Here is a 162,073-nt window from a genome sequence, read left to right on the forward strand (position 1 = left end):
CGGCGGCCGGCGCCGAGTCCGGCGCCGGATCCAGGGTCGTGCCCACCCCCAAGGACCTGGCCGGGCTCGGCCGGGCGCACGCCGCGGGCCAGGGTCCCGCCGGCCAGGGCCCCGCCGGTCCCGGCACCGACCGGCCCGGGGCCGCGGCCGGCGCCACCCTGCGCTGGTCGTCCGACAAGGGCTGGGTCGAGCGCGGCGGCCCGGTCGGCGAACCGGAGGCGACCGCGGGCCTGCCCACCCTCGCCCAGCTGACCAGCGCCGAGCAGCGCTGGGCGGACCGCGAGGAGGACATCACCGCCGTCAGCGGCGACCCCTTCGAGGTGGGCCAGGTCTTCGCCCGCCGCTGGACCGACCGGCTCTCCGACACCGCGCATCTGGCCCAGCTGTCGACCGAGTACCCGCGCATCCCGCACCGCATCGACGGCGAACTGCTGCGCTACGCCGCCCGTTTCGGGCTGCTCGCCCACAAGGACGACCAGATCGACGAGCACGACCGCTATGCCATCCGGGCCGGGTTCTGGCGGGAGGTCGATCTGCGCACGGCCGCCGGACACGCCCCGGCCGCCGACTGAGGGCCCCCTCCCGGCTCGCCGCCGGAGCCCCGCGGGCCGGGGACGGTCCGGGGACGCGTACCCTCATAGCTCGTGAGGACGGGCGCAAAACAGGTGGAGCGCGCAGTGCCGGTGTGCGCCGTGCGGGACCTGGTCAAGACGTATCCCGCGACGCGCGGGCGCCGCGGGGCGGCACGGGCACCCGCCGTACGCGCCAACGACGGCATCACCCTGGAGGTGCGCCGCGGCGAGATCTTCGGGCTGCTCGGCCCCAACGGCGCCGGCAAGTCCACCCTGGTGCGCCAGCTGACCGGCCTGCTCGGCCCGGACTCCGGCAGCATCGCCGTCCTGGGCCACGACCTGGTGCGCCACCCGGAGCGGGCCGCCCGGCTGCTGGGCTACCTGGGCCAGGAGTCCACGGCGCTGGACGAGATGACGGTCGCGCTGGCGGTGGAGACCACCGGCCGGCTGCGCGGTCTCGGCGCCCGCGAGGCGCGGGCCGAGCGGGACGCGGTGATCGACGAGCTGGGCCTGGCGGACCTCACGGGGCGGGCCCTCAAGCAGCTGTCCGGCGGGCAGCGGCGGCTGGCCTGCTTCGCCACCGCGCTGATCGGCGAGCGGCCGCTGCTGGTGCTGGACGAGCCGACCACCGGCATGGACCCGGTCGCCCGGCGTGCCGTCTGGGCCGCGGTCGACCGGCGGCGGGCCGAGCGCGGGGTCACGGTGGTGCTGGTGACCCATAACGTCCTGGAGGCCGAGAGCGTCCTCGACCGGGTCGCGGTGATCGACCGGGGCCGGGTGATCGCCTGCGACACGCCCGGGGGACTGAAGGAAACGGTGAGCGAGGAGGTCCGGCTGGAGCTGGTGTGGCGTGCGGGCCCGCCGCTGGACGTGCCCGAGGTCGCCGCCCTCGCCGCCGCCGCGCACACCTCCGGACGCCGCTGGACCCTGCGGCTGCCCGCCGACCAGGCCCGCGCCGCGGTCGCCGCCGTCACCTCCGGTCCCGCCTTCGCCGCCCTCGACGACTTCACCCTCGCCACGCCGAGCCTGGAGGATGTGTACCTCGCCCTCGGCGGCCGCGGGGAGGGCCTGGTCAAGGCATGAACGGCGCGGGCCCGGCGCACGTACCGAGGAGCGCGGACGGCGCGCGGACGGGACGGACGGACCGCGCGCACGGAACAGACGGAACGAAAGGCTCGGTGACAGAGTGAGTGTGGTTCCCGCGCAGGCGGTGCCCGGTGCGGCCCCCGGCGCCGGCGCCGAGGTGTGGACCGGGGACGGTGCCGCCCCGCTGGCGCCCCGCACCCGCTTCGGGCCCGCGCTCGGCGCCGTCTACCGCGCCCAGCTCTCCCGGGCCCGGGTGGCGCGGATCCCGCTGCTGTTCGTCGCCACCTTCCAGTCCGTCGGGATCATGGTCCTGCTGCGCGGGGTGGTCGACAGCGGCGACCCGGCGCGCTCGGTGGTCTCCGGCTCCAGCGTGCTGGTCGTCGCTTTCGTCGCGCTCAACCTCCTCGCCCAGTACTTCGGCCAGCTGCGGGCCGGCGGCGGGCTCGACCACTACGCGACGCTCCCGGTGCCGCCGGCCGCCGTGGTGCTCGGTGCCGCCGGCGCCTACGCCTCCTTCACCGTGCCGGGCACGGTCGTCACCGCGGTCACCGGCTGTGTGCTCTTCCAGCTGCCGATGGCCCACCTGTGGGTGCTGGCCGCCGTGATCCCGCTCTCCGGGGCGGCGCTGGCCGGTCTCGGCGCGGCCCTCGGCCTGCTCGCCCCGCGCCCCGAACTCGCCACGCTCCTGGGCCAGTTGGGGATGTCGGCGGCGCTGCTGCTGGGGGTGCTGCCGGCCGCGCGGATGCCCGAGGTGATCGGCTGGGCGCGCGATCTGCTGCCGTCGACCTACGGCGTGGAGGCGCTGTCGCGCAGCTTCGACCCGCACCCCGACTGGCTCGCGGTCGGCGCCGACCTGGGCGTCTGCGCGGCCGTCGGGGTGCTCTCGCTGGCCGTCGCCACCTGGGCCTACCGCCGGGCGGCCACCCGATGACCGCCTCCGGCCCCTCGAACGGGCGTCCTGCCGCCGGTCCCACGGGCCCCACCTGGCACGATGACGGGGTGACCGCACCGCTGACGCCCCGCGACAACCAACCGCCCGACGAGCCGCAGCACCCCCCGGCCGCGCCCGCCGAAGGGCACGGGTCCACCGCCGAGCCCCGTGACCACGGCGGTGGCGTCGGCCCCGAGCTGGCGCGTGAGCTGCGCGAGGGCGCGCTGATCGCGCTCCTGGTCGCGGTGAGCGGAGTGCTGCTGGGGCTGCTGTGGAACTGGCTTGCCCCGCACATCCCGCTGATCGCGGACACCCGCAACGTCTACCTGAAGAACACCGAGGGCGAGGAGGCGATCGGCGCGGACGGCACCTTCGTCCTGCTGTCCCTCGGCTTCGGTGTGCTCACCGCCGCCGCGGTCTTCCTCTTCCGCCGGCGCGGCGGGATCCCGCTGGTGGTGGCGCTGGTCGTGGGCGGGCTGCTGGGTGCGGTGCTGGGCTGGGTGACGGGCATGTGGCTGGGCCCGACCCCGGACGTGGCCGCGCACGCCAAGCAGGTCGGCCCCGGGGTGACCTTCTCCGGGCCGCTGCGGCTCCAGGCCAAGGGCGCGCTGCTGGCCTGGCCGATCGCCGCGATGCTCACCCAGCTGGCGCTGACCGGGCTGTTCGGCCCGCGCGACCTGGAGCCGGAGGTGGACTGGAGCGGCCACGACGACCGGCGGGACGAGCCGCCCGCCCAGGAACCGCCCGCCGCCCACTGACGCGGCGGGGGCCGGCCCGTCACCACGGCCCGGCCCTCCCGGGCCCCGCCGGACCCGAAGGGGCCCCGTCAGCCCCGCGCGATCGGCGCGACCCGGGCGCCGGTGAGCGCCACCAGATCCGCCGGCGCCAGCTCGACCTCCAGGCCGCGCCGGCCCGCCGAGACGCACACCGTCGGCCGGCCCTGCGCGGAGGCGTCCACGACCGTGGGCAGCCGCTTGCGCTGGCCCAGCGGGGAGATCCCGCCCAGGACGTACCCCGTGCTGCGCTCGGCCGCCGCCGGATCGGCCATCGCGGCCCGCTTGCCGCCCACCGCGGCCGCCAGCGCCTTGAGGTCCAGCGAGCCCGACACCGGCACCACGGCGACCGTCAGCGCGCCGTCGACCTCGGCCAGCAGCGTCTTGAAGACCTGCTCGGGCGCGACTCCCAGGGCCTCGGCGGCCTCCTCGCCGTACGAGGCGGCGGCCGGGTCGTGCGAGTAGGAATGCACCGTGAAGGGGACGCCGGACGCGGTGAGCGCCACCGTCGCGGGCGTGCCGCCCCCGGGCTGTCCGTCCTTCTTCTGCTTCGTCTTCTTCGGCACCGCGGAGAACGCCTCACTCGCCCGGGCCCGGATGCCCCGCGCGGGCCCGGGCCGCGAAACGTCAGTTGGGGTGGGTCGGCTGCCTGGTCAGATCCACGGCCGGCAGCGACGGGAGCTTACCGAGCAGGGCCGATTCCTGGCGCAGCAGTGTCAGCTCCTGCGTCAGCCGGGCCGCCGCGTCCGGCGCCTCCAGCAGCTGCTGCTTGGCGGGGACGTCCAGCACGGCCGCCGCGGCGACCAGGTACGACAGCACGGACGGGTCGGCCGGCAGGTCCTGCCCGCTCGACAGGGTCCGCTCGTTCGCCCAGGCCAGCCGCTTCTGGTAGGTGCGGAAGGCCCGTACGACACCGGAGGCCAGCGCGCCCGCGCCCTCCCCCTCGTCGTCCGCCAGCTCCTCCAGCTCGGCGGTCAGATACGGGCCCGAGGCGTCCACCGACAGCAGCCGGAAGCGGGTGGTGCCGGTGGCGAGCACCTCGTAGCCGGTGTCGTCGTCGGAGGACTTCTCCCGGATGGTGGCCGCGTCCGCGACACAGCCCACGGTGTGGAACGCCTGCATCGGGTCGTCACCGAAGCCCGCCGCGGGACCGTCCGCGGTCGGCAGGGTGGCGTCCGGCATGCCCTGCGCGGTGGGGGCGACCTCCCGGCCGTCCCGGATCGTGATCACCGCGAACCGGCGGTCGTCCTCGGGCACCGCGCTCAGATCGCGCATCATCGCCCGGTAGCGCGCCTCGAAGACGTTCAGCGGGAGCACGAGTCCCGGGAACAGCACCGAGTTCAGCGGGAAGAGGGGGAGGCGCACGGAGGTCACAGCCCGTAAGCCTAGAGCCTGTAGCGGTCAGGGCCACCATCCGTACCCCGGCTATTGCCGCCGCAGCAGCCGTGAGGCACCCGCCGCGACCGTCGTGGCGAGCACCCAGCCCGCCAGGATCAGCACCGCGGCCACCCACTGCGCCCCGCCGTCCGGCTTCCAGGCGGCCCCCTGGTTGAGGTCGATCACCGGCAGCAGCAGGTCGAGGGAGTAGAGGTAGGGATTCCAGGGCGGTGCCTCGCCCGCCTTGAGGGGCGGCGGCGGGGACATCGAGAAATACAGCGTGCCGATCGCCCACAGCACGGCCATCCACACCGCGGCCCGCCCCGGCCGGTAGCCGTAGGCCACCGTCCAGTCCTGGAGGAAGCCCCAGAGCTTCGCCGCCAGCGGCAGCGTCTCGCGGCGCCGGCGCTGCTTGGCCAGCAGCACCTCGCGCGCGTCGGCGTCCTCGCCGGTGCTGCGCAGCGAGGCGGCCAGCATCTCGTACGGCTCGGGCGCGTACTCCGGGGTCGCCGCGGCCACCCACTCCAGCCGCAGCGCCAGCGGGAAGTGGCCGCGCGGGATCAGCGTCTCGTAGGCGAAGCCGGCCATCCACAGCCCGCCCAGCCCCGGCCAGCTCGCCGACTTGTCGATGAGGTTGACCACTCGGGCGCCGGAGAGGATCACCCGGCCGCGCTGCGGGCGCTCGCCGAGGAAGCGCAGCTCGGGCGTCTGGATCCGGCGCAGCGACAGCTCCTGGTCGGCCTCCATGATGAACCGGGCGTTCTCGAAGTCGACCGCGTCGCCGAAGCGCCCGTCGTCCAGCCGCATCCCGCCCTCGCACTCGAAGCGCTGCATCCGGGTGCCGCGCGAGGGGGTCTGGCCGATGCCGATGCCGTACGGGGGAGTCATGCCGCTGGAGAACGGGGAGTTCGCCAGGCCCGCGGCGGTCAGGTAGAGGGTGCGCTCGACGGTCAGCTGCGGGGCGTTCAGCGCCCGGCGGCCGAACGGGTTGCACAGCCGGCTGCCGCGCAGGCTCAGCGAGACGCCTATGGTGGCGCCGCGCAGCGACAGCTCCCCGTAGGACTCCATCATCTCGGCCTGGAGGTCCTGGGCGACGGTCAGCCCGTCCGCCATGACCGAGCGGCCCTGGCGGTCCTTGTGCACGACGGTCTGGTTGAGCATCAGGTCGGTGCCGATCTGCGCGTCCGTGAGCCGGATGCCGGAGTGCACCACGCAGCGCGGCAGGTGCAGATCGCCCTCGGTGTGCAGCCGGGCCGCCTCCAGCCGGGGTATCGCGCAGTTCTCCATCCGCAGGGTGGTGAAGTGGCTCTCCGGCAGCACCACCTCGGCCTCGAAGCGGCAGTCCCGCAGCTCCACGAATGGCTTGATCGTGCCGCCCGCGACGTCGAGAGTGTCCGTGATGTACGCGCCGGTCAGCTGCAGCGCGGCCACCCGTCCCGGCTGCGGGAGCGGGCCGTCGAGCAGCAGCAGCGCCACGACCCGGGCGCGCACCCGGCGCTCGGGGCCCCACAGGTGCTGTCCGTGCGGGTCGTCGCGGGCCGGGTCGCCGATGTGCAGATCGCAGGTGCTGCCGTTGCGGAAGGCCTGCCACATGCTCCATTCCGCGGATGTCAGTTGCAGGTCGGCGGGCGCGTCGCCGTCCCCGGGCTCGGTCACTGTGGATCCCCCTTTCACTCCCGTGGTGTGTCGCAACCTGTTCGGACGCACCTCGTGCACCGGTCGCATGGCGTCCCACAGGCGTCCCCGTACGCCGTCAGCTGGCCCTTTCCCGCCCCGTGTCTGCTTGAACACGCGTGGTCAGGGCCAACTCCGGTCAACTTCGAACGGCCGGGTCACGGTGCGTCCGCGGGGTGCGCCGCTGTGTATCACTGAGTGATACGGCCGGTCGGCCCCGGGAGCGGGTCTGAGACACTGGGAGGGTGATCTCCCGAATCGACCTGCGCGGTGACGCCCTCCCCGAGGGCGGCGCCCTGCGCGATCTGCTGCCCCGTGCCGAGTTCGACGTGGAAGCCGCCCTGGAGAAGGTGCGGCCCCTCTGCGAGGACGTACGCCATCGCGGCACCGCGGCGCTGATCGACTGTGCGCGGCGGTTCGACGGCGTCGAGATCACCCGCGTACGGGTGCCCGCCGAGGCCCTGCGCGAGGCCCTCGACGGGCTGGACCCGGCCGTGCGCGCCGCCCTGGAGGAGTCCATCCGGCGCGCCCGGATCGTCCACCGCGCGCAGCGCCGCACCGACGTCACCACCAAGGTCGTCCCCGGCGGCACGGTCACCGAACGCTGGGTGCCTGTCGAGCGGGTGGGCCTCTACGTCCCCGGCGGCCTCGCGGTCTACCCCTCGTCCGTCGTCATGAACGTCGTCCCGGCCCAGGAGGCCGGCGTCACCGGCATCGCCGTCACCTCCCCGCCGCAGAAGGAGTTCGGCGGCCTGCCGCACCCGACGATCCTCGCCGCCTGCGCCCTGCTCGGCGTCGACGAGGTCTACGCCGCCGGCGGCGCCCAGGCCATCGCGATGTTCGCCTACGGCACCGAGGAGTGCCTGCCGGTCAACCTCGTCACGGGCCCCGGCAACATCTACGTCGCCTCCGCCAAGCGCCTGCTCAAGGGCCGCGTCGGCATCGACGCCGAGGCCGGCCCCACCGAGATCGCGGTCCTCGCGGACGCCACCGCCGACCCCGAGCACGTCGCCGCCGACCTGATCAGCCAGGCCGAGCACGACACCCTGGCCGCGGCCGTGCTGGTCACCGACTCCACCGAGCTGGCCGACGCCGTCGACGCGGCCCTCAAGCGCCAGGTCGGCGCCACCAAGCACATCGAGCGGATCACCGAGGCGCTGGGCGGCCGGCAGTCCGCCACGGTCCTGGTCGACGGCATCGACGAGGGCCTGAAGGTCGTGGACGCCTACGGCGCCGAGCACCTGGAGATCCAGACCGCCGACGCCTCCGCCGTCGCCGCCCGGGTCCGCAACGCCGGCGCGGTCTTCGTCGGCCCCTGGGCCCCGGTCTCGCTCGGCGACTACTGCGCCGGGTCCAACCACGTCCTGCCCACCGGCGGCTGCGCCTGCCACTCCTCCGGCCTGTCCGTGCAGTCCTTCCTGCGCGGCATCCATGTCGTGGACTACTCCCGCGACGCGCTGGCCGAGGTCGCCCACCACGTGGTGACCCTCGCCGAGGCCGAGGACCTCCCGGCTCATGGCGCCGCTGTCAAGGCCCGTTTTGCCGGAGGCGAACGAGACCAGCACAGTGACTGGAAGGTCCCGCAGAGCAAGTGAGCACGCACGTGACCCGCAACCCCGCCGTGTCCCGGATGGACGACCTCCCCATCCGGGACGAGCTGCGCGGCAAGACCCCCTACGGCGCGCCGCAGCTGGACGTCCCGGTGCGGCTGAACACCAACGAGAACCCCTACCCGCTGCCCGAACCGCTGGTCCGGCGGATCGCCGAGCGGGTGACCGAGGCCGCCCGCCAGCTCAACCGCTACCCCGACCGGGACGCGATCGAGCTGCGCACCGAGCTGGCCCGCTACCTCACCCGCACCGCCGGCCACCCGGTCAGCACGGAGCAGGTCTGGGCCGCCAACGGCTCCAACGAGGTCCTCCAGCAGCTGCTGCAGACCTTCGGCGGCCCCGGCCGCACCGCCCTCGGCTTCGAGCCGTCGTACTCCATGCACGGGCTGATCTCCCGCGGCACGGGCACCGCCTGGCTCTCCGGCCCCCGCCACGACGACTTCACCATCGACGTCGAGGCGGCGCGGGCGGCCATCGCCGCGCAGCGGCCCGACGTGGTCTTCATCTGCTCGCCGAACAACCCCACCGGCACCGCCGTCGAGGCGGACACGGTGCTCGCGCTGTACTACGCCGCGCAGGCGGCACGGGCCGACGGCGCCGGGGCGCTGGTGGTGGTCGACGAGGCCTACGGCGAGTTCAGCCACCGCCCCTCGCTGCTGCCGCTGATCGGGGGCCGGCCCAATCTGGTGGTCTCGCGGACCATGTCGAAGGCCTTCGGCGCCGCCGGGCTGCGGCTGGGCTATCTGGCCGCCGACCCCGCCGTGGTCGACGCCGTCCAGCTCGTCCGGCTCCCGTACCACCTCTCGTCCGTCACCCAGGCCACCGCGCTCGCCGCGCTGGAGCACACCGACACCCTGCTGAAGTACGTCGAGCAGCTCAAGACCGAGCGCGACCGCCTGGTCACCGAGCTGCGGGCGGCCGGCTGCCAGGTCGTCGACTCCGACGCCAACTTCGTGCAGTTCGGCCTGTTCGACGACGCGCACGCCACCTGGCAGGCGATCCTCGACCACGGCGTGCTGGTCCGTGACAACGGCGTACCGGGCTGGCTGCGGGTCACCGCGGGCACCCCGGCCGAGAACGACGCGTTCCTCGACGCGGTCCGTGCAGTACTGAAGGAGAGCAAGCGATGACCCGCGTAGGGCGCGTGGAGCGCACCACGAAGGAGACGTCCGTGCTCGTCGAGATCGATCTCGACGGCCGCGGCGACGTGGAGGTGTCGACCGGAGTCGGCTTCTACGACCACATGCTCGACCAACTGGGCCGGCACGGCCTGTTCGACCTGAAGGTCAAGACCGACGGCGACCTGCACATCGACACCCACCACACCATCGAGGACACCGCCCTCGCCCTGGGTGCCGCCTTCAAGCAGGCCCTCGGCGACAAGGCCGGCATCTACCGCTTCGGCAACTGCACCGTCCCGCTGGACGAGTCGCTGGCCCAGGTGACCGTCGACCTCTCCGGCCGCCCGTACCTGGTGCACACCGAGCCGGAGAACATGGCGCCGATGATCGGCAGCTACGACACGACCATGACCCGGCACATCTTCGAGTCGTTCGTCGCCCAGGCCCAGATAGCGCTGCACATCCACGTCCCGTACGGCCGCAACGCCCACCACATCGTGGAGTGCCAGTTCAAGGCCCTGGCCCGGGCGCTGCGCTACGCCAGCGAGCGGGACCCGCGGGCGGCCGGCATCATCCCGTCCACCAAGGGAGCCCTCTAGCCGTGAACGGCCTGTCCACCGCCTTCCTCCTGCTCGGGCTGTTCCTCCTCGGCGGCGTCTACTCCTTCTGGAAGCAGCAGCTGCCCAAGAGCCTGATCGTGCTGCTGTCCATCGGCTCGGCGCTGTGCCTGGCCGCCGGCGCGCTCCGGCTGGAGGTGTGGAATTGACCGCCCCCCGTAAGCAGGTCGTCGTCCTCGACTACGGCTTCGGCAACGTCCGTTCCGCCGAGCGCGCCCTGGCCCACGTCGGCGCCGACGTGGAGATCACCCGGGACTTCGACCGGGCGCTGAACGCCGAGGGGCTGCTGGTCCCCGGCGTCGGCGCGTTCGCCGCCTGCATGGCCGGGCTCAAGGAGGTCCGCGGCGACTGGCTGGTGGGCCGCCGGCTGGCCGGCGGGCGCCCCGTGATGGGCATCTGCGTCGGTATGCAGATCCTCTTCGGCCGCGGCATCGAGCACGGAGTCGAGACCGAGGGCCTGGACGAGTGGCCCGGCACGGTCGGCCCGCTCAAGGCCGACGTCGTCCCGCACATGGGCTGGAACACCGTCGAGGCCGCCGGGGACTCCCAGCTCTTCGCCGGGCTGCCGGCCGACGCCCGCTACTACTTCGTGCACTCCTACGCGGTGCGCGACTGGGAGCTGGAGGTCGGCAACCCCCACCTCACCGCGCCGAAGGTCACCTGGGCCACCCACGGCGAGCGGTTCGTGGCCGCGGTCGAGAACGGCCCGCTGTGGGCCACCCAGTTCCACCCCGAGAAGTCCGGCGACGCCGGCGCCCAGCTCCTGACCAACTGGATCAACACCCTGTGAGTCCCCTGATGCCGAAGCTCGAACTCCTCCCCGCCGTCGATGTCCGCGACGGCCAGGCCGTCCGCCTCGTCCACGGCGAGTCCGGCTCCGAGACCTCCTACGGCGACCCGCTGGAGGCGGCCCTGGCCTGGCAGCGGTCCGGCGCCGAATGGCTGCACCTCGTCGACCTCGACGCGGCCTTCGGCACTGGCGACAACCGCGCGCAGATCGCCGAGGTCGCACGGTCCATGGACATCAAGGTGGAGCTGTCCGGCGGTATCCGCGACGACGACACGCTCGCCGCCGCCCTCGCCACCGGCTGCCGCCGGGTCAACCTCGGCACCGCCGCGCTGGAGACCCCCGAGTGGGTCGCCAAGGTCATCGCCGAGCACGGCGACCAGATCGCGGTCGGCCTGGACGTGCGCGGCACGACCCTGCGCGGCCGCGGCTGGACCCGCGACGGCGGCGACCTCTACGAGACGCTGGCCCGCCTCGACGCCGAGGGCTGCGCCCGCTACGTCGTCACCGACATCCAGAAGGACGGCACCCTCCAGGGCCCCAACCTGGAGCTGCTGCGCAACGTCTGCGCCGCCACCGACCGCCCCGTCGTCGCCTCCGGCGGCGTCTCCTCCCTCGACGACCTGCGGGCCCTGGCCACACTGGTGCCCGAAGGTGTGGAGGGCGCGATCGTCGGCAAGGCGCTCTACGCGAAGGCATTCACCCTCGAAGAGGCGCTGGCAGCAGTGTCGTAACGGCGAACGAAAGGCCGCGTGATGACCATCGAGCGCGTACGGACCGACAACCCCTGGGAAGAGCGGATCGGCTTCGCACGCGCCGTGGCCGCCGGCGACCGGGTCCTGGTCGCCGGCACGATGCCACTGGTCGACGGCGTGCTCCAGGGCGAGGGCGACCCCTACGTCCAGACCCGGGCCGCCCTGTCCAACGCGCTGGCCGCCCTCAAGCCGTTCGGCCTGGGCGCGGACGCGGTGCTGCGCACCCGCCTGTACCTCACGCACCTGCGCGACGTGGACGCGGCCGGCCGCGCCCACCGGGAGCTGTTCGAGGCCACCCCGCCGGTCGCGACCCTGGTCGTGGTCTCCGGCTTCGTCGACTCCCGCGTCCTGGTCGAAGTAGAACTCGAAGCATTCCGCGAACAGTCAGAAAGGCCCTCCCACCCATGACCCTGGCGGTCCGAGTCATCCCTTGCCTGGACGTCGAAGGCGGCCGGGTCGTCAAGGGCGTCAACTTCCAGAACCTGCGGGACGCCGGCGACCCGGTCGAGATGGCGAAGATCTACGGCGAGGAGGGCGCCGACGAGCTGACCTTCCTTGACATCACCGCCTCCTCCGGCAACCGCGAGACCACCTATGACGTGGTGCGCCGCACCGCCGAGCAGGTCTTCATCCCGCTGACCGTCGGCGGCGGGGTGCGCACCCCCGACGACGTCGACAAGCTGCTGCGGGCCGGCGCGGACAAGGTCGGGGTCAACACCGCAGCGCTCGCCCGCCCCGACGTGATCCGGGAGATCGCCGAGCGCTTCGGCAGCCAGGTCCTGGTGCTGTCCGTCGACGCCCGCCGCACCGACGCCGGCACCCCCTCCGGGTTCGAGGTCACCACCCACGGCGGCCGCCGCGGCACCGGCGTCGACGCCGTCGAATGGGCCCACCGCGCCGCCGCCCTCGGCGCCGGCGAGATCCTGCTGAACTCCATGGACGCCGACGGCACCAAGGACGGCTACGACGTCGAGATGATCGAGGCGGTCCGCAAGCACGTCACCGTCCCGGTGATCGCCTCCGGCGGCGCCGGCCGGCTGGCGGACTTCGCCCCGGCCGTCGCGGCCGGCGCCGACGCGGTGCTCGCCGCCTCCGTCTTCCACTTCGGCGACCTGCGCATCGGCCAGGTCAAGGACGCCCTGCGGGGCGCCGGCCACCCGGTGCGCTGACACGAAGATCACGAACGCGTAGGCTCCGCCCATGAGCCGTGTCAACGACGTGGGCGGGCAGACCGGGTTCGGGGCGCTGGAGATCGAGGCGGACGAGCCGCCGTTCCACGCCGACTGGGAGGCGCGGGTGTTCGCGCTGAACTCCGCGCTGGTGCGCAACGGGGTCTACCGCCTCGACCAGTTCCGCGACGCCGTCGAGCGGATGGACCCGCAGCGGTACCTGGCGTCCTCCTACTACGAGCGGTGGCTGCACGCGATCGAGACGCTGCTGGCCGAGCGGGGGCTGCCCGGTGCCGGCTGAGTTCCGGGCGGGGGAGCGGGTGCGGGTGCGCGCCGGGGACCCCGCCGGGCACACCCGGGCGCCGCGCTATGTGCGCGGGCAGGTGGGGCGGATCGTCGAGTGCCAGGGCAGCTGGGAGCTCGCGGACGAGGTGGCGGCGGGCGTCGCCGCGCCGCGGGTGGAGCCGGTCTACACCGTGGCGTTCGCCGCGGGCGACCTGTGGGGCGAGGGCGGTCACGAGGTCACCGTTGACCTCTGGGAGTCATACATCGAGCGGGCAGAGCGGGCAGAGCGGGCAGGGGAGGACGGGTCATGAGCGGCGCGCACACGAGTGTGCCGGTGGCGGCGCGGGTCCGGCGGCTGGAGGAGCGGCTGATCGGGGCCGGGGTGGTCACCCAGGAGCAGCTGGACGCGTCCCTCGCCGCGATGCTGCAGGGCGCCTCACCGGTCAACGGGGCGCGGATCGCGGCGCGGGCCTGGAGCGACGAGGGGTTCCGGCAGCGGCTGCTGGCCGACGCGAACGCGGCGCTGCCCGAGGTGGGGCTGTCGATGGCCGGCGGCATCCAGGAGCAGCGGCTCAAGGTCGTCGAGAACACCGCCACCACCCACCACGTCCTGGTGTGCACGCTGTGCTCCTGCTATCCGGTCGGGCTGCTCGGGCCGTCGCCGTCCTGGTACAAGAGCGAGGCCTACCGCTCGCGGGTGGTCCGCGAACCGCGGGCCGTGCTGGCCGAGTTCGGGCTGGAGCTGCCGGACGACACGGCGATCACGGTGTGGGACTCCAGCGCGGAGAGCCGCTACATGGTGCTGCCGCGGCGGCCCGGCGGCACCGCGGGGTGGAGCGAGGCGGAGCTGGCCGCGCTCGTCACCCGCGAAGGGCTCATCGGGACCGCCGCGGTCTGACCCGGCGGCCCGTGCGCACCCGGGGCGGACCGGCCCGGCGGCGGCCGGTCAGCCGGGTGACCGGGCGGCCCGGCCGCCGCCCCCGGGCGCGGCCCCGTGGCAGGGCGCCGGGGCCGGTCGTAGGCTGACCGCATGTCGACCCATGCGAAGCGTGAACGGCTCCTTCTCGCCGACCTGTTGGAGAGCGCCGGCCCCGAGGCGCCGACGCTGTGCGAGAACTGGAGCGCGCGGGAACTGGCCGCGCATGTGGTGGTACGCGAACGGCGCGCCGACGCGGCCGGCGGGATCCTCGTCAAGCCGCTGGCCGCACGGTTGCAGCGGGTGCAGGCGGAGTTCGCCGCCAAGCCGTACGAGGAGCTGATCCGGCTGATCAGGACGGGGCCGCCGCGGATGTCGCCGTTCGCGCTGAAGCAGCTCGACGAGGCGTCCAACACCGTCGAGTTCTACGTCCACACCGAGGACGTCCGGCGGGCGCAGCCGGACTGGGCCGCGCGGGAGCTGGACCCCGTCTTCGCGGACGCCCTGTGGTCCCGGCTGGAGCGGATGGCGCGGGTGCTGGGCCGCAGGTCGCCGGTGGGCCTGGTGCTGCGGCGGCCGGACGGGCGCACCGCCGTCGCCCATCGCGGCACCCCGGTGGTCACGGCCGTCGGCGAGCCCGGCGAGCTGACCATGTTCGCCTTCGGCCGGCAGGAGGCCGCCGACGTGGCGCTGGACGGCGACAAGGAGGCGATCGACCGGGTCCTGGCCGCCGACCTCGGGGTCTGAGCGCCCCGGGCCTCGCGAGCCCGGCCTGATCCGAACGACCAGCCCTACGTCCGGAACACCACCACCAGGATCGCCGCGCCCACCGCCACCGCCGCCGCACACACCGCCCCCAGCACCCGCGCGGCCACCCGCGCGGCACGGTCCGGGTCCGGCGGCGGTGGCGGCACGGACGGCTCCCTGTGAGGATGCATGCCAGCAGGATGCCGCACGGCACAATGGGACCCATGACCAGCAGTCGCACCACCGCCCCCGGCTCCGCCCTCGACCCCGCCATCGCCGCCCGCCTCAAGCGCGGCGCCGACGGCCTGGTCCCCGCCATCGCCCAGCAGTACGACACCGGCGAGGTGCTGATGCTCGGCTGGATGGACGACGAGGCGCTGCACCGCACCCTGACCACCGGCCGCTGCACGTACTGGTCCCGCAGCCGCCGGGAGTACTGGGTCAAGGGCGACACCTCCGGCCACGTCCAGCACGTCAAGTCCGTGGCGCTGGACTGCGACGCCGACACCGTCCTGGTCAAGGTCGATCAGGTCGGCGCGGCCTGCCACACCGGCGACCGCACCTGCTTCGACGCCGACGTCCTGGCCACCGAGACCCCCTCCGACCAGTAGGCTCCGCTGCCATGACCACGGGAACCACCGGCACCGCCACTCCGGACCTCGACACCTTCCGCACCCTCGCCAAGGACCGCCGGGTCATCCCCGTCACCCGGCGCCTTCTCGCGGACGGCGACACCCCGGTCGGCCTCTACCGCAAACTCGCCGCCGAGCGCCCCGGCACCTTCCTCCTGGAATCCGCCGAGAACGGCCGGACGTGGTCGCGGTACTCCTTCATCGGCGTCCGCAGCGCCGCCACCCTCACCACCCGCGACGGGCAGGCGCACTGGCTCGGCACCCCGCCGGTCGGCGTCCCCACCGACGGCGACCCGCTCCGGGCGCTGCGGGCCACCGTCGAGGCGCTGCACACCCCCCGCGACCTCATCGAGGGCGCCGGACTGCCGCCGTTCACCGGCGGCATGGTCGGCTACCTCGGCTACGACATCGTGCGCCGCCTGGAGAAGATCGGCGAGCAGACCACCGACGACCTGCGGCTGCCCGAGCTGACCATGCTGCTCACCTCCGACCTGGCCGTCCTGGACCACTGGAGCGGCACGGTCCTGCTGATCGCCAACGCGATCAACCACAACGACCTCGACACCGGCGTCGACGAGGCCTACGCGGACGCGGTCGCCCGGCTCGACACCATGGCCTACGACCTCTCCCGGCCCGCGCCCGCGAGCGCCGCCGCGATGCCGCCGTCCGAGGTCCCGCCGTTCACCATGGAGTGGGGCGGCGCCTCCTACCAGGAGGCCGTCGAGGACATCAAGGAGCGCATCCGGGCCGGCGAGGCCTTCCAGGTCGTGCCCTCCCAGCGCTTCGAGACCCCGTGCACCGCCAGCGCCCTGGACGTCTACCGGGTGCTGCGGGCCACCAACCCCAGCCCGTACATGTACCTCTTCCGCTTCGAGGGCGGCGAGGGCGCCGAGCAGGGCCCGTTCGACGTGGTGGGCTCCAGCCCGGAGGCGCTGGTCACGGTCGAGGGCGGCCGGGCCACCGTCCACCCCATCGCCGGCACCCGCCCGCGCGGCGCCACGGTGCCCGAGGACCAGGCCCTGGCCGACGAGCTGCTGGCCGACCCCAAGGAGCGCGCCGAGCACCTGATGCTGGTCGACCTGGGCCGCAACGACCTGGGCCGGGTCTGCGAGCCGGGCAGCGTCGAGGTCGTCGACTTCATGTCCATCGAGCGCTACAGCCATGTGATGCACATCGTCTCCACGGTCACCGGCCAGGTCGCCGAGGGCCGCTCCGCCTTCGACGTGCTCACCGCCTGCTTCCCGGCCGGCACCCTCTCCGGGGCGCCCAAGCCGCGCGCCCTGCAGATCATCGAGGAGCTGGAGCCGACCCGGCGCGGGCTGTACGGCGGCTGCGTGGGCTACCTCGACTTCGCCGGCGACTCCGACACCGCCATCGCGATCCGCACGGCCCTGCTCCGCGACGGCACCGCCTACGTCCAGGCGGGCGCAGGCGTCGTCGCCGACTCCGACCCGGTGGCCGAGGACACCGAGTGCCGCAACAAGGCCGCCGCCGTGCTGCGCGCCGTGAACACCGCCAACCACCTGGGAACGTGACCGGCCGCACGCCCCGCGACCACCCCGCGCACCGGCCCCGCCCGGCCGGTGCGCGATAGTGGTACGCGTGACTGCCGTACCCCAGCCCCGTACCGACGCCGAGCCCGCGGACGCGCCGGCCCCCGCACCGGCCGCGGCCGCCCGCGCCGCCCGGCGCAGCCTCGCCCTCGCCCTGCTGGCCGGCGCGGCCGGCGCGGGCCTGGCGCTGCTCGCCTCCGGCCGCGTCTGGGCCCGAGGCTCCGCCCAGCTGGCCCAGGGCTCCCTGCCGCGCAGCGTGACCGGCGCCGATGTGACCGGCGTGCCCGGCGCGCTGGCCGTCGTCGGCCTGGCCGCGCTGGTCGCCGTCTTCGCCGTGCGCCGGGCCGGCCGGATCGCGGTCGCCGCGCTGCTCACGCTCAGCGGCGCGGGCATCGCCACCGCCGCCGTGCTGGGCATCTCCGACACCTCCGCGCTCCGCGAGAAGGCCGCCACCGCGGTCGGTCTGACCGACGCCGGTGTGCATCACGTCACGCACACCGGCTGGCCGTGGGTAGCCGCCGCCGGCGGCGCGCTGCTGCTGCTCGCCGGGCTGCTGGCGCTCGTCCACGGACGCCACTGGCCTGCGATGTCGGGCCGCTACGAGCGCACGCCCGGCGGCGCCCGCGGCCCGCGCCGGGCCCCGGCCCCGCCGGACCTGGACCGCCCGGAGGAGATCTGGAAGTCCCTGGACCGCGGTGAGGACCCGACCCGGTAAAGGTGCCCCGCCCGGCATCGGTGACAATGGGCGATGAGGATCACCGCGCCCCGACCCCGGCGCGACAGAGCAACGAGGAGCATTCATGTCGAGCAGTGGCCACGGACACACCCCCGCCGCCTGGACGGGCGTCATCATCTCGTTCATCGGCTTCTGCGTCTCCGGAGCCTTCATCGTGCTGGGGAACGTGCCCGGCTTCTGGGCCGGCATCGTGCTGATCGGCCTCGGCGCCGTGGCCGGCGGCCTGATGCGGGCGGCCGGCATGGGCCAGGAGCCCCGCCGCTCCGCCAAGCCCGCCGCCGCGGCGCAGGTCCAGCCGCAGGAGGGCTGAGCTCCCGCCCCCGTGGCGCCGCCCGGCGCCACCCCGCAGCTCCTTTCGAAGGCGCCGCTTCCCGGCCCGTACGCACCCCGGTGCGTACCCGCCGTCCGTGCCCGCTCCGTACGGCGGCCGAGAAGCTGCGCCTTCGCGCGTGGCGCCGCACAATCGCCACGTGAGCGATCCCGCGGCGCGGCTCGCGCCCCCCGCCCCCCGGCAGCGCGCGCTGCCCCGCCGCCTCGCGGCACCCCTGGGCACCCTGGCCGCCGCCCTCGCTGCCTTCGCCTACGTCGGCGCCGTCGACCCCAACGAACCCGGCCACTACCCGGTGTGCCCGCTGCTGCATCTGACCGGCCTGTACTGCCCGGCCTGCGGCGGACTGCGCAGCGCCCACGCCGTCGCGCACGGGGATCTCCCCGCGGCCCTGGGCGCCAACGCCCTGGCGGTCGCCGGATACGCCGCCGCCGCGGTCTTCTGGGTGCTGTGGCTGGGCCGCGCGGCGCGGGGGCGCCCGACGGCGGGACCCCGGCCCCGGCCCGTCCACTGGGCGGCGCTGGCCGGGCTGCTGCTGGTCTTCACGCTCGTCCGCAACCTCCCCCTCGGCAGCGCGCTGGCCCCCTGAACCGCCGCCCCCGAGCCCGCCGGCGCCCGGTGTCCCTCCGATGAATGTCCAGGTCGTGGGACCGCGGTCGGCCGGATGCGGGACCAGCAGGCCATGGCGGATACCATCAAAGGACCGGCTGGGGCGGCTCGTCCCTCAAGGTCACTGTCCACCTCCCCCACGCAAGAAGGAGGCCGCTCGCGTGAGTGTGCTCGACGAGATCATCGACGGGGTCCGTGCCGACCTCGCGGAGCGGCAGGCCCGCGTCACTCTCGACGAGCTCAAGGAGCGGGCCCGCAAGGCGCGCCCCGCGAAGGACGGCGTCGCGGCCCTCAAGGGCGAGAGCGTCACGGTGATCTGCGAGGTCAAGCGCTCCAGCCCCTCCAAGGGCGCGCTCGCCGCGATCGCCGACCCGGCCGGCCTGGCCGCCGACTACGAGGCGGGCGGCGCGGCGGTCATCTCCGTCCTCACCGAGCAGCGCAGGTTCGGCGGTTCGCTGGCCGACCTGGAAGCGGTCCGCGCCAAGGTCGACATCCCCGTCCTGCGCAAGGACTTCATCGTCACCGCTTACCAGCTGTGGGAGGCCCGGGCCTACGGCGCCGACCTCGCGCTGCTGATCGTCTCCGCGCTGGAGCAGGAGGCCCTGGTCTCGCTGATCGAGCGGGCCGAGTCGATCGGGCTGACGCCGCTGGTCGAGGTGCACGACGAGGAAGAGGTCGCCCGCGCGGTGGACGCCGGCGCCAAGATCATCGGCGTCAACGCCCGCAACCTGAAGACCCTGGAGGTCGACCGCGGCAACTTCGCCCGGGTCGCCCCCGAGATCCCCGACCACATCGTCAAGATCGCCGAGTCCGGGGTGCGCGGCCCGCACGACCTGATCGCCTACGCCAACGACGGCGCGGACGCGGTGCTGGTCGGGGAGTCGCTGGTCACCGGCAAGGACCCCAGGACCGCGGTGGCCGACCTGGTCGCCGCCGGCTCCCACCCGGCGATCCGGCACGGCCGGTCCTGACCGGCCGCCGCCAGGACAGGACACCGACCCCGACATGACCGCCGCCCCCCGCCGCCCCGTGGCCAAGTGCTCCGCGCTGCCCTCGTGGCACCGCGGCTGCCGTGCGCCCGCGCGGCGGGTCCACGGGCGCCGGGTGCGGTACCACATCGGCTCCGAGCCGGGACAGATCAACGGCAGGCGATGGCGAGGGGGGCCCGCGCGCTGACGCGCCGGCCCCGTGCCGGCGCCGCGATGCCCCCCCCGGGGCGTCCGCGTCCGCACCGCCCGCGGTACCGGCCCGGCCGGCTCCGCGGCGGCGGCGAACCCGTTCAGCGCGCCGCCCTTTTGCCCTGCCCACTGCCCGATGAACCGGACTTCCGGGGTACCCGCCCCGGACGAGGAGTGCGTCAGATGTCCTCCGAATTCTTCCTTCCCGACCCCGAGGGGCACGTCCCCAGCGCCGAGGGCTACTTCGGCGCCTTCGGCGGCACCTTCATCCCCGAGGCGCTGGTCGCCGCGGTCGACGAGGTCGCCGCCGAGTACGAGAAGGCCAAGGCGGACCCCGCCTTCGCCGCCGAACTCAACGACCTGATGGTCAACTACACCGGCCGCCCCAGCGCGCTCACCGAGGTGCCGCGGTTCGCCCGCGAGGCCGGCGGGGCCCGGATCTTCCTCAAGCGCGAGGACCTCAACCACACCGGCTCCCACAAGATCAACAACGTGCTGGGCCAGGCACTGCTCACCAAGCGGATGGGCAAGACCCGGGTCATCGCCGAGACCGGCGCCGGCCAGCACGGCGTCGCCACCGCCACCGCCTGCGCCCTCTTCGGCCTCGACTGCACCATCTACATGGGCGAGCTGGACACCGAGCGCCAGGCGCTCAACGTCGCCCGGATGCGGATGCTCGGCGCCGAGGTCATCGCCGTGAAGTCGGGCAGCCGCACCCTCAAGGACGCCATCAACGAGGCGTTCCGCGACTGGGTCGCCAACGTCGACCGCACCCACTACCTCTTCGGCACGGTCGCCGGCCCGCACCCCTTCCCGGCGATGGTCCGCGACTTCCACCGCGTCATCGGCGTCGAGGCCCGCCGCCAGCTCCTCGAACGCGCGGGCCGGCTGCCGGACGCGGCCGTGGCCTGTGTCGGCGGCGGCTCCAACGCCATCGGCCTCTTCCACGCCTTCCTCCCGGACACCGGCGTCCGGCTCGTCGGCTGCGAGCCCGCCGGCCACGGCATCGAGACCGGCGAGCACGCGGCCACCCTGACCGCCGGCGAGCCCGGCATCCTGCACGGCTCGCGCAGCTACGTCCTCCAGGACGACGAGGGCCAGATCACCGAGCCGTACTCCATCTCGGCCGGCCTGGACTACCCCGGCATCGGCCCCGAGCACGCCTACCTCAAGGACAGCGGCCGCGCCGAGTACCGCGCCGTCACCGACGACGACGCGATGCGGGCGCTGCGCCTGCTCTCCGAGACCGAGGGCATCATCCCGGCCATCGAGAGCGCCCACGCCCTCGCCGGGGCCCTGGAGCTCGGCAGGGAGCTCGGCGAGGACGGGCTGATCCTGGTCAACCTGTCCGGGCGGGGCGACAAGGACATGGACACCGCGGCCCGCTACTTCGGCCTGTACGACACCGACGCCGCCGTCGAGGCGGACACCGACGCCGCCGGCGCGGAGATCGAAGGGGACGCCAAGTGAGCGGAAACATCCAGCTGTTGAGCGATGCCCTCGCCGCCGCACGGGCCGAGGACCGCTCCGCGCTCATCGCCTACCTGCCCGCCGGGTTCCCGACCGTCGACGGCGGCATCGAGGCGGCCAAGGCCGTCTTCGACGGCGGCGCCGACATCGTGGAGATCGGCCTCCCGCACAGCGACCCGGTCCTCGACGGCCCGGTCATCCAGACCGCCGACGACATCGCCCTGCGCGGCGGCGTGAAGATCGCGGACGTGCTGCGCACGGTGCGCGAGGCGCACGCGGCCACCGGCAAGCCCGTGCTCGTCATGACGTACTGGAACCCGGTCGACCGCTACGGCGTCGAGCGCTTCGCCGCCGAGCTGGCCGAGGCGGGCGGCGCCGGCTGCATCCTGCCCGACCTGCCGGTCCAGGAGTCCGCGACCTGGCGGGAGCACGCGGCCAAGCACGGTCTGGCGACCGTCTTCGTCGTGGCCCCCAGCAGCAAGGACGCCCGGCTCGCCGAGATCACGGCGGCGGGTTCCGGCTTCGTCTACGCCGCCTCCCTGATGGGCGTCACCGGCACCCGCGCGTCGGTGGGCGCCGAGGCGCAGGACCTCGTCCGGCGCACCAAGGCGACGACCGGCCTGCCGGTCTGCGTCGGCCTCGGGGTCTCCAACGCCGAACAGGCCGCCGAGGTGGCCCGGTTCGCGGACGGCGTGATCGTCGGCTCGGCGTTCGTCAAGCGGCTGCTGGCCGCCGACGGCGACCTGGCGGCCGGCCTCGCCGGCGTCCGGGCCCTGGCGGGCGAGCTGGCCGAGGGCGTACGCAAGCGTTCCTAGGGGCGCAACGCGCCGGGCGGACGTCCACGTCGGCCCGGCGCGCTGTCCCTCGATAGGGCGAACATCGGTGCGGAGGGGTGCAGGGTCACCCCTCCGCTTCGTTGTCCAGGGGCGTGAGCCAGAAGAACCATGAGGGTAAGAGAACCGCCCGCGAGCGGCTTCAGGAACAGCGGGACAAGGAGAAGGCGCGCGCCCGCCACCGGCGGCAGGCGATCGTCGCCGGATCGGTGGTGGTGGTGCTGGCGATCGCCGGCGGCATCGCGGTCTGGGCGTCGTCGTCATCCGGTGACGGCGGCGGCACGAGCAACGGGGCGGTCGCCGTCCCGAAGCAGGCGAGCGACGGCAAACGGCCCGCCGTCCCGGTGGGCGCGGCCGACGCCCCGTCCACTCTCACGGTGTGGGAGGACTTCCGCTGCCCCGCCTGCCAGCAGTTCGAGACCGGCTTCCGCCCGGCCGTCCATGAACTCGTCGACTCCGGCCAGCTCAAGAACGAGTACCACCTCGTCACGATCATCGACGGCAACTCCGGCGGCACGGGGTCCCTCAACGCCGCCAACGCCGCCATGTGCGCGCAGAACGCGGGCCGGTTCCGCGAGTACCACGACGTGCTCTACGCGAACCAGCCGCCCGAGACGCAGGACAAGTTCGCGAACAAGCAGTACCTCCTCCAGCTGGCCGGCAAGGTCAAGGGACTGGTGACCCCGGCCTTCACCTCCTGCGTCAACGACGGCACGTACGACCGCTTCGTGCAGAAGTCCAACGACGCCTTCACCAAGTCCGGATACCGCGGCACCCCCACGGTCCTGCTCAACGGCAAGGACCTCTCGCAGGAGAAGGGCGGCCGGTTCACCCCGGCGGACCTGAAGAAGATGGTGCAGGACGCCAACAAGGGCAAGCAGCCGGGCAAGAGCCTCCCGCCGCACCCGAGCACCTCGCCCCACCCGGGCAAGCAGGCGGGCCACCACGCACCCCGCCACCGGCACACCGGCGCCCCGGGGGCCGCGGGCGTCACGTCCCAGGAGCGGCAGGCCCCGGAGCGGCAGACCGAGGAGCGACAGACGGGGGAGCGACAGGCCGGGGAGCGGCAGACCCGGGACCGCATCACCGCACCCCGGGAACCGCGGAGCGCGGAGGGACTCACGCCGTCGTCCTAGCCCGCGGCGGGCGCACTGCCCGGTCGGGAGGCCGGACACGCAGCGTCATGGTCCGGCAGCGGGGTCGTTACGCAGCCGTAGCCGGGTGGGTTGTCGTCGACCCCGCCCGGCGCGGTAGCGTCGACCCTGCCATGGACCTCGCATTCATTCCCAGCCCGTCGACCGGAGTCGTCTATCTCGGCCCGGTCCCGCTGCGCGGCTACGCATTCTGCATCATCATCGGCGTCTTCGTCGGCGTCTGGCTCGGCAACAAGCGCTGGGTGCAGCGCGGCGGCCGCTCCGGCACCGTCGCGGACATCGCCGTGTGGGCCGTGCCCTTCGGGCTGGTCGGCGGCCGCCTCTACCACGTCATCACGACGTACGAGCCGTACTTCGGCCCCAACGGCCACCCGCTCGACGCCTTCAAGGTGTGGCAGGGCGGCCTGGGGATCTGGGGTGCGGTCGCGCTCGGCGCGGTGGGCGCCTGGATCGGCTGCCGCCGGCGCGGCATCCCGCTCCCCGCGTACGCCGACGCGCTGGCGCCCGGCCTGGCCCTCGGGCAGGCGATCGGCCGCTGGGGCAACTGGTTCAACCAGGAGCTGTACGGCAAGCCGACCGATGTCCCGTGGGCGCTGAAGATCAGCTCCGACCCGGCCATCGGACGCATCGGCGGCACCTACCACCCGACGTTCCTCTACGAGTGCCTGTGGTGCATCGGTGTCGCCGCGCTGGTCATCTGGGCCGACAAGCGCTTCCGGCTGGGCCACGGGCGGGCGTTCGCGCTGTATGTCGCCGCGTACTGCGCGGGCCGCGCCTGGATCGAGTACATGCGCGTCGACGAGGCGCACCACATCCTGGGCCTGCGGCTGAACGTCTGGACCGCACTGATCGTCTTCGTCCTGGCCGTCGCCTACTTCGTGATCTCGGCCAAGAAGGCGCCCGGCCGCGAGGCGGTCGTCGAGCCGGGAGCCCAGGAGGACGCCGACGCGGAGGCCACCGAGGGCGCCGAGCGTGCCGAGGGCGAGCGGGACGGTGACGGCGGCGGCAAGGTCTCCGTCGAGAAGGCGTCCCCGAAGGCCGCGTCCGACGGCGAGGCAGCCGAGCCCGCGACGGACGAGGCCGGCGACGCGGAAGCCGGGGCCACGGCGGAGAAGTCCCCCGAGGACACCGCCAAGCCCGCCGGCAGCTCCAAGAAGTCCTAGGCCCGCAGCACAGGCCGGCAGCGCCGGGTGGACCCGAGATGTTCGGGTCCACCCGGCGCTGTGTTTCACAGCGCGCCCGCCGCGCGCAGTCCGTCGATCTCGGCGCCGGTCAGGCCGAGGGCGTCCAGGATCTCGTCGGTGTCTGCGCCGTGCGGGCGGCCCGCCCAGCGGATGGCGCCCGGTGTCTCGGAGAGCCGGAAGAGGACGTTCTGCATCCGGACGGTGCCCAGTTCGTCGTCCGGGACCTCGGTGATCGAGCCCAGCGCCTGGTACTGCGGATCCGTCATCACCTCGCGGATGTCGTAGATCGGCGCGACGGCCGCCTCGGCCTTCTCGAAGGCGGCCATCACCTCGGCCCGGTCGTGCCGGGCGATCCAGTCGGCGACCGGCGCGTCCAGCTCATCGGCGTGCGCGGCCCGTCCCTCGCCGGTCGCGAACCACGGCTCAGTGATCACCTCGGGCCGTCCCACCAGCCGCATCACCCGCTCGGCGACCGACTCGGCCGAGGTGGAGACCGCCACCCACGAGTCGTCGGCGGTCCGGTAGATGTTGCGCGGCGCGACGTTGGACGAGCGGTTGCCGGTCCGCGGCTGGACATGGCCGAGCTGGTCGTACCAGAGCGGCTGCGGGCCCAGGACGGTCAGCATCGGCTCGATGAGGGCCATGTCGATGACCTGGCCGCGGCCGGAGGCCGTCCGGGCGTGCAGCGCGGCCATCACGGCGTAGGAGGTGCCGAGCGCGGCGACGGCGTCCGCGAGGCCGAACGGCGGCAGGGTCGGCGGGCCGTCCGGCTCGCCGGTCATCGCCGCGAAGCCGCTCATCGCCTCCGCGAGGGTGCCGAACCCGGGGCGGCGGGCGTACGGGCCGAACTGGCCGAAGCCGGTGACCCGGGCCAGCACCAGCCGCGGGTTGACGGCGGACAGCTCCTCCCACCCCAGGCCCCAGCGCTCCAGGGTGCCGGGCCGGAAGTTCTCGACGACGGCGTCGGCCCGGGCGGCGAGCCGCAGCAGCACGTCGCGGCCGCCCGGGTGGGACAGGTCCAGCGTCATCGTCTTCTTGTTGCGGCCCAGCAGCTTCCACCACAGCCCGATGCCGTCCTTGGCGGGGCCGTGGCCGCGCGCGGGATCGGGCCGGTGCGGATGCTCGATCTTGATCACCTCGGCGCCGTAGTCGCCGAGCAGGGTGGCGGCCAGCGGACCGGCGAACAGCGTGGCGAGATCGAGCACCCGCAGCCCGGCGAGCGGGCCGGGCTCCGTGCGGGCCGGGGCCGTGGCGGTCACCGCCCGCCCGCCTCCGCCATCGCGGGGATGGCCGAGATCGCGGTGAAGGCCTGTTCATGGGTGCGGGCCCGGGACCGGTCGCGGGTGAAGATCTCCCGGGCGACGGTGGCCAGCGTGGTACCGGGCGCCTGCAGATCGAGCCGGCTGGCGCGGGCGACCTCCTCGCTCCACTCGGCCGGCACCGCCGACGCCCCGCGCAGCGCGCCGACCAGCGCCCCGCTCATCGTGGCGATCGAGTCGCAGTCCCGCCCGTAGTTGACGGCGCCGAGCACCGTGCTGCGGAAGTCGCCGCCGCCGATCAGCAGCATGCCCAGCGCGACGGGGAGTTCCTCGACGGCGTGCAGCCGGGAGGGGCGCCGGGCGCCGAGCGAGGGGTTGCGGTAGTCCGGGCCCACCGTGTCGAAGGGGGCGACGGCCGCGCGCAGCGGCTCCAGCGCCGATTCGTGATCGGACAGCGACGACGCGGCCTCGCAGACCGCCTCGATCGCGGCGCGGGTGCCGTCCTTGGCCAGCCGCAGCGCGTGGACGACGACGGAGGACGGGGTGGCGTCCGGGATGAAGGCGGCGGCCACGGCCGCGGCGAACACCCCCGCCGCCTCCCGCCCGTACGAGGCCTGATGGGCCCCGGCGATGTCCAGCGCCTCGGCGTAGGCCCGGTCCGGGTTGCCGGCGTTCACCACCCCGACCGGTGCCATGTACATCGCCGCGCCGCAGTTGACGATGTTCCCGACGCCCGCCTCCCGCGGGTCCGCGTGCCCGTAGTGCAGCCGCGCCACGATCCACTTCTCGGTGAGGAAGATCCGCTGCAGCGGCAGCGCCTCGGCCTCCAGCTCCGGGATCCAGCGCGGGGTGCCGATGAGGTCCGGCACCAGGTGGTCGGCGACGTCGTAGGCGTCGAGGTGATCGCGCACCGTCTCGTAGACCCGCACCAGCGCGTGCGTCATCAGGGTGTCGTCGGTGACGTGCCCGTCGCCCTTGTGGTACGGCGCGATCGGCCGGGCGGTGCGCCAGTCGTCGTGGAAGGGGCCGACGATGCCGGTGACCCGGCCGCCGTGCCGCTTGACGATCTCCTGCGGCGACCAGCCCTGCACGGGCCCGCCGAGCGCGTCCCCGACCGCCGCCCCGACCAGGGCGCCGGTCGCCCGGTCCTCCAGGGACGGCGGGGCGGGGGCGGCCGCCGTCGGGCTCACCGGCGCCGGCTGCACCTCCGGCAGGACCGCCCGGACCGCGGTGGCGCCGGGGCCCGGGGCGCCCGGCGCGGCCGGGGTCTGCTCGCTTGCGTAGGTCATGTGCGGGTGGGTCCTTCCACGGTGGGGGAGGGGCGGGTGCACCGCGGCGGCCCGATCGCGTGCACCGCGCGGCGCCGTCCGGCGGCGCACGCGGCCGGGGCCGCCGCGCTTCATCCGTGCCACGCGGCGGCCCGGCTCTCCTCTCCCGGGCGCCACGGTCACCCGGTCGACCGCCCCCCGCGGCGCCGCGGCCGGGGCCCCATGGCGGCCCGGAAGGGGGTGTGACCCGGATCTCATGGCCGACCTCCGGGAAAAACCGCAGGTCAGAGCGGTAAGTTCGGCCTTCCTTGCTAGCGGCGGAGGGCAAGAGGCGCATAGCTTCGAGGTGTTGGAGGGGGAAGTGCCGCCATCGGCCCACACCTCGCTGTAGGGAGTAGGTAACCGATATGTCCGTCATGGAGATCATGGATGCCGCGGCGCCGACGCATGTGGCGCACCGTGACAACCACACCCACCGCGATGTGAACGGCGGCTGGCTGCGCCCCGCCGTCTTCGGCGCGATGGACGGACTGGTCTCCAACCTCGCCCTCATGACGGGTGTCGCCGGCGGCGCGGTGTCGCAGCAGACGATCATCATCACCGGCCTGGCGGGGCTGGCCGCCGGCGCCTTCTCGATGGCCGCGGGGGAGTACACCTCGGTCGCCTCGCAGCGCGAGCTGGTCCAGGCCGAGCTGGCGATCGAGCGGGCCGAGCTGCGCAAGCACCCGAAGGACGAGCTGGACGAGCTGGCGGCCCTCTACGAGTCGCGGGGCGTCGAGCCGGCGCTCGCCCGGAAGGTCGCCGAACAGCTCTCCTCGGACCCCGAGCAGGCGCTGGAAATCCATGCCCGCGAGGAATTGGGTATTGACCCCTCCGACCTTCCTTCTCCCGCCGTCGCCGCCATTTCCTCCTTCGGATCCTTTGCGCTGGGCGCGCTGCTGCCTGTTCTTCCCTATCTTTTGGGTGCTTCTGCGATCTGGCCGGCGCTGCTGCTCGCCCTGGTCGGACTGTTCGCCTGCGGGGCGGTCGTGGCCCGGGTGACGGCGCGCTCGTGGTGGTTCAGCGGGCTGCGCCAGCTGGCCCTCGGCGGCGCCGCGGCCGGTGTGACGTACGCCCTGGGAGCGCTGTTCGGGACCGTCGTAGGCTGACGTGTCATGCGGGTGACCGCATGATTACGCCGTTACCCAGCGGTTTCGAATCGATGACGACCGGGCATAAGGCCCAGGCGTCGCGGGCAATGTCGCTCGCCGAACGCCGCCCTGTGGGACGGCTCCAGATTCCGTCCGCGTCCTGACCCACCGCACCCGCGGTGTCCGCATGTTGGAAGCCTCTTTTCGCTTTTCGAGAAGCGGCTCATCCTGTAACCTGCACGAAATTTCGCGGAGGGCCAACGTCGTCCCTCGGCAATTCCTATGCCACGACGACGTTGGGAGAGCTTGATGCGCTTCGCGTCCACGCACTCCGCGACCACCAGCAGCGCCAGCGCCGCCGCCTGGTCGCCCATGGACGGCCGCCCCGCCCAGCAGGGCATGTACGACCCGCGCAACGAGCACGACGCCTGCGGCGTCGGCTTCGTGGCCACCCTCACCGGAGAGGCCAGCCACGCACTGGTCGAGCAGGCGCTCACCGTCCTGACGAATCTGGAGCACCGCGGTGCCACCGGCTCGGAGCCCGACTCGGGCGACGGCGCGGGCATCCTGCTCCAGGTGCCGGACGCGTTCCTCCGCGAAGAGGTCACCTTCGAGCTCCCCGAGGCCGGCGCCTACGCCGTCGGCCTCGCCTTCCTTCCCTCCGATGCCCAGGAAGCGGCCGCCGCCGTCTCGCGCATCGAGACGATCGCCGCCGAGGAGGGCCTGGACGTCATCGGCTGGCGGGTGGTCCCGGTCGCCCCGCAGCTGCTGGGCAACGGCGCCCGCGCCACCATGCCCGCCTTCTCCCAGCTCTTCGTCGGCGACGGGCAGAGCACCGGGCTGGCGCTGGACCGCAAGGCCTTCGCGCTGCGCAAGCGCGCCGAGCGGGAGGCCGGGGTCTACTTCCCCTCGCTCTCCGCCCGGACGATCGTCTACAAGGGCATGCTGACCACCGGCCAGCTGGAGCCCTTCTTCCCGGACCTGTCCGACCGCCGCTTCGCCACCGCCATCGCGCTGGTCCACTCGCGGTTCTCCACCAACACCTTCCCGAGCTGGCCGCTGGCCCACCCGTACCGCTTCGTCGCGCACAACGGCGAGATCAACACGGTCAAGGGCAACCGCAACTGGATGCGGGCGCGCGAGTCGCAGCTGGCCTCGAAGCTCTTCGGCAGTGAAGACCTCGAACGGATCTTCCCGGTGTGCACCGCCGACGCCTCCGACTCCGCGTCCTTCGACGAGGTCCTGGAGCTGCTCCACCTCGGCGGCCGCTCGCTGCCGCACTCGGTGCTGATGATGGTCCCGGAGGCGTGGGAGAACTCCACCTCCATGGACCCGGCCCGGCGCGCCTTCTACCAGTACCACTCCACGATGATGGAGCCCTGGGACGGCCCGGCCTGCGTCACCTTCACCGACGGCACCCAGGTCGGCGCGGTCCTGGACCGCAACGGTCTGCGCCCCGGCCGCTACTGGGTCACCGACGACGGCCTGGTCGTGCTCTCCTCCGAGGTCGGCGTCCTGGACATCGACCCCGCCAAGGTCGTCCGCAAGGGCCGCCTGCAGCCCGGCCGGATGTTCCTCGTGGACACCGCCGAGCACCGCATCATCGAGGACGACGAGATCAAGGCGCAGCTCGCCGCCGAGCAGCCCTACCAGGAGTGGCTGGACTCCGGTCTGATCGAGCTGGCGGACCTGCCCGAGCGCGAGCACATCGTGCACACCCACGCCTCGGTCACCCGCCGCCAGCAGACCTTCGGCTACACCGAGGAAGAGCTGCGCGTCATCCTCGCCCCGATGGCCAAGGCCGGTGCCGAGCCGATCGGCTCGATGGGCACCGACTCGCCGATCGCCGCGCTCTCCGAGCGCCCCCGGCTGCTCTTCGACTACTTCACCCAGCTCTTCGCGCAGGTCACCAACCCGCCGCTGGACGCCATCCGCGAGGAGCTGGTCACCTCGCTGATCTCCTCCCTCGGCCCCCAGGGCAACCTCCTGGAGCCGAGCGCGGCCTCCTGCCGCAGCGTGACCCTGCCGTTCCCGGTCATCGACAACGACGAGCTGGCCAAGCTCGTCCACATCAACGCCGACGGCGACATGCCCGGCATGAAGGCCGTGACCCTCTCCGGCCTCTACCGCGTCTCCGGCGGCGGCGAGTCGCTGGCCGCCCGGATCGAGCAGATCTGCGCCGAGGCGGACGCCGCCATCGACGACGGCGCCCGGCTGATCGTGCTTTCCGACCGCCACTCGGACGCCGAGCACGCGCCGATCCCGTCGCTGCTGCTGACCGCCGCGGTCCACCACCACCTCATCGGCACCAAGGAGCGCACCCAGGTCGGTCTGCTCGTCGAGGCCGGCGATGTGCGCGAGGTGCACCACGTCGCGCTGCTCATCGGCTTCGGTGCCGCGGCCGTCAACCCCTACCTGGCCATGGAGTCCGTCGAGGACCTCGTGCGCGCCGGCACCTTCCTGCCGGACATCGAGGCCGAGGCCGCGATCAAGAACCTCATCAAGGCGCTCGGCAAGGGCGTCCTGAAGGTCATGTCCAAGATGGGCATCTCCACCGTCGCCTCCTACCGGGGCGCGCAGGTCTTCGAGGCCGTCGGCCTGGACGAGGAGTTCGTCGCCCGCTACTTCCACGGCACCGCGACCAAGATCGGCGGCGCCGGCCTGGACGTCATCGCCAAGGAGGTCGCGGCCCGGCACGCCAAGGCCTACCCGGCCTCCGGCATCGCCGCCACGCACCGCGCGCTGGACATCGGCGGCGAGTACCAGTGGCGCCGCGAGGGCGAGCCGCACCTCTTCGACCCGGACACCGTCTTCCGGCTCCAGCACTCCACCCGCGCCCGGCGCTACGACATCTTCAAGAAGTACACCGAGCGGATCAACGAGCAGTCCGAGCGGCTGATGACGCTGCGCGGCCTGTTCTCCTTCGCCACCGACCGCCCCTCGATCCCGATCGAGGAGGTCGAGCCGGCGTCGGAGATCGTCAAGCGCTTCTCCACCGGCGCCATGTCGTACGGCTCCATCTCCCAGGAGGCGCACGAGACGCTGGCCATCGCCATGAACCAGCTGGGCGGCAAGTCCAACACCGGTGAGGGCGGCGAGGACCCCGAGCGGCTCTACGACCCGGCGCGCCGCTCGTCCATCAAGCAGGTCGCCTCCGGCCGCTTCGGGGTGACCTCCGAGTACCTGGTCAACTCCGACGACATCCAGATCAAGATGGCCCAGGGCGCCAAGCCCGGCGAGGGCGGCCAGCTGCCCGGCCACAAGGTCTACCCGTGGGTCGCCAAGACCCGGCACTCCACCCCGGGCGTCGGCCTGATCTCGCCGCCGCCGCACCACGACATCTACTCCATCGAGGACCTGGCCCAGCTGATCCACGACCTCAAGAACGCCAACCCGCAGGCCCGCATCCACGTGAAGCTGGTCTCCGAGGTCGGCGTCGGCACGGTCGCCGCGGGTGTCTCCAAGGCGCACGCGGACGTGGTCCTGATCTCCGGCCACGACGGCGGTACGGGTGCCTCGCCGCTCACCTCCCTCAAGCACGCGGGCGGCCCCTGGGAGCTGGGCCTGGCAGAGACCCAGCAGACGCTGCTGCTCAACGGCCTGCGCGACCGGATCGTGGTGCAGACCGACGGCCAGCTCAAGACCGGCCGCGATGTGGTCATCGCCGCCCTGCTGGGCGCCGAGGAGTTCGGCTTCGCCACCGCGCCGCTGGTCGTCTCCGGCTGCGTCATGATGCGCGTGTGCCACCTGGACACCTGCCCGGTCGGCATCGCCACCCAGAACCCGACGCTGCGCGAGCGCTTCAACGGCAAGGCCGAGTACGTCGTCAACTTCTTCCAGTTCATCGCCGAAGAGGTCCGCGAGCTGCTGGCCGAGCTGGGCTTCCGCACCCTCGACGAGGCCATCGGCCACGCCGAGCTGCTGAACACCTCCCGCGCGGTGGACCACTGGAAGGCGCAGGGCCTGGACCTGGCCCCGCTGCTGCACGTCCCCGAGCTGGCCGATGGCGCCGTGCGCCACCAGGTCATCGCGCAGGACCACGGCCTGGAGAAGGCGCTCGACAACGAGCTGATCAAGCTCGCCGCCGACGCCCTGGCCGCGGACAGCGCCGAGGCCGCCCAGCCGGTCCGGGCGCAGATCGCGATCCGCAACATCAACCGGACCGTCGGCACCATGCTCGGCCACGAGGTCACCAAGAAGTTCGGTGGCGCGGGCCTGCCCGACGACACCATCGACATCACCTTCACCGGCTCGGCCGGCCAGTCCTTCGGCGCGTTCCTGCCCCGCGGCGTCACGCTGCGGCTGGAGGGCGACGCCAACGACTACGTCGGCAAGGGCCTGTCCGGCGGCCGGGTCGTGGTCCGCCCGGACCGCGGCGCCGACCACCTCGCCGAGTTCTCCACCATCGCCGGCAACACCCTCGCCTACGGCGCCACCGGCGGCGAGCTGTACCTCCGGGGCCGGGTCGGCGAGCGCTTCTGCGTCCGCAACTCCGGTGCCACGGTGGTCTCCGAGGGCGTCGGCGACCACGGCTGCGAGTACATGACCGGCGGCAACGCGGTCGTCCTGGGCGAGACGGGCCGCAACTTCGCGGCCGGTATGTCCGGCGGCTTCGCCTACGTCATCGACCTCGACCGGGCCAACGTCAACAAGGAACTCGTCGGCGCGGTCCACGCCCTGGACGAGGCCGACAAGCAGTGGCTGCACGACGTCGTGCGCCGCCACCAGGAGGAGACCGGCTCCACCGTCGCCGACAAGCTCCTCGCCGACTGGGATGCCGCCGCCGCGCGCTTCAGCAAGGTCATCCCGCCCACCTACCAGGCAGTGCTCGTCGCCAAGGACGCCGCTGAGCAGGCCGGACTCTCCGAGTCCGAGACCCACGAGAAGATGATGGAGGCGGCGACCAATGGCTGACCCCAAGGGCTTCCTGAACCACGAGCGCGAGATCGCCAAGACCCGCCCCGTCGAGGAGCGCGTCAAGGACTGGAACGAGGTCTACCAGCCCGGCTCCCTGCTGCCGATCATCAGCAAGCAGGCGTCGCGCTGCATGGACTGCGGCATCCCGTTCTGCCACAACGGCTGCCCGCTCGGAAACCTCATCCCCGAGTGGAACGACTACGCCTACCGCGAGGACTGGACCGAGGCCAGCGAGCGGCTGCACGCGACCAACAACTTCCCGGAGTTCACCGGCCGCCTGTGCCCCGCGCCCTGCGAGTCCGCCTGCGTGCTGGGCATCAACCAGCCGCCGGTGACCATCAAGAACGTCGAGGTCTCCATCATCGACAAGGCATGGGACAACGGCGACGTCACCCCGCAGCCGCCCGAGCGCCTCTCCGGCAAGACCGTCGCCGTCATCGGCTCCGGTCCGGCCGGCCTGGCCGCCGCCCAGCAGCTGACCCGGGCCGGCCACACCGTCGCCGTCTACGAGCGCGCGGACCGGATCGGCGGCCTCCTCCGCTACGGCATCCCCGAGTTCAAGATGGAGAAGCGGCACATCAACCGCCGCATCGAGCAGATGCGCGCGGAGGGCACCAAGTTCCGTACCGAGGTGGAGATCGGCCGCGACCTCGACGCGAAGAAGCTGCGCAAGCGCTACGACGCCGTCGTCATCGCCGCCGGTGCCACCACCTCCCGCGACCTTCCGGTGCCCGGCCGCGAGCTGAACGGCATCCACTTCGCGATGGAGTACCTCCCGCTGGCCAACAAGGTGCAGGAGGGGGACCTGACGGTCGCCCCGATCAGCGCCGAGGGCAAGCACGTGGTCGTCATCGGCGGCGGCGACACCGGCGCGGACTGCGTCGGCACCGCCCACCGCCAGGGCGCGGCCTCCGTCACCCAGCTGGAGATCATGGGCAAGCCGGGCGACGAGCGGAACCCCAACCAGCCGTGGCCGACCTTCCCGATGCTCTACAAGGTCACCTCCGCGCACGAGGAGGGCGGCGAGCGGATCTACTCCGTCTCCACCACCCACTTCGAGGGCGACGAGGACGGCAACGTCCAGTGGCTGCACCTGACCGAGGTGGAGTTCAAGGACGGCCGGCCGGAGCCGAAGCCGGGCACCGAGCGGAAGATCCCGGCCCAGCTGGTCACCCTCGCCATGGGCTTCACCGGCACCGACCGGGACAACGGCCTGGTCGAGCAGTTCGGCCTGGAGCTCGACGAGCGCGGCAACATCGCCCGCGACGCGGAGTTCGCCACCAACGTCCCCGGTGTGTATGTCGCCGGTGACGCGGGCCGCGGCCAGTCGCTGATCGTGTGGGCCATCGCCGAGGGCCGCTCCGCGGCCAAGGGCGTGGACCGCTTCCTGACCGGAGTCAGCGCCCTGCCGGCTCCCATCAAGCCGACGGATCGCGCACTGGCCGTGTGACGACCGTCCCCTGATGTCCCGTACAACGGCGTACGGCGGCATGGGGCCCGGGGGTCTTCCCCCGGGCCGCCATCCGCGGCGCCTGCCCCCTCCCCCGACCGGAGGCAGGCGCCGCGTGCTGTGTGCCGCGGCTTCCTCGGCGGCGCCGGCACCCCGCGGCTACGGGCGGCCGCCGCGCCCGGCGGGGTAGCGCAGCCCCCGCTGCCGGGCCAGCTCCCGCGCCGGCGCCGGCACGGGCCGCGGCGGGGGAGTGGCCGACGGCCGGAAGTCGTGCACCGGCGGATGCCAGGCCCCGGCAGGTGTCCCGCCGTCACCGAGCGGCAGCACCGCCCGCGGATCGACGTGCACCCGCAGCACCTGCGCCTCGATCTGCGTCCACGCCCCGTCGGTCACCGTCCGCTCGCCGACCCGGCGGGCCTCCAACTGCACCGGGCAGTGCGCGAGCCGGGGCGGCCGCACCAGCTCGGACGGCTCGGTCCAGGGCGCGTCCGCGGCGCACGGCATGCTGCTCGCCCCCTCCTGCGCCTCGGCTCCTTCCGGCGGCAGATTGAAGACCACGTCCGGGCGCACCGCGAGATTCTGCGCCGTGCGGCCGCGGGACGGCAGCCAGACGCTGACGACCGGCCCGAGTTCCCACCGGATCCGCAGCTCGACCAGCACGAAGGTCCCGTCGTCGTTCTCCGTGGACAGCAGCGCCGGGGTGACCGAACTGCTCTTCTCCAGCGCGACGTTCATGGCGTCGAGGATAGAAGCCGGACGGTTCGGTGCTCACCGAAATGTGATGAGAGGTTACTCTGTGTAGATGAAACGATGGGACGCCGATCAGGAAAGCGCCGCGGAGACCCCCGATCTGGCCGCCCTCGCGGCGCTGCTCGCGGACCGCACCCGCGCCGCCATCTGCATGGCCCTGCTCGACGGCGGCGCCTGGACCGCCGGTGAACTCGCGGAATACGCCGCGGTGGCCCCCTCCACCACCACCGAGCACCTCAACCTCCTGGTCTCCGGCGGCCTGCTCGCCGAGGAGCGCCGGGGCCGGCGGCGCTATGTGCGGCTGGCCGGCCCGGAGACCGCGGAGACCCTGGAGAACCTCGCCGGTCTGGCCCCCTACCGCCGGGTCCCGGTGCGCTCGCTGGCCGAGGCCAACCACCGCCGCGCGCTGCACCACGCCCGCACCTGCTACGACCACATCGCCGGCGCGCTCGGCGTCGCCATCGCCGCCGCCATGACCGAACGCGGCCTGCTTGCGCGGGACTACGGCCTGGTGCTGACGGTCTCCGGCGCCAACTGGCTGACCGCGCTGGGGATTTCCGACGCCGGGCCCTCGGTCGCCCGCCGGGCGCACGTCCGCACCTGCCTCGACTGGACGGTGCGCCGCCAGCACCTCTCCGGCGCGGTCGGCGCCGCCCTCTACCGGCACGCCCTGGAGCACGACTGGGTCTCCAAGGCCCTCACCACCCGCGTCCTGACCGTCACCGCGACCGGCCGACGGGCCTTCCGCGACCGCCTCGGCCTGCCCGACGAGGCGCTCTACCCGTCCCTGGCGCTCAGCCCGCCCCGGACCTGAACCGCGGGCCGGGGCTCAGGGGTTGGCCCACACGGCGGCACCCCTAGGCGTTGCCGTCCTCCATGAGGCGCGCCGGGAAGCCGCCGGTGGCGATCGGGCCCCAGCGCAGCGGCACCACCCGGATCAGCGACTTGCCCTGCGTGCGCATCGCCTCGCGGTACTCGTCCCAGTCCGGGTGCTCCCCGGCGATGTTGCGGTAGTACTCCACGAGCGGCTCGATCGCGTCCGGGGTGTCGAGGACCTCGGCCTCGCCGTCGATCTGCACCCACGGGCCGTTCCACTCGTCGGACAGCACCAGCACGCTGACCGACGAGACCCGGCGGGCGTTGCGGGCCTTGGCGCGCTCCGGGTACGTCGACATCACCAGCCGGCCGGAGTCGTCCACCCCGCAGGTCAGCGGCGAGCCCTGCGGGGTGCCGTCGCTGCGGCGGGTGAGCAGGATCGCGCGGTGCCGGGGGCGGACGAACTCCAGCAGCTCGGGCAGTTCGACGCGGCGGTTGGTGGCGGTGGAAGGGCTCATGCCGACGAGCTTAGGGCGCCGCGGCCGCGATCCGCCGGACCGGGCGGCGGCGGGACGCCCCGGTGCCGCCCGGCGCCCGGCCGCCGGGCGGTGTGTGCCGAGCCGTGTCTGCCGCCCGGCCGATGCCGCTCAGTCCTTGAACAACTGCTTGCCGGTGGCCGCGTCCACGACCTTGCGGCCGTCCAGCGGGCTCTTGAGCCGGACCTTCACCTTGTCGGTCGCCAGCTGCTCGGTGCACATCCCCTTGTTGCTCTTGCGCTTGCCCCAGCCGGAGACCACCACCAGGTCCTTCGACTCGTGGCTGCGGGCGCCGAAGTGGACATCGCAGGCGCTGTGCCCGACCGTCACCGTGATCTCCCGGACGCCTTTGTCCTTGGGACGGTCCGCGCCGGCCAGCGGCAGCAGCGCCTGCTGCCGCTGGGTGACCGGGGACACCTTCGGCCAGTCCCGCACGATCTGGTCCGCGCGCCGCTCGAAGGCGTCCTGCTTCTTCGGGGCGGGCGCGGTGCCCACGGTCTGCTTCTGCTCCCCGCAGCCGGTCAGCGCGACGGTGCCGGCGGTGGCCAGCGCGAGCACGGCGGTGAGGGTACGGGTGCGGGAGAGGTGGGATCCTCGCATGACAATGCCTCCTTGGTCAGCGGTGTGACGTGCCGGAGGCAAGACAGGTTCCGGCCCGATCCCGCGGGCGGTGCGCCAGGCGCACGATCTGCCCCTGGCGTAACCGCCACCCGGGTGGACCGCCCGCCGCTAGCGTCCGGGACATGGACACACTGACCCGGATCACCCGCACCGTCTGGCACCTCCCCTTCCCCGTCGGGCACGTGTACCTCGTCGCCCTGCCCGACGGGGGATACGCCGCGGTCGACACCGGCGTCCCCGGCTCCGCCCCGGCCGTCCTGGACGCCCTCGACCGTCTCGGCGGGAGCCCCCACCGGCTGCGGCAGATCGTGCTGACCCACCACCACCTCGACCACATGGGCTCCGCCGCTGACCTGGTCGCCGCCACCGGCGCCCGTGTCCTGGCCGGCGCCCTGGACGCCCCGTACATCCGCGGCACCGCGCCCGCCCCCGAGCCGGAGCTCACCCCCGCCGAACGGCGGCTGTTCGCAGGGGTCATGGGCGGTCTCTCGGCCGCCGGCACCCCGCCGCCGCGCCCCGCCGAGGTCGACCGGGAACTGCACGACGGGGACACCCTGGAGGACTGGCCGGAAACGGTGCGGGTGCTGCACGTGCCCGGCCACACCCCCGGCGGGATCGCGCTGCACCTGCCGGAGAGCGGGGTGCTCTTCCCCGGCGACCTCATCGGCACCGACCCCGAGGGCCGCCGTGCCGTCCTCGGCCCGGGCAACGTCGCCCGCGAGGAGGCCCTCGCGTCCTTCCGGCGGCTCGTCGCGCTCGGCGCCGACACGGTGTGCGTCCCGCACGGGGTGCCGCTGCGCACCGGCGCCCGGGAGATGCTGGACGCGGCCACCCCCGCGACGGACTGGCTGTAGGCGCGTCCGGGGGCGCCGCGGGGCGTGCCGGGGGCGGCGCCCCGGCGGTGTGCGGCCGCGCGGATACCCTCGGGCGGGCCGGGGCCGGCAGCGGACCGGCCCGAGGAGGCGCAGACGTGAGGAGCACGGGGATGCGGCTGTACACCCATGAGTGGGGTGCCGGTGAGCGGATCGCGGTGCTGGTCCACGGGCTGATGTCCGATCACCGCACCTGGCACCGGGTCGGCCCGGCGCTCGCCGGGCGCGGCTACCGCGTCCTCGCCGTCGATCTGCGCGGCCACGGCCGCAGCCCGCGCGGCGACTACGGACCCGAACTGTTCGCCGACGACCTCGTGGAGACCCTGCCCGCGGCTCCCGAACTCGCCCTCGGGCACTCGCTGGGCGGGCTGGCGCTGTCCCTGGCGGTGGAGCGGCTGCGGCCGCGGCGGGCGGTGTACAGCGACCCGGCGTGGTCGCTCGCCGGGCTCGGACAGTCCGTCGACCCGGCCCTGTTCGTCGCGTTCAAGCGGGCCGACCGCGCGCGGGTGCGGATGTTCAACCCGCGCTGGAGCGAGGCCGACCTCGACATCGAGCTGGCCACCGTCGCGGACTGGGACACCGCGACCGCCCTCGCACTGTCCGCCGGGCACCGCGAGGACCGTACGCCGCACAAGCCCGTCGTCCCCTCGCTGGTGCAGTTCGCGGGGGAGGGCTTCCTCTTCTCCGCGCCCGCGGCGGCCGAGCTGACCGACCGCGGCTTCGAGGTCCGTACGGTGCCCGGCGTGGGCCACACCCTGCACCGCGACGACTTCGACGCCTTCATGGCGGGCCTGGAGGGATGGGTGTAGGGATGTTGAAGGCAGCGACTGGAGCCCCGGCCGGGCGGCCGCCGGGCCGTCAGGTGTCGCAGTCCAGCAGCGTCTTGCACAGCCCGCAGCGCGCCTGGAGCCGGCCGCGGACCGGGACCCGGATCCGCTGGTGGCAGGCGGGGCAGGGGAAGGTCACCCGCAGCGGCGAGGGGCCCTCGAAGGCGTAGCCGTCCCCGCCGGCGGCCGCGGCGGGCCGGGCCGTCCGCCCCGGCTCCCGCGCCGCCCGGCGGTCCTTGGCGTAGCGCAGCCGGGCGGCCCAGCCGGCGCCCGCCAGCGGGGGCCGGCGCCGGTCCCGGGCGGCCCGCTCCGCGCCCGCCGTGTACGCCTCGTACGCCTGCGGGCTGGTGAACCACGGCGCCGGGTCCTCGCCGAAGAACCGGGCCCGCAGGGCGAGGACATAGCCGAACTCCTCCGGCGTCAGATAGCCGAGCTTCTGCGAGAACGGGCCGTGCTCGCGGTAGGCGTCCAGCAGCAGCCAGCCCGCGCCGAGGTAGGTCGTGGCGGTGTCGGTGAGGATCTCGTTGTCGCGGGTGCCGGGGAAGGACAGGTCCAGCCGGTGCAGGCAGATGTGCATGACTTCGTGGGCCAGTGCGGCGCCGATGTCCGTGCGGTGCGTGGCGAAGCGGTCGTTCAGCTCGATGAAGTACTCGGGACCCGCGGTGAGTTCGACGTTCGCGGCGTGTTCCATCGCGCGGAAGGTGATGACCATCCGGGCGTCCGGCAGATGCAGCTGCCGCACCAGGGCGCGGGCGACCCGCTGCGCCCCCAGGTGCAGGTCCTCGGTCTCGTCGAAGGCCACGTCGACCGGCAGCACGCTGGTGTCGAAGGTGCTGACCGTGTCGTGGGACAGGCGGGTGAAGAGGGCGTGGACGGCCGCACGCACCGTGTCGAGATGGGGGAAACCGTGCTCGATCTCACTGCTGCCGGAGGTCACCCGGCCACTGTACGGCGCGCCGGGAACGTCCGGTATGGGCCGTACGGGGCAGGTGGGGCAGGGGAGTTGGCCGGATGCGGGCTCTTGTCACTCCGGCCCGGCGGTCCACATAATCACAGGGCGCTCTTTCGGACTCATCCCCCACTGGGTCCGGACGCTTACGGCGTGCTGTCTTCCGCCATGTGCACGGTGCGGCGGGTCACGTCCGGCTCCGGTGTTGGCATGGGCCCGTCATCGACGTGCAACCCCCCACGGAAGGAAGCCCGTTGCGCACTTACCGGAAGCTTCTCGCGAGATCCACCGCCGTCGGCGCGGTCGCCCTGGCCGCCGTCAGCCTCCAGCCGGGCCCGGCCCAAGCCGCCCCCGACCCCGCCGGCTCCGTCCACACCCAGGTCGTCGGCGGCACCAAGGCCGACCAGGGTGAATTCCCCTTCATGGTCCGGCTGTCGATGGGCTGCGGCGGCGCCCTGTACGCCAAGGACATCGTGCTCACCGCGGCGCACTGCGTCGACGGCAGCGGCCCCAACACCTCCATCACGGCCACCGCCGGCGTCGCCGACCTGGAGGACTCCCACGCCGTCAAGGTCAAGTCCACCCAGGTCCTGCAGGCCCCCGGCTACCAGGGCAAGGGCAAGGACTGGGCGCTCATCAAGCTCGCCAAGCCGGTCGACCAGCCCACCCTGAAGATCGCCCAGGACGACAAGCTCAACAGCGGCGACTTCACCATCGCCGGCTGGGGCGCCGACAAGGAGGGCGGCGACCAGCAGCGCTACCTCCTCAAGGCGACCGTGCCGTTCGTCGACGACGCCACCTGCCAGAAGGCCTACGGCGACCAGCTGACGCCCGGCGACGAGATCTGCGCCGGCAAGATGGACACCGGCGGCGTCGACACCTGCCAGGGCGACTCCGGCGGCCCGATGTTCCGCAAGGACGACGCCGGCCAGTGGCTCCAGGTCGGCATCGTCTCCTGGGGCGACGGCTGCGCACGGCCCGGCAAGCCCGGCGTCTACAGCGAGGTGAGCACCTTCGCCGCCGACATCAAGAAGGCCGCGGACGGCCTCGGCGGCTGACCGCCGCACCGCACCGAAGGGCCCGGGAGACGTCCCGGGCCCTTTCGCCGCGGCGGACGCCCGCGGCCCCGCCCCGGGCCCTTGGTCCCGCCGCCCCATGGACCTTGGTCCGTCCGGTCCGGGACCAAAATCGTGCTTTCGGCCGGGCTTTGTCCCGTCACGGATGACCGTACGGCCTATGGGCGCACCCCGTGCGGCTCCTTAGCGTGAAGCCATGACCATCCAGCCCCGACCCCGTACCCGGCTGCCGGCGTGCGGCCGTGACCGCGACCACCGCACGACCGTCCTCGCCGCGCTGTTCCTCGCCGCCTCCGCCGCGGCCGTCGTCTACGTCCTGCTCGGCGTGCAGGACCGGCCCGTCGAGCCGGCCGGGGTTCCCTCGCAGGCGGTCCGGGGCTGAACGTGCCCAACGGGTCTCCCGGTCCCGGCGGCGCCGTGCGCCCCGCCGGCCGGACGGATGGACACCCGCGCCCGGCCCCCGCGGCGCCGGGGAGGAACGGCATGCCGATCAGCGTGGTCATCGCGGACGACCAGGAGATGGTCCGGATGGGATTCCGGATGATTCTGGAGAGCCAGCCCGACATCGAGGTCCTCGACGACGTCATCGACGGCCGGGCCGCCCTCGACGCCGTGGCCCGGCTGCGCCCCGACGTGCTGCTGCTCGACATCCGGATGCCCGCCGTCGACGGGCTGGAGGTCACCCGCCGGCTCTCCGAGCTGGCCGCCGCCCACCCCGAGCACGGGCCGCGCCCCCGCATCGTCATCGTCACCACCTTCGACCTGGACGAATACGTCCATGCCGCGCTGCGCGACGGGGCCAGCGGCTTCCTGCTGAAGGACGCCAGCCCCGCCCTGCTCGTCGAGGCCGTCCGCGCCGCGGCCGCCGGCGACTCCCTGGTCTCGCCCGCGATCACCGTCCGGCTGCTGCGCCGGCTGGCCCCCGCCGCCGGCCGCGGCCGCCCGGCCCGCACCCCCTGCGACCCGCTCACCGAGCGCGAACAGGACGTCGTGCGGGCGCTGGCCGGGGGCCTGACCAACGCCGAGATCGCCGGCGAACTCTTCGTCTCGCTGTCCACCGTCAAGACGCATCTGGCGAACGTGCAGCACAAGCTGGACGCCCGCAACCGCGTCGAGATCGCCGCCTGGGCCTGGGAGACCGGGCTGGTCACGGGCAGATCGTGAGCGAGCGCACCGGCAAGCGGCTGGTCCCGGGCAGGAGCCCGGCGGCGCGCCGGCACCTGCCCCGCCCGCGGCCCGGCGCCGCCGCCAAGGCCGCCCTGGCGGTGCTGCTGCTGTTCCTCGTCGGCTTCGAGACGGTCGAACTGGCCGGCCAGCCCCTGCGCCCCTACGCCACGGTGGTGGTCACCTCCGTCGTGGTCTGCCTGTGCGCGGTGCCCCTCAGCCGGATCCCGCTGACCGTCCGGGCCTGGACCGCGGCCACCGTCTCCCTGGCCGGCTCGGCGGTACTGATCGCCGGACAGCACGCCCTGCAGGTGTGGGGCCTGGGCGAGGGCATCGCGCTGCTCGTCCTGCTCACCGCCGTCCTGCACCGCGCGCCCGCCCGCACCGCCGCCGTCCTCGGCCCGCTGCTGGGCCTGGCCTGCATGCTCACCCCCGTGCGGGACATCCGGATGGGCATCTTCACCCTCGTGCACGCGGTGCTCACCGTGGTCGTCGTCGCCTACTCGCTGATCCTGCGCCGCCAGGACGCCCAGCGGCTGCGCGACCTCGCCGCGGTCCGCGCCGCCGAGCGGCTGGAGCTGGCGCGGGAACTGCACGACCTGGTCGCCCACCACGTCACCGGCATCGTCGTCCAGGCCCGCGCCGCCCGCTACACCGCCCTGGAAGGACAGCAGGCCGACGCCACCTTCGAACGGATCGAGGCCTCCGGCAGCGAGGCGCTGGGCGCGATGCGCCGGCTGGTGCGGGTGCTGCGCGAGAACGGCGCCGAGCCCCACCCGGTCGCCGGGCTCGCCGAGGTCCGGGCGCTGACCGACGCGTTCGCCCGCACCGGCCCGCCGGTCGTCCTCGCCGTCGACCGGACGGTGGCCGACGCGCTGCCCGCCGATGTGGCGGCCGCGGTCTACCGCATCGTGCGCGAGGCGCTCACCAACATCCGCAAGCACGCCGCGGACGCCACGGCGGTCCGCATCGGCCTGCGCTCCGTCCCCCTCGGCGCGGAACTGCGCATCGCCAACGACGGCGGCGCCCCCGCCCGCCTGTGCGAACAGGCCCGCGGCGGCGGCTTCGGCCTGGCCGGGCTCACCGAACGGGCCGAGGCGATGGGCGGCCGGCTGGCCGCGGGCCCCTCGGCCGAGGGCGGCTGGGAGCTGACCGCCTTCCTGCCCCTCGACGGCGGCACACCCGCCTGACGGCTCACCCAGATCGCCCCCGGCGCCCCACCGGCCCCCATCTGTCCAACACCTGCCCCTCCTTTGTCCATGGGCGCACGCCCCGCCCCCGCAGCACGCTGTCCGCCGACAGGCAGCACCGCCGCACACAGGAGGACCGCGCGCGTGAACGGACAGCCAGGCGCCCCCCGCGGGCCCCGCCGCAGAACAGTCGTCGCCGCCACCGCGCTCGCCCCGGTCACCGGCGCCCTGCCCGCCGCCGCGCACCCCGCCGCGGCCGCCCCCCGGGGCGCCGGGCAGGCCCTGCTGCGCTCCGGCGCGCTGGAGGTCCGCGTCGCCACCGACTTCCCGCGCATCGTCTCCTACACCGACCGCGCCACCGGCGCCGTCCTGCACGGCCGGGACACCCCGCTCACCGAGATCCTGATCGACGGCACCGCCCACACCCCCCGCGTCACCCACCGCGCCCGCGCCGGCCGCGCCACCTACACCCTCCGCCTCGACGGCGGCACCGCGCTCACCGTCGAGATCGCCGTCCGCGGCCGGCAGGTCACCTGGCGGGTCACCCGCCTCACCGACACCCCCGCCCTGCGCGTCGGCACCCTGGAGATCCCCGGCCTCGCCCTGCTCGCCGTCCGCAGCGACCAGCCCGGCGCGACCCTGCTCGCCGCCCGCGTCGCCCTCGACAAGAACGCCGACGGCGACACCCTGATCGAGGTCACCGCCGACACCCCCGCCGAGGCCGCGCCCACCGGCTGCGCCTACGCCGTCGTCGCCACCGACGCGCTGGCCGCCGCCGTCGAGACCAACACCGTCACCGACAAGCCGGCCGGCGCCACCGCCTGGGAGAACGGCCGGCTGTGGCACCAGACCCTGCGCGGCGACGGCCTCGTCACGGCGCAGCTGGTCCCCGGCCAGTGGACCCACCGCGCCGCCGGGCAGCCCGCCGACGCCACCGAACCCCTGCCGTACGCCACCGTCATCGTCACCGGCGACCGCAACGGCGACGGCCGCGTCGACTGGCAGGACGCCGCCATCGCGCTGCGCGACATCATGGTCATGCCGCCGGGCGCCGACGCACAGCACCTGAGGGTCGTCCCGCACATCCCCTTCAACTTCGCCAGCCAGGCCACCAACCCGTTCCTCGCCACCCTCGACAACGTCAAGCGGATCTCCCTGGCCACCGACGGGCTGCGGCAGTTCACCCTCCTCAAGGGCTACCAGTCCGAGGGGCACGACTCCGCCCACCCCGACTACGGCGGCAACTACAACGAGCGGGCCGGCGGCCTGACCGACCTCAACACCCTGCTGCGCGCCGGAGCGGCCTGGCACAGCGACTTCGCGGTGCACGTCAACGCCACCGAGTCCTACCCCGTCGCGCACGCCTTCTCCGAGCAACTCGTCGACACCGGCGACAAGCAGTGGGACTGGCTCGACCAGTCCTACCGCATCGACGCCCGCCGCGATCTGGTCTCCGGCGACATCGCCGCCCGCTTCGCCCGGCTGCGCGCCGAGACCGACCCGGCCCTCACCACCCTCTACCTCGACGTGTTCCGCGAGTCCGGCTGGAACTCCGACCGCCTCCAGCGGCACCTGCACGACCAGGGCTGGCAGATCGCCACCGAATGGGGCCACGGCCTGGAACGCTCCGCCCTGTGGTCGCACTGGGCCAACGAGACCGACTACGGCCCCGACACCTCCCGCGGCATCAACTCCCGGCTGATCCGCTTCCTGCGCAACCACCACAAGGACGTCTTCGCGAACAAGTGGCCCACGCTGCTGGGCAGCGGCCGGATGGGCAACTTCGAGGGCTGGACCGGCAAGATCGACTGGACCGCGTTCCACACGATCATCTGGACCGACGCACTGCCCGCCAAATACCTCCAGGCGTACCCGATCAAGACCTGGGGCCCGCACGAGATCACCTTCGAGGGGCCCACCAGGACCTCCGTCAGCGACACCCGGCCCGCGGCCGGGGACTCCGCGCCGCGCACCGGCACCCGCACCATCGTCACCGACGGCCGCCTGGTCTACGACGACGGCACCTACCTGCTGCCCTGGGAACCCCGCGACGCCACCGACCCCGCCAAGCTCTACCACTACAACCCCCGCGGCGGCACCACCCGCTGGACGCTGCCCCGCGGCTGGTCCGGCGCCCGCCACGTCTACCTCTACCGGCTCACCGACCAGGGCCGCGCCCAGGAGACCCGGATCCCGGTCCGCGACACCGCCGTCACCCTCACCGCCCGGCCCGGCGTGGCCTACGTCGTCCACCGCCACCGGGCCCCGGACCGGGCCGACCCCCGCTGGGGCGAGGGCACCCCGCTCACCGACCCCGGCTTCCACGCCGGAAACCTCGCCGCCTGGCGCACCACCGGCCCCGCCGCGGTCCGGCGCAGCGCCCTCGGCGACTACGAACTGGTCATCGGCGCGGGCGCCGCCGCCACCGTCGCCCAGCGCCTGCGCCGCCTCGCCCCCGGCCACTACGCCGCCTCCGTGCAGATCGAGGTCGGCGCCACGGCGGGGGAGCGGCGCCGGGCCGCCCTGGAGATCCGCACCGCCGACGGCGTCACCGCCACCAACTGGACGGAGACCTCCACCGCCGGCAACTACGTGGCGGCCGACCGCAAGGCCGGCACCCGCTTCCAGCGCCTGTTCACCCCCTTCACCGTCCCCGACGGCGGCGGCCCGGTCACCCTCGCCCTCACCGCGGCCGCCGGCCGGGCCCGGGTCCGGTTCGACAACGTCCGCGTCGTCCCCGCCGTACAAACCACCCGCGAGGGCACCCTGGTCCACGAGGACTTCGCACACGTCCCCCAGGGCTGGGGCGTCTTCGTCAAGGGCGACGCGGGCGGCAGCACGGACCCCCGCACCCATCTCGCCCAGCGGCACGCCCGCTTCACCCAGCGCGGCTGGAACGGCAAGGCCATCGACGACGTCATCGAGGGCGGCCAGTCCCTCAAGTCCCGCGGCGAGAACACCGGGCTGGTCTACCGCACCGTCCCGCACACCGTCCGCTTCACCCCCGGCCGCCGCTACCGGGTCACCTTCCGCTACGAGAACGAGAAGGCCGGCCAGTACGCCTGGGTCACCGCCGCCGACGACCCCGCGCCCCGCGAACTGACCCGCGCCCCGCTCCCCGTCGCGACCCAACCCGCCACCCACAGCTACGAGTTCACCGCGCCCGACCGCGGCGAGGCATGGGTGGGACTGCGCAAGGTGGGCGACGACGGGACGGCGGAGTTCGTCCTGGACATGTTCGAGGTGCGCGAGGCGTAGGCGTGCCGCGCGGAGCACGGCGGGCGCCCGCGGCGCCGTCAGCCCCCGTCCGCGCAGGGAGACAGGCCGGGCGCCCCCGCCCACTAGGGCCGGGGCGCCCTCCCACGCCCGCACCCCCCCCGCCACTTCGCCGAGCAGCACCTCCCCGCCGTCCACCGCGGCCCGGCGCTCCCCGTCGACCCAGACCAGCACCCGGTCCCGCAGTCCCCTCACCGACCCCCCGCCCCCGGCCTCCGGTCACCCCCGCCCTCTGGCGGTGTGACGGTCCATGGACAAAGATCGCGGTTGGACGGTTCGACGCGGCACCCACAGGCCGCCGGCGACGGGAGGCCGGACGTGTTCCACACCTGGATGCGGTACTTCACACCGGACCCGCTCCACCACCGGCTCGGCCTGGTGTGCCTGGGCGTCGGCCTCCAGCACGGCACCCTGCCCCCGGTCGGCCCCCGCACCCTCGACCACCACGTCGCCGTCGTCATCAGCGCCGGCCAAGGCTGGTGCACCACCCCCGACGGCCACCGCCACCCGGTCACCGCCCCCGCCCTGCTCTGGCTCACCCCCGGCGTCGCCCACCACTACGGAGCCGACCCCGTCACCGGCTGGGACGAGAGCTTCGTCGACTTCACCGGCCCCGCCACCGAGACCTACACCGAACTCGGCTACATCGAACCCGACCGCCCCCTCGTCCCCCTCACCGACCCCGGCCCGCCGCGCGCCGCCGTCGGTCGCATCGCCCGCGCCGCACGCCGCGGCAACCCCCTCCTGGAGGTCGAGACCTCCGCCGCCGTCCACGAACTCCTCGTCGTCCTGCGCCGTGCCCGGGCCGACACCGACGCCCGCGGCGAACCCGTCCTCCAGGCACTGGCCCGCGACGCGTTCCTCCCGCTCTCCGTCGCCGAACACGCCGCCCGCCACGGCATGACCCCCGCCGAACTCCGCACCGCCGTCCGCCGCGGCGCCGGCTGCAGCCCCAAGGACTACCTCCTGGGCATCCGCCTGGGCCGCGCCAAGGAACTCCTGGCGGGAACCGAACTCCCGGTGGCCGCCGTGGCCCGCCGCGTCGGCTACGACGACCCCGCCTACTTCAGCCGCCTCTTCGCCCGCCGCGTCGGCACCGCCCCCGTCCGCTTCCGCGACCGCCAGGCCCACAGCGTCCCCGGCGGCTGGTCCACCCGGATCCCCGACCCCGACGATCCACCGCTGGTCAGCGGCTGACCGGCCCGCCACCCGGCCCCGCCAAACCGCGTGCAGCCCGCACCGACCGTACGGCAGCATGACCCCATGCCCGCACTCCAGCGCGACGAGGCGCAGACCCGAGCCCGACTCATCGACGTCCACCGCTACGACATCGCACTCGACCTCACCCGAGGCGCGGACCGGTTCGGGTCCCGTACGGTCATCCACTTCACCGCACACACCGCCGGCGACACCTTCGTCGAGATCAAGCCCGACGCACTGCACACCGCCACCCTCGACGGCCACCCCCTGGACCCCGCCGCCCTGGACGACAACCGCCTCCCGCTCACCGGCCTGGCCCCCGGCGCCCACGAACTGCGCCTGGACGCCACCATGCGCTACTCCCGCACCGGCGAGGGCATGCACCGCTTCACCGACCCCGCCGACGGCGAGAGCTACGCCTACACCCAGCTCTTCCTCGACGACGTCCAACGCGTCTTCGGCGCCTTCGACCAGCCCGACCTCAAGGCCGTCTTCGCGCTCACCGTCACCGCCCCCACCGACTGGACCGTCCTCGGCAACGGCCTCGCCACCCAGGGCGACCCCGGCCACTGGACCCTCGCCCCCACCCCCCTTATCAGCACCTACCTCGTCGCCGTCGCCGCCGGCCCCTGGCACTCCCTGCGCACCGAACACGCCGGACTGCCCTTCGGCCTCCACTGCCGCCGCTCCCTCGCCCCCCACCTCGACGCCGACGCCGAGGAACTCTTCGACCTCACCCGCCGCTGCTTCGACCGCTACCACGAGATCTTCGACGAGCCCTACCCCTTCGACTCCTACGACCAGGCGTTCGTCCCCGAGTTCAACGCCGGCGCCATGGAGAACCCCGGACTCGTCACCTTCCGCGACGAGTTCGTCTACCGCTCGGCCGTCACCGACACCGAACGCCAGACCCGCGGCACGGTCATCTCCCACGAAATGGCCCACATGTGGTTCGGCGACCTCGTCACCCTCCAGTGGTGGGACGACATCTGGCTCAACGAGTCCTTCGCCGAATACATGGGCTACCAGGTCCTGTCGGAAGCCACCCGCTTCACCGACACCTGGACCGACTTCGCCGTCGCCCGCAAGGGCTGGGGCTACGACGCCGACCAGCGCCCCTCCACCCACCCCGTCGCCCCCGCCCCCGAAGACGTCCCCGACACCGCCTCCGCCCTCCTCAACTTCGACGGCATCTCCTACGCCAAGGGCGCCTCCGCCCTGCGCCAACTCGTCGCCTGGATGGGCGAGAAGGACTTCCTCGCCGGCATCAACGACCACTTCGCCCGCCACCGCTTCGGCAACGCCACCCTCGCCGACTTCATCGACTCCCTCGGCCGCGCCACCGACCGCGACGTCCACGCCTGGGCCCGCCACTGGCTGCGCACCACCGGAGTCGACACTCTCACCCCCGAACCCGGCACCACCGCCGACTCCTGGCACCTCGACGTCCACCACAGCGGCAGCCGCCCGCACCGCATCGCCGTCGGCGCCTGGGACCAGGACCTCACCGACCCCGGCCACCTCGTCCTGCGCGACCGCTTCGCACTCGACATCCCCGCCGCAGAAGGCCGCACCCGCCGCGCCTTCCCCAAACCCGCCCCCGACCTGCTCGTCCTCAACGACGGCGACCTCACCTACGCCAAGGTCCGCTTCGATGCCGACTCCTGGCAGACCGTCGCCCGCTCCCTGTCCGGCCTGCCCGACCCCCTCACCCGCGCCGTCGTCTGGAACGCCGCCCGCGACATGGTCCGCGACGGCGCCCTCGCCCCCACCGCCTACCTCGACGCCGCCCGCACCCACCTCCCGCACGAGACCGACCTCGCCATCCTCCAGGGCGTCCTCGCCTTCGCCCGCACCCAGATCGCCGACCACTACCTCCCCACCACCCACCGCCACACCGCCCTGACCACCCTCACCGCCCTCAGCCGCGACATCCTCCGCCGCACCGAAGGCCCCGCACACGGCGCCGAAGCAGGCCTGCGCCTCACCGCCGTCCGCGCCTTCATCGACAGCGCCACCACCCCCGAAGGCATCCAGGACTGGCTCGACGACGGCAGCGTCCCCGGCGGCCCCCACCTCGACCCCGAACTGCGCTGGCGCATCCTCGCCCGGCTCGCCACCCTCGGCGCCGCCCCCACCGACACCCTCCGCACCACCATCGACGCCGAACTCACCCGCGACCCCGGCGCCACCGGCCGCGAAGGCGCCGCCCGCTGCCGCGCCGCCCTCCCCGACCCCGCCGCCAAACAAGCCGCCTGGGACGCCCTGTTCACCACCGACGAGACCGGCGGGAAACCGGCCCTGTCCAACTACCTCTTCCTCGCCACCGCCGCCGGCTTCTGGGCCCCCGAACAACACGAACTGCTCCGCCCCTACGTGGCCCGCTACTTCGCCGAAGTCCCCGCCCTCGCCGCCGCCCGCGGCCCCGCCCTCGCCGCCGCCGCCGGCCGCCAGGCCTTCCCCACCACCTTCGTCGAGGACGAGACCCTGCGCCTGGGCGAAGCCTGCCTCGCCGACGGCGACCCCACCTCCGCCCTGCGCCGCAAACTCGTCGACCAACTCGACGACCTGCGGCGGGCCCTGCGGATACGCGCCGCCGCCGACGACCGGTAACCGCCGCACGGCACCCCCGGGTGCCGCCGGACCGGCAGCCGGCGGCACCCGCACCCCCCGCGGTAAACATCCGTACCACTTACGGGTGGTATGACCGCAACCAGTGGATACGTGCTCCACCGGGAAAGTAATTTAGGGCCGCCTTCGGGGCTCGTCCCCATGCGACCGCCCCAACTCTCCTGACAGAAGAGCACATCGATGTCTGTGCCCCCTGCCGGCACCGCCCTCGCAGGCGGCACCCACGGCCCCCGCGCACTGCGCCCCCTCCTCGACACCGTCCTCGACGCCCTCACCACCGGCGCCGAGGACCGCGCCGGCCCCCTCCCGCCCGGCGGCCCCGACGCCGTCACCCGCGCCGTACGCGACGCCTGCCACCCGATCCTCCCCGCGCACGGCACCGGCCCGCACGCCGCCCTGCGCACCCTCGTCCACACCCTGGCCGCCGGCGCCGCCGACCCCGCCGACCCCCACTGCGCCGCCCACCTCCACTGCCCGCCCCTCGCCCTCGCCACCGCCGCCGACCTCGCCGCCGCCGCCCTCAACCCCTCCATGGACTCCTGGGACCAGGCCCCCGCCGCCTCCGCCCTCGAAGCCCTCACCAGCCGCGCCCTCGCCGCACTCGTCTACCCCCGCGCCGACGCCCCCGACGCCCTGGTCACCACCGGCGGCACCGAATCCAACCAACTCGCCCTGCTCCTCGCCCGCGAGGCCGCCACCACCGACCACCCCACCGCCGGCCCCCTCCAGATCGTCTGCGGCGCCAACGCCCACCACAGCATCCACCGCTCCGCCTGGCTCCTCGGCCTCCCCGAACCCCTCACCCTCCCCACCCCCGACGGCACCCTCACCCCCGACACCGTCCACACCTGCCTGGCCAACCTCGCCGGACACACCGGCCCCCTCCTCCTCACCGCCACCGCAGGCACCACCGACACCGGCGCCATCGACCCCCTCCCCGCCCTCGCCGACCTCGCCGCACACCACCGCGCCCGCTTCCACATCGACGCCGCCTACGGCGGAGCCCTCCTCTTCAGCGACACCCACGCCGCAGCCCTCGACGGCCTCGACCGCGCCCACACCGTCAGCCTCGACCTCCACAAACTCGGCTGGCAACCGGTCGCCGCCGGCCTCCTCGCCGTCCCCGGCCCCCACACCCTGACCCCCCTCACCCACCAGGCCGACTACCTCAACGCCGACGACGACACCGAAGCCGGCCTCCCCGACCTCCTCAGCCGCTCCCTGCGCACCACCCGCCGCCCCGACATCCTCAAAATCGCCGTCACCCTCAAAGCCCTCGGCCGCCACGGCCTCGGCGACCTCGTCGACCGCACCCTCACCGCCGCCCACACCCTCGCCGACCTCATCGAGGCCCACCCCCACTACGAACTCCACTCCCGCCCCACCCTCAGCACCGTCCTCTTCCGCCCCACCGGCACCACCGACACCGCCCTCGCCACCATCCGGCGCACCCTGCTCATCGACGGCCGCGCCGTCCTCGGCCGCGCCACCACCCCCACCGGACTCTGGCTCAAAGCCACCCTCCTCAACCCCCACACCCAACCCGGAGACCTCACCACCCTGCTCACCCTCGTGGAAGGCCAGACCCCCCGATGACGCACACCCCGCACGACACCCCCCACACCGACACCACAAGCACCACCCCCGACGAACCCCTCGACCTCATCGGCATCGGCATCGGCCCCTTCAACCTCTCCCTCGCCGCCCTCGCCCACCCCCTCACCCACCTCCGCACCGCCTTCTACGACCAGCGCCCCGCCTTCCACTGGCACCCCGGCCTCCTCATCGACGGCAGCACCCTCCAAGTCCCCTTCCTCGCCGACCTCGTCACCCTCGCCGACCCCGCCAGCCCCTGGAGCTTCCTCAACTACCTCAAAACCCGCGAACGCCTCTTCCCCTTCTACTTCGCCGAACGCTTCCACCTCCACCGCGCCGAATACGACGCCTACTGCCGCTGGGTCAGCGAAAACCTCCCCACCCTCCACTTCGGCCACCAGATCGACGCCGTCCGCTGGAACCCCGAACGCGACGCCTTCGAAGTCGACTACACCCAACTCGGCGCCGACGGCGAAGCCGAAGCCCTCGGCCGCACCCACGCCCGCAACCTCGTCCTCGGCATCGGCACCGCCCCCCACATCCCCGTCCCCCTGCGCCCCCTCGCCGAAGCCGACGCCGTCCCCGTCATCCACTCCGCCGACTACCTCACCCACCGCGACCGCCTGCTCGCCGCCGACCGCCTCACCGTCATCGGCGCCGGCCAGTCAGGCGCCGAAATCTTCCTCGACCAGCTCCGCGCCCGCCCCGCCGGCCGCGAAGGCCTCCACTGGCTCGCCCGCACCCCCGCCTTCGCCCCCATGGAATACAGCAAGATCGGCCTCGAACACTTCACCCCCGACTACACCCGCTACTTCCACGCCCTCCCCGAACGCGTCCGCGACGCCCTCCTCCCCGGCCAATGGCAACTCCACAAAGCCATCGACCACGACACCCTCGCCGCCATCCACGACGAGCTCTACCGCCGCACCCTCGACGGCGGCTGGCCCGACGCCACCCTCACCCCCGGCGTCTGCGTACGCACCGCGGGACGCGTCGGCACCACCCGCGTCGAACTCCACCTCGACCACACCCAGCAAGGCACCCGCTCCCGCCTCACCACCGACGCCGTCGTCCTCGCCACCGGCTACCGCGAACGCCGCATCGACACCCTCCTCGCCGCCCTCGACCCCTACGTACGCCGCGACTCCTCCGAACGCCCCCGCATCGACGCAGACCACCGCCTGATCCTCGACCCCTCCGTCACCGGCGCCGTCTACGTCCAGAACGCCGAGACCCACACCCACGGCGTCGGCACCCCCGACCTCGGCCTCGCCGCCTGGCGCAGCGCCACCATCCTCAACTCCCTCACCGACAGCACCCCCTACCCCCTCCCCACCCGCACCGCCTTCACCACCTTCGGCCTCCCGCAGACCACCACCACACGCACCGGCACCGTCCCCCGCCAAGGCGGCTCCACCCTCGTCCCCCGCGGCTGACCCGACGGCGGCGATGCCCCGGCACCGCCGCCGCCCCGGACCACCACCACACCGACGCCCACCACACCGGCACCCGCCCCACCGCCTCCGCCACCCCGCACCCCCGGCCGCGACCCCCCGCCCGCCCGGATGTGCCACCCTTCACCCCCACACCCGCCCCACCACCGCGGAGGCACCCATGACCGACCCCACCGGCACCACCGCCCTCCCCTACGGCACCCCCGACACCCCCCGCCTCGCCGTACGCGGCGAAGCCCGCCTCGAAGTCGACCCCGAAATCGCCCGCATCACCGTCACCATCAGCGCCCGCGGCACCGACCGCACCACCACCCTCACCGACCTCACCCGCCGCAACGAACAAGCCCTCACCCTCCTCAAGACCTACCGCGACGCCCTCGAAAAACTCGAAACCGGCACCTTCAGCCTCACCCCCCAACTCACCGACAAAGGCCGCCACGAACGCATCCGCGCCTACCACGGACGCGTCACCCACACCGCCACCCTCAACGACTTCACCGCCCTCGGTGAACTCACCACCCGCCTCGCCGACCTGGACCTCACCCGCGTCGACGGCCCCTGGTGGGCACTGCGCCCCGACTCACCCGCCCACCGCACCGTCCGCACCCAAGCCGTTCATGAAGCCGTCCAGCGCGCCCGCGAATACGCCGAAGCCGTCGGCGCCCGACTCGACGCCCTCCTCGAAATCGCCGACCTCGGCGCCGACAACACCACCCCCACCGCCGGCCCCGCCCTGCGCTCCGCCCCCGGCTACGGCGCCCCCGCCCAGGAAGCCGCCCCCGCCCTCGACCTCGAACCCCAGCGCCAGACCGTCTACGCCAGCGTCAATGCCCGCTTGACGATGACCCGCCCCACCCTCTGACACCACTCCGCACGAGGGCCGCATTCCGCTCATCGGAGCGGGCCCGCGCGCATTCCAAGACCTGTCAACAGCCCTTCATCAAGCCCTCGTTGAGCAGACACCTCCCTACCGTTCCCTACCGCCCGGTAAGTCATAGAGTCGACACATGCGCCGAGCAAAAATCGTCTGCACACTGGGCCCCGCCACCGACTCGTACGAGCAGATCAAAGCCCTCGTCGACGCCGGAATGGACATCGCCCGCTGCAACCTCAGCCACGGCACCCACGCCGACCACGAAACACGCGTCGACCGGGTCCGCAAAGCCGCCGAGGAAGCCAACCGCAGCATCGGCATCCTCGCCGACCTTCAAGGCCCGAAGATCCGACTCGGACAATTCCGCGAAGGCCCCGTACTTCTCGAACGCGGCGACGAGTTCACCATTACCGTCGAACCCGCCGCGCAAGGCGACCGCCACCACTGCGGCACCACCCACCAAGGCCTCCCCGACGACGTCACCACCGGCGAACGCATCCTCGTCGACGACGGCAAGGTCACCCTCGAAGTCACCCGCGTCGACGGCCCCCGCGTCCACACCACCGTCATCGAAGGCGGCATGGTCTCCGACCACAAAGGCCTCAACCTCCCCGGCGTCGCCGTCTCCGTCCCCGCCCTCTCCGAAAAGGACCAGGACGACCTCCGCTGGGCCCTGCGCCACGGCGCCGACCTCATCGCCCTCTCCTTCGTCCGCACCGGCCGCGACATCGAAGACGTCCACCGCATCATGCGCGAGGAGAACCGCACCCTCCCGGTCATCGCCAAGATCGAAAAACCCCAGGCCGTCGACCACATCGACGACATCGTCGCCGCCTTCGACGGCATCATGGTCGCCCGCGGCGACCTCGGCGTCGAAATGCCCCTCGAAACCGTCCCCATCGTCCAAAAGCGCGCCATCAAACTCGCCAAACGCAACGCCAAACCCGTCATCGTCGCCACCCAGATGCTCGACTCGATGATCGACAACTCCCGCCCCACCCGCGCCGAAGCCTCCGACGTCGCCAACGCCGTCATCGACGGCACCGACGCCGTCATGCTCTCCGGCGAAACCAGCGTCGGCAGCTACCCCACCGAAACCGTCCGCACCATGAGCCGCATCGTCGAAGCCGCCGAGGAAGACGTCCTCGCCAAGGGCCTCCCGCCGCTCACCGACACCAACAAGCCCCGCACCCAGGGCGGCGCCGTCGCCCGCGCCGCCGCCGAAATGGGCGACTTCCTCGGCGCCAAGTTCCTCGTCGCCTTCACCCAGTCCGGCGACACCGTCCGCCGCCTCTCCCGCTACCGCTCACCCATCCCCCTGCTCGCCTTCACCCCCGACCCGGCCACCCGCGCCCAGCTCAACATCAGCTGGGGAGTGGAGACCTTCCTCGGTCCCACCGTCGACTCCACCGACGAGATGGTCGCCCAGGTCGACGAGCACCTCCTCGCCCTCGGCCGCTGCCAAAAGGGCGACGTCGTCATCATCACCGCCGGCTCCCCGCCCGGCGTCCCCGGCTCCACCAACCTCGTCCGCGTCCACCACATCGGCGAGGACGACTCCCCGAAGTAGCCCCACCGCACCACCCCGAACCCGCTGGGCCGAGGTACCTGACTGCCGTCCCCGTCAGTACTTCGGCCCGATGTGTGTGTCCATGAGCGCGACGGATTCCTTGCGGGCGACGGAGATGTTCTCCGCCCGGCGCCCCTGCCGCGTCGGCCGCCATGCGACGCCGACCTTGTCGAGGGTGTCCGTATAGAGACGCAGGATGTCGGCGGACACGTTGGTGAAGAAGTACCGCGGATACTCGTAGCGCCTGCGCTCCCCGGCGATCGTGCGCGCCGTCCAGTTGGTGACCCGGCAGCCGTCGGAGTGGATCAGCCCGCGAAGGAACTCCCAGGGATGCGCGTCCACGATCTGCTGCTGCCATCGTTCGAGCACGATCGGCCGCTCGTGCTTCTTGCCGGGACCGTGCTGGGGGAAGAGACAGGGCCAGTGGACGCTGTAGCTCGTCACCATGACGCAGCCCTCGCCCCGGACGACGCACACGCTGTTCATGGGGCGAACCGTCTTCATCGCCCGGCGGCATGCCGCAATGAGGCCCGGCCACGCATCCGCGCAGGCGATCCGTAACGCATATCCGCGATTCCGCGGCTGCTTGCTGATGCAGCCGTCGCCGAGGTAGAGGCCGAGCAGGTAGGCGTATGCCGTATCGGCCTCAGGCGGTCGCGGTACTCGTTCGCATCGTGGGCAATCCGTCTTGCGTGACAGCGGCTCCAACCGGCTCTGCCAGGAGCGGAGGGCGAAGCGGGAGATTCCGGTCTGCTTGCTGACGGCGTTGAGGCTGCGATCTTGGCCGATGAGGGAGAGGGCGTGCTCACGGGTTTCACGGTCGTACATGAACGTGAGCCTGGCCGGAGCGCGTTCCCCGCGTGGCCGTTCGACTGGGCGGCCGTTCTTTCGAGCGAACCTTTCCCGTTTCCCGCGTGACCTTGGAATCGAAAGGAAAGTGCCCCGGGTCGGACTCGAACCGACACTGTATGGGTTTTGAATCCATTGCCTGCTGCCAATTGGGCTACCGGGGCCAGCGGAATCCAAGGGTAACGCCTACCTGCTGTGGGACCACCCTACAGGAGCTAGGTAGGCTCATGGGGCACCACCTGCCTGAATGAGGAGTCCCGTGAGCGCCGCCGAGCCCGAGCAGCCCACCGCCGATGACGATCAGTCGCACGTCCCTCCGCTGACCACGCGCGTCGTGATCGCCGAGGACGAGGCCCTCATCCGTCTCGATCTCAAGGAGATGCTGGAGGAGGAGGGCTACACCGTCGTGGGCGAGGCCGGGGACGGCCAGACGGCCGTGGACCTGGCCCGGGAGCACCGCCCGGATCTGGTGATCCTGGACGTGAAGATGCCGGTGCTGGACGGCATCTCGGCGGCCGAGGTGATCGCCGAGGAGAGCATCGCGCCGGTGCTGATGCTGACCGCGTTCTCGCAGCGTGAGCTGGTGGAGCGGGCGCGGGACGCGGGGGCGATGGCGTATCTGGTGAAGCCGTTCTCGAAGACGGACGTGGTTCCGGCGATCGAGATGGCGGTGAGCCGGTTCACCGAGCTGAAGACGCTGGAGCAGGAGGTCGAGGACCTCACGCAGCGGTTGGAGACGCGGAAGCTGGTGGACCGGGCCAAGAGCGTGCTGCAGACGCAGTACGGGCTGACGGAGCCGGCGGCGTTCCGGTGGATCCAGAAGACGTCGATGGATCGCCGGCTGTCGATGCAGCAGGTGGCGGAGGCGGTCATCGAGGACGCCGAGGAGAAGAAGCAGCAGAAGAAGGATCAGTAGCTGCGTGGAGTGGTGGGAGCGGCCCCGTACCGGTTGTCCGGTGCGGGGCCGCTTCCGTGTCGGGGTGCGGTTTCAGTCCTCGCCGAGGTAGGCCTTGCGGACGGATTCGTCGTGGAGGAGGGAGGGGCCGCTGCCGGAGAGGACGATGCGGCCGATTTCCATGACGTGCCCCTGGTCGGCGAGGGAGAGCGCGGCCTGGGCGTTCTGTTCGACGAGGAGGATGGTGGTGCCTTGTGAGCGGAGTTCGCGGATGGTTTCCATGATCTTCTGCATCATGATCGGGGAGAGGCCCATGGAGGGCTCGTCGAGCATGAGGAGTTTGGGGCGGGACATGAGGGCGCGGCCCATGGCGAGCATTTGCTGTTCGCCGCCGGAGAGGGTGCCGGAGGCTTGTTTGCTGCGTTCGCCGAGGATGGGGAAGAGGTCGTAGACGCGTTGGATGTCGGCGTCGATGGCGGCGGTGTCCTTGCGGAGGAAGGCGCCGAGCTGGAGGTTTTCGGCGATGGTGAGGCGGGGGAAGAGGCGGCGGCCTTCGGGGGAGTGGGCGAGGCCGCGTTCGACGATTTTGTGGGCGGGGACGCCGTTGAGGGGTTCGCCGTCGAAGGTGATTTTTCCGGCGAGGGGCTTGAGGAGGCCGGAGAGGGTGCGCAGGGTGGTGGTTTTGCCGGCGCCGTTGGTGCCGATGAGGGTGACGGCTTCGCCTGCTTCGACGGTGAAGGAGATGCCTTTGACGGCTTCGATCTTGCCGTAGGCGACGCGGAGGTCCTCGACGTGGAGCAGTGCGGTCATGGGGTGTCTCCGGTGTGTCCCTGGGCCGGTGGGTCTGCCGGGGCCGTGGCGTCGGGGGCGGGGTCCGCTGCGGGGGTGCCGTCTGCGGGGGTGCCGTCGGTGTCCGTGGGGGGTGCGGTGTGCGGGGCGTCGGGGGTGTCGTCGTCGAGGGGGGTGCCGAGGTAGGCGGCGATGACGCGGTCGTCGGCCTGGACGACGTCGGCGGTGCCTTCGATGAGTTTCTGGCCCTGGACGAGGACGGCGACGCGGTCGCAGAGGTTGAAGATGAAGCGCATGTCGTGCTCGATGACGAGGACGGCGGTGCCCTGGGCGCGGATGGCGAGGACGAGGTCCTGGGTGGCGCGGGTTTCCTGGGGGTTCATGCCGGCGGTGGGTTCGTCCAGGAGGAGGAGTCCGGGTTCGCTGGCGAGGGCGCGGGCGATTTCGAGCTTGCGTTGTTCGCCGTAGGGGAGGTTGCGGGCGAGGTGGTCGCGTTTGTGGGCGAGGCCGGTGAATTCCAGGAGTTCCATGGCGCGTTGTTCGCTGGTGCGTTCGGCTTTTTTGAAGCCGGGGCCGCGGAGGAGGGCTGACCAGAGGCCTTCTTTGGTGCGGGTGTGGCGTCCGACGAGGACGTTTTCGAGGACGGTCATGTTGGCGAAGAGGCGGATGTTCTGGAAGGTGCGGGCGACGCCGGCTTGGGTGACGAGGTGGGGTTTGCGGGAGAGTCGGGTGCCTCGGTAGCTGACGGTGCCTTCGGTGGGCACGTAGAGGCCGGTGAGGCAGTTGAAGAAGGTGGTTTTGCCGGCGCCGTTGGGGCCGATGAGGCCGACGATTTCGCCGCTGCCGACGGTGAGGTCGACGCCGCGTACGGCGGTGAGTCCGCCGAAGCGCATGGTGACGCCGTCGGCGCGCAGGATGGTGTCGCGGTCGGTGCCGGTGGTGGTGGCGGCGTTGGGTGGTGTGGTCATGGTCCTCACGCCTTTGCCTGGGTGGCGCCGAGGGTGGCGTCGGTGTCGGGGAGGCGCTGGTCGGGCACGTCGAGTTGGCCGGTTTCGTGGAATTCCAGCTGTTTGCGGCGGTCGGGAATGAGTCCTTCAGGCCGGAAGCGCATGAGGAGGACGAGGGCGATGCCGAACAGCAGGAGTTGGTAGTCCTGGAGGAAGTCGAGTTTGGCGGGGATGAGGAAGAGGAGGGCGGCGCCGACGAGGGGTCCGCTGAGGGTGCCCATGCCGCCGAGGATGACGGCGGCGAGGAGGAAGGCGGAGTTGGGGGGTTGGGGGCCGGCGAACTGGAATTGCTCGGGGGTGGCGGTGGTGACGACGTGGGCGTGGACGGTGCCGGCGAGTCCGGCGAGGGCGGCGCCGAGGGCGAAGGCGAGGAGGCGGAGGCGGAAGCTGTTGATGCCCATGGCGATGGCGGCGGTCTCGTCCTCGCGGATGGCGATCCAGGCGCGGCCGATGCGGGAGGCGGCGGCGCGTCGGAAGACGAGGACGACGAAGGCGGTCACGAGGATCATCAGCAGGTAGTAGTTGCCGTAGGTGGCGAGGGGGATGCCGAGGACGGTGTGGGTTTCGCCGAAGTTGAAGCCGAAGATTTCGAGGTTGGGGATGTTGGGGATGCCCATGGCGCCGTTGGTGATGTCGGGGCCGGTGGTGCCGTTGAGGTTGAGCATGGCGATGCGGAAGATCTCGCCGAAGCCGAGGGTGACGATGGCGAGGTAGTCGCCGCGCAGGCGGAGGGTGGGGGCGCCGATGAGGACGCCGAAGACGAGGGAGGCGGCGGCTCCGGTGAGGAGGGCGGCCCAGAAGGGGAAGTGGAGGCCGAGGGCGGATTCGGCGGAGCCGGAGACGAGGGCCGCGGCGTAGGCGCCGACGCCGAGGAAGGCGACGTAGCCGAGGTCGAGGAGGCCGGCGAGGCCGACGACGACATTGAGGCCCAGGGCGACGGTGGCGAAGATCAGGATGTTGGCCCCGATGATCGTGTACTGGTCGGTGTCCTGGGTGAAGGGGAAGCAGGCGGCGGCGAGGAAGGCCGCGCCGAGGGCGACGCCGCGGTGGGTGCGGGTCAGGGCGGTCAGGCGTGCGGTGAGTCCGGCGCGGTGGAGGGCGGGGACGGCGAGAACCATGAAGAGCAGGTAGCCGACGAAGGGTGCGCCGTCGTCGGTGTCGATGCCGTAGGTGAAGGCGAGCAGGCCGGCGGCGAAGGCGGCGGCGATGGTCAGGATCTCGGCCCAGGCGGGGAGTTCGCGGGTGCGGCGCCGTAGGGGCGTGGGGGCGAGGGCCGCGGTGAAGCGTTGCCAGGGGCCGGTGGGTGGGGTGTCGCCGGGGGTGTCCGGGGGGAGGGCGAGGGCGGCGAGGAGGGTGAGGAGGGAGGCGAGGCCGGCGAGGAGGCCGCCGGGTTCGAGGTTGATCAGGCCGCCGAGTTGGACGGCGATGGCGATCAGGGTGAACCAGGTGGCGGCGAAGGTGGCGAGGGCGGCGAGGAGGGTGGGGGCGTTGCGTCCTGCGGGGGTGAGCCAGCGCAGTCCGCGGGTGCCGAGTGCGGAGGTGGCGAGGAGGAGGGTGAGGAGGCCGCCGAAGAGGGTGATGAGCTGGAGGCCGGCGGGGGAGAGGTTGTAGGTGAGGTCGCCGGGGAAGTCGCTGCTCCAGGTCCAGGCGAGGCCGGTGGAGAGGGCGGTGACGAGGGCGCCGGCGGCGGTGGTGAGGCGGGCGGTGCGTTCGGGGAGGGGGAGCAGGCCGCGTGCGGGGGTTGTGGTGGTGTCCGTGGTCATCGCTATCACGCCCGATCCGCGACACGTTCGCCCAGGAGGCCTTGTGGTCTCAGCAGGAGTACGAGGATGAGGAGGACGAAGGCCCAGACGTCCTTCCAGGCTCCGCCGCCGAATTGCTCCATGCCCGGTATCTCTTCGATGTAGGCGGTGGCGAGGGCTTCGGCGATGCCGAGGACGACGCCGCCGAGCATGGCGCCGTAGATGTTGCCGATGCCGCCGAGGACGGCGGCGGTGAAGGCCTTGAGGCCCATGATGAAGCCCATGCGGAACTGGACCTCGCCGGTGCGCAGTCCGTAGGCGACGGCGGCGACGCCGGCGAAGGCGGCGCCGATGGCGAAGGCGAGGACGATGATGCGGTCGGTGTTGATGCCCATGAGTTTGGCGGTGTCGGGGTCCTGTGCGGTGGCCTGCATGGCGCGGCCGCTGCGGGTCTTGGCGACGAAGAAGCCGAGGGCGATCATGCAGGCGGGTGCGGCGATGAGGACGAAGATGTCGCCGCGCTGGACGGTGGCGCCGAGGATGTCGAAGGCGCGGCCCTTGAACTGGGGGAAGACGCGGGCCTGTTTGCCGTCGGGGTACCACTTCCAGATGGCCTGCTGGAGTGCGATGGACAGGCCGATGGCGGTGATGAGGGGGGCGAGGCGGGGGGCGCCGCGCAGCGGGCGGTAGGCGAAACGTTCCGCTGCGATGCCGACGAGGACGGATACGGCGATGCCGCCGAGGAGCATGACCGGCAGCGCGAGGGCGAGCGAGGTGCCGGCGGGGAGCGCGAGGAAGACGCTGAGCGCTCCGAAGCCGCCGACCATGAAGATCTCGCCGTGGGCGAAGTTGATGAGCTGGACGATTCCGTAGACCATCGTGTAGCCGATCGCGATGAGTCCGTACATCGCGCCGAGGATGAGTCCGTTGGCCAGCTGTTGCGGCAGTTCACTCACCGCAGGGCCTCCGTTGCGTGGGAGTTACGGGGTTCCGGGCTGCCCCGGTGTGCCGCGGGCCGCGCCAGGGGGCGTGGTGCGTCCTGGCGCGGCCCGGGGTGTGTCGGTGGTGCGCGGTGCGGTGCGGTGCGGTCGGTCAGCTCTTGTCGAACTTCTTGAATTCGGCGCTGAAGCGGGAGGCCCAGGCTCCCTTGTCGACCTGGTAGGCGGTGATCATGGTGTTGGTGGTGTCGCCGTATTTGTCGAAGGCGATGTGGCCGGTGACGCCGTCGAAGGTGACCTTGTTCATGGCGTCGACGACCTTCTTGCGGGCGTCGTCGGGGAGCTTGCCGCTGTTGGCGCCGACGACGGCCTTGACGGCCTGGATGACGGCCCAGGTGGAGTCGTAGGCGGAGCCGCCGTAGGCCTCGTAGGCCTCCTTGAAGCCGGCTGCCTTGTAGTCGGCGATGAACTTCTTGGCGGAGGGGAGGTCCTCGACGGGCTTGCCGACGGAGGAGGCGTAGTCGCCCTGTGCCTTCTTGTTGAGCTTGATGTAGTCGCCGCTGTACATGCCGTCGCCGCCCATGAGCGGGACGGTGACGCCGCCGTCCTTGAGCTGCTGGCTGAGCGGGCCGGAGGCGGGGTATTCGCCGCCGTAGAAGACCAGGTCGGGCTTGGCGGACTTGACCTTGGAGACGACGGCCTTGAAGTCGCGGTCGTCGGGGCTGACGTGCTCGCTGCCGGCGACCTTGCCGCCGAGCTTGGTGAACTGGTCCTTGAAGGAGGAGGCGAGGCCGACGCCGTAGGTCTTCTGGTCGTCGATGATGTAGACCTTCTTGGCCTTCACCTTCTCCCAGGCGTACTGGCCGTCGAAGGCGCCCTGGACCTCGTCGGTGGTGGCGGTGCGGAAGTAGGTCGGGAACTGGCGGACGCGCTTGTCCTTGCGCCAGTCCGGGCCCTGGGTGAGGTCCGGGGTGGTGTTCGCCGGGGATATCAGGGTGAGGTTGTTCTGCTTGGAGACCTGCTGCATGGACTGGGCGACGCCGGAGTTGAGCGGGCCGACGATGCCGAGGACGTCCTTGTCGCCGGCGAGCTTGGTGGTGTTCTGCTGGCCGACGTTGGGCAGGGCCTTGTCGTCGAGGGCTTCGAGTTTGAAGGTGACGCCCTTGACCTCGCCGGCTTTGTTGGCGTTGTCGATGGCGAGCTGGGCGGAGTTGCGGATGCCCAGGCCCAGTGCGGAGAGCTCGCCGGTGGTGGGGGCGTCGAGGCCGATGACGACGGTGGCTTTTCCGTCGCCGCTCTTGTTCTCGCCGCGTGAGCCGCACGCGGAAAGGGTGAGGGCACCGGCGGTGACTGCGGTGGTGAGGATGAGCAAGGAACGGTGACGCACGATCAGTCCTTTCCCTGGCGGCCACAGCTGTCGCCTGGCCGGATCGCGGCGCCGGGCGGTGCGGGGTGAGGCCGGGTTCCGTGCTCGCAGCGCGCCCGGCGGCGCGGTGACTGGCCGTGACTCTAGAGCGGTGTCCGCCACACCGGCAGAGGCGCTGTGCAGGATGTGACGCTCTTGTTATGACCTTCGATGAGCGTTTTGCCGTTATGGTCCTTACACCGGAGGGCGAACGCGGCGCGGGGGGTGAATGTGCACCTCCATGGGGGGATGGGGCGCGTGGTGACGGTTCGGCGTCCGGTATCCGGACGTGGCGGGCGCGGGGGCGCCGGGGCCCTTGGGGGGCACGGGAAACACGGACGGCACGGCTCCTCCCGCCTGTTACTCACAGTTACTGACATGCGTGCGGCCCCGCTCCAGGGGCTGGATGCGGGGCCGCGGCGGCGGGCGGCGGTGCGCCGGCCGGGGTGGGTCAGCTGCGGTAGGCGTCGCTGTCGGTCTCGCGCAGCATGCAGGTCAGGCGGGCGGTGCAGACCCGCTTGTCCTGCTCGTCGGTGATGACGACCTCGTAGGTGGCGGTGGAGCGGCCGCGGTGCACGGGGGTGGCGACGCCGGTGACCAGCCCGGAGCGGGCGCCGCGGTGGTGGGTGCAGTTCAGGTCGACGCCCACCGCGACCTTGGTGGGGCCGCCGTGCAGCATGGCGCCGACGGAGCCGAGGGTTTCGGCCAGGACGGCGGAGGCGCCGCCGTGCAGCAGCCCGTAGGGCTGGGTGTTGCCCTCGACGGGCATGGTGCCCACGATGCGCTCCGGGGCGGCCTCGACGACCTGCACGCTCATCCGCTCGCCGAGGTGTCCGGCGGAGAACAGCGCCGGCAGGTCGAGGCCGAGGCCGGCCCACTGGTCGAGGATCTCCTGCGGAAACTTGGTCGTGCTCTGCTCACCCATGCCTGTGGCTCCGTTCGCTCGCCCGTGATCGTCGTCGATCCGTCGATCCGTGCCTGTTCCTATCAGTCCGCTGAGCAAGCGCTCAGCGCGGGGTGGATGTTCCCGCCGGCCCGCTGCGCCGTGGTCAGTCCCGGTGGGCGGGCTCCAGGCGGATCACCACGGACTTGGCGGCCGGGGTGTTGCTGGTGTCGGCGGTGTGGTCGAGGGGGATCAGGACGTTGGTCTCGGGGTAGTAGGCGGCCGCGCAGCCGCGGGCGGTGGGGTAGTGCACGACGCGGAAGCCGTCCGCCCGCCGCTCGCTGCCGTCGGTCCACTCGCTGATCAGGTCGGCGTACGCGCCGTCGGCCAGGCCCCGTTCGCGGGCGTCGTCGGGGTGGACGAGCACCACGCGGCGGCCGTTCTTGATGCCGCGGTAGCGGTCGTCGAGGCCGTAGATCGTGGTGTTGTACTGGTCGTGGGAGCGCAGCGTCTGGAGCAGCAGCCGCCCTTCGGGGGCGGTGGGGTATTCCACGGGCGCGGCGGTGAAGTTGGCCTTGCCGGTGGCGGTGGGGAAGCTGCGGCTGTCGCGGGGGGCGTGCGGCAGGGCGAAGCCTCCGGGGCGGGCGACCCTGGTGTTGAAGTCCTCGAAGCCGGGGACGACGCGGGCGATCCGGTCGCGGATCGCGGCGTAGTCCTGCTCGAACTCCTCCCAGGGGGTGGCGCTGTCCGCGCCCAGGACGCGGCGGGCCAGCCGGGCCACGATCGCGGGCTCGGACAGCAGCTGGGGGCTCGCGGGCTCCAGCCGTCCGCGGGAGGCGTGCACCATGCCCATGGAGTCCTCGACGGTCACGAACTGCGCGCCGGCGCGCTGCACATCGCGGTCCGAGCGGCCCAGGGTCGGCAGGATCAGGGCGCGGGCGCCGGTGATCACGTGTGAGCGGTTGAGCTTGGTGGAGACGTGGACGGTCAGCCGGGCGCGGCGCATGGCGGCCTCGGTGGCGTCGGTGTCGGGGGTGGCGGAGACGAAGTTGCCGCCCATCGCGAAGAAGACCTTGGCCTGCCCGTCGCGCAGCGCGCGGATGGCGCGGACCACGTCGAGGCCGTGCTCCCGGGGCGGTGCGAAGCCGAACTCCTTCTCCAGGGCGTCGAGGAAGGCGGGCGCGGGCCGTTCGAAGATGCCCATGGTGCGGTCGCCCTGGACGTTACTGTGTCCGCGGACGGGGCAGACGCCGGCCCCGGGGCGGCCGATGTTGCCGCGCAGCAGCAGGAAGTTGACGACCTCCCGGATGGTGGGGACGGAGTGTTTGTGCTGGGTCAGGCCCATCGCCCAGCAGACGATGGTGCGCTGCGAGGCGAGGACCATCTCGCCGGCGCGCTCGATCTCCTCGCGGGTCAGGCCGGTGGCGGTGAGCGTCTCGTCCCAGCCGCTGTCGGCGCGCGCGGCTCGCGCGAACTCCTCGAAGCCGTGGGTGTGGTCGCGGATGAAGTCCGCGTCGAGGGCGCCGTCGGTGTCGAGGACGAGGCGGTTGAGGGCGCGGAAGAGGGCCTGGTCGCCGCCGAGGCGTACCTGGAGGAAGAGGTCGGTGAGCGCGGTGCCGCCGCCGGCCAGGCCGCGCGGGGTCTGCGGGTTCTTGAAGCGCTCCAGGCCGGCTTCGGGCAGCGGATTGATCGAGATGATCTTCGCGCCGCCGGCCTTGGCCTTCTCCAGCGCGGTGAGCATCCGGGGGTGGTTGGTGCCGGGGTTCTGGCCGGCGACGATGATCAGGTCGGCCTGGTAGAGGTCCTCCAGCAGGACGCTGCCCTTGCCGATGCCGAGGGTCTCGGTGAGCGCGGAGCCCGAGGACTCGTGGCACATGTTGGAGCAGTCGGGCAGGTTGTTGGTGCCGAATTCGCGGGCGAAGAGCTGGTAGAGGAAGGCGGCTTCGTTGCTCGTGCGGCCGGAGGTGTAGAAGACGGCCTCGTCGGGGGAGTCGAGGGCGGTCAGCTCCTCGCCGATCAGGTCGAAGGCCCGCTCCCAGGAGACGGGGGTGTAGTGGCCGGCGCCCTCGGCCAGGTACATGGGGTGGGTCAGGCGGCCCTGCTGGCCGAGCCAGTAGCCGCTGCGGTCGGCGAGGCCGGCGACGGAGTGGGCCGCGAAGAACTCCGGGGTCACGCGGCGCAGGGTGGCTTCCTCGGCGACGGCCTTGGCGCCGTTCTCGCAGAATTCGGCGGTGTGCGTCTTGCCGGGCTCGGGCCAGGCGCAGCCCGGGCAGTCGAAGCCGTCGGGCTGGTTGACGCGCAGCAGGGTTTGGGCGCTGCGGCGCACGCCCATCTGCTGCTGGGCGATGCGCAGGGCGTGGGTGAGGGCGGGCAGCCCGACGGCGGAGTGCTGGGGTGCGCCGACCTCGGGCGCGTCCTGGACGGGGTCCGACGCGGGCGGCTTGCCTGCCATGACGCTCTCCCTTGAGCCGTGGGCTGCGGTGCGCACCCCGCGTACGGGTGGACCGTTGTGCTGTGCATGTGTCGTGCGCGTTCGATCCTGCCACGGACCTGCGGCGCGGTGCAGGGGGTGGGGACGGCGGTGGGGACGGCGGCGTGCGGGGGCCGGGCCGGGTGCGTTCGGGGCGGTGCGGCCGGGGTCCGGGGCGGGGCGCGGCGAGGGGGCCGGGAGCCGTCGCGGCGGGGATTGTCAGTGGGGCGTGGCAGGATCGGGGGCGTGGCAGCAAAGGCAGCGAAGAAGAGCGAAGCGACCGGCACCGAGGCGGCGGCGGGCGGCCGTCCCCGACTGCTCCTGATGGACGGGCATTCCATGGCATACCGGGCGTTCTTCGCCCTGCCCGTGGAGAATTTCACGACCGTCTCGGGGCAACCGACCAATGCGATCTACGGCTTCGCGTCGATGCTCGCGAACACCCTGCGTGACGAGGCGCCCACGCATTTCGCCGTGGCCTTCGACGTCTCGCGCAAGACCTGGCGCTCCGAGGAGTTCGCCGACTACAAGGCGAACCGCTCCAAGACGCCCGACGAGTTCAAGGGCCAGGTCGAGCTGATCGGCGAGATGCTCGACGCGATGCGGGTCAAGCGCTTCGCGATCGAGGGCTTCGAGGCCGACGACGTCATCGCCACCCTCACCGAGCAGGCCACGGCCCAGGGCTTCGAGGTCTCGATCGTCACGGGCGACCGCGACTCCTTCCAGCTGGTCTCCGACGACGTCACGGTGCTCTACCCCACCAAGGGCGTCTCGGAGCTGACCCGCTTCACCCCGGAGAAGGTCTTCGAGAAGTACGGCCTGACCCCCGCCCAGTACCCGGACTTCGCCGCGCTGCGCGGCGACCCGTCGGACAACCTCCCCGGCATCCCCGGCGTCGGCGAGAAGACCGCCACGAAGTGGATCAACCAGTTCGGTTCGTTCGCGGAGCTGGTGGAGCGCGCCGAGGAGGTCAAGGGCAAGGCGGGCGCCAACCTCCGCGAGCACCTGGACGCGGTCAAGCTCAACCGCCGGCTCACGGAGATGGTGCGCGACGTCGAGCTGCCCTGCGGCCCGGCCGAGCTGACCCGCGAGGCGTACGACCGCGAGGCACTGTCGGTCCTCTTCAACGGGCTGGAGATCCGCAACCAGGGCCTGCGCGACCGGCTGCACGCCGTCGACCCGGGCGCCGCCGAGGCGGCCGAGGAAGCCGCCCCCGCGGCCGGCATCGAGGTCGACGGCGCGGTCCTCGCCGCCGGTGAACTCGCCCCGTGGCTGGCCGAGCACGGCACCGGACCGCTCGGCGTCGCCACGGTCGACGTCTGGACCCTCGGCAGCGGCAGCGTCGCCGAGATCGCGCTCGCCGCCGGCGGCGGCCCGGCCGCCTGGTTCGACCCCGCCCAGCTCGACGAGGCCGACGAGCAGGCCTTCGCCGCCTGGAGCGCGGACGCCGCCCGCCCCAAGGTGATGCACAACGCCAAGGGCCTGATGCGGGTCTTCGGCGAGCACGGCTGGCGCATCGACGGCGTCACCATGGACACCGCGCTGGCCGCCTACCTGGTCAAGCCGGGCCGCCGCTCGTTCGCCCTGGACGCCCTGTCCATCGAGTACCTGGGCCGCGATCTCGCCCCCGCCGCGGCCGGCGACGGCCAGCTGGCGTTCGGCGCGGACGAGCAGGCCGAGGCGGACGCCCTGATGGGCCAGGCCCGCACGGTCCTCGACCTGGGAGAGGCGTTCGAGACGAAGCTGGCCGAGGTCGGCGCGGCCGGTCTGCTGCGCGATGTGGAGCTGCCCACCAGCGTCCTGCTGGCCCGGATGGAGCGCGCCGGCATCGCCGCGGACCGGGGCTGGCTGGAGCGCATGGAGCAGCAGTTCGCGGGCGCGGTGCAGCAGGCCGTCAAGGAGGCGCACGCCGCCGCCGGACACGAGTTCAACCTCGGCTCGCCCAAGCAGCTCCAGGAGGTCCTCTTCGGCGAACTGGGCCTGCCCAGGACCAAGAAGACCAAGACGGGCTACACCACCGACGCCGACGCCCTGGCCTGGCTGGCGGCCCAGACCGAGAACGAACTCCCGGTGATCATGCTCAGGCACCGCGAGCAGGCCAAGCTGCGCACCACCGTCGAGGGCCTGATCAAGACCATCGGCGCCGACGGCCGCATCCACACCACCTTCAACCAGACCGTGGCCGCCACCGGCCGGCTGTCCTCCACGGACCCCAACCTCCAGAACATCCCGGTGCGCACGGACGAGGGCCGGGCCATCCGCCGCGGCTTCGTCGTCGGGGACGGCTTCGAGTCGCTGCTGACCGCCGACTACAGCCAGATCGAACTGCGGGTGATGGCCCATCTCTCCGAGGACGAGGGCCTGCTCGAGGCCTTCACCTCCGGCGAGGACCTGCACACCACGGTCGCCTCCCATGTCTTCACGGTCGCCACCGATGAGGTCGACGCGGAGATGCGCCGCAAGATCAAGGCGATGTCCTACGGCCTGGCGTACGGCCTGTCGGCCTTCGGGCTCTCCCAGCAGCTGGGCATCCAGCCCGATGAGGCCCGCAAGCTGATGGACAACTACTTCGAGCGCTTCGGCGGGGTGCGCGACTACCTCCGCCGCGTCGTGGACGAGGCCCGCGCCACCGGCTACACCGAGACGATGCTCGGCCGCCGCCGCTACCTCCCCGACCTCAACAGCGACAACCGCCAGCGCCGCGAGATGGCCGAGCGGATGGCGCTGAACGCCCCGATCCAGGGCACCGCCGCCGACATCGTCAAGATCGCGATGCTGCGGGTCGACGCGGCGCTGCGGGAGGCGAAGCTGGAGTCGCGCATGCTGCTCCAGGTCCACGACGAAATCGTGGTCGAGGTCGCCCCGGGCGAGCGCAAGAAGGTCGAGGAACTGGTCCGCCGCGAGATGGCCGACGCGGTCGAGCTCAGCGCCCCGCTGGATGTCTCCGTCGGCTCCGGCAAGGACTGGGAGTCCGCCGCGCACTGAGCGGACGACGGACCGGGGAGGGCACGGGGCACGTCCCGCGCCCTCCCCGGCGTGCGTCGTCCCCGGGCTCGGCCGCCCTCACCGCAATCACCCGCCCCACCCTTGCCTGACGCTCCGCCAGCGGCGCCCGCCCCCGGCCCCGGCGTCAACGGCCCACCCCCTCCCTGACCGGTTCTGATCACTAAGTGTCCGAAGTGGGTGGTAGATGCCGGGCCCGAGTTGTCGTAGTGTCGCCTGAGTTGGAGCGCCGGGGAGCGCGACGCCGCGTCAGGAGCGCGGTAGGGCAACGCGGAGGGGACCACGTATGTCAGCCACATTCCGACGGCGGCTCCACAGGGGAGCGGCCTCGACGGCCGTGGCGGCCCTGGTGCTCGCCGCCCTGACGGCCTCTCAGGCGCCCGGCGCCGCGGAAGCAGCGGCCGCCAGAAAGCAGCCGCCCCCGCCCCCGGCCGACACCCCCATCGACGGCGGCACGACGTACTACACCGACCTGCCGCCCCTCAACAGCCCGGTACCGCCCCGCGGTTCGCACCGCACCGGCGCGCACCCCGGCAGCCCCGCGGGCCCCGCCGAGGCCGGCCTCCCCGCCACCGTCCTGGCCGCGTACAAGAAGGCCGAGTCGGCCATCGAGGGCTCCGACCCGGGTTGCCGGCTGCCCTGGCAGCTGCTCGCCGGCATCGGCAAGGTCGAATCCGGCCAGGCGCGCGGCGGAGCGGTCGACGCCGAGGGGACCACCCTCCAGCCGATACTCGGCCCGCAGCTCAACGGCCACGGCTTCGCGCTGATCAGCGACACCGACGGCGGCCGCTACGACGGCGACGTCACCCACGACCGCGCCGTGGGCCCGATGCAGTTCATCCCGTCCACCTGGTCGCAGGGCGGCCCCGACCACACCGGCTGGGGCGCCGACGGCAACGGCGACGGCAAGAAGGACCCCAACAACGTCTACGACGCGGCGCTCGCCGCCGGCCGCTACCTCTGCGCCGGCGGCCGCGACCTGGCGGACCAGGGCGATCTGGACCACGCGATCCTCGGCTACAACAACTCCGACGCCTATCTGCGCACCGTGCTGTCCTGGTACGAGTTCTACCGCCACGGCACCCACGAGATCCCCGACGGCAGCGGCGTCCTGCCCGAACGCCGGCGCGAGCCCCGCACCGCCGCCGACGACCGCGACACCCGGACCGGCGGCGCCCCCACGGGCCGCGGCCCCGGCGGCGCACCGGACAAGGACCGGCGGCCCGGCGGATCCGGCACCGGGCACCACGAGCCCGGCAAGGGGCAGCACCACCCCGGCAAGCCCGGCGGCACCGACCCCGCACCGGGCGGCGGCACCGGCACCCCCACCCACGAGCCGACCCCCACCCCCACTCCCAAGCCGCCCGCCGAACCCCGCCTCACCGCCCTCACCCGCGTCGGCGACGAGGACCTGACCGCCACCGCCGGCGACGAGTTCCCCGCCGCACCGGCCGTCCGCGCCGAGGACGCGGCGGGCAAGCCGGTCGCCGGCGCCCCCGTCCGCTTCACCCTCCCCGCCGCCGCCGGCGCCCGCTTCCCGGGCGACCGCACCACCGCCACCGTCACCACCGGCAAGGACGGCCTGGCCACCGCCCCCGCCCTGCGCGCGGGCGACAAGGCCACCACCTTCACCGTCCGCGCCACCGCGGTGGGCCGCGCCGCCCCCGCCGTCGACTTCGGCGCCACCGTCAAGGCCAAGCCCACCCCGAAGGCCGACACGCTCACCCGCACCTCGGACAAGCCGCTGACGGCCACCGCCGGCAAGCCCTTCGCCGAGGACGCGGTCGAGATCAAGGCGACCTACCGCGGCCGGCTCGCGGCGGGGGTGCCGGTCACCGCGACCATGGTCACCGACGACCCGGACCACCCCGTCGAGAACGACAAGGGCCCCTACTTCAAGGACCCCGAGGCCACCGGCGGCGACCAGGACGACCCGGTCCGCACCCTCACCGGCCTCACCACCGACGACCAGGGCCTGCTGAAGCTCCCGAAGATCTACACCGACAGCCACCCGGGCACCTTCCTGCTGCGGCTGACCACCGCCGACGGCGCCGTGCTCACCGTCAAGCTGAAGGTCGCCCCGGCCCGGTCCTGACCCCGCCCGCCCCGACCCGGGCGCCACGGCCGGAACGCGCCGCGCCAACCGCCCGTCCATGGCGGCCGGTTGGCGCCGGACCCGGTGACCGCGCCCGCCCCGCCGCCGTCCTGCCCTCCGTCCAGGGCAGGACGGCGGCGCCACGTGTTCTCATCTCGGCCGCCCGTTGCTACGGTGCCCCCGCCTGACGCCGCATCAGATCCCCGGGAGGCCGGCCATGCGCGCCCTCACAGCAGCCGCGATCGGACTGGCCGCGGCGTTCGCCCTCGTCCTCGCCCTCACGGCGGCCGGCGATCCCGGCGGCACGACCTCCCCCAAGCCGCTGCTGACCACCGTCCCCGCGCACCCCTGAGAGGGAGGGACGCCGCCATGCCCCGCACCGACCCCACCCGCGCCACACCCCCCGCACCCCCGGCCGACACCCCCGGTCGGCGCCGGGCGGCACGCGGCATGCGCCGCACGGTAAGCCTGGTCCTGCTCGCCCTCGCCGTCTTCTGCACCGCGCTGTCCCCGCTGATGCGCTGGTACGCCTTCCCCCGGCTCGCCAAGATCCCGCCCGGCCAGTACCAGGACATGGTCCTGGAGGCGAAGCCCGCCACCCTCATCGACTACGGGACGATGAAAGCCGAAAAGGTCCCCCGGGTCACCATCGTGCAGACCCTCAAGGGCAACGTCGCCGCCTCCGACCGGATCGAGCAGTCCGCCGGCCGCGACGTCGTCGTCTGGGACACCCTGTCCTACGTCGCCGGCCCCGACGGGAAAATGGTCTCCGAGATCCCCGAGCGCTACCTCTTCGACGCGCACACCCAGGAACCCGTGCACGCCACCGGCGAATCGGTCGACGGCGACCCGGTCCGCCGCGAGGGCATCGAATACAAATGGCCGTTCCTCACCGAGAAACGCGACTACGCCTACTTCGACGCCCAGACCCGCACCTCCGCCCCCATCCACTACAAGGGCACCCGCACCTACCGCGGCCTGGAGGTCTACTACTTCGAACAGACCATCCCCTGGACCAAGGTGCCCTTCCCCAAGAAGATGCCGGTCAAGGGCGTCACCCCGCAGGCCGTCGCGAAGATGGGCACCACCCGCTGGTACACCACCAAGCGGATGTTCTGGGTCGAGCCCGTCACCGGCGCACCCGTCAACGGCGAAGAGATCCACAAGGAGGAGCTGCGCGGCGGCGACCTGCTGCCCGGCGGCCGCACCGTCACCGCCTTCGCCGGCCATGTGAAGATGCGCGCCGACTACATCGACGCCACCGTCTCCCTGGTCACCTCGCAGCGCACCCTCGTCCTGCTGCTCACCCGCTACCTCCCCTGGGGGCTCCTGGCCCTCGGCGCCGTACTCCTCGCCCTGAGCCTGCACCTGGAGGCCCGCAGTCGACGGCCCCGCACCGCCCCTCGGCTCAGCCCCGCTTGAGCCGCGCCGTCGTGTGCCGCGTCGGCTCCGCCGTCGAGGGGTCCTCCGGCCACGGATGCTTGGGGTAGCGGCCGCGCAACTCCGCACGCACCGACCGGTACCCCTCCCGCCAGAACGACGCCAGATCGGCCGTCACCGCCGCCGGACGCCCCGCGGGCGAGAGCAGATGCACCAGCACCGGCACCCGCCCGCCGGCCACCCGCGGCGACGCCTGTCGGCCGAACAACTCCTGCAGCTTCACCGCCAGTACCGGCTGCTCACCCCCGTAATCCACCCGCACCCGCGACCCGCTCGGCACCTCGATCCGCTCCGGCGCCAGCTCGTCGAACCGCGCCGCGTCCCCGCTCGCCCACGGCAGCAGCCGCGCCAGCGCCTGCCCCGCGTCGATCCGCTCCAGATCCGCCCGCCGCCGCGCCCGCCCCAGCTCGGCCCCCAGCCACTCCTCCACCCGCTCCAGCAGCGCCGCATCCGACACCTCGGGCCACGGCGCGCCCAACTCCCGGTGCAGGAACGCCATCCGCTGCCGCAGCGACACCGCGCCCGCCGACCAGCGCAGCAGCCCCGGCCCCTCCTGCCGTAGCCCCGCCACCACCGCCTCCCGCAGCAACTCGGCACCGGGCGAGGCCAGCGGCCGCGACGCCAGCTCGATCGCCCCCAGCCGGGTCACCCGCCTGGCCACCACGTCACCGCCCGACCAGCCCACCTCCTCACCCGAGGAGTACAGCGCCCCCGCCGCCGCACACGCCGTCTCCTCATCGAGCACCGCCGCCAGCCGCACCCGCGCCGACACCGCCGCCACCGGCCGGTCCGCCACCGCGACCGCCAGCCACCGGGCGTCCCGCAGCCCCGACCCGTCGCCGGCCCGCGACCCCGGCCCCGCCCCCGCCAGCTCGGCCCCCGTCCCCGACGCCATGAGGAAACCCCCGGCCCCGCGCGCCCGGGCCACCCGCTCCGGAAACGCCAGCGCCGCCACGAACCCGGCCACCGCGTCGTCACTCCGGCCGCCGCCGTCACCGGACGCCGACCCGCCCGCCCCGGCCCGCGGCTCACCCGCCGCCGACACCAGCCGCCGCGCCTCCTGCCGCCACCGCGCCGCATACCCGTCACCGCCCCGGCGCGCGGTACGCCACGCCGCCGCCAGATCGTCCCCGTACGCCCGCGGCGGCTCCTCACTCAGCAGGGCCACCACCTCCGCGGCACGCCGCACACCCACCTCCGCCGCACCGTCCAGCAGCGCCCGCGCCAGCCGCGGATGCAGCCCCAGCCGCGCCATCCGCACCCCCCGATCGGTCGCCCGCCCCTCCGCGTCCACCGCACCGATCGCCGCCAGCACCTCACGCGCCGCCGCCAACGCACCGGCCGGCGGCGCGTCCAGCAGCGCCAGACCCCCCGCCCCCGGATCGCCCCAGCACGCCGCCTGCAACGCGAAAGCCGTCAGATCGGCGACCCGGATCTCCGGATCGGGGAACGCCGGCAGCCGCCCGTCCTCCCCCTCCGCCCAGCAGCGGTAGACCACACCCGGCGCCTCACGCCCCGCCCGCCCGGCCCGCTGCCGCGACGACGCCCGCGAGGCCCGCACGGTCGCCAGCGCACTCAGCCCCCGCGCATGATCCGTCCGCGGCACCCGCGCCAGCCCGCTGTCCACCACCACCCGCACACCCGGAACCGTCAGACTCGACTCCGCCACCGACGTCGCCAGCACCACCCGCCGCACACCGTCCCCGCCCGCCAGCACGGCATCCTGCACCTCGGCCGGCGCCCGCCCGTGCACCTGCAACACCTCGGCGTCCACCCCCGCCAGCTGCCCCGCGACCCGCCCGATCTCCCCGACCCCGGGCAGGAAACACAGCACATCGCCCCCCTGCTCCCCGAGCGCCCGCCGCACCACCTCGGCCACATGCGTCAGCAGCGCCGGATCCACCCGCATCCCGTGCGACGGCCGCACCGGCCGCACCGGCGGCGCCCACACCACCTCCACGGCATGCGACACGCCCGCCGCCTCGACCACCGGCGCCGCCCGCCCACCCGCGCCCAGCAGCCGCGCCCACCCCTCGGCATCCGTCGTCGCCGACGCCGCCACCAGCCCCAGCTCCGGCCGCAGCGTCTCCCGCACGTCCAGCAGGAAGGCCGCGGAGGTATCGGCGTCCAGATGCCGCTCATGACACTCGTCGAGAACCACCACATCGACCCCGGCCAGCTCCGGATCGCGCTGCAACCGCTGCAACAGCACCCCGGTCGTCACCACCTCGACGACCGTACGGGGCCCGGCCCGCCGCTCACCGCGCACCGTGAACCCCACCCGCTCACCGGCCTTCTCACCCAGCAGCCAGGCCATCCGGCGCGCCGCCGCCCGGGCCGCGATCCGGCGCGGCTCGGCCACCAGCACCCGCCGCACCGGACCCGCACCCGTCAGGCCCGCGAGATCCAGCGGCACCAGCGTCGTCTTGCCGGTGCCCGGCGGCGCGCACAGCACCGCGGCACCGGGCCCGTCCAGGGCGGCGCGCAACGCGGGCAGCGCAGTATTGACGGGCAGCTGGGCGAGGACGTCACGACGGATCACGCCCCCAGTCTGCCGCCCCGGCCCCCACCACCGGCGGCCGCTCCCGGCGCCCTAACGGCCCCCGGCCTCCGCCGTGCACACGAAGATCGCCGTCCCCGGGATCAGATGCCCCCGCAGCGGAGACCAGCCACCCCACTCCTGGGTGTTCCACCCCGGCCATTCCGGTTCGACGAGGTCCTCCAGCCGGAACCCGGCCGCCACCACGTCCCGCACCCGGTCGCCCAGCGTCCGGTGGTGTTCCACATAGACGGCCCGCCCGTCCTCGTCCTGCTCCACGTACGGCGTGCGGTCGAAGTAGGACGCCCCCACCGAGAGCCCCTCGGGCCCCGGCTCGTCCGGGAAGGCCCAGCGGATCGGGTGCGAGACGGAGAACACAAACCGGCCGCCCGGCCGCAGCACCCGCCGCACCTCGCGCAGCACCCGCACCGGATCCGCCACGAACGGCAGCGCCCCGTAGGCGGAACACGCGAGATCGAAACTGCCGTCGCGAAACGGCAGCGCTCCGGCGTCCGCCTCCACCAGCGCGGTCGCGTCCTCCGACACCCCGCCGGCGATCCGCAGCGCATGCTGCAACTGCCGGTGGGAGAGGTCCAGCGCCACGGGGAGCGCGCCCTGCGCCGCCAGCCAGCGGGAGCACTGCGCCGCGCCGGCCCCGATCTCCAGGACCCGCCGCCCCTTCAGCTCGGCGGCCGGCCCGAGCAGCGCGGCCTCCGCCTCGTCCAGCCCCTCGGGGCCCCAGACGAACCGGTCGTCCCCCAGGAACGCCCCGTGCTCGCTCTGGTACTCGTCGGCGTTGCTGTCCCACCAGCCCCGGCTGGCCCGGCTGCTCTCGGTGTCCGAGGCGTCACGGCGGGTCGCCTCCGGCTCGTGCTCTTGGTTCATGGCGCCCGTCGTCGTAGTGTTCGCTCTGCTTGTCGCTGCAGGGACTGTGAGGCCGTTCGACCTCGCGGAACATCGCGTGTGCCGGTTATGGGGCGTTCTGCCCCGGGTGTGCGCGTTCGCGCATTGACCGGGTCCGGCTGCCCCCGTATGCTACAAGTTGCGCTGCGGGCTTGCGCGCCTCAGACGGAGCAGGCCGCGCTCGCATCTGTATGTATGTCCCCTCGGTTTTGAGGCGTTTCGGGTCGCTTCCTGGATGCTCCGGCATCTGCGGGTGTCCGGCGAATACGGCTTTGACACTGTCCGGTCTTATGCAGAGGCGATAGAGGCTCTCGGCGTAGCAGTACCTACGACTTCAATGTCCGCACCGGAGCCTTTACCCACATGACGAGCAGCACCGAGACCACCGCCACCACCCCGCAGGTTGCGGTCAACGACATCGGTAACGAGGAAGCCTTCCTCGCCGCGATCGACGAGACGATCAAGTACTTCAACGACGGCGACATCGTCGACGGCGTCATCGTGAAGGTCGACCGGGACGAGGTCCTGCTCGACATCGGTTACAAGACCGAAGGTGTGATCCCGAGCCGCGAGCTCTCGATCAAGCACGACGTCGACCCCAACGAGGTCGTCGCCGTCGGTGACGAGATCGAGGCCCTCGTCCTCCAGAAGGAGGACAAGGAAGGCCGCCTGATCCTCTCGAAGAAGCGCGCCCAGTACGAGCGCGCCTGGGGCACCATCGAGAAGATCAAGGAAGAGGACGGGATCGTCACCGGTACCGTCATCGAGGTCGTCAAGGGTGGTCTCATCCTCGACATCGGCCTCCGTGGCTTCCTCCCGGCCTCCCTGGTCGAGATGCGCCGCGTCCGCGACCTCCAGCCCTACGTGGGCAAGGAGCTCGAGGCCAAGATCATCGAGCTGGACAAGAACCGCAACAACGTGGTCCTGTCCCGCCGTGCCTGGCTGGAGCAGACCCAGAGCGAGGTCCGCCAGACCTTCCTCACCACCCTCCAGAAGGGTCAGGTGCGCTCCGGCGTCGTCTCCTCCATCGTCAACTTCGGTGCCTTCGTGGACCTGGGCGGCGTCGACGGTCTCGTCCACGTCTCCGAGCTGTCCTGGAAGCACATCGACCACCCCTCCGAGGTCGTCGAGGTCGGCCAGGAGGTCACGGTCGAGGTCCTCGACGTCGACATGGACCGCGAGCGCGTGTCCCTGTCGCTCAAGGCGACCCAGGAAGACCCGTGGCAGCAGTTCGCCCGGACCCACCAGATCGGTCAGGTCGTCCCGGGTAAGGTCACCAAGCTCGTTCCCTTCGGTGCGTTCGTGCGCGTCGACGAGGGCATCGAGGGCCTGGTCCACATCTCCGAGCTGGCCGAGCGCCACGTCGAGATCCCGGAGCAGGTCGTCCAGGTCAACGACGAGATCTTCGTCAAGGTCATCGACATCGACCTCGAGCGCCGCCGCATCAGCCTCTCGCTGAAGCAGGCCAACGAGTCCTTCGGTGCCGACCCGTCGGCGGTCGAGTTCGACCCGACCCTGTACGGCATGGCCGCGTCCTACGACGACCAGGGCAACTACATCTACCCCGAGGGCTTCGACCCCGAGACCAACGACTGGCTCGAGGGCTACGAGACCCAGCGCGAGGCCTGGGAGAACCAGTACGCCGAGGCGCAGCAGCGCTTCGAGCAGCACCAGGCTCAGGTCATCAAGTCCCGCGAGGCCGACGAGCAGGCTGCGGCCGAGGGTGCTGCGGCGCCGGCGGCGCAGGGTGGCGGCCAGGCCGGCGGCGGCAACGCCGGTGGCGGCGGCGGCTCCTACTCCTCGGAGTCGGCGGACAACTCCGGCGCTCTGGCGTCGGACGAGGCCCTCGCCGCGCTCCGCGAGAAGCTGGCCGGCGGCCAGAGCTGAGCTCTTGCCGATAGGCACTAGCCGATAGACGAAGGCCCGTTCCCTCTTGGGGGAGCGGGCCTTCGTTGTGTTTGCGGTGTGTGTTCGGGGCTGCTGCGTCTTGGCTTCTGCGTCGGGTCTGGGGGTGGAGGGGGAGGGGGGTGTCGTGCTGTCGTGCTGTCGTGCTGTGGTGTGTGGAAGGGAGTGGAGGGAGGGGAGTGGTGGGTGAACTCTGTGCTTTTGGTGGGGAGTTCAGTGGCCGAAAGCGGAGTGCTTTGAAGGTGAGATGAGGGGGGCGGGGTAGGCGTGAGGTGCGGGTGCCGGCGTGTGGGACCCGGGCGGGTGGGGGAGTCCCGGTGTCGACGCCGGAGGGTTGGGGGCCCGGGCCGGTTTGTCGAGGCGTGAGCGGGCCGGGGCGGGTACGGGAGCCCGGCCGTCCGTGAGGGCGCAGGACCTCGCTACGGGGCATCGGGAATGCTTTTGCCTGATCATGCGTTGCCGCCCATGAGAACGAGGAGGAGCGGTCACTGTGTTGGATCCCCAGGGTTTGTACGAATGGGAGCCGAACGGGCTCGCGGAGGTGGAGGCCATCGCCTCCAGGGACTCCGCCGGACTGGTGCTGCTGTACCACTTCGACGGGTACATCGACGCCGGCGAGACCGGCGACCAGATCGTCGAACGGCTGCTGGACGGCCTGCCGCAACAGGTCGTCGCCCGTTTCGACCACGACCGCCTCGTCGACTACCGGGCCCGCCGCCCGCTGCTCACCTTCGAGCGCAACCGCTGGACCGCCTACGAGACCCCGCGCATCGAACTGCGGCTCGTACGGGACACCACCGATGCCCCCTTCCTCCTGCTGTCCGGCCCCGAACCGGACGTGGAGTGGGAACGTTTCGCGGGCGCGGTGAAGGACATCGTGGAGCGCCTGGGCGTGCGCCTCTCGGTCAACTTCCACGGTATCCCCATGGGCGTCCCGCACACCCGCCCCGTGGGCATCACCCCGCACGGCAACCGCACCGACCTGATGCCCGGTCACAGCGCCTTCTTCGACGAGGCACAGGTCCCCGGCAGCGCCGAGGCCCTGATCGAATTCCGGCTCGCCGAAGCCGGCCACGATGTGCTGGGCGTGGCGGCTCATGTGCCGCACTACATCGCCCGGTCCGCCTACCCGGACGCCGCGCTGACCGCGCTGGAGGCCGTGACGGCCGCGACGGGGCTGGTCCTGCCCGGCGCCGCACACTCGCTCCGCACGGAGGCTCTGCGCACGCAGGAGGAGATCGAGCGGCAGATCTCGGAGGGCGACGAGGAACTGGTGGCCCTGGTCAGCGGGCTGGAGCATCAGTACGACGCGGTGGCCGGTGCGGAGAGCCGGGGCAGCCTGGTGGCCGAGCCGGCCGAACTCCCCTCGGCCGACGAGATCGGCAGGGACTTCGAACGCTTCCTGGCGGAGCGGGAGGGCGAGGGCGGAGCGGCGGGGGCGTGAACCGGGCGTGGGCGTGACGGGGGAGGGGCTGGAGGGGGCGGGATCCGCTGGGTGCGTGGTGCGTGGTGCGTGGTGCGTGGTGCGTGGTGCGTGGTGTCTGGTGGCTGATCTGGCTGGTGCTTGAGTTGGCCTTCGTGCCCGGGGCCGGCTGGCGCCTCCTGCGCTACTGCCCGCCGGGCGGACCGTATAGCGTGAGCCCATGGTGAAGGTGGGGCTGACAGGCGGAATCGGCGCGGGCAAGAGTGAGGTCTCGCGACTACTGGCGTCGTACGGCGCGGTGATCGTCGACGCGGACAAGATCGCACGCGAGGTCGTCGAGCCGGGCACGCCCGGACTGGCGGCCGTGGTCGCAGAGTTCGGGGAAGGTGTCCTCACACCGGACGGCACGCTCGACCGGCCGAAGCTGGGCGGGATCGTCTTCGCCGACCCGCAGAAGCTCAAGGCACTGAATGCGATCGTGCATCCCCTGGTGGGGGCACGATCGGCCGAACTCGAAGCAGCGGCAGGCCCGGACGCGGTGGTCGTGCACGACGTCCCACTGCTGACCGAGAACGGCCTGGCGCCGCTGTACGACCTGGTGGTCGTGGTCGACGCCGCCCCGCAGACCCAGCTGGACCGCTTGGTGCGGCTGCGCGGAATGGCGGAGGACGAGGCCATCTCTCGGATGGCGGCCCAGGCGACCCGCGAACAGCGGCTGGCGGTCGCCGATCTCGTGATCGACAACGACGGACCGCTGAACGCGCTGGAACCGCAGGTCCGCGCGGTGTGGGAGCGGCTGCGGAGCTCCTGAACGCGGGACGGTACCCTCGCCGCCATGACTGCTCCTTCCGATCTCGACGCCCAGACGCCCGGCACCGCGACCGCCTCCGAGCCCTTGTCCGCCGCCGGCTCCGCCCCCGCCTCGTTCGTGGTCAACGTCCCCGCTCTCGCGGATGACGAACTCGAAGTGGAACCGCTGGACCCCGCCCAGATCGTCTCCGGCGAGCCCGTGGTGACGGGCAAGGTGCTGTGGGAGTCCCCCGACGGACGGCAGATCCGGGGCATCTGGCAGATCACCCCGGGAGTGGTCACCGACACCGAGGCCAACGAACTGTTCGTGGTCGTCAGCGGGCGCGCCACCATCGAGGTCGACGGCGGCCCGGTGCTCGAAGTGGGCCCCGGCGACGCCTGCGTCCTGCGCGAGGGCGACCGCACGCAGTGGACCGTTCACGAGACGTTGCGCAAGGCGTACCACATCAGCTTGTAGAGGGCAGCGGTACCGCGTTCAGCCTCTGGGCGAAGGGCGAAGGGCGAAGGGCGAAGGGCGAAGGGCGAAGGGCGAAGGGCGGGGGCGAGGGGCGAGCAGCGTCGGGGTGTGGGGCGGGTGCGAGGGCGCCGGGTACCGGGGCGCTGGCCTGCTGGTTCGGAGTGGGGCTCGGGTTTGCTCTGGTGCCTCCGCCTCCGGGGCCCCCGCCCCCCCCGCCCCCCGCCCCCCGCCCTCCCACCTCCCGACCTCCCCACCTCTTCCTCCTGCGGGCCCGTTCCGCGCCCCACCCCTCCTCGGCTGGACTCTCCATCCGGATAGCTCTGGCCTCACGTGCTGCCTGTCGGTCCGGTTGAGGCTGGGCCGGCCGGGGAATGCCGCGGCCGGGGGGATTGTTGTGCCCCAGGTAGCGCCGTACGGTCCGAGCTGACGCGCGTCCCGACGGCGACGGAGAGGAGCGGGCCGTGCCCGAGAGCAGCCCCGAGACGCATGTGATCGACTTCCGAGCTGCGGAGCAGCTGTTGGCGGCCCGTGACCCGCGGGGCGCGATCCAGTTGCTGGACTCGGTCATCACCGCGCACCCCGAGAACACAGCGGCCCGGCTGTTGCGCGCCCGCGCCTTCTTCCTCGCCGCCCAATTGCGTCCCGCGGAACTTGAGTTCCAGATCGTGCTGGAACGCGAACCGGACAATGCCTTCGCGCACTTCGCCCTCGGCCGCACCTTGGAGCGCGCCGATCGCTCCAAGGAGGCGCTGCGCCATTTCCGGCTGGCGGCCGCCCTGGAGCCGCGCCCGGAGTTCATCGAGGCAGCCCGTTTCGCACCCGAGGCGGGCAATAGCGCACCCGGTCAGGACCACGACGACCCGGACCGCGATCCGGAGTAGCCGCACCGAGACGGTTGGGGACGAACGCACCGCCCCCGCCGAGGCGTACCCGGTCAGTGGCAGCGCGGGACTGATGTCGGCGTTCTGGTGTTCCTCTGTTTCTGGGAGCCGCCTGGCTGGGATAGCCGGGCGGCTCAGGCCGCATACCTCGGCCCCAAGGCTTGGTCGTCACCAGGGCACTGGACTCCGGCCCCCCGATCCGGGCGCCTTCAAGGCCCAGCCGCGGTGGAGCCGAGCTGAAGCCGAACCGGACACTTCGCTATGGCCCGAGGGCGTCCATCTGACCTGGCCGCCTCAACCCGCTCCGCCTGCTGCTGGTGGGCCGCCGCTGCCACTCCGCGCCACCCCTACCGCCCGGCGCCCCCTATCGCCCGGTGTTCCGCCTACGACCGGCGGCGTTCCGTATGCCGAACGCGTCGTTGCGGCCCCGATCGGGCGCGTAAGGCGGTATGTCCTTGCCCGGTTGATAGTGCGGTCCCTGGCGGATGTGGCGGATCACCATGATCAGGTCCGCGGCCGCCACCGCGGCCAGCGCCGCACATGCTGCCGCCCATTCCGGCCGCCCGACATCGATGAAGGCCACGGCTCCGGCGATCGCCCACAGCAATCCCCACAGTGCCAACCCGCACCGTATTTTCAGCGGGCTGCGTGCCTGCAGGGGCTCATTTCCCGTACGCATCAGCACCCATCTCCCATCTCCAGGGTCCTCCCGATCGACCGGTCAGTCACCACTTTCCGGCGCCTCTTTTCGTCGGTTGCTCTCTGCTGTCCGACACCTGCTCTGCGGCATCCCCGTCGCCGGGGCGTGGGTCGCCGGCGGGGTGGACGTTGATCCAGGACAGCCCGCCGACGTCGAGCAGTGAGCGGGCGCGGGTCACCGCGACATAGGCCAGACGTGCTTCGTCGAGGTCGATCGGGCCCGGGAGCGGGGTGCCGTCCTCGCCGAGCTCGTCGAGATCATCGGGGCCCGTGAAGTCGTCCGCGATGCGTACGCTCGCCCACTCGCGGCCCTTGGCCCGGTGGGCCGTCGAGACGGTGACCTCGGCGGACTCCTCGGGGGAGAGCTGTTGGAGGGCGCGCAGCAGGGCCGGTGTGCCGTGCTCGTCGACCAGTTCCACCAGCGGCAGCAGATCCCGTCCGGCCGGGTCGAACTCCGCGTACTCGTGTAACTCGCCCCAGGTCTCGAAGAGCATCAGCTCGGGGTGTGCGGTGCGGCGGCCGGCCTCGAGGTCGTGCGCCGCACGGGCAAGGGCGCCGAGTGCCTCGCCGCCGCCTGCCAGTGCGACGCGGTGGCCCGCTGCCAGCTGCCGTATCACCTCCACCATCGCCCTCGCATTCGTCCGGCACAGGATTGCCTCCGGCGCGCGGACCTGGCGGACGTATGTCTTCAGGTCGGGCGCACCTGTGAGCCGGAGCGGCGCCTCGATGATCGTGAGCCAGCGGTTCGCCTCGGCGGCGAGCGCCGGTCCGAAGCGGAACGAGCGGGAGAGGCTGAGCTGTCTCCCGTCGAATCCCGTCATGACGTCCCGTGCGCCGCGCCAGCCGTAGATGGCCTGGGCGGAGTCCCCGACCATCACCAGCTGTGCGTGGTCGCGCTGGGCCGTGACGACCTGCTCCACCACCGGGTTGGTGTCCTGCGCCTCGTCCAGGAGCAGGAAGTCCGCAGGGATGACGGGCTCGCTCAGTGCCCACATCTTGAGGTAGTGGTCGTGCTCGAAGCGGACGACGCCGTGGTCTTCTCGCTGAAGATCGGCCCAGGCCTTGCGCGCGTAGGGGAGGACGAGTTCGGCGAGGAACGCGTGCAGCGGGGCCGGTTCGGCTCCGCGCAGGGGCGGGACATGGTGTGACGCCACCTCCGGGTCGGCCGACTGGCAGAAGCGGGTGACGGTGCGCAGCACCGTGTGCGAGAGGGCCTTGTTGGTGAGGGTGCGTTCCCCGAGGCGCACTCTCATGCCGTCGTCGATGCCCAGGGCCGCTCCGGTGCGCCAGCCTGCTTGCCGAGGTGAGTTCATGCGTGCCTGGAATCTTCTGCCCACGGCCGTGTAGGCGAGGGCGTGGGCGGTCCCGCAGGGCACCTTGGCGGGGAAGGAGCGGGCGGCATGGCGCGCGACCGCTCTGTTGAAGGCGATGTAGCGGCCCGATCGGCCCTGTCGTCGCGCGGTGCGGGCGAGCATGGCGAGGGTGGTGGTCTTTCCTGTCCCGGCGCCGGCCTGAATCACCAGATGTGCACCGGTTGAAAAAGCTTCTGTCGCGGCGGCTTGTTCGGTCGTGGGGGTGTTCATGGGGGCTCCTCACCGGCGTGGGCACGGGCATTGATGTCGAGATTGACCGATCACTGAGAGTGATGACGTCACTCACCGTAGCGGATTTGCGGCGGAGGGCAAGAGGGTTCGTGAGGCCTGTGGATAACTCCCCGCCGGTTCGCGACGGGCGGTGCGCGGCGGCCGGCGCGTAGGCGGGACACGCAGCGCACATCCCGCCGTCGAGTCGCGTTGTCAGTGGCATCTGCTTACCTCGTCAGCACGGCACGGCCCCGCGCGGGCCGCGGCGGGAGCCAGGTGAGGAATTCGCCTTCTCCTGCGCGGTCGGCGAGGCGATGCCGTGACCGAAGACCGACTGGTCTTCGTGTGCGTCCGGCACTCCGTGCGCGGCGCGCGAGGGCGGGCCGGGGCGCCGAGGGAGGGACGGAGGACACCGTGCGGACGACCGTAGACTCGCAGGTCGGGGATACAGCAGTAGGGCGGGCGCGGCAGCCTCGGGGAGCGCCGCGGTCGGAACGGAACGGGCGAGCGGTGAGGGATGGCATGACGAGGCGGCGGCAGGCGGCGGGGGAGACCCGGACGCCGGACGGCTCGCCCGTGACCTGGTCCGGGGGCGCGGGGGAGGCCGGCGGGACCGGCGCCGCCGCGGTCCGCTGCGCCGCGGTCTTCCTGCCCGCCCAGCCGCCGCGCGCCGGGAAGATCGCGCTCTGGCGGCCGGACGGCGGCCCGCTCCCGGAGGGCCTCGCCACAGGAATCGAGGCGTCGGGGCCGGAGCCGGACGGGGCCGCCGAGCCGGGGCAGCTGACCGTCGCCTGCCGCCACGGAAACGGCGCCCGCAGCCGCACCGTCCCCGCCGTGCTGCTCCCGCTGACCGAGGCCGTTCCGCTGCTGATCCGTGCCCGGCACGACCCGGACGCCCATCCGGCCGCCGCCTGCTGGGGAGCAGCCACCCTCCACGCGCTGCACCTCGCCGCCCGCGGCAGACTGCTCCCCGGACTGACCGCCGACGACACCGATGCCTGGCGCGCCGGCCCGCTCGACCCCGACGACATCGCGCACCTGCGGGCCATCGCCGCCGCCATGCCCGCCGAGGGCTGTCCCGTGCCCCTCCCCGGTAGCCGCCCACTACAGCTGCACGATCCGGCGGACCTGGTCCGGCGCTACGTGGACGCGGTCGTCGACACCCTGCCGCGCACCCCCGCCGCCGCACTGGTGGCCGGAGCCCCGTACGCCGCGACGACGCCCCAACACCTGCCCGCCGCACGGGACTGGGCCGCCGAAGCCGCGGCCGGCATCGACGCGGGGGTACGGCTCTCGCTGCGCCTCGACCTCTCCCCGCGCCGGCTCTTCGACCGGCAGGAGGAGAGCGAGGCGGGCGACGCCGAAGAGCGCAGTGCGGCCGCCGCCGTCTTGCAGGTGCACAGCCTGACCGACCCCACCCTGGTCGCCGATGCCCGGGACCTCTGGGAGGGCGAGGGGCCCGAGCACTTCGGGGCGCGCTCCCGCGTCGACACCCTTCTCGCGCTGCGCCGCGCCACCCGGGTCTGGGCCCCGCTCGGCCGTCTCCTGGACCGTCCGGTGCCCGATGTGCTGCCGCTGGGCGAGGACGAGTTGTACGAGCTGCTGGGCGCGGCCGCGCCGCGTCTGACCGCCGCCGGAGTGGATGTCCACTGGCCCAGGGAGATGGTCCGCGGCCTGACCTCGGCGGCGGTGCTGCGCCCGGCGCCCGGTTCGGCCGCGGACGGCTTCGGCTTCTTCGACACCCGCGAACTGCTGGAGTTCCGCTGGCAGGTGGCGATGGACGGGGTGCCGCTGACCGAGGCGGAAATGGACACCCTCGCCGAGGCGCACCGCCCCGTCGTCCGATTGCGCGACCGGTGGGTCCTGGTCGACCCCGGTCACGTCCGCAAGGCCCGCAAGCGCGAACTGGGCTACCTGGAGCCGGCCGACGCCCTCGCCGCGACGCTCCACGGCACCACGGAGGTGGACGGCGAGGAGGTCGAGGTGGTGCCGCAGGGCGCACTCGCCGCACTGCGCGGCCGCCTCACCACCGAAGCGCGCCCCCTGCCCCAGCCGCCCGGACTGCGCGCCACCCTGCGCGACTACCAACTACGGGGCACGGCCTGGCTCGACACCATGACCTCGCTCGGCCTGGGCGGCTGCCTCGCCGACGACATGGGCCTGGGCAAGACCATCACCGTCATCGCGCTCCATCTGCACCGCCGGCCCCGTACGCCGGTCCTCGTCGTCTGCCCGACCTCCCTCCTCGGCAACTGGCAGCGCGAGATCGAGCGCTTCGCCCCCGGCACACCCGTACGCCGCTTCCACGGACCCGGCCGCAGCCTCGACGGCCTGGACAGCGGCTTCGTGCTGACGACCTACGGGACGATGCGCAGCAGCGCACCCCAACTGGCCGACCGGCCCTGGGCATGGGTCGTCGCCGACGAGGCCCAGCACGTGAAGAACCCGCGCTCCTCGACCGCCAAGGCGCTGCGCAGCATCAAGGCGCCCGCCCGGATCGCCCTCACCGGCACGCCCGTGGAGAACAACCTCTCGGAGTTGTGGGCGCTCCTCGACTGGACCACCCCCGGGCTCCTCGGGTCCCTCAAGACCTTCCGTGCACTGCACGCCCGTGAGGTCGAGGGCGGCGAGGACCCGGCGGCGGCCGAGCGGCTGGCCCGGCTGGTGCGCCCGTTCATCCTGCGCCGCAAGAAGTCCGACCCCGGCATCGCCCCCGAACTCCCGCCCAAGACGGAGACGGACCACCCGGTGGCACTGGGGCGCGAACAGGCCGCCCTCTACCAGGCCGTCGTCCGCGAGACCCTCTCCCACATCGAGGCCGCCGAGGGCATGGCCCGCCGCGGCCTCGTCATGAAGCTGCTCACCGCCCTCAAACAGATCTGCAACCACCCCGCGCAGTACCTCAAGGAGACCACCCCCGGCGTCGTCGCCCGCTCCGGGAAGCTCGAACTCCTCGACGAACTCCTCGACACCATCCTCGCCGAGGGCGGCGCCACCCTGATCTTCACCCAGTACGTGGGCATGGCCCGTCTGCTGGAGGCACATCTGACCCGGCGCGGCATCCCCGTACAGCTGCTGCACGGCGGCACCCCGGTCGCCGAACGGGAGAAGATGGTCGACCGCTTCCAGTCCGGCCACGTCCCCGTGTTCCTGCTGTCGCTCAAGGCGGCAGGCACCGGCCTGAACCTGACCCGTGCCGGCCATGTGATCCACTACGACCGCTGGTGGAACCCCGCCGTTGAGGAGCAGGCCACCGACCGCGCCTACCGCATCGGCCAGACCCAGCCCGTCCAGGTCCACCGGCTGATCGCCGAGGGCACCGTCGAGGACAACATCGCCCAACTCCTCGGCGCCAAGAGGGCGCTCGCCGACGCGGTGCTGACCGGCGGCGAGACCGCGCTGACCGAACTGTCCGACGCCGACCTCGCCGACCTCGTCTCCCTCCGGAGGCCCGGATGACCCCACGATCCACCTCCGGGCGCGCCGCCGCAGCGGACCGGCTGGCCCGCGCGGACCGCTCCCGCACCTTCCCGCCCCTGCCGACCCGCAGCGGTGCCCGGGGACTGTTCGCCGAATCCTGGTGGGGCAGCGCCTGGCTGGACGCACTGGAGACCACCGCCCTCGACAGCGCCCGGCTCGCCCGCGGCCGGACCTACGCCCGTGACGGCCATGTCGACACCATCAACGTCACCCCCGGCCGGATCGTCGCCACCGTCCGCGGCAGCCGCCCCCGTCCCTACAGCGCCGAAATCCGCCTCCGGACCCTCACCGACCAGGAGTGGGACGGCCTCCTGGACGCCATCGCCGCCGACCCCGACCGGCTCACCGCCCTACTGGCCAAAACGCTTCCGCCCGCACTGGCCGACAGCGAGGTACGCCTCCTTCCGGGGCCGGGCGACCTCGTCCCCCGGTGCTCGTGCCCCGACCACGGCCGCCCCTGCAAGCACGCGGCCGCGCTCTGCTTCCAGGTGGCCCGGCTCCTCGACGCCGACCCGTTCGTGTTGCTGCTGATGCGCGGCCGCGGCGAACGCGAACTCCTCGACGCCCTTTCCCTCCGCAACACCGCCCTCACCGCCCGGGAGACCCGAGAGACCCGAGAGGTCCGGCACCATGCCCTCACTGACGGTCGGACGGCCGCGTACCGGCGCGGGTCCGGCCCCGGAACCGGTCCTGGGTCCGGGCGCGGGGGAGAGCCGCCCGCCGCCCGCAGTGCCCATGGCTCCCCGACGGCCACCGGCGACGCCCCGGGGGAGCAACCGGCGGCGGCCGAGGTCTCGTCGCGCGGCATCCCTGCCCGGGCGGCCCTCGCCGACCGCCCCCGGCCGCCGCTTCCGCCACCTCTGCCGGTGCCCCCGCAGCCCGGCCGCCCGCCGGCCCTCCCGGACGGCGACGGACTCCCCTTCGACCCCGCCACCCTCGAATTCCTGGCCGCCGACGCCGCCGCCCGCGCCCACGCCTGCGTCTCCGCCGCCACCCCGGGCCCCGGCGCGGGGCGAACGGCCCTCCACAGCCCGTTCCCGGACCTGCCCGCCTGGGAGGACGCCATCCGGCTCACCGCCACCGCCCACCCCACCGCCGGCCTGACCGCCACCACCCGTGCCCTCTACCGCGATCTCGCCGAGGCGACCGGCCGAACGCCCACGGACGTGGCCCGTGCCGTCGCCGCCTGGCGGCAGGGCGGCCCCGAAGGCCTCGCCCTCCTCGACACCCCCTGGAACCCCCCGGCCGGCGACTTCGACCGGGCCCGCAGCGCCCTCCTCGCCGCGGACCTCCCGTCCCTGCGCCCGCGCCACAACCACCTCACCGACCCGGACCGCGGCATCCAGCTCCGCTACGGCCACGACCACCGCTGGTACCCCTACGAATCCGAACCCGGCGCCGACGACTGGTGGCCCGCCGGCCCCGCGGACCCCGACCCCGTGGGCGCCCTCACCACCCTGGTCGCGCGATGACTAACCTCAACGGCGTGGAAGGTCTCGACGCACTCACCCGATCCCTCGCCCGGCGCACCCCCGAGCAGCTCGCCGCGCTCCTCGCCCGCCACGCCGAGCCGCTCGCCCGCCGCCCCGCACCCACCGAACTCCGCGGCCTGGCAAGCACCTTGTGGTCGTACGAAACCCTCCACCAACTGGTGGTGCACCTCGACCACCCCCGGCTGACGGTGCTCGCCACCGCCGCCCGCCTCAGCCAGGAGCGCACCGGACAGGCCGCCCCCGGGCCCGCCGCCCCCGCGCCGGGCGCCGACTACCAGTCCCTGATGGCACACCGGCTGTCCTTCGCGCATCTGGCCGGCGAACCCGTCCCGGCCCAGGACGTGTTCGCCGCCCTCGGCGCCCCCTCGCCCGGCCCCACCCGCACCGCCGCCGAGAACGCCCTGCACGCCCTCTGCGACGATGGACTCGCCGCACCCGCCGACGACGGCACGATCGTCGTCCCGCCGCGCGCCCCCCAACTCCTCGCCGCCCACGACCTCGGCCCGTTCCTCGCGGACGCCCCACGGCCCGCCCCGGACGCCACTTCGGAAGAGCCCACCGCAACCGTTCCGCCGACCTCGCCGCACGACGAATCCCAGGCCGCCGTGGCGTCCCTCGACGCGACGGTGGAGCGGCTGCTGGCCTCTCTGGCGACGCAGCCCGCCGCCCTGCGCAAGTCGGGCGGGCTGACCGTCCGGGAGATCAAACGGCTCGCCAAGGCGGCCGGTGCCGGCGAACCGCACACCCGCCTCCTCCTCGACCTCACCCTCGCCGCCGGACTCATCGCCCTCACCCGTACACCGTCCGGCATCACCGCCCTGCCCACCGGCGCCTACGACGACTGGCTCACCCGGCCGCCCGGAGCCCGCCTCGCCCCCGTCCTGGCCGCCTGGTCCGACCTGTGGGACATCCCCACCCATACCCCGTTCGGCGAGACCCCCACCGCACTCGTCCGCGGGCACGACCGGCACGCACCCGCCTTCCGGCACGCCCTCCTCGCCGCATTGGCCACCGTCCCCCTCGGCGCCGGAATCCCGCTCCCTCCGCTGCCGCTCACCGAGCCCCCGCAGCACGGGCCGGACCACCGCAGCCCGTTGACCGACCTTCTCCGGGCGGCCGACTGGCACCGGCCCCTCGCCGTCACCCGCCAGCCGATGGCCGAGGAACGCGCCGCTCACACCCTCCACGAGGCCGTCTACCTGGGCCTGGCCGCCCACGGCACCCTCACCCCCCTCGGCCGGGCGCTGCTCACCGACCCGCAGTCACTCGGCGAACCGCTCGCCGCACTGCTGCCCCAGCTCCTCGAACAGGCCCATTTCCAGGCCGATCTGACCGCCGTGGTACCCGGCCGCCCCTCCACCGCGCTCACCGGACTCCTCGCCTCCGCGGCCGACCGCGAATCCGAGGGCCACGCCGTGACCTGGCGCTTCACCCCGCAGTCCGTACGCCACGCGCTGGACTCCGGTCACACCGCCACCACGCTCCTCGAAGACCTCACCCGTGCCTCGGTCACCGGCACCCTGCCGCAGCCGCTCGTGTACCTCGTCCAGGACGCTGCCCGGGCCCACGGCCGGATGCGGGTGCTGCCCGCCGCCTGCTGCATCCGCTCCGACGACGAAACCCTCCTCAAGGAACTCGCCGCGCACCGCGCGCTGCGCCCCCTCGGCCTGCGCGAGATCGCCCCGACCGTCCTGGTCAGCGCCCGGCCCCCGGCCGCCACCCTGGACGCGCTGCGCGCCGCGGGCTACGCACCCGCCCTGGAATCCGACACCGGCGCCACCACCGTCGAACGCCTCCCCGCACACCGCACCACGGCCCACGCCCCCGTCCGCAACCCCCACGCCCCGCTCGCCCTCGCCCACCGCCTCCTGGGACTCCCCACGGAACACCGGGAGACGGGACCCCGGGAGACGGAACCCGAGGATCCGGGGGACCGGAAGCCGGAAGCCTGCGAACCGTAATGCCCGGCGACGGACGAGGCGGCCCCGCGGCCCCAGGCCCAGCCGTACTGGGCCTCAGCCGCCCGGCCTCAGCCGCCCGGCCTCAGCCGCCCCCAACTCGGCCCTTCCCGGCCTCAGTCGTCGGTCGGCTTCCGTCTGCTCGCCCCGCCGATACGCCGCAGCGCTGTCGGTGTGAAGCCGAGTCGGCGCGGGAGGCGTCCGGGGTCGGGCACGGAACCGGAGGGGCGGGGCGCCGCCGAGAGGGCTGCGGACGGTAGCGCCGGGAGCGGGGAAGCGGCCCCGGTCGAGGCCGGCGAGCGGGAGCCGGCAGCCGGCGAGGGGTCCGGCGCCGCTGCCAGGGGCTCCGCCGCCGGGTTCGGTGCCGTCTGCCGGGCCGGGAGAGCGCCGGCCGACGGACGGCGCCGTGCCGTGCCGCGGAGCAGGTCGAGCGCCGCGGAGGGCCGCAGGAACGGGGCGGCGGGAGCGGTGGGCGTGACGACATCGATGTACGTACGGCGCACGGCGGTCCGGCCCGGAGCGGGAAAAGGGAGCGCCTCGCCGGTGGCCAGGGCCCACGGTTCCTGGACGAGGCGCCCGACGGCCCGCTGCGTCCTGACGGCGAGCGCCGGATCGTCCATCCCATGGCGGCGCAGCGCCCGGCGCAGCGCGGTGGCGCCATGGGCGGCCAGCGACAAGCCCTGACCGCGGTCGGCGGCGAGCGAGACCACGGCGCCACCGAGGGCGACGAAGCCCGTGGGCCACGACGTCAGTTGTTCGTAGCGCCGCCGGCGGTCGGCCGTGTCGCGGGTCAGCCGCACCTCGCTCAGCGGCTCGGCATCCGCGATGAGGTCGCCGATGAGGGAGCCGCAGCTGCGGGCGAACGGCACGAAGCGGCCCGCGTGTTCGGACGGGCGGTCGTCGCCGGTACCGGTGAGCGTCACCAGCCAGCGGCCGCCCTCGACCGGGACCAGCGTCGCCGTCCTCCCGGGCAGCGCGCGCCGGGGCGCGAACGGACCGGGATCCGGCTGGACGAGCGGGGAACGGGCGGTGAGCACCGGGCAGTTCTCCGTGCCCTCCGGGGCGCGGAAGATGCGGGTCGCCGAGACGATCCCGGCGTCCGAGACGTCCTCATGGACGGTGGGCAGGCCCAGCGCGGCCAGCCGGAACGGGGTGCTGGAATGACGGCCCGTGGCGTCGATGACCAGGTCGGCGTCGAGGCGGTACGTTTCGCCACCGGTGGTGTCCCGCACCCGTACGCCGGTGACGTGTTCCGAGGTGCCGGTCAGTTCGTGCGCTTCGGTGCCGTCCAGGACGCTCACCCCGGGCAGGTCGGGTACCTGACGGCGGACGGCCCGGTCGAGCAGATCACGCGAGCAGGCGAGCAGATACTGCGCATGCGGCCGCCGGCCTAACCGGTTCACCGGGCCACGGCCGGCGATTCCGGCCGGCACCGGCATCCGGCGGGCCCCCTCGGCCAGCCAGTGGTCGATGCTGCCGGGCAGCACCGCCTCGACCAGCCTGGCGCCGTCCCCCGTCAGCAGCTGCGCATGCCGGGCCCGCGGCAGGTCCGTGGGCAGGGCAGGGGTGCGCGGCAGCCGCTCGCGCTCGACGACGATGACATCGGCGTGACGGGAGAGGGTGGCGGCGGCGAGCATGCCCGTGAAGCCGCCACCGAGCACCACGGCGAGGTAGGGGTGGGTGAACTGGAGCCCGCTGCTGCCGGCAGCGCTCGACGCGTTCATGGGCAGTCCCTTTCTCGGCGGCGGAGCACGGTTCCCCGGCCGGCGCGCGACACCTCCAGGAACGGCGGTGCCGCATACGGACGGGAACGCCGGCGTGCGGCGGCGACAACGGCGTCGGTGACGGCCGTGAAGGAGGCCGCCAGCGAGAACGGCAGGGACGCGGACGCGGTCCGCAGGAGGCGCAGCGGCGCCGGCAGAAGTGGCAGTGCGCGTTGTGGGTCCCGGCAGGCCGACGCGAACGCCGGCCTGCCGCCCCCCGATTTCCCCATCATGATTCCCCCTCAGGCCGTGCCAGCCTTGCCCCGCGCACGGCCACCCCCTCCACCACCTGCCCGTGTCACCGGGTGGGGCGGCCGAACACAACTGCCTCGAAAAGCGCGCTCGGCCCCGGGGGACGCAGCCGTCACATCTGGTCAACGGCGGACACTCTTCCGGATCGTAGGCTGCGGCGATCACATCCGACAGCCGGGTGTGAACGAGAGGCGCGTGGCAGCCACCCGGGGAGTACCGAGGGGTAGACCCGATGCAAACCGGCGCAATGGGCGGAAAACGCTGCGGTGCTTTCTCGCGTCGTGAGAAAGCAGGGCGAAAAATTTCACCAGGAGGAGAGCGGGGGTGGCGGAAGCCTCTCATGGTTGGCGCGAAATGATCGGATGAACGCGGGTATCCGACCGGCCTGCCTACCCTGTGCGGGCACCGCAGTGGAGAACCCGAGGGAGAGTCGTGCGCGCGATTGTGATGCGAGAGTTCGGCGGCCCGGACGTGCTGCGGCTCGAGGACGTGCCCGAACCCGCGCCCCGCGGCGGCCACTCGCTGGTCGAGGTCGCCCTGGCCGGCGTCAACTACGCGGACGTGCACGTACGGGAGGACTCCTACCTCGCCCCCGTCGAGCTGCCGTACATTCCCGGCAACGAGGTCGTGGGGACCGTGGACGGCACCCGGCGCGTCGTCGGGCTGTGCCGCGGCGGCGGCTACGCGGAGCGGGCGCTGCTGCACCGCCGGGTCACCTGGGACGTGCCCGACGCCGTCAGCGACGAACAGGCCGTCGCCCTGGCGCTGCAGGGCAACAGCGCCTGGCATCTGCTCTTCACCTCGCTGCGCCTCACCCGGGGCGAGACCGTCGTCGTACCGGCCGCGGCGGGCGGTGTCGGGTCGCTGGCGGTCCAGCTCGCCGCGCACGCCGGGGCCAGGGTCATCGGGCTCGCGGGCTCCCCGGAAAAGCGCGAACTGGCCGAGAAGTTGGGTGCCCACGCGGTGGTCGACTCGACCGCCGAGGACCTGACCGAACGCATCCTGGACGCGGCCGGCGGACCGGTCGCGGCAGCCCTGGAGATGACCGGCGGAGCCACCTTCGAGCGGACCCTCGCCGCCGTCGCGCCGCGCGGCCGGCTGGCCGTGTACGGGTTCGCGGGCGGCGAGCTGGCGAGCGTGCCGACCCGGGAGCTGATGCAGCGGAGCATCACCGTCTCGGGCTTCTGGCTGCCGCAGCTCTACGCGGACCGCACGGCACTGCAGACGTCCATGCGGGCCCTGTTCGACGCGGTGATCGACGGCAGTCTCACGCCGCTCACCGGCGCCGTCCACGGGCTGGGTGAGGCGGCGCGGGCGCACCACGCGCTGGCCGCCCGCACCCCGACCGGGAAACTGGCGCTCGACGTCGCCCGATAATTCCGGTAGCCCGCGCCGCCCGACGGGCAGAACGGCTGCGGGAGCCGGGGCCGGGGCCGGCCGTCGGCGACCACGGGCGACGGGGGGACCGGCTCGCGCCGTACACGCCGCGCGCCTTCGGGCGCGGACCATTGCCAGGGGAGAGAGCACACCATGGGCCAACGCACCACCGCCTCGGGACCGTCGGCCTCGGCCACCGCACCCGACCCCGCCTCGGACGCCACTACAGCGGCGCCGGGGACCGCGGGCCAGGCCGAGAAGCCGCGCCAGGTACCCAAGAACGCGTCGTCCACGGCTTCCCGGACGTCGGGATCCGGCCATGCCGAGCGGGTCTTCCTCGTGCAGACGGCGTTCGCCGAACTCGGCGGCTCCGCGCACGGGCCCGGTGAGATCGCCGAGTTCACCGGCCTGGACGACTCCGTCGTCTACCGCATCCTGCAGTCCGGCATCTACCAGCGGATCTTCGAGCGGGTGGACCGCGGCCTCTACCGGCTGCGGACCTCGGCCGCCCAGCTCGCCTTCACCGCGCTCGACCACCGGCTCGACGGCGCCCAGACCGTGCTGCGCGACCTGCGCGAGGCCACCGACGGGGGGCTGGTGTTCCTTTACATGGTGGCGCCCTTCTCCGGCGCGCAGCGTCAGTGCGTCGACATGGCCGTCGGCGACTCCGATCTCGCGGAGCTGGGAATGACGCCGCGCGATGTGCTGTCCGTGACGCGCTCCCTGCGCACCGGGGCCTCCGGGCGGACGATCCTCGCCTACCTGCCGGAGGTGCTCCAGCAGCGGGTGCTGGCCGAGCCCGTGCCCGACCAGGCCGGACCGGGCGTCTACCGGGACAACGGCGCGCTGGTCGCGTCGCTCGCGGAGGTCCGCGACCTCGGCCACGCCCTGGGGTACGAGGAGTGCATGGCCGGCTGGAACTCCTGCGCGGCGCCCATCATGTGGGACGGATCCATCATGGGAGCGGTGCTGCTCCTCAAGCTCAAGTCCGTCATGCCGGTGGCCCCCGACGGCGTCATCGAGGCGACGAAGGAGGCGGCGGCCGTCCTCAGCCGCCACGGAGCCGCCCGGCCGTCCGCGGACCAGGCCTGAAGCACGGGGCCGGGCCGCCGGCCCGCCCATGAACCCGTTCGCCTCGATCACGCGGCGGCCGCCGCCCGAGGACGGACCGATGGCACCCAGGGAGGTCCGATGGAACCGGAGTTGGCGGCGCTCGCCACGGCGGGGGCGACGGCGCTGGTGCAGCAGATGGCGACCGACGGCTGGGCGGCGGCCCGCCGCGGAATGGCCGCCTTCCTCGCCCGGCACCGGGGCACGAACGACGAGGAGGCCCTCGCCGGCGAGCTGGAGGCCTCGCGCGCCGACCTGGCGGCGGCCCGGGAGGAAGGCGACGAGGACGGGGCGGCCGGGGTCGCCGCGGCCTGGCGGCTGCGGCTGCGAAGGCTGCTGAGCGAGGATCCGGCCGCGGCGGCCGAACTGCGCGCGCTGCTCGACGAGGTGGCTCCCGAGCAGGAGCGCGCAACCGTGGGGGAGGTGCACAACACCGTCAGCGGCGGGGTGCAGCACGGTCCGGTGATCCAGGCCGGTGTGATCTCCCGCCTCGACTTCACCACCGGGCCGAACCCGCCGCTGCCGGGCTGACACGGGGCGCCCCCGCGCCGCGGGTCCGGGCAGAATGGCGGGGTGCGGCTCGAAGCGATCACCTGGGAACGGCTCACCGACGCGCTCGCCGAGCGCCTCGTGGCGATGCCGGCGAAGGACGGGAGCCCCTGGCTGCGGGTGGCCGTGGACGGGGCACCCGCGGCCGCGCCGGGCGACCTGGCCGGCCGGCTCGCCGAGGCGCTGCGGGTGCGGGGGCGGGCGGTGCACAAGGCCGGCACCTTCGGCTTCCTGCGCCCGGCCTCGCTGCGCCTGGAATACGGCCGTGAGGATCCCGACGCCTTCCACGACGAGTGGTTCGACCGGCAGGCCCTGTGGCGCGAGGTGTTCCAGCCGCTGGACCCGGGCGGCACCGGGCGGGTGCTGCCCGATCTGTGGGATCCGGTCGCGGACCGGGCGACCCGCAGCGGATACGTCGCACTTCCGCACGGCGGCGTCCTGTTGCTGCACGGCCCGCTGCTGCTCGGTCACTGGTTTCCCTTCGATCTCTCGGTGCATCTGAAGCTGTCACCCGCCGCGCTCGCCCGCCGCACCCCGCAGAGCGAGCGCTGGACGCTGCCGGCGTACGCGCGCTACGAGGCCGATACCCGGCCCGAGGAGGCGGCGGACATCGTCGTACGGGCCGACGACCCCCGCCGCCCGGCCTGGAACGGGACGCTCTGACCGCCGGGCCCGGCCCGGGGCACCCGCCCGGACTCAGACGAGCTGCCGTATCTCGCCGCGCACCCGGTAGAAACCACCCGCGGCCGCCGCCAGATCGTCGACGGCATACCGCGCCCCGGCCCGTCGGAGATGGCGCGGGAACTGCGTTCCAGGCCGGGCCGTCGAGGGCGCCGAGGAGACCTGACGCCGCGTCACCGGGCGGGCGGAGCGCTGCCCCTGGACCGCCGGTGCGTAGCCCTTGCGGGCCTTCTCGCCGATCTTCCGGGCGGCCGCGGCCCGCGCCTTCTTGCCGGTCGGGAACGTCGAGGCCTGCTGCTGGCCGTCGGCGCCGATCCGCCCGTAGCGCACCAAGACGACCGTGTCCCGCACCGTCACCTCGTAGAACGTGTGGGCGCCGCCGCCCTCTTGCGACAGCTCCAGATACGTCGTGTCCTCGGACATGGCGCTCCCCTCCCCGGGCAGCCCCACGGCCGTCCCCCGCTGAAAAAACCGTACGGGCGACCACTGACAACGGCTCGTGAAACCTCCATCGCGGGCCGCTGATCAGCGCGTTCGCGACGGCGGTTAGCGTGAGCGGGTGACGACTTCATTCAACGCACCCGACGAATCCGACGCGCTGCCCGGCAGCCGGGGGCCGGCCGCGACCGTGGAGGCGCTGCCGCGCTCCGTCGGCACCGTGACCATGACCTACGCCCCCGACCCCGACGGCGACCCGGACCCCGGGGAGATCGTGTGGACCTGGGTGCCCTACGAGGAGAACGACGGCCGCGGCAAGGACCGTCCGGTGCTGGTCGTCGCCCGTGAGACGGGCGGAACGCTGCTGGCCGTGCAGCTGTCCAGCAAGCGGCACCAGAACGACCGGGAGTGGGTGCCCCTCGGCACCGGCCCGTGGGACCGCGCGGGGCGCGACTCCTGGGTGGCCGTGGACCGGGTGCTGCGCGTGCATCCGGACGGGATGCGGCGCGAGGCCTGCGCACTGGACCGCGGCCGCTTCAACCTCGTCGTCAACCGGCTGCGCGAGCGCTACGGCTGGCGCTGACGGCCGCGCCCGGGATCAGGCCTCCGCTAGGGCCAGGAGCTTGCCGACGGTGTTCCAGTTGCGGGCGGTGGCCGTCACCCCGAGGCGGGCTCGGCTCACGGCCTCGGCGAGCTTGGAGCGCCCGATGCCACCGGGGCACCACAGATACAGTTCACGCCCGATCAGCCGGTACCGGTCGGGCGCGAACGCCGCCGGGTCGAGCGCGTCCAGCCGCGAGGTGTCGGCCGGTACCTCCGACAGGAACGTCACATGCAGGGTCTTGGGCTCCTCTGCGGCCTGCGGGAACGGATTCGCGGCGACGACGGTGGCCAGCTCCTTTGCCGTCCGGACCACGACCGGCACCGTCAGCCCGAGATCGGCGGCGATCCGCTCGTGCAGCATCCGGGCCGTCTCCGCCGGCGGCGTACCGGGGTCGGCGAAGACGATGTTGCCGGTCTGCAGCAGGACCGAGACGTCCTTCAGGCCCAGGGATGCGGCCAGCTCCAGCTGTGCGGCCTTGGGGAAGGAGTTGTGTCCGCCGACGTTGATGCCGCGGAGCAGAGCGATCTGACGGGACATGACACTGCCATTCGTGGGAGCCGGACCCGGTGCGGGCGGACGACGGACGGAATCAGAAGAGCGGCGCGGGCAGCACACCTTCCAGGGCCAGCAGCAGGCGCTTGGTCTCCAGGCCCCCGCCGAAGCCGCCGATCCCGCCGTCACTGGCGACGACGCGGTGGCAGGGCACGACCACCGGCAGCGGGTTGGAGCCCATCGCGGCGCCCACCGCGCGGGCGGCGCCCGGCTCCCCGGCGCGGTCGGCGAGATCCTGATAGCCGACGACGGCGCCATAGGGGACATCGCCGGCCAGGATCCGCAGGACACGGGCGGAGAACCCGGAGGACAGCGACCAGTCCAGCGGGACGGTGAAGGTCCGCAGCCGGCCGTCGAAATAGGCGGACAGCTCGGAGACGGCCGTCGCCAGATGCGGCAGGCCGGGAGCGGCGGTCCGCCGAAGAGCTGCTCCAGACGGGTCAGCGCGCGGCGGGCCGTGCGCGCGTCGGCATGGAAGACCACCTGGACCAGACCCGTGCGGGTCGCGGCGAGCAGCAGCGGACCGATGGGGGTCTCCAGGCGGGCCCAGGCCCAATCGCGCCCGGCCGTCTCCGGTGCCGCGCCCGGCGAGGGCGCCGGCGGGGAATCCTGCTCTTCGTGCGTCACCTGTTCAGGGTAGGACGCACCACTGACAACGCGGTCGGGAGCGGACCGGCGCCGGCCGCCGGCCCCGCCTCCCGCCCTCCCGGACGTCAGTCGTCCTCATCGCCTCCCACGGCGGCCCGCACCACGTCGGGCTTGTTGCTGATGATGCCGTCGACGCCCAGGCCGGCGACCTTGACCGCGGTCGCCGGGTCGTCGACGGTCCAGGTGTACAGGTCCAGTGGCCGGCGGTGCGGGCCCTTCAGCCCGTGGACGGCGGCCACGTACTCCCGGGTGACCACGGTGTGGACGGGGTTGATCTGGTCGCAGTACTTCGCGAACCTCGGGAGGTCGGCGACGGACGGATTGCCGAGGTAGCCCGTCCTCACCTCCGGCTGGAGCTTGTGCACCGTCTTGACGGCGTCCGCGCTGAAGCTCTGGATGACCAGCCGGTCCTTGAGGTGCGCGCTGTTCAGCCATCCCACGCTGCGCAGCTCCCGCAGGGTCTCCCGCTCGATGCCCGGGTAGAGCTCGGGGGACTTCAGCTCCATCAGCAGGCTCTGGTCGTTGTGCTCGACCTCGTCCATGTAGTCCTCGAGGGTCGGCACCTGCTCCCCCTTGAACTTCGCGCCGAACCAGCTGCCCGCGTCCAGTTTCTCGATCTCACGGAGCGTGAAGTCCGACACGTTCCACGGGGAGCGGCCGGGATAGACCTGCTCGACGTTGGTCGTCCGGGCGAGCGAGCTGTCATGGAGGATGACCAGCTCGCCGTCCTTGGTGCGCTGGACATCGTTCTCGACCCACCTGAATCCGAGCCGGTCGGCGGCGTCGATCGAGGCAAGCGTGTTCTCGGGGGCGTACGACGCGGCACCGCGGTGGGCGACCGTCACCGGAGGGTGTCCGTGCGGCGCGGCCTGGGCGGCCGGGGAGAGGACGAGCGCGGACAGACCCAGGAGCGCACCGGCGGCGACGGTGGCGACGGGGCGGATACGCATACGGACTCCTCGTGACGTCATGGACGTGAACTGACGTGAACTGACGTGTACCGGGGTCGGACGGACAGAGGCTCGCAGCCGGGAGGGAGCGGAGGACGGTGGTGCGGTGGCCGGGTGCTGAACGGGAAGCGGCGGGTGTTCCCTTCCGGAACGTCGCGCCGCCGCAGGCTGCCCGGATCAGACCTGCGACGGACGTACGTCCCGACGCCGTCCAACTTGCCGGAGCCACGGCATCCGCGCATCTTGACCGATGATGCGTCACCCGTCGTGCTTCTGAACGGTTTTGGTCGAACACCCCGCAGGCCGGACCGGCGCGGCCGGTTCGCGGACCGCCCCCGGTGATCACGGGACCGGTCCGCGGTATGACCGGTCCCGGCCGGGGCGGCCCGCCGGATGCCCCGGCACCGGCTCGGCTCCCGCCCCCGCAGTGTTCCGCGCGGGGGCCGCCGCACTCCGCGCGGTCCGCCGTCCGCCCCGCGCGGTCCGCCGACCGCACCGCCTGCGCCGACCGGGCCCCGCCGGCCACCGCGCGACGCTCCTCTCATCCCGCAAAGAGGCAGGTCAGAGCGCTACTCGCCTCGATTGTCAGTGCAGGGTCGTACGGTGGATTCCATGCGGCCCGTATCGAAGATCGAACGCACGGTGGCGCCTTTCGAGGTCGTCAGCCCCTTCCAGCCCAGCGGTGACCAGCCGACGGCCATCGCCGAGCTGGAGAAGCGCGTCCGCGGGGGTGAAAAGGACGTCGTCCTGCTGGGCGCCACGGGTACCGGAAAGTCGGCGACCACCGCGTGGATGGTCGAGAAGCTGCAGCGCCCGACGCTCGTCCTGGCGCCCAACAAGACCCTCGCGGCCCAGCTCGCCAACGAATTCCGCGAACTGCTGCCGAACAACGCCGTCGAATACTTCGTCTCCTACTACGACTACTACCAGCCCGAGGCGTACGTCCCGCAGTCCGATACGTACATCGAGAAGGACTCCTCCATCAACGAGGAGGTCGAACGGCTGCGCCACTCCGCCACGAACTCGCTGCTCACCCGGCGTGATGTCGTCGTGGTCGCCTCGGTGTCCTGCATCTACGGCCTCGGTACGCCGCAGGAGTACGTCGACCGGATGGTGCCGCTGAAGGTCGGCGACGAATTCGACCGCGACCAGCTGCTGCGCCGCTTCGTCGACATCCAGTACACCCGCAACGACGTGTCCTTCACCCGCGGCACCTTCCGGGTGCGGGGCGACACCATCGAGATCTTCCCGGTCTACGAAGAGCTGGCCGTGCGGATCGAGATGTTCGGCGACGAGATCGAGGCGCTGTCCACCCTCCACCCGCTCACCGGCGAGGTGATCAGCGACGACCAGGAGCTGTACATCTTCCCGGCCAGCCACTACATCGCGGGACCGGAGCGGATGGAGCGGGCCATCGCCGGGATCGAGGCCGAGCTGGCGGACAGCCTCGCCACCATGGAGAAGCAGGGCAAGACGCTGGAGGCCCAGCGGCTGCGGATGCGCACCACCTACGACATCGAGATGATGCGTCAGATCGGCTCCTGCTCGGGCATCGAGAACTACTCCATGCACATGGACGGCCGCGAGCCCGGCTCCGCGCCCAACACCCTCATCGACTACTTCCCGGACGACTTCCTCCTGGTCATCGACGAGTCGCATGTCACGGTCCCGCAGATCGGCGCCATGTACGAGGGTGACGCCTCCCGTAAGCGCACCCTCGTCGAGCACGGCTTCCGGCTGCCGTCGGCCATGGACAACCGGCCGCTGAAGTGGGAAGAGTTCCTCGGGCGCATCGGGCAGACGGTGTATCTGTCCGCGACCCCGGGCCCGTACGAGCTGGCCCGCGGGGACGGCTTCGTGGAGCAGATCATCCGTCCGACCGGCCTGGTCGACCCGGAGGTGGTGGTCAAGCCCACCGACGGCCAGATCGACGACCTGGTGCACGAGATCCGCGCGCGCACCGACAAGGACGAGCGCGTCCTGGTCACCACCCTCACCAAGAAGATGGCCGAGGACCTCACCGACTACTTCCTCGAGCTCGGCATCCAGGTCCGCTATCTGCACAGCGACGTGGACACCCTGCGGCGGGTGGAGCTGCTGCGCGAGCTGCGGGCGGGCGAGTACGACGTCCTGGTCGGCATCAACCTGCTGCGGGAGGGCCTCGACCTCCCCGAGGTCTCCCTGGTGGCCATTCTGGACGCCGACAAGGAGGGCTTCCTGCGGTCCGGTTCGGCGCTCATCCAGACCATCGGACGCGCGGCGCGCAACGTCTCCGGCCAGGTGCACATGTACGCCGACAAGGTCACCCCGGCGATGGAGAAGGCCATCGACGAGACCAACCGCCGCCGGGAGAAGCAGCTGGCCTACAACAAGGCGAACGGCATCGACCCGCAGCCGCTCCGGAAGAAGATCGGCGACATCGTCGCCACCATCGCCCGGGAGGAGATCGACACCCAGGAGCTGCTGGGCACGGGGTACCGCCAGGGCGCGGAGACCAAGGACAGCAAGGGCAAGGCACCGGTCCCGGCGCTGGGCGGCAAGGCCGCGAAGGGCAAGGGCGGCAAGGACGCGGCGGCCCTGACGGACCGTCCCGCCGCCGAACTGGCCGAGCTCATCGAGGAGATGACGGAGCGGATGCGGGCCGCCGCGGCCGAGCTGCAGTTCGAGGTCGCCGCCAGGCTCCGTGACGAGGTCGGCGAACTGAAGAAGGAGCTGCGGCAGATGCGGGAGGCCGGGGTGAAGTAGGGGGCGGTGTCAGGAGAGGGCGAGTGCACAGGGGGGCGCCCCGGTCGGTCCGCCCGGCGGGGCCGAATCCGTCGCTGTGGGGCATCACCGCAAGTGAACGGCTGATGCCCGGCGGCTCCCGATGTGTTGCAGAAGCGCCACAAAAGGCGGGCCGGATCCGCCGTCGGCGCGTCGGCGTGCATAGGGTCGAAGGGGCCGCCGGAAAGCTGGGCGGGGACAGTACAGAGAGGGGACGGCGCGTGTCGGTCAATTTGTCCAAGGGGCAGGGCATCAGCCTGGAGAAGTCCGATGGAGGAAGCCTGACCGCGGTGCGGATGGGGCTGGGGTGGCGTTCGGCGCCGCGCCGCGGGCTGTTCGGGAGGCGGACCAGCGAGATCGACCTCGATGCCTCGGCGGTGCTGTTCGCCGAGAAGAAGCCCATAGATGTCGTCTTCTTCCAGCACCTGACCAGCGATGACGGTGCGGTCCGGCACACCGGTGACAACCTGGTCGGCGGTGCCGGCAAGGGCGGTGACGACGAGGCGATCCTGGTGGACCTGGCGCGGGTGCCGGTGCACATCGACCAGATCGTGTTCACCGTCAACTCCTTCACCGGCCAGACCTTCGCCGAGGTGCAGGACGCCTTCTGCCGCCTGGTGGACGAGACCACCGGCGAGGAGCTGGCCCGCTACACCCTCACCGGCGGCGGCGACTACACCGCACAGGTCATGTCCAAGGTGCACCGGGTGGGCAGCGGCTGGCAGATGACCGCCATCGGTGAGCCCTCCGTCGGCCGTACCTTCCAGGACCTCGTGCCGGCGATCCTGCCGCACCTGTAGCCACCCACCGCGGCAGCGTGCACCGGGCCGCGCCGCCCCGGGCGCTCCGGCCCGCCGCCCGGAGCCAGGCCGGGAACGCGCCACGACAAGCAGGGGGAACACCGATGACGGCCGAGCTGGTCCGGGGGCAGAACCATCCGCTGGACCGGACGCGGGTGGAGATCCGGGTGGCGGCGGGCGGTCCCGTCATCGCCGGGGTCACGCTCGGCGACGCGGACGGCAGGCTCGCCGGCCCGGAGGCGGTGGCGCATCCGGGCGCGCCCCGGCGCACCGGGGTCGAGGTTCCCCGTCAGGCGGCCGCCGAGCAGCGCCTCGTGGTGGATCTCGACGCGCTGCCCGAGGCCGTCCACCGGGTCGGGGTGCTGCTGGCACTGCCCGGCGGGAGCGGTGCGCCGGCCACCTTCGGCGCGGCCGCCGCGCCCTCCGTCACGGTCACCGGCCTCGACGGCACCGCCCTCGCGCGCTACACCCTGACCGGCCTGGGCCCCGAGTCCGCCGTCGTCGCTGTGGAGCTCTACCGCAGGCAGGGCGCCTGGAAGGTGCGTGCCGTGGGCCAGGGCTACGAGGGCGGCCTCCCGGCGATGCTGCAGGACCATGGGTTGCCGCGGGCGACGGACCTGGCCGCGGAGATCGAGCAGGCGGTCGGCTTCGGGCAGGACGGCTCGGTCCCCGCGCCCGCCCCCGTGGCGGCGGCCCGCACCGAATCGTCCGGTGCCGCCCCGGCCGCCCCGCCCGCAGGGGATCTGCCGTCCCCCGCGCACCGCACAGCATCTGACGCCCCGACAGCCCCGGCGCACGGAACGGGAACCGGCCCCGCAGCCGCAGCCGCAGTCGCACCCGAAGCCGGGGCACCCTCCAACCCGCCTGCCGACACCCCCGTCGACTACAGGCACCCCCGACGCCACACCACCACCTCCACATCCCCCGACCCGTCCCCGTCCCCCACGCCCTCACCGAGCGCGCCGGCCGACGGCCCCGCTACACCTGCTACAACCGACGCCGCCACCCCGCCCAACGGCCCCGTCCCACCCGACGGCCCCCCGGTGCCGGTGGCCGGTGACGCCGTCGGATGGAGCATGGAGGAGCGGCTCTACCACCAGGTCTGGGGCATGTTCGAGGACCTGGCCCGCTCGGTCGCCGCCTACCGCAGCGCCGCCGACTTCGCCCGGACCCGTCTGGAGGAGGAGCTCGACGACGCCCTCGCCGACCCGCGCAGCCGCCTCGGTACGGCCGCCGACGCCGCCCGTGCCACCGCCCGCGATCGGCACGCCACCCTCCTGACCCGGGCGCGCGCCGTCCTCGACCGCGATCTGGGCCAGCTCGTGGCCGAGTCGGAGGTCGTGGAGCCCGCACTGCCGCCGGCCTTCGCCGGCTGGGACAGCCCCGTCTGGCAGGGCCACCACGCCTCCCCGGAGCGGCCGATGGCGCTGCGCCTGGGCGATCTCCACCTCCCGGAGGCCCCGGACCTGCGGATCCCCATGCTCGTCCGGCTCCCCCTGGAGCGCGGGCTGTGGATCGACAGCGGGCCGCCCGCCCAGGCCCACGGCGGTCGACCCGACCCCGAGCGGGAGGTCGGCCGGCGGGAGCTGGGCAGTGCGCTCACCGACGGGCCGCCCGACGAGGCGGCGCTGCGCCGCCTGGCCATGGAGACCGCCGTCGCGCTCGCCGCCCGGCTGCTCGCCGTTCACCCGCCCGGCGGCTTCGCGGTCCAGGTCATCGACCCGGCCGGCGGTGCGGCGCCCGCGCTCGCGCCCCTGGTGGAGAGCGGTGTGCTGCCCGCCCTTCCGGTGCCCGGCGCCCCGGGGGTGGCCTCGGTCCTGGACGACCTGACGCGGCGGGTCGAGCTGATGCAGATGGCCGTCCGCCACCGCGCCGCCGACGCGCTGCCGCCGGATCTCGACCCCGCCGACCAGCTGCTGATCGTGCACGACTTCCCGTACGGCTTCGACGACCGCGCGCTCACCCGGCTCCGCTATCTGGCCGACGAGGGGCCGGCGGTCGGGGTGCATCTCCTGATCGTCGCCGACCGCGCCGGGGCCCGGGAGCACGGCCCGGTGCTGGACCCGCTGTGGCGCTCCCTGCTGCGGATCACCCCCGTCCCCGACGCCCACCTCGCCGACCCCTGGGTCGGGCACGCCTGGACCTATGAACCCCTGCTCGCGCCCCGGGGCAGTCAGGTGGTGCGGCAGACACTGGAGCGGGCCGCAGCCGCGCGAAGGCTGCCCTGACGACTGCCGTGACGGCCGCCGCGACCTGCAATTTTACCCTTCTCTTTACTATTCATTGGGCTTCCTTTACGCTTCTTTGTGCGGAGGGGAGTATTCCTACGCGACGTACCCGTCATCACGGATTGCGAGTGTGACGAGATCCCGGGGCGTCGGTCCCGCCCCTCGAGGGGCGGCGGGGTGGAAGAGACCTCCGGCAGCGACGACGCTGTGAGTGCCGTACGAATCTGCCGGAGGAGCAGTGGACGTTTCCCCTACCCTGTGGGCGCTGACCATTCTTGGTCTGTGCGTCCTGATCGCCGCCGATTTCTTCATCGGTGGCCGCAAACCGCACGAGGTCTCCCTCAAGGAGGCCGGAATCTGGACCGGTGTCTGGATCGCGCTCGCCGCGCTGTTCGGCGTCGGGCTGCTGCTGTTCGCCGGCACCGCACCGGCCGGTGAGTTCTTCGCCGGCTTCATCACCGAGAAGTCCCTGAGCGTCGACAACCTCTTCGTCTTCGTCCTGATCATGGCGAAGTTCGCGGTCCCGGCGATCTACCAGCAGCGGGTGCTGATGGTGGGTGTGCTGATCGCGCTGGTGCTGCGGGCCGGCTTCATCAGCGCCGGCGCCGCGATCATCGCCAACTTCTCCTGGGTGTTCTACCTCTTCGGCGCGTTCCTCATCTGGACCGCGTGGAAGCTCATCAAGGAGGCGCGCGCCGAGGAGGAGGACGAGGAGTTCGAGGAGAACCGCTTCCTGAAGATGGTCGAGAAGCGCTTCCCGTCGACCGACACCTACCACGGGACCAAGCTGTTCATCGTCGAGAACGGCCGGCGGCTGATGACGCCGATGCTGATCGTCATGCTGGCGATCGGTACCACCGACGTCCTGTTCGCGCTGGACTCGATCCCGGCGATCTTCGGTCTGACCCAGGACCCGTACATCGTCTTCACCGCCAACGCCTTCGCCCTGATGGGTCTGCGGCAGCTGTACTTCCTGATCGGCGGACTGCTGAAGAAGCTGGTCCACCTCTCGTACGGCCTGTCGATCATCCTGGGCTTCATCGGCGTCAAGCTGGTGCTGCACGCGCTGCACGAGTCCGGGGTGCCCGTTCCGGAGATCAGCATTCCGGTCTCGCTGGGCGTCATCTGCGCCGTGCTGATCGTCACCACGATCACCAGCCTGCGGGCCTCGAAGAAGCAGGCGGAGGGCGAGGCCGCGGTCAAGGAGGACAGCGGCGTCTGAGGCCGCCGCCCGCCCGGATGCCACGACGGCGCCCGGCCCGCTCCGAGGGGGAGCGGGCCGGGCGCCGTCCGGTGGGTGCCGCTCGCCTACCAGCCGCGCTCGCGCCACTGCGCGAGCTGCGGCCGCTCCGCACCGAGCGTGGTGTCGTTGCCGTGGCCCGGATACACCCAGGTCTCGTCCGGCAGCCGGTCGAACAGCTCGCGCTCCACATCGTCGATCAGCCGGACGAAGTTCTCGGCGCTGCCGAAGGTGTTGCCGACGCCGCCGGGGAACAGGCAGTCCCCGGTGAACAGATGCGGGGCGCCGTGCGGGTCGTCGTAGACCAGCGCGATGCTGCCCGGGGTGTGCCCGACCAGATGACGCGCGGTCAGCTCGACCCGGCCGACGGTGAGCGTGTCGCCGTCGTCGACCGGCACCTCGGTGGGAACGGGGATGCCCTCGGCGTCGTACCGCCCGGCATACGTCCGCGCACCCGTCGCATCGACCACCTCGCGCAGCGCGCCCCAGTGGTCACCGTGCCGGTGCGTGGTGACCACCGAGGAGATGCCGCTGTCACCGATCAGGGCGAGAAGAGTGCGCGGCTCGGCGGCCGCGTCGATCAGCAACTGCTCATCGGTCGCCCGGCACCGCAGCACATAGGCGTTGTTGTTCATCGGACCGACCGCGACCTTCGAGATCATCAGGTCGGTCAGCTCGTGCACGTCGGCCGGTCCGCCGACCTTCACTGCTCCGCTGTAGCCCATGGGACCACTCTAGAGCGGCGGTACGGCGGGCAGCTCGGAGCCATGGCTGTCGAGTTTGCCGCCGTCACCGCGTCCGGTGAGCCAGCCGACCAGCGCGGTCGCCGGGCCCGTCACGACCACCGGCGCGGCCTCGCCGCCCGCCGCGGCCTCCCACCGGCCGGTGCGCCACCGGCCGCCCTCGTCGGCCCGCAGCTCCAGGGCGGGCAGCTCCGGACGGCCCGCGAACTTGACCGTGCACAGAAAGGCCAGCTCGCTGTCGACGAAGGCGGGCGACAGCTGGTCGACGGTGTGGCCGATGCCGAGGTCGACGTGGTGCAGCTCGACCTCCGTCAGCCGCCGCATCGGCAGCCGGTCGGCCCGCTCGACGACGCCGTTGCGCATCTCGACCTCGAACGGCCGGCGCGCCTCGGGCAGCGCCTCCATGGCCGCGTCGAAGCGTGCCGCCGCCTCCTCCAGGTCCGCCAGCTGTGCCGCCAACGGGCGGGCGGCGCCCCGCTCGATGTCGCGATCGCGCGCCTCGCCGCTCGCGTACATCGGCGTCCGCACGTCCGTCCGCGCCCAGGTCAGGAGGTTGCCCAGGGCGTCCGCGTTGCGTGCCAGATGGGTCAGGACATGGCCGCGGGTCCAGCCGGCGAGCAGCGACGGCTCGGCGAGCGCCGCGTCGTCGAGCGTGCGCACCGAGGCCATGAGGCGGCCGGTGGCCTCGCGGACGGCTGCCACATCGCGGGGGAAGTCAGGCGGGTTGAGGGTCATGGTCCGACGCTAGCGCCGCCGGGGCGCCGGCGGGAGTGCGCCGTGCGCCGATCGGGGCGTGCGCGGGAGCGTGTCGGCCAGGGCGGGCGGCGCGCGACGGCCGGGCCGCCGGCGCCGCCCATGGGCGGTCAGGCCGCCCCGTCGTCCGGCGTGCCGAACCAGCGCCGGAGCGCGGCCGTCAGCGCGTCGCCGGTGTCCGGCCCGCCGGGGGAGTCCGCCGCCCAGGCGGTGCAGCCGTCCGGCCGTACCAGAAGGCCGGCCAGACCGGGCCGCCCGGGGCAGTCCGCGCGCAGCAGCCGTATCCGGGAGCCGTAACCCGTCGCGCGCCGGAGCACGCTGTCGTCCCCGGTGAGGTCGAGCAACAGCCCCTGGCCGTCCCGGAGCCGGTCGGCGAGCCGGGTGCCGTCGGAGAACTCCAGGTCGGGGGCGCTTCGGCCGGTCAGCGGATGGTCGCCGGGCAGGTCGTAGCGCTGCTGGACGCCGGAGATCTTCTTGGCGAAGAACGTGGTGGCGGCGGTCGTGCCGGCCAGTTCGGCGAGCACCCCGCGCAGCGCCCGGGCGTGCGACTCCGGCCGCATCAGCGCCACTTGGGCCCGGGCCCAGTCCAGCACCCACGCCCCCAGGGGATGCCGCTCGGCCGTGTACGTGTCGAGCAGCCCCTCCGGCGCCCAACCGCGCACCGTGGCGGCGAGCTTCCAGCCGAGGTTCAGCGCGTCGCCGATGCCGAGGTTCAGCCCCTGGCCGCCGAACGGCGCGTGCACATGCGCCGCGTCACCGGCCAGCAGCACCCGCCCCGAGCGGTAATCGGGCACCTGGCGTGCGTTGTCGGTGAACCGGGTCGCCGTGAGCACCTTGTGGATCCGCACGTCCGGCACCCCGGAGACCCTCCGCAGGGAGGCCTCCAACTCCTCGGCCGTGACCGGGGATTCGCGGTCCGCCGGCGGCCCGTCGAACTCCACGGTGAGCAGCCGGCCGGGCAGCGGGCCGTGGGCGTACGTCCCGGTCCCGGTCCAGTTCCACCCGGCTCCCAGCGCCTCGCCGCCGGTCAGCTCCACCAGGGCCTGCCGGCCGGTGATCTCGGGCGCCGTGCCGGGGAACGGGAAGCCGGCGAGCCGGCGCACCGTGCTGCGGCCGCCGTCGCAGCCCACCAGCCAGCCGGCCCGCAGCGACCCGTCCGAGGTGTGCACGTGCACGCCGTCCGCAGCGGCGTCGAACCCGGTCAGGGTGGTGCCGCGGCGCAGGTCCACCCCGAGTTCGGCGGCCCGGACCTGGAGCAGCCGCTCCAGGTCCGCCTGTGCCACGAGACCGACCTCGGCGGCGGGCCCGGGGCCGTCGAAGTCCGGATCGGAGGAGTCCAGCAGGTCGCCGCGCAGCATGATGCCGGCGAAATGCCCGGCGAACCTCGCCGGCTGCCGCACCGGGGAGGCACCGGTGTCCCGGCGCTCGCGCACGAACGAGTCGAACTTCCCGAAGGCGGTGCGCTGCACCTCGGCCAGCGCGGGCAGCATCCCGCGGCGGTAGAAGGCCTCGGCGGCGGGGGTGTTGATCGACCCCGCCTTGATCGTGGTGTCCACCTCGGTCAGCCGTTCCAGGACGGCGACCGGGACACCGGCCAGTGCGAGTTCGCAGGCGAGCATCAGCCCCACCGGGCCGCCCCCTGCCACTACTACGTCTACGTCATGGCGCATGCACATGAGTGTAGTCACTAAAAAATTATGGCGACTAAAGATTGGCTAGAATTCCGGCCATGGCGGACGAGGAGCGGCGCGGCGGCGCGCGGACGGCGGACGGGGTGCGGACCGGCGGCCCGCGAGGGGAGAGCGGCTTCGCCGGGGAGGACGGGCGGCTGACGCTGCGCGAGCGCAAGAAGCTGCAGACCCGGCAGCGGATCTCCGGCGAGGCCACGCTGCTCTTCATCGAGCGCGGATTCGACCACGTCACGGTCGCCGAGGTGGCCCGCGCCGCCGAGGTCTCGACGATGACGGTCTTCAACTACTTCCCGCGCAAGGAGGACCTCTTCCTGGACCGGATCCCCGAGGCGCGGGAGCTGATCACCCGCGCCGTCCGGGAGCGCGGCGCGGACCGCTCGCCGCTCGCCGCGCTGCGCGCGCTGATGCTCGGGCTGGTGGCGGAGCGGCATCCGCTGTCCGCGGTGGGGGAGGGGTTCGGGCGCTTCTGGCGCACGGTGCTGGACTCCCCGGCGCTGCGGGCGCGGGGCCGCGAGGCGCTGGAGGAGGTGGAGGGCGACCTCGCCGGGGTGCTCGCGGAGGCCGCGGGCGGCGAGCCGGACCGGCCCGGGCACGACGCCCGGCTGGCCGCGGCGCTGATCGTCGCGGGGGTGCGGGCGGCCGCCGCCGGCGCGCTGGCCCGGCAGCTCGGGGGTGACCCGGTGGACGCGACGGCCGTTGAGTACACGGAGGTGCTGCACCGCACGTTCAACGCGTTGGAGCGGGCACTGCCCGACCTCGCCTGACGCGGGCGTTTCCGCAGCGTACGGGCGTGCGGGCGGGTCGGGAAGATTGTGCGGCCGCCACACGTTCGGGTGAAGAGGGCTTGCGACCTCTCAAAATCGAATGCGCGTGCTATAAGCTCGTGCGTGGCATCCCGACAACAGTGCCGCGGCGGGCCCCCTACCCTGGAGCGGGGGCTCTTCCGCTCCGTCGCCTCTGCTCACCCACCGCGCGGCGGACGCGGGGCCGCGGCCCCCGCCCCCTTCCAAGAAAGGTGCCGACCGGCGTGGCCGACCGTCTCATCGTCCGTGGCGCTCGCGAGCACAACCTCAAGAACGTCTCGCTCGACCTCCCCCGCGACTCCCTCATCGTCTTCACGGGGCTCTCCGGGTCGGGCAAGTCCTCGCTCGCCTTCGACACGATCTTCGCCGAGGGGCAGCGGCGTTATGTCGAGTCGCTCTCCTCCTACGCCCGGCAGTTCCTCGGGCAGATGGACAAGCCCGATGTGGACTTCATCGAGGGCCTGTCCCCCGCGGTGTCGATCGACCAGAAGTCGACCTCGCGCAACCCCCGCTCGACGGTCGGCACGATCACCGAGGTCTACGACTACCTCCGCCTGCTCTTCGCCCGTATCGGCAAGCCGCACTGTCCCGAGTGCGGGCGGCCGATCGCCCGGCAGTCGCCGCAGGCCATCGTCGACAAGGTGCTCGAACTCCCCGAGGGCAGCCGCTTCCAGGTGCTCTCCCCGCTGGTGCGCGAGCGCAAGGGCGAGTTCGTCGACCTCTTCTCCGACCTCCAGGCCAAGGGCTACAGCCGCGCCCGGGTGGACGGCGAGACGATCCAGCTCTCCGAGCCGCCGAAGCTGAAGAAGCAGGAGAAGCACACCATCGAGGTGGTCGTCGACCGCCTCACGGTCAAGGAGAGCGCCAAGCGCCGCCTGACCGACTCCGTCGAGACCGCCCTCGGGCTCTCCGGCGGCATGGTCATCCTCGACTTCGTCGATCTGGACGCGGACGACCCGCAGCGCGAGCGGATGTATTCGGAGCATCTGTACTGCGCCTACGACGACCTCTCCTTCGAGGAGCTGGAGCCCCGCTCCTTCTCCTTCAACTCGCCCTTCGGCGCCTGCCCCGACTGCACCGGCATCGGCACGCGCATGGAGGTCGACCCCGAGCTGATCATCCCCGACGAGGACCGCTCCCTCGACGAGGGCGCGATCCACCCCTGGTCGCACGGCCACACCAAGGAGTACTTCGGCCGCCTGGTCGGCGCGCTGGCCGACGCCCTCGGATTCCGTACGGACATCCCCTGGGCAGGGCTGCCGGCCCGCGCCAAGAAGGCGCTGCTGCACGGCCACAAGACCCAGATCGAGGTGCGCTACCGCAACCGGTACGGCCGCCAGCGGGCCTACACCACCCCCTTCGAGGGAGCCGTGCCGTTCGTCAAGCGGCGGCACTCCGAGGCGGAGAGCGACAGCAGCCGGGAGCGCTTCGAGGGCTACATGCGCGAGGTGCCCTGCCCGACCTGTGAGGGCACCCGGCTCAAGCCGATCGTGCTCGCCGTCACGGTCCAGCAGAAGTCGATCGCCGAGGTCGCGGCCATGTCGATCAGCGACTGCGCCGACTTCCTGCGGGAGATGAGGCTCGACGCGCGGGAGAAGAAGATTGCCGAGCGGGTCCTCAAGGAGGTCAACGAGCGGCTGAAGTTCCTGGTCGACGTCGGCCTGGACTACCTCTCGCTGAACCGCGCGGCCGGCACCCTCTCCGGCGGCGAGGCCCAGCGCATCCGGCTCGCCACCCAGATCGGCTCCGGCCTGGTGGGCGTGCTCTACGTCCTCGACGAGCCGTCGATCGGCCTGCACCAGCGCGACAACCACCGGCTCATCGAGACCCTGGTGCGGCTGCGCGACATGGGCAACACCCTGATCGTCGTGGAGCACGACGAGGACACCATCAAGATCGCGGACTGGGTCGTGGACATCGGCCCCGGCGCGGGCGAGCACGGCGGCAAGGTCGTGCACAGCGGCCCGATGAAGCAGCTGCTCACCACCAAGGAGTCGATCACCGGCCAGTACCTGTCCGGCAAGAAGTCCATCGCGACCCCGGACATCCGGCGGCCCGCCGACCCGGCGCGGCGGCTGACGGTGCACGGCGCGAAGGAGAACAACCTCCGCGACATCGACGTCTCCTTCCCGCTCGGGGTGTTCACCGCCGTCACCGGCGTCTCCGGCTCCGGCAAGTCGACGCTGGTCAACGACATCCTCTACACCCACCTCGCGCGCGAGCTGAACGGCGCCAAGTCGGTGCCGGGGCGGCACACCCGGGTCGCCGGTGACGATCTGGTGGACAAGGTCGTCCATGTCGACCAGTCGCCGATCGGCCGCACCCCGCGCTCCAACCCGGCCACCTACACCGGCGTCTTCGACCACGTCCGCAGGCTCTTCGCGGAGACGATGGAGGCCAAGGTCCGCGGCTATCTGCCGGGGCGCTTCTCCTTCAACGTCAAGGGCGGCCGCTGCGAGAACTGCTCCGGCGACGGCACCATCAAGATCGAGATGAACTTCCTGCCGGATGTGTATGTGCCGTGCGAGGTCTGCCACGGGGCGCGCTACAACCGGGAGACGCTGGAGGTCCACTACAAGGGCAAGTCCATCGCCGAGGTGCTGGACATGCCCATCGAGGAGGCGCTGAGCTTCTTCGAGGCGGTGCCCACCATCGCCCGGCACCTCAAGACGCTCCACGAGGTCGGCCTCGGGTACGTCCGGCTCGGGCAGTCCGCGCCGACGCTCTCCGGCGGTGAGGCGCAGCGCGTCAAGCTCGCCAGCGAACTCCAGAAGCGCTCCACGGGCAGCACGGTCTACGTCCTCGACGAGCCGACCACCGGTCTGCACTTCGACGACATCAGCAAGCTGATCAATGTGCTGTCCGGGCTGGTCGACAAGGGCAACACGGTGATCGTCATCGAGCACAACCTCGATGTGATCAAGACCGCGGACTGGGTCGTCGACATGGGCCCCGAGGGCGGCAACGGCGGTGGTCTGGTCGTCGCCGAGGGCACCCCGGAGGACGTGGCGTCGATCCCCGCCAGCCACACCGGCAAGTTCCTGCGGGAGATCCTCGGCGGCCGCGTCAGCGATGCGGCTCCGGCGGCGTCCGGCAGGAAGCCGGCGGCCAAGAAGTCCGCGGCGGCGAAGGCCCCCGCCAAGAAGGCCGCCGCGAAGAAGACCGCGGCCAAGAAGACGGCCGCTACGAAGACCGCCGCCACGAAGTCGACGGCGCGGGCCCGCCGGACCTGACCCCGGCGAGCACGCTCCCGGAACGGGCCGTCACCGCACTCCCCAGGGGCGGTGGCGGCCCGTCGCGGCACCGGGCAGCGGACCCCCGGGCACGGTGGCGGTTGGTCGCCGCACAAGGTGGCGGACCCCAGGAGCGCGCTGCCGCACCTGCTACGCCGTCGCCGTCTCCTGCGTGGCCACCCTCACCCCGCCACCTCCGCTACAACGCCACTCCGCTACCCCGCCACCTCCGCCGCGAACGGCGGTTGCGCGCCCGCGCGCGAGCAGGTCACCGCGGCCGCCCGGGCGGCGAACCGCAGGATGTCGCGCCAGTCGTCGTCGCCGAGCGCGCGGACGGCGGCGTACGACAGGGCGCCATGGGCGTCCAGGCGGTGCAGCAAGGCGGCGTTGACCGTGTCACCGGCACCGATGGTGTCGACGACCTCGACCCGTTCGCCGGGGACCGACAGCGCGCCGCCTCGCGTCAGCACCGTCAGGCCGTCCCCGCCGCGGGTCAGGACGATCGCCGCCGGCCCCTCGTCCAGCCACTCCTTGGCCGCCGCGGTGACCGCCTCCCGGCCGCCGTCCGCCGCGTCCTCGGCTCCCGCCAGCCACAAGGCGTCCTCCTCCGACAGCTTCAGCAGGGCGACGTCGGGGAGCCAGGCGCGGAAGCGGGCCCGGTAGGCGTCCGGGTCGGGGATCAGACCGGCCCGGATATTGGGGTCCAGGGCCGTGAAGACCCCGCGCCCGGCCTCGCGGCGCAACAGGGACTCATAGGCGCTCGCCCCCGGCTCCAGGATCAGCGAGCAGGTGCCCAGGGACAGCGCGCGGACCGTGTCGGGCAGCGCCGGCGGCAGGGCGAAGAGCCGGTCGGCGGTGCCCTCGGCGTAGAAGCCGTAGCCAGCCGACCCGTCCGGGCTGATGTCGGCCACCGCCAGGGTGGTCGGCTCGCTGCCGCGCTGCACCAGCGAGGTGTCCACGCCGCTGCGGTGCAGCCCGTCCAGCAGCGATGCGCCGAAGGCATCGGTGGAGACGCGGGAGCAGAACGCGGTGGGCGAGCCCAGCCGCCCCAGCGCGACCGCGGTGTTGTACGGGCCGCCACCGCGCTGCGGCTGCAGCGCCGGAAGCCGGCCGTCCGGGGCGGCGTCCTCCTCACCCGGCCGGGCCGGGGAGGGCTGCTGCGGACTGGGGACGAGGTCGATCAGTGCCTCGCCGGCGACGACGATCACGGGGTGGGGTTCCTTTCCTGGGCGGACGGGGGCGCGGCCGGGGCGGGTTCGGGGCAGCCGCACGAGGTGCGGTGCACAAAGTCGCAGGGGAGGCGGACGGTGCGCGGCGGCCGGTCCGGCTGCTCCAGGCGCGCCAGCAGTAGCCGGACCGCCACCGCCCCGATCTCCCTGCTGGGCTGGGCGATCACGGTCAGCCGCGGCGTGAACAGATCGGCCCACGAGAAGTCGTCGAAACAGGCGAGAGCGATGTCGCGGGGCACCTCCAGGCCCCGTTCGCGCAGCGCCCGGAGTGCGCCGATGGTCATCGCGTTGTTGGCGGTGACGAGCGCGGTGGGCGGCGCCGGCGCGGCGAGCAGCTGCCGGGTGGCGTCCTGGGCGCCCGCCGCCTCGGAGTTGCCGCTCGCGAGGAGTTCGGGGGCGAACGGCAGCCCGCGGGCGTGCAGTCCCTCGCGGTAGCCCTGGACGCGCTCGGTGGTCGTGCTCAGCCCGGGGAGGCCGGCCACCAGGCCGATCCGGGTGTGCCCCCGGTCGGCCAGGTGCTCCACCAACTGCCGCACCGGGCCGGTGTTGTCGGCGCACACCTGGTCGTGCCCGTCGCCCACCAGCCGGTCCAGGAAGACGGTGGGCACCTCGCGCCGGGCCAGGTACGCCACCATCTCGGCGGGCTCCGCGGACGGCGCGACGATCATGCCGTCCACCCGCCGCTCGTGCAGCAGCTGGACGACCGTGCGCTCGCGGTGCGGGTCGTCGTGCGGATCGGCGAGCAGCAGGCTGTAGCCGGCCGCCAGGGCACCGGCCTCGACGCCCTGGAGGATCTCGGTGAAGTACGGGTTGCTGATCGCCGAGACCGCCAGGCCGATCGAGCGGGTGCGGGCGGTGACCAGGGAGCGGGCCAGGGTGTTGTGGGTGTAGCCGAGCGCGTCGATGGCGCCGAGCACCGCATCACGGGTACCGGGGCGCACCGGCCTCGTCCCGTTCAGCACGTGCGAGACCGTGGCGACGGACACCCCCGCGCGCCGCGCCACATCCGCCATCGTCGTCATCCGGTGCTCTCTCCCGTAGGTGCGGCGTCCCGGGGCCGCCGCTTTCGGCGCGGTCCCGTCCTGCGAGGGCCCACCCTACGAGCCCAGCGGGCAAACGTAAACGCTTACGTAAGCGTTTACGCGGAGTTCCGTGGGGCGGGCGGCTCTCCTGTGCAGACACCCGGACGACGTCCCCTGCCGTCTGCCCGGGGAGGTGAGAGCACCGGCCCGACCTGCGCCGGTGTGACGCGCTCCCGCCGCCCGCCACCTGTCGTGGTCGCGGACCCTGGCCGCAAATACGGGGAGGGCCGCCGGGGCCTGTCGCGGGACGTCCGGCCCGGCCGGAAGCGGAGCGGTCTGTGCCGGTATCGTCGTCAGCCGCCAGCCACTGACGACGTCCCCTCTGGAGCAGCCATGAGCCAGCCACCCGCCCGCCGCACCGTGTTGCGGGGAGCCGCGCTCGCGGGTGCCGCCGGCTTCGGGCTGGCCGCCTGCTCGCCGGGGGACTCGGGCGCGAACGCCTCGGCGGTGCCCGACCAGCCGGTGGAGCTCGGGGCGGCGGCCGAGGTGCCGGTCGGCGGCGCCAAGCTCTACCGCGAGGACCGCCTCGTGGTGTCGCAGCCCGCCAAGGGCACCTACAAGTGCTTCAGCGCCAAGTGCACCCACGCCGGCTGCATCCTGTCGGAGGTCGAGAAGAAGGAGGGCAGCTGCCCCTGCCACGGCAGCCGCTTCGACGTCACCACCGGCAAGGTCCTCCAGGGGCCGGCGGCCGACCCGCTGCCCGAGGTCCCGGTCAAGGCCAAGAACGGCAAGCTGATCGCGGGCTGAGGCATCGGTCTGCCGTTCGAACCTCCTCCGGGCGCGCACCCGCTCGCCGGGACTCGGGACGCTCGCGGACGCCCTGCTGCCGGTAACTGAGCCCGGCCGCGCTGCTGGTGATGCCGCGTTCGAGCCTGTCCACTCCCGCCACGGACGGCTCACCGCCACCGACTCCGTTCCCCACCCCAACCTGGGCTCTCCCGAACGCGGTTGGCTCCGTCGCGACCCCGTGCGGAGGGAGGTCGGCACCGGGTGTTCGGCGGGGATCAGGATCCGGTGGGCCTCCGGCGGTGGCCACATGCATGTGATGTACGGACATGACACGGCACGCAATTGGGTCTACCGCGGCGATCTCTGGCGACCAATAATCGCCACCACTGGGACGATTTCGACTACTACGTGAACGGCAGCTCCTTCGCCTGGACACACTCCCCGTAGTGGAGAGGAGCCTTGAGGCCATGACGAAGCGCACCGCCGTCCGCACCGCCTGCCGCGCCGTCGCCACCGGGGCGGTCGCGACCGCCCTCATCGGCCTCGCCCCGCACACCGCACCGGCCGCACCCGCCCCCGCGCCGCGGGTCCCGGCCCGGGCGAGTCTCACCGTCGCCGATGCGGCGGCCGGCGCGCCCGCCACCCTGGACCGGCTCGCCCGGTACTTCGCCGGCGAGCGGCGGCGCGGCGGTGCCGGGGCGGCCGGGGCCGCACAGGCCGCCCCGCGCCTCGTGGGCGGCACGGTTCCCGTGTACGGCCTGTCACCGGACTTCGTCCACGGCCGGTCCGCGGCCCCGGTCGCCCGGCTGGAATTCCTCGCCACCAAAGCGGTGGCCGCCGACGGCCGCACCGCCTCGGTGTGGACCGCCGAGCGGGGCGGCGCCTGGAAGGTCGTCACCATCACCGGCGGCGACGAGGAGGCCCGCTACGCCGCGCCCGCGGCCGCGCGGGACCAGGGCGGCACGGTCTTCCGGGAGCCCCGGATCGACGCCTGGTACGTCCAGCACGGCGACCGGATCGAGCCGCTGGACGCCGACGCCCGCGCGGCCGTCGGCGCGCACGGCACCACCGTCGCCGCCTACCGCACACGGGTGGCGAAGGCCTACGGCGCCAAGGCGGCGGGCTCCGCGTACGGCAAGCGCGCCGAGGACGGCGGCCACGGGCGGCATGCCACCAGGTGGCATCACCACAGGGCGCCCCTGGAGGCCACGGCGCTGGCTGGCGACTCCTTCCCGGTGGCCGCGGCCTCGACGGTGGCGGCCGCCGCCGCGCTGCTTGCCCTGGGACTGTCCGCCGGAGTGGCACTGCGCCGCCGGTACAGCCACTGAGCCACCCGTATAGCCACCGGGCCAGCGGTACGGCTACCGAGCCGGGCGTCTCGCCGTTGCCGGAGCGCCGGAGATGGGGGTCGCTACGGATGGACGGGTGAGCCCGGCCCGTAGGGGGATTGACGGGGCGTCATCCTCTGGAGCCGCCCGTCCGGCCGCTTGCCGCCCACCTGTCCACACACCCGCCGACGCACCCCGCGAGCCCCCGGGAACGGGGAGCCGCCCCACCCCCTCGCGCGCCACCCCGAAGCGACCGAGCCCTGACGCCCACCCCGACCGGACCACGCACCCCCGCCCTCACCCATCACCCCAGCCCCACCCACCTCCTCCCGTCCCACGACGCCCGAGCCCCTCCCCCCCACCACCCCGCAACCCCTCCCGCGCCACAGGCGGCGCCCACGGGGGCCCGGCCACGGCGGTGCGACACCGCGGGGCCACCGGACCGGCCCCGGGCGGGGTCACCGGACCGGCCCGGGCCCGGCCACCGCGCAGTGGCCGGGGCGCCGTGATTGTCGGTGGTGGTCAGTAGGGTGGTGTGCATGGCAGACCCCAGCAGCTATCGACCCAAGCCGGGACAGATCCCCGACTCGCCGGGGGTCTACAAGTTCCGCGACGAGCACGGCCGGGTCATCTACGTCGGCAAGGCCAAGAGCCTGCGCCAGCGCCTGGCCAGCTACTTCCAGGACCTGGCCGGCCTCCATCCGCGTACCCGCACGATGGTCACCACCGCCGCCGCCGTGGAATGGACCGTCGTGTCCACCGAGGTCGAGGCGCTCCAGCTGGAATACACCTGGATCAAGGAGTTCGACCCCCGCTTCAACGTCAAGTACCGCGACGACAAGAGCTATCCGTATCTGGCGGTGACCCTCAACGAGGAGTTCCCCCGCGTCCAGGTGATGCGCGGCGCCAAGAAGAAGGGCGTGCGCTACTTCGGCCCCTACGGCCACGCCTGGGCCATCCGCGAGACCGTCGACCTGATGCTGCGGGTCTTCCCGGTGCGCACCTGCTCCGCCGGCGTCTTCAAGCGCTCCGCCCAGATCGGCCGCCCCTGCCTGCTGGGCTACATCGGCAAGTGCTCGGCTCCCTGCGTCGGGCGGGTCTCCGCCGAGGAGCACCGCGAACTCGCCGAGGAGTTCTGCGACTTCATGGCCGGCCGCACCGGCGCCTACCTCCGCCGCCTGGAGCGCGGCATGCAGGAGGCCGCCGAGGAGATGGAGTACGAGCGCGCCGCCCGGCTGCGGGACGACATAGGGGCGCTCAAGCGGGCCATGGAGAAGAGCGCGGTGGTCCTCGCCGACGCCACCGACGCCGACCTGATCGCCGTCTCCGAGGACGAATTCGAGGCCGCCGTCCAGATCTTCCACGTCCGCGGCGGCCGGGTCCGCGGCCAGCGCGGCTGGGTCACCGACAAGGTCGAGGCCGTCACCACCGGCGACCTCGTCGAGCACGCCCTCCAGCAGCTGTACGGCGAGGAGCGGGGCGACGCCGTCCCCAAGGAGGTCCTGGTCCCGGCGCTGCCCGAGCCCGTCGAGCCGGTCGCGCAGTGGCTCTCCGACCGCCGCGGCTCCCAGGTCTCGCTGCGGATCCCGCAGCGCGGCGACAAGAAGGACCTGATGGCCACGGTCGGCCGCAACGCCCAGCAGGCGCTGGCGCTGCACAAGACCAAGCGCGCCTCCGACCTGACCACCCGCTCCCGCGCGCTGGAGGAGATCGCCGAGGCGCTCGGGCTGGATTCGGTGCCGCTGCGCATCGAGTGCTTCGACATCTCCCACCTCCAGGGCGATGACGTGGTCGCCTCGATGGTGGTGTTCGAGGACGGCCTCGCCCGCAAGAGCGAATACCGCCGCTTCCAGATCAAGGGCCGGGTCGGCGACGAGCAGGTCTGGCACGGCCAGGGCCAGGACGACGTCCGGTCCATGCACGAGGTCATCGCCCGCCGCTTCCGGCGCTACCTCCAGGAGAAGCAGCGGTCCGGCGAGTGGACGGAGGAGCCGGCCGGCGACGCCCCTGTGGAGGCCGGGGTCCCCGGGGAGACCCACGGCCCCGGGGAGACCGACGCCCCCGTGGAGCCGGGCGCCGGCCGCCCGGTCGACGAGGACGGCCGCCCCAAGCGGTTCGCCTACCCGCCCCAGCTCGTGGTCGTCGACGGCGGCGCCCCGCAGGTCGCGGCCGCCCGCCGGGCTCTGGACGAGCTCGGCATCGACGACGTCGCCGTCTGCGGCCTGGCCAAGCGCCTCGAAGAGGTCTGGCTGCCCGGGGACGACGACCCGGTCGTGCTGCCGCGCAGCAGCGAGGGCCTCTACCTCCTCCAGCGCGTCCGCGACGAGGCGCACCGCTTCGCCCTGCGGTATCAGCGCACCAAGCGGGGAAAGCGGCTGAAGGCCTCGCCGCTGGACGCCGTGTCCGGGCTGGGCGAGACCCGCCGGCAGGCGCTGCTCAAGCACTTCGGCTCGCTGAAGAAGCTGCGGGCCGCGACGGTCGACGAGATCTGCGAGGTGCCGGGCATCGGCCGCAAGACCGCCGAGACGGTCGCCGCGGCGCTGGCCGGGGCGGCGCCGTCCGCCCCCGCGGTGAACACCGCCACAGGAGAGATCATTGAAGACGACGGGGCCCCACCGGCCGCGTTGTCGGCAGAACGGGGGCAGGAACGATGAGCACACCGCACGAAGCGCAGGAACCCGAGAGAGACGGTGCACAGGTGAACACGGGCACGACCGACCAGGGCGAGAGCGCCGCGATCCCCGAGTTGGTGATCATCTCCGGGATGTCGGGCGCCGGCCGCAGCACGGCCGCGAAGTGCCTGGAGGACCTCGGCTGGTTCGTGGTCGACAACATCCCGCCCGAGCTGATCGCGCCGATGGTCGAGCTGGGCGCCCGCTCGCAGGGCAACGTCGCCCGGATCGCGGTCGTCGTCGACGTCCGCGGCCGCCGGTTCTTCGCCAACCTCAAGGAGTCGCTGGCCACCCTCGACGCGCAGAACGTCAAGCGCCGCATCGTTTTCCTGGAGTCCTCCGACGAGGCCCTGGTGCGCCGCTTCGAGTCGGTGCGCCGCCCGCACCCCCTCCAGGGCGACGGCCGGATCGTCGACGGCATCGCCGCCGAGCGCGATCTGCTGCGCGAGCTGCGCGGCGACGCCGACCTGGTCATCGACACCTCCAGCCTCAACGTCCATGAACTCCGCGCCAAGATGGACGCCCAGTTCGCCGGCGAGGAGGTCCCCGAGCTGCGCGCCACGGTCATGTCCTTCGGCTTCAAGTACGGCCTGCCGGTCGACGCCGACATGGTCATCGACTGCCGCTTCATCCCCAACCCGCACTGGGTCCCCGAGCTGCGCCCCTTCACGGGCCTCAACGACGAGGTCTCCAGCTACGTCTTCAGCCAGCCCGGATCCAAGGAGTTCCTGGACGGCTACGCCGAGCTGCTGCGGATCGTCGCGGAGGGCTACCGCCGCGAGGGCAAGCGCTATGTGACCATCGCCGTGGGCTGCACGGGCGGCAAGCACCGCAGCGTCGCGATGTCCGAGAAGCTCGGCCGTCGCCTGGTCACCGAAGGGGTGGAAACCGTCATCGTCCACCGCGACATGGGGCGCGAGTGAGCGGGCGTACCACTCCACGGCTGCGCCGGGTCCGCCGCTTCGTGCCCAGCGGGCGCACGACCAAGGGCGCCACCCCCAAGGTGGTCGCGCTCGGCGGCGGCATGGGCCTGTCCGCCTCGCTGACCGCGCTGCGCCGGATCACCGGTGACCTGACCGCCGTGGTCACGGTCGCCGACGACGGCGGCTCCAGCGGCCGGCTGCGCGACGAACTGGGCGTCCTGCCGCCCGGCGACCTGCGCAAGGCGCTGGCCGCCCTGTGCGGCGACGACGACTGGGGCCAGACCTGGTCGCGGGTGATCCAGCACCGCTTCCAGAGCGAGGGGGAGCTGCACGACCACGCGGTCGGCAATCTGCTGATCGTCGCGCTGTGGGAGCAGCTCGGCGACCATGTCCAGGCCCTCGACCTGGTCGGCAAGCTGCTCGGCGCGCACGGCCGGGTGCTGCCGATGTCGGCGGTCCCCCTGGAGCTCCAGGCGCAGGTCAAGGGGCACGACCCGGCCCGCCCGGACGAGATCACCACGGTCCGCGGGCAGGCCACGGTCGCGCTGACCTGCGGCGAGGTGCAGTCCGTCCATGTGGTCCCCGAGGAGCCGCCGGCCGTCCCCGAGGCGGTCGCCGCCGTGCGGGACGCCGACTGGGTGGTGCTCGGCCCGGGGTCCTGGTTCTCCTCGGTGATCCCGCATCTGCTGGTGCCCGAGCTGCGCGAAGCGCTGGAGGAGACGAAGGCCCGAAAGGTCCTTTCGCTCAACCTTGCGCCCCAACCGGGCGAAACCGATGGCTTCTCCCCGCAGCGTCATTTGGAGGTTTTGGCCCGACACGCCCCTAAACTCGCCTTCGACGTGGTGCTGGCCGACAAGGCCGCCGTGCCCGACGCCGAGGGACTGACCGCTGCCGCAAAGCAGCTGGTCGGCAGCGAGGTCGAGCTGGCGGCGGTCGCCGCACGAGGAGACGACGCCCGGTCGAGCGCCGGGGGAGCCCCCGACCGGCACGACCCGGAGCTGCTGGCAGCCGCGTACGACCGTATTTTTCGGATGCATGGAAGGATCGGCCCATGGCGATGACGGCAGCGGTGAAGGATGAAATCTCCCGGCTCCCCGTCACCCGGACCTGCTGCCGGAAGTCGGAGGTCTCGTCGATCCTGCGGTTCGCGGGCGGTCTGCACCTGGTCAGCGGACGCATCGTGATCGAGGCGGAGCTGGACACCGGCATCGCCGCCCGGCGCCTGCGCAAGGACATCCTGGAGATCTTCGGGCACAGCTCCGACCTGGTGGTGATGGCCCCCGGCGGCCTGCGGCGCGGCAGCCGCTACGTCGTCCGGGTCGTGGCCGGCGGCGACCAGCTGGCGCGGCAGACCGGCCTGGTGGACGGCCGCGGCCGCCCGATCCGCGGACTGCCCCCACAGGTGGTCTCCGGGGCGACCTGCGACGCCGAGGCGGCCTGGCGCGGGGCCTTCCTGGCCCACGGCTCGCTGACCGAGCCCGGCCGCTCCTCGTCGCTGGAGGTCACCTGCCCCGGCCCCGAGGCGGCGCTCGCGCTGGTCGGCGCCGCCCGCCGGCTCGGCATCGGCGCCAAGGCCCGCGAGGTGCGCGGCGTGGACCGCGTCGTCGTCCGTGACGGTGACGCCATCGGCGCCCTGCTGACGCGGCTCGGCGCCCATGAGTCGGTGCTCGCGTGGGAGGAGCGGCGGATGCGCCGCGAGGTGCGCGCCACCGCCAACCGCCTGGCCAACTTCGACGACGCCAACCTCCGCCGCTCGGCGCGCGCCGCGGTCGCCGCGGGCGCCCGGGTCCAGCGGGCCCTGGAGATCCTCGGCGAGGAGGTCCCCGAGCACCTCGCCGCGGCCGGCCGGCTGCGCATGGAGCACAAGCAGGCCTCCCTGGAGGAGCTGGGCGCCCTCGCCGACCCGCCGCTGACCAAGGACGCCGTCGCGGGCCGGATCCGCCGGCTGCTGGCGATGGCCGACAAGCGGGCCCAGGACCTCGGCATTCCGGGCACGGAATCCAACCTCACCGAGGAGCTCGCCGAGGGCATGGTGGGCTGACGAAGCCCCCTGCCCGGCACACCCCCGGCGTCTCTTCACGCCCCTGCCGTCCCTCCCGTATCGCCGCAGCTCGGGAGTGGTGCGCACCGGCGTCGAAGGGCACGTCCGGGGGTGCTCGTTTGAGGTATCGGAGGCCCGTTTGTCAATGTCACGTACGTCTCTTATTGGGGGTAGGGTCGGAGGCGGTCGGGGACAGCCCATACAGCTCGCCGGTAACTCATCGGCGTACCTAACGAGGAGATCGGTTCGTGACGATCCGCGTAGGCATCAACGGATTCGGCCGCATTGGTCGCAACTACTTCCGCGCGCTCCTGGAGCAGGGTGCGGACATCGAGATCGTCGGTGTCAACGACCTGACCGACAACGCCACTCTGGTGCACCTGCTGAAGTACGACACCATTCTGGGTCGCCTCAAGCAGAACGTCAGCCACACCGACGACACCATCACCGTCGGCAACCAGACCTTCAAGACGATGGCCGAGCGCGACCCGGCGAACCTCCCCTGGGCGGAGCTGGGCGCCGACATCGTCATCGAGTCGACCGGCATCTTCACCAAGAAGGCCGACGCCGCCAAGCACCTCCAGGCCGGCGCCAAGAAGGTCCTGATCTCCGCGCCCGCCAAGGACGAGGACATCACGATCGTGATGGGCGTCAACCAGGACAAGTACGACGCGGCCCAGCACCACGTCATCTCCAACGCCTCCTGCACCACCAACTGCGTGGCGCCGATGGCGAAGGTGCTCGACGAGAACTTCGGCATCGTCAAGGGCCTGATGACCACGGTCCACGCGTACACCAACGACCAGCGCATCCTGGACTTCCCGCACAGCGACCTGCGCCGCGCCCGCGCCGCCGCGGAGAACATCATCCCGACCTCGACCGGTGCCGCCAAGGCCACCGCCCTGGTCCTCCCGCAGCTCAAGGGCAAGCTGGACGGCATCGCCATGCGCGTGCCGGTCCCCACCGGCTCGGTCACCGACCTGGTGCTGGAGCTGGAGCGCGAGGTCACCAAGGACGAGATCAACACCGCCTTCCAGAAGGCGGCCGAGGGCCAGCTCAAGGGCATTCTCGAGTACACCGAGGACCCGATCGTCTCCTCGGACATCGTGAACTTCCCGGCCTCCTGCACCTTCGACTCGAAGCTGACGATGTCGCAGGGCAAGCAGGTCAAGGTCGTGGGCTGGTACGACAACGAGTGGGGCTACTCCAACCGCCTGGTGGATCTGACCACTTTCGTCGGCGGCCAGCTCTGACCTCTGGTTGACACCCGAGGTACCGAGATGTGAGGACGGGGCTCGTAGGACGCGAAGATGCGTCGTACGGGCCCCGTCCCGTGACCGACCTACGCAAACGGAGTCACTTCCTCATGAAGACGATCGACGACCTCCGGGTCGCCGGACAGCGCGTGTTCGTCCGCGCTGATCTGAACGTGCCGCTGGACGGCACCACCATCACCGACGACGGCCGGATCCGCGCCGTCGCGCCGACGATCGCCAAGCTCGTCGAGCGCGGCGCCAAGGTGATCGTCGCCTCGCACCTGGGCCGTCCCAAGGGCGCCCCGGACCCGGCCTTCTCGCTGGCCCCCGCGGCCGCGCGGCTGGGTGAACTCCTGGGCCGGGACGTGGCGTTCGCGACGGACACGGTCGGCGAGTCCGCCGCGTCCGTGACCGCCGCCCTGGTGGACGGCCAGGTCGCCGTGCTGGAGAACCTGCGCTTCAACGCGGGCGAGACCAGCAAGGACGACGCCGAGCGCGGCGCCTTCGCCGACCGGCTCGCCGCCCTCGCCGACCTGTACGTGGGCGACGGCTTCGGCGCCGTGCACCGCAAGCACGCCTCCGTCTACGACCTGCCGAAGCGCCTGCCGCACGCCGCCGGCGACCTGATCGCCACCGAGGTCGGCGTCCTGAAGAAGCTCACCGAGGACGTCCGGCGCCCCTACGTCGTCGCGCTCGGCGGCGCCAAGGTCTCCGACAAGCTCGCCGTCATCGACCAGCTGATCGAGAAGGCCGACCGGATCCTGGTCGGCGGCGGCATGGCCTACACCTTCCTCAAGGCCAAGGGCCACGAGGTCGGTATCTCGCTGCTCCAGGAGGACCAAGTCCCGGCCTGCCGGGAGTACCTCGCACGGGCCGAGAAGCGCGGCGTGGAGTTCGTCCTGCCCGTCGACGTCCTGGTGGCGGCCGAGTTCCCGGACCTGAAGACCAAGGCCCCGGCGCACCCCGACACCGTCGCCGCGGACGGCATCCCGGCCGACAAGGAGGGCCTGGACATCGGCCCGAAGACCCGCGAGCTCTACGCCGCGAAGCTCGCCGACGCGGGCACGGTCTTCTGGAACGGCCCCATGGGTGTCTTCGAGCACCCCGACTACGCGGGCGGCACCCGGGCCGTCGCGCAGGCCCTGCTGGACTCGGACGCCTTCACCGTCGTCGGCGGCGGTGACAGTGCCGCCGCGGTCCGGCTGCTGGGCTTCGACGAGAATGCTTTCGGCCATATCTCGACCGGCGGCGGCGCCAGCCTCGAATACCTCGAAGGCAAGACGCTCCCCGGCCTCGCCGCTCTGGAGGACTGAACATCGTGACTGCTCTCAATGAAGGCCGCACCCCGCTGATGGCGGGCAACTGGAAGATGAACCTCAACCACCTCGAGGCCATCGCCCACGTCCAGAAGCTCGCCTTCGCCCTCGCCGACAAGGACTTCGACGCCGTAGAGGTCGCGGTCCTGCCGCCCTTCACCGACCTGCGGTCGGTGCAGACGCTGATCGACGGCGACAAGCTCAAGATCAAGTACGGCGCCCAGGACATCTCCGCGCACGACTCCGGCGCCTACACCGGCGAGATCTCCGGCCCGATGCTGGCCAAGCTCAAGTGCGCGTACGTGGCCGTCGGCCACAGCGAGCGCCGCCAGTACCACGGCGAGAACGAAGAGATCTGCAACGCCAAGGTCAAGGCCGCCTTCAAGAACGGGATCACCCCGATCCTGTGCGTCGGCGAGGGCCTGGACGTGCGCAAGGCCGGCAACCAGGTCGCGCACACCCTCGCCCAGGTCGACGGCGGCCTGGCGGACGTCCCGGCCGAGCAGGCCGAGACGATCGTGATCGCCTACGAGCCGGTGTGGGCCATCGGCACCGGCGAGGTCGCCACCCCCGAGGACGCGCAGGAGGTCTGCGGGGCCATCCGCGGCCGCCTCGCCGAGCTGTACAGCCAGGAGCTGGCCGACAAGGTCCGCATCCAGTACGGCGGCTCGGTCAAGTCCGGCAATGTCGCCGCGATCATGGCGCAGCCCGACGTCGACGGCGCGCTGATCGGCGGCGCGGCGCTGGACGCGGACGAATTCGTGAAGATCGTCCGCTTCCGCGACCAGTAGCGGCTATGACGAGGGGGAGCCCTCGTCGTACCCTGTCGGGGCCGGGACCGGTGCAGCAGCGCCGACCCGGCCCCGCACCATAAGCTTCACGAATACTGATCCATTCGTCCGTCCGTCAGTCCTAGAGAGTTGGTCCAGCCGTGGTCATCGGGTTCTCGATCGCCCTCATCGTCTTCAGCCTGCTGCTGATGATGCTGGTGCTCATGCACAAGGGGAAGGGCGGCGGCCTGTCCGACATGTTCGGTGGCGGCATGCAGTCCTCGGTCGGTGGCTCCTCGGTCGCCGAGCGTAACCTCGACCGCATCACCATCGTGATCGCGCTGCTGTGGTTCGCCTGCATCGTCGTGCTCGGCATCCTGATGAAGCTCGGCAACTGACGAGGCGTCGGAGACGCGGCCTATCATGAGGGTGGCGTCCTCGGACGGGTAACTCCAGCCACTGGACGCGCGTTGGGCCTTACGTAGACTGGGGCGTTCCGCAGCGCAGCTGCTGCGAGAGGCTGTGCAGCACCATTACGCAGGGAGTTACGACCGTGGCAAGTGGCAACGCGATCCGAGGAAGTCGGGTCGGGGCGGGGCCGATGGGGGAGGCCGAGCGCGGCGAGTCCGCGCCGCGCACCCGCATCTCCTTCTGGTGCTCCAACGGGCACGAGACGCAGCCCAGCTTCGCCGGCGACGCGCAGGTTCCGGACACCTGGGACTGCCCGCGCTGTGGTTTCCCGGCAGGCAAGGACCGGGACAGCCCGCCGGACCCGCCGCGCACCGAGCCGTACAAGACCCACCTCGCCTACGTCCGGGAGCGTCGCAGCGACGCCGACGGTGAGGCGATCCTCGCGGAGGCGCTCGCCAAGCTCCGCGGCGAGATCTGACGGACCCGTACACACACCGGCCGGCCCGGCCGGAGGGCAGCACGCCCTCCGGCCGGGCCGGCCGCGTCTGTGCCCCCGGGGGCCGCGGGAGAGCGCCGCCCCCGCGCCGGCACCCGTTCTTCAGGCCCCCGTCAGCGCCCCGTCCGGCGGCGGACAGCTGCCTTCCCCCACTCTCGGCTTCGCTCGAGTGGGAGGTGCTCCCACCGCGCGCTGATCAATTAGGTTGGGAGACGGCGGGGCCGCTACGAGATGAAGAAGGCAGAGTCCGAGATGAACGCAGAAGGCCGCAGCAGGCTCGACCAGTTGCCCGAGTGGACCGCGCTGGGCAAGCACCGCGAGCAGCTGGGGAAGGCGCATCTGCGCGAGCTGTTCGAGCGGGATCCGGCACGCGCCGAGCGCTACACCCTCCAGGTGGGCGATCTGCACCTGGACTACTCCAAGCACCTGGTCACCGACGAGACGCTGCGGCTGCTGGGCGAACTGGCCGCGGCGACCGGCGTGGCCGGGCTGCGGGACGCGATGTTCCGCGGCGAGAAGATCAACATCACCGAGCACCGCTCCGTGCTGCACACCGCGCTGCGCGCGCCCGGCTCGGCGGTGGTCGAGAGCGACGGGGAGAACGTCGTCCCCGGCGTGCAGGCCGTGCTGACGAAGATGGGCACCTTCGCCGACCGGGTCCGCTCGGGCGACTGGAAGGGCCACACCGGCAAGCGCATCAAGACCGTCGTCAACATCGGTATCGGCGGCTCCGACCTGGGCCCGGCGATGGCGTACGAGGCGCTGCGCGCCTACACCCACCGGGACATGCAGTTCCGCTTCGTCTCCAATGTGGACGGCGCCGATCTGCACGAGGCGGTCCGCGATCTGGACCCGGCCGAGACGCTGTTCATCATCGCCTCGAAGACCTTCACCACCATCGAGACGATCACCAACGCCACCTCGGCGCGCGAGTGGCTGCTGAGCGGGCTGGGCGTGGACGGCGGGGAGGCCGTCGCCCGGCACTTCGTGGCGCTCTCGACCAACGCCGAGAAGGTCACCGAGTTCGGCATCAACCCGGACAACATGTTCGAGTTCTGGGACTGGGTCGGCGGCCGCTACTCCTTCGACTCCGCCATCGGCCTGTCGCTGATGGTCGCGATCGGGCATGAGCGCTTCCGCGAGATGCTGGCGGGCTTCCACCTCGTCGACGAGCACTTCCGCACCGCCGAGCCGCTCGCGAACGCCCCGATGCTGATGGGCCTGCTGGGCATCTGGTACGGCAACTTCTGGGACGCCCAGTCCCACGCCGTGCTGCCCTACAGCCACTACCTCTCCAAGTTCACCGCCTACCTCCAGCAGTTGGACATGGAGTCCAACGGCAAGTCGGTGGACCGCGACGGGCAGCGCGTCGACTGGCAGACCGGGCCCGTCGTCTGGGGCACGCCCGGCACCAACGGCCAGCACGCCTACTACCAGCTGCTCCACCAGGGCACCAAGATGATCCCGGCCGACCTCCTGGGCTTCGCCGAGCCGGTCGCCGATCTGCAGCCCCGTCTCGTGCCGCAGCACGACCTGCTGATGGCGAACCTCTTCGCGCAGGGCCAGGCGCTGGCCTTCGGCAAGACGCCGGACGAGGTGCGCGCCGAGGGCGTGGCCGAGGAGCTGGTCCCGCACAAGACCTTCCCGGGCAACCGCCCCACCACCACCATCCTGGCCAAGGAGCTCAGCCCGTCCGTGCTGGGCCAGTTGATCGCGCTCTACGAGCACAAGGTGTTCGTCCAGGGCGCGGTCTGGAACATCGACTCCTTCGACCAGTGGGGCGTGGAGCTGGGCAAGGTCCTGGCCAAGCGGGTCGAGCCCGCGCTGACCGAGGGCGCCGAGGTCCCGGGGCTGGACGCCTCGACGGCCGGCCTGGTCGACACGTACCGCGCGCTGCGCGGGCGTTGATCCGGCGCCGTCCCGACGGCGCGCTGCCCTGACGGCGAAGGCCCCGCACCCTCAAGGGGGTGCGGGGCCTTCGGCGTCGCGGGGTGGGCCAGGTCAGGCCGACGCCGGCGGGTAGAGCCCGCGTGGCAGTTGCGCCGCGGCGGCCTCGTCCAGCAGCCACAGGGTCCGGCTGCGGCCGCGGGCACCGGCCGCCGGGGCCTGGACCTCGCCGGCCCCGGACAGGGCCATGGCCGCGGCGTTGGCCTTGTCCGCGCCCGCCGCCAGCAGCCAGACCTCCCGTGCCGCGCGGATCGCGGGCAGGGTCAGCGAGACCCGGGTCGGCGGCGGCTTGGGCGCACCGTGCACCCCCACCACCGTCCGCTCCTGCTCGCGGACGGCGGGCAGCTCCGGGAAGAGCGAGGCGACATGGGTGTCCGGGCCGACGCCGAGCAGCAGGACGTCGAAGGACGGCACCGGGCCGTGGTCCTCGGGTCCCGCGGCGGCGGCGAGCCGGGCCGCGTAGGCCTCGGCGGCGGCATCGGCGTCATTGCCGTACGGGCCGTCCGAGGGGGGCATCGGATGCACCCGGGCCGGGTCCAGCGGGACGCTGTCCAGCAGCACCTCCCGGGCCTGGGTGTGGTTGCGCTCCGGGTCGCCGTCCGGTGCGAAGCGCTCGTCGCCCCACCACAGATCGAGCCGGGACCAGTCCACCGCGTCCCGCGCGGGCGCCTCGGCGACGGCCGCGAGCAGCCCGTTGCCGTTGCGCCCGCCGGTCAGCACCACCGAGGCGGAGCCCCGGGCGGCCTGGGCGTCCACGATCTTGGTGATCAGCCGGGCGGCCGCCGCCTTGGCCATCAGCTCCTTGTCGCGGTGGACGACGACCTGCGGAGCGCTCACTTGGCGGCTGCCTTCTTCGTGGCCGCCTTCTTCGCCGCGGGCTTGGCCGCGGCGCCGCCGGCCGGGTCCGGGTCCGCCGGGGCGGCGTCCTTGCCCGTGCGGAGCCGGTCCACGCCGTACTTGAGCGCGGCGGCGTAGATGTCGTCCGGGTCGAGTCGGCGCAGCTCCTCGGCGAGCAGCTCGGAGGTGTCCCGCCGCTTGAGCGCCACCGCACGGTCGGGCTGCTCCGGCATGCAGAGCGTGGCCAGCGAACCGTCCGGGCGGTCCAGCACGATCGAGCCGATGCTGGAGTCCATGCGGACGGCGGTCAGGCCGGGGCCGGCCGACACCTTGCGGCTGACCGGGATCTTCAGCCGGTCGGCCAGCCACATGGCGAGCAGCTCGCAGCTGGGGTTGAACTCCTCGCCCTCGACCTCGGCCGAGGCGACCGTGCACGGGGCCTGGTCCAGCGCCGCCGCCAGCATCGAGCGCCACGGCGTGATCCGGGTCCAGGACAGGTCCGTGTCGCCCGGTGTGTAGGACTCCGCGCGGGCGGACAGCTCCCGCACCGGCTGCTCGGCGGCGTAGGCGTCGGTGACCCGGCGCTGGGCCAGCGCGCCGAGCGGGTCCTTGGCGGGATCCAGCGGCGCGTTCACCGCCCACCAGACCACCACCGGGGCGTCCGGCAGCAGCAGCGGCAGCACCACGGACTGGGCGTGGTCGATCACCTCGCCGTAGAGCCGGAGTATGACCGTCTCGCCGGTGCCGGCGTCCGTGCCGACCCGCACCTCGGCGTCCAGGCGGGCCTTGGCGCGGTCGCGCGGCGACCGGCTGACCCGCTTGACGACGACGAGGGTGCGGGAGGGGTGCTCCCGCGAGGCCTCGTTGGCGGCCTTGAGGGCGTCGTAGGCGTTCTCCTCGTCGGTGACGATGACGAGGGTGAGCACCATGCCGATGGCGGGGGTGCCGACGGCGCGGCGGCCCTCGACCAGCGCCTTGTTGATCTTGCTGGCTGTGGTTTCGGTCAGATCGATCTTCATGGCCGGCGCCAGCTCCGTCCGTCTCGTGCGAGCATTTCGTCCGCCTCGGTGGGGCCCCAGGTGCCCGCCTGGTACTGCGCGGGCTTGCCGTGCTTGTCCCAGTACTCCTCGATCGGGTCGAGGATGCGCCAGGACTGCTCGACCTCCTCCAGCCGCGGGAAGAGGTTCGCGTCGCCCAGCAGCACGTCCAGGATCAGCCGCTCGTACGCCTCGGGGCTGGACTCCGTGAAGGACTCGCCGTACGCGAAGTCCATCGAGACGTCGCGCACCTCCAGCGAGGTGCCGGGCACCTTCGAGCCGAACCGCACGGTCACGCCCTCGTCCGGCTGCACCCGGATGACCAGGGCGTTCTGCCCCAGCTCCTCGGTGGCGGTGTGGTCGAAGGGGGAGTGCGGGGCGCGCTGGAAGACCACCGCGATCTCGGTGACCCGGCGGCCCAGGCGCTTGCCGGTGCGCAGGTAGAACGGCACGCCGGCCCAGCGGCGGTTGTCGATCCGCAGCTTGACGGCGGCGTAGGTGTCGGTCTTCGACTTGGGGTCGATGCCGTCTTCCTCGAGGTAGCCGACGGCCTGTTCGCCGCCCTGCCAGCCCGCCGCGTACTGCCCCCGGACGGTCTCCTTGCCGAGATCCTTGGGGATCTTGACCGCGCCCAGCACCTTGGTCTTCTCCGCGACCAGCGCGTCCGCCTCGAAGGAGGCCGGCTCCTCCATGGCGGTCAGCGCGAGGAGCTGGAGGAGGTGGTTCTGGATGACGTCCCGGGCGGCGCCGATGCCGTCGTAGTAGCCGGCGCGGCCGCCGATGCCGATGTCCTCGGCCATGGTGATCTGGACGTGGTCGACATAGCTGCGGTTCCACAGCGGCTCGAACATCGTGTTGGCGAAGCGCAGCGCCAGGATGTTCTGGACCGTCTCCTTGCCCAGGTAGTGGTCGATCCGGAAGACCTCGTTCGTCGGGAAGACGTCGTGGACGATCCGGTTGAGCTCCTGGGCGCTCTGGAGGTTGTGGCCGAAGGGCTTCTCGATGACGGCGCGGCGCCAGGAGCCCTCCTTCTGGTCGGCCAGCCCGTGCTTCTTGAGCTGCTGGACGACCTTGGGGAAGAACTTCGGCGGCACGGAGAGGTAGAAGGCGAAGTTGCCGCCGGTGCCCTGGGCCTTGTCCAGCTCGCTTATCGTCTGCTTGAGCGTCTCGAAGGCGTCGTCGTCGTCGAAGGTGCCCTGGACGAAGCGGCAGCCCTGGACCAGCTGCTGCCAGACCTCCTCGCGGAACGGCGTACGGGAGTGCTGCTTGACCGCCTCGTAGACCTCGTGCGCGAAGTCCTCGTGCTCCCACTCACGACGGGCGAACCCGATGAGGGAGAAACCGGGCGGAAGCAGGCCGCGGTTGGCCAGGTCGTACACCGCGGGCATCAGCTTTTTACGGGACAAATCGCCCGTGACGCCGAAGATGACCAGGCCCGACGGCCCCGCGATACGCGGGAGCCGTCGGTCTGCGGGGTCACGAAGCGGGTTGGCTCCGCTTGCATCGGACAAAGGAGATCAGCCCTCCGAGGGAGCGAGGCGCTTGAGCTCCGCCTCCGTCGACTTGAGCAGGTCAATCCAGGAGGCCTCGAACTTCTCCACGCCCTCGTCCTCCAGGAGCTGCACGACATCGTCGTACGAGATCCCGAGCTTCGCGAGCGCACCGAGGTCGGCCCGGGCCGTGTCGTACCCGCCGCGGATGGTGTCGCCGGTGATCTCACCGCGGGCCGCGGTGGCCTCCAGGGTGGCCTCCGGCATGGTGTTGACCGTGCCCGGGGCGACCAGCTCGTCGACGTACAGCGTGTCCTTGAAGGCCGGGTCCTTGACGCCGGTCGAGGCCCACAGCGGACGCTGCTTGTGGGCGCCGGCCTTGTCGAGGGCGGCCCAGCGCGCGGAGGAGAAGACCTCCTCGTACGCCTGGTAGGCCAGTCGGGCGTTGGCCAGCGCGGCCTTGCCCTTGAGGGCCTTGGCCTCGTCCGTGCCGAGCTTCTCCAGGCGCTTGTCGATCTCGGTGTCCACCCGGGACACGAAGAACGACGCCACCGAACGGATCAGGGACAGGTCCAGGCCCGCGGCCTTGGCCTTCTCCAGGCCCGCGAGGTAGGCGTCCATGACCTCGCGGTAGCGCTCCAGCGAGAAGATCAGCGTGACGTTGACGCTGATGCCCAGGCCGATGACCTCGGTGATCGCCGGGAGGCCCGCCTTGGTGGCCGGGATCTTGATCAGCGTGTTCGGGCGGTCCACCAGCCACGCCAGCTGCTTGGCCTCGGCGATGGTCGCGGTCGTGTGGTGCGCCAGGCGGGGGTCGACCTCGATCGAGACCCGGCCGTCCTGGCCGCCGGTGGAGTCGAAGACCGGCCGCAGGATGTCGGCGGCGTCGCGGACGTCCGCCGTCGTGATCATGCGGATGGCTTCCTCGACGGTGACCTTGCGGGCGGCGAGGTCGGCGACCTGCTGCTGGTAGCCGTCGCCCGAGGAGATCGCCTTCTGGAAGATCGACGGGTTCGTGGTGACACCGACGACGTGCTGCTGGTCGATCAGCTCGGCGAGGTTGCCGGACGTGATGCGCTTGCGCGACAGATCGTCCAGCCAGATCGCCACGCCCTCGTCGGAGAGGCGCTTGAGTGCGTCTGTCATGGGTTCTGCATCTCCTACGTGTCGTGTACGGGCGTCAGCGTGCGGTCGCTTCGGCACCGGTGCTCGCGGCGAGCGAGTCCCGGGCGGCGGCCGCGACCGCGTCCGGGGTGAACCCGAACTCGCGGAAGAGGACCTTGGCGTCGGCCGAGGCACCGAAGTGCTCCAGCGAGACGATGCGGCCGGCGTCGCCGACGTAGCGGTGCCAGGTCAGGCCGATGCCGGCCTCGACGGCGACCCGGGCCTTCACGGCCGGGGGGAGCACGCTGTCGCGGTAGGCCCGGTCCTGCTGCTCGAACCACTCGACCGACGGCATGGACACCACGCGGGTGGCGACGCCCTCGGCCTGCAGCTGCTCGCGCGCCTCGACGGCGAGCTGCACCTCGGAGCCGGTGCCGATCAGCACGACCTGCGGTGCCGCGTCCCCGCCGTCCGGGCCCGCGGCCTCGAACAGCACGTAACCGCCCTTGGCGGCGTTCTCGTTGGCCGGGTACGTCGGCACGCCCTGGCGGGTCAGCGCGAGGCCGTGCGGGGCCCCCACGCCGTACTCCTTCGTCCAGCGCTTGAGGATCTCGCGCCAGGCGATGGCGGTCTCGTTGGCGTCGGCCGGGCGGACCACGTTCAGGCCCGGGATGGCGCGCAGCGAGGCGAGGTGCTCGACGGGCTGGTGGGTCGGGCCGTCCTCGCCCAGACCGATGGAGTCGTGCGTCCACACGTACGTCACCGGCAGGTGCATCAGCGCGGACAGCCGGACGGCGTTGCGCATGTAGTCGGAGAACACCAGGAAGGTGCCGCCGTAGACCCGGGTGTTGCCGTGCAGGGTGATGCCGTTCATCTCCGCGGCCATGGCGTGCTCGCGGATGCCGAAGTGGATCGTGCGGCCGTACGGGTCGGCGCCCGGCAGCGGGTTGCCCTCGGGCAGGAACGACGAGGTCTTGTCGATCGTGGTGTTGTTGGAGCCCGCGAGGTCGGCGGAGCCGCCCCACAGCTCGGGGATGACCGCACCGAGCGCCTGCAGCACCTTGCCCGACGCGGCGCGGGTGGCCACCGCCTTGCCGGTCTCGAACGCCGGGAGGTGCTCCTCCCAGCCCTCGGGCAGCTCGCCCGCGGCGATCCGGTCGAAGTCCGCGGCGCGCTCGGGGTTGGCGGTGCGCCAGGCGGCGAAGGACTTCTCCCACTCCTTCTTGGCGTCGCGGCCGCGGTCGAGGGCGCCACGGGTGTGCCCCAGCACCTCGTCGGCGACGTCGAAGGACTTCTCGGGGTCGAAGCCCAGGACGCGCTTGGTGGCCGCGACCTCCTCGTCACCCAGCGCCGAGCCGTGCGCGGCCTCGGTGTTCTGGGCGTGCGGGGCCGGCCAGGCGATGATCGAGCGCATCGCGATGAACGACGGGCGGCCGGTCTCGGCCTTCGCGGCCTCCAGGGCCCGGGCCAGACCGGCCGGGTCGAGGTCGCCGCTGGGCAGCGGCGCGACGCGCTGGACGTGCCAGCCGTAGGCCTCGTAGCGCTTGAGGGTGTCCTCGGAGACCGCGGTCTCGGTGTCGCCCTCGATGGAGATGTGGTTGTCGTCCCACAGCAGGACGAGGTTGCCGAGCTTCTGGTGGCCCGCCGTGGAGGACGCCTCGGCGGAGATGCCCTCCTGGAGGCAGCCGTCACCGGCGATGCAGTAGACGGTGTGGTCGAAGGGGGAGGTGCCCTCGGCGGCGTCCGGGTCGAACAGGCCGCGCTCGTAGCGCGCCGCCATCGCCATGCCGACCGCGTTGGCGACACCCTGGCCCAGCGGGCCGGTGGTGGTCTCCACGCCGGTGGTGTGGCCGTACTCCGGGTGACCGGGGGTCTTCGAGCCCCAGGTGCGGAACGCCTTCAGGTCGTCCAGCTCCAGGCCGTAGCCGGCGAGGAAGAGCTGGATGTAGAGGGTCAGGCTGGAGTGGCCCGCGGAGAGGACGAACCGGTCGCGACCGGTCCAGTTCGCGTCCGCCGGGTCGTGCCGCATCAGCTTCTGGAAGAGAAGATAGGCGGCCGGGGCCAGGCTCATGGCCGTACCCGGATGGCCGTTACCGACCTTCTGCACGGAATCCATGGCCAGGACACGAACGGTGTCCACCGCCCGCTGGTCCAGTTCGTTCCACTCGAGATCTGTGGTGGTCGGCTTGGTGCTCACCCTGCGTCAGGGCTCCTCTCCACATGTCGAATGCCGCGGACGGTATGTCCGCCAGGCGGTGTCGAGCCTACCCCCGCAAGTGCGTGCGTCTTTTCGACGCTCAGTCGACGTTTCCGGCGCTCAGTCGGTCGGTGCGGGGCGTCGTGACACTCGCTCCGGGCAACCGCGTCGGGACCCGGCGCATTCCCGGTCCGGACCGGGCGGCCGTACCACCAGACTGCCGGGCGCCGGTCCGGTCCGCCTCCCGAACGCCGGGGGAGAGACCGGGGGAGAGAGCGGGTGCGCCGGCGGGCCCCGACGTCCGGGCGGCCCGGGGGCCCGGTGCCCAACACGAGCCCACCCCCGCGAAGATCGCCGTATGGCCAACGTCTAAAGTGGCGTGGTACGCGCAAGCCCTTCCCCGACGGGTCCACACCGCCGAAGGAGCTTGCAGGCCTTATCTCTTCTGCGGCAGAGGCCGCTGATGTTACTTCCAGGGGTGTGCGTGACGGCCGTCGAATCCCGTCCTGCGGGTGGGGGTACCGCCCACGCCGTCAAGGCAGTGGGGGAGCCCTCTGAGGTCTCCGCGAATCCCGGTGCGCGGCCGTTCGGGGCCCGCCTCAAGGCGTTCGTGGCACTGACCAAGCCACGGGTCATCGAGCTGCTGCTGATGACCACCGTGCCGGTGATGTTCCTGGCGGCCCAGGGGGTGCCCGATCTGTGGCTCGTCCTGGCGACCTGCATCGGCGGGTACCTCTCCGCCGGCGGCGCCGCGGCCTTCAACATGTACCTCGACCGCGACATCGACGCGCTGATGGACCGCACGTCGCAGCGGCCGCTGGTCACCGGCATGGTCTCGCCGCGCGAGTGCCTGGTCTTCGCGACCGCCCTCGCGGTCGGCTCCACCGCCTGGTTCTGGTACTTCGTCAACCCGCTGTCGGCGGCGCTGTCGCTCGGGGCGCTGCTCTTCTACGTCGTCGTCTACACGATGATCCTCAAGCGGCGCACCACCCAGAACATCGTCTGGGGCGGCATCGCGGGCTGCATGCCGGTCTTCATCGGCTGGTCCGCGGTGACGAACTCGTTCTCCTGGGCCGCGGTGATCCTCTTCCTCGTCATCTTCTTCTGGACGCCGCCGCACTACTGGCCGCTGTCGATGAAGGTCAAGGACGACTACGAGCGGGTCGGGGTGCCGATGCTGCCGGCCGTGGCGGGCAACAAGGTCGTCGCGCGCCAGATCGTCGCCTACAGCTGGGTGATGGTCGGCGTCTCCCTGCTGCTCCAGCCGCTGGGCTACACCGGCTGGCTGTACACCGCGGTCGCCCTGGTCTGCGGCGCCTTCTGGCTGAAGGAGGCGCACGGTCTGCAGGCCCGCGCCAAGGCTGGGATCACGGGCGCCAAGCTCAAGGAGATGCGGCTGTTCCACTGGTCCATCACCTATGTGTCCCTGCTGTTCGTCGCCGTGGCCGTGGACCCCTTCCTGCGCTAGAGGGTGTGGCGGATCACCCGCACAAAGGGCCGTACTCGCGGGTAGCATGCTGTTCATGGCAGACATCCAGCAGGCGGACGAGCAGGTGGAGACGGCGGGCGGCGCGGCCGCCGGGAAACGGGCCGGCCGGCGCGCGGCCAAACTGGCCCGCGAGATCCGCGCCTTCGCCACCACCCACGGCGGCAGCGCCGAAGGCCAGCTCGCGCACATCGGCCGCGGCCGCATCCGGATCGCCCTCGTCGGGGCCAACGGCGAGTGGGGCACCCTCGTCGCCGACGACGCGGACACCGCCAAGGACGCCGCCGCGCAGGCCGGCCTCGCGCTCCAGGACGACTTCGACGGCGACCTCGCCGCCCGCGTCCGCACCGGCCGCTACGAGTGGTCCCGGATGGCGGGCATCCAGGTGGGCGGCCCGGCCAACGCCTGACGGCCGGGGCCCGTGCGCCGTGCGCCGGAGCGCACGCCGGAAGCGGAGCCCGCTACCTCGCCACCCCTCCGTCCGTTAGGCCCACCGGGCGCGGCGCTCGTGCCGCCCGGCGGGCTCACGGCGAGGAGGGCGGATGGACGGATCTCCACCGCTCATCGATCAGTACAGCCACGGCGCGGTGCACGGCGAGCTCGGCCTCGGCTCCTTCGAGACCCACCTCGCCGCCGCGGTCGGTGCCCAGGGCCCGGCACCGGCCGGCACCAGCTACTTCGACACCGTCACCGGCCTGGCGATACGCCGCTGGTGCCCCCCGCTGCTCGGCCTGGAACCGCACTGCCCGCCGGCCCGCTACCTCGCCCGCAGACGCGAGGTCGGGGCCTTCCGCGCCGGACGGATGCTGCTGCGCGGCTGCGGCATCGGCACGTTCCTGCTGGCCGCCGGCGCCCCCGGCGACCTGACCTCGGCCACCGAACTCGCCACCGCCGCCGAGGCCCCCGCGCACGAGGTCGTCCGGCTCGAACCGCTCGCCGAGCAGATCGCCGACACCTCCGGCAGCGTCGACTCCTTCCTCGGCTACACCGCCGAGGCCCTCTACGGCGCGGCCCAGCACGCCACCGCCTTCGCCTCCGGGGCCACCCACTGCGACGGCCGCGCCCCCGAGGCCGGCGAGGTGCGGCGCGCCGCGGACCGCTGGCTGCGCGGGCGCCGCCCCGGGGAGCGGCTCGGCGAGCCCGCCCTGCTGCGGCATCTGCTGTGGAGCGCGGTGGCGACCGGCCTGCCGGTGCAGCTGCACTGCCCCGACCCCGCGCCCCTGGCGGCGTTCCTGCGGGCCACGGCCGGCGGCCCGGATCTGGTGCTGCTGCCTGCCGCGCCGCACCACCGGCGGGCGGCGCAGCTGGCCGCGCTGCACTCCCATGTGTACGCCGACGCCGGGCCCCGCCCCGAGGACACGCTCGGTCAGGCGCCGTTCGGCAAGCTGCTGTTCTCCTCCGGCGCCCGCGGGCTGCCCGAGCTGTACGTCACCGCCGCCCGGTCCTTCCTGCGCGCCATGAGCCGACTCGTGCGGGAGTGGACCGACGAGGGGCTGTGCGGCGCCGGGGACGGGCGGCGGATCACGGAGATGGTCGGGTCGGGGACCGCGCGACGGGTCTACCGGCTGGACGCGGCGGCCGGCTGAGGGCCGGACACCTCGTGCGCGTCCGGGGCGGCGGGCGCGGCGGGCTCCCCCTCCGGGAGCGGACCGCGGTCGCGCAGCGACATGGCCACCCGCAGCACGCAGATCCACACCAGGGCCGAGCCCAGCATGTGCAGCCCGACGACGAACGCGGGCAGGCCGGTGAAGTACTGGACGTAGCCGATGACGCCCTGCGCGGCGAGGCAGACGAACAGCTCCAGGACCGCGCGGCGGGGGGCGGCCGGCGCCTTGACGGCCCGCAGCGTGAACCACAGGGCGACGGTCAGGCCGACGACGATGTAGACGAAGTCGACGTGCAGCTGGGTGATCTCCTGCCAGTCCACCGCGATCCGGTGGACCTTGCGGGCGTCGCCCGCGTGCGGCCCCGCGCCGGTGACGACGGTGCCGAGGGCGGTGAGCGCGCCGGAGGCCGCCACCAGCAGCCACGCCAGCTGCCGCACCGGGCGGGCCACCAGGTCACGCGGCTCCTCGTCGCCCTCGCCCGCCCGCTTCCAGGTCACCACGGCGACGGTGAGCAGTGCCGTGGACGCCAGGAAGTGCGCGCTGACGATGTACGGGTTGAGGCCGGTGAGGACCGTGATGCCGCCGATGATGGCGTTGCTCATGACGATCCAGAACTGCGCCCAGCCGAGGCGGGTGAGCGCGCGGCGCCGGGGGTGGCGGGCGCGGGCGGCGATGATGAACAGCCCGATGACCGCGCACAGCACATAGGTCAGCATGCGGTTGCCGAACTCGATGAGGCCATTGATGCCCATGGCGGCGGTCGGCGTCAGGCTGTCCGGGGTGCACTTGGGCCAGGTCGAGCAGCCCAGCCCGGACTGGGAGAGCCGGACCGCGCCGCCCGTGACGACGATGATCACGGCCATCACGACGGCGGCCAGCGCGGCCCGCCGCACGAAGGCCGCGGAGGGCTGCCAGCGGCGGGCGATCAGCTCAAGGGGATTCAGCGTGTTCGGCACGGGAGACATCGTAGGACGGGCCTTGTGCAAGTTTTCACGAGGGGGTCCCGGCGCCACGCCGGGTCGCCCCCGGTGACCGGGCCCGCGGTCCCGGCTACTCCCAGCGGAAGAACTTCGCCGCCGCGCCCAGCCCGAGGACCGCCCAGGCGGCGAGGATGCCCAGGTCGGCCCACGGCGTCCCGGCGCCGTGCTGGAGGACGTCGCGCAGGCCGTCCGAGAGGGCCGAGACGGGCAGGAACTGCAGGACCGACTGCGCGGCCGCCGGGAACTTGGTGAGCGGCACGATCACCCCGCCGCCGACCAGCAGCAGCAGGAAGACCAGGTTGGCGGCGGCCAGCGTCGCCTCGGCCTTCAGCGTCCCCGCCATGAGGAGGCCCAGGCCCGAGAAGGCGGCCGTGCCCAGGACGAGCAGCAGCAGCACCGGCAGCGGGCCGCCCTGCGGGGACCAGCCCAGCGCGAGGGCGATCGCCGTCAGCAGCACCGTCTGCAGGACCTCGGTGACCAGCACCGCGCAGGTCTTGGCGGTCATCAGCGCCCAGCGGGGGAGCGGGGAGACGGCCAGCCGCTTGAGGACGCCGTAGCGGCGCTCGAAGCCGGTGGCGATGGCCTGGCCGGTGAACGCCGTGGACATCACGGCCAGCGCGAGCACGCCCGGCGCGAGGAAGTCCACCGGCTTGCCGGACCCGGTGTCGACGATGTCGACGGCGGAGAACAGCACCAGCAGCAGCGTGGGGATGACGACGGTCAGCAGCAGCTGCTCGCCGTTGCGCAGCAGCATCCGGGTCTCCAGCGCCGCCTGCGCCCGGATCATCCGGGGCAGCGGGGCCGCGCCCGGCCTCGGGGCGAACGTGCCGGCGGCGGCGCCGGTCTCGGTCGTGGTCATGCGCGCGGCTCCCTGCCGGTCAGCTCAAGACTGTGCCTTCCCGGGGGGCGATCTCCGCACCTCCGGCCGAACGTCGTGCAGGCCTGGTTCATGCGCGCAGCTCCCTGCCGGTCAGTTCGAGGAAGACGTCCTCCAGGGTGTGGCGTTCGACGGCTATCGCGTCGGGCATCACGCCGTTCTGGGCGCACCAGGAGGCGACGGTGGCCAGGAGTTGGGGGTTGACCTTGCCGTGCACCCGGTAGACGCCGGAGACCGGCTCCGCGGCGGCGCTGTCCGCGGGCAGGGCCTTGAGGAGCGAGGCGATGTCCAGGCCCGGCCGGCCGGTGAAGCGCAGGCTGTTCTCGGCGCCGCCGCGGCACAGTTCGTCCGGGGTGCCCCGGGCGATCACCTTGCCGCCGTCGATGATCGACACATCGTCGGCGAGCTGCTCCGCCTCGTCCATGAAGTGGGTGGTCAGCACCGTGCTGACGCCGTCGGCGCGCAGCTCCCGGACGAGGTCCCAGGTGGCGCGGCGGGCCTGCGGGTCCAGCCCGGCCGTCGGCTCGTCGAGGAAGACCAGTTCGGGGCGGCCGACCACGGCCATCGCCAGCGCCAGGCGCTGCTGCTGGCCGCCGGACAGCCGCCGGTAGGGCGTCCGGCCGCAGCTGCCCAGGCCGAGCCGCTCGATCAGCATGCCCACGTCGAGCGGGTCGGCGTGCAGGGTGGCGGTGTGCCGCAGCATCTCCTCGGCCCGGGCGCCCGCGTAGACGCCGCCGGACTGAAGCATCACGCCGATGCGCGGCCGCAGCGCCGCGGCGTCGGCGACCGGGTCCAGGCCCAGCACACGGACCCGGCCGGCGTCCGGTCGGCGGTAGCCCTCGCAGGTCTCGACGGTGGTGGTCTTGCCGGCGCCGTTGGGGCCGAGCACGGCGGTCACCCCGCCGCGTTCGACGGTCAGATCGAGTCCGTCGACGGCGGTCTTGGAGCCGTAGCGCTTGACCAGGCCGACGACCTCGACGGCGGGCTCGCGGCCAGGGGGCCGGGGGGCGCCCCCCGGAGAGGTGCTGGGCATGCCGGGCAGTCTACGGAGAGTGGCGGGGCGCTCATCAGTGGGGGCATCGGTGCGAAAAGGCGCCGGGGTACGCAATACGGGGGTGTGCGGCCGAACTATTTCCGCTGGCCCGCGCGCCCTCTCGCGCCCCTCTCGACCCGGGTCCGCGCCTGTCGGCCGATCCGGTCGCCTCGCAGGTCGCGGGGGTTTTCGAGGGGCTCGGCGGGTACTTGAATTAGGTGAGCCTAAGTGATAGAGGCCACCCGCTCGTGGTCCGGGTGAGGCTTGTCTCGCTTCGGCGAATTACGCAACAATGGCGTTGTGAAATACGCGAGCGAGGATCAGGAAGGGCCCGCGGCCGAGCACGCCGCCGGGCCGGCCGCCTCCGCGCCCGAGCAGACCGAGCAGGTCGGAGGCCGCGCCGCCGGCACCGTGCCCGCGGCGCCGCACGACGAACAGCAGGGCACCCGCAACAAGGTCGCCCGCTCCATTCTCGATCACGGTCCCTCCACCGCGGCCGAACTGGCCCTCCGGCTGGAGCTGACCCAGGCGGCCGTCCGCCGCCATCTGGACGCACTGGCCGCCGACGGCGTCGTCGAGCCCCGCGAGAAGCGGGTCTACGGCACCCGCGGCCGCGGCCGTCCGGCCCGGGCCTTCGCCCTCACCGACTGCGGACGGGACGCCTTCGACCAGGCCTACGACCAGCTCGCCACCGACGCGCTGCGCTGGATCGCGCAGAGCGCGGGCGGCGGCAAGGAGGGCGAGGCGGCCGTCGCGGCGTTCGCCCGCGCCCGGTTCGCCGCCCAGGCCGAGGGCTACCGCACGGCGGTCGAGGCCGCCGGACCGGAGGCCCGTACCGAGGCCCTGGCGAAGGCATTGACCGCGGACGGGTACGCTGCTACGGCGCGCAGCGCGCCCAATCCCCAGCTCGGTGAACAGCTCTGCCAGCACCACTGCCCGGTCGCCCATGTCGCCGAGCGGTATCCGCAGCTGTGCGAGGCGGAGACCGAGGTCTTCTCCCGATTGCTCGGGACCCATGTACAGCGGCTGGCCACCATCGCCCATGGCGACGGGGTGTGCACGACCTTCGTCCCGAAGGCCGGCGCCGGCAAGGCCGCTCACCGCACGCCAGGCACCACCAAGACCACCACAGCATCCGCCAGCACGGCCGGGAGGAACCCCGCATGACGCTCCCCACGGAGACTGCTCACCCTGAGCTCGAGGGCCTGGGCAAGTACGAATACGGCTGGGCCGACTCCGACGTGGCCGGCGCTTCGGCGAAGCGCGGGCTCTCCGAGGCCGTCGTCCGCGACATCTCGGCGAAGAAGAACGAGCCGGAGTGGATGCTCAAGCTCCGGCTCAAGGGCCTGAAGCTGTTCGACAAGAAGCCCATGCCGAACTGGGGCTCCGACCTGTCGGGCATCGACTTCGACAACATCAAGTACTTCGTCCGCTCCACCGAGCAGCAGGCCGCCTCCTGGGAGGACCTGCCCGAGGACATCAAGAACACCTACGACAAGCTCGGCATCCCCGAGGCGGAGAAGCAGCGCCTGGTCGCCGGTGTCGCCGCGCAGTACGAGTCCGAGGTCGTCTACCACCAGATCCGCGAGGACCTGGAGGCGCAGGGCGTCCTGTTCCTGGACACCGACACCGCGCTCAAGGAGCACCCGGAGCTCTTCCAGGAGTACTTCGGCACGGTCATCCCGGTCGGCGACAACAAGTTCGCGTCGCTGAACACCGCGGTGTGGTCCGGCGGCTCGTTCATCTACGTGCCCAAGGGCGTCCATGTCGACATCCCGCTGCAGGCCTACTTCCGGATCAACACCGAGAACATGGGCCAGTTCGAGCGGACGCTGATCATCGTCGACGAGGACGCCTACGTCCACTACGTCGAGGGCTGCACGGCGCCGATCTACAAGTCCGACTCGCTGCACTCCGCGGTCGTCGAGATCATCGTCAAGAAGGGCGGCCGCTGCCGCTACACGACCATCCAGAACTGGTCGAACAACGTCTACAACCTGGTGACCAAGCGCGCCGTCGCCTACGAGGGCGCGACCATGGAGTGGGTCGACGGCAACCTCGGCTCCAAGGTGACGATGAAGTACCCGGCGGTCTACCTCATGGGTGAGCACGCCAAGGGCGAGACCCTGTCCATCGCCTTCGCGGGCGAGGGCCAGCACCAGGACGCCGGCTCCAAGATGGTGCACATGGCGCCGAACACCTCCTCCAACATCGTCTCCAAGTCGGTGGCGCGAGGCGGCGGCCGCACCTCCTACCGCGGTCTGGTCGAGATCGGCGAGGGCGCCGCGGGCTCCAAGTCCAACGTGCTGTGCGACGCCCTGCTGGTGGACACCATCTCCCGCTCGGACACCTACCCCTACGTCGACGTCCGCGAGGACGACGTCTCCATGGGCCACGAGGCGACCGTCTCCAAGGTGAGCGAGGACCAGCTCTTCTACCTGATGGCGCGCGGCCTGTCGGAGGACGAGGCCATGGCGATGATCGTGCGCGGCTTCGTCGAGCCGATCGCGCGTGAGCTGCCGATGGAGTACGCCCTGGAGCTCAACCGGCTGATCGAGCTGCAGATGGAAGGCGCGGTCGGCTGACCCCCGGCCACCGGGCAGCAACGGATTCACGAGGCAGCGTCCTCTTCAAGAAAGCGAGCTAGACGACAGCCATGGCTGAGGCTCAGAACTCCCCCACTCCCGGCACCGCTCGGGCGGGGGGACCCGCACCGGCGGGATCCACGACCACGGGCGCCCTCGCGGTGGCCGCGGAGTCCACCGTCGCCACCCGGATGAGCGCCCCGCCGTCCTACGACGTGGCGGACTTCCCGGTGCCGCACGGCCGCGAGGAGGAGTGGCGCTTCACGCCCCTCGCGCGCCTGAAGGGCCTGCACGACGGCAGCGCCGTGGCCGGCGGTCCCGACCTGAAGATCGACATCACGGCTCCGGAGGGCGTCACCCACCAGCTGGTCGACCGCTCCGACCCGCGGGTCGGCAAGGCCGGCAAGCCCGTGGACCGGGTCGCCGCCCAGGCGTTCAGCTCCTTCGAGAAGGCCTCGGTGGTCTCGGTCCCCAAGGAGACCGTGCTGACCGAGCCCATCCGCATCACCGTGCACGGTGAGGGCGGCACGACCTTCGGCCACCAGGTCGTCGAACTCGGCGCGTTCGCCGAGGCGGTCGTCGTCATCGACCACACCGGCGACGCGGTGCTCGGCGCCAACGTCGACTACCTTCTCGGCGACGGCGCCAAGCTGACCGTCGTCTCCGTCCAGGACTGGGACGACGACGCCGTCCACGTGGGCCAGCACAACGCCCTCGTCGGCCGGGACGCCAGCTTCAAGTCCGTGGTGGTCACCTTCGGCGGCGACCTCGTCCGGCTGCACCCGCGCGTCACCTACGCGGCGCCCGGCGGCGAGGCCGAGTTCTACGGTCTGTACTTCACCGAGCAGGGCCAGCACCAGGAGCACCGCCTCTTCGTCGACCACAAGGCGTCCAACTGCCGCTCGCACGTGGTCTACAAGGGCGCGCTCCAGGGGCAGGACGCCCACGCGGTCTGGATCGGCGACGTCCTCATCCAGGCCTCGGCCACCGGCACGGACACCTACGAACTCAACCGCAACCTCGTCCTCACCGACGGCGCGCGGGTCGACTCGGTCCCCAACCTGGAGATCGAGACCGGCGAGATCGTCGGCGCCGGACACGCCTCGGCCACCGGCCGCTTCGACGACGAGCAGCTGTTCTACCTGATGGCCCGCGGCATCCCGGCCGACGAGGCCCGCCGACTGGTCGTCCGCGGCTTCTTCGCCGAGCTGGTCCAGCAGATCGGCCTCCCGGACGTCGAAGAGCGTCTGATGAGCAAGATCGAGGCCGAGCTGGAAGCGTCCGCGGCATGACCTACGTACGCGCGGCGGCGCTGAGCGAGCTGGAGGAGGACACCCCCAAGCGGGTGGAACTCGACGGCACGCCCGTCTCCCTGGTCCGCACCGAGGGCGAGGTGTTCGCGATCAACGACATCTGCTCGCACGCCAACGTCTCCCTCTCGGAGGGAGAGGTCGAGGACTGCTCGATCGAGTGCTGGCTGCACGGTTCGAGCTTCGACCTGCGCACCGGCAAGCCCAGCGGCCTTCCCGCGACGCGCCCCGTCCCCGTTTACCCCGTCAAGATCGAAGGGGACGACGTGCTCGTCTCCGTCACCCAGGAGTCCTGAGTTCCCCATGGCAACGCTTGAGATCCACGACCTGCACGTCTCCGTCGAGGCCGAGAACGGCCCGCGCGAGATCCTGAAGGGCGTCGACCTGACCGTGAAGCAGGGCGAGACGCACGCCATCATGGGCCCCAACGGCTCCGGCAAGTCGACTCTCGCCTACTCTCTCGCGGGTCACCCCAAGTACACGATCACCGGTGGCACCGTCACCCTCGACGGCGAGAACGTCCTGGAGATGTCCGTCGACGAGCGCGCCCGCGCCGGCGTCTTCCTCGCCATGCAGTACCCGGTCGAGGTGCCCGGCGTCTCGGTCTCCAACTTCCTGCGCACCTCCGCGACCGCGATCCGCGGCGAGGCCCCCAAGCTGCGGCTGTGGGTCAAGGAGGTCAAGGAGGCCATGGAGCGGCTCCAGATGGACCCCGCCTTCGCCGAGCGCAACGTCAACGAGGGCTTCTCCGGCGGTGAGAAGAAGCGCCACGAGATCCTTCAGCTGGAGCTGCTGAAGCCCGCCATCGCGATCCTCGACGAGACCGACTCCGGCCTGGACGTCGACGCGCTGCGCACCGTCTCCGAGGGCGTCAACCGCGTCCGCGAGACCGGCGAGGTCGGCACCCTGCTGATCACCCACTACACGCGCATCCTGCGCTACATCAAGCCCGACCACGTCCACGTCTTCGCCAACGGCCGGATCGCCGAGTCCGGCGGCGCCGAGCTCGCCGACAAGCTGGAGGCCGAGGGCTACGAGGAGTACACGAAGGGTGGCGCAAACCTGTGAGCGACGCGCGCGAGGCCACCGGCCCGCGGACGACCTGCGACCCGCAGGTGCGCCTCGCGGGCGGAGAAGCGAACGAAAGGGCACGGGTGTGACACAGCTGCCGGGCCTCCTCGACACAGAGGCGATCCGCAAGGACTTCCCCATCCTGGATCGCCAGATCCATGACGGGAAGAAGGTCGTCTACCTGGACAACGCGGCGACCTCGCAGAAGCCGCGCCAGGTCCTCGACGCCCTGAACGCCTACTACGAACGTCACAACGCCAACGTCCACCGCGGCGTGCATGTGCTCGCCGAGGAGGCCACGGCGCTGTACGAGGGCGCGCGGGACAAGGTCGCCGCCTTCATCAACGCGCCGAGCCGCGACGAGGTGATCTTCACCAAGAACGCCTCGGAGTCGCTCAACCTCGTGGCCAACATGCTCGGCTGGGCCGACGAGCCCTACCGCGTGGACCGCGAGACCGAGATCGTCATCACGGAGATGGAGCACCACTCCAACATCGTCCCGTGGCAGCTGCTCGCGCAGCGCACCGGCGCGAAGCTGAAGTGGTTCGGCATCACCGACGACGGCCGCCTCGACCTGTCCAACATCGACGAGATCATCACCGAGCGGACGAAGATCGTCTCCTTCACGCTGGTCTCCAACATCATGGGCACCATCAACCCGGTCGAGGCGATCATCCGCCGGGCCCAGGAGGTCGGCGCGCTGGTCTGCATCGACGCCTCGCAGGCCGCCCCGCACATGGTGCTGGACGTCCAGGCGCTGCAGGCCGACTTCGTGGCCTTCACCGGCCACAAGATGTGCGGCCCGACCGGCATCGGCGTGCTGTGGGGCCGCCAGGAGCTGCTGGAGGACCTCCCGCCGTTCCTCGGCGGCGGCGAGATGATCGAGACCGTCTCGATGCACTCGTCGACGTACGCGCCCGCGCCGCACAAGTTCGAGGCCGGTACGCCCCCGATCGCCCAGGCCGTCGGCCTCGGCGCGGCCGTGGACTACCTCACCTCGATCGGCATGGACAACATCGCAGCCCACGAGCACGCGATCACCGAGTACGCCGTCAAGCGGCTGCTGGAGGTCCCCGACCTGCGCATCATCGGCCCGAGCACGGCCGAGGACCGCGGGGCGACGCTCTCCTTCACGCTCGGCGACATCCACCCGCACGACGTCGGCCAGGTGCTGGACGAGCAGGGCATCGCGGTGCGGGTGGGCCACCACTGCGCACGGCCGGTCTGCCTGCGCTTCGGAATTCCTGCGACCACGCGAGCGTCGTTCTATCTGTACTCCACCCCCGCCGAGGTCGACACCCTGGTCGAGGGCCTGGAGCACGTCCGCAACTTCTTCGGTTAAACAGACACAGCCGGTTACCAAGCACAGCGGATGAGGACGAGGACTGACTGAGCCGTGAAGCTGGATTCCATGTACCAGGACGTCATCCTGGACCACTACAAGCACCCGCACGGGCGCGGTCTTCGGGACGGCGACGCCGAGGTGCACCATGTCAACCCCACCTGCGGTGACGAGATCACGCTGCGCGTGCGGCTCGACGGCGCGACGATCGCCGACGTGTCCTACGAGGGGCAGGGCTGCTCCATCAGCCAGGCCAGCGCCTCGGTGCTCAACGAGCTCCTGGTGGGCAAGCCGCTCGGGGACGCGCAGAAGATCCAGGAGACCTTCCTGGAGCTGATGCAGTCCAAGGGCCAGGTGGAGCCGGATGACGCGATGGAGGAGATCCTGGAGGACGCGGTGGCGTTCGCCGGCGTCTCCAAATACCCGGCGCGCGTGAAGTGCGCCCTGCTCAGCTGGATGGCCTGGAAGGACGCCACGGCCAAGGCCCTCTCCGAGGAGGCGAAGACCGCATGACCGACACCCCGACCACCACCAAGCCGGCCTCGGAGGAAGAGGTCCGCGAGGCGCTGTACGACGTCGTGGACCCCGAGCTGGGCATCGATGTCGTCAACCTGGGACTGATCTACGGCATCCACGTCGACGACGCCAACATCGCCACCATCGACATGACGCTGACCTCGGCGGCCTGCCCGCTGACCGACGTCATCGAGGACCAGGCGAGGTCCGCCACGGACGGCATCGTCAACGAACTGAAGATCAACTGGGTCTGGATGCCCCCGTGGGGCCCGGACAAGATCACCGACGACGGCCGCGAGCAGCTCCGCGCGCTGGGCTTCAACGTCTGACGGGATCTCCCGAGCACGACGGCCGTGTCCGCCGGTCACCACCGGCGGACACGGCCGTTTCGGCGTTCCGGGGCGTGTCGCCGCGGGATATGTACGCCCGTACGCAACGTTGTGTACGGTCGTACGCATGGTCTATCTGACGCTTGCCGGGGCGATTCTCTCCGAGATCCTCGCGACCACGGCGATGAAGTACAGCGAGGGTTTCAGCAAGCTGTGGCCGTCGGTGGGTACCGCGGTGGGCTATCTGATCGCCTTCGTGCTGCTCGCGCAGACGCTCAAGTCGATGAGCGTGGGGACCGCGTATGCCATCTGGTCGGGGGCCGGCACGGCGGTGATCGCCGTGATCGGGATGGTGTTCCTGGGGGAGAGCACCAGTGCGCTCAAGATCCTCGGGGTGCTGCTGGTCATCGCCGGCGTCGTGGTGCTGAATCTGGGCGGGGCGCACTGATGCCCAGGCGCCACGACCCCGGCAGGCGGCAGCGGATCATCGACGCGGCGATCGAGGTGGTCGGCGCGCGCGGGATCGCCGGGCTCAGCCACCGGTCGGTGGCCGCCGCGGCGGATGTGCCGCTCGGCTCGACCACGTACCACTTCGCGACCCTGGACGAGCTGCTGAGCGCCGCGCTGCGGCAGGTCAACGGCGAGTGGCTGGCCGACTTCGCGCGCTGGGTGGACCGGCTCGATCCGGCGGTGCCGCTGGCCGAGGAGGTCGCGCGGCTGGTGGCGGACACCCTGGCCGGCGACCGCGCGCGGGTGGAGCTGGAGTACGAGCTGTATCTGGCGGCGCTGCGGCACGCGGCGGTGCGGCCGATCGCCGCCGAGTGCCTGGAGGAGATGGTGCGGCTGCTGGGCCGGAAGATCGGCGACGAGCGGACCGCGCGCGCCGTGGTGGCCTTCGCCGACGGGCTGCTGTTGCAGCATCTGCTGACCGGGGCGCCCTTCGAACCCGCCGTGGTGCGCGACGGGCTGGCCGGGGTGCTGGGCTGACCGGGCGGCGGACGGGCTGACGCGGAGCGGTAGGCGGGCGGTGCTCGTGCGGCCCGTGGGGCCGGTGGGGCGCCGGGGCCGATCGCTGAGACCGGTTCGCCTCGGCGGGCGCCCTCCGGTTAGGTTTCGAGCATGACCGATGCTGCTGTTTCCGCTGCTTCTTCCCGTACGACCGGCGCCGTGGCCGCCGGGCTCGCCACCGTCACCCCCGACGGCACCGTTCTCGACACCTGGTTCCCGGCGCCCGAGCTGGTCGCCGCGTCCGCCGCGGACCTCGGCCCGGCCGGCACCGAGCGCCTCGACGACGCGCGCGCCACCGAACTGCTGGGCGCCACCGTGCTCAAGGCGATCGGCCCCGACCCGGTCCGCCAGGTCGAGGTCGTCGCCGTCCGTACGGTCATCGCCTCCCTCGACGACAAGCCGCTGGACGCGCACGACGCCTACCTGCGCCTGCACCTGCTCAGCCACCGGCTGGTCAAGCCGCACGGGCAGAACCTGGAGGGCGTGTTCGGCCTGCTGGCCAACGCCGCCTGGACCTCGCTGGGCCCGGTGGCCGTCGACCAGGTGGAGACGGTGCGCCTCAACGCCCGCGCCGAGGGCCTGCACCTGATGGTCACCAGCATCGACAAGTTCCCGCGGATGACCGACTACGTCGCGCCCGCCGGGGTGCGGATCGCGGACGCCGACCGGGTGCGCCTGGGCGCCCACCTCGCGGCCGGCACCACCGTCATGCACGAGGGCTTCGTCAACTTCAACGCCGGGACGCTGGGCACCTCCATGGTCGAGGGCCGGATCAGCGCGGGTGTGGTCATCGGCGACGGCTCCGACGTCGGCGGCGGCGCCTCCACCATGGGCACCCTCTCCGGCGGCGGCAAGCAGATCATCTCGGTCGGTGAGCGCTGCCTGCTCGGCGCCGAGTCCGGCATCGGGATCGCGCTGGGCGACGAGTGCGTGGTCGAGGCCGGTCTGTACGTGACCGCGGGCACCCGGGTCACCCTGCCCGACGGCCAGATCGTCAAGGCCCTGGAGCTCTCCGGCGCGGACAACATCCTCTTCCGCCGCAACTCCACCACCGGTGCCGTCGAGGCCCGCCCGAACAAGGCGACCTGGGGCGGCCTGAACGAGGTCCTGCACAGCCACAACTGAGCGCGGACCACAAGCATCGACGGCCCGGCGGACCCCCGCCGGGCCGTCGGCGCTGCCGCCCGCGGCCCGTCGCGGCCGGCCGCCGTCCACCGCCGTCCCGCTCCCGGACGGCCGCCGCTAGGCTTTGCGCCATGCGTGATCTTGTAGCGGGGATACGGTATCTGGGCAAGGGCCAGCGCTGGGTCGCCCGGCACGGCCGCTGGTGGGGATTCGGGCTGATCCCGGCGCTGATCGCCCTGGTGCTGTACGCGGGGGTGCTCACCGCGCTCGCCCTGTGGTCCGGCGACCTCGCGGCCTGGGCGACGCCGTTCGCCGACGGCTGGGGCGAGCCCTGGCAGGGGCTGCTGCGCGGGGTGTTCGTGGCGCTGCTGTTCGCCGGCGGGCTGACGCTGTCGGTGCTGACGTTCACCGCCGTCACCCTGCTGATCGGCGACCCCTTCTACGAGTCGCTGTCCCGCGCCGTCGAGGAGTCCGAGGGCCACTGCCCGCCGGACCCGGACCGGCCGCTGTGGCAGGAGGTCTGGATCGCGCTGCGCGACAGCGTGCATGTGCTGCTGCGGGCCGCCGGCTTCGGCATCCTGCTGTTCGTCCTCGGCTTCGTGCCCTTCCTCGGGCAGACCGTGATCCCCGCCGTCGGCTTCTGCGTCTCCGGCTTCTTCCTCGCCGTCGAGCTGACCTCGGTGGCCATGCAGCGTCGCGGGGTCCCGGTGCGCGAGCGGCTGCGGCTGCTGCGCGGGCGCAAGGGGCTCGCCGTCGGCTTCGGCACCCCCGTCGTCCTGCTGTTCCTGATCCCGTTCGTCGCGGTGGTGCTGATGCCGGGCGCGGTGGCCGGGGCGACGCTGCTGGTGCGGGACCTGGTGCCGGACGCCGCCGGGCCGGACCCGGACCGGGAGGAGGCCGCGGCCGGCCCCGACCCGGCCGGGGCACCGCACCACGGGCAGCCCGCGGCCGGCGCGCCGCACGGGCAGCAGGGCCCGGGCGCACCGTACGGACCGCAGGGCGGCTCCGGGCCGGCGCCCGCGCCCTTCCCGCCTAACCAGGGACCGCCGCCGGCACCGCGGTATCCGTATCCGCCGTCCGGTCCAGAGTCGTCCGCAGGGCGTCCACCAGCCGGGCGGTGAGCGTGGCGTCCGCGGCCAGCAGCGGTCCGCGGACCGGCCCCGCGGGCAGCCCGAGGTGGTTCAGCAGCGCCTTCGCGGTGACCGCGCCGGGCGTCTCGCCGCCGGTGACCGCCTCGATGAGGGGGACCAGGGCGAGCTGCCGGCGGGCCGCGGTGGCGGTGTCCCCGGCGTCATAGGCGTCCAGGACGGCGCACACCGCCCGCGGCGCGGCGTTGCCGGCGGTGCTGACGCACCCGGCGCCGCCGAGGGCGCGCAGCGGCAGGATCTGCTCGTCGCAGCCCGCGTAGTAGGCCAGACCCGTCGCGGCCAGCACCTTCGCCGACTTCAGCAGGTCGTTGCCGCAGTCCTTGACCGCGGCGATCCGCGGGTGGGCGGCCAGCCGCAGCAGGGTGGCGGCGCTCAGCGCGGTGCCGGTGCGGCCCGGGATGTCGTAGAGCATCACCGGCAGCCCGGTGGCGTCCGCGACCGTCCGCAGATGCTGGGTGACGGCCTCCTGGGTGGGCCGTGAGTAGTAGGGCGTGACCACCAACAGGCCGTGTGCGCCCGCCCGTTCGGCGCTGCGGGCCAGTGCGACGGTGTGCCGGGTGTCGTTGGTGCCCACCCCGGCGGTGATCTTCGCGCGGTCCCCGACGGCCTCGACGACGGCCCGCAGCAGGGTCTCCTTCTCGGCCTCCGTCGTGGTCGGGGACTCCCCGGTGGTGCCGCTCAGTACCAGGGCGTCGCAGCCGCCGTCGTCGACGAGGTGGGTGGCGATCCGCTGTGCGCCGTCGGTGTCGAGCTCGCCGTCGGCGGTGAACGGGGTGACCATGGCGGTCGCCGTGCGTCCGAAGGGCGGCGCGGCCGCCCGGGGGGTGAGGGGGTGGGTCACGGTGGTCATGCCAGGAGTCTGGGGGCGCCTCATATTTCACGTCCAGTGAGTTGTTCTGGGTGATTCGTTAAGCGTTGCTGCGAGGTTCTGGGTGGGGCGGCCGGGAACGCGGAACGGCCGCCGCACCTGTCGGTGCGACGGCCGCTCGGGCATCACAAGCCCATCACGCGTCAGTCAGGCCATTCCGCGAACGCTTCAGGTCCTGGGTCCGCTCGGACGCGGACTCCTCCGACGACTTCGGCTTCCGCTGGTCGGCGCGCCGCTCGGCGGCACGGTCCTTGTTGCCCGACTTTCGGTTCTGGGACTTCGGCATGGTGACTCCCTATGTCTCGCCGAACTTTTCTTACGTGCCCAGTACCGCACCCCCCGCGGCGGTCGGCCCCCGGACGTGGGCCGGACGGGTGACGGGAGGGTGACGCGGGGTGACCTGCCGTCGGGGTCAGGGGCGGACGCGCAGCACCTGCGGGTCGTGGTCGCTGGCCTGGTCGGCGTACTCGGCGTTGATGTGCACGATGTCGTAGTCCGCCCTGGTCAGCGGGCGGGTGGTGAGCATGTGGTCCAGCACCTGGGAGTTGCCGCTGTAGACGTAGCCGTAGCGCTCGGCGGCGGGCAGCCGGTTGACCTGGTCGGTGAGCACCCCGCCGGCGGTGAGGTCCTTCAGGGCCGGCGAGAACTGGTAGTCGTTGAGGTCGCCGGCCACCACGACGCCGGCCTTCGGGTCCTTGGCCAGCAGATCCTTGACGAAGCCGTTGACCAGCTGGGCCTGGCCGGTGCGCTGGGTCTCCGACGTCCGCGCCGGCGGCTGGAAGCGGCTGTCCAGGCCCTGGTCGCCGCCCTTGGAGTTGAAGTGGTTGGCGATCACGAAGACGCGGCTGCCCGGGCGGCTCTTCAGCGAGAACTGGCCGGCGAGGGGCTTGCGGCTGTCCTTCCACGCCTCGTCGGTCGGGGCGATCCGGCCGGGGGACGCGGACAGCGTGGTCTTGTCGTGGTCGCCGACGACCTTGACCGGGGTGGTGGCGTCGCCGCCCTTGACGTCGGTGAACGACACCCGGTCGGGGTTGAACAGGAACGCCGTGCGGATGTTGCCGCCGGGCTGGCCGCCGTCCTGGTCGTTGACCGGGTCGATCTGCCGCGACTCGTACGCCGGGCCGCCGGCCGCCTTGATGGCGTCGGTCAGCTTCTTGAGGGTCTCCCCGGCGGTGACCACCCCGTTGTCCTTGGGGCCGCTGTCGTCCTGGACCTCCTCCAGCGCCACGACGTCGGGGGTGGACAGGTTGGTCACCAGCGCCTTGGCCAGCCGGTCGAACTTGGCCTGCGGGGTGGCGGGGGAGAGGTTCTCGACGTTGTAGGTGGCCACCGCCAGCTCGTCGGACTTCTGCTTGCGGGTGGTCTCCGGCGCCGGGCCGTGGTCGGTGACCTTGCCCAGCTCGGTGGCCTGGAGGCTGTAGCCGCCGAAGTTGTCGTAGTCCAGCGGGCCGGCGGTGGTGCCGGTCAGCGCCTGGCCGACGTCGGCCACCGGGAAGGGCTGCTGCGAGAACGGGATCAGCGACGCCACCTTGAGCCGGCCGCCGTTGGGGTCCGCGTACGAGCGGTAGAGCGTCCCGCCGCGGGTCGTGCGGTTGTGGCGGGGCTCGGCGGTCACCCACAGCTCGTGGTAGCTGTTCGTCGGGCCGACGACCGGGGCGCCGGAGACGGAGACCCGCATGCCCTCCAGCGACTCGTAGCGGTCCAGCGCGTACGAGGTGGGGCGCAGCTTCAGCGACTCGATGCTCTTGCCGCCGCCGGCCGACGGGGCGTAACGATTCGGCACCGAGGCGGCGTTGAGCTTGAAGGCGGCCGGCAGCGGGGCGTCGGAGGAGACCGTCTTCCAGCTCGCACCGGTGATCTCGGTGACGGACTGCAGACCGGCGTCCTTGCCGCCCGGGTAGTACTCGCTGACCGTGCCGGAGAAGGTGATCGAGTCGCCGACGGCGACCTTCGGGGTCTCCTTGCCGGTGAAGACGAAGACCGCCTCGCTGGTGGCGGGGTTCTTGTCCGGGTGCGGGTCCTGCACCCAGAAGCCGCGGGCCGAGCCGAACGAGCGGATCGCGGTGACGGTGCCCGGCACCTCGCTGACCTCCTGTCCGGCCAGCGGGGATATCCGGGTGCTGCCTTGGATGTCGTGGATCCGGGTGCCGGCCGCGGAGGCGGACTGCGTGCTGGTCAGCAGTCCGCCGGCCAGGGCGGCACAGGCCACCGCGCCGAGGGCGAGGGGCTTGCGGAGCGAACGACGGGACGGCATGCATGCCTCCGAGGGGTGATGGGGGGTGGTCGGTGCAGCGAGCCTACGGAGCGGTAACCGGCGCGCTACGCGCGTCAATCTCTTGTGTGCGCACGGGAGTTGTCAAGCCTCTGCCGGTGACCGGCGGGGGTCGCGGGGGTGAACCGTCCGAGATCCGGAGAATTCCGTCTACGCTTGGGCGGCGCACACCCCAGCCACCGCTGGGCGGGGGTCCTTCTCCCGAGCGGTAGCCGGGGGAGTACCCCCAGCCGTAGTCCGTACGAGGAGCTGAGCACCCGATGTCCGCAGACCGTCCCACCCTGCCGCCGGTGCGGCTGCACTCCGAAGCGGAGCTGGCCCGGGACGCGCTCAGCGCCCCGCTGATGGCCCGCGCCGCACAGCTCGCCCGCTGGGCCGAGCGGGGCGTCCCGGTCGGGGTGGGCGGCGAGATCCTCCAGGAGCCGCTGGCCGCCGCCACCGAGCACCTCGGCCTGGCCGGCGACGAGGACGGCCCCGCGTACACCGCCGAGGCCTGGCAGCTCGCCGTGGACACCGGACTCGTGGAGATCGAGGAGGCCCCCGACGGCGAGGACGGCACCGACCTGCCCGACAACGCCGCGGCCGGCACCGCCACCCCCGGCGAGGAGCTGACCCTCCTCACCTCCGGCAGCCCGCAGGACGTCCTCGACATCTGGCTCGGCGGCATGGAGACCGTGCTCGCCGACGCGGCCGCCCCCGACCTGTCCGACCTGGCCGACCAGCTCACCCAGGGCGGCGAGCTGGACCTGGACTCGATCGACTGGAACCCGGAGGAGGAGGCCGAGCTGCTGGACGGCATCCTCGGCAACCTCTATCTGCTCACGGCCCTGAACGAGGACCCCGGCCAGGCGGTCCCGCTCCCCGCGCTGGCCGCCTCCATGATCGTCCCGGAGGACATGGACGAGCCCACCGACGACGTCCTCGAAGAGGTCTCCGAGGCGATGATGCGCCTGGACGACCAGTTCCGGGTGCTGGAGCCGATCGGCCTGGTCGCCTACCAGCCCGTCGACGAGGCGCTCATCGAGGAGCTCGACGAGGACGGCGAGGCGGTCCGGCCGGACGGCGCGCCGGCCACCTCCGGCGACGGGCCGCTGACCGACGAGGACGTCTCCCGCTACGGCCTGGTCCGCCTCACCCCGCTCGGCGTCTACGCCGTCCGCGCCCGGATGCTGGACGCGGGGGTGGACGCCCCGGCCGTCGGCGACCTCACCGACAAGGGCGCCGACGTCCTCCTGGCGGCGCTGCCCGACTACCCCGAGCCGCTCGCCCAGGCCGAGTCCGAGCGCTGGCTCGCCGCCCGTACGCCGCTGGACGCCGCGCGGGACCTGCTCGCCGCGGCCCGGGGCGACGACGAGGACGCCCCGCGCCGCCGGCTGGCCACCCAGCAGACCCTCTCCCTGGTCTCTCCGGACGCCGAGGAGGCGCTGCGCGCGGTGCTCGACGACCGGCAGCTGGGCGGTCTGGCCCGGGTCTGGCTCGCCGAGCGGGCGCTGCCCGGCATCCCCGAGCCGTCCCAGGAGATGATCTTCTGGCTGACGGTGGACACCATCGCGGCGCAGCTCGACAGCGCCGACGAGGAGGCCGCCGACGAGCTGCGCGAGCTGATCCTGGGCCTGACCGAGCAGCACAGCGGCTTCTTCGAGACGGCCTGGCGGGTGGACCACCCGGCCACCGCCGACGTCCTGGAGGCCATGGGCCGGCTGCACCCGGACAAGAAGGCCGCCAAGGAGGCCCGCAAGGCCGCGTTCAAGGCGCGCTCGCGGCAGTCGGACTGAGCGGCGCCGGACGGCCGGGCGGCGCGCGACGCGCCGCGGGGGCCGGTCCGGCGGATCAGGGCCCGCCCGGCCCCGGTCCGCCGGACCGGCCCCAACTGCTTCCTGGATGTCGCGCGGCGTTCAACTGGAGTTCGACGGCGCGCGGAAACGTGTGCGGCGCAGGTCCCAGGGGAGACGATTCCGGCCATCGTGGAGATGACAATGCCGCTCACTCGAAGAGACTTCGCCACGCGTTCCGCCCTCGCCGGCGCGGGAGTCGCGCTGGCCGGCAGCGCGGGCGTGCTGGCCAGCGCGCCCGGCGCCCTCGCCGAGGAACTGCCGGACGCGGGAAGCGACGGCAGCCCGCAGGGGCACGGCGCCGGCTACGGCCCGCTGATCCCCGACCCGGACGGCATCCTCGCCCTGCCCGCCGGGTTCTCGTACCGGATCATCACCCGCACCGGCGTCACCACGCTCGACAGCGGTGAGTCCACCCCCTCGAACCACGACGGCACCGGCACCTTCGCCGGTCACCGCGGCACCACCCTGCTCGTCAACAACCATGAGCTGAAGGGCCCGCGCGCCGACTGGCCGCACCCGGTGCCGCTCACCGAGGGGCTGGTCTACGACCCGGCGGCGGCCGGCGGCTGCACGGTCGTCGAGGTCGCCAAGGACGGCACCCCGGTCGGCGAGCGGGTCGGCATCGCCGGCACGTCGACCAACTGCGCGGGCGGCACCACCCCTTGGGGCACCTGGCTCACCTGCGAGGAGACCGAGGACAAGGCCGGCGAGCACGGCATGACGAAGGACCACGGCTACGTCTTCGAGGTCGACCCGCACGACCTCGCGGCGGGCCGGCAGCCCCACCCGGTCAAGGCGCTGGGCCGGTACGCCCACGAGGCCGTCGTCGTCGACCCCAAGCGCGGCCACCTCTTCCTGACCGAGGACGCCGCCGACCCCAACGGCCTCTTCTACCGCTGGACCCCGCCGCACGGCTTCCGGCACGGCCACGGCCGGCTGCGCACCCTCGCCGCCGACGCGGGCGTGCTGGAGGCCTTCAAGTGCTTCGACTCCGGCGGCCGGTTCGTCGACGACCTCTCGCGCGCCACCAAGGCCGGCACCGTCTACGGCGTCGACTGGGTCGAGGTGCCCGACCGCGACGCCCGGAGCGTGTCGGTCCGCAAGCAGTTCAAGGACGGCGAGATCACCCGCGCCCGCAAGCTGGAGGGCCTGTGGTGGGCGGACGGCGGCGCCTACGTCGTCTCGTCCTACGCCCGCGCCGAGAGCCCGGTGCCGCACGACGGGCAGGTGTGGTTCTACGACCCGCGGCGCCGGACGCTGACCCTGAAGGTGCTGCTGGGCGTCAACCCGGACCCGGAGCGGGACGGCGCGCTGGACGGCCCCGACAACATCACCGTCTCGCCCTACGGCGGTCTGATCATCGCCGAGGACGGCGAGGGCGTGCAGCACCTCTTCGGCGCCACCGACGACGGCCGGACCTACCCCGTCGCCCGCAACGAGCTGAACATCGGCACCGCGGACAAGCCGGAGTTCAGCGAGTTCACCGGCCCGGTGTTCTCCCCGGACGGGCGGACCCTGTTCGCCAACATCCAGGAGCCCGGCATCATGCTGGCCATCACCGGCCCGTGGAAGCGGCACCGCCGGCAGCGGTAGCCGATCCGCCGGTGGCCGGACGGCGAGGCCCCCGCCCGGAGCGGCGGCGGGCCTCAGCCGGCCGTCGCGGTGAGGACGTAGTAGTCCAGCAGACCGGTCTCATAGGCCGTCAGATAGCGGCGCGGCCACTCGTCGCGCAGCTGCGGCCGCTGGGCCATGTAGCGGTCGTACTGCTCCCAGACCCCCTCGCCGATCGGCCGGACGCCGACCTGGCGCAGGCCCGCCGCGGAGAGCTCCGCTGCGACCTCGTCGACCACGTGCGGCACGTCCAGGCCGTCGGCGTACGGGGGCAGCAGCTCGGGCAGCGCGCGGGCGGCGGCCGGGGTGCGGGCGAAGAACGTCGTCAGCGCCAGCCGGCCCCCCGCGCGCAGCACCCGCGCCGACTCCCGGGCGAAACCGGGCAGATCGCGGAAGTGCTGCGCGGCCTCGACGGAGAAGAGGCAGTCCACGCTGTCGTCGGGCAGCGGGAGGGCCTGCGCCGCGCCCAGGCGGAACTCCAGCCGGCCGGCGGTGTCCGGGGCGGCGAGCAGTTCCGCGTTCGCCTCCCTGGCGCGGGCGATCTGGTCGGGGTGCGCGTCCAGCCCGATGACCGTGCCCAGGCCGAACTCCCGCAGCGCCAGCGCGCAGCCCAGCCCGCGGCCGCAGCCGACCTCCAGCGCGGTGCGGCCCCGCGTCCCCGCGAAGGTGCCGAGCACCAGGCGGTAGAGGTCCTGCTCGCTGCGGATGCGGTCGGCCTCGGTCAGCGGCCGGTCCGCGGGGCCGGCCGGCTCCGCCCAGTAGCCGAAGTTGATGAAGCCGCCGGCGAAGGCGGGGACGGTGCTGAGGTCGTGCTCGCCGTAGACCTCCACGACCCGGTCGGGCAGGTCCGGGGGCCCGGCGGGCGGCGGCTGCTGCGTCATCGAACGCTCCTCGTGCGTGCCGTGCCGTGCCGTGCGGGGACGGGGCGGGGGAGGGCGGGATCCCGGGGCGCGGCGGTCGGCGGACGGGATGCGGTGGCACCCGGCGGTACGGATACGGACGGCACGATTCTCGGCCCGGAGCACTCCCGCACCGGGGAAGGCGCGCCGCCGGTACGGACGCTGACGGGCCGTCATGCCGGTCTGTCCTGCCGTCTCGCCGCCGCGGGCGGCCCCGCCCCGGACCGCGGGCGGGGCAGGGCCGGGCGGGACCTCGTCGGGCGGGGCCGTCCGAGCGGCTAACCGCCCCGGCTCACAGCGCCTGGGCGGCCGGCTTGGTCATGCCGCGGACCGTGCGGGCGTCGACGAACTCGCCCAGCGCGGTCATCTCCCACTCGCCGGAGTACTGGCGCACGAGCTTCGCCATCATGACGCCCGTGCGCGGCTCGGCGTGGGTGAGGTCGAAGCGGACCAGCTCCTCCCCGCTTCGGTCATCCAGCAGGCGGCAGTACGCCTTGGCGACCTCGGAGAACTTCTGGCCGGAGAAGGAGTTCACGACGAAGACCAGGCCGGTCACCTCCGGGGGCAGCCCGCCGAGATGGACGGTGATCGCCTCGTCGTCGCCGGCGCCCTCGCCCGTGAGGTTGTCGCCGGAGTGCTGGATCGCGCCGCCCAGGATCATCAGCTTGCCGAAGAAGCAGTTGTCGACCTTCTTGCGGTCCGGGCCGTAGGCGAGGACGGAGGCGTCCAGGTCGATGCTCTTGCCGCGGAAGGCGGGCTCCCAACCGAGGCCCATCCGGACCGAGCTGAGCATCGGGCGGCCGCCCTTGACCAGCGAGACCGTCTGGTTCTTCTGCAGGCTGACCCGGCCCTTGTCGAGGTTGATCTTTCCGGTGCCGGGGGCCGGGGCCGGGGCGGACGGCGCGGGAGCCGGGGCACCGGTCGTGGCGGCGGGCGGCGGGGCGCCCGGGGCCGGGGC

General features: G+C 72.7%; 139 protein-coding genes, 1 tRNA gene and 3 pseudogenes. 97 read left to right on the forward strand and 46 right to left on the reverse strand.

Translation table 11 applies throughout. The annotated features are described in order from the left end of the window. The 4 genes and pseudogenes from IEY78_RS18275 to IEY78_RS18290 all read left to right on the forward strand — a co-directional run. A pseudogene (locus IEY78_RS18275) lies at window positions 1–572 on the forward strand (NYN domain-containing protein); the annotation flags it as partial. A 93-nt stretch (window positions 573–665) separates the two neighbouring features. Then, on the forward strand, window positions 666–1,655 hold the full coding sequence (locus IEY78_RS18280) for an ABC transporter ATP-binding protein (protein WP_189099818.1): 990 nt from the start codon (window positions 666–668) through the stop codon (window positions 1,653–1,655). 103 nt (window positions 1,656–1,758) lie between these two features. Then, on the forward strand, window positions 1,759–2,589 hold the full coding sequence (locus tag IEY78_RS18285; protein WP_189099579.1) for an ABC transporter permease: 831 nt from the start codon (window positions 1,759–1,761) through the stop codon (window positions 2,587–2,589). Between the two features lie 68 nt (window positions 2,590–2,657). Further along, entirely contained in the window at window positions 2,658–3,347 is a 690-nt protein-coding gene (locus IEY78_RS18290; RefSeq protein WP_189099581.1) for an ABC transporter permease, read from the forward strand. 68 nt (window positions 3,348–3,415) lie between these two features. Here the strand turns inward: IEY78_RS18290 and ybaK are convergent, their stop codons facing one another. From ybaK to IEY78_RS18305, 3 genes are all read right to left on the reverse strand, one after another. Further along, entirely contained in the window at window positions 3,416–3,928 is a 513-nt protein-coding gene (gene ybaK, locus IEY78_RS18295) for a Cys-tRNA(Pro) deacylase (protein ID WP_189099583.1), read from the reverse strand. Between the two features lie 61 nt (window positions 3,929–3,989). After that, window positions 3,990–4,736, reverse strand: a complete 747-nt coding sequence (locus IEY78_RS18300; protein ID WP_189099585.1) for an LON peptidase substrate-binding domain-containing protein — start codon at window positions 4,734–4,736, stop codon at window positions 3,990–3,992. 51 nt (window positions 4,737–4,787) lie between these two features. Beyond that, the gene (locus IEY78_RS18305) at window positions 4,788–6,395 is read right to left on the reverse strand and encodes an oxidoreductase (RefSeq protein WP_189099587.1); all 1,608 of its coding nucleotides are present in this window, start codon (window positions 6,393–6,395) and stop codon (window positions 4,788–4,790) included. A 263-nt stretch (window positions 6,396–6,658) separates the two neighbouring features. Between IEY78_RS18305 and hisD the strand changes: the two genes are divergently transcribed. The 12 genes from hisD to IEY78_RS18365 all read left to right on the forward strand — a co-directional run bounded on the left by hisD (window position 6,659) and on the right by IEY78_RS18365 (window position 14,420). After that, complete coding sequence (hisD, locus tag IEY78_RS18310; RefSeq protein WP_189099589.1) at window positions 6,659–8,008, forward strand: histidinol dehydrogenase; 1,350 nt, start codon at window positions 6,659–6,661, stop codon at window positions 8,006–8,008. A 35-nt stretch (window positions 8,009–8,043) separates the two neighbouring features. Then, window positions 8,044–9,153 (forward strand): histidinol-phosphate transaminase, encoded by a 1,110-nt coding sequence (locus IEY78_RS18315; RefSeq protein ID WP_373294193.1) that lies wholly within the window; start codon window positions 8,044–8,046, stop codon window positions 9,151–9,153. Further along, the gene (gene hisB, locus IEY78_RS18320) at window positions 9,150–9,743 is read left to right on the forward strand and encodes an imidazoleglycerol-phosphate dehydratase HisB (protein ID WP_189099591.1); all 594 of its coding nucleotides are present in this window, start codon (window positions 9,150–9,152) and stop codon (window positions 9,741–9,743) included. Before IEY78_RS18315 ends, hisB begins: the two co-directional genes overlap by 4 nt. A 2-nt stretch (window positions 9,744–9,745) precedes the next feature. Continuing rightward, window positions 9,746–9,910: a CG2302 family histidine operon protein gene (locus IEY78_RS18325; RefSeq protein ID WP_189099593.1), complete on the forward strand. Its 165-nt coding sequence runs from the start codon at window positions 9,746–9,748 to the stop codon at window positions 9,908–9,910. Further along, the gene (hisH, locus tag IEY78_RS18330; RefSeq protein WP_373294185.1) at window positions 9,901–10,551 is read left to right on the forward strand and encodes an imidazole glycerol phosphate synthase subunit HisH; all 651 of its coding nucleotides are present in this window, start codon (window positions 9,901–9,903) and stop codon (window positions 10,549–10,551) included. Before IEY78_RS18325 ends, hisH begins: the two co-directional genes overlap by 10 nt. A gap of 8 nt (window positions 10,552–10,559) precedes the next feature. After that, window positions 10,560–11,282, forward strand: coding sequence for a bifunctional 1-(5-phosphoribosyl)-5-((5-phosphoribosylamino)methylideneamino)imidazole-4-carboxamide isomerase/phosphoribosylanthranilate isomerase PriA (gene priA, locus IEY78_RS18335; protein ID WP_189099822.1), 723 nt, complete (start codon window positions 10,560–10,562; stop codon window positions 11,280–11,282). A 21-nt stretch (window positions 11,283–11,303) separates the two neighbouring features. Further along, window positions 11,304–11,711 (forward strand): Rid family hydrolase, encoded by a 408-nt coding sequence (locus IEY78_RS18340; RefSeq protein ID WP_189099597.1) that lies wholly within the window; start codon window positions 11,304–11,306, stop codon window positions 11,709–11,711. After that, entirely contained in the window at window positions 11,708–12,472 is a 765-nt protein-coding gene (gene hisF, locus IEY78_RS18345; RefSeq protein ID WP_189099599.1) for an imidazole glycerol phosphate synthase subunit HisF, read from the forward strand. The genes IEY78_RS18340 and hisF overlap by 4 nt, the downstream gene beginning before the upstream one ends. 31 nt (window positions 12,473–12,503) lie before the next feature. After that, window positions 12,504–12,773 (forward strand): SH3-like domain-containing protein, encoded by a 270-nt coding sequence (locus IEY78_RS34840; protein ID WP_189099601.1) that lies wholly within the window; start codon window positions 12,504–12,506, stop codon window positions 12,771–12,773. Beyond that, the gene (locus tag IEY78_RS34845; protein WP_189099603.1) at window positions 12,763–13,068 is read left to right on the forward strand and encodes an SH3-like domain-containing protein; all 306 of its coding nucleotides are present in this window, start codon (window positions 12,763–12,765) and stop codon (window positions 13,066–13,068) included. The genes IEY78_RS34840 and IEY78_RS34845 overlap by 11 nt, the downstream gene beginning before the upstream one ends. Further along, window positions 13,065–13,655, forward strand: coding sequence for a nitrile hydratase subunit alpha (locus IEY78_RS18360; protein ID WP_189099605.1), 591 nt, complete (start codon window positions 13,065–13,067; stop codon window positions 13,653–13,655). The genes IEY78_RS34845 and IEY78_RS18360 overlap by 4 nt, the downstream gene beginning before the upstream one ends. A 132-nt stretch (window positions 13,656–13,787) precedes the next feature. Next, on the forward strand, window positions 13,788–14,420 hold the full coding sequence (locus tag IEY78_RS18365; RefSeq protein WP_189099607.1) for a TIGR03085 family metal-binding protein: 633 nt from the start codon (window positions 13,788–13,790) through the stop codon (window positions 14,418–14,420). Window positions 14,421–14,464: 44 nt separating this feature from the next. Here IEY78_RS18365 and IEY78_RS18370 read toward each other — a convergent pair whose 3' ends face one another. Continuing rightward, window positions 14,465–14,611, reverse strand: a complete 147-nt coding sequence (locus IEY78_RS18370) for a hypothetical protein (RefSeq protein ID WP_189099609.1) — start codon at window positions 14,609–14,611, stop codon at window positions 14,465–14,467. 33 nt (window positions 14,612–14,644) lie between these two features. Here IEY78_RS18370 and hisI point away from each other — a divergent pair, with 33 nt between their 5' ends. The 11 genes from hisI to lgt all read left to right on the forward strand — a co-directional run bounded on the left by hisI (window position 14,645) and on the right by lgt (window position 24,076). Further along, the gene (gene hisI / locus IEY78_RS18375; protein WP_189099610.1) at window positions 14,645–15,031 is read left to right on the forward strand and encodes a phosphoribosyl-AMP cyclohydrolase; all 387 of its coding nucleotides are present in this window, start codon (window positions 14,645–14,647) and stop codon (window positions 15,029–15,031) included. 11 nt (window positions 15,032–15,042) lie between these two features. Next, on the forward strand, window positions 15,043–16,587 hold the full coding sequence (locus IEY78_RS18380) for an anthranilate synthase component I (protein WP_189099612.1): 1,545 nt from the start codon (window positions 15,043–15,045) through the stop codon (window positions 16,585–16,587). A 67-nt stretch (window positions 16,588–16,654) separates the two neighbouring features. Further along, window positions 16,655–17,320: a TIGR02234 family membrane protein gene (locus IEY78_RS18385; RefSeq protein ID WP_189099614.1), complete on the forward strand. Its 666-nt coding sequence runs from the start codon at window positions 16,655–16,657 to the stop codon at window positions 17,318–17,320. A gap of 85 nt (window positions 17,321–17,405) precedes the next feature. Continuing rightward, window positions 17,406–17,651, forward strand: coding sequence for an HGxxPAAW family protein (locus IEY78_RS18390; RefSeq protein WP_189099616.1), 246 nt, complete (start codon window positions 17,406–17,408; stop codon window positions 17,649–17,651). Between the two features lie 160 nt (window positions 17,652–17,811). Next, the gene (locus IEY78_RS18395; protein ID WP_229700035.1) at window positions 17,812–18,258 is read left to right on the forward strand and encodes a DUF2752 domain-containing protein; all 447 of its coding nucleotides are present in this window, start codon (window positions 17,812–17,814) and stop codon (window positions 18,256–18,258) included. 181 nt (window positions 18,259–18,439) lie between these two features. Beyond that, window positions 18,440–19,249: an indole-3-glycerol phosphate synthase TrpC gene (trpC, locus tag IEY78_RS18400; protein WP_189099620.1), complete on the forward strand. Its 810-nt coding sequence runs from the start codon at window positions 18,440–18,442 to the stop codon at window positions 19,247–19,249. 34 nt (window positions 19,250–19,283) lie between these two features. Next, a complete protein-coding gene (gene trpM, locus IEY78_RS35165) occupies window positions 19,284–19,454 on the forward strand; it encodes a tryptophan biosynthesis modulator TrpM (protein ID WP_372509023.1) in 171 nt (56 codons plus the stop codon). 185 nt (window positions 19,455–19,639) lie between these two features. Then, window positions 19,640–20,926 (forward strand): tryptophan synthase subunit beta, encoded by a 1,287-nt coding sequence (gene trpB / locus IEY78_RS18405; RefSeq protein ID WP_189099622.1) that lies wholly within the window; start codon window positions 19,640–19,642, stop codon window positions 20,924–20,926. Beyond that, the gene (trpA, locus tag IEY78_RS18410; RefSeq protein ID WP_189099624.1) at window positions 20,923–21,741 is read left to right on the forward strand and encodes a tryptophan synthase subunit alpha; all 819 of its coding nucleotides are present in this window, start codon (window positions 20,923–20,925) and stop codon (window positions 21,739–21,741) included. Before trpB ends, trpA begins: the two co-directional genes overlap by 4 nt. Before the next feature lie 113 nt (window positions 21,742–21,854). After that, entirely contained in the window at window positions 21,855–22,895 is a 1,041-nt protein-coding gene (locus IEY78_RS18415; protein WP_189099626.1) for a DsbA family protein, read from the forward strand. A gap of 131 nt (window positions 22,896–23,026) precedes the next feature. After that, entirely contained in the window at window positions 23,027–24,076 is a 1,050-nt protein-coding gene (gene lgt, locus IEY78_RS18420; RefSeq protein ID WP_189099628.1) for a prolipoprotein diacylglyceryl transferase, read from the forward strand. A gap of 65 nt (window positions 24,077–24,141) precedes the next feature. On the opposite strand, the gene IEY78_RS18425 is transcribed toward lgt, so the two are convergent. After that, window positions 24,142–25,356, reverse strand: coding sequence for a CaiB/BaiF CoA transferase family protein (locus IEY78_RS18425; protein WP_189099630.1), 1,215 nt, complete (start codon window positions 25,354–25,356; stop codon window positions 24,142–24,144). After that, a complete protein-coding gene (locus tag IEY78_RS18430) occupies window positions 25,353–26,645 on the reverse strand; it encodes an ADP-ribosylglycohydrolase family protein (protein ID WP_229700036.1) in 1,293 nt (430 codons plus the stop codon). The genes IEY78_RS18425 and IEY78_RS18430 overlap by 4 nt, the downstream gene beginning before the upstream one ends. A gap of 395 nt (window positions 26,646–27,040) precedes the next feature. Between IEY78_RS18430 and IEY78_RS18435 the strand changes: the two genes are divergently transcribed. The 3 genes from IEY78_RS18435 to IEY78_RS18445 all read left to right on the forward strand — a co-directional run bounded on the left by IEY78_RS18435 (window position 27,041) and on the right by IEY78_RS18445 (window position 34,121). Then, window positions 27,041–27,772, forward strand: coding sequence for a VIT1/CCC1 transporter family protein (locus IEY78_RS18435; RefSeq protein ID WP_189099826.1), 732 nt, complete (start codon window positions 27,041–27,043; stop codon window positions 27,770–27,772). Window positions 27,773–28,063: 291 nt separating this feature from the next. Further along, the gene (gene gltB / locus IEY78_RS18440; RefSeq protein ID WP_189099631.1) at window positions 28,064–32,668 is read left to right on the forward strand and encodes a glutamate synthase large subunit; all 4,605 of its coding nucleotides are present in this window, start codon (window positions 28,064–28,066) and stop codon (window positions 32,666–32,668) included. Further along, complete coding sequence (locus IEY78_RS18445; RefSeq protein WP_189099633.1) at window positions 32,661–34,121, forward strand: glutamate synthase subunit beta; 1,461 nt, start codon at window positions 32,661–32,663, stop codon at window positions 34,119–34,121. The genes gltB and IEY78_RS18445 overlap by 8 nt, the downstream gene beginning before the upstream one ends. Window positions 34,122–34,280: 159 nt before the next feature. On the opposite strand, the gene IEY78_RS18450 is transcribed toward IEY78_RS18445, so the two are convergent. Continuing rightward, on the reverse strand, window positions 34,281–34,856 hold the full coding sequence (locus IEY78_RS18450) for a flavin reductase family protein (protein ID WP_189099635.1): 576 nt from the start codon (window positions 34,854–34,856) through the stop codon (window positions 34,281–34,283). 67 nt (window positions 34,857–34,923) lie between these two features. Here IEY78_RS18450 and IEY78_RS18455 point away from each other — a divergent pair, with 67 nt between their 5' ends. Next, complete coding sequence (locus tag IEY78_RS18455; protein WP_189099637.1) at window positions 34,924–35,685, forward strand: winged helix-turn-helix domain-containing protein; 762 nt, start codon at window positions 34,924–34,926, stop codon at window positions 35,683–35,685. 43 nt (window positions 35,686–35,728) lie between these two features. Here IEY78_RS18455 and IEY78_RS18460 read toward each other — a convergent pair whose 3' ends face one another. Together IEY78_RS18460 and IEY78_RS18465 are read right to left on the reverse strand one after the other, a co-directional pair. Beyond that, window positions 35,729–36,205 (reverse strand): PPOX class F420-dependent oxidoreductase, encoded by a 477-nt coding sequence (locus tag IEY78_RS18460; protein WP_189099639.1) that lies wholly within the window; start codon window positions 36,203–36,205, stop codon window positions 35,729–35,731. A gap of 129 nt (window positions 36,206–36,334) precedes the next feature. Beyond that, window positions 36,335–36,823: a hypothetical protein gene (locus IEY78_RS18465; protein WP_189099641.1), complete on the reverse strand. Its 489-nt coding sequence runs from the start codon at window positions 36,821–36,823 to the stop codon at window positions 36,335–36,337. 143 nt (window positions 36,824–36,966) lie between these two features. Here IEY78_RS18465 and IEY78_RS18470 point away from each other — a divergent pair, with 143 nt between their 5' ends. Further along, window positions 36,967–37,698, forward strand: coding sequence for an MBL fold metallo-hydrolase (locus tag IEY78_RS18470; RefSeq protein ID WP_189099643.1), 732 nt, complete (start codon window positions 36,967–36,969; stop codon window positions 37,696–37,698). Window positions 37,699–37,829: 131 nt separating this feature from the next. Then, window positions 37,830–38,525: an alpha/beta fold hydrolase gene (locus tag IEY78_RS18475; protein WP_189099828.1), complete on the forward strand. Its 696-nt coding sequence runs from the start codon at window positions 37,830–37,832 to the stop codon at window positions 38,523–38,525. Between the two features lie 49 nt (window positions 38,526–38,574). Here the strand turns inward: IEY78_RS18475 and IEY78_RS18480 are convergent, their stop codons facing one another. Then, a complete protein-coding gene (locus IEY78_RS18480; protein WP_189099645.1) occupies window positions 38,575–39,480 on the reverse strand; it encodes a hypothetical protein in 906 nt (301 codons plus the stop codon). A gap of 266 nt (window positions 39,481–39,746) precedes the next feature. Between IEY78_RS18480 and IEY78_RS18485 the strand changes: the two genes are divergently transcribed. From IEY78_RS18485 to pyk, 11 genes are all read left to right on the forward strand, one after another. Next, window positions 39,747–40,550: a S1 family peptidase gene (locus tag IEY78_RS18485; protein ID WP_189099647.1), complete on the forward strand. Its 804-nt coding sequence runs from the start codon at window positions 39,747–39,749 to the stop codon at window positions 40,548–40,550. A gap of 214 nt (window positions 40,551–40,764) precedes the next feature. Beyond that, entirely contained in the window at window positions 40,765–40,950 is a 186-nt protein-coding gene (locus tag IEY78_RS18490) for a hypothetical protein (RefSeq protein ID WP_189099649.1), read from the forward strand. A 101-nt stretch (window positions 40,951–41,051) separates the two neighbouring features. Continuing rightward, window positions 41,052–41,732, forward strand: coding sequence for a response regulator (locus IEY78_RS18495; protein ID WP_189099650.1), 681 nt, complete (start codon window positions 41,052–41,054; stop codon window positions 41,730–41,732). Beyond that, window positions 41,729–42,922, forward strand: coding sequence for a sensor histidine kinase (locus IEY78_RS18500; protein ID WP_373294186.1), 1,194 nt, complete (start codon window positions 41,729–41,731; stop codon window positions 42,920–42,922). Before IEY78_RS18495 ends, IEY78_RS18500 begins: the two co-directional genes overlap by 4 nt. Before the next feature lie 144 nt (window positions 42,923–43,066). Beyond that, window positions 43,067–46,180: an endo-alpha-N-acetylgalactosaminidase family protein gene (locus tag IEY78_RS18505; RefSeq protein ID WP_229700037.1), complete on the forward strand. Its 3,114-nt coding sequence runs from the start codon at window positions 43,067–43,069 to the stop codon at window positions 46,178–46,180. 336 nt (window positions 46,181–46,516) lie between these two features. Then, complete coding sequence (locus IEY78_RS18510; protein ID WP_189099654.1) at window positions 46,517–47,395, forward strand: helix-turn-helix domain-containing protein; 879 nt, start codon at window positions 46,517–46,519, stop codon at window positions 47,393–47,395. A 66-nt stretch (window positions 47,396–47,461) separates the two neighbouring features. Beyond that, window positions 47,462–50,011 (forward strand): aminopeptidase N, encoded by a 2,550-nt coding sequence (pepN, locus tag IEY78_RS18515; protein ID WP_189099656.1) that lies wholly within the window; start codon window positions 47,462–47,464, stop codon window positions 50,009–50,011. A gap of 198 nt (window positions 50,012–50,209) precedes the next feature. After that, window positions 50,210–51,625, forward strand: coding sequence for a pyridoxal phosphate-dependent decarboxylase family protein (locus IEY78_RS18520; RefSeq protein ID WP_189099658.1), 1,416 nt, complete (start codon window positions 50,210–50,212; stop codon window positions 51,623–51,625). Then, window positions 51,622–53,061, forward strand: coding sequence for a lysine N(6)-hydroxylase/L-ornithine N(5)-oxygenase family protein (locus IEY78_RS18525; RefSeq protein WP_189099660.1), 1,440 nt, complete (start codon window positions 51,622–51,624; stop codon window positions 53,059–53,061). The genes IEY78_RS18520 and IEY78_RS18525 overlap by 4 nt, the downstream gene beginning before the upstream one ends. A gap of 178 nt (window positions 53,062–53,239) precedes the next feature. Next, a complete protein-coding gene (locus tag IEY78_RS18530) occupies window positions 53,240–53,941 on the forward strand; it encodes an SIMPL domain-containing protein (RefSeq protein ID WP_189099662.1) in 702 nt (233 codons plus the stop codon). A 145-nt stretch (window positions 53,942–54,086) separates the two neighbouring features. Beyond that, window positions 54,087–55,523 (forward strand): pyruvate kinase, encoded by a 1,437-nt coding sequence (pyk, locus tag IEY78_RS18535; protein ID WP_189099664.1) that lies wholly within the window; start codon window positions 54,087–54,089, stop codon window positions 55,521–55,523. 54 nt (window positions 55,524–55,577) lie between these two features. Here the strand turns inward: pyk and IEY78_RS18540 are convergent, their stop codons facing one another. Together IEY78_RS18540 and IEY78_RS18545 are read right to left on the reverse strand one after the other, a co-directional pair. Then, entirely contained in the window at window positions 55,578–56,351 is a 774-nt protein-coding gene (locus IEY78_RS18540) for a transcriptional regulator (protein ID WP_189099666.1), read from the reverse strand. Window positions 56,352–56,461: 110 nt separating this feature from the next. After that, window positions 56,462–56,536, reverse strand: a tRNA-Leu gene (locus IEY78_RS18545). Between the two features lie 95 nt (window positions 56,537–56,631). Here IEY78_RS18545 and IEY78_RS18550 point away from each other — a divergent pair. After that, window positions 56,632–57,288, forward strand: coding sequence for an ANTAR domain-containing response regulator (locus IEY78_RS18550; RefSeq protein WP_189099667.1), 657 nt, complete (start codon window positions 56,632–56,634; stop codon window positions 57,286–57,288). A 72-nt stretch (window positions 57,289–57,360) separates the two neighbouring features. Here the strand turns inward: IEY78_RS18550 and IEY78_RS18555 are convergent, their stop codons facing one another. From IEY78_RS18555 to IEY78_RS18585, 7 genes are all read right to left on the reverse strand, one after another. Beyond that, window positions 57,361–58,077 carry an ABC transporter ATP-binding protein gene (locus tag IEY78_RS18555; protein ID WP_189099669.1) on the reverse strand — a complete coding sequence of 239 codons (717 nt, stop codon included), beginning with the start codon at window positions 58,075–58,077 and terminating at the stop codon, window positions 57,361–57,363. Then, complete coding sequence (locus IEY78_RS18560; protein WP_189099671.1) at window positions 58,074–59,024, reverse strand: ABC transporter ATP-binding protein; 951 nt, start codon at window positions 59,022–59,024, stop codon at window positions 58,074–58,076. The genes IEY78_RS18555 and IEY78_RS18560 overlap by 4 nt, the downstream gene beginning before the upstream one ends. 5 nt (window positions 59,025–59,029) lie before the next feature. Then, window positions 59,030–60,826 carry a branched-chain amino acid ABC transporter permease gene (locus tag IEY78_RS18565; RefSeq protein ID WP_189099673.1) on the reverse strand — a complete coding sequence of 599 codons (1,797 nt, stop codon included), beginning with the start codon at window positions 60,824–60,826 and terminating at the stop codon, window positions 59,030–59,032. 5 nt (window positions 60,827–60,831) lie between these two features. Further along, complete coding sequence (locus IEY78_RS18570) at window positions 60,832–61,761, reverse strand: branched-chain amino acid ABC transporter permease (protein WP_189099675.1); 930 nt, start codon at window positions 61,759–61,761, stop codon at window positions 60,832–60,834. A gap of 136 nt (window positions 61,762–61,897) precedes the next feature. After that, window positions 61,898–63,115 carry a branched-chain amino acid ABC transporter substrate-binding protein gene (locus IEY78_RS18575; RefSeq protein ID WP_189099832.1) on the reverse strand — a complete coding sequence of 406 codons (1,218 nt, stop codon included), beginning with the start codon at window positions 63,113–63,115 and terminating at the stop codon, window positions 61,898–61,900. 484 nt (window positions 63,116–63,599) lie between these two features. Continuing rightward, complete coding sequence (locus IEY78_RS18580; protein ID WP_189099677.1) at window positions 63,600–64,073, reverse strand: PaaI family thioesterase; 474 nt, start codon at window positions 64,071–64,073, stop codon at window positions 63,600–63,602. Between the two features lie 124 nt (window positions 64,074–64,197). After that, a complete protein-coding gene (locus IEY78_RS18585) occupies window positions 64,198–66,483 on the reverse strand; it encodes an FdhF/YdeP family oxidoreductase (RefSeq protein WP_189099679.1) in 2,286 nt (761 codons plus the stop codon). A gap of 264 nt (window positions 66,484–66,747) precedes the next feature. Here IEY78_RS18585 and polA point away from each other — a divergent pair, with 264 nt between their 5' ends. The 4 genes from polA to pgfA all read left to right on the forward strand — a co-directional run bounded on the left by polA (window position 66,748) and on the right by pgfA (window position 73,021). Continuing rightward, entirely contained in the window at window positions 66,748–69,486 is a 2,739-nt protein-coding gene (polA, locus tag IEY78_RS18590) for a DNA polymerase I (protein WP_189099681.1), read from the forward strand. Between the two features lie 304 nt (window positions 69,487–69,790). Further along, complete coding sequence (locus IEY78_RS18595; RefSeq protein ID WP_189099683.1) at window positions 69,791–71,599, forward strand: lytic transglycosylase domain-containing protein; 1,809 nt, start codon at window positions 69,791–69,793, stop codon at window positions 71,597–71,599. A gap of 217 nt (window positions 71,600–71,816) precedes the next feature. Further along, entirely contained in the window at window positions 71,817–71,951 is a 135-nt protein-coding gene (locus tag IEY78_RS18600; protein ID WP_189099684.1) for an SPW_0924 family protein, read from the forward strand. A 98-nt stretch (window positions 71,952–72,049) separates the two neighbouring features. Beyond that, the gene (pgfA, locus tag IEY78_RS18605; RefSeq protein WP_189099834.1) at window positions 72,050–73,021 is read left to right on the forward strand and encodes a cell envelope lipid trafficking protein PgfA; all 972 of its coding nucleotides are present in this window, start codon (window positions 72,050–72,052) and stop codon (window positions 73,019–73,021) included. Here pgfA and hrpB read toward each other — a convergent pair. Both hrpB and IEY78_RS18615 read right to left on the reverse strand, forming a co-directional pair. Beyond that, window positions 73,008–75,581, reverse strand: a complete 2,574-nt coding sequence (hrpB, locus tag IEY78_RS18610) for an ATP-dependent helicase HrpB (protein ID WP_189099686.1) — start codon at window positions 75,579–75,581, stop codon at window positions 73,008–73,010. The genes pgfA and hrpB overlap by 14 nt on opposite strands. Window positions 75,582–75,632: 51 nt before the next feature. Beyond that, the gene (locus IEY78_RS18615; RefSeq protein ID WP_189099688.1) at window positions 75,633–76,463 is read right to left on the reverse strand and encodes a class I SAM-dependent methyltransferase; all 831 of its coding nucleotides are present in this window, start codon (window positions 76,461–76,463) and stop codon (window positions 75,633–75,635) included. A 381-nt stretch (window positions 76,464–76,844) separates the two neighbouring features. Between IEY78_RS18615 and rpsA the strand changes: the two genes are divergently transcribed. The 5 genes from rpsA to IEY78_RS18640 all read left to right on the forward strand — a co-directional run bounded on the left by rpsA (window position 76,845) and on the right by IEY78_RS18640 (window position 81,957). Next, window positions 76,845–78,368, forward strand: coding sequence for a 30S ribosomal protein S1 (rpsA, locus tag IEY78_RS18620; RefSeq protein ID WP_159480333.1), 1,524 nt, complete (start codon window positions 76,845–76,847; stop codon window positions 78,366–78,368). Window positions 78,369–78,876: 508 nt separating this feature from the next. Further along, complete coding sequence (locus tag IEY78_RS18625) at window positions 78,877–79,830, forward strand: PAC2 family protein (RefSeq protein WP_189099690.1); 954 nt, start codon at window positions 78,877–78,879, stop codon at window positions 79,828–79,830. A 199-nt stretch (window positions 79,831–80,029) separates the two neighbouring features. Continuing rightward, on the forward strand, window positions 80,030–80,620 hold the full coding sequence (coaE, locus tag IEY78_RS18630; protein WP_189099692.1) for a dephospho-CoA kinase: 591 nt from the start codon (window positions 80,030–80,032) through the stop codon (window positions 80,618–80,620). Window positions 80,621–80,644: 24 nt separating this feature from the next. Next, window positions 80,645–81,076, forward strand: a complete 432-nt coding sequence (locus IEY78_RS18635) for a cupin domain-containing protein (protein WP_229700038.1) — start codon at window positions 80,645–80,647, stop codon at window positions 81,074–81,076. 461 nt (window positions 81,077–81,537) lie between these two features. After that, on the forward strand, window positions 81,538–81,957 hold the full coding sequence (locus tag IEY78_RS18640; protein ID WP_189099713.1) for a tetratricopeptide repeat protein: 420 nt from the start codon (window positions 81,538–81,540) through the stop codon (window positions 81,955–81,957). 364 nt (window positions 81,958–82,321) lie between these two features. Here the strand turns inward: IEY78_RS18640 and IEY78_RS18645 are convergent, their stop codons facing one another. Together IEY78_RS18645 and IEY78_RS18650 are read right to left on the reverse strand one after the other, a co-directional pair. Further along, window positions 82,322–82,636 carry a DUF6343 family protein gene (locus IEY78_RS18645; RefSeq protein WP_189099837.1) on the reverse strand — a complete coding sequence of 105 codons (315 nt, stop codon included), beginning with the start codon at window positions 82,634–82,636 and terminating at the stop codon, window positions 82,322–82,324. 46 nt (window positions 82,637–82,682) lie between these two features. Continuing rightward, a complete protein-coding gene (locus tag IEY78_RS18650) occupies window positions 82,683–84,239 on the reverse strand; it encodes a UvrD-helicase domain-containing protein (protein WP_229700039.1) in 1,557 nt (518 codons plus the stop codon). A 522-nt stretch (window positions 84,240–84,761) separates the two neighbouring features. On the opposite strand from IEY78_RS18650, the gene IEY78_RS18655 reads away from it, so the two are divergent. From IEY78_RS18655 to IEY78_RS18665, 3 genes are read left to right on the forward strand one after another with little or no spacing between them, the layout of a single operon-like run. Continuing rightward, window positions 84,762–87,698, forward strand: coding sequence for an SCO1167/SCO6262 family helicase (locus IEY78_RS18655; RefSeq protein ID WP_189099715.1), 2,937 nt, complete (start codon window positions 84,762–84,764; stop codon window positions 87,696–87,698). Continuing rightward, window positions 87,695–89,191: an SWIM zinc finger family protein gene (locus IEY78_RS18660; protein ID WP_189099717.1), complete on the forward strand. Its 1,497-nt coding sequence runs from the start codon at window positions 87,695–87,697 to the stop codon at window positions 89,189–89,191. Before IEY78_RS18655 ends, IEY78_RS18660 begins: the two co-directional genes overlap by 4 nt. Before the next feature lie 14 nt (window positions 89,192–89,205). Continuing rightward, window positions 89,206–91,173, forward strand: a complete 1,968-nt coding sequence (locus IEY78_RS18665) for a helicase-associated domain-containing protein (RefSeq protein ID WP_189099719.1) — start codon at window positions 89,206–89,208, stop codon at window positions 91,171–91,173. Window positions 91,174–91,286: 113 nt separating this feature from the next. Here IEY78_RS18665 and IEY78_RS18670 read toward each other — a convergent pair whose 3' ends face one another. Continuing rightward, window positions 91,287–92,894: an FAD-dependent oxidoreductase gene (locus IEY78_RS18670; RefSeq protein WP_189099721.1), complete on the reverse strand. Its 1,608-nt coding sequence runs from the start codon at window positions 92,892–92,894 to the stop codon at window positions 91,287–91,289. Window positions 92,895–93,617: 723 nt separating this feature from the next. Between IEY78_RS18670 and IEY78_RS18675 the strand changes: the two genes are divergently transcribed. From IEY78_RS18675 to IEY78_RS18690, 4 genes are all read left to right on the forward strand, one after another. Beyond that, window positions 93,618–94,562 (forward strand): quinone oxidoreductase family protein, encoded by a 945-nt coding sequence (locus tag IEY78_RS18675; RefSeq protein ID WP_189099723.1) that lies wholly within the window; start codon window positions 93,618–93,620, stop codon window positions 94,560–94,562. A gap of 153 nt (window positions 94,563–94,715) precedes the next feature. Further along, a complete protein-coding gene (locus IEY78_RS18680) occupies window positions 94,716–95,654 on the forward strand; it encodes an IclR family transcriptional regulator domain-containing protein (RefSeq protein WP_189099725.1) in 939 nt (312 codons plus the stop codon). A gap of 99 nt (window positions 95,655–95,753) precedes the next feature. After that, window positions 95,754–96,203: a hypothetical protein gene (locus tag IEY78_RS18685; RefSeq protein ID WP_189099727.1), complete on the forward strand. Its 450-nt coding sequence runs from the start codon at window positions 95,754–95,756 to the stop codon at window positions 96,201–96,203. Between the two features lie 42 nt (window positions 96,204–96,245). Beyond that, window positions 96,246–96,884 carry a nucleoside/nucleotide kinase family protein gene (locus tag IEY78_RS18690; protein ID WP_189099728.1) on the forward strand — a complete coding sequence of 213 codons (639 nt, stop codon included), beginning with the start codon at window positions 96,246–96,248 and terminating at the stop codon, window positions 96,882–96,884. A gap of 99 nt (window positions 96,885–96,983) precedes the next feature. Here the strand turns inward: IEY78_RS18690 and IEY78_RS18695 are convergent. Continuing rightward, window positions 96,984–97,325 (reverse strand): annotated as a pseudogene (locus tag IEY78_RS18695) (WGR domain-containing protein); the annotation flags it as partial. A 136-nt stretch (window positions 97,326–97,461) separates the two neighbouring features. Between IEY78_RS18695 and IEY78_RS18700 the strand changes: the two are divergent. Continuing rightward, window positions 97,462–97,923, forward strand: coding sequence for a type II toxin-antitoxin system PemK/MazF family toxin (locus tag IEY78_RS18700; protein WP_189099730.1), 462 nt, complete (start codon window positions 97,462–97,464; stop codon window positions 97,921–97,923). Between the two features lie 15 nt (window positions 97,924–97,938). Here IEY78_RS18700 and IEY78_RS18705 read toward each other — a convergent pair whose 3' ends face one another. The 3 genes and pseudogenes from IEY78_RS18705 to IEY78_RS18715 form a co-directional block, all read right to left on the reverse strand. After that, window positions 97,939–98,481 (reverse strand): DUF1697 domain-containing protein, encoded by a 543-nt coding sequence (locus IEY78_RS18705; RefSeq protein ID WP_189099732.1) that lies wholly within the window; start codon window positions 98,479–98,481, stop codon window positions 97,939–97,941. A gap of 52 nt (window positions 98,482–98,533) precedes the next feature. Beyond that, a pseudogene (locus IEY78_RS18710) lies at window positions 98,534–99,123 on the reverse strand (methylated-DNA--[protein]-cysteine S-methyltransferase). An 86-nt stretch (window positions 99,124–99,209) separates the two neighbouring features. Continuing rightward, entirely contained in the window at window positions 99,210–100,094 is an 885-nt protein-coding gene (locus tag IEY78_RS18715) for a glycerophosphodiester phosphodiesterase (protein WP_189099734.1), read from the reverse strand. 612 nt (window positions 100,095–100,706) lie between these two features. On the opposite strand from IEY78_RS18715, the gene uvrB reads away from it, so the two are divergent. From uvrB to IEY78_RS18735, 4 genes are all read left to right on the forward strand, one after another. Continuing rightward, window positions 100,707–102,839 (forward strand): excinuclease ABC subunit UvrB, encoded by a 2,133-nt coding sequence (gene uvrB, locus IEY78_RS18720; RefSeq protein WP_189099736.1) that lies wholly within the window; start codon window positions 100,707–100,709, stop codon window positions 102,837–102,839. A gap of 239 nt (window positions 102,840–103,078) precedes the next feature. Further along, window positions 103,079–103,657, forward strand: coding sequence for a TerD family protein (locus tag IEY78_RS18725; protein ID WP_189099738.1), 579 nt, complete (start codon window positions 103,079–103,081; stop codon window positions 103,655–103,657). Between the two features lie 104 nt (window positions 103,658–103,761). Next, on the forward strand, window positions 103,762–105,885 hold the full coding sequence (locus tag IEY78_RS18730; RefSeq protein WP_189099740.1) for a TerD family protein: 2,124 nt from the start codon (window positions 103,762–103,764) through the stop codon (window positions 105,883–105,885). 238 nt (window positions 105,886–106,123) lie between these two features. Continuing rightward, window positions 106,124–107,107, forward strand: a complete 984-nt coding sequence (locus IEY78_RS18735) for a TerC family protein (protein ID WP_189099742.1) — start codon at window positions 106,124–106,126, stop codon at window positions 107,105–107,107. 86 nt (window positions 107,108–107,193) lie between these two features. On the opposite strand, the gene IEY78_RS18740 is transcribed toward IEY78_RS18735, so the two are convergent. The 3 genes from IEY78_RS18740 to IEY78_RS18750 form a co-directional block, all read right to left on the reverse strand. Continuing rightward, window positions 107,194–107,850 (reverse strand): MBL fold metallo-hydrolase, encoded by a 657-nt coding sequence (locus IEY78_RS18740; RefSeq protein ID WP_189099744.1) that lies wholly within the window; start codon window positions 107,848–107,850, stop codon window positions 107,194–107,196. 9 nt (window positions 107,851–107,859) lie between these two features. Then, window positions 107,860–108,603, reverse strand: a complete 744-nt coding sequence (locus IEY78_RS18745) for a maleylpyruvate isomerase family mycothiol-dependent enzyme (protein ID WP_189099746.1) — start codon at window positions 108,601–108,603, stop codon at window positions 107,860–107,862. 128 nt (window positions 108,604–108,731) lie between these two features. Then, complete coding sequence (locus IEY78_RS18750; RefSeq protein ID WP_189099748.1) at window positions 108,732–110,291, reverse strand: FAD-dependent monooxygenase; 1,560 nt, start codon at window positions 110,289–110,291, stop codon at window positions 108,732–108,734. Window positions 110,292–110,350: 59 nt separating this feature from the next. Here IEY78_RS18750 and IEY78_RS18755 point away from each other — a divergent pair, with 59 nt between their 5' ends. Both IEY78_RS18755 and uvrA read left to right on the forward strand, forming a co-directional pair. Continuing rightward, window positions 110,351–111,076, forward strand: coding sequence for a TetR/AcrR family transcriptional regulator (locus tag IEY78_RS18755; protein ID WP_189099749.1), 726 nt, complete (start codon window positions 110,351–110,353; stop codon window positions 111,074–111,076). Between the two features lie 263 nt (window positions 111,077–111,339). Then, window positions 111,340–114,348: an excinuclease ABC subunit UvrA gene (uvrA, locus tag IEY78_RS18760; RefSeq protein ID WP_189099751.1), complete on the forward strand. Its 3,009-nt coding sequence runs from the start codon at window positions 111,340–111,342 to the stop codon at window positions 114,346–114,348. A gap of 215 nt (window positions 114,349–114,563) precedes the next feature. On the opposite strand, the gene IEY78_RS18765 is transcribed toward uvrA, so the two are convergent. Continuing rightward, complete coding sequence (locus IEY78_RS18765; protein WP_189099753.1) at window positions 114,564–115,556, reverse strand: carbohydrate kinase family protein; 993 nt, start codon at window positions 115,554–115,556, stop codon at window positions 114,564–114,566. After that, the gene (locus IEY78_RS18770) at window positions 115,553–116,599 is read right to left on the reverse strand and encodes a LacI family DNA-binding transcriptional regulator (RefSeq protein WP_189099755.1); all 1,047 of its coding nucleotides are present in this window, start codon (window positions 116,597–116,599) and stop codon (window positions 115,553–115,555) included. Before IEY78_RS18770 ends, IEY78_RS18765 begins: the two co-directional genes overlap by 4 nt. Window positions 116,600–116,992: 393 nt before the next feature. On the opposite strand from IEY78_RS18770, the gene IEY78_RS18775 reads away from it, so the two are divergent. The 12 genes from IEY78_RS18775 to pgi all read left to right on the forward strand — a co-directional run bounded on the left by IEY78_RS18775 (window position 116,993) and on the right by pgi (window position 130,509). Next, window positions 116,993–117,406 (forward strand): Rieske (2Fe-2S) protein, encoded by a 414-nt coding sequence (locus tag IEY78_RS18775; protein WP_189099757.1) that lies wholly within the window; start codon window positions 116,993–116,995, stop codon window positions 117,404–117,406. 449 nt (window positions 117,407–117,855) lie between these two features. Further along, window positions 117,856–118,716 (forward strand): hypothetical protein, encoded by an 861-nt coding sequence (locus IEY78_RS18780; protein WP_189099759.1) that lies wholly within the window; start codon window positions 117,856–117,858, stop codon window positions 118,714–118,716. 539 nt (window positions 118,717–119,255) lie between these two features. After that, window positions 119,256–121,370, forward strand: a complete 2,115-nt coding sequence (gene uvrC, locus IEY78_RS18785; protein WP_189099760.1) for an excinuclease ABC subunit UvrC — start codon at window positions 119,256–119,258, stop codon at window positions 121,368–121,370. Then, entirely contained in the window at window positions 121,367–122,311 is a 945-nt protein-coding gene (gene rapZ / locus IEY78_RS18790) for an RNase adapter RapZ (protein ID WP_189099762.1), read from the forward strand. Before uvrC ends, rapZ begins: the two co-directional genes overlap by 4 nt. Next, complete coding sequence (locus tag IEY78_RS18795; RefSeq protein WP_189099764.1) at window positions 122,308–123,372, forward strand: gluconeogenesis factor YvcK family protein; 1,065 nt, start codon at window positions 122,308–122,310, stop codon at window positions 123,370–123,372. The genes rapZ and IEY78_RS18795 overlap by 4 nt, the downstream gene beginning before the upstream one ends. Continuing rightward, window positions 123,363–124,352, forward strand: coding sequence for a DNA-binding protein WhiA (gene whiA, locus IEY78_RS18800; protein WP_018091880.1), 990 nt, complete (start codon window positions 123,363–123,365; stop codon window positions 124,350–124,352). Before IEY78_RS18795 ends, whiA begins: the two co-directional genes overlap by 10 nt. A gap of 248 nt (window positions 124,353–124,600) precedes the next feature. Beyond that, on the forward strand, window positions 124,601–125,605 hold the full coding sequence (gap, locus tag IEY78_RS18805; RefSeq protein WP_189099766.1) for a type I glyceraldehyde-3-phosphate dehydrogenase: 1,005 nt from the start codon (window positions 124,601–124,603) through the stop codon (window positions 125,603–125,605). Window positions 125,606–125,718: 113 nt separating this feature from the next. Then, complete coding sequence (locus tag IEY78_RS18810) at window positions 125,719–126,921, forward strand: phosphoglycerate kinase (RefSeq protein WP_189099768.1); 1,203 nt, start codon at window positions 125,719–125,721, stop codon at window positions 126,919–126,921. A 38-nt stretch (window positions 126,922–126,959) separates the two neighbouring features. After that, window positions 126,960–127,715 (forward strand): triose-phosphate isomerase, encoded by a 756-nt coding sequence (gene tpiA / locus IEY78_RS18815; protein WP_189099838.1) that lies wholly within the window; start codon window positions 126,960–126,962, stop codon window positions 127,713–127,715. Between the two features lie 140 nt (window positions 127,716–127,855). After that, window positions 127,856–128,092 carry a preprotein translocase subunit SecG gene (gene secG / locus IEY78_RS18820; RefSeq protein WP_189099770.1) on the forward strand — a complete coding sequence of 79 codons (237 nt, stop codon included), beginning with the start codon at window positions 127,856–127,858 and terminating at the stop codon, window positions 128,090–128,092. A gap of 155 nt (window positions 128,093–128,247) precedes the next feature. After that, the gene (locus IEY78_RS18825) at window positions 128,248–128,583 is read left to right on the forward strand and encodes an RNA polymerase-binding protein RbpA (protein WP_006606296.1); all 336 of its coding nucleotides are present in this window, start codon (window positions 128,248–128,250) and stop codon (window positions 128,581–128,583) included. Window positions 128,584–128,853: 270 nt separating this feature from the next. Next, entirely contained in the window at window positions 128,854–130,509 is a 1,656-nt protein-coding gene (gene pgi / locus IEY78_RS18830; protein ID WP_189099771.1) for a glucose-6-phosphate isomerase, read from the forward strand. 93 nt (window positions 130,510–130,602) lie between these two features. Here the strand turns inward: pgi and pgl are convergent, their stop codons facing one another. From pgl to tkt, 5 genes are read right to left on the reverse strand one after another with little or no spacing between them, the layout of a single operon-like run. Next, on the reverse strand, window positions 130,603–131,385 hold the full coding sequence (gene pgl / locus IEY78_RS18835; RefSeq protein ID WP_189099773.1) for a 6-phosphogluconolactonase: 783 nt from the start codon (window positions 131,383–131,385) through the stop codon (window positions 130,603–130,605). Next, window positions 131,382–132,404, reverse strand: coding sequence for a glucose-6-phosphate dehydrogenase assembly protein OpcA (gene opcA / locus IEY78_RS18840; protein ID WP_189099775.1), 1,023 nt, complete (start codon window positions 132,402–132,404; stop codon window positions 131,382–131,384). The genes pgl and opcA overlap by 4 nt, the downstream gene beginning before the upstream one ends. Beyond that, a complete protein-coding gene (gene zwf / locus IEY78_RS18845) occupies window positions 132,401–133,933 on the reverse strand; it encodes a glucose-6-phosphate dehydrogenase (protein WP_189099777.1) in 1,533 nt (510 codons plus the stop codon). The genes opcA and zwf overlap by 4 nt, the downstream gene beginning before the upstream one ends. 6 nt (window positions 133,934–133,939) lie before the next feature. Continuing rightward, window positions 133,940–135,058, reverse strand: a complete 1,119-nt coding sequence (gene tal, locus IEY78_RS18850) for a transaldolase (RefSeq protein WP_189099779.1) — start codon at window positions 135,056–135,058, stop codon at window positions 133,940–133,942. Between the two features lie 34 nt (window positions 135,059–135,092). Beyond that, window positions 135,093–137,213 carry a transketolase gene (gene tkt, locus IEY78_RS18855; RefSeq protein WP_189099781.1) on the reverse strand — a complete coding sequence of 707 codons (2,121 nt, stop codon included), beginning with the start codon at window positions 137,211–137,213 and terminating at the stop codon, window positions 135,093–135,095. 484 nt (window positions 137,214–137,697) lie between these two features. On the opposite strand from tkt, the gene IEY78_RS18860 reads away from it, so the two are divergent. The 3 genes from IEY78_RS18860 (at window position 137,698) to IEY78_RS18870 (ending at window position 140,285) form a co-directional block, all read left to right on the forward strand. Further along, a complete protein-coding gene (locus IEY78_RS18860; RefSeq protein WP_372509026.1) occupies window positions 137,698–138,681 on the forward strand; it encodes a heme o synthase in 984 nt (327 codons plus the stop codon). Between the two features lie 46 nt (window positions 138,682–138,727). Further along, window positions 138,728–139,108, forward strand: coding sequence for a hypothetical protein (locus IEY78_RS18865; protein ID WP_189099785.1), 381 nt, complete (start codon window positions 138,728–138,730; stop codon window positions 139,106–139,108). Between the two features lie 133 nt (window positions 139,109–139,241). Continuing rightward, window positions 139,242–140,285, forward strand: coding sequence for an amidohydrolase (locus IEY78_RS18870; RefSeq protein WP_189099786.1), 1,044 nt, complete (start codon window positions 139,242–139,244; stop codon window positions 140,283–140,285). Here the strand turns inward: IEY78_RS18870 and IEY78_RS18875 are convergent. The 3 genes from IEY78_RS18875 to IEY78_RS18885 all read right to left on the reverse strand — a co-directional run bounded on the left by IEY78_RS18875 (window position 140,258) and on the right by IEY78_RS18885 (window position 143,196). Continuing rightward, window positions 140,258–141,262 carry a COX15/CtaA family protein gene (locus IEY78_RS18875; protein ID WP_189099787.1) on the reverse strand — a complete coding sequence of 335 codons (1,005 nt, stop codon included), beginning with the start codon at window positions 141,260–141,262 and terminating at the stop codon, window positions 140,258–140,260. The genes IEY78_RS18870 and IEY78_RS18875 overlap by 28 nt on opposite strands. A gap of 94 nt (window positions 141,263–141,356) precedes the next feature. Then, window positions 141,357–142,145, reverse strand: a complete 789-nt coding sequence (locus IEY78_RS18880; RefSeq protein ID WP_189099788.1) for an ABC transporter permease — start codon at window positions 142,143–142,145, stop codon at window positions 141,357–141,359. Window positions 142,146–142,233: 88 nt separating this feature from the next. Further along, window positions 142,234–143,196, reverse strand: a complete 963-nt coding sequence (locus tag IEY78_RS18885) for an ABC transporter ATP-binding protein (protein ID WP_189099789.1) — start codon at window positions 143,194–143,196, stop codon at window positions 142,234–142,236. 300 nt (window positions 143,197–143,496) lie between these two features. Here IEY78_RS18885 and IEY78_RS18890 point away from each other — a divergent pair, with 300 nt between their 5' ends. The 12 genes from IEY78_RS18890 (at window position 143,497) to IEY78_RS18945 (ending at window position 153,603) form a co-directional block, all read left to right on the forward strand. Beyond that, window positions 143,497–144,363 carry a helix-turn-helix transcriptional regulator gene (locus IEY78_RS18890; protein ID WP_189099790.1) on the forward strand — a complete coding sequence of 289 codons (867 nt, stop codon included), beginning with the start codon at window positions 143,497–143,499 and terminating at the stop codon, window positions 144,361–144,363. Continuing rightward, the gene (sufB, locus tag IEY78_RS18895; RefSeq protein ID WP_189099791.1) at window positions 144,360–145,781 is read left to right on the forward strand and encodes a Fe-S cluster assembly protein SufB; all 1,422 of its coding nucleotides are present in this window, start codon (window positions 144,360–144,362) and stop codon (window positions 145,779–145,781) included. The genes IEY78_RS18890 and sufB overlap by 4 nt, the downstream gene beginning before the upstream one ends. 71 nt (window positions 145,782–145,852) lie before the next feature. Continuing rightward, the gene (sufD, locus tag IEY78_RS18900; RefSeq protein ID WP_189099793.1) at window positions 145,853–147,073 is read left to right on the forward strand and encodes a Fe-S cluster assembly protein SufD; all 1,221 of its coding nucleotides are present in this window, start codon (window positions 145,853–145,855) and stop codon (window positions 147,071–147,073) included. Beyond that, the gene (locus IEY78_RS18905) at window positions 147,070–147,387 is read left to right on the forward strand and encodes a non-heme iron oxygenase ferredoxin subunit (protein ID WP_030086270.1); all 318 of its coding nucleotides are present in this window, start codon (window positions 147,070–147,072) and stop codon (window positions 147,385–147,387) included. The genes sufD and IEY78_RS18905 overlap by 4 nt, the downstream gene beginning before the upstream one ends. 7 nt (window positions 147,388–147,394) lie before the next feature. After that, the gene (gene sufC / locus IEY78_RS18910; RefSeq protein WP_189099795.1) at window positions 147,395–148,159 is read left to right on the forward strand and encodes a Fe-S cluster assembly ATPase SufC; all 765 of its coding nucleotides are present in this window, start codon (window positions 147,395–147,397) and stop codon (window positions 148,157–148,159) included. An 88-nt stretch (window positions 148,160–148,247) separates the two neighbouring features. Beyond that, window positions 148,248–149,504 (forward strand): cysteine desulfurase, encoded by a 1,257-nt coding sequence (locus IEY78_RS18915; protein ID WP_189099797.1) that lies wholly within the window; start codon window positions 148,248–148,250, stop codon window positions 149,502–149,504. Between the two features lie 54 nt (window positions 149,505–149,558). Continuing rightward, on the forward strand, window positions 149,559–150,017 hold the full coding sequence (gene sufU, locus IEY78_RS18920) for a Fe-S cluster assembly sulfur transfer protein SufU (RefSeq protein ID WP_189099799.1): 459 nt from the start codon (window positions 149,559–149,561) through the stop codon (window positions 150,015–150,017). Then, window positions 150,014–150,349 (forward strand): metal-sulfur cluster assembly factor, encoded by a 336-nt coding sequence (locus IEY78_RS18925; RefSeq protein WP_189099801.1) that lies wholly within the window; start codon window positions 150,014–150,016, stop codon window positions 150,347–150,349. Before sufU ends, IEY78_RS18925 begins: the two co-directional genes overlap by 4 nt. Before the next feature lie 127 nt (window positions 150,350–150,476). Continuing rightward, window positions 150,477–150,797, forward strand: a complete 321-nt coding sequence (locus tag IEY78_RS18930) for a DMT family transporter (RefSeq protein ID WP_189099803.1) — start codon at window positions 150,477–150,479, stop codon at window positions 150,795–150,797. Next, complete coding sequence (locus IEY78_RS18935) at window positions 150,797–151,336, forward strand: TetR/AcrR family transcriptional regulator (RefSeq protein WP_189099805.1); 540 nt, start codon at window positions 150,797–150,799, stop codon at window positions 151,334–151,336. The genes IEY78_RS18930 and IEY78_RS18935 overlap by 1 nt, the downstream gene beginning before the upstream one ends. 132 nt (window positions 151,337–151,468) lie before the next feature. Continuing rightward, on the forward strand, window positions 151,469–152,482 hold the full coding sequence (dapD, locus tag IEY78_RS18940) for a 2,3,4,5-tetrahydropyridine-2,6-dicarboxylate N-succinyltransferase (protein WP_189099806.1): 1,014 nt from the start codon (window positions 151,469–151,471) through the stop codon (window positions 152,480–152,482). A gap of 131 nt (window positions 152,483–152,613) precedes the next feature. After that, window positions 152,614–153,603 carry an EI24 domain-containing protein gene (locus IEY78_RS18945; RefSeq protein ID WP_229700040.1) on the forward strand — a complete coding sequence of 330 codons (990 nt, stop codon included), beginning with the start codon at window positions 152,614–152,616 and terminating at the stop codon, window positions 153,601–153,603. On the opposite strand, the gene dapA is transcribed toward IEY78_RS18945, so the two are convergent. The 3 genes from dapA to IEY78_RS18960 all read right to left on the reverse strand — a co-directional run bounded on the left by dapA (window position 153,515) and on the right by IEY78_RS18960 (window position 156,752). Further along, window positions 153,515–154,480, reverse strand: coding sequence for a 4-hydroxy-tetrahydrodipicolinate synthase (dapA, locus tag IEY78_RS18950; RefSeq protein ID WP_189099808.1), 966 nt, complete (start codon window positions 154,478–154,480; stop codon window positions 153,515–153,517). The two genes, IEY78_RS18945 and dapA, sit on opposite strands and share 89 nt — an antisense overlap. Before the next feature lie 154 nt (window positions 154,481–154,634). Next, window positions 154,635–154,784: a hypothetical protein gene (locus tag IEY78_RS18955; protein ID WP_167511565.1), complete on the reverse strand. Its 150-nt coding sequence runs from the start codon at window positions 154,782–154,784 to the stop codon at window positions 154,635–154,637. Between the two features lie 126 nt (window positions 154,785–154,910). After that, window positions 154,911–156,752, reverse strand: coding sequence for a DUF8508 domain-containing protein (locus IEY78_RS18960; protein WP_189099810.1), 1,842 nt, complete (start codon window positions 156,750–156,752; stop codon window positions 154,911–154,913). A 278-nt stretch (window positions 156,753–157,030) separates the two neighbouring features. Between IEY78_RS18960 and IEY78_RS18965 the strand changes: the two genes are divergently transcribed. Both IEY78_RS18965 and IEY78_RS18970 read left to right on the forward strand, forming a co-directional pair. After that, the gene (locus tag IEY78_RS18965) at window positions 157,031–158,545 is read left to right on the forward strand and encodes a hypothetical protein (RefSeq protein WP_189099812.1); all 1,515 of its coding nucleotides are present in this window, start codon (window positions 157,031–157,033) and stop codon (window positions 158,543–158,545) included. A 201-nt stretch (window positions 158,546–158,746) separates the two neighbouring features. After that, window positions 158,747–160,198, forward strand: coding sequence for an alkaline phosphatase PhoX (locus tag IEY78_RS18970; RefSeq protein WP_189099841.1), 1,452 nt, complete (start codon window positions 158,747–158,749; stop codon window positions 160,196–160,198). Between the two features lie 53 nt (window positions 160,199–160,251). On the opposite strand, the gene IEY78_RS18975 is transcribed toward IEY78_RS18970, so the two are convergent. Then, the gene (locus IEY78_RS18975) at window positions 160,252–161,097 is read right to left on the reverse strand and encodes a class I SAM-dependent methyltransferase (RefSeq protein WP_189099814.1); all 846 of its coding nucleotides are present in this window, start codon (window positions 161,095–161,097) and stop codon (window positions 160,252–160,254) included. 310 nt (window positions 161,098–161,407) lie between these two features. Beyond that, window positions 161,408–162,073 (reverse strand): TerD family protein (locus tag IEY78_RS18980; RefSeq protein WP_189099816.1); only part of this gene is annotated, 666 nt, incomplete at its 5' end.

The sequence above is a fragment of the Streptomyces kronopolitis genome (genome assembly GCF_014646275.1).
GTDB lineage: Bacteria > Actinomycetota > Actinomycetes > Streptomycetales > Streptomycetaceae > Streptomyces > Streptomyces kronopolitis.

Excerpts from the sequence above, each read along its gene's own strand:
- uvrC (WP_189099760.1), top strand. The coding sequence starts at position 119,256 with ATGGCAGACCCCAGCAGCTATCGACCCAAGCCGGGACAGATCCCCGAC.
- IEY78_RS18750 (WP_189099748.1), bottom strand. The coding sequence starts at position 110,291 with ATGCGCCATGACGTAGACGTAGTAGTGGCAGGGGGCGGCCCGGTGGGG.
- IEY78_RS18685 (WP_189099727.1), top strand. The coding sequence starts at position 95,754 with ATGGAACCGGAGTTGGCGGCGCTCGCCACGGCGGGGGCGACGGCGCTG.
- pgi (WP_189099771.1), top strand. The coding sequence starts at position 128,854 with ATGAACGCAGAAGGCCGCAGCAGGCTCGACCAGTTGCCCGAGTGGACC.
- IEY78_RS18525 (WP_189099660.1), top strand. The coding sequence starts at position 51,622 with ATGACGCACACCCCGCACGACACCCCCCACACCGACACCACAAGCACC.
- IEY78_RS18680 (WP_189099725.1), top strand. The coding sequence starts at position 94,716 with ATGGGCCAACGCACCACCGCCTCGGGACCGTCGGCCTCGGCCACCGCA.
- IEY78_RS18340 (WP_189099597.1), top strand. The coding sequence starts at position 11,304 with ATGACCATCGAGCGCGTACGGACCGACAACCCCTGGGAAGAGCGGATC.
- IEY78_RS18365 (WP_189099607.1), top strand. The coding sequence starts at position 13,788 with ATGTCGACCCATGCGAAGCGTGAACGGCTCCTTCTCGCCGACCTGTTG.
- IEY78_RS18580 (WP_189099677.1), bottom strand. The coding sequence starts at position 64,073 with ATGGGTGAGCAGAGCACGACCAAGTTTCCGCAGGAGATCCTCGACCAG.
- IEY78_RS18495 (WP_189099650.1), top strand. The coding sequence starts at position 41,052 with ATGCCGATCAGCGTGGTCATCGCGGACGACCAGGAGATGGTCCGGATG.
- IEY78_RS18645 (WP_189099837.1), bottom strand. The coding sequence starts at position 82,636 with ATGCGTACGGGAAATGAGCCCCTGCAGGCACGCAGCCCGCTGAAAATA.
- IEY78_RS18450 (WP_189099635.1), bottom strand. The coding sequence starts at position 34,856 with ATGAACGTCGCGCTGGAGAAGAGCAGTTCGGTCACCCCGGCGCTGCTG.
- IEY78_RS18435 (WP_189099826.1), top strand. The coding sequence starts at position 27,041 with ATGGAGATCATGGATGCCGCGGCGCCGACGCATGTGGCGCACCGTGAC.
- IEY78_RS18770 (WP_189099755.1), bottom strand. The coding sequence starts at position 116,599 with ATGACGACGATGGCGGATGTGGCGCGGCGCGCGGGGGTGTCCGTCGCC.
- trpB (WP_189099622.1), top strand. The coding sequence starts at position 19,640 with ATGTCCTCCGAATTCTTCCTTCCCGACCCCGAGGGGCACGTCCCCAGC.
- IEY78_RS18670 (WP_189099721.1), bottom strand. The coding sequence starts at position 92,894 with ATGAACGCGTCGAGCGCTGCCGGCAGCAGCGGGCTCCAGTTCACCCAC.
- lgt (WP_189099628.1), top strand. The coding sequence starts at position 23,027 with ATGGACCTCGCATTCATTCCCAGCCCGTCGACCGGAGTCGTCTATCTC.
- IEY78_RS18810 (WP_189099768.1), top strand. The coding sequence starts at position 125,719 with ATGAAGACGATCGACGACCTCCGGGTCGCCGGACAGCGCGTGTTCGTC.
- IEY78_RS18475 (WP_189099828.1), top strand. The coding sequence starts at position 37,830 with ATGCGGCTGTACACCCATGAGTGGGGTGCCGGTGAGCGGATCGCGGTG.
- pgfA (WP_189099834.1), top strand. The coding sequence starts at position 72,050 with ATGCGCCGCACGGTAAGCCTGGTCCTGCTCGCCCTCGCCGTCTTCTGC.
- IEY78_RS18705 (WP_189099732.1), bottom strand. The coding sequence starts at position 98,481 with ATGTCCCGTCAGATCGCTCTGCTCCGCGGCATCAACGTCGGCGGACAC.
- IEY78_RS18585 (WP_189099679.1), bottom strand. The coding sequence starts at position 66,483 with ATGGCAGGCAAGCCGCCCGCGTCGGACCCCGTCCAGGACGCGCCCGAG.
- IEY78_RS18730 (WP_189099740.1), top strand. The coding sequence starts at position 103,762 with ATGACGGCCGAGCTGGTCCGGGGGCAGAACCATCCGCTGGACCGGACG.
- IEY78_RS18945 (WP_229700040.1), top strand. The coding sequence starts at position 152,614 with ATGCGTGATCTTGTAGCGGGGATACGGTATCTGGGCAAGGGCCAGCGC.
- uvrB (WP_189099736.1), top strand. The coding sequence starts at position 100,707 with ATGCGGCCCGTATCGAAGATCGAACGCACGGTGGCGCCTTTCGAGGTC.
- IEY78_RS18315 (WP_373294193.1), top strand. The coding sequence starts at position 8,044 with ATGGACGACCTCCCCATCCGGGACGAGCTGCGCGGCAAGACCCCCTAC.
- tpiA (WP_189099838.1), top strand. The coding sequence starts at position 126,960 with ATGGCGGGCAACTGGAAGATGAACCTCAACCACCTCGAGGCCATCGCC.
- IEY78_RS18740 (WP_189099744.1), bottom strand. The coding sequence starts at position 107,850 with ATGGGCTACAGCGGAGCAGTGAAGGTCGGCGGACCGGCCGACGTGCAC.
- IEY78_RS18965 (WP_189099812.1), top strand. The coding sequence starts at position 157,031 with ATGTCCGCAGACCGTCCCACCCTGCCGCCGGTGCGGCTGCACTCCGAA.
- IEY78_RS18885 (WP_189099789.1), bottom strand. The coding sequence starts at position 143,196 with ATGCCCAGCACCTCTCCGGGGGGCGCCCCCCGGCCCCCTGGCCGCGAG.
- IEY78_RS18655 (WP_189099715.1), top strand. The coding sequence starts at position 84,762 with ATGACGAGGCGGCGGCAGGCGGCGGGGGAGACCCGGACGCCGGACGGC.
- dapA (WP_189099808.1), bottom strand. The coding sequence starts at position 154,480 with ATGACCACCGTGACCCACCCCCTCACCCCCCGGGCGGCCGCGCCGCCC.
- IEY78_RS34840 (WP_189099601.1), top strand. The coding sequence starts at position 12,504 with ATGAGCCGTGTCAACGACGTGGGCGGGCAGACCGGGTTCGGGGCGCTG.
- IEY78_RS18530 (WP_189099662.1), top strand. The coding sequence starts at position 53,240 with ATGACCGACCCCACCGGCACCACCGCCCTCCCCTACGGCACCCCCGAC.
- IEY78_RS18540 (WP_189099666.1), bottom strand. The coding sequence starts at position 56,351 with ATGTACGACCGTGAAACCCGTGAGCACGCCCTCTCCCTCATCGGCCAA.
- IEY78_RS18615 (WP_189099688.1), bottom strand. The coding sequence starts at position 76,463 with ATGAACCAAGAGCACGAGCCGGAGGCGACCCGCCGTGACGCCTCGGAC.
- IEY78_RS18520 (WP_189099658.1), top strand. The coding sequence starts at position 50,210 with ATGTCTGTGCCCCCTGCCGGCACCGCCCTCGCAGGCGGCACCCACGGC.
- IEY78_RS18660 (WP_189099717.1), top strand. The coding sequence starts at position 87,695 with ATGACCCCACGATCCACCTCCGGGCGCGCCGCCGCAGCGGACCGGCTG.
- tal (WP_189099779.1), bottom strand. The coding sequence starts at position 135,058 with ATGACAGACGCACTCAAGCGCCTCTCCGACGAGGGCGTGGCGATCTGG.
- hisB (WP_189099591.1), top strand. The coding sequence starts at position 9,150 with ATGACCCGCGTAGGGCGCGTGGAGCGCACCACGAAGGAGACGTCCGTG.
- IEY78_RS18960 (WP_189099810.1), bottom strand. The coding sequence starts at position 156,752 with ATGCCGTCCCGTCGTTCGCTCCGCAAGCCCCTCGCCCTCGGCGCGGTG.
- rpsA (WP_159480333.1), top strand. The coding sequence starts at position 76,845 with ATGACGAGCAGCACCGAGACCACCGCCACCACCCCGCAGGTTGCGGTC.
- IEY78_RS18635 (WP_229700038.1), top strand. The coding sequence starts at position 80,645 with ATGACTGCTCCTTCCGATCTCGACGCCCAGACGCCCGGCACCGCGACC.
- gltB (WP_189099631.1), top strand. The coding sequence starts at position 28,064 with ATGCGCTTCGCGTCCACGCACTCCGCGACCACCAGCAGCGCCAGCGCC.
- priA (WP_189099822.1), top strand. The coding sequence starts at position 10,560 with ATGCCGAAGCTCGAACTCCTCCCCGCCGTCGATGTCCGCGACGGCCAG.
- IEY78_RS18595 (WP_189099683.1), top strand. The coding sequence starts at position 69,791 with ATGTCAGCCACATTCCGACGGCGGCTCCACAGGGGAGCGGCCTCGACG.
- IEY78_RS18715 (WP_189099734.1), bottom strand. The coding sequence starts at position 100,094 with ATGCGTATCCGCCCCGTCGCCACCGTCGCCGCCGGTGCGCTCCTGGGT.
- IEY78_RS18970 (WP_189099841.1), top strand. The coding sequence starts at position 158,747 with ATGCCGCTCACTCGAAGAGACTTCGCCACGCGTTCCGCCCTCGCCGGC.
- IEY78_RS18780 (WP_189099759.1), top strand. The coding sequence starts at position 117,856 with ATGACGAAGCGCACCGCCGTCCGCACCGCCTGCCGCGCCGTCGCCACC.
- hisI (WP_189099610.1), top strand. The coding sequence starts at position 14,645 with ATGACCAGCAGTCGCACCACCGCCCCCGGCTCCGCCCTCGACCCCGCC.
- IEY78_RS18880 (WP_189099788.1), bottom strand. The coding sequence starts at position 142,145 with ATGACCACGACCGAGACCGGCGCCGCCGCCGGCACGTTCGCCCCGAGG.
- IEY78_RS18775 (WP_189099757.1), top strand. The coding sequence starts at position 116,993 with ATGAGCCAGCCACCCGCCCGCCGCACCGTGTTGCGGGGAGCCGCGCTC.
- IEY78_RS18455 (WP_189099637.1), top strand. The coding sequence starts at position 34,924 with ATGAAACGATGGGACGCCGATCAGGAAAGCGCCGCGGAGACCCCCGAT.
- trpM (WP_372509023.1), top strand. The coding sequence starts at position 19,284 with ATGACCGCCGCCCCCCGCCGCCCCGTGGCCAAGTGCTCCGCGCTGCCC.
- IEY78_RS18925 (WP_189099801.1), top strand. The coding sequence starts at position 150,014 with ATGACCGACACCCCGACCACCACCAAGCCGGCCTCGGAGGAAGAGGTC.
- pepN (WP_189099656.1), top strand. The coding sequence starts at position 47,462 with ATGCCCGCACTCCAGCGCGACGAGGCGCAGACCCGAGCCCGACTCATC.
- sufC (WP_189099795.1), top strand. The coding sequence starts at position 147,395 with ATGGCAACGCTTGAGATCCACGACCTGCACGTCTCCGTCGAGGCCGAG.
- IEY78_RS18390 (WP_189099616.1), top strand. The coding sequence starts at position 17,406 with ATGTCGAGCAGTGGCCACGGACACACCCCCGCCGCCTGGACGGGCGTC.
- IEY78_RS18430 (WP_229700036.1), bottom strand. The coding sequence starts at position 26,645 with ATGACCTACGCAAGCGAGCAGACCCCGGCCGCGCCGGGCGCCCCGGGC.
- IEY78_RS18460 (WP_189099639.1), bottom strand. The coding sequence starts at position 36,205 with ATGAGCCCTTCCACCGCCACCAACCGCCGCGTCGAACTGCCCGAGCTG.
- IEY78_RS18555 (WP_189099669.1), bottom strand. The coding sequence starts at position 58,077 with ATGACCGCACTGCTCCACGTCGAGGACCTCCGCGTCGCCTACGGCAAG.
- IEY78_RS18360 (WP_189099605.1), top strand. The coding sequence starts at position 13,065 with ATGAGCGGCGCGCACACGAGTGTGCCGGTGGCGGCGCGGGTCCGGCGG.
- sufB (WP_189099791.1), top strand. The coding sequence starts at position 144,360 with ATGACGCTCCCCACGGAGACTGCTCACCCTGAGCTCGAGGGCCTGGGC.
- IEY78_RS18600 (WP_189099684.1), top strand. The coding sequence starts at position 71,817 with ATGCGCGCCCTCACAGCAGCCGCGATCGGACTGGCCGCGGCGTTCGCC.
- coaE (WP_189099692.1), top strand. The coding sequence starts at position 80,030 with ATGGTGAAGGTGGGGCTGACAGGCGGAATCGGCGCGGGCAAGAGTGAG.
- opcA (WP_189099775.1), bottom strand. The coding sequence starts at position 132,404 with ATGAAGATCGATCTGACCGAAACCACAGCCAGCAAGATCAACAAGGCG.
- IEY78_RS18380 (WP_189099612.1), top strand. The coding sequence starts at position 15,043 with ATGACCACGGGAACCACCGGCACCGCCACTCCGGACCTCGACACCTTC.
- dapD (WP_189099806.1), top strand. The coding sequence starts at position 151,469 with ATGACCGATGCTGCTGTTTCCGCTGCTTCTTCCCGTACGACCGGCGCC.
- IEY78_RS18935 (WP_189099805.1), top strand. The coding sequence starts at position 150,797 with ATGCCCAGGCGCCACGACCCCGGCAGGCGGCAGCGGATCATCGACGCG.
- IEY78_RS18445 (WP_189099633.1), top strand. The coding sequence starts at position 32,661 with ATGGCTGACCCCAAGGGCTTCCTGAACCACGAGCGCGAGATCGCCAAG.
- rapZ (WP_189099762.1), top strand. The coding sequence starts at position 121,367 with ATGAGCACACCGCACGAAGCGCAGGAACCCGAGAGAGACGGTGCACAG.
- IEY78_RS18650 (WP_229700039.1), bottom strand. The coding sequence starts at position 84,239 with ATGAACACCCCCACGACCGAACAAGCCGCCGCGACAGAAGCTTTTTCA.
- IEY78_RS18470 (WP_189099643.1), top strand. The coding sequence starts at position 36,967 with ATGGACACACTGACCCGGATCACCCGCACCGTCTGGCACCTCCCCTTC.
- IEY78_RS18905 (WP_030086270.1), top strand. The coding sequence starts at position 147,070 with ATGACCTACGTACGCGCGGCGGCGCTGAGCGAGCTGGAGGAGGACACC.
- IEY78_RS18755 (WP_189099749.1), top strand. The coding sequence starts at position 110,351 with ATGGCGGACGAGGAGCGGCGCGGCGGCGCGCGGACGGCGGACGGGGTG.
- IEY78_RS18975 (WP_189099814.1), bottom strand. The coding sequence starts at position 161,097 with ATGACGCAGCAGCCGCCGCCCGCCGGGCCCCCGGACCTGCCCGACCGG.
- IEY78_RS18930 (WP_189099803.1), top strand. The coding sequence starts at position 150,477 with ATGGTCTATCTGACGCTTGCCGGGGCGATTCTCTCCGAGATCCTCGCG.
- IEY78_RS18370 (WP_189099609.1), bottom strand. The coding sequence starts at position 14,611 with ATGCATCCTCACAGGGAGCCGTCCGTGCCGCCACCGCCGCCGGACCCG.
- IEY78_RS18955 (WP_167511565.1), bottom strand. The coding sequence starts at position 154,784 with ATGCCGAAGTCCCAGAACCGAAAGTCGGGCAACAAGGACCGTGCCGCC.
- pyk (WP_189099664.1), top strand. The coding sequence starts at position 54,087 with ATGCGCCGAGCAAAAATCGTCTGCACACTGGGCCCCGCCACCGACTCG.
- sufD (WP_189099793.1), top strand. The coding sequence starts at position 145,853 with ATGGCTGAGGCTCAGAACTCCCCCACTCCCGGCACCGCTCGGGCGGGG.
- whiA (WP_018091880.1), top strand. The coding sequence starts at position 123,363 with ATGGCGATGACGGCAGCGGTGAAGGATGAAATCTCCCGGCTCCCCGTC.
- IEY78_RS18565 (WP_189099673.1), bottom strand. The coding sequence starts at position 60,826 with ATGACCACGGACACCACCACAACCCCCGCACGCGGCCTGCTCCCCCTC.
- IEY78_RS18490 (WP_189099649.1), top strand. The coding sequence starts at position 40,765 with ATGACCATCCAGCCCCGACCCCGTACCCGGCTGCCGGCGTGCGGCCGT.
- IEY78_RS18465 (WP_189099641.1), bottom strand. The coding sequence starts at position 36,823 with ATGCGAGGATCCCACCTCTCCCGCACCCGTACCCTCACCGCCGTGCTC.
- IEY78_RS18560 (WP_189099671.1), bottom strand. The coding sequence starts at position 59,024 with ATGACCACACCACCCAACGCCGCCACCACCACCGGCACCGACCGCGAC.
- hisF (WP_189099599.1), top strand. The coding sequence starts at position 11,708 with ATGACCCTGGCGGTCCGAGTCATCCCTTGCCTGGACGTCGAAGGCGGC.
- IEY78_RS18870 (WP_189099786.1), top strand. The coding sequence starts at position 139,242 with ATGGACGGATCTCCACCGCTCATCGATCAGTACAGCCACGGCGCGGTG.
- IEY78_RS18865 (WP_189099785.1), top strand. The coding sequence starts at position 138,728 with ATGCTGTTCATGGCAGACATCCAGCAGGCGGACGAGCAGGTGGAGACG.
- IEY78_RS18745 (WP_189099746.1), bottom strand. The coding sequence starts at position 108,603 with ATGACCCTCAACCCGCCTGACTTCCCCCGCGATGTGGCAGCCGTCCGC.